200 protein-coding genes and 2 tRNA genes (2 of these 202 running past the window's edge) are annotated in these 230,686 nt (G+C 32.1%); 134 read left to right on the forward strand and 68 right to left on the reverse strand.

Translation table 11 applies throughout. The features are described from left to right. Together IM744_RS02035 and mutY are read right to left on the reverse strand one after the other, a co-directional pair. Positions 1-143, reverse strand: the start of a protein-coding gene (locus tag IM744_RS02035) for a single-stranded DNA-binding protein (protein WP_194506414.1). It extends 310 nt beyond the left edge of the window; the window shows 143 of its 453 coding nt (coding positions 1-143); it begins with the start codon at positions 141-143; its stop codon lies off the left edge, out of view. A 77-nt stretch (positions 144-220) separates the two neighbouring features. Continuing rightward, a complete protein-coding gene (gene mutY, locus IM744_RS02040) occupies positions 221-1,267 on the reverse strand; it encodes an A/G-specific adenine glycosylase (RefSeq protein WP_194506415.1) in 1,047 nt (348 codons plus the stop codon). Between the two features lie 133 nt (positions 1,268-1,400). Here mutY and IM744_RS02045 point away from each other — a divergent pair, with 133 nt between their 5' ends. Next, positions 1,401-1,691 (forward strand): HU family DNA-binding protein, encoded by a 291-nt coding sequence (locus tag IM744_RS02045; RefSeq protein WP_028870804.1) that lies wholly within the window; start codon positions 1,401-1,403, stop codon positions 1,689-1,691. A gap of 332 nt (positions 1,692-2,023) precedes the next feature. Continuing rightward, on the forward strand, positions 2,024-3,568 hold the full coding sequence (locus tag IM744_RS02050) for an Rne/Rng family ribonuclease (protein ID WP_194506416.1): 1,545 nt from the start codon (positions 2,024-2,026) through the stop codon (positions 3,566-3,568). A gap of 107 nt (positions 3,569-3,675) precedes the next feature. Here IM744_RS02050 and IM744_RS02055 read toward each other — a convergent pair whose 3' ends face one another. The 3 genes from IM744_RS02055 to IM744_RS02065 form a co-directional block, all read right to left on the reverse strand. Beyond that, complete coding sequence (locus IM744_RS02055; protein WP_194506417.1) at positions 3,676-4,713, reverse strand: aldo/keto reductase; 1,038 nt, start codon at positions 4,711-4,713, stop codon at positions 3,676-3,678. 164 nt (positions 4,714-4,877) lie between these two features. Then, a complete protein-coding gene (locus IM744_RS02060; protein ID WP_194506418.1) occupies positions 4,878-5,837 on the reverse strand; it encodes an OmpA family protein in 960 nt (319 codons plus the stop codon). Between the two features lie 28 nt (positions 5,838-5,865). Beyond that, complete coding sequence (locus tag IM744_RS02065) at positions 5,866-6,627, reverse strand: exodeoxyribonuclease III (RefSeq protein ID WP_194506419.1); 762 nt, start codon at positions 6,625-6,627, stop codon at positions 5,866-5,868. A gap of 110 nt (positions 6,628-6,737) precedes the next feature. Here IM744_RS02065 and IM744_RS02070 point away from each other — a divergent pair, with 110 nt between their 5' ends. The 5 genes from IM744_RS02070 (at position 6,738) to IM744_RS02090 (ending at position 16,780) form a co-directional block, all read left to right on the forward strand. Further along, complete coding sequence (locus IM744_RS02070) at positions 6,738-10,148, forward strand: hypothetical protein (RefSeq protein ID WP_194506420.1); 3,411 nt, start codon at positions 6,738-6,740, stop codon at positions 10,146-10,148. A gap of 52 nt (positions 10,149-10,200) precedes the next feature. Further along, a complete protein-coding gene (locus tag IM744_RS02075; RefSeq protein WP_194506421.1) occupies positions 10,201-10,590 on the forward strand; it encodes a hypothetical protein in 390 nt (129 codons plus the stop codon). 68 nt (positions 10,591-10,658) lie between these two features. After that, complete coding sequence (locus IM744_RS02080; RefSeq protein ID WP_194506422.1) at positions 10,659-14,972, forward strand: CusA/CzcA family heavy metal efflux RND transporter; 4,314 nt, start codon at positions 10,659-10,661, stop codon at positions 14,970-14,972. 2 nt (positions 14,973-14,974) lie between these two features. Next, positions 14,975-16,120: an efflux RND transporter periplasmic adaptor subunit gene (locus IM744_RS02085; protein WP_194506423.1), complete on the forward strand. Its 1,146-nt coding sequence runs from the start codon at positions 14,975-14,977 to the stop codon at positions 16,118-16,120. Positions 16,121-16,216: 96 nt separating this feature from the next. Beyond that, positions 16,217-16,780, forward strand: a complete 564-nt coding sequence (locus IM744_RS02090; protein WP_194506424.1) for a DUF3575 domain-containing protein — start codon at positions 16,217-16,219, stop codon at positions 16,778-16,780. Between the two features lie 77 nt (positions 16,781-16,857). Here IM744_RS02090 and IM744_RS02095 read toward each other — a convergent pair whose 3' ends face one another. Together IM744_RS02095 and IM744_RS02100 are read right to left on the reverse strand one after the other, a co-directional pair. Next, positions 16,858-18,399 (reverse strand): glycine--tRNA ligase, encoded by a 1,542-nt coding sequence (locus IM744_RS02095; protein WP_194506425.1) that lies wholly within the window; start codon positions 18,397-18,399, stop codon positions 16,858-16,860. Positions 18,400-18,476: 77 nt separating this feature from the next. Continuing rightward, the gene (locus IM744_RS02100) at positions 18,477-19,361 is read right to left on the reverse strand and encodes a hypothetical protein (protein WP_194506426.1); all 885 of its coding nucleotides are present in this window, start codon (positions 19,359-19,361) and stop codon (positions 18,477-18,479) included. A gap of 156 nt (positions 19,362-19,517) precedes the next feature. Here IM744_RS02100 and IM744_RS02105 point away from each other — a divergent pair, with 156 nt between their 5' ends. Continuing rightward, positions 19,518-20,111 carry a ComF family protein gene (locus IM744_RS02105; protein WP_317175378.1) on the forward strand — a complete coding sequence of 198 codons (594 nt, stop codon included), beginning with the start codon at positions 19,518-19,520 and terminating at the stop codon, positions 20,109-20,111. A 203-nt stretch (positions 20,112-20,314) separates the two neighbouring features. Then, entirely contained in the window at positions 20,315-21,922 is a 1,608-nt protein-coding gene (locus IM744_RS02110) for an Ig-like domain-containing protein (RefSeq protein ID WP_194506428.1), read from the forward strand. Here the strand turns inward: IM744_RS02110 and IM744_RS02115 are convergent. The 3 genes from IM744_RS02115 to IM744_RS02125 all read right to left on the reverse strand — a co-directional run bounded on the left by IM744_RS02115 (position 21,906) and on the right by IM744_RS02125 (position 24,634). Next, a complete protein-coding gene (locus IM744_RS02115) occupies positions 21,906-22,688 on the reverse strand; it encodes an amidohydrolase (protein ID WP_194506429.1) in 783 nt (260 codons plus the stop codon). The two genes, IM744_RS02110 and IM744_RS02115, sit on opposite strands and share 17 nt — an antisense overlap. Before the next feature lie 104 nt (positions 22,689-22,792). After that, positions 22,793-23,335 (reverse strand): hypothetical protein, encoded by a 543-nt coding sequence (locus tag IM744_RS02120; protein ID WP_194506430.1) that lies wholly within the window; start codon positions 23,333-23,335, stop codon positions 22,793-22,795. A gap of 156 nt (positions 23,336-23,491) precedes the next feature. After that, entirely contained in the window at positions 23,492-24,634 is a 1,143-nt protein-coding gene (locus IM744_RS02125) for a methionine aminotransferase (protein ID WP_194506431.1), read from the reverse strand. A 314-nt stretch (positions 24,635-24,948) separates the two neighbouring features. Here IM744_RS02125 and IM744_RS02130 point away from each other — a divergent pair, with 314 nt between their 5' ends. Continuing rightward, positions 24,949-25,731, forward strand: a complete 783-nt coding sequence (locus IM744_RS02130) for a hypothetical protein (RefSeq protein WP_194506432.1) — start codon at positions 24,949-24,951, stop codon at positions 25,729-25,731. 50 nt (positions 25,732-25,781) lie between these two features. Further along, entirely contained in the window at positions 25,782-27,869 is a 2,088-nt protein-coding gene (locus IM744_RS02135) for a S46 family peptidase (RefSeq protein WP_194506433.1), read from the forward strand. Between the two features lie 61 nt (positions 27,870-27,930). Here IM744_RS02135 and IM744_RS02140 read toward each other — a convergent pair whose 3' ends face one another. The 3 genes from IM744_RS02140 to ahcY form a co-directional block, all read right to left on the reverse strand. Further along, entirely contained in the window at positions 27,931-28,395 is a 465-nt protein-coding gene (locus IM744_RS02140) for a DUF1569 domain-containing protein (protein ID WP_194506434.1), read from the reverse strand. Between the two features lie 254 nt (positions 28,396-28,649). After that, positions 28,650-30,008 carry a hypothetical protein gene (locus IM744_RS02145; protein ID WP_194506435.1) on the reverse strand — a complete coding sequence of 453 codons (1,359 nt, stop codon included), beginning with the start codon at positions 30,006-30,008 and terminating at the stop codon, positions 28,650-28,652. A gap of 154 nt (positions 30,009-30,162) precedes the next feature. Next, positions 30,163-31,476, reverse strand: coding sequence for an adenosylhomocysteinase (gene ahcY, locus IM744_RS02150; protein ID WP_194506436.1), 1,314 nt, complete (start codon positions 31,474-31,476; stop codon positions 30,163-30,165). 137 nt (positions 31,477-31,613) lie between these two features. Here ahcY and IM744_RS02155 point away from each other — a divergent pair, with 137 nt between their 5' ends. The 8 genes from IM744_RS02155 (at position 31,614) to IM744_RS02190 (ending at position 38,909) form a co-directional block, all read left to right on the forward strand. Next, positions 31,614-32,240 (forward strand): 4'-phosphopantetheinyl transferase family protein, encoded by a 627-nt coding sequence (locus IM744_RS02155; RefSeq protein ID WP_194506437.1) that lies wholly within the window; start codon positions 31,614-31,616, stop codon positions 32,238-32,240. After that, complete coding sequence (locus tag IM744_RS02160) at positions 32,241-32,966, forward strand: geranylgeranylglyceryl/heptaprenylglyceryl phosphate synthase (RefSeq protein ID WP_194506438.1); 726 nt, start codon at positions 32,241-32,243, stop codon at positions 32,964-32,966. Between the two features lie 102 nt (positions 32,967-33,068). Further along, positions 33,069-33,329, forward strand: a complete 261-nt coding sequence (locus IM744_RS02165; protein WP_194506439.1) for a thiamine-binding protein — start codon at positions 33,069-33,071, stop codon at positions 33,327-33,329. Beyond that, entirely contained in the window at positions 33,313-33,954 is a 642-nt protein-coding gene (gene pnuC, locus IM744_RS02170) for a nicotinamide riboside transporter PnuC (RefSeq protein WP_194506440.1), read from the forward strand. Before IM744_RS02165 ends, pnuC begins: the two co-directional genes overlap by 17 nt. Beyond that, on the forward strand, positions 33,906-34,472 hold the full coding sequence (locus IM744_RS02175; RefSeq protein ID WP_194506441.1) for an AAA family ATPase: 567 nt from the start codon (positions 33,906-33,908) through the stop codon (positions 34,470-34,472). The genes pnuC and IM744_RS02175 overlap by 49 nt, the downstream gene beginning before the upstream one ends. A gap of 5 nt (positions 34,473-34,477) precedes the next feature. Then, entirely contained in the window at positions 34,478-36,034 is a 1,557-nt protein-coding gene (locus IM744_RS02180; RefSeq protein WP_194506442.1) for a DUF4301 family protein, read from the forward strand. A 1-nt stretch (position 36,035) separates the two neighbouring features. After that, complete coding sequence (arfB, locus tag IM744_RS02185; RefSeq protein ID WP_194506443.1) at positions 36,036-36,443, forward strand: alternative ribosome rescue aminoacyl-tRNA hydrolase ArfB; 408 nt, start codon at positions 36,036-36,038, stop codon at positions 36,441-36,443. 276 nt (positions 36,444-36,719) lie between these two features. Continuing rightward, entirely contained in the window at positions 36,720-38,909 is a 2,190-nt protein-coding gene (locus IM744_RS02190; RefSeq protein WP_194506444.1) for a TonB-dependent receptor, read from the forward strand. Between the two features lie 151 nt (positions 38,910-39,060). Here IM744_RS02190 and IM744_RS02195 read toward each other — a convergent pair whose 3' ends face one another. Continuing rightward, entirely contained in the window at positions 39,061-39,489 is a 429-nt protein-coding gene (locus IM744_RS02195; protein ID WP_194506445.1) for a Rieske (2Fe-2S) protein, read from the reverse strand. Between the two features lie 196 nt (positions 39,490-39,685). Between IM744_RS02195 and greA the strand changes: the two genes are divergently transcribed. After that, positions 39,686-40,159, forward strand: coding sequence for a transcription elongation factor GreA (gene greA, locus IM744_RS02200; RefSeq protein WP_194506446.1), 474 nt, complete (start codon positions 39,686-39,688; stop codon positions 40,157-40,159). Between the two features lie 86 nt (positions 40,160-40,245). After that, a complete protein-coding gene (locus tag IM744_RS02205; RefSeq protein WP_194506447.1) occupies positions 40,246-40,635 on the forward strand; it encodes an HIT family protein in 390 nt (129 codons plus the stop codon). 13 nt (positions 40,636-40,648) lie between these two features. On the opposite strand, the gene IM744_RS02210 is transcribed toward IM744_RS02205, so the two are convergent. Genes IM744_RS02210 through IM744_RS02220 form a run of 3 tightly spaced genes read right to left on the reverse strand, consistent with a single transcriptional unit; the run spans position 40,649 to position 42,763 of the window. Continuing rightward, entirely contained in the window at positions 40,649-41,005 is a 357-nt protein-coding gene (locus IM744_RS02210) for a hypothetical protein (protein ID WP_194506448.1), read from the reverse strand. Positions 41,006-41,042: 37 nt separating this feature from the next. Then, entirely contained in the window at positions 41,043-41,552 is a 510-nt protein-coding gene (locus tag IM744_RS02215) for a hypothetical protein (protein WP_194506449.1), read from the reverse strand. 5 nt (positions 41,553-41,557) lie between these two features. Beyond that, positions 41,558-42,763 (reverse strand): sensor histidine kinase, encoded by a 1,206-nt coding sequence (locus IM744_RS02220; protein ID WP_194506450.1) that lies wholly within the window; start codon positions 42,761-42,763, stop codon positions 41,558-41,560. Positions 42,764-42,912: 149 nt separating this feature from the next. Here IM744_RS02220 and IM744_RS02225 point away from each other — a divergent pair, with 149 nt between their 5' ends. The 3 genes from IM744_RS02225 to aat all read left to right on the forward strand — a co-directional run bounded on the left by IM744_RS02225 (position 42,913) and on the right by aat (position 44,966). Continuing rightward, positions 42,913-43,782, forward strand: coding sequence for a flavin reductase family protein (locus tag IM744_RS02225; protein WP_194506451.1), 870 nt, complete (start codon positions 42,913-42,915; stop codon positions 43,780-43,782). 39 nt (positions 43,783-43,821) lie between these two features. Further along, the gene (locus tag IM744_RS02230; RefSeq protein WP_194506452.1) at positions 43,822-44,193 is read left to right on the forward strand and encodes a DUF3127 domain-containing protein; all 372 of its coding nucleotides are present in this window, start codon (positions 43,822-43,824) and stop codon (positions 44,191-44,193) included. Positions 44,194-44,336: 143 nt separating this feature from the next. Further along, the gene (gene aat / locus IM744_RS02235; RefSeq protein ID WP_194506453.1) at positions 44,337-44,966 is read left to right on the forward strand and encodes a leucyl/phenylalanyl-tRNA--protein transferase; all 630 of its coding nucleotides are present in this window, start codon (positions 44,337-44,339) and stop codon (positions 44,964-44,966) included. 19 nt (positions 44,967-44,985) lie between these two features. Here the strand turns inward: aat and IM744_RS02240 are convergent, their stop codons facing one another. Beyond that, on the reverse strand, positions 44,986-45,549 hold the full coding sequence (locus IM744_RS02240; protein WP_194506454.1) for a DNA-3-methyladenine glycosylase I: 564 nt from the start codon (positions 45,547-45,549) through the stop codon (positions 44,986-44,988). A gap of 153 nt (positions 45,550-45,702) precedes the next feature. Between IM744_RS02240 and IM744_RS02245 the strand changes: the two genes are divergently transcribed. Continuing rightward, positions 45,703-46,323 (forward strand): thioredoxin family protein, encoded by a 621-nt coding sequence (locus tag IM744_RS02245; RefSeq protein WP_194506455.1) that lies wholly within the window; start codon positions 45,703-45,705, stop codon positions 46,321-46,323. 26 nt (positions 46,324-46,349) lie between these two features. Here IM744_RS02245 and IM744_RS02250 read toward each other — a convergent pair whose 3' ends face one another. The 5 genes from IM744_RS02250 to IM744_RS02270 form a co-directional block, all read right to left on the reverse strand. Then, a complete protein-coding gene (locus IM744_RS02250) occupies positions 46,350-47,099 on the reverse strand; it encodes a hypothetical protein (RefSeq protein ID WP_194506456.1) in 750 nt (249 codons plus the stop codon). Positions 47,100-47,202: 103 nt separating this feature from the next. Continuing rightward, a complete protein-coding gene (locus tag IM744_RS02255) occupies positions 47,203-47,742 on the reverse strand; it encodes a hypothetical protein (RefSeq protein WP_194506457.1) in 540 nt (179 codons plus the stop codon). A 37-nt stretch (positions 47,743-47,779) separates the two neighbouring features. Then, positions 47,780-48,472 (reverse strand): tRNA pseudouridine(55) synthase TruB, encoded by a 693-nt coding sequence (truB, locus tag IM744_RS02260; protein ID WP_194506458.1) that lies wholly within the window; start codon positions 48,470-48,472, stop codon positions 47,780-47,782. 3 nt (positions 48,473-48,475) lie between these two features. Beyond that, positions 48,476-49,324, reverse strand: a complete 849-nt coding sequence (locus tag IM744_RS02265; protein WP_194506459.1) for an undecaprenyl-diphosphate phosphatase — start codon at positions 49,322-49,324, stop codon at positions 48,476-48,478. 52 nt (positions 49,325-49,376) lie between these two features. Further along, positions 49,377-50,399: a LacI family DNA-binding transcriptional regulator gene (locus IM744_RS02270; protein ID WP_194506460.1), complete on the reverse strand. Its 1,023-nt coding sequence runs from the start codon at positions 50,397-50,399 to the stop codon at positions 49,377-49,379. A gap of 120 nt (positions 50,400-50,519) precedes the next feature. On the opposite strand from IM744_RS02270, the gene IM744_RS02275 reads away from it, so the two are divergent. The 4 genes from IM744_RS02275 (at position 50,520) to IM744_RS02290 (ending at position 57,516) form a co-directional block, all read left to right on the forward strand. After that, entirely contained in the window at positions 50,520-53,114 is a 2,595-nt protein-coding gene (locus tag IM744_RS02275; protein WP_194506461.1) for a TonB-dependent receptor, read from the forward strand. 80 nt (positions 53,115-53,194) lie between these two features. Next, positions 53,195-54,508, forward strand: a complete 1,314-nt coding sequence (locus tag IM744_RS02280) for an MGH1-like glycoside hydrolase domain-containing protein (RefSeq protein ID WP_194506462.1) — start codon at positions 53,195-53,197, stop codon at positions 54,506-54,508. Positions 54,509-54,742: 234 nt separating this feature from the next. Further along, the gene (locus IM744_RS02285) at positions 54,743-56,389 is read left to right on the forward strand and encodes a sodium:solute symporter family transporter (RefSeq protein WP_194506463.1); all 1,647 of its coding nucleotides are present in this window, start codon (positions 54,743-54,745) and stop codon (positions 56,387-56,389) included. A gap of 5 nt (positions 56,390-56,394) precedes the next feature. Beyond that, positions 56,395-57,516 (forward strand): glycerate kinase, encoded by a 1,122-nt coding sequence (locus IM744_RS02290; protein ID WP_194506464.1) that lies wholly within the window; start codon positions 56,395-56,397, stop codon positions 57,514-57,516. Between the two features lie 7 nt (positions 57,517-57,523). On the opposite strand, the gene IM744_RS02295 is transcribed toward IM744_RS02290, so the two are convergent. Together IM744_RS02295 and IM744_RS02300 are read right to left on the reverse strand one after the other, a co-directional pair. Continuing rightward, positions 57,524-57,778 carry a DUF3098 domain-containing protein gene (locus tag IM744_RS02295; protein ID WP_194506465.1) on the reverse strand — a complete coding sequence of 85 codons (255 nt, stop codon included), beginning with the start codon at positions 57,776-57,778 and terminating at the stop codon, positions 57,524-57,526. A 240-nt stretch (positions 57,779-58,018) separates the two neighbouring features. Beyond that, positions 58,019-58,897, reverse strand: a complete 879-nt coding sequence (locus IM744_RS02300; protein WP_194506466.1) for a cell division protein FtsX — start codon at positions 58,895-58,897, stop codon at positions 58,019-58,021. Positions 58,898-59,132: 235 nt separating this feature from the next. Here IM744_RS02300 and IM744_RS02305 point away from each other — a divergent pair, with 235 nt between their 5' ends. From IM744_RS02305 to IM744_RS02330, 6 genes are all read left to right on the forward strand, one after another. Then, positions 59,133-62,294, forward strand: coding sequence for a leucine--tRNA ligase (locus tag IM744_RS02305; RefSeq protein ID WP_194506467.1), 3,162 nt, complete (start codon positions 59,133-59,135; stop codon positions 62,292-62,294). A gap of 6 nt (positions 62,295-62,300) precedes the next feature. Further along, positions 62,301-62,600, forward strand: coding sequence for a DUF6370 family protein (locus IM744_RS02310; protein WP_194506468.1), 300 nt, complete (start codon positions 62,301-62,303; stop codon positions 62,598-62,600). After that, the gene (locus IM744_RS02315; protein ID WP_194506469.1) at positions 62,600-62,959 is read left to right on the forward strand and encodes a hypothetical protein; all 360 of its coding nucleotides are present in this window, start codon (positions 62,600-62,602) and stop codon (positions 62,957-62,959) included. Before IM744_RS02310 ends, IM744_RS02315 begins: the two co-directional genes overlap by 1 nt. A gap of 218 nt (positions 62,960-63,177) precedes the next feature. After that, positions 63,178-64,263, forward strand: a complete 1,086-nt coding sequence (ald, locus tag IM744_RS02320; protein WP_194506470.1) for an alanine dehydrogenase — start codon at positions 63,178-63,180, stop codon at positions 64,261-64,263. 98 nt (positions 64,264-64,361) lie between these two features. Beyond that, positions 64,362-65,057 (forward strand): zinc metallopeptidase, encoded by a 696-nt coding sequence (locus tag IM744_RS02325; protein WP_194506727.1) that lies wholly within the window; start codon positions 64,362-64,364, stop codon positions 65,055-65,057. Between the two features lie 98 nt (positions 65,058-65,155). Then, complete coding sequence (locus IM744_RS02330; RefSeq protein WP_194506471.1) at positions 65,156-65,881, forward strand: Bax inhibitor-1/YccA family protein; 726 nt, start codon at positions 65,156-65,158, stop codon at positions 65,879-65,881. Between the two features lie 72 nt (positions 65,882-65,953). On the opposite strand, the gene IM744_RS02335 is transcribed toward IM744_RS02330, so the two are convergent. From IM744_RS02335 to IM744_RS02345, 3 genes are all read right to left on the reverse strand, one after another. Beyond that, complete coding sequence (locus tag IM744_RS02335; protein ID WP_194506472.1) at positions 65,954-66,631, reverse strand: response regulator transcription factor; 678 nt, start codon at positions 66,629-66,631, stop codon at positions 65,954-65,956. After that, positions 66,621-67,427, reverse strand: coding sequence for a sensor histidine kinase (locus IM744_RS02340; RefSeq protein ID WP_194506473.1), 807 nt, complete (start codon positions 67,425-67,427; stop codon positions 66,621-66,623). Before IM744_RS02340 ends, IM744_RS02335 begins: the two co-directional genes overlap by 11 nt. A gap of 628 nt (positions 67,428-68,055) precedes the next feature. Then, positions 68,056-68,523 carry a hypothetical protein gene (locus IM744_RS02345; RefSeq protein ID WP_194506474.1) on the reverse strand — a complete coding sequence of 156 codons (468 nt, stop codon included), beginning with the start codon at positions 68,521-68,523 and terminating at the stop codon, positions 68,056-68,058. A 179-nt stretch (positions 68,524-68,702) separates the two neighbouring features. On the opposite strand from IM744_RS02345, the gene IM744_RS02350 reads away from it, so the two are divergent. Next, on the forward strand, positions 68,703-69,230 hold the full coding sequence (locus tag IM744_RS02350; protein ID WP_194506475.1) for a phage tail protein: 528 nt from the start codon (positions 68,703-68,705) through the stop codon (positions 69,228-69,230). 174 nt (positions 69,231-69,404) lie between these two features. Then, entirely contained in the window at positions 69,405-72,485 is a 3,081-nt protein-coding gene (locus tag IM744_RS02355) for a T9SS type A sorting domain-containing protein (protein ID WP_194506476.1), read from the forward strand. 73 nt (positions 72,486-72,558) lie between these two features. On the opposite strand, the gene IM744_RS02360 is transcribed toward IM744_RS02355, so the two are convergent. Beyond that, the gene (locus tag IM744_RS02360) at positions 72,559-73,029 is read right to left on the reverse strand and encodes an Lrp/AsnC ligand binding domain-containing protein (RefSeq protein ID WP_194506477.1); all 471 of its coding nucleotides are present in this window, start codon (positions 73,027-73,029) and stop codon (positions 72,559-72,561) included. 43 nt (positions 73,030-73,072) lie between these two features. Next, the gene (locus IM744_RS02365; RefSeq protein ID WP_194506478.1) at positions 73,073-74,437 is read right to left on the reverse strand and encodes a saccharopine dehydrogenase family protein; all 1,365 of its coding nucleotides are present in this window, start codon (positions 74,435-74,437) and stop codon (positions 73,073-73,075) included. 154 nt (positions 74,438-74,591) lie between these two features. Between IM744_RS02365 and IM744_RS02370 the strand changes: the two genes are divergently transcribed. Further along, the gene (locus tag IM744_RS02370) at positions 74,592-74,987 is read left to right on the forward strand and encodes a DUF423 domain-containing protein (RefSeq protein WP_194506479.1); all 396 of its coding nucleotides are present in this window, start codon (positions 74,592-74,594) and stop codon (positions 74,985-74,987) included. Positions 74,988-75,047: 60 nt separating this feature from the next. After that, on the forward strand, positions 75,048-76,664 hold the full coding sequence (gene pckA, locus IM744_RS02375) for a phosphoenolpyruvate carboxykinase (ATP) (RefSeq protein ID WP_194506480.1): 1,617 nt from the start codon (positions 75,048-75,050) through the stop codon (positions 76,662-76,664). 73 nt (positions 76,665-76,737) lie between these two features. Here pckA and IM744_RS02380 read toward each other — a convergent pair whose 3' ends face one another. Both IM744_RS02380 and IM744_RS02385 read right to left on the reverse strand, forming a co-directional pair. Next, on the reverse strand, positions 76,738-77,490 hold the full coding sequence (locus tag IM744_RS02380; protein ID WP_194506481.1) for a uroporphyrinogen-III synthase: 753 nt from the start codon (positions 77,488-77,490) through the stop codon (positions 76,738-76,740). A 15-nt stretch (positions 77,491-77,505) separates the two neighbouring features. Continuing rightward, positions 77,506-78,159 carry a DUF4271 domain-containing protein gene (locus IM744_RS02385; protein WP_194506482.1) on the reverse strand — a complete coding sequence of 218 codons (654 nt, stop codon included), beginning with the start codon at positions 78,157-78,159 and terminating at the stop codon, positions 77,506-77,508. 164 nt (positions 78,160-78,323) lie between these two features. Between IM744_RS02385 and IM744_RS02390 the strand changes: the two genes are divergently transcribed. From IM744_RS02390 to IM744_RS02400, 3 genes are all read left to right on the forward strand, one after another. Continuing rightward, positions 78,324-79,049 carry a polyprenol monophosphomannose synthase gene (locus IM744_RS02390; protein WP_194506483.1) on the forward strand — a complete coding sequence of 242 codons (726 nt, stop codon included), beginning with the start codon at positions 78,324-78,326 and terminating at the stop codon, positions 79,047-79,049. A gap of 1 nt (position 79,050) precedes the next feature. Then, complete coding sequence (locus IM744_RS02395) at positions 79,051-80,397, forward strand: dihydroorotase (protein WP_194506484.1); 1,347 nt, start codon at positions 79,051-79,053, stop codon at positions 80,395-80,397. 86 nt (positions 80,398-80,483) lie between these two features. Then, the gene (locus IM744_RS02400; RefSeq protein ID WP_194506485.1) at positions 80,484-80,957 is read left to right on the forward strand and encodes a DUF4296 domain-containing protein; all 474 of its coding nucleotides are present in this window, start codon (positions 80,484-80,486) and stop codon (positions 80,955-80,957) included. Here the strand turns inward: IM744_RS02400 and IM744_RS02405 are convergent. Further along, entirely contained in the window at positions 80,936-81,952 is a 1,017-nt protein-coding gene (locus IM744_RS02405; RefSeq protein ID WP_194506486.1) for an NAD-dependent epimerase/dehydratase family protein, read from the reverse strand. The two genes, IM744_RS02400 and IM744_RS02405, sit on opposite strands and share 22 nt — an antisense overlap. 87 nt (positions 81,953-82,039) lie before the next feature. Between IM744_RS02405 and tyrS the strand changes: the two genes are divergently transcribed. Then, positions 82,040-83,344 carry a tyrosine--tRNA ligase gene (tyrS, locus tag IM744_RS02410; RefSeq protein ID WP_194506487.1) on the forward strand — a complete coding sequence of 435 codons (1,305 nt, stop codon included), beginning with the start codon at positions 82,040-82,042 and terminating at the stop codon, positions 83,342-83,344. 295 nt (positions 83,345-83,639) lie between these two features. Here tyrS and IM744_RS02415 read toward each other — a convergent pair whose 3' ends face one another. From IM744_RS02415 to IM744_RS02425, 3 genes are all read right to left on the reverse strand, one after another. Continuing rightward, the gene (locus IM744_RS02415) at positions 83,640-84,089 is read right to left on the reverse strand and encodes a YHS domain-containing (seleno)protein (protein ID WP_194506488.1); all 450 of its coding nucleotides are present in this window, start codon (positions 84,087-84,089) and stop codon (positions 83,640-83,642) included. A gap of 30 nt (positions 84,090-84,119) precedes the next feature. Next, entirely contained in the window at positions 84,120-85,100 is a 981-nt protein-coding gene (locus IM744_RS02420; protein ID WP_194506489.1) for a LuxE/PaaK family acyltransferase, read from the reverse strand. 227 nt (positions 85,101-85,327) lie between these two features. Next, positions 85,328-87,079: a T9SS type A sorting domain-containing protein gene (locus tag IM744_RS02425; protein ID WP_194506490.1), complete on the reverse strand. Its 1,752-nt coding sequence runs from the start codon at positions 87,077-87,079 to the stop codon at positions 85,328-85,330. A gap of 332 nt (positions 87,080-87,411) precedes the next feature. Between IM744_RS02425 and IM744_RS02430 the strand changes: the two genes are divergently transcribed. Together IM744_RS02430 and IM744_RS02435 are read left to right on the forward strand one after the other, a co-directional pair. Further along, a complete protein-coding gene (locus IM744_RS02430) occupies positions 87,412-88,095 on the forward strand; it encodes a response regulator transcription factor (RefSeq protein WP_194506491.1) in 684 nt (227 codons plus the stop codon). After that, complete coding sequence (locus IM744_RS02435) at positions 88,095-89,138, forward strand: sensor histidine kinase (protein WP_194506492.1); 1,044 nt, start codon at positions 88,095-88,097, stop codon at positions 89,136-89,138. The genes IM744_RS02430 and IM744_RS02435 overlap by 1 nt, the downstream gene beginning before the upstream one ends. On the opposite strand, the gene IM744_RS02440 is transcribed toward IM744_RS02435, so the two are convergent. Continuing rightward, entirely contained in the window at positions 89,112-90,167 is a 1,056-nt protein-coding gene (locus tag IM744_RS02440) for a glycosyltransferase (protein WP_194506493.1), read from the reverse strand. The two genes, IM744_RS02435 and IM744_RS02440, sit on opposite strands and share 27 nt — an antisense overlap. Before the next feature lie 97 nt (positions 90,168-90,264). Between IM744_RS02440 and trmB the strand changes: the two genes are divergently transcribed. The 7 genes from trmB to IM744_RS02475 all read left to right on the forward strand — a co-directional run bounded on the left by trmB (position 90,265) and on the right by IM744_RS02475 (position 95,127). Continuing rightward, on the forward strand, positions 90,265-90,939 hold the full coding sequence (trmB, locus tag IM744_RS02445; protein ID WP_194506494.1) for a tRNA (guanosine(46)-N7)-methyltransferase TrmB: 675 nt from the start codon (positions 90,265-90,267) through the stop codon (positions 90,937-90,939). Position 90,940: 1 nt separating this feature from the next. After that, positions 90,941-91,576 carry a LysE family translocator gene (locus IM744_RS02450; RefSeq protein WP_194506495.1) on the forward strand — a complete coding sequence of 212 codons (636 nt, stop codon included), beginning with the start codon at positions 90,941-90,943 and terminating at the stop codon, positions 91,574-91,576. Further along, the gene (locus IM744_RS02455; RefSeq protein WP_194506496.1) at positions 91,573-91,902 is read left to right on the forward strand and encodes an MGMT family protein; all 330 of its coding nucleotides are present in this window, start codon (positions 91,573-91,575) and stop codon (positions 91,900-91,902) included. Before IM744_RS02450 ends, IM744_RS02455 begins: the two co-directional genes overlap by 4 nt. Before the next feature lie 213 nt (positions 91,903-92,115). Continuing rightward, entirely contained in the window at positions 92,116-93,252 is a 1,137-nt protein-coding gene (locus IM744_RS02460; RefSeq protein ID WP_194506497.1) for an Mrp/NBP35 family ATP-binding protein, read from the forward strand. 3 nt (positions 93,253-93,255) lie between these two features. Next, positions 93,256-93,498, forward strand: a complete 243-nt coding sequence (locus IM744_RS02465) for a NifU family protein (protein ID WP_194506498.1) — start codon at positions 93,256-93,258, stop codon at positions 93,496-93,498. A gap of 192 nt (positions 93,499-93,690) precedes the next feature. Then, entirely contained in the window at positions 93,691-94,752 is a 1,062-nt protein-coding gene (locus tag IM744_RS02470) for an NAD(P)/FAD-dependent oxidoreductase (RefSeq protein WP_194506499.1), read from the forward strand. A gap of 42 nt (positions 94,753-94,794) precedes the next feature. Then, the gene (locus tag IM744_RS02475) at positions 94,795-95,127 is read left to right on the forward strand and encodes a 2Fe-2S iron-sulfur cluster-binding protein (protein WP_194506500.1); all 333 of its coding nucleotides are present in this window, start codon (positions 94,795-94,797) and stop codon (positions 95,125-95,127) included. Positions 95,128-95,391: 264 nt separating this feature from the next. On the opposite strand, the gene IM744_RS02480 is transcribed toward IM744_RS02475, so the two are convergent. The 5 genes from IM744_RS02480 to IM744_RS02500 form a co-directional block, all read right to left on the reverse strand. Beyond that, positions 95,392-96,288, reverse strand: coding sequence for a metallophosphoesterase family protein (locus IM744_RS02480; RefSeq protein WP_194506501.1), 897 nt, complete (start codon positions 96,286-96,288; stop codon positions 95,392-95,394). A gap of 198 nt (positions 96,289-96,486) precedes the next feature. Continuing rightward, positions 96,487-97,665, reverse strand: coding sequence for an acyl-CoA dehydrogenase family protein (locus tag IM744_RS02485; protein ID WP_194506502.1), 1,179 nt, complete (start codon positions 97,663-97,665; stop codon positions 96,487-96,489). A 109-nt stretch (positions 97,666-97,774) separates the two neighbouring features. After that, on the reverse strand, positions 97,775-98,488 hold the full coding sequence (locus tag IM744_RS02490) for a tRNA1(Val) (adenine(37)-N6)-methyltransferase (protein ID WP_194506503.1): 714 nt from the start codon (positions 98,486-98,488) through the stop codon (positions 97,775-97,777). Positions 98,489-98,595: 107 nt separating this feature from the next. Continuing rightward, a complete protein-coding gene (rimM, locus tag IM744_RS02495) occupies positions 98,596-99,126 on the reverse strand; it encodes a ribosome maturation factor RimM (protein ID WP_194506504.1) in 531 nt (176 codons plus the stop codon). A 136-nt stretch (positions 99,127-99,262) separates the two neighbouring features. Continuing rightward, positions 99,263-99,778, reverse strand: a complete 516-nt coding sequence (locus tag IM744_RS02500; RefSeq protein ID WP_194506505.1) for a 30S ribosomal protein S16 — start codon at positions 99,776-99,778, stop codon at positions 99,263-99,265. A 176-nt stretch (positions 99,779-99,954) separates the two neighbouring features. On the opposite strand from IM744_RS02500, the gene IM744_RS02505 reads away from it, so the two are divergent. The 7 genes from IM744_RS02505 to IM744_RS02535 all read left to right on the forward strand — a co-directional run bounded on the left by IM744_RS02505 (position 99,955) and on the right by IM744_RS02535 (position 108,215). After that, positions 99,955-100,644 carry a DUF6252 family protein gene (locus IM744_RS02505; protein ID WP_194506506.1) on the forward strand — a complete coding sequence of 230 codons (690 nt, stop codon included), beginning with the start codon at positions 99,955-99,957 and terminating at the stop codon, positions 100,642-100,644. A gap of 190 nt (positions 100,645-100,834) precedes the next feature. After that, the gene (locus IM744_RS02510; protein ID WP_194506728.1) at positions 100,835-101,284 is read left to right on the forward strand and encodes a ferritin-like domain-containing protein; all 450 of its coding nucleotides are present in this window, start codon (positions 100,835-100,837) and stop codon (positions 101,282-101,284) included. 248 nt (positions 101,285-101,532) lie between these two features. After that, positions 101,533-105,921, forward strand: a complete 4,389-nt coding sequence (dnaE, locus tag IM744_RS02515) for a DNA polymerase III subunit alpha (RefSeq protein ID WP_194506507.1) — start codon at positions 101,533-101,535, stop codon at positions 105,919-105,921. Between the two features lie 227 nt (positions 105,922-106,148). Then, positions 106,149-106,472, forward strand: coding sequence for a thioredoxin (gene trxA / locus IM744_RS02520; RefSeq protein ID WP_317175381.1), 324 nt, complete (start codon positions 106,149-106,151; stop codon positions 106,470-106,472). A 90-nt stretch (positions 106,473-106,562) separates the two neighbouring features. Continuing rightward, positions 106,563-107,105 carry a ClpP family protease gene (locus IM744_RS02525; RefSeq protein WP_194506509.1) on the forward strand — a complete coding sequence of 181 codons (543 nt, stop codon included), beginning with the start codon at positions 106,563-106,565 and terminating at the stop codon, positions 107,103-107,105. A 31-nt stretch (positions 107,106-107,136) separates the two neighbouring features. Then, entirely contained in the window at positions 107,137-108,066 is a 930-nt protein-coding gene (locus IM744_RS02530) for a DUF58 domain-containing protein (RefSeq protein ID WP_194506510.1), read from the forward strand. Positions 108,067-108,141: 75 nt separating this feature from the next. After that, positions 108,142-108,215: transfer RNA gene (locus IM744_RS02535), tRNA-Asp, on the forward strand. A gap of 186 nt (positions 108,216-108,401) precedes the next feature. Here the strand turns inward: IM744_RS02535 and IM744_RS02540 are convergent. Beyond that, on the reverse strand, positions 108,402-110,174 hold the full coding sequence (locus IM744_RS02540; protein ID WP_194506511.1) for an ATP-binding response regulator: 1,773 nt from the start codon (positions 110,172-110,174) through the stop codon (positions 108,402-108,404). Next, positions 110,174-111,925, reverse strand: a complete 1,752-nt coding sequence (locus IM744_RS02545; protein ID WP_194506512.1) for a hybrid sensor histidine kinase/response regulator — start codon at positions 111,923-111,925, stop codon at positions 110,174-110,176. Before IM744_RS02545 ends, IM744_RS02540 begins: the two co-directional genes overlap by 1 nt. A 516-nt stretch (positions 111,926-112,441) precedes the next feature. Between IM744_RS02545 and IM744_RS02550 the strand changes: the two genes are divergently transcribed. The 4 genes from IM744_RS02550 to IM744_RS02565 all read left to right on the forward strand — a co-directional run bounded on the left by IM744_RS02550 (position 112,442) and on the right by IM744_RS02565 (position 116,052). Further along, positions 112,442-112,657, forward strand: a complete 216-nt coding sequence (locus IM744_RS02550; protein ID WP_194506513.1) for a hypothetical protein — start codon at positions 112,442-112,444, stop codon at positions 112,655-112,657. 389 nt (positions 112,658-113,046) lie between these two features. Next, positions 113,047-113,217, forward strand: a complete 171-nt coding sequence (locus IM744_RS02555) for a hypothetical protein (RefSeq protein ID WP_194506514.1) — start codon at positions 113,047-113,049, stop codon at positions 113,215-113,217. A gap of 232 nt (positions 113,218-113,449) precedes the next feature. Then, a complete protein-coding gene (locus IM744_RS02560; RefSeq protein ID WP_194506515.1) occupies positions 113,450-115,378 on the forward strand; it encodes an ATP-binding protein in 1,929 nt (642 codons plus the stop codon). Positions 115,379-115,383: 5 nt separating this feature from the next. Beyond that, entirely contained in the window at positions 115,384-116,052 is a 669-nt protein-coding gene (locus IM744_RS02565; RefSeq protein ID WP_194506516.1) for a response regulator, read from the forward strand. 270 nt (positions 116,053-116,322) lie between these two features. Here the strand turns inward: IM744_RS02565 and IM744_RS02570 are convergent, their stop codons facing one another. After that, the gene (locus IM744_RS02570) at positions 116,323-116,820 is read right to left on the reverse strand and encodes a DUF456 domain-containing protein (RefSeq protein ID WP_194506517.1); all 498 of its coding nucleotides are present in this window, start codon (positions 116,818-116,820) and stop codon (positions 116,323-116,325) included. A gap of 184 nt (positions 116,821-117,004) precedes the next feature. Here IM744_RS02570 and IM744_RS02575 point away from each other — a divergent pair, with 184 nt between their 5' ends. The 5 genes from IM744_RS02575 to IM744_RS02595 all read left to right on the forward strand — a co-directional run bounded on the left by IM744_RS02575 (position 117,005) and on the right by IM744_RS02595 (position 122,264). Continuing rightward, complete coding sequence (locus IM744_RS02575; protein ID WP_194506518.1) at positions 117,005-117,859, forward strand: DUF4350 domain-containing protein; 855 nt, start codon at positions 117,005-117,007, stop codon at positions 117,857-117,859. A 31-nt stretch (positions 117,860-117,890) separates the two neighbouring features. Continuing rightward, complete coding sequence (locus IM744_RS02580; protein ID WP_194506519.1) at positions 117,891-118,253, forward strand: BlaI/MecI/CopY family transcriptional regulator; 363 nt, start codon at positions 117,891-117,893, stop codon at positions 118,251-118,253. 1 nt (position 118,254) lies between these two features. Next, on the forward strand, positions 118,255-120,564 hold the full coding sequence (locus IM744_RS02585; RefSeq protein WP_194506520.1) for a M56 family metallopeptidase: 2,310 nt from the start codon (positions 118,255-118,257) through the stop codon (positions 120,562-120,564). Beyond that, positions 120,564-121,703 (forward strand): tetratricopeptide repeat protein, encoded by a 1,140-nt coding sequence (locus IM744_RS02590; RefSeq protein WP_194506521.1) that lies wholly within the window; start codon positions 120,564-120,566, stop codon positions 121,701-121,703. The genes IM744_RS02585 and IM744_RS02590 overlap by 1 nt, the downstream gene beginning before the upstream one ends. An 84-nt stretch (positions 121,704-121,787) precedes the next feature. Next, complete coding sequence (locus IM744_RS02595; RefSeq protein WP_194506522.1) at positions 121,788-122,264, forward strand: hypothetical protein; 477 nt, start codon at positions 121,788-121,790, stop codon at positions 122,262-122,264. Between the two features lie 105 nt (positions 122,265-122,369). Here IM744_RS02595 and IM744_RS02600 read toward each other — a convergent pair whose 3' ends face one another. The 4 genes from IM744_RS02600 to IM744_RS02615 form a co-directional block, all read right to left on the reverse strand. Further along, positions 122,370-123,107, reverse strand: coding sequence for a Bax inhibitor-1/YccA family protein (locus tag IM744_RS02600; RefSeq protein WP_194506523.1), 738 nt, complete (start codon positions 123,105-123,107; stop codon positions 122,370-122,372). A gap of 162 nt (positions 123,108-123,269) precedes the next feature. After that, positions 123,270-124,142: an outer membrane beta-barrel protein gene (locus IM744_RS02605; protein ID WP_194506524.1), complete on the reverse strand. Its 873-nt coding sequence runs from the start codon at positions 124,140-124,142 to the stop codon at positions 123,270-123,272. A gap of 59 nt (positions 124,143-124,201) precedes the next feature. Further along, positions 124,202-125,323: a glycosyltransferase family 2 protein gene (locus IM744_RS02610; protein WP_194506525.1), complete on the reverse strand. Its 1,122-nt coding sequence runs from the start codon at positions 125,321-125,323 to the stop codon at positions 124,202-124,204. Beyond that, a complete protein-coding gene (locus IM744_RS02615) occupies positions 125,320-126,297 on the reverse strand; it encodes a lysylphosphatidylglycerol synthase domain-containing protein (RefSeq protein WP_194506526.1) in 978 nt (325 codons plus the stop codon). Before IM744_RS02615 ends, IM744_RS02610 begins: the two co-directional genes overlap by 4 nt. A 105-nt stretch (positions 126,298-126,402) precedes the next feature. Here IM744_RS02615 and IM744_RS02620 point away from each other — a divergent pair, with 105 nt between their 5' ends. From IM744_RS02620 to IM744_RS02655, 8 genes are all read left to right on the forward strand, one after another. Further along, positions 126,403-127,035: an outer membrane beta-barrel protein gene (locus IM744_RS02620; RefSeq protein ID WP_194506527.1), complete on the forward strand. Its 633-nt coding sequence runs from the start codon at positions 126,403-126,405 to the stop codon at positions 127,033-127,035. A 3-nt stretch (positions 127,036-127,038) separates the two neighbouring features. After that, on the forward strand, positions 127,039-127,593 hold the full coding sequence (gene ruvC, locus IM744_RS02625) for a crossover junction endodeoxyribonuclease RuvC (RefSeq protein ID WP_194506528.1): 555 nt from the start codon (positions 127,039-127,041) through the stop codon (positions 127,591-127,593). A 3-nt stretch (positions 127,594-127,596) separates the two neighbouring features. Then, positions 127,597-128,742: a leucine-rich repeat domain-containing protein gene (locus IM744_RS02630; RefSeq protein WP_194506529.1), complete on the forward strand. Its 1,146-nt coding sequence runs from the start codon at positions 127,597-127,599 to the stop codon at positions 128,740-128,742. Then, positions 128,742-129,905 (forward strand): radical SAM family heme chaperone HemW, encoded by a 1,164-nt coding sequence (hemW, locus tag IM744_RS02635; RefSeq protein ID WP_194506530.1) that lies wholly within the window; start codon positions 128,742-128,744, stop codon positions 129,903-129,905. The genes IM744_RS02630 and hemW overlap by 1 nt, the downstream gene beginning before the upstream one ends. Before the next feature lie 77 nt (positions 129,906-129,982). Further along, entirely contained in the window at positions 129,983-130,732 is a 750-nt protein-coding gene (locus IM744_RS02640; protein WP_194506531.1) for a cyclase family protein, read from the forward strand. Between the two features lie 102 nt (positions 130,733-130,834). Continuing rightward, positions 130,835-131,446 (forward strand): DUF4230 domain-containing protein, encoded by a 612-nt coding sequence (locus IM744_RS02645; RefSeq protein WP_194506532.1) that lies wholly within the window; start codon positions 130,835-130,837, stop codon positions 131,444-131,446. After that, positions 131,443-131,844: a GNAT family N-acetyltransferase gene (locus tag IM744_RS02650; protein WP_194506533.1), complete on the forward strand. Its 402-nt coding sequence runs from the start codon at positions 131,443-131,445 to the stop codon at positions 131,842-131,844. Before IM744_RS02645 ends, IM744_RS02650 begins: the two co-directional genes overlap by 4 nt. A 70-nt stretch (positions 131,845-131,914) precedes the next feature. After that, positions 131,915-134,974 (forward strand): CHAT domain-containing protein, encoded by a 3,060-nt coding sequence (locus IM744_RS02655; protein ID WP_194506534.1) that lies wholly within the window; start codon positions 131,915-131,917, stop codon positions 134,972-134,974. Here the strand turns inward: IM744_RS02655 and IM744_RS02660 are convergent. Both IM744_RS02660 and IM744_RS02665 read right to left on the reverse strand, forming a co-directional pair. Next, positions 134,951-135,679 (reverse strand): tetratricopeptide repeat protein, encoded by a 729-nt coding sequence (locus IM744_RS02660; protein ID WP_194506535.1) that lies wholly within the window; start codon positions 135,677-135,679, stop codon positions 134,951-134,953. The genes IM744_RS02655 and IM744_RS02660 overlap by 24 nt on opposite strands. Beyond that, positions 135,676-136,230 (reverse strand): RNA polymerase sigma factor, encoded by a 555-nt coding sequence (locus IM744_RS02665; protein WP_194506536.1) that lies wholly within the window; start codon positions 136,228-136,230, stop codon positions 135,676-135,678. The genes IM744_RS02660 and IM744_RS02665 overlap by 4 nt, the downstream gene beginning before the upstream one ends. 84 nt (positions 136,231-136,314) lie before the next feature. Here IM744_RS02665 and IM744_RS02670 point away from each other — a divergent pair, with 84 nt between their 5' ends. From IM744_RS02670 to IM744_RS02795, 26 genes are all read left to right on the forward strand, one after another. Then, the gene (locus tag IM744_RS02670; RefSeq protein ID WP_194506537.1) at positions 136,315-137,127 is read left to right on the forward strand and encodes a DUF4412 domain-containing protein; all 813 of its coding nucleotides are present in this window, start codon (positions 136,315-136,317) and stop codon (positions 137,125-137,127) included. A 52-nt stretch (positions 137,128-137,179) separates the two neighbouring features. Further along, positions 137,180-137,530, forward strand: a complete 351-nt coding sequence (locus tag IM744_RS02675) for a hypothetical protein (protein WP_194506538.1) — start codon at positions 137,180-137,182, stop codon at positions 137,528-137,530. Positions 137,531-137,624: 94 nt separating this feature from the next. Continuing rightward, positions 137,625-140,471: a beta strand repeat-containing protein gene (locus tag IM744_RS02680; protein ID WP_194506539.1), complete on the forward strand. Its 2,847-nt coding sequence runs from the start codon at positions 137,625-137,627 to the stop codon at positions 140,469-140,471. Positions 140,472-140,481: 10 nt separating this feature from the next. Beyond that, a complete protein-coding gene (locus IM744_RS02685) occupies positions 140,482-141,057 on the forward strand; it encodes a hypothetical protein (RefSeq protein ID WP_194506540.1) in 576 nt (191 codons plus the stop codon). An 11-nt stretch (positions 141,058-141,068) separates the two neighbouring features. Beyond that, positions 141,069-141,413: a DUF4870 domain-containing protein gene (locus IM744_RS02690; protein WP_194506541.1), complete on the forward strand. Its 345-nt coding sequence runs from the start codon at positions 141,069-141,071 to the stop codon at positions 141,411-141,413. Between the two features lie 26 nt (positions 141,414-141,439). Further along, positions 141,440-142,006: a hypothetical protein gene (locus tag IM744_RS02695; protein ID WP_194506542.1), complete on the forward strand. Its 567-nt coding sequence runs from the start codon at positions 141,440-141,442 to the stop codon at positions 142,004-142,006. Between the two features lie 158 nt (positions 142,007-142,164). Further along, positions 142,165-142,794: a hypothetical protein gene (locus IM744_RS02700; protein ID WP_194506543.1), complete on the forward strand. Its 630-nt coding sequence runs from the start codon at positions 142,165-142,167 to the stop codon at positions 142,792-142,794. Between the two features lie 18 nt (positions 142,795-142,812). Next, on the forward strand, positions 142,813-143,397 hold the full coding sequence (locus IM744_RS02705) for a hypothetical protein (protein WP_194506544.1): 585 nt from the start codon (positions 142,813-142,815) through the stop codon (positions 143,395-143,397). A gap of 174 nt (positions 143,398-143,571) precedes the next feature. Next, positions 143,572-145,218 carry an ELWxxDGT repeat protein gene (locus IM744_RS02710; RefSeq protein WP_194506545.1) on the forward strand — a complete coding sequence of 549 codons (1,647 nt, stop codon included), beginning with the start codon at positions 143,572-143,574 and terminating at the stop codon, positions 145,216-145,218. A 4-nt stretch (positions 145,219-145,222) separates the two neighbouring features. Beyond that, entirely contained in the window at positions 145,223-146,107 is an 885-nt protein-coding gene (locus IM744_RS02715) for a hypothetical protein (RefSeq protein WP_194506546.1), read from the forward strand. 61 nt (positions 146,108-146,168) lie between these two features. Further along, positions 146,169-146,534: an MmcQ/YjbR family DNA-binding protein gene (locus tag IM744_RS02720; RefSeq protein ID WP_194506547.1), complete on the forward strand. Its 366-nt coding sequence runs from the start codon at positions 146,169-146,171 to the stop codon at positions 146,532-146,534. A gap of 119 nt (positions 146,535-146,653) precedes the next feature. Then, entirely contained in the window at positions 146,654-146,947 is a 294-nt protein-coding gene (locus IM744_RS02725; RefSeq protein ID WP_194506548.1) for a hypothetical protein, read from the forward strand. Between the two features lie 127 nt (positions 146,948-147,074). Next, positions 147,075-147,488: a response regulator gene (locus tag IM744_RS02730; RefSeq protein WP_194506549.1), complete on the forward strand. Its 414-nt coding sequence runs from the start codon at positions 147,075-147,077 to the stop codon at positions 147,486-147,488. After that, a complete protein-coding gene (locus tag IM744_RS02735) occupies positions 147,488-148,027 on the forward strand; it encodes a heme NO-binding domain-containing protein (RefSeq protein WP_194506550.1) in 540 nt (179 codons plus the stop codon). The genes IM744_RS02730 and IM744_RS02735 overlap by 1 nt, the downstream gene beginning before the upstream one ends. After that, positions 148,027-149,985 (forward strand): PAS domain S-box protein, encoded by a 1,959-nt coding sequence (locus IM744_RS02740; RefSeq protein ID WP_194506551.1) that lies wholly within the window; start codon positions 148,027-148,029, stop codon positions 149,983-149,985. The genes IM744_RS02735 and IM744_RS02740 overlap by 1 nt, the downstream gene beginning before the upstream one ends. A gap of 2 nt (positions 149,986-149,987) precedes the next feature. Then, positions 149,988-151,121, forward strand: coding sequence for an FIST signal transduction protein (locus tag IM744_RS02745; RefSeq protein WP_194506552.1), 1,134 nt, complete (start codon positions 149,988-149,990; stop codon positions 151,119-151,121). Further along, complete coding sequence (locus IM744_RS02750; RefSeq protein ID WP_194506553.1) at positions 151,121-152,185, forward strand: sensor histidine kinase; 1,065 nt, start codon at positions 151,121-151,123, stop codon at positions 152,183-152,185. The genes IM744_RS02745 and IM744_RS02750 overlap by 1 nt, the downstream gene beginning before the upstream one ends. Next, positions 152,172-152,489, forward strand: a complete 318-nt coding sequence (locus tag IM744_RS02755) for an Hpt domain-containing protein (protein WP_194506554.1) — start codon at positions 152,172-152,174, stop codon at positions 152,487-152,489. Before IM744_RS02750 ends, IM744_RS02755 begins: the two co-directional genes overlap by 14 nt. Before the next feature lie 14 nt (positions 152,490-152,503). Further along, positions 152,504-153,214: a LytR/AlgR family response regulator transcription factor gene (locus IM744_RS02760; protein ID WP_194506555.1), complete on the forward strand. Its 711-nt coding sequence runs from the start codon at positions 152,504-152,506 to the stop codon at positions 153,212-153,214. Positions 153,215-153,328: 114 nt separating this feature from the next. Next, positions 153,329-155,926 carry a DUF6923 family protein gene (locus IM744_RS02765; protein ID WP_194506556.1) on the forward strand — a complete coding sequence of 866 codons (2,598 nt, stop codon included), beginning with the start codon at positions 153,329-153,331 and terminating at the stop codon, positions 155,924-155,926. A gap of 169 nt (positions 155,927-156,095) precedes the next feature. Further along, the gene (locus tag IM744_RS02770; RefSeq protein WP_194506557.1) at positions 156,096-157,223 is read left to right on the forward strand and encodes an MBL fold metallo-hydrolase; all 1,128 of its coding nucleotides are present in this window, start codon (positions 156,096-156,098) and stop codon (positions 157,221-157,223) included. Between the two features lie 332 nt (positions 157,224-157,555). After that, the gene (locus IM744_RS02775; RefSeq protein WP_194506558.1) at positions 157,556-157,993 is read left to right on the forward strand and encodes a GNAT family N-acetyltransferase; all 438 of its coding nucleotides are present in this window, start codon (positions 157,556-157,558) and stop codon (positions 157,991-157,993) included. A gap of 104 nt (positions 157,994-158,097) precedes the next feature. Continuing rightward, positions 158,098-158,712 (forward strand): hypothetical protein, encoded by a 615-nt coding sequence (locus tag IM744_RS02780; protein ID WP_194506559.1) that lies wholly within the window; start codon positions 158,098-158,100, stop codon positions 158,710-158,712. A 171-nt stretch (positions 158,713-158,883) separates the two neighbouring features. Beyond that, positions 158,884-159,486, forward strand: coding sequence for a TetR/AcrR family transcriptional regulator (locus tag IM744_RS02785; protein ID WP_194506560.1), 603 nt, complete (start codon positions 158,884-158,886; stop codon positions 159,484-159,486). A gap of 53 nt (positions 159,487-159,539) precedes the next feature. Continuing rightward, the gene (locus IM744_RS02790; protein ID WP_194506561.1) at positions 159,540-160,337 is read left to right on the forward strand and encodes a haloacid dehalogenase type II; all 798 of its coding nucleotides are present in this window, start codon (positions 159,540-159,542) and stop codon (positions 160,335-160,337) included. A 187-nt stretch (positions 160,338-160,524) separates the two neighbouring features. Next, the gene (locus tag IM744_RS02795; protein ID WP_194506562.1) at positions 160,525-161,262 is read left to right on the forward strand and encodes an SDR family oxidoreductase; all 738 of its coding nucleotides are present in this window, start codon (positions 160,525-160,527) and stop codon (positions 161,260-161,262) included. Between the two features lie 30 nt (positions 161,263-161,292). Here IM744_RS02795 and IM744_RS02800 read toward each other — a convergent pair whose 3' ends face one another. Continuing rightward, entirely contained in the window at positions 161,293-163,356 is a 2,064-nt protein-coding gene (locus IM744_RS02800) for a tetratricopeptide repeat protein (RefSeq protein WP_194506563.1), read from the reverse strand. Between the two features lie 153 nt (positions 163,357-163,509). Between IM744_RS02800 and IM744_RS02805 the strand changes: the two genes are divergently transcribed. From IM744_RS02805 to IM744_RS02815, 3 genes are all read left to right on the forward strand, one after another. Further along, entirely contained in the window at positions 163,510-163,788 is a 279-nt protein-coding gene (locus IM744_RS02805) for an STAS domain-containing protein (protein ID WP_194506564.1), read from the forward strand. A gap of 25 nt (positions 163,789-163,813) precedes the next feature. Continuing rightward, positions 163,814-165,067, forward strand: a complete 1,254-nt coding sequence (locus tag IM744_RS02810) for an oligosaccharide flippase family protein (protein ID WP_194506565.1) — start codon at positions 163,814-163,816, stop codon at positions 165,065-165,067. A 122-nt stretch (positions 165,068-165,189) separates the two neighbouring features. Beyond that, entirely contained in the window at positions 165,190-166,422 is a 1,233-nt protein-coding gene (locus tag IM744_RS02815; RefSeq protein ID WP_194506566.1) for a glycosyltransferase, read from the forward strand. Here the strand turns inward: IM744_RS02815 and IM744_RS02820 are convergent. Genes IM744_RS02820 through IM744_RS02830 form a run of 3 tightly spaced genes read right to left on the reverse strand, consistent with a single transcriptional unit; the run spans position 166,403 to position 172,217 of the window. Then, complete coding sequence (locus tag IM744_RS02820; protein WP_194506567.1) at positions 166,403-167,917, reverse strand: cellulase family glycosylhydrolase; 1,515 nt, start codon at positions 167,915-167,917, stop codon at positions 166,403-166,405. The two genes, IM744_RS02815 and IM744_RS02820, sit on opposite strands and share 20 nt — an antisense overlap. After that, positions 167,911-169,128 (reverse strand): hypothetical protein, encoded by a 1,218-nt coding sequence (locus IM744_RS02825; RefSeq protein WP_194506568.1) that lies wholly within the window; start codon positions 169,126-169,128, stop codon positions 167,911-167,913. Before IM744_RS02825 ends, IM744_RS02820 begins: the two co-directional genes overlap by 7 nt. Continuing rightward, positions 169,128-172,217 (reverse strand): hypothetical protein, encoded by a 3,090-nt coding sequence (locus IM744_RS02830; protein WP_194506569.1) that lies wholly within the window; start codon positions 172,215-172,217, stop codon positions 169,128-169,130. The genes IM744_RS02825 and IM744_RS02830 overlap by 1 nt, the downstream gene beginning before the upstream one ends. Positions 172,218-172,396: 179 nt before the next feature. On the opposite strand from IM744_RS02830, the gene IM744_RS02835 reads away from it, so the two are divergent. The 5 genes from IM744_RS02835 (at position 172,397) to IM744_RS02855 (ending at position 176,012) form a co-directional block, all read left to right on the forward strand. Beyond that, positions 172,397-173,578 carry a response regulator gene (locus tag IM744_RS02835; RefSeq protein WP_194506570.1) on the forward strand — a complete coding sequence of 394 codons (1,182 nt, stop codon included), beginning with the start codon at positions 172,397-172,399 and terminating at the stop codon, positions 173,576-173,578. A 14-nt stretch (positions 173,579-173,592) separates the two neighbouring features. Further along, positions 173,593-174,087, forward strand: a complete 495-nt coding sequence (locus IM744_RS02840; protein ID WP_194506571.1) for a glycosyltransferase family protein — start codon at positions 173,593-173,595, stop codon at positions 174,085-174,087. Between the two features lie 12 nt (positions 174,088-174,099). Then, positions 174,100-175,101, forward strand: a complete 1,002-nt coding sequence (locus IM744_RS02845) for a type I phosphomannose isomerase catalytic subunit (RefSeq protein WP_194506572.1) — start codon at positions 174,100-174,102, stop codon at positions 175,099-175,101. A 63-nt stretch (positions 175,102-175,164) separates the two neighbouring features. Next, positions 175,165-175,743 (forward strand): PhnA domain-containing protein, encoded by a 579-nt coding sequence (locus IM744_RS02850; RefSeq protein WP_194506573.1) that lies wholly within the window; start codon positions 175,165-175,167, stop codon positions 175,741-175,743. A 5-nt stretch (positions 175,744-175,748) separates the two neighbouring features. Beyond that, entirely contained in the window at positions 175,749-176,012 is a 264-nt protein-coding gene (locus IM744_RS02855) for a DUF1272 domain-containing protein (RefSeq protein WP_194506574.1), read from the forward strand. Between the two features lie 15 nt (positions 176,013-176,027). On the opposite strand, the gene IM744_RS02860 is transcribed toward IM744_RS02855, so the two are convergent. Next, on the reverse strand, positions 176,028-177,347 hold the full coding sequence (locus IM744_RS02860) for a S28 family serine protease (protein WP_194506575.1): 1,320 nt from the start codon (positions 177,345-177,347) through the stop codon (positions 176,028-176,030). Between the two features lie 326 nt (positions 177,348-177,673). Here IM744_RS02860 and IM744_RS02865 point away from each other — a divergent pair, with 326 nt between their 5' ends. Continuing rightward, positions 177,674-177,952, forward strand: a complete 279-nt coding sequence (locus IM744_RS02865) for an STAS domain-containing protein (RefSeq protein WP_194506576.1) — start codon at positions 177,674-177,676, stop codon at positions 177,950-177,952. On the opposite strand, the gene IM744_RS02870 is transcribed toward IM744_RS02865, so the two are convergent. From IM744_RS02870 to IM744_RS02885, 4 genes are all read right to left on the reverse strand, one after another. Next, positions 177,953-178,435, reverse strand: coding sequence for a YybH family protein (locus IM744_RS02870; protein ID WP_194506577.1), 483 nt, complete (start codon positions 178,433-178,435; stop codon positions 177,953-177,955). 127 nt (positions 178,436-178,562) lie between these two features. Then, entirely contained in the window at positions 178,563-179,663 is a 1,101-nt protein-coding gene (locus IM744_RS02875) for a DUF4407 domain-containing protein (RefSeq protein WP_194506578.1), read from the reverse strand. 129 nt (positions 179,664-179,792) lie between these two features. After that, positions 179,793-182,822, reverse strand: a complete 3,030-nt coding sequence (locus IM744_RS02880) for a M56 family metallopeptidase (protein ID WP_194506579.1) — start codon at positions 182,820-182,822, stop codon at positions 179,793-179,795. Between the two features lie 82 nt (positions 182,823-182,904). Continuing rightward, positions 182,905-183,276 (reverse strand): BlaI/MecI/CopY family transcriptional regulator, encoded by a 372-nt coding sequence (locus IM744_RS02885; RefSeq protein ID WP_194506580.1) that lies wholly within the window; start codon positions 183,274-183,276, stop codon positions 182,905-182,907. Between the two features lie 125 nt (positions 183,277-183,401). Between IM744_RS02885 and IM744_RS02890 the strand changes: the two genes are divergently transcribed. Further along, positions 183,402-184,787, forward strand: a complete 1,386-nt coding sequence (locus IM744_RS02890; protein ID WP_194506581.1) for a M28 family peptidase — start codon at positions 183,402-183,404, stop codon at positions 184,785-184,787. A gap of 85 nt (positions 184,788-184,872) precedes the next feature. On the opposite strand, the gene IM744_RS02895 is transcribed toward IM744_RS02890, so the two are convergent. Continuing rightward, the gene (locus IM744_RS02895; RefSeq protein ID WP_194506582.1) at positions 184,873-186,261 is read right to left on the reverse strand and encodes a dipeptidase; all 1,389 of its coding nucleotides are present in this window, start codon (positions 186,259-186,261) and stop codon (positions 184,873-184,875) included. 118 nt (positions 186,262-186,379) lie between these two features. Between IM744_RS02895 and IM744_RS02900 the strand changes: the two genes are divergently transcribed. Next, a tRNA-Leu gene (locus IM744_RS02900) sits at positions 186,380-186,461 on the forward strand. Between the two features lie 330 nt (positions 186,462-186,791). Continuing rightward, positions 186,792-187,298, forward strand: coding sequence for a peptide-methionine (S)-S-oxide reductase MsrA (gene msrA / locus IM744_RS02905; protein WP_194506583.1), 507 nt, complete (start codon positions 186,792-186,794; stop codon positions 187,296-187,298). Positions 187,299-187,452: 154 nt separating this feature from the next. On the opposite strand, the gene IM744_RS02910 is transcribed toward msrA, so the two are convergent. The 5 genes from IM744_RS02910 to IM744_RS02930 all read right to left on the reverse strand — a co-directional run bounded on the left by IM744_RS02910 (position 187,453) and on the right by IM744_RS02930 (position 197,872). Then, positions 187,453-190,320, reverse strand: coding sequence for an alpha-amylase family glycosyl hydrolase (locus tag IM744_RS02910; RefSeq protein ID WP_194506584.1), 2,868 nt, complete (start codon positions 190,318-190,320; stop codon positions 187,453-187,455). Between the two features lie 64 nt (positions 190,321-190,384). Beyond that, positions 190,385-192,211: a SusE domain-containing protein gene (locus tag IM744_RS02915; RefSeq protein ID WP_194506585.1), complete on the reverse strand. Its 1,827-nt coding sequence runs from the start codon at positions 192,209-192,211 to the stop codon at positions 190,385-190,387. 12 nt (positions 192,212-192,223) lie between these two features. Then, on the reverse strand, positions 192,224-193,357 hold the full coding sequence (locus tag IM744_RS02920; RefSeq protein WP_194506586.1) for a SusE domain-containing protein: 1,134 nt from the start codon (positions 193,355-193,357) through the stop codon (positions 192,224-192,226). A gap of 12 nt (positions 193,358-193,369) precedes the next feature. Further along, positions 193,370-194,968 (reverse strand): RagB/SusD family nutrient uptake outer membrane protein, encoded by a 1,599-nt coding sequence (locus tag IM744_RS02925; protein WP_194506587.1) that lies wholly within the window; start codon positions 194,966-194,968, stop codon positions 193,370-193,372. Between the two features lie 6 nt (positions 194,969-194,974). Next, on the reverse strand, positions 194,975-197,872 hold the full coding sequence (locus IM744_RS02930) for a SusC/RagA family TonB-linked outer membrane protein (protein ID WP_194506588.1): 2,898 nt from the start codon (positions 197,870-197,872) through the stop codon (positions 194,975-194,977). A 313-nt stretch (positions 197,873-198,185) separates the two neighbouring features. Between IM744_RS02930 and IM744_RS02935 the strand changes: the two genes are divergently transcribed. The 11 genes from IM744_RS02935 (at position 198,186) to IM744_RS02985 (ending at position 217,044) form a co-directional block, all read left to right on the forward strand. Next, entirely contained in the window at positions 198,186-199,244 is a 1,059-nt protein-coding gene (locus IM744_RS02935; protein WP_194506589.1) for a LacI family DNA-binding transcriptional regulator, read from the forward strand. A gap of 129 nt (positions 199,245-199,373) precedes the next feature. Next, positions 199,374-200,906, forward strand: coding sequence for an MFS transporter (locus tag IM744_RS02940; RefSeq protein ID WP_194506590.1), 1,533 nt, complete (start codon positions 199,374-199,376; stop codon positions 200,904-200,906). Then, on the forward strand, positions 200,899-201,597 hold the full coding sequence (pgmB, locus tag IM744_RS02945) for a beta-phosphoglucomutase (RefSeq protein WP_194506591.1): 699 nt from the start codon (positions 200,899-200,901) through the stop codon (positions 201,595-201,597). Before IM744_RS02940 ends, pgmB begins: the two co-directional genes overlap by 8 nt. 11 nt (positions 201,598-201,608) lie before the next feature. Next, positions 201,609-203,915 carry a glycoside hydrolase family 65 protein gene (locus IM744_RS02950; RefSeq protein ID WP_194506592.1) on the forward strand — a complete coding sequence of 769 codons (2,307 nt, stop codon included), beginning with the start codon at positions 201,609-201,611 and terminating at the stop codon, positions 203,913-203,915. A 107-nt stretch (positions 203,916-204,022) separates the two neighbouring features. After that, positions 204,023-205,993, forward strand: a complete 1,971-nt coding sequence (locus IM744_RS02955) for a glycoside hydrolase family 13 protein (RefSeq protein ID WP_194506593.1) — start codon at positions 204,023-204,025, stop codon at positions 205,991-205,993. 49 nt (positions 205,994-206,042) lie between these two features. Further along, the gene (locus IM744_RS02960) at positions 206,043-208,430 is read left to right on the forward strand and encodes a glycoside hydrolase family 31 protein (RefSeq protein WP_194506594.1); all 2,388 of its coding nucleotides are present in this window, start codon (positions 206,043-206,045) and stop codon (positions 208,428-208,430) included. Positions 208,431-208,436: 6 nt separating this feature from the next. After that, on the forward strand, positions 208,437-210,320 hold the full coding sequence (locus IM744_RS02965; protein ID WP_194506595.1) for an alpha-amylase family glycosyl hydrolase: 1,884 nt from the start codon (positions 208,437-208,439) through the stop codon (positions 210,318-210,320). Between the two features lies 1 nt (position 210,321). Further along, on the forward strand, positions 210,322-211,980 hold the full coding sequence (locus IM744_RS02970) for an alpha-amylase family glycosyl hydrolase (protein ID WP_194506596.1): 1,659 nt from the start codon (positions 210,322-210,324) through the stop codon (positions 211,978-211,980). A 2-nt stretch (positions 211,981-211,982) separates the two neighbouring features. Beyond that, on the forward strand, positions 211,983-214,100 hold the full coding sequence (locus tag IM744_RS02975) for a glycoside hydrolase family 97 protein (RefSeq protein ID WP_194506597.1): 2,118 nt from the start codon (positions 211,983-211,985) through the stop codon (positions 214,098-214,100). A 4-nt stretch (positions 214,101-214,104) separates the two neighbouring features. Further along, positions 214,105-214,575 (forward strand): hypothetical protein, encoded by a 471-nt coding sequence (locus IM744_RS02980; RefSeq protein ID WP_194506598.1) that lies wholly within the window; start codon positions 214,105-214,107, stop codon positions 214,573-214,575. A gap of 93 nt (positions 214,576-214,668) precedes the next feature. Beyond that, a complete protein-coding gene (locus tag IM744_RS02985; RefSeq protein WP_194506599.1) occupies positions 214,669-217,044 on the forward strand; it encodes a GAF domain-containing protein in 2,376 nt (791 codons plus the stop codon). On the opposite strand, the gene IM744_RS02990 is transcribed toward IM744_RS02985, so the two are convergent. Next, positions 217,041-218,318, reverse strand: coding sequence for a Pycsar system effector family protein (locus IM744_RS02990; protein ID WP_194506600.1), 1,278 nt, complete (start codon positions 218,316-218,318; stop codon positions 217,041-217,043). The two genes, IM744_RS02985 and IM744_RS02990, sit on opposite strands and share 4 nt — an antisense overlap. Positions 218,319-218,461: 143 nt before the next feature. On the opposite strand from IM744_RS02990, the gene IM744_RS02995 reads away from it, so the two are divergent. The 9 genes from IM744_RS02995 (at position 218,462) to IM744_RS03035 (ending at position 229,994) form a co-directional block, all read left to right on the forward strand. Then, complete coding sequence (locus IM744_RS02995) at positions 218,462-220,024, forward strand: protein adenylyltransferase SelO (protein ID WP_194506601.1); 1,563 nt, start codon at positions 218,462-218,464, stop codon at positions 220,022-220,024. A gap of 116 nt (positions 220,025-220,140) precedes the next feature. Continuing rightward, on the forward strand, positions 220,141-220,422 hold the full coding sequence (locus IM744_RS03000) for a DUF427 domain-containing protein (protein WP_194506602.1): 282 nt from the start codon (positions 220,141-220,143) through the stop codon (positions 220,420-220,422). Next, positions 220,422-220,952 carry a peptide-methionine (S)-S-oxide reductase gene (locus IM744_RS03005; protein WP_194506603.1) on the forward strand — a complete coding sequence of 177 codons (531 nt, stop codon included), beginning with the start codon at positions 220,422-220,424 and terminating at the stop codon, positions 220,950-220,952. The genes IM744_RS03000 and IM744_RS03005 overlap by 1 nt, the downstream gene beginning before the upstream one ends. A 6-nt stretch (positions 220,953-220,958) precedes the next feature. Continuing rightward, positions 220,959-222,176, forward strand: coding sequence for a bifunctional alpha/beta hydrolase/OsmC family protein (locus tag IM744_RS03010; protein WP_194506604.1), 1,218 nt, complete (start codon positions 220,959-220,961; stop codon positions 222,174-222,176). Between the two features lie 18 nt (positions 222,177-222,194). Continuing rightward, positions 222,195-223,340 (forward strand): ergothioneine biosynthesis protein EgtB, encoded by a 1,146-nt coding sequence (egtB, locus tag IM744_RS03015; RefSeq protein ID WP_194506605.1) that lies wholly within the window; start codon positions 222,195-222,197, stop codon positions 223,338-223,340. A 2-nt stretch (positions 223,341-223,342) separates the two neighbouring features. After that, positions 223,343-224,287, forward strand: coding sequence for an L-histidine N(alpha)-methyltransferase (locus tag IM744_RS03020; protein ID WP_194506606.1), 945 nt, complete (start codon positions 223,343-223,345; stop codon positions 224,285-224,287). Positions 224,288-224,361: 74 nt separating this feature from the next. Further along, on the forward strand, positions 224,362-228,066 hold the full coding sequence (locus tag IM744_RS03025) for a metallophosphoesterase (protein ID WP_194506607.1): 3,705 nt from the start codon (positions 224,362-224,364) through the stop codon (positions 228,064-228,066). 6 nt (positions 228,067-228,072) lie between these two features. Further along, positions 228,073-229,356, forward strand: coding sequence for a DUF2254 domain-containing protein (locus tag IM744_RS03030; RefSeq protein WP_194506608.1), 1,284 nt, complete (start codon positions 228,073-228,075; stop codon positions 229,354-229,356). Positions 229,357-229,394: 38 nt separating this feature from the next. Further along, positions 229,395-229,994 carry a DUF2652 domain-containing protein gene (locus tag IM744_RS03035; RefSeq protein WP_194506609.1) on the forward strand — a complete coding sequence of 200 codons (600 nt, stop codon included), beginning with the start codon at positions 229,395-229,397 and terminating at the stop codon, positions 229,992-229,994. Positions 229,995-230,009: 15 nt separating this feature from the next. On the opposite strand, the gene IM744_RS03040 is transcribed toward IM744_RS03035, so the two are convergent. Beyond that, positions 230,010-230,686, reverse strand: partial view of a hypothetical protein gene (locus IM744_RS03040; protein ID WP_194506610.1) — the 3' portion only. The gene runs 130 nt beyond the window's last position; 677 of the gene's 807 nt are visible here — the last part of the coding sequence; the start codon falls outside the window, past its right edge; its stop codon occupies positions 230,010-230,012.

The raw sequence follows: 230,686 nt of genomic DNA on the forward strand, positions 1-230,686 counted from the left end.
CGCTCGTTGGTTTGTTTGTTTGTATAGGTTTCATTAGTTGCTAGCGGGAAACGACCTATGCAGTTGCCTCCATCAAAATAATGCATCTTCACTTCATCTCCTAAATGCCCAATAAGCATCACTTTATTTAATGTTCCTGACATAATATATTTTATTTAAGTATACAAAATTAAGCATTTTGTAATCACTGTATTAAAAGTAAGAAAAATTTATGGTTTTTCTAAAAAGAGAAATCAAACGTATCTATAAAATTACTAATTAATGTAGGTGTTGGATAGGTTTTTACTTCGGAAATTGGAATACCTTCATTCTCGAGTGTTTTAACCTCAATAATCCAAAACTTAGTATGTAAATGTTGATGTGATAGTTTATGAATAATAGGTTCTGGATTAAAAACACTAAACGAGAAATCAATAGTTTTAAAATAGTCATTAACTAAAGGATGGCTTTTAAATACTTCAGAATTAATTTCTTTATCACTTTCAATTAAAGGAAACTGATACAAGTTTTGCCAAATACCCTTTGTGGTACGTTGCTCAAATACTGTTTTTTTATCTTCGGAAATGAGCACCAAAAAATTAAAATGCTTTTTAGTGACTTTCGTCTTTTTAAGTTTTACAGGTAAATCACTAACAGTTCCTTGTTGTAAAGCAACACAACTATTCTCTAAAGGACAAACAATACAATATGGATTTTTAGGTTTGCATTGTGTTGCACCAAACTCCATTACCGCTTGATTATAATCACCAGGATTTTTATTGTTTAGCAGTTTAGTGGCTAACAATTTAAACTCCTTTATACCTTGAGTACTATTAATAGGAGTAGAAATTCCAAAAAATCTTGAGAGCACACGATATACATTTCCATCAACTACAGCATGAAGTTCATCAAAACAAATTGAAGAAATAGCACTAGCAGTGTAATCACCAACACCTTTTAGTTTTAATAGTTCTAGATATGTTGTCGGGAATACACCATCAAGTTCACTACAAATATATTTAGCAGAAGCATGTAAATTCCTAGCTCTAGAATAATAGCCTAAACCTTGCCAAAGCTTTAAAACATCTTGTTCATTCGCGTTTGCTAAGTCAAAAACTGTAGGGAAATTGGTAACAAATGCTTCATAATAAGGTAACCCTTGCTTAATCTGGGTTTGCTGCATAATTATTTCAGACAACCAAATATGATAAGGATTTTTAGTCTGTCTCCAAGGTAAGTCTCGTTTATTAACTGAGTACCAGTGTGTTAAAATTTTCGTAAAATTCATTTAAATTTCAAAATATTGGCAAAAGTAAATCTTTAGAAGGTTAAATTTTAATTAATTACGCTTGAAATATTGAAATTAAATTACCTATATTTGCATCCCTTATAATTAATAGATAACCCTAAAATTAATAACAATGACAAAAGCTGATATAGTAGCTAAGATTTCTGATAAATTAGGAATTGAAAAAGGAGATGTTCAAGCAACAGTTGAAACTTTCATGGAAGAAGTGAAGTCTTCTTTAGAAGGTGGTGATAATGTATACTTGAGAGGTTTTGGAAGTTTTATTGTAAAGACTAGAGCTGAAAAAACTGGACGTAACATTTCAAAGAATACAACGATTAAAATACCTGCACACAATATTCCTGCATTTAAACCTGCAAAAGTATTTGTAGAAGGTGTTAAGACTAACGTTGAAGTAAACTAAAACACACTTACCGAAAAGGTTTCGGTATTAAAACAAATATTAATTTAAAAAATACTTATTTATGCCAAGTGGTAAAAAAAGGAAAAGACATAAGGTGGCTACGCATAAGCGTAAAAAACGTAGACGCGCTAATCGTCACAAGAAAAAATAAAATGAAAAAGTAGTTGCAAAACTACTTTTTCACTTTTTTAACAACAACGTTCTTTGATATAAAATTCATGAATCTATTACGTTTACCTTCGTAATACATGAATTTACTGGATTAAATATCCTGTGTCAAAATAAATATCCATCTGTTTTGAAATGAATCAAAATAGATTAAAATTAACAAAATGGAAAAAGAATTGATTATTAGATCGAGTTCTGATATTGTTGATTTTGCCTTATTAAAAGATGGAAAACTTATCGAGTTACACAAAGATGAAGATGATAACAACTTTGCTGTTGGTGATATATTTATTGCCAAAATACGCAAAGCTGTTCCTGGTCTAAATGCTGCATTTGTAAATGTAGGTTATGAGAAAGATGCTTTTTTGCATTATCATGATTTAGGACCAAAATTACCTTCACTTTTAAAATTCGTTAAACGTGTAAGCGCAGGTAGACATACCGATTTTTTACTGAAAAATTTTCAGTTTGAGAAAGATATAGACAAAAATGGTAGCGTAGCTAATGTTTTAAAGTCTAATCAATCTCTATTAGTACAAATTGTAAAAGAACCAATTTCAACCAAAGGACCTCGTATTAGTAGCGAGTTGTCAATTGCAGGTCGTTATATTGTTCTTGTACCATTTTCTGATCGTATTTCAATCTCTCAAAAGATTGATTCTAAAGAAGAAAAAGAACGTTTAAAACGTTTGGTCAAGAGTATTACACCTAAAGGTTTTGGTGTTATAATTCGTACTGTCGCAGAAGGCAAAAAAGTTGCCGAGCTCGACAAAGATTTACAGAATTTGCTGAATAGATGGACAGCAATGTGTAAAAAATTAAATAAAGCCCATCATCCAAGTAAAGTATTGAGTGAAATGAACAAAGCCTCTTCAATTTTAAGAGATATCTTTGATGATTCATTCTCAGGTATTACTGTAGATGACGAGGTGCTTTATGGACAAATTAAAGATTATGTGCAAGAAATTGCACCTTCTAAAGAATCAATTGTGAAGATGTATAAAAATGGCGTACCACTTTATGAAAAGTTTGGAATAGAGCGTCAAATAAAAACATCTTTTGGTCGCACAGTATCTATGGCACGAGGCGCTTATTTGGTAATAGAACATACCGAAGCGATGCATGTTATTGATGTAAATAGTGGTAACAGATCTAACAAAGAAAATAATCAAGAGGATACTGCCTTGGAAGTCAATATGATTTCTGCTTCAGAAATTGCTCGTCAATTGCGTTTACGTGATATGGGAGGAATTATCGTAGTAGATTTTATTGATATGAATAAAGCAGAGAATCGAAAAAAATTGTACAATCATCTTCGTGACGAAATGAATGATGATAAGGCAAAGCATAAAATTTTGCCTCCTAGTAAGTTTGGTTTAATACAAATTACCAGACAACGTGTTCGCCCAGAACGCAACATTAAAACAAAAGAAGACAATCCAAATGGTATTGCAGGAGAAGAAATTGAAGCACCAATTAAAGTGATTCAACGCATTACTCAAGACCTAGAGAGACTCATCAAAAAAGACTATAAAAAGATAACGCTTAATGCACATCCATTTATAGCAGCCTTTATAACCAAAGGGTTTCCATCAGTACGTTCTAAGTGGTTTATGGAACATAAAAAATGGGTAAAAGTTTTACCTAGAGATGCTTACACATATCTTGAATACCATTTTATTGATAAAGATGGTAAGGAAATCAAATAATATCTAAAACCCCTTTTCACTTATGTGTAAAGGGGTTTTTCTTTTTTAAAAGGTTTTAATTTTTCTTCGGAAATGTGCCAGCTATAGAAAATTTCCGAAGAAAAAAATCAAGGTGCAGGATTTGGAATCTCAGCATGCACTTCATTAATCGCCTTTAAAACATCATCACTTAAAGTAATATTTACACTATCAATGTTCTCTTCTAATTGCTCTAAAGAGGTCGCTCCAATAATATTACTGGTTATAAAAGGTCTATCGGTTACAAAGGCTAAAGACATTTGAGCTAAGGTCATATTATGATCTTCTGCAATTTTTAGATAACGTTTTGTAGCTTCTGTAGCTTTGTCTCCACTGTATCTAGCAAATCTCGGAAACAGTTTTAAACGTGTATTGTCTCCTGCAGTACCTTTTACATATTTGCCAGATAAAACACCAAATGCCATTGGAGAATAAGCTAATAAACCAATCTCTTCTCGAATAGCAATCTCTGCCATATCACCTTCAAAAACACGATTCAATAATGAATAGGCGTTTTGTATAGTGATCATTCTTGGTAGATTATTTGTTTTTGATTCTTCTAAATAGCGCATGGTTCCCCAAGCTTTTTCATTAGAAATACCAACTTGACGTATTTTACCAGATTTTATGATATCATCTAAGCTATTAAGAACCTCGTTAAAGTTCTCTTTCCATTTATCTTCAGATTTATGGTTGTAATCTCGTACTCCAAACGTGTTAGTTTCGCGCTCTGGCCAATGCAATTGGTATAAATCTATATAATCTGTTTTAAGACGCTTTAAACTGTTGTTAACAGCATCGTTGAGCGCTTCTTTACTAAATCCGTTGGTTCTAATATGAGCAGTATAATCTCCTGTTCCTGCAATTTTACTTCCTAAAACAACTTTATCTCTGTTTCCTGTTTTCTCAAACCAGTTACCTATAATGCGTTCGGTTTCTGCGTATGTTTTTTGTTCAGCAGGAACTGGATACAATTCCGCAGTATCAAAAAAATTAACACCTTTATCAAGTGCTAAATCCATTTGTACAAAACCTTCGTTTTGGGTATTTTGATTTCCCCAAGTCATCGTGCCTAAGCATATTTTACTAACTTTTATATCTGTTTTTGGTAGTGTTGTGTATTTCATCTTCAGTTGCTGTAAAAACAGGAATCTTATTTTAATTAAACTTAAATATATGTTATGTAAATATAAAAAGACCTTTCAGGATTTTATAATCTGAAAGGTCTAAATGTATGTTAAGGTTTATTACTCATATGAGATTCTGAATCAAGTTCAGAATGGCGCTAGGCCTATATCTCATTCAACAACTTAGAAATCTCATCTAGTTTTGGTGTTAAAATCACTTCAATACGTCTGTTTTGAGCTTTGCCTACCGCAGAATCATTACTTGCTACAGGAGCAAATTCACCACGTCCTGCAGCAGTTAAATTTTCAGGTTGTATAGATGGGTTCTCTCTTAAGATATTGACAATCGCAGTAGCACGTTTAGCAGATAAATCCCAATTTCCGCTTAGTTGATCGTTTCCTTTGTAAGGAACATCATCTGTATGACCTTCAATTAAAATAGCAATCTCTGGATTTTCGGCTAATACTGCTCCCAATTGCTTCACTGCTTGTTTACCTTGTGATCCCACTGCCCAACTTCCAGATTGAAAAAGGAGTTTGTTTTCCATAGAAACATAAACTTTTCCATTGCGTTGTTCTACCGTTAGTCCTTTGCCTTCAAAATTGGTTAAAGCTTTAGAAATAGCATCTTTTAATTTGGACATTGCAGCATCTTTACTCGCAATCACATTTTCTAATTCTGCAACACGTTGAGACCTAGATTCTAATTCTTTTTTTAATTTTTCTAATCGAGCGTTTTCAGCAGCTAAGGCTTGTTCTTTAGCTTCTAATTGTGCTAAAAGTTCTCTATTCTTTTTAGAGTTTTCTGCAATTGATGCACTACTGTTTTTTTCTAAAGCATCGTAAGACGCTTTTAAATTGTCAAGATTTGAATTTGTAGCATCATAATCACTTTGCAATTTGTTGCGCTGCGCCAATGTGTTATCATAATCTTTCTTAAGCTTAGCTAAATCATTTTTAGCTTCATTTAAAGTTGTTTCTAAATCTTGATTAGTATCTGCTAATTTTCTATTTTCTTTTTTAAGATTAGCATACTTGTCTTCTAAATCTGTGTAGATTTTTTTAGAGACACATGAGGTTGTTAAGACTAATGTTAGTGCTATTAATGACAATTTTTTAAGCATGTTATTTAAGGTTAAGTTATTTAAATTATTAATTTTCAATTTCTACTAAAATAGGACAATGGTCACTATGAACCGCTTCTGTGAGTATAACGCTTCGTTTGATGTTATCTTGTATAGGCTCGCTCACCATTGCATAATCCAATCGCCAACCTTTATTATTAGCACGAGAATTTGCTCTGTAACTCCACCAAGAAAATTCCTGTTTTTCTGGATGTAAATGTCTAAATGAGTCTATAAATCCACTATCTATAAATTCTCCAAGCCATTCACGTTCTTCTGGCAAAAACCCAGAAACACCTTTCATTTTTGGATTATGAATATCTATTTCTTCGTGACAAATATTATAATCGCCAAGTACAATAAGATTAGGATGCTCACTACGTAATTCATTTAAATATTGATGAATCATATTCATGTATTCAAATTTATGAGCCAATCTCGCGTCATTAGTTCCAGATGGTAAATACATACTCATCACTGAAACACCATCAAAATCTGCTCTAATATTACGACCTTCAAAATCCATGGATTCGATTCCTGTTCCATATTCTACGTGTTTAGGTTCTATTTTACTTAAAATAGCGACACCACTGTAACCTTTTTTTTCTGCGCTAAACCAATAGTTATATTTATAACCAGCGTTTTCTATAGCTTCAATATCAACTTGCTCTTTCATAGCTTTGATTTCTTGAAGACAAATCACATCTGGATTTGCGCTAATAAGCCAATCAACAAAGCCTTTTTTCATTGCTGCTCGAATACCGTTGACGTTGTAAGAGATGATTTTCATTGTAAGGTTTTAAGATTTTAGCTAAAATAAATAATACTGTACTTTTACACCACTATTTAAGGGCATTTTAACCATAAAATAATTTCTGTCTTTAGCAGTTAATATAGAGAATGAAATTTACAATCACTTTTATTTGTTTTATGCTGTCCTTTTGTGCTTTTGCGCAAGAGACAACTTCTAACTATAGAACGAAAAAAGTAGCAGTAAGAGATTCTATTAAAATAGATACTGTAAGCATTAATTCTAGTTGGTTTTTTCTTCGGAAAACAAATCAAACACTCATTGATACCTCATTCTATAAAATTGATTTTGCAAAAGCAATTTTATCGTTTAAAAAACCTGTTGAAGTAGATTCTGTAGAGATTTCCTATTTACGATATCCAGATTTTATAACACGAAAATACGCCCAACTTGACGAAAAAATCATAGTAGAAAACACAGATAACCTGCAACGACTTTATAAACTCAATCAATCTAATCTTCAGCGAAACTATACACCATTTGGTGGATTAAGCACATCAGGAAGTATTTCAAGAGGAGTAACGCTAGGAAACAATCAAAATTCGGTATTAAATAGCGAATTAGATTTACAGATTTCCGGAAAATTAAGTGATAGGGTGTCGCTTAGAGCATCCATTCAAGATGCAAATATCCCACTGCAAGAAAGTGGTTATTCACAGCGACTAGATGAGTTTGATCAGGTATTCATAGAACTATTTAGCGAGGATTGGAATATAAGAGCAGGTGACATAGATTTGACTAATACTAACAGTTATTTTGCCAATTTCACTAAGCGTGTGCAAGGACTTCAGGTGAGTGCTAATTTTGGAGATGAAGACTCAAAAACCAATCTTTTTGCGTCTGGAGCGTTAGTGCGAGGTCAGTTTACCACAAGCCAGTTTACTGCTCAAGAAGGAAATCAAGGTCCATATAAACTCACAGGACCCAATAATGAACTGTTTGTTTTAATAGTGTCTGGTAGTGAGACTGTTTACGTTAATGGTCTGCCAATAGAACGTGGCGAAAACAAAGATTATATCATAGATTACAATGCTGGAGAAATCATATTCAACTCTACTTTTCCAATTACTTCGGAAATGAGAATCACAGTAGATTATCAGTTTAGTGAACGTAATTTCTCTCGATTTATCATTTTTGGAGGAGGTGCTTATGAATCTGAAAAATTAAAATTAGGCGTTTCGGTCTATTCTGAAGCAGATGCAAAAAACCAACCACTGCAGCAAAATCTTTCTGCAGAACAAGTCGAAATTTTATCTAATGCTGGTGATGATGAATCGCAAATGATTGCACCTTCAGATGTTTCCGAAGCATATGATGAAAATCGTATATTATATAGAAAAGATATTATTGGTGGTATTGAACGCTTTGTGTTTTCAAATAATGAAGATGACGATTTGTTTAGCGTGCGTTTTACGTTGGTTGGTGCTAATCTTGGTAATTACGTGTTGATAAATAGTAATGCGATTGAAAATATTTTTGAATATGTTGATCCTATAAGTGGCGTTCCTCAAGGGAATTATGAACCGATAGTACGTTTAATTGCTCCAGAAAAATTACAGGTTGCTGTGGTTAATGGAACTTATAAACCAACCGAAAAAACCGATGTGTTTTTTGAATTAACTGGCAGTAAAAACGATGTGAATTTATTTTCTAATATAGATGATGGCAATAATGATGGTTTTGCAGCAAAGTTGCGTGTCAACCAAAATCTTATTAAAACAGATAGCCTTTGGAATCTTAATGCCAATATTGATGCAGATATAATTAATAAGAATTTTAAAACCATTCAACGTTTATATAGAGCAGAATTTAATCGCGATTGGAATTTAGAAAACCCATTAGGAAATCAATCCTTATTATCTTCTGGTTTAGAACTCGTTCACCCTAAAAAAGGATTGGCATCATACCAATTTGAGCATCTTAATTATTCAGAGAATTTTAATGGAAATAGACATAATGTGTTTGCTAATCTTCAACTTAATCAATTTAATATATTTTCTAACTCTAGTTTTTTAAATAATAAAAGTAGTCTCTCGACGTCAACTTTTGTACGTACTTTTAATAGAGTGACTTATAATTTTGCAACCCAATGGGTTGGGATAAGAATCTCTTTAGAAGATAATGAGCAACGCGATAGGGAAACTGATTTATTAACAAGTTTGAGTCAGCGTTTCAATTCTTACGAAGTATTTACAGGAATTGGAGATAGTACAGGTGTCTTTGTTGAGATTGGTTACAAACATCGTGTTAATGATAGTTTACGAGGTAATGAAATAAAACGAGTAAACACGTCTAACACGTATTATGTGAAGTCTAAGATTATTCAGAATAAAAATACCAATTTGGCTATTTATGCCAATTTTAGAAAACTAAAAAGCGAAGACGATACCATTGAAGATGAAAATTCTTTGAATTCTAGATTGAATTTTAATCAGAAATTATGGAATAATCTCGTGCTTTTAAACACCGTTTTTGAAACCAATTCAGGAACCTTACCACAACAAGATTTTACTTATGTCGCAGTTGAGCCAGGTCAAGGAGCCTACACTTGGATTGATTATAACGACAACGGAATTCAGGAACTCAACGAGTTTGAAATTGCTCAATTTGCAGATCAAGGCGAATACATTAGAGTGTTATTGCCTAATCAGGTATTTGTGAAAACACATCAAAATAGATTTAGTCAAACGCTAACTATTAATCCACAACAATGGACAGTTTCCGAAGAAAAAGGAAAGAAATTCTGGTCTCATTTTTATAATCAGACGTCGTATTTAGTTGATAGAAAAAACAAAAGAGAAGGAGAGGAGTTTGATTTAAATCCGTTCTCTACAGATGAGGAGAATCAACTCGCATTAAACAAAAGTATTCGTAATGTGCTCTTTTATAATAGAGGTAAACAAAACTACACCACATCATATACTTATTTAGCGAATACCAATAGAGCAACTTTGTCTATAGGGTTTCAAGAAAATAAAATTGAAAGCCATCAATTGCAGTTCAATCATAAATTTTGGACTAATTGGCTCGTTAATTTACAATCTAGTTTTGAAACGAATGAAAGTTTAAGTGAGAATTTTACATCTCGTAATTATGAATTAGACGAAGTAAGATTTCAACATAAATTGTCTTATATTTTTAATGAGAATGCGCGTTTTGATGTCTTTTATCAGTACACATCAAAAGACAATACTATTGGAAGCATGGAGCAATTGTTGCAAAATAACTACGGAATGTCGTTTACTTATAATAACGCAAATAAGATTGCCTTGACAGGAGAAGTCAATTTCTTTAAAAATGAATTTACTGGCAATGCTAATTCACCTGTAGCTTATCAAATATTAGAAGGATTGCAACCAGGAAATAACTTTACATGGAGTTTGCTAGCTCAAAAGAAACTGACTAAATTCTTAGATTTGAATTTTAATTACTTCGGAAGAAAAACAGAAACTAGTAAAACAATCCATACAGGAACGGTCCAGTTAAAGGCTTATTTTTAAGCTTTGTAACATTCATTACATATAGACAGTATTTTTTTTATAACTTTGATACATGCAAAAATTATTTGCCATATCATTTTCTTTTTTGGTGCTTTTTCAAAGTCTTAATATAGGAGTTGAAGATATTTCTAAGATTAGCGTTTTGCTGGATCATGCAGAATATCATCAAGAAAATTATGGCGATTCATTTGTTCAATTCTTAGCAGAACATTATGGAGATCTAAAAGATAGTCATGATAATGATCATGAAGAGCATGAAGATTTACCTTTCAAGCATCATCATCAAACTTGTGTACATACAAGCGTTGCATTTACGTTTGATATTATAGAATTCGATCTTACTTACGATCCATTTATAGAGATTCCTTTTAATTTTTTCTACACGGAATCGGTTTCTTTATTTGAAAAATCAAGCGTTTTTCAACCACCAAAGTTGGCATAATTTATTAGTGATTAAAGTCATTTTTTAATAAGCTGTTTTTTAATAGCTTAACACTTTATATATAAATTATGTTAGAATCAATTATTAAATTTAGTTTAAAAAACAAGCTGATTGTTTTCCTTTTTACAGCTTTTATTGTTGGCTTCGGAATTTTCTCATTAACCCAAATTCCTATTGGTGCTGTTCCAGATATTACCAACAATCAAGTACAAGTTATTACCACATCCCGAAATTTATCAACCCAGGATGTTGAGCAATTTATTACCTATCCAGTTGAATTAGAAATGGCTAATTTACCAGGTGTTGAAGAGATTCGTTCGGTTTCAAAATTCGGGTTATCTGTCGTTACGATTGTTTTTGACGACAATATGGGCACCTATTTACCAAGACAGCTTATTGCTGAAAAAATAAAATCGGCATCAGAGCAAATTCCCGAAGGGTTTGGGGCTCCAGAAATGGGCCCAATTACTACTGGTCTAGGTGAAATCTACCAATATATCTTGGACGTAAAACCTGGTTATGAAGATCAATATACGACTACAGATTTACGTACCATCCAAGATTGGATTGTTAAGCGACAATTGTCAGGAATTCCAGGAGTCGTAGAAGTCAATACTTGGGGAGGATTTTTAAAACAATATGAAGTTGCTATTAATCCTGGCAAATTAGCTTCTATGAACATTTCAATATCAAAAATCTACGAGGCACTTGAAAAAAACAATAGCGTTGCAGGTGGTGGATATATCGAAAAAAATGGCAAAGCTTTTTTTATTCGTGGTGAAGGTTTAGTGAGTTCATTAGAAGATATTGAAAACATTGTGGTAAAAAATGATGGGACACCAATTTTTATTAAAGACGTCGCAAATGTTGGGTTTGGTAGTGCAACTCGTTTTGGAGCTATCACAGGAAATGGTGAAGGCGAAAAAGTCTTAGGCCAAATTATGATGCTTAAAGATGGCAACTCTAAAGAAGTTATTGATACGGTTAAAGAACGTGTTGCCTCGATACAAAGTACACTGCCAGAAGGTGTTTACATTAATGGCTTTTTAGAACGTAGCGAACTCATTGGTAAAACAACATTTACAGTTGCCGAAAATTTAATTTTAGGATCACTCATTGTCATTTTTGTGGTTGTGCTTTTACTTGGGAATTGGCGTTCTGGATTAATCGTTGCTTCGGTTATTCCTTTAAGTTTATTGTTTGCCATTATTCTCATGAATCTTTTTGGAGTAGATGCTAATTTGATGAGTTTGGGAGCTATTGACTTCGGAATTATAATCGATGGAGCTGTCATCATTGTGGAGTTTATAGCATTTCAGATTATGTCTAAATCTTCTCAAATTTCAAAAACTGATAAACTTGAAAAACAAGCAGAAATCGACCATATTACCCTAAAAAGTGCTTCAAAAATGATGAATTCTGCCATTTTTGGTCAATTAATCATTTTAATTGTATTTATACCAATTCTCTCTTTGAGTGGTATCGAAGGTAAAATGTTTAAGCCTATGGCGATGACATTTAGTTTTGCACTCATTGGTGCTATGTTATTATGTTTGACTTACGTTCCTGTTGTGTCGTCGTTATTTTTGAGAGCAAGTAAGGAGTCAACTAAAAACGTCTCTTCAAGATTGATGAACTTTTTAAATAAGCTTTATCGACCAACTATTCATTGGGCACTAGGCCATAAAAAAATAGTGGTTCTGTTTTCCGCAGTATTATTAGCGATGAGTGTATGGATTTTTACAAGAATGGGTGGCGAATTTGTGCCTACTTTAGATGAAGGCGATTTCGTTATCCAACCCATTTTGAAAACAGGTACATCATTAGAAAGAACTGTTGATATCACAACTCACATAGAGCAAATTTTATTAGATGGTTTCCCAGAGGTTGATCAGGTAGTATCCAGAATTGGAGCAGCAGAAGTACCAACAGACCCTATGTCTATGGAAGAAAGCGATGTTATTATAAAGCTGAAACCTAAAAAAGAATGGACATCTGCAAATAGTAAAGATGAGCTAGCAGATAAATTTAAAGAAGCTTTAGCTGTAATTCCAGGTATGGAAGTAGAATTTACACAACCTATAGAAATGCGTTTTAATGAATTGGTTACAGGTGTTAGAGCAGATGTAGCGATTAAGATTTTTGGTGAAAATTTAACCATTTTAGCAAATAAGGCTGATGAGATTAGAGGCTTAATTCAGAATGTAGAAGGTGCAGCAGATATTTCCGTAGAAAAAGTAGAAGGTTTACCTCAAATGAGTGTCACATATAATCGTAGTAAAATCGCACGTTATGGGATGAATATTTCTGATTTAAACCGAATCATTTCTATGGGTTTTGCGGGAGAATCTGTTGGTAGTGTTTTTGAAGGTGAAAAACGTTTTGATTTGGTAATTCGTTTACAAGAAAATAATCGAAAAAATCTTGAAAGCCTGAAAAATTTGTACGTAGATACGCCTCAAGGAAACAAAATTCCTTTAAGCGAACTGGCAACAATTGAATATACTACAGGTCCTGCTCAAATTTCTAGAGATGATACGAAGCGACGCATTGTTGTTGGGATTAATGTTAGAAATAGAGATTTACAATCTGTAGTCAATGATGTGCAACAAATTATTGATGCTCAACTAAAACTACCTGTTGGGTATTCTATTACTTATGGTGGTCAATTTGAGAATTTACAAAGTGCAAAAGATCGATTGCTTGTAGCGGTTCCGGTTGCTTTGGTGCTCATATTTATATTATTGTATTTCGCATTTGGCTCAGTAAAAGAAGCTTTGATAGTCTATTCTGCTATTCCGTTTGCTGCTGTTGGAGGTGTTTTATTATTGTGGGCTAGGGATTTGCCTTTCAGTATTTCTGCAGGTGTTGGTTTTATTGCACTCTTCGGAATTGCAGTTTTAAACGGAATCGTCCTCATAGAACATTTTAAGGAACTCAAAGCCGAAGGTTTTTCTAATATTGAAGAACGCATCAAAAAAGGAACCAGTGAGCGTTTAAGACCTGTGTTGTTAACAGCAGCAGCTGCTGCTTTAGGGTTTTTGCCAATGGCGATTTCAACAAACGCAGGTGCTGAGGTACAACGACCATTAGCAACTGTAGTTATTGGAGGTTTGATCACTGCAACACTATTAACTTTAATTGTCTTACCTGTTTTGTATGCGTGGTTTGAAAAGAAAAGCACTGTAAAAATGAACAATACAGCCTTAATGACAATTGTTCTTTTAGGTTTGACTTTTGGTGCAAATGCTCAAAATAAAGCATTAACGGTTGAAGAAACTTTAGAGTTAGCGATTGAAAATAATGGTAATCTAAAAGCTGAATTACTAAAAATTGATGAATCAAATGCATTGATTGGTAGTGCATTTAGTTTTGATAAAACAAGTATCTATTATCAATATGATGAAAATAATTTGGCAATAAATAATGAACCATTGAAGGTTTTTGGTGTGTCACAGGATTTTAAATTTCCGACGGTTTATTTTGCTGAAAAGAAACGTAATAAGTCAAATGTCAACTTGCAAGAAGCTAAGTATAGTTTACAATTACTAAAGGTTAAAAGAGATGTTTATAGTAACTATTATGAGTTGAGTTATAACAAAAACAAAGCTTTGACTTATAAATATTTGGATAGTTTATATAAGGATTTTGCTAAAAAAGCAGAGAGACGTTTTGAGTTAGGTGAAACCAATTATCTAGAAATGATTACTGCCCGTTCTAAACAGAAACAACTAGAAACCTTATATAAACAGTCTTTACAAGGCGTCAATCAATCTAAATCACAACTTGAAAAAGTGGTTCAGGTGGATTCTATAGTAATTGAAGATATTGAACTTGAGAAATTAGAACTTCAAAATTTATCATTAGAAGCGCATGAAGGTTTATCCTTTTATGATGCGTCTATAAATTACCAGCAAGCGCAAACCATATTAGAGAAACAGAATTTGTTGCCAGATTTAAGTGCAGAGTATTTTCAAGGCACAAACAGCAACCTAAATCAATCAATTAATGGTTATCAGTTTGGGTTAAAAATTCCTTTTTTGTTTGGTGGTCAACGTTCTAAAATTAAAGCTTCAAAAATTTCAGAAGATATTGTTGTAGAACAAAAGATAGATTATGAGAATAGGTTAAAAGCAGAATATCAATCGCTCTTGGCGAAACTGCAGCAACATCAGGAAAGCATTAGCTATTACGAAACACAAGGTAAAACGCTTTCCGAAGAAATTATTAAAACAGCAAATCGCACTTTTAAAGAAGGTGAAATTGACTTTTTTCAATACATCCAAAGTTTAGAGACAGCTAAAGAAATACAGTTGAGTTATCTAGAACAACTCAATCTATACAATCAAACAGTAATTACAATCAACTATTTAATTTTATAACAATGAAACATATATATATCTTATTATTTGCAATGGTTTTAATGGCCTGCGGAAATTCAGAAAAACAAGAAGAAGTAATTTTAGAAAGTGAAGAGCATCATGATGAAATCACTATTACCAAAGCTCAGTTTGAAGGTGAGAAAATGGCTTTTGGAGGTTTAGAAGAAGTTGATTTTTATGATACTGTAAAAGTTAACGGAATGATTGATGTACCACCACATAACAAATCTAGTGTAACAACATTTGTTGGTGGTTATATAACAAAAACCCCTTTGTTAATTGGTGATAAAGTGAAGAAAGGACAACTTTTAGTAACACTTGAGAATACTGAGTTTGTAGAATTGCAACAGCAGTATTTGGAGGTTTCAGAGCAGATTAATTATTTGAAGTCTGAGTTTAATAGACAAAAAACATTGTTCGATGAGCAAATTACTTCAGAAAAAAACTATCTAAAAGCCGAAAGTAATTACAAAAGTAACCTTGCACATTATAACGGATTACGAAAAAAGTTGCAAATGATTAATATCAATCCAGCAAGTGTAGAGCAAGGTCGTATTTCATCAACCATTAATGTTTACGCTTCAATTGATGGTTATGTTGCTAAGGTGAATGTAAGTAATGGTACGTATGTGTCGCCTAGTGATGTGATTTTAGAAATTGTGGATACAGATCATATCCATTTAGAATTGTCGGTTTTTGAAAAAGACATTATGAAAATTAAGAAAGACCAGAAAATCTTGTTTAAAATCCCAGAAGCTTCCGAAGAAACATACGAAGCCGAAGTGCATTTAGTAGGTACCACAATTGATGAGCAAACAAGACGAGTAAAAGTACATGGACATATGAATAACGATGAAGAAAATTTTATAGTTGGTATGTTTGTAGAAGCAGATGTTGTTATTGCAGCGACAAAAGGCATGGGTTTACCAACAGAAGCGGTTATTGAGGTTGGTGATGATGCTTATGTTTTAGTATTAGAGGAAAAAAATGGTGATGAATTTCATTTAGAAAAAATAAAATTAGATCTTGGTAAGCGAACAGAAACCAATATTGAAATTTTAAATTCTGAAATTTTAAAAGACAAGCAAATCATAATTAAAGGAACAAGTATGTTGCTTAATGAAAGTGAGGGTGGACATAGTCATTAAATTTTATATTGTGACGCAACCTTTTTACTATTATTACATCTATCAATTGGAACAATTATTGATGTAGTTGCGCTGTTAACTTTTAACTAAATTTTTATGAAAAACTCACTCCTATGTATCGCTTGTATGTTCTTTTTTATTTCTGGAGCATTTGCTCAAAATGATTCTATCCAAGATCCTTATAAAAAGGATAATGAAATTAAAATAAATGCAGTATTCCTATTAGTAGGGGCTTTTGAGGCTAGTTATGAACGTAATTTATCTGAAACTTCATCGGTTGGGATTTCTATGCTCATTCCTTTTGATGAAGAAAATTTTGATACAGATCTTAATTATTATGTCTCACCCTACTATCGCATTTTCTTCGGAAAAAAATATGCTTCAGGATTCTTTCTTGAAGGTTTTGGGATGGTGTCTTCTTATGATGACAGAAACTCTTTTTTTACAGGAAATGAGTTTGATCCAACATTAGTAACAACAGAAGAGACTTTTACAAATGTTGCTTTAGGTTTTGGATTAGGAGGTAAATGGGTGATTAAAAATGGTTTTGTTTTTGAATTAACCAGTGGTATTGGTAGAAATATAATCAATAACTCTAGAGATAACCAAGACTTCCAGTTTGTTGGTAAATTTGGTTTTAATTTGGGTTATCGATTTTAAGTAAATTAAATATTATATAAATAAAAACTCCCAAGCAATTGCTTGGGAGTTTTTATATTTCCGAAGAAAAAATAAATCTATTTCATTTTTTGAAGCCAATGTTTTACATCAACTTCTTTTTTGATAATATCTTTTAGATCTTCAATTTTAACACGTTGTTGTTCCATCGTATCGCGATGACGAATGGTTACCATATTATCTTCTAAAGTATCGTGATCTACTGTGATACAAAATGGAGTACCTGCAGCATCTTGTCTTCTATATCGTTTTCCTACGGTATCTTTTTCTTCATAAATAACGTTGAAATCCCATCTTAAATCTTCAACAATTTGTTTAGCAACTTCTGGTAAACCATCTTTTGCTAGTAAAGGAAAAACTGCTGCTTTTGTTGGCGCCAAAACTGCTGGTAATTTTAAAACAGTACGTGTTTTACCATCTTCAAGTTCTTCTTCCATTAAAGCATTTGAAAATACAGCTAAAAACATACGATCTAAACCAATAGACGTTTCTAAAACATAAGGAGTATAACTTTCTTTATCTTCTTGGTCAAAATACTGTAATTTCTTGCCAGAGAACTCCTCGTGTTGTTTTAAATCAAAATCTGTACGAGAGTGAATCCCTTCTAATTCTTTAAACCCAAATGGGAATCTAAATTCTATATCTGTTGCAGCATCTGCATAATGTGCTAATTTTTCATGGTCATGAAAACGGTAATTTTCTTCTCCCATTCCGAGAGATAAATGCCATTTCATTCGGGTTTCTTTCCAGTATTCAAACCATTCTTTTTGAGTTCCTGGTTTGATAAAAAATTGCATTTCCATTTGTTCAAATTCACGCATTCTAAAGATAAATTGTCTTGCAACAATTTCATTTCTAAAAGCTTTTCCTGTTTGAGCAATCCCAAAAGGAATTTTCATACGTCCAGTTTTTTGAACGTTTAAAAAGTTAACAAAAATACCTTGAGCTGTTTCTGGACGTAAATATAAATCCATTGCGCTTTCTGCACTAGCACCTAATTTGGTTCCAAACATTAAATTGAATTGCTTGACATCTGTCCAGTTTTTAGAACCAGTCAAAGGGTCTGCAATTTCTAGCTCTTCTATTAATGCTTTCACATCTGCTAAGTCTTCTTTTTCTAAAGATTGACCTAAGCGCTTCAAAATTGAATCAATTTTTTCCTGGTACCCAACAACTCTTCCGTTGGTGCTTACAAATTCTTCTTTATTAAAAGCGTCTCCAAAGCGTTTTTCAGCTTTTTTAACTTCCTTTTCAATTTTGTTTTCAATTTTAAGACAGTAATCTTCAACTAAAACATCTGCACGGTAGCGTTTTTTAGAATCCTTATTATCAATCAAAGGATCGTTAAAAGCATCTACGTGACCAGAAGCTTTCCAGGTTGTTGGGTGCATTAAAATTGCAGCATCAATACCTACAATGTTTTCATTCATTTGTACCATGGCTCTCCACCAGTAATCACGAATGTTTTTCTTGAGTTCTGCTCCATTTTGAGCATAATCATATACTGCGCTTAATCCATCGTAGATTTCACTACTTTGAAATACGTAACCATACTCCTTTGCGTGAGAGATTACTTTTTTAAATTGATCTTCGTTTGCCATAGTGCAAAAATAAAAAACCGCTACAATAAATTGTGCGGTTTTTAATAAATTATATAAGGTTGATTATAAATTAATTATTAATTCAAATTTACTTGAGCGCTTCCTAGTTTTCTGTCTTTATGAAAAACAGATATGTAGTAACTACCTTTTTCTAAAGGTTGTTCATTGATATCTGCATCTACATCAATACTAACTTCAACAACATTATTGTTATAATTGACAATTTGTTTTTCACTGTAAATTAAAGTAGAACTCCCAAAATCAACAGAGCCTTTATCTGCAACTACATTATTTCGTGGATTTACAATTTGAATATATATTTCTTTCTCACCAGCTTCTGTTAAAGAATTTTCAGCAAGAATGAAAGACACCTCTATACTATGAACACGTTTGGCTTTGTTGCTTGGTGTTTTAATTCCAAATAATTTCTCAAAACCTTTGGCTTTAAATGAGTTAGCTGTTAGTAGGGCTCCTTTTTCTAAACTCTCGTTTAAGTTTTTGTTTTTTTGAACTAAGGTAGAATTCTCGCGTTGTTGTTTTCTTAACTCATTGTAAGCGAGTAGTTTTTCTTTTTCTAAACCTTTATTTACTTGGTCTAAAGAGTCTGCAGTCTTAAATAAAACCTTATTTTTAAGTTTTATGTTAAAGAGTTGTTGTTTGAATTTTGTAAGTATTGAGAGATCACTACGTACCATTCTAAGAGAGTCCAAAGTTAATATGGTTGCTCGTTTAGCGTCTTCCAGTTTGGAAGATATCAGATCATTGGAAATTGAAACATCATCATAGCGCGTGATCATTTGGGAGAGCTCGCTTTCAACTAGCTTCTTTTCTTGTTCTAAAAATTGCTGATGCGTTTCAATGGATTTGTAACTTGTAAAACTGTAAACAGTTAGAACTGCGACTGCAATAATTAAAGAACCAATAATTAATCTGTAGTTAAATAATTGAGGGTTAACTATCATTATTAATTTTGTTATTTAATCCCGCTAAACTAAAGAATATGTTATCAATAATTAATTTTAATCGTTGAAATGATAAAAAACTTGTTAAACTTGTTTTTTCCTGAAGTTTGTAGAGCTTGTAGTAATCATTTGTCTGATAATGAACTACAAATTTGTATGAATTGCAGACATGATTTACCACTCACAAATTTTCATGAAGATAATGACAACGCTGTTCATAAAATACTCTACGGAAGAGTGAAGCTAGAACAAGCAACTGCCTTATTTCATTTTTCTAAAAAAGGCATTGTACAACAACTCATGCACAATCTAAAATATCGCGGACATGAAGAAATTGGACAACTTTTAGGCGAGTGGCTAGGAAATGAATTAAAGGTTCTTGACGCGTATTCTAACATTGATGTTGTTATTCCTGTGCCTTTACATAAAAAGAAACTTAAGTCTAGAGGTTTTAATCAAGTTGATGAATTTGGTATTGCAATAGCTGAAGCTTTAAATGCAGAATTTAATACATCTGTATTAATAAAAACAACGAATACTAAAACACAAGTATTTAAAGATAGACTGAGACGAAATTCTAATGATCACACCAATTTTAAAATTGTAAATGGAGACTATTTAGAAAATAAACACATCCTTATTGTAGATGATATCATTACCACAGGAGCAACTATAGAAGATTGTGCCAATACATTATTAGAAATAAAAGGTGTTAGATTAAGTCTAGCCACCATGTCAATCACAGATTAAAATGTTTGGACTAATAAAGTAAATTACTTTTTGTTCAGATGAAAAATAAAATATAAGCATAGTAGTGGTTATAGTTCTATTTTATACTGAAATATGAATGAAAAAGAAACGTGGTTACATACAATGTTTTAAGGTTAAATTGGTATTAAATAGTTTTGAAGATACATAGGTTTATTGTTAATTTGTTAAAATTTGAATCTCGCATGCGTAAAAACGTATTACAAAGTTTAATCATACTTATAATCATTTCAATGATGGTGAGTTGTGCTAATAGAGGAACACCTTCTGGAGGCCCAAAAGATGAAGAGGCTCCATTAATTATCAAATCTTCACCAGCAAATTTGACGACTAACTTTAAGGGTAAAGAGATTAAAATTTACTTTAACGAATATGTTAAAACTAAAAACCTTCAAAAACAACTCATTATTTCTCCACCAATGGATCCTGAACCAACGGTAACACCATTAGGAACTGCGAGTAAATACATTACCATTATAATAAATGACACTTTAGACGACAATACAACTTACGCTTTTAATTTTGGTCAAAGTATCGTTGATAATAATGAAGAGAACCCTTATGATTACTACAGATATGTGTTTTCTACTGGAGATTATATCGATTCTTTATCTGTAAAAGGACAAATTTTAGATGCTGAAAAAAGAAGCCCAGAGGAATTTGTTTCTGTCATGTTGTACGAGAGAGATTCTACCTATACAGATTCTATAGTTTATAAAAATAAACCTAAATATATCACCAATACCTTAGATAGCCTCACAACCTTCAGTATCGATAATATCAAACCTGGAACCTATAAATTGGTGGCTTTAAAAGACGAAAATGGAAACTTCACATTTCAGCAAGACAATGATAAAATAGGATTTTATGAAGGTTTTATTACTGCACCTACCGATGAGAATTATACCATAAAATTATTCAAAGAAGAAATTAATTTTGATGCTAAAAAACCGCGTCAAGTCGCAGGTCAAAAAATAGCATTTGGTTATGAAGGCGATTACAAAACAATGGAAATTGAGTTGCTGGACAATAAACCAGAAGGATTTACTACCAGAGTTACAAAAGATCCCAATGCAGATACGTTATACTATTGGTATAAGCCCAAGCTAGAATTAGATTCTACCCAATTTATAGTAAGAAATAAGACCTTTATAGATACATTAAAACACAGATTTAGAACTATTGATAAAGACTCATTAACCATAAAAATGTTGTCTTCAGGGACATTAGGTTTTAGTGAGGATGTACAAATAACAGGATCTATTCCGTTTGTGAAATTTGATGAAAAACAGATTAAAATTTTAGATAAAGATTCTTTAGATGTGCCTTTTAAAACGACTTTTAACTCATTAGATAATGTGTATAGTTTACAGTTTGAAAAGCAAGAGAAGCAACAATATAAAATGACACTATTGCCAGGAACTTTTGAAGATTTCTTCGGAAATGTGAATGACACACTCAATTATTCTGCTAAAACAAAATTATATTCAGACTATTCAAATATTAGAGTCACATTAAGAAACATGACTTATCCAGCAATTGTTCAACTCACAAATGATAAAGGTGATGTTAAATATGAACAGTTTGCTACAGAAGAGCGTTTATTCGATTTTAGAAATCTCACACCAGGAGATTACTACTTAAAAGTCATATTTGATACAAACGGAAACCAAAAATGGGATTCGGGTAATTACCTCAAGCAATTACAAGCTGAGCGTATCAGTTATAAAACAGAAATCATCGAGGCAAGAGCAAATTGGGATCCAGTTGAAGAGTTTACCCTTTTAGACTAAATACGTCTCTATCTTTTAAGAAGCCTAGCTTTTCTCTGTATTTAGAAATGTGCTCTTTTTTTAGAGTCACAATTTCTGTAGCTTCTTTATCTGTAGGAATTGTGTCCATGCGTTTGCCAAGGGCATCATAAGCTCCAGAATTTCCAGAATACTCATAATTATTTGCATCAAGCCCAACACGATTAACACCAATACAATACGTCATGTTTTCTATTGCACGAGCTTTTAGTAAAGCATCCCAAGCAGCAACTCTAACTTTAGGCCAATTTGCAACATAAAGTAATATATCATAATCAGTTGTGTTTCTAGCCCAAACAGGAAAACGTAAATCATAACAAACTAAGGGGCAAATTTTCCAACCTAAGTAATTAATGATTAATTGATGTGATCCAGCTTTGTACACTTTATGTTCACCAGCTAAAGTAAAGGTGTGTTTTTTATCGTAATGCTCAATCTTACCATCGGGAAATACGAATAGAAGTCGGTTGTAATAGTTATCATTTTCTTTAATAACAACACTACCGGTAATTGCAGTTTTTTTTATGGTTGCCAATTTTTGCATCCATGATACGGTATCTCCAGTCATAGTTTCTGCAACTAGATTTGGATGCATTGTAAACCCAGATGTAAACATTTCTGGAAGTATGATAAGGTCTACAAGCTCTAGAATAGCACTAATTTTATTAGTGAAATTTATTCTATTTTGCTCAGGATTTTCCCAAACAAGATTTGATTGTATAAGCGCGACTTTTAATTCCTTTTGCATGTTTTAAAATTACAAATTTTTTATATGAGTTCAATAAAAAAAATCCATTCTAGTAGTTATTAACCTACTAAAATGGATTCTATTATTTAAAAGAAAATTAAATGTTATAATTTACTCTTAGCTTTTTCTATATCTTCTTTTAAATCTTTAAGTTTCTCAAGCCACTTTAGGTCATCGCTAGGTGATAACTTACCTTTTCTTTTTAGTTTTTTGTATTTTTTTTGAGCATCTTCAAGTTTTTTAGAAGCTTTTTTAAATTTATCTTGAGCTTTTTGTTGCTTTTTTAATGCCTTCTCTGCGCGTTTTTGAGCTTTTTCAGCTTTTTTCTTGTCTTTTACGAGTTTCTTAGCTTCTTTCTCAACTTTATCTGCTTCTTTTTGTTTCGTCTTTTCCGCATTAGCAATCTCTTTTTGTTTTGCTTTTTTAAGTTTTTCAGCAGCTTCTTTTAATACAACCTTCTCATTAATTAAACGAGCAGACTCTAAAATAGAAGCTGTTTCTTCAATGCTTAATGTTTCAGTAACATCTTTTCCAGCAAGGAAAATTTTGTCTTCTTTTACTTCGTAAGTTTTTCCGTCTTTTTGAACTTCTTGAGCATTCATTGTTGCACTAAAAGTTAACATTAAAAGGATAATAATATATTTCATGTGTTTATGTTTATTGTTTTTTAGTTGTCACATGCTGTTCGCAATTAATCATTACTTTTGGTGATAAAGTTTTGAACATGCTCGTTTCATGTGTTTATGTTTTAATTGTTCTATTTATAAGACACAAATGTAGATGAGAAGTCACATAAAATAGTGTTAAATTTTGTTCAAAATATCTGCTGCAGCTCTTAGGGTTTTATCCGTTTTAGCAAAACAAAAACGCAGTACTTTATCATCTTTACCTTTTTGGCTTAAAACAGATAGCGGAATTGAAGCAATACCGTAAGTTTTGATTAAACGTTTGGCAAAATCTACATCATTTTCATCTGTAATGTCAGAATAATCTAATACTTGAAAATAGGCGCCTTTTGATGGTTTAAATTTAAATCTAGATTCTGAAATTAGATCCAAAAATAAATCACGTTTTTGCTGGAAAAATGAATTTAATCCTAAATAAGTTTCGGGATCTTGCATATAATCTGCAATCCCTTTTTGTGAGGGATGATGAACTGAAAACACATTAAATTGATGCACTTTTCTAAATTCGTCCATTAAATAGTCTGGCGCACAACAATAGCCGATTTTCCAACCTGTGTTATGAAATGTTTTTCCAAAAGAAGCAGTAATAAAACTTCGTTCTTTTAAATCTGTAAATAGACAAGCGCTTTGGTGTTGCTCACCATCAAATAAGATATGTTCATAAACTTCATCACTCAATACAATAATATTCGTGCCTTTGGTTATTTTTTGAAGTTCTAACATATCTTCCTTATGCCAGATTGTTCCGCTAGGATTATGAGGTGAATTAATCAAAATCATCTTGGTTTTAGGAGATATTTTTGAAGCTACTTCTTTCCAATTGACTTTATAATCTGGTGCCGATAATTGAATAGGAATTGTTTTACCTCCATTCACTTTAACCGCTGGTTCGTAACAATCATAAGCAGGCATGAAAATTATGACTTCATCATTTGATCTTATAAAAGTTGAAATAATTGTGTAAATAGCCTGTGTAGCACCAGCAGTAACCGTAATTTCTTTTTCAGGATCATAAGTCTTATTGTAGAGTAGCTTGTATTTATTTGCAATGGCAAGTCGTAAATCTAAATTTCCAGCCATAGGTGCATATTGGTTGTAACCATTGTTCATGGCGTGATTGACTAAATCATTTAATTTTTGAGAACTTGGATAATTTGGGAATCCTTGTGATAGATTTATAGCTTTATTTTTATTTGCCAAAGCACTCATTTCTGTAAAGATATTTGTGCCAATAATTGGCAATTTTGATAGGTGTTCCATAGTTTATATAATACTGAATTTATAAAATTTCCGTTTAGGTAATATAAAAAAAACGATACTTCTGTTTTGGTTTATTTTTATTCGGTTTTCGAATAAATGGAGAAAAGCACAAACGATCTATTTGTAGACTTGTGCTGTGATATAAATTAAATTATTGTTTGAGTTCAGAACTGAACTAAGTGAATTTTTAAGTTACAAAGAATAATTTGTAATAAGGCATGTTAGGGAGGATATTATAATGTCTATGTTTGGTCATTTAGATTGGTGTTCCATATTTAGAGATACTAAATCCATCGATACACCGTTAAACTTGTATGTCAAAAATTACTCTTCTTTTATTCTGTATTTTAGTTTTTGGGTGTAACTCTAAGCAAGAAAAAAAAGTGGTCATAACTACAATTAAAAATAGTGAAACTGTTATTAAAGAAATACCTGAAGAATTATTGATAGATTCTATAAAACTCAATCTCAACTTCAAACCCAAAGGCAATTATATATCTATTTTAAATAAGATAGAAACAGATAAAACTTACTTTAAAACGCTACATCAAACCAATCCAACAAAAGCGATTGATAGCGCATCTCAATATTTATATTCAAAATTGCTGAATGATATCGTTCCTCATTGGTACGGAACAGAATGGGATTTTAACGGTCACACCAATTCTCCAAATGACGGTGAAATTGCTTGCGGGTATTTTGTGTCAACGACTTTAAAACATTTCGGATTTAATCTCAATCGTTATAAAATGGCGCAACAAGCTGGATTAATTGAAGCCATAATGTTACAACCTAAATCGCAACTTAAAATTTATAGAAACGAGTCTTTTGAGTCTTTAAAACAAAAAGTAAATTCGGTTTATAACGATGGGGTTTACTTTGTAGGCTTAGATAACCATGTTGGTTACGTTTTAGTAAAAGACAAAGAACTTTACTTTTTACATTCTAGTTATTGTGATGATAAAGTGGTTATTGAATTAGCAGAAAAGGCTGCATGTTTCTCTTCTAATATTTATGTGTTTGCTGAAATATCAACTAATAAAAATTTAGTTAAAAATTGGATCTTCAATACACGTTTGAGTGTGCCTGCCAATTAGAGATATATGTGAGTATTTTTTTATCTTTACGTGCATAAAAAATACGCACTATGAGATTTTTAAAAATTATATTCTTTTTCATTGCTTTTCAACTATCTGCTCAGCAGGGTGGTATGTGGATTCCTTCACTTTTAGAAGGAATGAACGAAACCGAAATGCAAAGTCTTGGCAGTAAATTAACCGCTAAAGATATTTATGATGTCAATAATTCTAGTTTAAAAGATGCCATCGGACATTTTAATGGTGGTTGCACAACCGAAGTGATTTCTCCAAAAGGATTAATTCTTACCAATCATCATTGTGGTTTTGGTCAAATTCAATCGCACTCTTCTTTAGAAAATGATTATTTAAAAGATGGGTTTTGGGCAATGTCTTTAGACGAAGAATTGCCAAACGAAGGATTGTATGTCGAGTTTATAGTCAGTATTCATGATGTGACTAGTCAAGTTTTAGAAGGCTTAGATGATACAATGACCGAAACAGATAAACAATCTCAAATCTCCAAAAATGGAAACGGAGTTTTAAAAGATTGGTCAAAAGAAACGTGGCAAGATGTTAAGCTTAAATCTTTTTTTAAAGGCAATCAATATTTTCTTTTTGTGACTGAGCGTTTTGAAGATATTCGTTTAGTTGGTGCACCTCCAACAAGTATTGGGAAATTTGGTAGTGATACAGATAACTGGGTATTTCCAAGACATACAGGTGATTTTTCTTTATTCCGAATTTATGCAGATGCTAACAATCGTCCAGCAACTTATAGTAAAAATAACAAGCCATATAAGCCAAAACACTTTTTGCCAGTATCTTTAGATGGTATTGAAGAAGGTGATTTTACAATGGTTTTTGGATTTCCAGGTACTACAGATGAGTATTTGCCAGCAGTTGCTATTGAGCATATTACTCAAGAATATAATCCAACCAATATTGCAATTCGTGAAGCTGCTTTAAAAGTGATAGATGCAAAAATGAAAACTAGTGATGATGTACGTATTAAATACGCATCAAAGCAAGCAAGAATTGCTAATGCATGGAAAAAATGGATTGGTGAAAACTTAGGAATCAAGAAAAGTAACGCAGTAGCAAAACGTCGTGAATTTGAAGCTACGTTTACCAAAGCGCTTAAAGAAAAAGGTATGGAAGATACCTACGGAAATATTCTACCAGAATTTGATCGCTTATATAAAGACTTTTCGGCTATAAACATCAAACGTAGAAACTTTATCGAAGTCTTTTTTGTGACTAATGAGCTTATGAATATGACATTGAGAGCATATCAAATGGAACTAGCAATCTCTAAAAATCCTGATGATTTTAAGAAAGCAAAAGAGGTTTTAGAAAACAGATTAAAAGGCACTCATAAAAATTATGATGTAGAAGTAGACAAAGGTGTTTTTGAAGCTGTAATGCCATTCTATAATAAAAATGTTGATGCTAGTATTTATAACAAGTCTGCATTTACAAATTTAGATAGTGCATTAAAATTACTTGAAGGAAAACCGAATGAAGTTATTAAAAAACTGAATAAAGATGCTGCATATAAGTATGCAAAACCTATGATTGAAGAGTTTTACAACGAGATTAACTCAGAGTACCAGCAAAAAAACGAACCAATCACATCGTTACAAACCACATACATGACAGCTTTAATGAAGGTATTGCCAGAAGAGCGTTATTTCCCAGATGCTAACAGTACGCTTCGTGTGACTTATGGTCAAGTTCGTGGTTATTCCCCTAGAGATGCTGTGTATTATAATCCAGTGAGTTATTTAGATGGTGTGATTGAGAAATATGTGCCTGGAGATTATGAATTTGATGTGCCTCAAAAACTTATAGATTTATATGATGCTAAAGATTATGGGCAATATGCTGATACCAACGGAAAAGTGCCAGTTTGCTTTTTAGGAACAAACCACACGACTGGAGGAAACTCAGGAAGTCCAGCTATAGATGCTGAAGGTAATTTAACGGGTTTAAATTTTGATCGCGTTTGGGAAGGAACCATGAGCGACATGAATTACGATCCAGAAATTTGCCGAAACATTATGGTTGACATTCGTTATGTGCTTTTTATTATAGATAAATATGCAGGCGCAAAACATTTGATTGATGAAATGAAGTTGGTGCATCCTAAGAAATAAGAGATTATACATCTTATAAAAAAACCTCTCTAGATTTAGAGAGGTTTTTTTATAAGCTATTTTACTTTCCAACAATATCACCAATAATCTTCAAATGGTGATTCGTATGAATTTCTAAAAATCTATAAATTCTTGATGTATTCACATTTCCGAATAAAGGATGTTTGAAATATGCATTCTTGTCTAAACTCGCTATACTGTTAACATTAGTCTTTGCCAACTCAATTTGAGATATGAGGTCTTCTTTTGAAACGGTTTCTGGTGGTATCACATATTTTGGAGCTTTAGCTTTTCCTCTGGGAAAAAAACCAAGCGTGAAGAATACTTTTCCTAAAAAGCTAAAGTTGTTTTTATAAGTTTCAGGATCTGATGACTGGAGTGTTTCGCATACTCTATTAATCACTTTAAGACTATGATCTGTATGCCAAGCAACATCACTTTTAGATATTTTAGGATTAAAAATACTATGATTTTCTATATGAGTTTCTAAGTTATTAAGGAGACTGTTTATTTTTTTTGAACTCATGGGTTTTATTTTGAAGATTGTGAAGTTAACAAATAAAACGAGATAATAGTGAGTAATGGGCTCCTTCCTTTAGCTAAAGGAATGTGGGTTTTTATAAAATAAAAACTCGGATGTTTTGTCGAAAAATAAGCATAGCGCATTTTTATTGTACTAAGGCTATAAAAAGAGTTTAAGTTACAAAATAGCGCCTCGCAATGAAATAAATAGAAAACCCCAAACAATTATGTTTGGGGTTTTAATCTTAAATATATAGTTTAAAAATAAATAACGTTGGTTGAAGGTTGTAGACCATCAACAGATATGGATAAAAAATCTTTGATACCACCATCTGCACCTGGTACAGAGAGACTAATGGTAGAGTTTCCTTGTGGTAATGAAACAGTAATACTATCTGTGTACCCATCTGTTCCAACCACAATAATTGTAGCGTTTGAAACAGCTTCTATACAATTTATTACAGCATTTACAATATAATCTTGACCTGGACTTGGATCGCTAGGATTCGTGTAAAAATCGTTAATCTTCGTTACAGAAGGCAATGTAATATTAATATCGTTAAATGGTCCTGATGTTGGAAAATCGCCAGTTTCTTGTCCAATAATATAATTATCACCATCGATATAAATGGCTGGCTTGAACGTGAATGTTGATGGAATGTTCTCTTCTAATGCTTCAGATTCGCAGATAGCACCCAATACAGATAAACCACCATCTCCAGATGCACCTAATGTTCCACAATAAAGATTAAGAGCATTTATCAATGACTCACATCCTACAAAAACTGGTAAACTTACTGCAGTGAATACAGATGAAATAGTTGCACAAAGTGTTACTTGTGAGCCAGGAATGGTATTAAAAAAATCTAATCCAGTACAAATCGGACTCAAAGCACTTTCAACACTAGAACAAATTTCACTGAGTTGTATGGCAGATGGTTGAGGTTGGTCTACAATTAAACAATAGTTACCATTTCCATCAGAAGTTGCTATATATTGTGCTTGATAATTAGGTGCATCTACACCTTTTGCTAATAGCATGATTGTTGCATTATTGAATGGGTCTCCACACTTTTCAAGTGATATTTTAAGATTGGAAATATCGCAATTTGCTGTAGTACGACGCTCTATTTCTTTAGTATTCAAAAGTTTAATTTTTTTATTTACTCTCGTGTTTCCTTGCTGAATAGAACTTTTAGTATCTTCTTGAAAACTGTTAAGAGGAAAACTTAACCGGTTCTCACCAAGTGATGTTGTGACAGAGATTCTAGGATCATTTATATCTTCGTAGTTAAACTTAATTGATGAGCCATCTGAAGCAAACACTTTAGCAGGTCTTCCAGAATCATCAATTTGCGTATAGACTGGTGTTTCAGAATCTGGAGTTTGAACACCAATGAGGTTACAATTTAGAGCTCTTCCTAATTCATCTTTTTCACCATAATATGAAATAGTGATATTGTCTGATCGCTCTAACTTCAATAATAATGGATTTGCTGGGTTTAAAGAAACATACTTTTTTATTTCTAGTTCATTTTTATTTATACCATCTTCTTTACTACAGCTTATTACCAATAAGGCAAATACAAAGAAAGATAAAGTTTTGAATGTTTTCATAATATAAGTTTTAGAATTCAATGTAAACTTAATATCTAACTTGTTACAAAAACATACCTAATACAAGGTATTTAAATAAAAAAACTCTTACGTTTCTGTAAGAGTTTTATAACTATTTATAGTTGAGATTCTTCGCTTACGCTGTGAACAACAATTAGTATCTGTAATGCTCAGGCTTATATGGTCCTTCAACTTTCACACCAATATAATCTGCTTGGTATTCTGCTAATTCAGTAAGCTCAACACCAATTTTTTCTAAGTGTAATTTTGCTACTTTTTCATCTAAATACTTTGGTAACATGTATACATCATTTTTGTATGCTGCACTGTTTTTCCAAAGTTCGATTTGTGCTAACGTTTGGTTCGTAAATGAATTACTCATTACAAAACTAGGGTGTCCTGTTGCACAACCTAAGTTTACTAAACGTCCTTCAGCTAAAAGGATAATATCTTTTCCGTCAATGTTGTATTTGTCAACTTGAGGCTTGATCGTATCTTTAGTATGACCATGCTTTTCATTTAACCAACCAACTTGAATTTCATTATCAAAGTGACCAATGTTTGCAACAATTACTTTGTCTTTCATTGCTTCAAAATGCTCAGCACGAACAATATCTTTATTTCCTGTAGTAGTAATAATGATATCACTATTTCCAACAACTGTTTCTAATTTTTTAACCTCAAAACCGTCCATTGCAGCTTGTAAAGCACAAATTGGATCAATCTCAGTAACTGTAACTATACTTCCTGCTCCTTTAAATGATGCAGCAGTACCTTTACCAACATCACCATAACCACAAACAGTAACACGTTTTCCTGCTAACATAATATCTGTTGCACGACGAATTGCATCTACTGCAGACTCTTTACAACCGTATTTATTATCGAATTTCGATTTAGTAACAGAATCGTTTACGTTGATTGCAGGCATTGTTAATGTACCATTTTTTACACGCTCGTATAATCTATGAACACCTGTAGTTGTTTCTTCAGATAATCCTTTAATTCCTGCAGATAATTCTGGGTATTTATCTAAAACCATGTTAGTTAAATCACCACCATCATCTAATATCATATTTAATGGCTTACGGTCTTCTCCAAAGAAAAGTGTTTGTTCTATACACCAATCAAATTCTTCTTCAGTCATATCTTTCCAAGCATACACAGCAGTTCCAGCATCTGCAATTGCAGCAGCAGCTTGATCTTGTGTAGAGAAAATGTTACAAGAACTCCAAGTAACTTCTGCTCCTAAAGCTTGTAATGTTTCAATTAAAACAGCAGTTTGGATAGTCATGTGTAAACATCCAGCAATACGTGCTCCTTTTAAAGGCTGCTCGTTTTTATACTCTTCACGTAAACTCATTAAACCTGGCATCTCTGCTTCGGCTAAATTAATTTCTTTTCTTCCCCAAGCAGCAAGAGACATATCTTTTACTTTATTAGGTACGTAAGTCGTTGTTTTATTCATTTGTCTATTTTTATTTCTTAATTTTTAATAAGGTTTACCTTTGGCATTAGAGTTTAAAATTGGTTAAATTCGCTTGTCTAAAAAATACAATCCGCCTTAGGCGCTGCAAAGATAACCATTAAGTTTCAGATAATTAAATGCCACTTTATAAAACTATCCAACCAAATTCACAAACTACTGTTAAAATCTGGAAGATTACAGAGTCTTACGATGAATTGATAAAACCACTAGATCTTAAACCAAACAGTTTAGAGCGTGTCTTAGGAATGAAAAGTGAGCTTCATCAACGTGGTTTTTTAAGCGTTCGTCATCTGCTAAGAGAATTTGGTTACACAGATCAAGATTTGTACTACGATGAGAATGGAAAACCACATTTAAAAGATGATAAATATATTTCTATTACACATTCGTTCACGTTTTCTGGAGTTATAATTTCTTCTTCGGAAATTGGCATAGACATAGAAAAACAGCGAGATAAAATTGCAATCATCGCCAAGAAATTTGTGGATTATGAGTTTAAATATCTCTCTAAAACAGATGAAGATTACATTAAAAAACTCACTGTTATTTGGGGAATTAAAGAATCCCTCTATAAATTGTTTGCCACTCCTGGGATGTTATTTAGGGAACATTTTTTAGTCATTCCATTTATGCTGGAAGATGGAGAAACGATTGCCTGGATAGATTATAAAGGCAAAAAATATAGATATAATACGCATTTCTTAGAATTTGAAGGGTTCTCTTGTGCTTTTGTAACGACTTAAATGAAAGCAATTTACGATAACATATTACGTTCCATTTCCGAAGAAAAAAAATTGTTAGCAGTTTTAATAGATCCAGATAAAATGAAGCCTGAAGGCTTATCTGGCTTTATGCAAAAACTGAATCAATCTGTAGCAACACATATTTTTGTTGGCGGAAGTACAGTTGATGACTATGCTACAGAAATTTTGGTTGCTGAAATAAAAAAACAAACCAAGTTGCCTATCGTTTTATTTCCAGGGGATGTTACTCAAATTACAAATCGTGCAGATGCGTTATTGTTTTTATCATTAATTTCTGGTGATAATCCTGAGTATCTTATTGGGAAGCATATCAAATCTATTTCAAAATTAAGAGATTCTAATTTAGAGGTGATTCCAACTGGATATCTATTGATTGAAAATGGTAAGCAGACTTCCGTAGAAAAAGTGACGCAAACCAAACCTTTGTCAATAACCAACGTTCAAAACATAGTTGATACAGCCAAAGCTGGAGAGTTATTAGGTATGAAACTCATATATCTCGAAGCTGGAAGTGGTGCATTAAAAGCTGTGCCATTAGAAATCATTAGTTTTGTAAAGCAAGAGTTGAGTGTCCCTTTGATTGTAGGTGGCGGAATTAGAACAAAAAAACAACTAGAAGATGCATACAATTCTGGTGCTGATCTCGTTGTCATAGGAACAGCTTTTGAAGATGATGAAAGCTTTTTTAATGAATTACTTAAGTAGTTCGTTACGCTGAACTTGGTTTGGCATCTCATTATTTGATAGTTAGAATATAAATAAAGTTTAACCCATTACAGTTTTCTCCTTAGGAGAGATTAAAATATTATGAACATATCAGTAGAACTTACGCTAACACCATTACATGACGATTACGAGCCTGCAATTATTCAGTTCATAAAGAAATTACGAGCGTCTAATTTAAAAGTACTCGAAAACCCTTTAAGTACTCAGGTTTATGGAGATTACGATGAGGTTATGAAAACTTTGACTACAGAGATAAAAGAAGCTTTTGAGTTAATAGAAAGAGGTTTGTTGCATATGAAAATAGTAAAATCTGATCGTTACGACTATGAACCACATTTTTGAGTTCTTTTTTGGTCAATATGATGGCTATGCTGCTACAGATATTGTGCTAGAAATTATAGCAGTAATTTTTGGTTTCCTTTCAGTTTGGTTTTCTAAACAAAACAAGATTTGGGTGTTTCCAACAGGTATGATTAGTACTGCAATATTTGTTTATTTACTTGTAAAATGGGAATTGCTCGGTGATATGATGATCAATGCTTACTATTTTATAATGAGCGTTTATGGTTGGTATATTTGGACTAGAAAAGTGGATGATTCTCATTTGACTCCAATTTCTAGAATGACCTTAAAAGAAAAAAAGATTAGCTTGTTTATTTTTATTGCAACCTTGTTTTTTGTTTACCTAGTGTATCAAACGTTTGATAAATGGACAGGTTGGGTTGCATATATTGATACGATTACAACAGCGATATTTTTTGTTGGTATGTGGTTAATGGCGAGGAAAAAATTAGAAAATTGGATTTTTTGGATTATTGGTGATGTTATTTCTGTTCCTTTATACTTCTATAAAGGGTTTACATTCACTAGCTTTCAATATTTAGGATTTACATTTATTGCCATTTTTGGCTACTTAGCATGGAAGAAAAACTTAAACAAAGCACAGACACTAACCCAAACTGTATAAAAGTTGTTTTATTTGGTCCAGAATCTACAGGTAAGTCTACGCTTGCCAAAGAATTGGCAGATTGGTACGATACGGTTTATGTAGAAGAATATTCTCGTTTTTATGCGGAAGCTAAAGCACAAGACAATCTTCAGTTAACAAAAGAGGATGTACTGCCAATAGCCATCGGACAAATAACTACAGAAAACAAGCAACTAAAAAAAGCGAACAAACTACTAATTTGTGATACAGATTTACTAGAAACTAAAGTATATTCTCAGCATTACTATGATGGCTTTTGTCCAGAATTAGTAAAAAAATATGCACATAAAAACACTTACGATTTATATTTTTTGACTTATATTGACACGGTTTGGAAAGCAGACGGTATTCGTAATCAACCTAATAACAGACAGCAACTATTTAATCGCTTTGAGAAAGCGCTAATAGATTTAAATAAACCTTATGTTTTAGTAGAGGGTGATTTTGAAGAACGATTAAAGATTTGCAAAACCCAAATTGATAACCTATTAAAATAATTACATTGAATTTTACAGAAAAAGATATACAGCAAATAAAAAATAAAGGATTAACCCAAAAAAAAGTTAAACAACAAATCACGCTTTTTGAAAACGGTTTACCCTTTGCTAACCTAGTATCTGAAGCCACAATAGATAATGGATTATTAAGATTGTCAGACGAAGAAATTGAAAACTATATTTCAACATTTGATGACAAAAAAAATGAAATTTCTATTTTGAAATTTGTTCCAGCATCTGGTGCTGCAACACGAATGTTTAAATTTTTATTTGCGTTTTTAGATGAATATAATATAGAAAAAGGGAGTATTAACTCTTATATAAACAAGACAAAAAATAAAGATTTGTCTATGTTTTTTATTGGTCTTGAGAAATTTCCTTTTTACCATATAGTTATGGATAGGCTTGAAAAAAATCATTCAAATTTTGATGCCATGAGTATCAATGAGCAAAGACTCAAGTTTGTGCAAATGATGCTTGATACAGATAAGTTAGACTATGGGAATTCTCCAAAGGGATTATTACCTTTTCATCAGTACAAAAATCAAATGCTTTCTACTGCTTTTGAAGAACATTTGTATGAATCTGCCTTATATGCTTCAGGTAAAGAATCTGCTAAATTGCATTTTACAATTTCAGAAAAACACAATCATAAATTTGATGAAGAGTTTGCTAGAATTGAAAAAAATGTAGAAGAAAAGTCTGGTTCTAAATTTGATATTTCATTCTCTTATCAAAAAGAATCTACAGATACCATTGCGGTAACCACAAAAAATACACCATTTAGAGAAGATGACGATTCACTACATTTTAGGCCATCTGGTCATGGTGCATTGATAGAGAATTTAAATGATTTAGAGGCAGATATTGTGTTTGTCAAAAACATAGATAATGTAGTGACTTACAAATACAAAAATGAAGTTGCTAAATATAAAAAAGTGTTAGCAGGAATTTTATTAGAAGTTCAGGAGCAGGCATTTCAATATCTTCATTTGCTTAAAACTAGTAAGCCTTCCGAAGAAAAACTAATCGAGATTGGTGAGTTTTTAGTCAATAAAATGAATGTGAAAATAAGTACTGAGTTTGAAAAATATTCGCGTAAATATCAAATTGAGTATTTAGCTGAAAAGTTAAACCGTCCTATTCGTGTCTGCGGAATGGTAAAAAACGAAGGAGAACCTGGAGGTGGTCCATTTTGGATTAAGGATGAAAGCGGAAACATCTCGCTACAAATTGTCGAGTCTGCTCAAATCAATAAAAAGAGTAAAATTCAAAAGGAGATTCTCAAAGGCGCTACGCATTTTAACCCTGTAGATTTAGTCTGCGGAATCAAAAATCACAAAGGTGAAAAGTATAACCTTAAAAAGTTTGTAGATCACAAAGCAGCTTTTATTACTATGAAAACAAAAACCGGAAAAGATCTAAAAGCATTAGAGCTTCCTGGATTATGGAATGGTAGTATGGCATATTGGAACACAATTTTTGTTGAGGTGCCTTTAATTACTTTTAACCCAGTAAAAACGGTTAACGATTTATTGAAAGCACCACATCAAATTAAATAAAATGTTTGATGAAAATGCCATATTAAATGAGTTGAGTTTTAAATTCATTAGGAGTTCTGGAGCTGGTGGACAACACGTTAATAAAACGTCCTCAAAAGTAGAACTCACTTTTGATTTAGAGAACTCACAATTTTTAAACGACGATCAAAAAGAACTTCTTAAAACAAATCTCAAAACGAGGCTTACAAAAGAAAATGTACTCATTTTACAATGTGGAGAGAGTAGGAGTCAGCATAAAAATAAGTCTATAATTATGCAACGTTTTTTAGATTTAATTGCAGCCAATTTAATCGAAGAGAAAGACCGTATTCCTACAAAAATTCCTAGAGCAGTCGTTAGAAAACGATTAACGAACAAGCGTAAAACATCAGAAAAGAAAGCAAAACGTAAACCACCAGAAATAGATTAATTAAAAAAATATAGTGATTCTTTATGTACAAACGATAAATCTATTTTATCTTTGCAGCGTTCTCAAAAAAGGGGTGCCTATTATCGGCTGAGATCATACCCATTGAACCTAGAACAGGTAATGCTGTTTAGGAATTTAGAATTATAAAGTTTTATTCATGTCATTAAGCAAATTGTTTAATTGATATGTGTGAATCTCAATGTAATTCACATTTTATTAATTATTAACCATAAAGAATAATGACCTCTTTTTATTCGATTATAACATATAATCGTAATGAAAAACAATTTTCTTTTTTTAGCACTTTTAGTGCTATCGTCAAGTGCTTTTGCACAAGACAATCAAAAACAACAAGATTCTACTAAAACAGAAAAACTGGACGAAGTCCTAGTTAAGGCAGTTAGAGTAGAAGCCACATCGCCAATCACACACTCAAACGTGACCAAAAAGCAATTGGCAAAACGTAATTTAGGACAAGATATTCCAGTCTTGTTAAACTTTTTACCATCTGTTGTAACAACTACAGATGCTGGAGCAGGAGTAGGTTACACAGGTATTCGTATTCGTGGTATTAATGCACAATCTACGAATGTGACCATTAATGGGATTCCTTATAATGACGCAGAATCTTTAGGAACTTTTTGGGTCAATTTGGGTGATTTTGCATCATCTGTAGAAAGTCTACAATTACAACGAGGTGTTGGAACTTCAACCAATGGTTCTGGCGCTTTTGGAGCAAGTATTAATGTGTTAACAGATGCGGTTTCTAAAGCATCTAATGGAGAAATTTCTAATTCCTTCGGAAGTTTTAATACTAGAAAACATACCGTGAAATTTAGTACAGGATTGCTAAATGAACACATTGAAATAGCTGGTCGTTTATCAAACATATCTTCAGATGGATATATTGATAGAGCAGAAACCGATTTAAAATCCTATTTTCTACAAGGTTCTTACATTGATGATAACACATTAATTAAAGCGATAGCTTTTGGAGGAAAAGAAGTTACATATCAAGCTTGGAATGGTATTGATGCTCAAACTTTAATAGATGATCGCACATTTAATTCATCTGGTATGTATACAGATGCTAATGGTGATGATCAATTTTATGACAATGAGGTAGATAACTATAATCAAGACCATTATCAACTACACTGGAATCAACGTTACAACAATAGATGGTCAACAAATATTGGTTTAAATTATACCTACGGAAGAGGTTACTTTGAGCAATACAAAGAAGATGAAGATTTTGAAGATTATGATTTAACACCTATCACGATTGGAGGAGAAACGATTGAAACGACAGATTTAATTAGACGTCGTTGGTTAGATAGTGATTTTTATGTCTTTAATGCTAGCGCAAATTATAAAAACAATGAAGTTGATTTGCTCTTCGGAAGTTCTTACAGCCTTCACGATGGAGACCACTTTGGAGAAATCATATGGTCTGAGTTTGCTAGTGATAGCGAAATAAGAGATCGTTATTATGAAGGAAACGGTAAGAAAACAGATTTAAGTTTCTTTACCAAAGCAACCTACAGATTAAATGATAAAGTGAGCTTATATGGAGATTTGCAATTGCGTTTAGTTGGTTATGAGACTTCTGGATTAACATCAGACAGAGTTCCTTTTAATGTAGATGAAACCTATAGTTTCTTTAATCCTAAAGCAGGAATCACATATAAATTAAATACAACTAACAGTTTATACTTCTCTTACGCTAGAGCAAATAGGGAACCAAACAGAAGTGATTTTGAGAATAACGCAACCGTAAAACCAGAGCAACTTAATGACTTTGAATTAGGCTGGAGACACAACACTCAAAAATTTAGATTGAATGTTAATGGATACTATATGTTATACAATGAACAGTTAGTGTTAACTGGTCAAATAGATACCACTGGAGATCCAATTAGAGCAAATAATGGTGACAGTTACCGTTTAGGTTTAGAAGTTGAAGCAGCAATAGCACTTACTAATAAATTTTCACTACAACCAAACTTTACCCTTAGTTCAAATAAAAACAAAGAAACTTTTAATTCTGTGAATGGAGAACTTTTAGATTTGGGTAAAACAGATATTTCATTTTCTCCAGAAGTTGTTGCAGCCAACGCTTTTGTGTTTCAGCCAAAAGAAGGATTCCAAATATCATTATTGAGTAAATTTGTTGGAGAACAGTTTATGGGAAATACCGAAAATGAAGATTCTAAATTAGATAGCTATTTCGTTAATGACTTTAGTGTTACTTATGAATGGAAACCTAAATCAGTATTTAAATCTATTGTGTTTTCTGGATTAGTGAATAATATATTTAATGAAAAATATGTGTCTAACGGTTATTTTGGGTCCTATGATTTTTCTGATGATACAAGTCCAACAGGAACAACAACAGGATACTTTTCTGGATATTATCCGCAAGCAACGACTAACTTTTTGGTTGGTGTGACTTTGAAGTTTTAGTATTTCTGCGATGACAGGAATCTCATAGAGATAATCGCTATCAAAAGATTTATAGTGAATTTTTAAAATTTCCGAAGAAAAATAGAATAAAACAAAACTCCCAAATCAATAGACTTGGGAGTTTTTTATAAGTTGCATTTCCGTAGAAAATCTAATTACTAATTACAAAGGAGTTAGAACCCGAAGGAGTAACACGATATTCTTTAAGTCCGCATGGTAATTGTCCATCATAAGACTGTCCAGTGAACAAATTGTATTTATTTTCATCTTCACAGCCACAAGTTACGTCAACACCATCAAGTTGTAAAAATGAGCAACTTTGTTGCGCGTGATTAGGATCTGCAGCATCCCAAGCTCTGTAAGTATCATTCCCAACATTTATGACATAAATACCAGCAAGACCTTGATTTTGTATCAAAACAACACCAGTTATAGTGCCTAGAGGGAAATTTGATGAAAGGTTGAGATTTACAGTATGATTTACACCAACATCAATTAAAAAATTGCAATTATTTATTCTGTCATTACCACTACAATTACTTAAAAATAAAAGTGGTAAAATGAGAAGGAGTTTTTTCATAGGAGCGATATTTTTTGGGCAATTTACGATATTTTAGACTCAATTTATATATTGAAACTTCATAACGATATTTAAGTATTTAAATTGGGTTAAACTTGAATTAAATATTTTGTATCTTTGTATTGAATCTCGTGACAGCGAGATTTTTTTATGTTGAATAGGTTCAGTATATTTATTATAAGTAAACGAAGAGATTATGAGTAAAGCATCTTATTATACTCCAGAAGGGTTAAAAAAGTTAAGAGACGAACTAAAAAGATTAAAAGATATAGAGCGTCCAAAAGCCTCTCAAGCTATTGCTGAGGCTAGAGATAAAGGTGATTTGAGTGAAAATGCTGAGTATGACGCAGCTAAGGAAGCTCAAGGCATGTTAGAAATGAAAATTGCTAAGTTAGAAGATACATTGGCTGGTGCACGTGTGATAGATGAGTCTCAAATGGATACATCTAAAGCGCTTGTATTATCTACAGTAAAAATAAAAAATCAAAATAATGGTATGGAAATGACATATACTTTGGTTGCAGATGGTGAAGCAGATTTAGCGTCTAACAAATTATCTGTTAATTCTCCTATTGGTAAAGGGCTTTTAGGAAAGTCTGTTGGTGAAGTTGCCGAAGTTCAAGTACCAAATGGTATTATTAAATTTGATGTTTTAGAGATTTCTAGATAACAAATAGACCTAATTATTATATAAAAAAAGATTCCTTCAAAAGAGGAATCTTTTTATATTTACATAGACTCTAAAAAAAATAAGCGATGGCATCTATTTTTACAAAAATCATTTCAGGAGAAATTCCATGTTACAAAGTAGCAGAAACCGAAGATTATTTAGCCTTTTTGGACATCAATCCTAATGCTAAAGGTCATACGCTTTGTATTCCTAAAAAAGAAGTCGATAAAATTTTTGATTTAGATGAGACGACTTTTCATGGCTTAATGGAATTCTCACGACAAGTCGCTATTGCTATAGAAAAAGCAGTGCCTTGTAATCGAGTAGGAATGACCGTTATTGGTTTAGAAGTGCCACATGCTCATGTACATTTGATCCCTTTAAATTCTATGGACGATGCTCGTTTTATGAATAAAACAAAATTAGAGAAAGAAGAGTTTGAAAAGATTGCTGCTGCAATTACTTCGTTTTTGTAGGTTTAATTTGATGTTAGAACTTCAATACACCAAAAACAAATAATAAGATTACAACGAACAGAACAGCATCAAAAACAATTAAAATCCAAGCCAGTTTTTTTAATTTTAAAGATTTAGGTTTTGGTTTTACTGCTCGTTTTTGATACGCAACCACTTGCTCTATCTCATTAGTCCATCGTACAGGAAAAATATCTGTATTGCAGGTTTTACAGCGCATTTCATTTATCGTGTCTTCTGTTATGGCTTTATAAAAAGCATTTTCTACTAGTCTTTGTTTAAAAGTAAGTTCTAAACCGTTGTTAGAATAGCATTCAGGACAATTATTATTTAGCTTTACTTCCTTTAAAGTGAAAAATTGTTGCGTTTTCATATCCTGTTTTTGTATGATGTGTTGAAGCTAGTTTTTATTAAGGAAAGTAAAGTAAACTTACAAAAAAGAACACTATTACAAAAAGTATAAACCCAATACTAAGTAAAACATTTTTTCTTTTATCAAGTATCGTCCATTTTTCAAACTCCTCGAAGTAAATAAGGTATTTGTCATTTTTAAACACATGAAAATAACATATTGCCCAAGAAATTCCTAATAAAGGAATACAAATCCAGGTGTAATTATTAAAAATAATTTTTAGATAAAATAATTTTCCTAAGAATATTGTCGAACTTATTAATAATAGAAAAATTATTCCTGTTAACCATCCTACTATATTTAATAAAGAGTATCCATCCTTTTTATCAAGCCAAAAGTTATCCAACCATTCTTTTGTGTTTTCAATTCCATTTTTATCTTTCATCCATTTTTTAACACGTGGAATTTTATATATCAACAAACCAGGATTGATTTTATTAAAAAGATGATGGAGTTTAATTTCAATTAAATACAAGCTATAATGCAGTATGTTAAGAGTTCTTTTCATTAAAATTAAGCTATTAATTTCAATGAGATTTGCATGGTTGTTCCTTTTCCAATTTCCGAAGAAAGTACTTTTATTTTTCCGTTATGATAATCTTCAATGATACGTTTTGCAAGAGATAATCCTAATCCCCAACCTCTTTTCTTTGTAGTGTATCCTGGTTGAAATACTGAGTTATAACTTTGTTTAGGAATTCCTTTTCCAGTATCTTCTACTGTAATCTTTACATATTTGTCGTCATTGGTGATTACTAATTTTAAAGACCCTCTACCTTTCATGGCATCAATGGCATTTTTTACTAAATTTTCAATCGTCCAACTAAATAATTGATTATTGAGATTTACATATAATTTCTCTTGTGGTGCAATGATTTCAAATTCAATTAATTTTGATGAACGCGATTTTAGATACTCGTAAGATTCAACAGTTTCTTTTACAATATCGCAACGTTTTAATGTTGGCAAAGAGCCAATTTTACTAAAACGATCTGTTATAGTTTGTAGTCTAGTGATGTCTTTTTGAATTTCAATCAAATATTCTGGATTGACGTTTTCACCTCTTAATATTTCTGTCCAGCCCACTAATGAAGATAAAGGTGTGCCAATTTGATGAGCAGTTTCTTTTGCCATACCTGTCCAGAGTTTATTTTGATCTGCGGTTTTAGTACTCTTATAAAAGAAATAGACGACAGCTGCAAATAAGAATATAATAAGTAATAAGGCTAAAGGGTAGTATTTTAGATTGTTGAGTAACGATGAATTTCCGTAGTAAAGTGTTTGACCTAAATTTTTAAGAACGACGGGTTCATTTTCTACACTAAATTTATCTACTAAATCTTTATAATTATCATAGACATAGGTTGAATCTTTTTTTAGTTCTTTTGGATCAGTACTATTGCCATATGGTGTGATATTTCTATGACTTACGATTTTATTATTAGCATCTAACAGTAATAGAGGTGTTGTCAATGTTGAATCTGTTACAATGTCTTCAGCTACTCGATTAATTTCTATATCATCAGAGCCAGCTATGATTTGGTTTACGTCATCTGAGAATTCTACATACGCATTTGTCCAAATTTTCATTTTGGCTCTTTCTTCAGATTTGAAATATTGAAAAAACACATAGGTATTCCAAAGAATGAGTGAAATAATAATAAAAGATGCCACGATAATAATCCATCGTGTCATATTGCGGTTTATGGTTAATGCCATTAATTGATAATTTGATTTTTAAATATAAACGATTTATGTTAATAATATTGTCTTCATAGAGAGTGAATTCATTTTTATAGCGTTTACAATATAGTTACCTTTGCATTTCAATATCTTGAAACGGTTGTATTTAACCAAAAATCAAACAAATGGCATCATTTAATCCAAAAGACATTTCTACAGGCAGATTGCATGGATACTTATTAAGTGCTGTGGCTCCTAGACCTATAGCTTTTGCGAGTACGATGGATGCTGAAGGAAATCCTAATTTGTCACCTTTTAGTTTCTTTAATGTGTTTAGTGCTAATCCGCCAATATTGATATTTTCACCAGCACGTCGTGTTAGAGATAATACAGTAAAACATACTTTAGAAAATGTTGAAGCTACAAAAGAGGTAGTGATAAATGTTGTTAATTATGATATTGTACAACAAATGTCATTGAGCAGCACAGAGTACGATAAAGGTGTGAATGAATTTGACAAAGCTGGATTAACGATGTTATCTTCGGAAATTGTAAAACCCTTTAGAGTAGCAGAATCTCCAGTGCAGTTTGAATGTAAAGTTAATGATATTATACATTTAGGAACCGAAGGTGGTGCAGGAAATTTAGTCATTTGTGAAGTCGTTAAGCTTCATATTGCCGATGAGGTTCTTGATGAGAATGAGCTTATCGTTCAAGAAAAATTAGATTTGGTTGCTAGAGCAGGTGGTAGTTATTACAGTAGAGCTAAAAATAGCTTTTTTGAAATCCCAAAGCCAATTTCTACGTTAGGTATTGGTGTAGATAATATGCCTACGGAAGTTAAAAACAGTATGATTTTAACAGGAAATGATTTAGGAATGTTAGGAAACGTTGAAGCATTGCCTAGCAAATCAGATATTGAAAAATTTGTAAGCGAAATGATTGAGAATCATCCAAATATTAATGGAATGTCTCATCGCGAAAAACATAAGATTGCCAGAAACTATTTGAGTTATGGCGATGTAGATAGTGCATGGAAATTGCTACTATCTTAAATTTGAAACAATCTATAATTAAATATAAGTAATACAAAAATGGAAGTACAAGGAAAAATCAAGATGATTGGAGAAACTCAAACGTTTGGAAGCAATGGGTTTAGAAAGAGAGAATTAGTAGTCACTACAGAAGAGCAATATCCTCAACATATTATGGTTGAATTTGTTCAAGATAAAACAGATTTATTAAATAGCTACAAAGTTGGTCAACCTGTAAAAGTAAATATCAATTTAAGAGGTAGAGAATGGGTTAATCCACAAGGAGAGACTAAATATTTTAACTCTATTCAAGGATGGAGAATCGAAGCTGCACAAGCAGAAGGTAATAGTGCACCTCCTGTTGCACCAACTGAAGCTTTTGAACCAGCAACAAACTTAAACGAAGAAGATCACGACGATTTACCGTTTTAAGTTGAATAATCTTTTACACTGAGTTTAGCTTTATAAAATAAGGTAAAAGTGTAATGGTATACATAAATAAAAGCCTCGATTTTTAATTGAGGCTTTTGTATTTTACGTCATTACGTGACTATCTTAGATAACTTTTATTAACCATGCAATTACTTAATAGCGACATAGTATTTCCAGATGTAAACCTAGCTTCTAAAGAAGGTATATTGGCAATTGGTGGAGATTTGTCTCCCGAGCGTTTGTTGTTGGCTTACAAAAGCGGAATCTTCCCATGGTTTGATGATGAAGAGCCTTTGATTTGGTGGTCGCCAGATCCTCGGTTTGTTCTATTGCCTGAGCAATTAAAAGTTTCTAAAAGCATGAAGCAAGTGCTTAGAAATAGTGACTTCGAAATTACAGTAAATAAAGATTTTGAATCAGTAATTAGTCACTGTTCAAACATCAAAAGAGATGGTCAAAAAGGTACTTGGATTACCGAAAACATGAAATCAGCCTACATAAAATTGCACGAGTTAGGTTACGCGAAATCTGTTGAGGTTTGGCTGGATGACAAACTTGTTGGCGGATTGTATGGCATCGATGTTAATAATGGTGTGTTTTGTGGAGAAAGTATGTTCAGTTTGGTGAGTAATGCCAGTAAAGTAGGTTTTATTACGTTTATCCAGAATTCAAATTACAAGCTTATCGACTGTCAAGTGTACACAAATCATCTAGAAAGTTTAGGTGCGCAAGATATTTCCAGAGATGAATTTTTAAAGTATTTAGACGATTAACTAATCAATAGTTAAGAAATTAAACCTCATGATATCTAAAACAATTAACTTCATGATCGTTGACCATTCCAGTGGCTTGCATTTGTGCATAAATAACGGTTGCGCCTACAAATTTGAATCCGCGTTTTTTTAAATCTTTACTTATAACTTCACTCAAAGGTGTGTTTCCAGGAGCGTCTTTATAATTTTTAACCTTGTTTTTTATGGGTTTACCATTTACAAAATCCCAAATATATTTTGAGAACGAACCAAACTCTTTTTGAATGTTCATAAACGCTTGAGCATTCGTAATGGTTGCTTTTACTTTTAGTTTGTTTCTAATAATCCCTTCGTTTTTTAAAAGCTCATCAATCTTATCTTGTTTGTAATTTGCTATTTTTTTATAATCGAAATTATCAAATGCTTTTCTGAAATTTTCACGTTTTTTCAGAATTGTTATCCAACTCAAACCAGCTTGAAAGGTCTCTAAAATAAGAAATTCAAACAACGTATCATCATCACGAACAGGAACTCCCCATTCTTCATCATGATACGCTTCATAAAGTTCATCTCCTTTACACCAACCACATTTATGCTTTTCCATAATAATTCTAATTTTAGCTTCCTGAATTTAAAAATAGTAAGTTTTAAGTTAATACTTCGTCTTAGTGAATAACATATTAATTTAAGAAATCATTCTATGACTAAAGTCATTTTTCACAAAAATGAATTCGCTTAAATTACAACCCTAAATACTATGAATACATTGGAACAAATATCAGTCAAAGACATCATCAAAGAGAGTTTAAATAAAGCAATTTCATACCAAGATTATCGTGATTTGGTAAAACATTTAGTAGCAGAAGAGTCTACTACCGGAAATGAAAAAACCGAAGCTTTAGCAAATTATACAATGCTTAACGATAGGCGAATGAAACGATGGGATAAGACACTTAAAATTTCCGAAGAGATAAAAGAAAAAGTGTCAAATTTCAAAGGAAACGTAACTTGGTTAATCATTACAGAAAGTTGGTGTGGAGATGCTGCTCATGTAGTTCCTGCACTTGATAAAATTGCAGAGCTTTCTCCTAATATTGATTTAAAATTAGTGCTCAGAGACGAGAACGAAGCTTTAATGGATCAATTTCTAACTAATGGCGGACGAGCAATAGCTAAGTTGATTATGATTGATAATGTTACTGATGAGGTCATAAATACATATGGTCCAAGACCAACTGAGGCTACAAAATTGGTTAACGATTATAAAGCAGCACATGGTGGTTTAACACCAGAATTTAAAGAAGATTTACAAAGTTGGTATAATAAGGATAAAGGTCAAAATATATTTAATGATATGTTGACTTTGTTAGATGTTTAGATTCCTGACTTTAAAAAAATGGTAGATTATTTCGCCTTAAAATAATAAGTAATTGAACCTATTTGACTTTTTCGTTCAGCATCATTAAAAATAGCATTTTTGGCATATTCTAAGGCTGTGTCAATCAAACATTGATTATTGCTAGATGAAGATGAATTAATATAAGTATCTGTAACATGACCTTGTGAATTCACCGTGATGTTTACTACGATTTTTCCGGCAGTTTCACATAGATATACAGGAGGAGGTAATTTTACTTTTTTTCTATTTTTTAATGAAAATGAGACACTACTATTAGAGTTTTTATCAACATTCGTGTCCATTTTTTTTGGTGTATGCATCGCGAGAACATCATTTGCTTTGTTAAACCGCTGACGTTCTTTTTCATTAAGAGCATATTGTTTTGAAGTCTGTGAAGATGAGTTTGAGGTCAATACATCTTCAGGGTTTTGACTATTGTCTTCTAATGAATTATCGTCTTGTTTTTGTTCTTCATGAGTTGGCGCATTACTCATTGATTTGAAATTACGCATCATCTCTTTAAATTCTTCATCCTCGTTAGAGGCTTCATTAGTCGTAGCTTGTTTACTAGCTTCAAGTGCTTTGAGTTCTTCTAATTCTTTTAGCTCTTCTTCGGTATGAGGTTCTATTTCGTAGAAGCTTTCAGTAATTAATTCTGTTTTTTGTGATATGCTGAAATTGAACATACCAAGAACTATCGTTCCTGCAATTAAGGACGTGAAAAGAAGTGCTTTATGTTTTTCAACAAAGTTCAAGTAGGCGAATTTTAATTATAATTACTGTTAGTGGTTTTTATATCAAATAAATCATTTTAAAACACATTTGATATTATATATACGGTTAAAGTAAGAAAAAAGATTAAAAAAGCATGAACTCTAAGAAAATAGCAAAGCTAGATAGTTTTTCTTCTTGTCTAAAACCAAAGCGTTTTCTACTAAAATCAAAACCTATAAGCCACGAATTTTTTAAATTGTCATCGTAAGCGCGATATCCAATACCAGCTTTATACATGTTACCATTTTCAAATGCCTTTCCTAAATCAACAAGTTTTCCATAACCACCTCTTACAAAAACTTGATCGTCAAAATCTAAGATATTGTAGTTGAAACCTAGATAAACAGGAAAGAAATTTAAATTTTGGTCGACATAATGATCGTATTCAATATTAAGATCAATGCTTGATCTTGTATCAAATTGATAGCCTAATGTGTTATTTAAGAAAACTCCGTTAAGATTAATAAATGATTGGTCATTATCTTGTCCAAGAGTATAATCTTCATTGGTTGTTAATGTAGCAGATACTGATGCTTTATAGAAAATACCACTTGTTTTTTGATCATCTTGTGCGTGTATTATTGAGAAAAATAATAATAAAAATAATGTAGAGATTTGCTTCATGATAGTTTTAGTTTAGAGGCAAAACAGGTATCAATAATTATTCCGAAGAAAGAGAACTAATAAAATCTTCTGGAGAAACCGCATTTTTAACATCATAATCTCCAATTTTTGTACGACGAAGAACTGAAAGATGCGCGCCAGAGTTTAAGGCTTTTCCAAAATCGTGAGCCAAAGAACGTATGTAAGTCCCTTTACTGCAAATGACTCTAAATTCTACGTTATTACCATCAATTTTGTTGATTTCAAATGTTGAAATACTAACTTTTCTAGATTGAATTTCAACAGCTTCACCTGCACGAGCGTATTCATACAATCGTTTTCCGTCTTTTTTTAATGCTGAAAATACTGGAGGAAATTGATCAATCTCTCCAATAAATTGTTTTGTTGCATTATGAATGTTTTCTTCGGAAATGTGCTCGGTTGGAAACGTTTGGTCTATTTCAGATTCTAAATCGTAAGAAGGTGTTGTACTACCTAAAACAAAAGTACCTGTGTATTCTTTATCCTGACCTTGAAACGTATTGATTTGTTTGGTCATTTTCCCTGTGCAGATAATCAATAAACCCGTTGCTAAAGGATCAAGCGTTCCTGCATGACCTACTTTTATTTTTTTGATGTTATAGGCTTGTCTAATTTCCCAACGTAGTTTATTAACCGCTTGAAAAGAAGTCCACGTTAATGGTTTGTCAATGAGTAAAACTTGACCAGCTTGAAAGTCTTCTGTAGTCATCTATTATTTGTTTAGTAGAGCAAATATAATAGCGATAATCCCAACAACTACGCAGTAAATTGCAAAGTATGAAAGTTTGCTTTTTTTAACGAGAGCAATCATCCATGTACAAGCAAATAATCCTGCAATAAATGCAGCGATAAAACCAGCACCTAAATTGATTAAATTAACGCTTTCATTCGCAATACTGCCACTTACTTCATGAGCAACATCACCATTTGAAACATTGTTCAGAATATCACCACTTAATATATCTTTGGCGATCTTTCCGAAGATAAGAGGTACAACCATTAAAAATGAAAAGCGAGCAGCTTTAGTTTTATCGTTTCCTAATAAAACAGATGTAGAAATCGTTGCTCCAGAGCGTGAAATACCAGGAAGCATTGCTATAGCTTGAGAGATTCCAATTATAAAAGCATTTGAGAATGTTACTTTTTTATTAGTGTCTTTTGCTCTATCTGCTAAAAATAATAAGGCAGCTGTAACCAAAAGCATACAGCCAACAAGTAGAATGTTACCTCCAAATAATTGCTCCAATTGCTCTTCAAAAAAGAGACCGACAATAACAGCAGGAATCATAGATAATGCAATTTTAGAAACAAATTGTAAATCTTCGTTCCACTCAAATTTTAGAACACCTTTTAAAAGACTAAGGATGTCTTTTCTAAAAACAACTATCGTACTTAAAGCAGTTGCAAAATGTAAAACAACAGTAAATAATAGGCTTTCTTTAGGTAGAGATTCATCTCCTAAAATAGCTTTTCCTAATTCTAAGTGACCACTTGATGATACAGGTAAAAACTCAGTAAGACCTTGTATAATTCCTAATATAATTGAATCGATGATATCCATGAGGCAAAAATATTAAAATTACAGATATAAAGTCTATTATATATGGACGGATTTAACTTGAAAAAGTAGAATCTCTAATAATTAGGTTGCTTTTAATCTCTACGGTTTTGATGCCAGTAAATTCATTAGGATTATCAATTTCTTCTATGAGATATTTTATGGCTGTAGATCCAATGCGTTCACCTGGTTGATCTATAGTTGTAAGCATTGGTTCTATGATTGTTGAATGAATAGAATTGCTAAATCCTACAACTGCGATATCTTCTGGGATTTTAATTTTGAATTTTTTTAATGCTTGTACAACTCCAATTGCAGCACTATCGGTAATTGCAAATACAGCATCAGGTCTGTTTTTTAAGCTTAGTAATATATTTGTCATACGCCTACCTTGTTTGAGAGTAATATCTTCAACACTCAAAATTATTTTTTCATCAATAGCAATGTTGTGCTCATTGAGTGCCCTTAAGTAACCAGTATATCTTTTTTCAGAATTATAAGAATACTCACTTTCTTTAATGATGGCTATTCTTTTTTTTCCAATATTTATGAGATGTTCGACAGCGTCAAAAGCAGCCTCTTCTTCATTAATGACAATTTGTGTACAGGGGATTTTATTAGATACTTTATCAAATAAAATTAAAGGCACAGTATCCATGGTTTTAATAATGTTCTCAATGTTTCTTGTTCTTTTTGTTAGTGACATTAAAATACCATCTACTCCAAACTGCATCATAGTTTTAAGCATTTCTGTTTGTTTAGAAATGTCATTATCTGATTCTGAAATAATAACTCGATACCCTTTTATAGCTGCTTCATCTAATATACCTTTAAGGATTGTAGCTGTAAAATAATGAGTAATGCTAGGTACGATTACACCTATAATATTGGATTTGTGAGACCTAAAACCTTTAGCGAAGATATTTGGTACATAACTGAGATCGTTGGCCAACCTTTTTACTTTCTCTTTAGTTGATTCACTAATATCTGGATGATCATTTAATGCTCTCGATACTGTTGAAATTGATAAATTAAGCTGTTTAGCAATCTCTTTTAGAGTGGTTATTTTCTTTTTCAATGTGTTTATTTAAATGCAAACGTTACCGCAAACGTTTGCGTAGTTATTTGTTAATATTTTGAGGTTAAAATTAACAAAATGACAATAAATTTATACAAATATTAACTAATTAATAATCCAATGAAGAAAATTTTACTATTGTTTGTGCTCTTAATAAGTACAATTACTGTTTTTTCGCAAACAGAAATTAACGGAAAAGTAACTGATGATTCTGGAGTTCCTATTATAGGAGCTAACATTATTATCAAAGAAAGCACATCTGGAACAAACTCAGATTTTGATGGAAACTATAATTTTTCTACAAGTCTAACAGGAAGTCAAGTAATTCAAGTTTCTTATTTAGGTTACTTGACCTATGAAAAACAAATTAGTTTAGATGGAACAACATTAACAATTAATATCATCTTAGAAGAGGGAGGAAGTGCCTTAGATGCTGTTGTATTAACTGCAACATCAACAAAAAGGTCTCAAAAGGAAACACCTATGTCAATTACTTCTATTGGTGCCAAAAAATTAGCAACAGTCAATACAAGTAGTCAGGCAGATGTTCTTAGAAGTATTCCTGGAATTACTGCTGAAGGTGGTGGAGGTGAAGTAGCTTCAAATATATTTGTAAGAGGTTTACCCTCGGGTGGACAATACCAATTCAATCCTCTACAAATTGATGGGATGCCAGTTCTTAGTACGTTTGGACTAAATTCTTCAGCTCATGATGTTTATTTTAGGAATGATATTGGTATGAAAAGTTTAGAATTTGTAAGAGGTGGTTCTTCTATTCTTTATGGAGTAGGTTCAGTGGCTGGGATAATAAACTATACTAGTGTGACTGGTTCATCACAATCTAAAACAACATTAAAGACAGAAGTTGCGTCTAATTCAAGATACAAAGCAGATTTTGTTACTAGTGGTCCATTAGGAGGAGAGAATTCAAATACCTTTTATGCGATCTCTGGATTTTATAGATATGATGAAGGACCATTAAAAACAGGTTTGCCAACCGAAGGTTTCCAATTAAGAGGTAATATCAAACATGTTACAGATAAAGGGTCAATTACCTTTTCAGGACAATGGATTGATGATGCAGTTCAGTTCTTTTTGCCATACCCTTTAGAAGGAGGTTCAAGAAAACGTCCTACTGGAAATGATGGTCAAGAAATATTTACTTTACAAACAGCTGCTGCTTCTGATATTTCTTATGCAACACCAGATGGTATCTATAATTCGCCAATTGAAGATGGTGTTTCCACTTTAGGTGGGTATTTTTTGACAAACTTTAAGCATCGTTTTTCAGATGATTTAAAGTTAGACGCAAAACTTAGATATTCTAAATATAAGCATCAATTTAATCTTTTTCTTGATGGTAGTGGTGTAAGTGGAGCTAAAGCAGTAGAAACACAACAAGAATATTTAGATGCAAGAGGTTTGACTTCTGGTGATTTTACATACCTAAATGGACAGCCTTTAGCTTCAAATGCCTTATTATTTGAAAATAGAATATTAGATCGCAGTAGACCGTTGCAAGAGTTAATGGCAGATATTAAGTTTACTAAAACTGCAGGAAATCATAATATTACTTTTGGAACTTTTATGTCTAGATCTGAAGGTGGTGATTTTAATGTTATAACTAATTATCTGGGAGAATATAATGACAGACCAGAGTTGATAAATGTATCTGGCTATTCTGTAAATGGTGTAACCAATAGAGGAACAGCTTACACAAATAGAAATATTTCTAGTAATAAAATAGCTGTTTTTGTAGCAGATGAATTAAAACTTGATCGCTGGAATCTAGATTTTGGTGTAAGATATGAAAGAGCTTCAGGAGATATTGAAGTAGAAGGAACTCAATCTTATGTAGTAGATAATACAGGTATTGCAAATTTAGACAATGTAACTTGGGGTAATGGAAGTTTTACAAGAGGTCACGTTTCTGCAGATGATTTTGCAGTTGTTGTTGCTGGTTTATACAAAATTAATGATGACTTAAGTGCTTATGGAAACTTCTCAAGAGGATACTTCTTTCCAGAACTTAGAGGAACACAGTTTGATGATTTAGGTAACCCTTCTTCATATGATACTGAAAAAATCATACAGGGAGAATTAGGTGTAAAGTACTCTAAGAATTCCTTCTCAGGAACCGCTGCTTTATATTCCGTAAGTCTTAAAGATAGACGATCAATTAGTTTTGTTAATGCTCCAGGAGGAGGATTTATTGAAGAAGTAGATACACAAGACACAAGTACTTTTGGATTTGAAGGGACTTGGAATTGGAAATTTGCCGACAATTTTAATTTTGGTGGCTCATTAACATACCAGGATCATGAAATCACAAAATCTGAAGCAGATTCTGAATTAGAAGGTAATGAGTTAAGAAGACAACCAAATCTATTGACTACATTTTCCTTAGACTATGTGACATCTAAATTTGATGCAGGTGTAGTCTATAATTATACAGGTAAGAAATTCTCAAATGACTCTAATACTATTGAACTTGATGCTATTGGTTTAGCAAGTTTAAATTTAGGATACACATTTGAACTCAGTGATGATAATGAAACGCTTCGTTTAGGAGCACAAGTATTTAATCTTTTTAATTCTGACGGGATTACAGAAGGATCACCAAGATTAGGAAATAACCAAACCGAAGAAGAGTTTTTCGTTGGAAGACCAGTGCTACCAACAAGAGTTTTCTTTAATGCAACTTTTAATTTTTAAGTTTGAATTTGATTTAGTTTCACTAGAATGCATTGATGTTATTCATAGGCATCAATGTATTTCTTATTTATTTTTCCTCAATGAAAAAAACATTACAACAAAAAGCAGAACATATTTTAGACTCAAACTTCAAAACCGAAGGTGAGTTTACCATTCCTTGTGAAAACTTATATCCATTCCAATGGTTTTGGGATTCAGGTCTAATTGCAATTGGCTTTGCACATTATGATATGCAAAAGGCAGAAAAAGAAATAAAAACCTTACTTAAAGCGCAATGGAGTAATGGATTTATTCCTCATATTATTTTTCATACTGAAACAGATAGTTATTTTCCTGGAGCAAACTTTCATCGCTCAGATTTACATCCAGAGTCTAATCCTAAGTATAAATCAACAGGAATGACTCAGCCTCCAGTAACTGGTTTTGTGCTAAAAGAAATTTATAGAATAAGTGAAGATAAAGGGGCAACGCTAAAGTTTATTGAATCACAAATTGATAAAGTATATGATAATCATAGGTATTTTTACGAAAATAGAGATCCTCAAAATGAAGGTTTAGTTTACATATATCATAATTGGGAATCAGGAACAGATAATTCACCTATTTGGGATGATATTTGGAAAACTATGAATCCTCCAGAGTATGATTTCGAAAGACGTGACACAACACATGTAGATCCTGAAGAACGACCAAGTAAAAGAGAATATGATCACTACTTACACATTATTGAGATTGCTAAAGCAAATAATTATAATGATGAGAAAATAGCAGAATTATCTCCTTTCTTAGTTCAAGATCCTCTTTTTAATGCAATGTTGATTAAATCTAATGAGTCATTGATTGAGTTGTATAAACTGATTGGAGGTCATGAAAATAAAATTAAACAATTAAAAAAATGGCAACAAAAAAGTATAACCTCATTTAATGATAAATTATTTGATGAGGAGTTAGGTGCTTATGTTCATTATGATTTAAGAAATGAAAGAGCTTTAAAACATTTGTCATCATCATCATTTGCTCCATTATTTGCAAATATTCCTGATACAGAAAAAGCAGAAACAATGGTTAAGGTTATGATGGAAAAATTCGGAAACGAAAATCAATACCTATGTGCATCATTTGACCCAACAAGTGAACGCTTTAATCCAAAAAAATATTGGAGAGGTCCAGTTTGGGTAAACCTCAATTGGATGCTGTATAATGGATTGAAGCAATATGGTTTTAATGATATAGCCGAACGTGTTAAAACAGACACAATCACGATAATAGAAAATAATGGGTTCTACGAATATTTCGATTCAAGAAAAGAGATGCATAAGGATAATAAAGCAGGTTATGGTGGGAATAATTTTTCTTGGACAGCAGCTTTGTTAATAGATTTATTAAATGAATAATTTTTTAAACATTAGATATTGTGATTATTCTTTAAGTTCTTTTGTTGATAACGCGTTTAATGTAGAAATAATGAACCGTGTAGGTTGTATAATATAAGAAACAGTTTTCCAGCAATAATAGGTAACAGGATAACTGATGTTCTATTAATTACTATATTAAAAAAGTAAATGGAAAGATACCGTTAATTCAGAATTAAAACTTTAACTAACTAATAAAGATTAAACTCATAAATTATGAATTGGCTAGACTATAGTATTATTATATTTTACATAATTTTCTTTTTAGGAATGGGTTTTTTCTTTAAGGATAATAAAGACTCAAAAGATTATTTTTTGGGTGGAAAAAGTATGAGTTGGTTTCCATTAAGTCTATCTACAATGGCAACACAGTTATCAGCCATAAGTTTTATATCTGCTCCAGCTTTTGTAGGTTTAAAATTAAATGGAGGTATGAAATGGTTAACTTTTGAGTTTGCTGTTCCGTTGGCGATGATCTTTATTATGATTGTTATTATTCCGCCTTTATTTAAATCAGGTGTAGTAAGTATTTATGAATTTGTAGAAAAACGATTTAGTACATCAACAAGGTTGATTTTAAGTGTTGTTTTTCAAATTAGTAGGGCTTTAGGAACTGGTGTTATGGTCTACACTATAGCGATTATTCTTCAAGCTGTTTTAGATATAGATTTTGTATACACCATTTTAATTATTAGTGTAATAACTATAATTTATTCATGGCAAGGTGGTATGAAAGCTGTTGTTTGGGGTGATGCTATACAGATGATCATATTATTCGCAGGATTAATTATTTGCTTGTATTTTGGATGGAGTCTTCTGCAAGACCATGGTGGTTTAGAAGCTGGTTTTGATCCAGAACGTTTAAAAGTAATAGACTATAATTTAGGAATTGGAGAAGGAAACGAATATGGCTTACTACCAATGATTGTTGGTGGATTTTTTCTTTATGCTTCGTATTATGGTTGCGATCAAACACAAGCACAAAGGATGTTGTCTGCTAAGGATGAAAAAACGATTAGAACTCTTTTACTAGCTAATGGTCTTTTAAGATTTCCAGTGGTTTTAATTTATTGCATTATGGGACTTGTTATTGGTGGATTAATAACAGTAGCACCAGATTTCCTTGAAGAAATAGCTACGACTACTCAAAAATATTTTCCAGAGGAATATGCAACTCATGGAGTTAAAGCAGATTTGATGGTACCTGTTTTCATCATGAAATATTTACCTCATGGTCTAATAGGTGTATTAATGGTTGGTATTTTATCAGCAGCCATGTCCTCTTTAAGTTCTACAGTGAATTCATTATCTGCAGTAACTGTTGAAGACTTTTTTAATCGTGGTAAAGTAAAATTGAGTAACAAGAAGTACATGCTTATTTCTAAAGGTTCCGTTGTGTTTTGGGGACTTGTTTGTATTGGAGCTGCCTTTCTTTTTGGAGGTAGTAAAAGTGCTGTGATAGAAATTATTAATGCTATTGGTTCGGTATTTTATGGACCAGTTTTAGTGACTTTCTTTTTAGCATTCTTTTCAAAAAAAGTAAATCATATTGGAATGAATGCTGGTATTATTTCAGCAGTATTAATTAATCTCATATTTTCAAAAACGATTCAAGAGTTATTTCATATCGATTTAGGGTTTAATATTTTCTGGATTTGGCTTAATTTCACAGGTGTCATAATAGCTTTAGTAGTTGCATATACTGTGAGTGCATTGACAAGTAAAACAAAAATAAAAAGTATTTCTAATTTTAATGTAACGATTAAGAAAGAGGACTTCATGATAAAAGAAGTTTACATTCTTGTAGCATTTTTTATCTTTATTTTAATATTTAGTTATTTCCTTCCATCCATTTTAAGTTAAACTAAATGAAAATAGTATTAGCACCCGACAAATTTAAAAATTCCCTAACCGGAATAGAGTTTTGTGATGTTGTTGAAGCAGGTATAAAAACCATACGGACTGATGTTGAAATTGTGAAGTTGCCTCTAGCTGATGGAGGAGATGGTACTATTGATGTGGTCAATTATTATCTAAAAGGAAAGGTAATTAGTGTTGAGGTAAATAATCCTTTTTTTAAACCAGTCCTTGCGTCTTACTTATATTCTGAAACTTCCAAAACTGCATTCATTGAGATGGCTGAAGCTTCTGGCGTTAAACTTCTAAAAAAAGAAGAATTTGATTGTATTAATGCTACAACTTATGGTACTGGCGAAATGATTGCAGATGCCATTATAAAAGGAGCAAAAACAATTATTTTAGGTATTGGAGGTAGCGCAACTAATGACTGCGGAATTGGTATGGCTAATGCTTTAGGTTACAGATTTTTAGATTCATATGGTAAAGATGTTAAACCAATAGGAAAAAATTTATCCAAAATAGTCACTGTTGATGATAGTAAAGTAAACCCTGAACTTAAAAATATTAATTTTAATATCGCATGTGATGTTTCTAATCCTTTGTATGGAAAAGTAGGTGCTGCTTATATCTATGCTCGACAAAAAGGAGCGACAGATGAGGATGTTAAACACTTAGATAAAGGTTTAGAGGATTTCTCTAAAGTACTTTATAAAACGTTTCAAGTTAATCCGCAATCTATTAATGGAGCAGGTGCAGCAGGAGGAATGGGAATTGCTTCAAAACTATTTTTAAATGGTCTGCTACAACCAGGGATTGAACTTATAAAAAAACTCGCAAATTTTGATTCTAAAATTGAAAATTCAGATTGGGTTATAACTGGTGAAGGTAGTCTTGACCAACAAACTTTTTCTGGTAAAACCATAAAAGGTGTTGTGGCTTCAGCTAAAGAAAAACAAATTAAAGTAGCTGCCCTTTGTGGTAAATCTGATTTAAGTGAAACTGCTACTAAAAATTTTGGAATTGATTATGTTGATACTGTAATGAATTATTCAAAGAGCATGGAGGATGCAATGCAGAACAGTATTCATTATGTAAAAGAGATGGCAAAAAAGTTTGCTAATGAGCTCTAAATAGAGTTTACTTTTTATTAGGATTTAATAAGATCGCATACACTTGGATTCCGAAACCTAATAATACAAGAGTTGGAGCTAATCTAATACGTGTCCAACTAAAGATTGATGGGTCAAAAACATTAGGGTCATCACTTCCGCCACCAGACATTATAATAAAACCTATCACAATAGATGCTAAACCAATGAGCATGAATTTGTAGTTCTTTTTTCCGAAGATAAATTCGCCTTTAGATATGTCGTTACGTTTCTGTTCTCCCATGATATCATATTAATCCTCTCTTATACTTTGTACTACCTAGTTTTAGCTTTGTTGCATACCTTTAGAGAAGAATTCTGTAAAATAATCTCGCCTCTAATTGCTAGTTGTACAAAATGTTATGAGGTACCGTAAAATAATTTTGGTATGTGCAAAGTAACAGTTTTATTTAAAACTTTTGCGTTAAGAGAATCTAAATTTTTATGGATGCCTTTTTCTTGGGTTTTCCGTTATAAAAAGGAATTAATAATACAGTTGATCTGTCTTTAAATTTAAGAAACGCTGTGTCGCAATAAAAGTACTTATCCAAGTGATAAGAATTCCAAGTAGAAAAACACCAGCAAATAAAGCGCCAATTAAGATAGGTTGCTGTATCAATTCTAGTTGTGGGAATGTTTTGTTCAAATAATATAAAACAACACTCATTCCTAGTAATGCTACGATGGCTCCAATAATTCCTAATTGAATACTTTTAGATACAAATGGCTTTCTAATAAAACGTTTGGTAGCTCCAACCATTTGCATCGTTTTAATGATAAAACGTTTAGAATAAACAGCTAATCGTATTGAGCTATTAATTAATAATACAGCAATTAAGGTAAATACAGCACTTAGTATCAAAACCCAAAAAGTGATTTTTTTAACGTTATTATTCATGATTTCAACCAAATCATTATCGTATTTGATATCTTCAATAAAAGCTTTGTTAGATAACTCGGCAGTGATGCCATCTAAAGTTTCGTTGGTAACATAATCTGCTTTGAGATAAATATCAATAGAATTTTGCAGTGGGTTAGTACCTAGAAACTCCATAAAATCTTCACCAATATCAGACTTTACAATTTGAGCAGCCTCTTCTTTAGATACATATTTAGCCTCTTTAGTGTAATCTGCCATGGCTAAACTTTTTTGAAGCTGGTTCACTTCAACCTCTTTAGCAGAATCATTCAAGTATATAGTAACAACAACTTGTTCTCTAAAATGGTCGGCTAATTTTTTGGCATTAAGCACTAACAATCCCAAACATCCCAATAAAAACAAGACCAATGCAATACTTATCACTACAGAGAAGTATGAAGAAATTAATTTGCGTTTTTGATATTGATCAAAAGATGATGCCATAAAAGATAGAGATTAATGCTGTAAAAATATAAAAGAATATGAACAAATACTTCAAAAGATTTAAGTCTTTTAATTTCATGATAATTGTCTTTCTCATGTTAACGAGAATCTCTTTAAAAATAGTGTAAATTTTAACAACCTCAACGAGTGAAATTTAAATATACAATTACAACGTTTAAACTTTCAATTGTGTTGTAATACCTTTAAATTTGCGGTCTAAATTTGCAATCATACCATGAGTTATCATTTTAACGAGATAGAAGCCAAGTGGCAAAAATATTGGGCAGACAACAAAACATTTAAAGCTTCAAATACAAGCGATAAACCCAAATATTATGTATTAGACATGTTCCCTTATCCAAGTGGTGCAGGCTTACACGTTGGTCATCCGTTAGGTTATATTGCAAGTGATATTTATGCACGCTACAAACGTCATAAAGGTTTTAATGTTTTACATCCTCAAGGCTATGATAGTTTTGGTTTGCCTGCAGAGCAATATGCCATTCAAACAGGTCAACATCCAGCAGTCACTACAGAGACTAATATAAAAACCTACCGTCGTCAATTAGACCAAATCGGTTTTTCATTTGATTGGAGTAGAGAAGTGCGTACTTCAAATCCAGAATATTACAAATGGACGCAATGGATTTTTATTCAGCTTTTTGAATCTTGGTACAACAACGATACCAACCAAGCAGAATCTATTGATACGTTAATTTCAAAGTTTTCTTCGGAAGGTAATGCAAACATAAACGCAGATTGTGACGATGATATCACCATTTTTTCTTCGGAAGAATGGAATAATTTCGCTTCTGAAGCACATCAAAACATCTTATTAAAATACAGATTAACCTATTTAGCAGAAACGGAAGTCAATTGGTGCCCAGCATTAGGAACCGTTTTAGCAAACGATGAAATTGTCAATGGCGTTTCAGAACGTGGAGGTCATCCTGTGATGCGTAAGAAAATGACGCAATGGAGTATGAGAATTTCTGCTTATGCAGAACGTTTGCTTCAAGGATTAGATACTATAGATTGGACAGATTCATTAAAAGAAAGTCAACGTAACTGGATTGGAAAATCGGTTGGAGCAAGTGTGACTTTTAATGTAAAAATGACAAGTGAGATGCTGAAACAAGTTCAGCATGACGAAACGCAACGTCATTCCGAACTTGTTTCGGAATCCCATCCTCATAAGATTGAAGTATTTACTACGCGTCCTGACACCATTTTTGGTGTGAGTTTTATGACACTAGCTCCAGAACACGAACTCGTTTCTAAAATAACAACCGCAGATCAAAAAGCAGAAGTTGAAGCCTACATAACAGCTACAGCTAAACGTAGTGAGCGTGATCGTATGGCAGATGTCAAAACCATTTCGGGAGCATTCACAGGCGCTTATGCAGAGCATCCATTTACAAAAGAACCACTTCCAATCTGGATTGGTGATTATGTGTTGGCTGGATACGGAACAGGAGCAGTAATGAGTGTGCCATGTGGTGATCAACGAGATTATGATTTTGCAACCCATTTCAATATTTCTATTCCTAATATATTTGAAGGTGTAGATATTTCCGAAGAAGCATATGGAGCAAAAGACAACGTAAAAATTGCAAATAGTGATTTCCTTAATGGGATGAATTATAAAAAAGCAACTAAGCGTGCCATCTATGAATTGGAGCAAATAGGTCAAGGCGAAGGTAAAACCAACTATAGATTGCGTGATGCAGTATTTTCTAGACAACGATATTGGGGAGAACCATTTCCTGTGTATTATGTCAATGGGATGCCACAAATGATTGACAAAGAGCATTTGCCAATTCGTTTGCCAGAGGTTGAAAAATATCTCCCAACCGAAGAAGGTGAGCCACCTTTAGGTCGTGCAACTCATTGGTCTTGGGACACAAACATTAACTCTGTTGTAAGTAATGAGCTTTGTCATTCCGCACTTGATGCGGAATCCACTAATGATAACGGAATCTACCCTCTAGAACTCAACACCATGCCAGGTTGGGCAGGAAGCTCATGGTATTTCTTTAGATACATGGAAGATGCTGCCAATAGAGGTGAGGCTTTCGCAAGTGAAGACGCTCTCAACTATTGGGAAAACGTCGATTTATATATTGGAGGTAGCGAGCATGCCACAGGACATTTACTCTACTCACGTTTTTGGGTAAAGTTTATGAAAGATCGCGGTTTTGTTAATGTTGACGAGCCTTTTAAGAAATTGATTAACCAAGGGATGATACTTGGGACTAGTGCTTTTGTATATAGAGTGAAATTAAGTGTGAGTTCTTTGGGTTCGTATCAACCAGGAGATAACGAAAAACAAGAAAAATATATTGAAGAGATTAGTAGTATTTTACCATCAATATATGTGTCCGAAAATATATCTAAAGGAAAATCTCTAATTGAGTTTGATGAGTTTTTCAAAGAAAAATATATAAATGAATATAAAACTAAAGAAGTTTTAGAGAAAATTGAATTACTAAAGAAAAATGATAGCTCACTTTTAGGTATTAATATTCATGCTTCAAACATAAATAAATTACACGTAAAAGTTCAATATGTTAATGCATCAGATGAATTAGATCTTGAAGGACTAAAAAATGATGGAGAGTTTGGAGAAGATTTCAAAGATGCAATTTTCATTGGGGAAAATGGAGAAATAATTGAAAGCGATAACGATGTGTATAAAGTAGGTCGAGAAGTCGAAAAAATGTCCAAGTCCAAATACAACGTCGTAAATCCAGATGCGATTTGCGAACAATATGGAGCAGACAGCCTTCGTCTTTACGAAATGTTTTTAGGACCTTTAGAGCAAGCAAAACCTTGGAATACTGCAGGAATCACAGGTGTTCACGGTTTTCTTAAAAAACTATGGAAACTCTATGTTGATGACAATGGTTTAAAAGTTAATGATGCAGAGCCAACAGCAGACAATTTAAAGACCTTACATAAAACCATCAAAAAAGTAGAAGAAGATATCGAGAACTTCTCGTTCAATACATCGGTTTCTACATTTATGATTGCATCCAATGAGTTCACTGCTCAAAAATGTACAAGTAAAGCCATTCTAGAACCATTCTTGGTATTATTATCGCCTTACGCTCCGCATATTGCTGAAGAATTATGGAATAGACTTGGTCATGACGAATCTATCTCAACTGCAACATTTCCGAAGTTTGAAGAAAAATATTTGGTTGAGAGTAGTAAAAATTATCCAATCTCATTTAATGGTAAAATGCGTTTTACGTTAGAGTTACCAATGGACATGAGTAAAGAGGATATTGAAAAAACAGTCATGGCTCATGAAAAAACAATCGCTCAATTAGATGGTCGTACACCTAAAAAAGTGATTATTGTTCCTGGTAAGATTGTGAATATTGTAGGATAATTAATTATGAAGAAAGTTGTATTTATTTTAAGTCTCGTTTTAAGCATTGCTTGCGCAAATACCGAAACAGAAACGGTTGAACTATCCTGCGGTCAATGTCAATTTGGTTTAACAACACAAGACGGTTGCGATTTAGCAGTACGAATTGACGACAAAGCTTATTTTGTAGATGGCGCAGATATAGATGATTTTGGTGACGCTCATGATAAAGACTCTGGGTTTTGCGAAGTGATTAGAACTGCTGAGGTTTCTGGAGAAATTATTGATGACCGTTTTAAAGTAAACACCATAACACTTAAAGATTAATGCGATTTGCACCAAAGAAATACGATAAGGTTGTTTTATTTTTCTTTGCTGCATTTATAGCTGGTGCTTTTTTTACTTGGATTTTTGAAGAGCGTTTTAACGAGAAAGGTTGGTGGTCTAACCGGTCAATGCGTTATAAAATGGCAGATGATATTATTGATAGTGATTTGCTCATTGGTAAATCTAAAGAAGACATTATAGACTTGTTAGGAGTACCTTATGATACCAATCTCTTCGGAAAAGATAATATCGCATATAGGTTAGGAAGACCACCAAGTTTCTCACAAACCAAACATGCTATTTTAATTATTGATTTTAAATTAGGTCATGCTGTTCAAGTCATTGAATCTTCCGAATAATCTTTACCTTTACTTTTAAGACTAAGAGAATTAAAAAAAGAAACAATCTTCGTAGTTTCTAATTTCAGAATCATCAAAAAAATGAATTTGAAATAACGTTTTCGTAAAATACATAAAGTGAAAACAATATATTCTCAAAAATAGATTTTGAAACTGATTTGACTAGTAAGAACTCAAGTTTTCAAAGTAATTTTAAGCTATAATTAATATGATATATTATGGTTATTGGGATTCCAAAGGAAATTAAAAATAATGAAAGCAGAGTAGGTATGACGCCTTCTGGTGTATATGAACTCACTAAAAATAAACATACCGTTTTTGTACAATCTACTGCAGGTTTTGGTAGTGGTTTTTCAGACCAAGATTATAAGGACGTCAGCGCCATAATTGTAGATACCATAGAGGAGGTTTACGCTAAAAGCGATATGATTGTTAAAGTTAAAGAGCCTATTGCTTATGAGTATCCACTTATAAAGCCTAATCAAATCGTATTTACTTATTTTCATTTTGCATCTTCGGAAGATTTAACACTTGCAATGATGAAAAGCAATGCTATTTGTATAGCTTATGAAACTGTTGAAGATGATGATGGTAGTTTGCCTCTTTTAACACCAATGTCTGAAGTTGCAGGAAGAATGGCAATTCAACAAGGCGCAAAATATCTAGAAAAACCAATTAAAGGTCGAGGTGTTTTGTTAGGAGGTGTTCCAGGTGTGCCTCCAGGAAAAGTTTTAATTTTAGGAGCAGGAGTTGTTGGTGTTCAAGCTGCTAAAATGGCTGCTGGATTAGGTGCTCATGTGACTATTATGGATATTAACATGAAACGTCTCAGGTATGTTAACGACGTCATGCCTAACCATGTCACAACAGAATTCTCAAGTGAATATAATATTAGAAAAAATATTAAGACTCATGATTTAGTGATAGGAGGTGTGCTTTTAAAAGGTGCTAAAGCTCCTAAATTGATCACAAAAGATATGTTGAAGCTTATGCGTCCAGGAACTGTAATTGTTGATGTTGCAGTAGATCAAGGTGGCTGTTTTGAAACTACTAAACCTACAACACACGAAGATCCTACCTATATTATTGATGATATTGTTCATTATTGTGTTGCAAATATGCCAGGTGCTGTGCCTTATACGTCTACAATGGCATTGACCAATGTAACGTTACCATATGTATTAAAATTAGCAAATAAAGGCTGGAAAAAAGCGTGTGAAGAGGATATTATTTTGGCTAAAGGAATTAATATTTTAAATGGAGAAATTGTTTGTGAAGGCATCGCCGAAGCTTTTAATTGGTAATAAGAGTTTCAATAGAACTGACAAATTTTCCTTTGTAAAAATTGGCTTACTTTTTGCTATCTTAGTAGTAATAATAAATTTTAAAAATTATGAACGGAATGATGGGATACTATATTCTAATTGGAGCCATTGGTTTGGTAAGCTGGTTAGTAAGTAATCAATTAAAACAAAAATTTGCTAAGTACTCTAAAATACAACTGCGAAATGGCATGAGCGGACAAGAAATCGCTGAGAAAATGCTCGCAGATAATGGGATTACAGATGTTGAGGTGATTTCGGTTGCTGGACAGTTAACAGATCATTACAACCCTAAAAATAAAACAGTTAATTTAAGTGAACCTGTTTATAATCAACGTAATGCAGCTGCAGCAGCTGTTGCAGCGCATGAGTGCGGTCACGCAGTACAGCATGCGCAAGCTTATAGTGCTTTAGGCATGAGATCTGCTTTAGTACCAATTGTAAGTATCACTTCTGGGATGTCCCAATGGTTAGTTTTTGGAGGTTTAATTCTTGGAGCTGCTGCAGGTATTGGTTTAGGGTATTGGATTTCTGTCGTTGGATTGGTATTTATGGGATTTGCTACTTTGTTTAGTTTTATCACATTGCCAGTTGAGTATGATGCGAGTAACAGAGCATTGGCTTGGTTGAAAAATAAAAACATGTTAACTCCAGAAGAATATGCAGGTTCTGAAGATGCACTCAAATGGGCTGCCAGAACTTATCTTGTTGCTGCAATAGGTGCATTAGCGTCACTTTTATATTGGGCAATGCAAGTATTTGGAGGACGCGATTAATATTTCCGAAGAAAAACACTAGAAACCAAAGTTCGTTTTTTATAAGCGTACTTTGGTTTTGTTTTATTACTTTGTATCACCTAAATTATTTTAAACTTATGGAAAATTCAAATTATAATCAGTTAGAGAATGTGAATAACAAAATGCTAATTGGTAGATTAGACGTCGCAGATCGTACTGCTTTTTATAAAAAAACCTATGCACACGTTGCAGGAGGTGTACTTGTATTTATTTTATTTGAATGGTTGCTATTGCAAAGCGAAATGATTGTTAATTTTGCAATGACAATGACACAAGGTTGGCGTTGGCTTATTATGCTTGGAGGATTTATGTTTGCTACCAATTATGCTGAAAAGATGGCCCTAAAATCACCAAATAAAAACACACAATACTTGGCTTATGGATTGTACATCTTGGCTGAAGCCTTCATTTTTGTTCCGCTAATTTATATTGCTGCCTTTTATATGGATTCTGGACCAGAAATGCTAAATCAAGCTGCTATTGTAACTTTATCTTTATTTACAGGATTGACTGCTGTTGTGTTTGTCACTAAAAAAGATTTTTCTTTTCTAAAAACAGGACTTACCATTGGTTTTTTTGTTGCAATTGGTTTAATCGTTGCAGGTTCATTATTTGGTTTTAACTTAGGATTATGGTTCTCTGTAGCAATGTGTTTACTAGCAGGAGGTTCAATTTTATACCAAACGTCTAACTTGGTAAATAAATATACTACTGAAGATTATATCCCAGCAGCCTTAGGTTTGTTTGCATCGTTGATGTTACTGTTTTGGTACATCTTATCGATTTTTATGTCAAGAGATTAATTTTTTCCGAAGAAAATAACAAAGAAAAAATAACATACAAAAGCATCCTTTTTTAGGGTGCTTTTTTTATGACTATAACTCCTCTTCGAGATTGACTAGTTTATTCTGAATTGCATAAACCACTAAACCAGCAAGGTTTTTAGATTCGGTTTTTAAAAGCAAATTATTACGATGACCATCAACGGTTCTTGGGCTGATGAATAGTTTTTCTCCAATTTCATTAGTGGTAAATTGTTTACAAATAAGCTCTAATACTTCCTTTTCACGTTTAGTGAAATAGGTCATGTCAAAGTTTGATTTTTTAGCTTGATCGCTATTGTTTAATAAACCTTCGTGAATAAATTTCATCACTTGTGCATCATAATAGAAACCTTTATCTGCAACTTCATTAATTGTAGTTAACATGAGTGTAGGTGTGCTGTTTTTTGCTAGATACGCTACAGCTCCAATAGAAATCATATTGATAATAAATGGTTTACTAAAGTAACTGGTTAGTGCAATAATCTTAATATCTGGAAACTCCTTACGAATCAATTTGGTAGTTTCTACACCATTAAGTCCTGGCATTTTTAAGTCTGTGATGACAATTTCTGGTAATTGTTTTGCAGCTCGTAATTGTTGCATGAGGTCATTGCCATCTTCAGCATCAAATAGTATGTCTAGATTTTTTTCTTTACTTAAAATAGACATGAGACCTTGTCTAAATAGTAATTCATCATCTGCAATTGCGAGTGTAATTTTAGTATCCATAAGAGTGACAGTTAATTGTGAATATGCTTCCTTTATTTTTAGAGCTCTCAACAAAAAGTTGTCCATTTAAAATAGCAACTCTACTCTTAATATTTTGTAATCCTATTCCAGATTTTTTTTTGTATTCGTTAATATCAAACCCTACGCCATTATCTTTAAAAACGAGCTCAAATCCTTCTTGGGTTTTTTTTAATTCCATTTGTAGTAAATTAGCTTTGCCATGTCTTAATGCATTATTTATAAGCTCTTGAGCTATTCTAAACACATGAAGTTCATTGTTTTTGTCAAGATGCTCTAGCGATTCAATATGATGATTTATTTTAATAGAAGTATTAGATGTAAACTCATCAAACAATTCTTCTAAGGCTACTTTTAATCCAAATTTATCTAGAATTGGAGGCATTAACTCATGTGCTATTTTACGAGCACTTTCTAAAGTACGTGTTGTGATATCTAAAATATGATTGAGTGCCTCTTTTTGTTCTTTATTAATAGATTCATCACCTAATAATACGTTAGTTGTTAAACTCACAACATTCAATTTAGAGCTAATAGCATCATGTAAATCTTGAGCAATACGGTTGCGTTCTTTCTCTTGAACTTTAATAGTGGTTTGTAAAATCTTTTTTTGATGGTCTAGTTTGATGTTAACCTTTTCAACTTCTTTTTCGATTATTTTTTTTCTTGAATAATAGAAAAAGAGAATAAGTCCAAGTGTAACAAGGACAACAAAAATAATTCCATAGACAAGCGCACCTATGATTTGCTCTTGAGTGGTCGAAAACTGGTTCTCCATTGTACTAGAATTAAAGATAAATAAACAGAATATAGGATTTTATTTATCAAATAGATATTTCTACTGACCTGGATGTTTCCCTCAATAGATGATAAATAATTTCCCAAAATAAATATAAGCGTACTGGAAGTAATATATACTAGAATACCAGCATTAATTATTAAATAGTTATTAGTTCCATTTAAAGAATTATAAAGGTGAATCATGGCGTAAATAACTATAGGTAAAGAGGTAATGAATATCTCAAATATATTAAACGTATAGAATAAACTTGGCCTAAGCATATATTGAAAAGCCAATATTGAGCAAACTAACACTATTGTAATCATGACATATTTTTTCTGAGCTGATTTGAATAATGATCTGTAAAATAGAGATAAGAGTATAAACTGACTTATAAAATAAGCATGTGACAGATGTAAGTTTGGAATATATTTTTTAGCAAGAATTAAAGCCGATAATGATATAATAAATGAAGTGATTAAATACAAAGTAAATAACTTATAAGCTATAGATTTTTTATTTTGTCTATAGCTCATAAGAAATAGTACTGTATTTGTTATAATCAATATTAATCCTGAATAAGTAAATAGGGAACTTATTAATTTCATTCAAATAGTAAAAATAATTATGGTTTGTGAAATAATGGACTACCTGGATCGCAATCATTAGGACATGGCGTTGTGAAATCGTACACACCACTTCCTATTAAAGTGCCACCTAGTAAGTTTGTTGGAGCTACTTTACTATATTCTTCATTTGATTTTATGCGTCGATCTTCAACAATATCTTCATTAATATTGCCAACTTTTTTTGTTCCTACTATTAAAAGTTTCTCACCATAGCCATTAGTTTCAGAAGTGTCTTTGGGATCAATAGCAATATAAGCTCTCACTTTAGAACCAAAAGGAGTAGCGCTAATAACGCCTGTTGTAGCATCTGTAGAAATAGTTAATCCCATTTCTTCAAAGCATATTAAAAGGTCATCTACAGGAATTAAAAAGGCTTTGCAATGCTTTGAGTTTTGTTTTTGCCATAGATCTGTCCATGTTTTTGCATTTTTAATTAGTACAGGTAAAGGTCTTGGATTTGACATGTCATAAAGTTTAATTGGTTAATAATCATTAAAGCTACTCAATTAGATTCAAAAAGAAGTTATCGTTTTAAAAAACGGGTATTTCTACGTGTTTTTAAGTTGAAGTGATTTTGCGGTTAAATTTTGACAACATTTATTTGATATTTGGAGCCTATTAATCAATTTAAAATTAGACTATTATGGAAATGTACATCGGACAAATTATCATGTTTGGAGGGAATTTTGCACCAAGAAGTTGGGCGTTATGTAACGGACAATTATTGCCAATCTCTAGTTATCAAGCACTATTTTCAATTTTGGGAACAACCTATGGAGGAGATGGTAGAACAACTTTTGGATTACCAGATTTACAAGGTAGAGTACCAGTACATGCTGGTGCTGGACCTGGATTGCCACCAGTAAGATTAGGGGCAAAAGGAGGGTCAGCTACGAATATATTAGTTGAAGGGCAACTACCAGCACACAAGCACGCTGCAGTTTTACAAGCAGTAAGTCCTATACCACGTGGAGTTACGCCTGGAACTAATCCAGCAGGTACTTATAATGCAGAGGGAGGAATATATGCAACAGGTGCAAATGCTCAAATGGCCCCAGATGCTATTTTAATGGGAGATACAGGAGGCAATCAGCCTATTAATAATATGCAGCCTTACACAGCTGTAAATTACATTATTGCTTTAGAAGGATTATTTCCGCCAAGAAGTTAATATAACATAATAAAGTAGAGCGTACTTTAAGCTGTATGCTCTACTAATATTAAGACATAACATTTTATTTTTTCTTCAGAAATCTAAAAACTCATATTGATGTTCTATTTGTTGAATATCAATATTTTACAATATTGTCTTACAGCTTATGCTATTAATTAAACAATGAATATTATGAAAAAAATTTACATTTTACTTTTATTAATCTCCTCATTTTGCTCTGCGCAAAACATCAATTTTACAATTGATGATGCTGTGGATAATAACGTAACCATTACTGAAACTATAGTAAACGGTGGAGATATCTATGTATTAACAGTAGATCATCCTGGTAGTGAAACACTAGATGATTTGGGAGGAGGAGATTTGGTTTTTTATCTTGGTTCTGGTGGTTCAAATGTTACAGAACCCTATGTTTTAAGTATAACCAGAAATGGATTTCCAGCTAATTTTAGTTTAAACGGATTAGATTATGACACACTTGGAGCTGGTAGTATTTCAGTTGTTAATCAAGATGATCAAGTGATTTCTGCTAATACTGCGTATGCATTAGGAGCTGGAGCTATTACTATTACAAATGCAGTAAATGCTGTAGATATTTCTGCTTTTAAAATTTTACCTGGAGGTACTACTGAATTTAATAATTTCGGATTTCACAACATTAATGTTGATATGATACAAGCTTGTGTGCCACCAGCGGGAACAGCAGTTTTTGCAAGTCAAGATTGTGGTTCAGGAGATTTTTTCGTTAATGTTAATGTAACCGATTTAGGTGGAGGAAGTCCAGCAATTTTTGATGGTACAACAACAACACCTGTTGTTTCAACAGGAGTTGTCAACTTAGGTCCTTATCCAATAGGAACTCCCGTAAGTTTTACATTACAACATGGTAATGATATTTCTTGTGATGTAGTTTTAGGAACTGTTTCAGACACATGTCCACCACCTTGCATTTCACCAGCAGGTACAGCAACTTTAACCTCACAGGATTGTACTGCAGAAACTTTTCAAATCGATGTCAACGTAACAAGTTTAGGAAGTGGAAGTCCAGTGATTTTTGATGGTACAACATCTACTCCTGTAACCGCAACAGGTGTTACAACTGTAGGTCCTTATCCAATAGGAACACCAATAGCAATCACATTACAACACGGTAATGATAACACATGTGATGTTGATTTGGGTATTGTAGGAGATACCTGTTCAGAACTAATTTTCACCATTGATACAGCAGTAGATAATGTTACTAATATTACAGAAACTCTTATAAAAGATGGAGATACCTATGTATTAACAGTAGATCATTCAGGAAGTGAGACGTTAGATGATTTGGGAGGAGGAGATTTAGTTTTTTATCTTGGTTCTGGTGGTGCAAATACAACTGAGCCTTTTGTTCTAACTATAACAAGAAATGGAAACCCAACTAATTTCACATTGAAAGGAATAGATTATGACACTTTTGAAGCAGGAAGTATTTCTATCTTAAATCAAGATGACAATGAAATTTCTCCTAATACTTTATACCCATTAGGTTCAGGAGCAATTGCAATTACCAATGCATCAAATGCAGCAGATATTAGCGCTTTTAAAATAGTGCCAACTGATTCAGATGATTTAAATGATTTTGGGTTTCATAATATTAAAGTTGATGTTCCTCAACCTTGTGTAGCACCAGCTGCAACAGTGGTTATTTCTAGTCAAGACTGTACTCAAGGAGAGTTCTTTGTAGAATTAGATGTTACAGATTTAGGAAGTGGTGGCAACCCAGTGCTTTTTGATGGAACAACATCATACTCAATTACAGCTACAGGTCAAACAGATATAGGTCCATACCCAACAGGAACACCAGTTAACTTTACTTTACAGCATGGAGAAGATGTTGCGTGTGATGTTGATTTAGGTACTATAACAGATACGTGTCCTCCACCTTGTGAGTCTCCAGCAGGAACAGCTAATTTGGATACACCATTTCAAGATTGTGATACAGGAACTTTTTATGTTGCTATTAATATAACAGATTTAGGTAATGGTAGTCCAGTTCTTTTTGATGGATCAAACTCAATTCCTATTACAAGTGTAACTCAATTTGGAATTGGACCATACCCAATAGGTACACCAGTGACATTTACATTACAACATGGTGGAGATCCTACATGTGATGTTGATTTAGGAACTATATACAACTTAGCTTGTAATGATGAATGCGCAGACGCTATTGCAATAAATTGCGGAGATACTGTAACAGGTTCAACTGTGAATGCTACAGATAGTGGGAACAATGCTTCTAATGACGTGTTTTACTCATTTACAGATACGGTTTTACAAGATGTTACTTTATCTTTATGTAATTCAAATTTTGATACATTTATTAGAGTATATGATGATTGTCCGCAAACAAACCAAATTGCAGGAAACGACGATTCTGCAAATTGTCCAGGAAATCAATCTGAGGTGACATTTACAGCTCAACCTAATGTTACATATTACATTATGATTGAAGGTAATACTTCAAATAATGGAGCCTATGAAATGAGTGTTGCTTGTATTCCAAATGTAGTAGCACCAGATAATGATTTATGTTTAAATGCAACACCTCTTCCTTTAGGTGTTACTTTAACAGGAGAGACGACTGCAGGAGCAACTGATGATTCTACAGGTAATGTAGATGATACTACTTGTGAGTCATTTAACTTTAAATCTGATGTTTGGTACACTTTCCAAGCACCAGTATCTGGACAAGCAACGGTTACAACTGTTATCACTGGAAATTCAGATCAGGCAAATGTTGCTGTGTATTCATCTACAGATTGCACGCAATTAGATGTAGATAGTATTGGTTGTTCTAGTGGTAATGGAGGAGAAGTTCTAACAATAACAGGCTTAACACCAAATGCAATTTATAGCGTTAGAGTATGGAGTGATGGTGTTGTATTTATACCCATTCAACCAGTAGATAGAAGAATTGAAGGTACATTTAATATCACAGTTACAGATGCTACATTATCGACTTCGGAAATTGATAATTTCCAAGCTTTTAACTACTATCCAAACCCAGTTAAAAACGAGTTGACATTAGAAGCTCAACATACAATTGAAAATGTGCGTGTATTTAATTTACTAGGACAATTAGTAATTACAGAAACACCAAACGCTACAACAAAAAGTATAAATATGACACAGTTACAAGCTGGTGCTTATTTTGTTGAAGTAACAATTGGAAACTCTACTAAAACGATTAGAATAATTAGAGAATAAAACATAATTTAGTTCTTAATAGAAAAGGCAACCTTTAATAAGGTTGCCTTTTTATTTTAAATTTTGATTTGAATTAAATCTTAATTTGCCTATCAATTTGTTGATTCAATGAGATAAAAGTTTCTGTTCTCGATACACCAGTTATAGATTGAATATCTCTATTTAAAACATGCATTAAATGCTCATTGTCTTTACATAATATTTTACAAAAAATACTCCAGTTACCTGTGGTATAATGACATTCTAAAACTTCAGGTATTTTTTGTAATTGCTTTACAGCTTCAGGATTACTAATGGCTTTATCCAAATAAATTCCAATAAAAGCCATCGTTGTATAGCCTAAAACTTTTGGGTTGATGACAAATTTAGAACCTGAGATTAATCCAGATTTTTCTAATTTACGAAGTCGTTGATGAATAGCTGCTCCAGAAATCCCTACACCTCTAGCAATTTCTAAAATAGGTGTTCTTGCATCTTCCATTAAAGCTCTAAGAATCTTTTTATCAATTCCGTCTATTTGTATGTTTTGATTAACTATTTTCATTTGAATAGATGAGTTTTGAACTTAGCATATTTCCGAAGAAAAACTATATGTTTAAAGGATTATAACCTAAATAGGGTACTTCTTTTTCTGTAAACTGAATCCCAAAGTCTTCAAGCTCTTTTAAAATAGGTTCGTAAACTTCTTTTTTAATAGGGATTTGAACACCAGGCGTTGTGATTTTTTCATTTAAAATAGCCATCGTTGCAATAGCGACAGGTAATCCAACGGTTTTAGCCATTGCTGTATAAGTTTGATCTTCGCCAATAGTCACCATCGTAGAATCTATTTGGTGCATCTTACCATTGAGTTCATAGCCAAATTTATGATACATAACTATCATATCTTTATCGTGTTCTTCTAGTGTCCAACTGTCCATTAATATCTTCTGAAGAATTTGAGCTGGTGTAGCATTTTTAAGCTCGACCATTTTAGTTTTATTAAAGATATCTACCTCTTCTAATTTGTCCCAAACAATATCATCTTGGTCTATTTTTAAAGCGTGTCTAAATTTTAATTCTACTGAGTCTGTAGGACTATAAGGGAGAAACGAATTTACAAAATCGCGATAGCTCATGTTTTCGCTATCATCTATTGTATAGCTATCATCTGTCATACCTAATTGTACAAACATGTTCCAAGCGCGACTAAAGCCAACACGACGAATGGTACCTCGATATAACGTTTTAATTGAGTCTAAACCATACACAGATTGGTATTTTAGTGAATCTCTATTGGCATAGGCTTCAAAACGACCATAACCATCAATTTCTAAAAATTCTGTTCGTCTAAATAATCTATTATAAGGAATGTATTTATATGCGTTTTCTTGAAGAAATTTTGCAGCACTTCCTTGACCAGCAACAACAACATTTCTTGGATTCCATGTGAATTTGTAATTCCATAGGTTGTTATCACTTTCTGGAGCTACAAGTCCACCAGTAAATGATTCAAATAGCACTATTTTCCCGCCTTTTTCACGAATGTGATCAATAACTTTCATGGCACTCATATGATCAATACCTGGATCTACACCAATCTCGTTCATAAATACTAGGCCTTTGTCTGTCACTATCTTATTGAGTTTTTGCATCTCTTCACTTATGTATGATGCTGTGACCATGTTTTTACCAAGCGCAACACAATCTTTTGCAACTTCAAGATGAAATCTCGCAGGAAGCATTGAAACCACAATATCTGCATTTTCAATGGCTGCTTTTCTAGATGATTTATCAAATACGTCTAAAGTGATGGCATTTGCATTTTCGTGATCTCCAATGAGCTTTCTAGCATTTCCAATATTAATGTCTCCAACAATGATATGGAGTTCTTCTTCTTTAGATTTTTCTAATAAATATTTTATGAGGTAAGAGGTTGATTTTCCTGAACCAATGACTAAAATCTTTCGCATAATGGGAATAGTTGAGTAATTTTGTTGTTTAAAATTCTTTGAAGTTTAAGAGAAAGTTTTAGTATTAAATTTAATATTTCAAAAAATTTCAAAGAAATATGAGTACGAATTTACTAAATACAATGGGTTATAAAAACCTAAATCTAATTTATATATGAACAAAAAAATTCTTGTTTTAGGAGGTCTTTTAGGTTTAATTGCTATTATACTTGGGGCTTTTGGTGCACATGGATTAAAATCTTTAATAACTTTAGAAGCTATTCAAACTTTTGAAACAGGAGTGCGCTATCAAATGTATCATGCGCTGTTTTTATTGTTTATTGGAAGTTTTTTGTCAATTTCGGAGAAAACTAAACGAGCAATTTTCTATTTAGTTTTGATTGGTGTGTTGTGCTTTTCTGGTTCTATATATGGATTAGCAACAAATGATCTTACTAGTTTTGATTTTAAAGTCATTGGCTTTTTAACACCTATTGGAGGATTATTATTAATTATTGCTTGGCTAATAATGTTGATAAACTTTTTAAAAATAGATAGTGATAAATCCTGAAATTAGCAGACTACTTTAAAATATTGTTTAGTTTTGCAGTCTAAACAACTTAAATAAATTATGGTAAACCATACAAAAATTACGAAAACGATTGCGTTAGAAACTTACGGTATTAAAAATGCTAAGGTTAATTATCAATTATCTCCAAGTGAACTCCATGAATTGACCATTGAAAAAGGGCAAGGAGTTGAGTCATCATCAGGTGCTTTGGCAGTTAATACAGGTGAATTCACAGGTCGTTCTCCACAAGATAGATTTATTGTTAAAGATGACATAACAAAAGATCGCGTTTGGTGGGGAAATATCAATATTCCTTTTGATGCTGATAAATTTCAAAAACTTTATGACAAGGTTACAGATTATCTTTCTAATAAAGAGGTGTTTGTAAGAGATAGCTATGCTTGTGCAGATGATAATTACAGATTGAATATTCGTGTTATAAACGAGTATCCTTGGAGTAATATGTTTGCATATAATATGTTTTTACGTCCTACGGAAGAAGAATTAAAAGATTTTAATCCAGAGTGGACCATCGTCAATGCTCCAGGATTTATGGCAGATCCCGAAGTTGATGGCACACGACAACATAATTTTGCGATTTTAGACTTTACTCGTAAAATTGCTTTAATTGGAGGAACAGGTTATACAGGAGAAATCAAAAAAGGTATTTTTTCTGCACTTAACTTTATTCTACCAGTATTTAAGAATACATTACCAATGCATTGTAGTGCAAATGTTGGAGAAGATGGAGATACTGCCATCTTTTTTGGTTTATCTGGTACAGGTAAAACAACACTATCTACAGATCCAAATCGTAGTTTGATTGGTGACGATGAGCATGGTTGGACAAAAGAAAATACAGTGTTTAATTTTGAAGGTGGTTGTTATGCAAAAGTGATAAATTTATCACAAGAACAAGAGCCAGAGATTTTTGCTGCTATTAAAAAAGGAGCTATTCTTGAAAATGTTATTTTGGATGATAATGGAGATGTACAATTTGATGATACATCTATCACACAAAACACAAGGGTAAGTTATCCTATCTATCATATAGAAAATATTAGAAAACCATCTATTGGTGAAAACCCTAAAAATATTTTCTTTTTAACAGCAGATGCTTTTGGTGTATTACCTCCAATTTCAAAATTAACACCAAATCAGGCTGCATATCATTTTATTTCTGGATATACTGCTAAGGTAGCAGGAACAGAAGCAGGTGTTGTAGAACCGGTTCCAAGTTTTTCTGCTTGTTTTGGAGCGCCATTTATGCCATTACATCCAGCAAAGTATGCAGAGATGTTAAGTAAAAAGATGAAAGAATCTGGAGTTAACGTTTGGTTAGTTAATACTGGTTGGACAGGAGGTCCTTATGGTGTAGGTACACGTATGAAACTTAAATATACAAGAGCAATGATTAATGCAGTGCTTAATGGAGATTTAGGAGCTTATACTTATGAAGATTATCATATCCATTCTGTATTTGGAGTAGCTCAACCAAGATCTTGTCCTGGTGTACCAAAAGAAGTATTAAGTCCAAGAACAACTTGGAATGATGATGCAGCTTACTATAAAACAGCGTTTAAATTATCAAATGCGTTTAGAGAGAATTTCAAGAAATTTCAACATGATACTAATGAAGATATACGTCGAGGAGGTCCTCAGCGTTATGCTCATTAAAGAGTCAATTTAATAGAATGAAAAAAGCGATTTCAAATTTGAAATCGCTTTTTTTATTTATGATTAGTTTGTTTTATTTACCTTTATTGACAAGATCAATATATTTTTTCAATGCCATTGTCATTGATGGTGTCTCAGGAGTAGGAGCAGATATGTCAACTCTTAAACCATGAGATTCAACAGCTTTTATCGTCGTGTTTCCAAAAACAGCTATTTTAGTGTCGTTTTGTTTAAACTCTGGGAAGTTATGAAATAGAGATTCAATTCCAGACGGACTAAAGAATACTAAGATATCATAATACACATTAGCAAGATCTGATAAATCACTAATTACAGTTTTGTAAAATACAGACTGTTTCCATTTAACTCCTAATTCATTTAAGATTTCAGGAACCTCAGGTTTTAGTTTATCTGTAGTTGGTAATAAAAAAGATTCATCCTTGTATTTTTTAATTAAAGGAGATAAGTCTGAAAATGTACGTTTACCAACATAAATTTTACGCTTTCTGTAAACTACATATTTTTGAAGATAATAAGCTACAGCTTCAGACTGACAAAAATATTTCATTGAGTCTGGCACCTTAAAACGCATTTCATCTGCAACTCTAAAGAAGTGGTCAACAGAATTTCTACTCGTAAGAATGATTGCTGTATAGTTTGCTAAATCAACTTTTTGTTGTCTTATGTCTTTAGCTTCCACACCTTCAACGTGAATAAATGGTCTGAAATCAATTTTGACCTTTTGTCTTTCTTGAAGATCAAAGTAAGGCGAATTTTCTATCTTAGGCTCTGGTTGAGATACTAAAATTGTTTTCACTTTCGTCATATTCATTAAAGTGTTTTAAGCGTTAAAATCTTTAATTAACTTATATAAAATCAGATAGGGTCCGATTTCAAGTGCGCAAAGATACAAAATAAAATAGAATATGTTATTTAATAGTAATTTTTGATGATTCTTAAATGAAGAGATAAAACCAATTAGATTAATTAAAATTATTAGCCCAATAATTACATAAACTATTGTTTTTGTAGGTTCTAGAGTATAAATTAAAATACAATTAATAGGAAATAATACGAATCCTGAATAGTTTTTAAAGGTTGTTTTTTGAAATAGATAAGAATCAATAAGCTCGTCAACATCAAAAAGACTCGCAATTAAACGCTCAAGAAGTACTTTTATTAAGAATAAAACACCAATTCCAAAAAGCAATTTAAAAAACTGATTAATATTAAATTCTGAAGGATGAACTAATGTGGTATAACTAATAAATGAAAAAATAGATATAGATAAAATGCCATTGAAAAAGAGCAAAGCGTCAAACCCATCAATGAATTTTTGTTCCCTTGCATAGATTTTTAAATATTTTGAATTACCAATTACCGCCAAAAAGTCTTTAAACCTATGTGCAAATAAAAATTTAGATATAGTAATGCACCCTAAGCCTAACACTAGAAAAATAGTAAACCAATCATTAGAAATTACGTCTCTAAGCATGTTACAAAATTATGAAGAATATTTGATGATTTTATACGTTATTGCATGCAACTAAAAATCATTAGCCTAAGATTAACATTGTTTATGATTTTAACAGTTAATTTTAATTGATAAATCCCTTATTTTTGTGGGCAACTAACAATAATAAGCTTTAATATCATTTTATGAGAGATGCTGTTGTCATCATACCAACTTACAATGAAATAGAAAACATTGAAGCTATTATAAGAGCGGTCTTTTCTCAAAAGAAAGCATTTGATATTTTAGTGGTGGATGATAATTCTCCAGATGGCACTTCAGAAAAAGTAAAATCGTTACAAAAGGAGTTTGATAATCAACTACACATATTGAATAGGCCAAAGAAAACAGGATTAGGTACTGCTTATATAGAAGGTTTTAGATGGTGTCTGAGTAAATCTTATGACTATATTTTTGAAATGGATGCAGATTTTTCTCATAACCCTAACGATTTGATTTACCTTTACAATGCCTGTTCCAAAGAAGGAGCAGATATGTCTATAGGTTCTCGATATATCAACAACAGAGTGAATGTGGTTAACTGGGATATGAAGCGATTACTGATGTCTTATTTTGCTTCAAAATATGTAAAGTTGATTACTAGAATGAAAATTGATGATACCACAGCAGGATTTGTGTGTTATCATAGGAGAGTTTTAGAAACTATAAATCTTGAAAAAATAAAATTTGTTGGATATGCTTTTCAAATTGAAATGAAATTTAATGCACATCTCAAGAAATTTAAGATAATTGAAGTTCCTATCATTTTTACCGATAGAAAAAAAGGAAAATCTAAAATGAGTGGAGGTATTATTTCAGAAGCTATTTTTGGTGTTATTAATATGAAATTAAAAAGTTTATTTAGAAGTTAAGATGCAAAACAAAACCATACTTATTAAAAACGCTAAAATCGTAAACGAGGGATCGGTTACAGAAGGTGATATTTTAATAGAAGGAGATTATATCAAAGAAGTATCAGATTCTATTAGTGCAAAATCTTCAGACGTCTTAGTAATTGATGTTGAAGGTAATTACGTCTTTCCAGGTGTTATTGATGATCAAGTTCATTTTAGAGAACCAGGATTAACACATAAAGGAGATATTGCTTCAGAGTCTAGAGCTGCAATTGCTGGAGGAATTACGTCTTTTATTGAAATGCCAAACACAAATCCTCAAACAACAACTGTAGAGAAACTAGAAGAGAAATTTGAAATTGCTTCAAAAACATCATATGCGAATTATTCATTTATGTTTGGTGGTACTAATGATAATTTAGATGAAATTTTAAAAGTTGATCCTAAAACAGTCGCTGGTTTAAAACTATTTTTAGGCTCATCTACTGGGAATATGTTGGTTGATGATCCTGAAGTTATAGAAAAAATATTTAGAAGTACAGATATGGTTATTTCGGTTCATTGTGAAGATGAAGCGACCATTAAAAAAAACTTACAAGCACATATTGATGAGTTTGGTGAAGATATCCCAATAAGTAAACATCCAATTATTAGAAGTGAAGAGGCTTGTTATATCTCATCTTCTAAAGCTATTGAACTTGCAAAGAAGACAGGAGCTAGATTACACGTTTTTCATCTATCTACAGGAAAGGAAACAAAGTTGTTTAGTAATAAGATTCCTTTAAAAGATAAAAAAATTACTGCAGAAGTTTGTATTCATCATCTATGGTTTAGCGATGAAGATTATGAGAAAAAAGGAACACACATAAAATGGAATCCTGCTGTAAAAACAGCAAAAGATAGAGATCAACTCTGGAAAGCACTATTAGATGATAGAATAGATGTGATTGCAACAGATCATGCACCTCATACTTTAGAAGAGAAAAATAATATATATACTAAAGCACCTTCTGGTGGTCCACTTGTACAACATGCTTTGGTGGCAATGATTGAAATGTTTCACAAGGATAAAATTTCATTATCAAAGATTGCCCAAAAAATGGCTCATAATCCTGCAATTTTATTTCAGGTTGAGAAACGTGGTTATATTAAGCAAGGGTATTTTGCAGATTTAGTTATTGTAGACATCAACAACCCATGGACAGTAAATAAAGATAACATACTTTATAAATGTGGATGGTCTCCATTTGAAGGTACTACATTTACATCTAGAATAACACACACCTTTTTAAATGGTACTTTAGTTTACAACAACTTCAAGGTTTTAGATGTAAAAGCGGGTAAACGATTGACTTTTAATAGATGAAATGAGCGTGCAAAAAGTATTGTCTTATAAAGTAATTATTAATCGCGAACAGCATGTGTCCTTGAAAAAACAATATATGTAAACTCATGAAACGACTTTCAATCTTATTAATATTAGTATCTATTATTGGTTGCAATTCTATTGATAAACCTAAAAAACCAGAAAACCTTATCTCCCAAGATAAAATGGTAGATGTTCTTTATGATGTTTTTATTCTTACTTCAGCAAAAGGAACAAGTAAAGGTATTTTAGAAGATCACGGAATCTATCCAGAAAATTACGTTTTTGAAAAACATAAAATAGATAGTTTACAATTTGCACTCAGTAATGAGTATTATGGTTTTCATGTGGAAGATTATGAATCTATATTAGCAAGAGTAGAAGATAGATTCAATAAAGATAAAGCAAAATTTGAAGCTGATATTGCTACTGAAGGAAAAGAAAAAAAACGCAAAAAAGATTCTATTAAAAAGCTAAGTGATTCACTAAATCATAAATCTAGATTATTAAAAGAAACTAAAAAGGTAGATTATAAAGATTATCCAAAATCTTCTAAATAATAATTACATACTTTGGTTATGGACTCATCAATAGGTGTGAACTTAAAATCAAGGTCTCTTTTTAATTTAGAATTATCAAAAACTGTTTTACTAGAAATCGATTTCGTCATTTGTTTTGATAATTTCCTGCGTTTGCCAAAAAGTTTATGACTCAACCAATCTAATCGCCAAGCGACAGATAATAAGAACAAAGACACTTCTTTTTTGGCAGGTTTTACGTTTAAAGCTTTCGCAACTTTATCCTGAAATATCTTAAACGGTAAGTTTTCAGCAATTAAAATATAACGTTCATTTTTTAGAGTACTATTCATAAGGGCAATCATGCAATCTACAACATTCCAAACATCAACATAAGCCGAAGTTCCTTTTGGGTAATAGTTTAATCCTTTATGAATCTTTCTAAACAAACTCCCGCTTCCACCACCTTTCCAAAACCCAGGACCCAATATAATTCCTGGATTTACTATAACAGCATCTAAACCTTCTTGAGTACCTCGCCAAACTTCCATTTCTGCTCCATATTTCGTTATAGCATAAACACTATTATCGTCTTCTGGATTCCATTCTGTTTCTTCTGTAATAAGTGTGTCTTCATGTGGTTCATGACCAATTGCTGCAATAGAACTTATATAGCATAGTTTTTTGATGTGATTAGAGATACTTAGATTTACAATATTTGCTGTGCCTTTAATATTGATTTTTCGAAGCTCATGATATTTATTAGGTTCAAAACTTATAAAAGCAGCGCAATGATAAACATGAGTGATGTCTATAAAAGCATCCTCTAATGAAGGTACGTCATTAATGTTAGCTTCAACCCATTCAATTTTATTGAAAAATGTTTCAACATCATCAGTATAGTCACTAAACACTTTTTTTACAGCTTCGAGCTTATGAGCTCTTCTATAAATGGCTCTAACAGAAGCATTATTGCTCATTAATTTGAACAATAAATGAGAACCAACTAAGCCTGTGCCACCTGTGACTAAAATCATAAAACAAAAATAGTCTTTTTTGTTATTCGCTTTTCTGTTTTGTTTGATAAACATATCTTTGTCGTACTTAAGAACAATACTTGAAAAATGAACTATAATTTAGTAGAAGAATTAACGTGGCGAGGAATGGTACATGATATCATGCCAGGTACAGAAGAGCAATTGCAAAAGGAAATGACCACAGCCTATATTGGGTTTGATCCAACCTCAGACTCGTTGCACATAGGTAGTTTAGTTCCTATTATTTTATTAATGCATTTAGAAAAAGCAGGTCATAGACCAATTGCGTTAGTTGGAGGTGCAACAGGTATGATTGGAGATCCTTCAGGAAAAAGTGATGAGCGTAATTTATTAGACGAAGCAGCTTTGAATCATAATGTTGCAGGAATTAAGAAAACACTAGCTCGATTTTTAAATTTTTCTTCGGAAGAAAAGAATGCTCCAGTTTTAGTAAACAACTATGATTGGATGAAAGATTTTTCATTCATAGAATTTGCGCGTGATGTAGGTAAACGAATTACCGTAAACTACATGATGGCTAAAGATTCTGTAAAGAAGCGTTTAAGTGGAGAAGAAGGAAACGTAGGGATGTCTTTTACAGAGTTTACCTACCAACTTATTCAAGGTTATGATTTTCATCATTTATACAAATCTCATAATTGCTTATTGCAAATGGGAGGAAGCGATCAATGGGGAAATATTACAACAGGAACAGAACTTGTAAGACGTATGAATGTTGGTGAAGAAGCCAAAGCATACGCAATGACATGTCCATTAATAACAAAAGCAGATGGTTCTAAGTTTGGTAAAAGTGAAGGCGGTAATGTTTGGTTAGATGCAGAGAAAACATCTGTTTATAAATTTTACCAGTTTTGGTTAAACACGAGTGATGAAGATGCTGAAAAATATATTAAGATCTTTACCTTTTTAGATAAGAATACTATAGACTCTCTAATAGTTGAACACGATGAGAATAGAGGACTAAAAAAATTGCAGAAAAGATTAGCAGAAGAAGTGACTCGCTTAGTTCACTCTGATGAAGAATTTGAAAACGCAGAAAAAGCGTCAAACATTTTATTCAGTAAAACTTTTAAAGCAGATATTAAAACTTTAGATGAAAAGACTTTTTTAGATGTGTTTGAAGGTGTTCCGCAAGCGGAAATATCTAAAGCAGAACTTTCTGAACTTGATATGATAGGAGCTTTAGCTGCAAAAACAAATTTTCTAGCCTCTAATAGCGAAGCACGTCGTGCATTGAAAGAAAACGCAGTGTCTGTTAATAAGGAAAAAGTAAAAGAAGATTATCAGCTGTCTGAAGATGATTTGATTAATGATAAATACATCATTTTAAATAAAGGAAAAAAGAACACTTATATTATTAAGGTGTCTTAAATTCACAAATATCCTGCAAGGTTTCTAAAACCTTGTAGGTATTTTAATAGGATTCACGTTTGTAATAATTATATGTAATTATTAAAGGCAAAGTTGAAGCTAAAGCACTAAAAAGCCTTTCTATTCATGATGCAAACAGCTTAAAAGTTTTTAGAATAAAATATATTCTCATTGATACCTACAAGGTTTTAGAAACCTATTTAAAAAGAAAAACGTCCCGTAATTTACGGGACGTTTAACATTAACCAATCAACTATTATTAGAAGCTAATCTTTCTTTTTCATAGAACTCTAAACTATTCTAGATTCATAGCTTCCCAATTTTTGTCGGCTTTACTTTGTAAACCTTTCACATTATTTTTTTTCCATGTGTTTAAAGTGTTATTTCCCCAAGAATTATAGAATAAATAGAGCTTTCCATCTCTGATTTCGAACGTTTTAGGGTCTATGTCAACTTTTTTAGATTTTTCTGCAATAGCATAAGCACAGTAGCCTCCATATTGCGGAATAAACTTCTCAGGACTAGCGTTGAATGTCTTTAAATTCTTTTCTGAAGAAAATTTGAATTTTATACTATCATAAGTCCCAGTGAATTCTTTTTTACCTTCTATAGCTTGATTATCAAAATAAGCAACAACATCATAACCTTTTGCGATGTAATCTTTTTTTGTATTGTAATCTACAGTTTGTGCGAATGTGGTGAGCATTCCGAAGAAAAAAATCACACCTAATATTTTAGTTTTCATTTATGAATAGTCGAGAGAAAATGAAGATAATTACAAGACCATGAGATTGCAACCTCTAATATCACTAGAGTCAAATCTGCCAATAATTTCAAAAGTAGCATTATCATGGACACGTCCTAAATCTTGTGTAGCAATAAAGGAGCACGAATTGATGTTTGCTAAATCGATGACGTTTATTCCTCCAGTTTTTTTAGTAGTATGAATGGTTAGAGCATCTTCTGGATCACGAGTTAGGATTCGCATCCAATTTGGGTATTTAAAGATTCCATCACCTAGAGAATAGGCTTGACTTAGTAATTCTGTCATACCATATTCACTATGAATTTTAGAGACTCCAAAGCCTGATTTTAAAACAGCGTGTAACTCTTCTCTCACCATTTCTTTTCTGCGACCTTTCATGCCTCCAGTTTCCATGACGATGGTGTTTTTTAAGTTGAATTGATGTAACTCTACCAAATCTAAAAGTGCAAAAGAAACACCTATAAGCATGATCTTTTTTTCTTGTTGATCTAAAGCAATAAGTTTCTCTTTTAACTCAGTAATATTATCTAGATAAAATCCGCTTTCTGGATGTTGTGATTGATTAATCATATCATTAACCATATAGATTAATGAGGAGCCTTTACGTTCTAAATAGTTTGGTAATAAAGCGAGAATAGTGTAATCATTAATATTTCCGTAGAAATTTTGAAACCCGTTTCTAAAACTTTGCTCATAAATACTTAAATCTGTAACGTAATGTTTACTGGTAATAGATCCAGTTGTTCCGCTACTAGAAAATGTGTCTTGGATTGAATCGTTAGTGCTAAGTACTTGGTGGCTTTTAAAAAATTGAATGGGTAAAAATGGTATCTCTTCAATTCGCTTCACATCACTTGGATGTTTATATAATAAATCACAAAACGAGCGATATACAGGATTGTTCTCAAATTGAAATTTGAAGACCTGTAATGCTAATGAGTTAAATTCAGTTTCCGAAGAAATTGAAAAAATAGCGTCTGTGTTTATCATAATACCAAATAAATTTTAAAATGATGGATAATAAATTTGAATTATATGTTCTTTAGATGAGATAGAAAATATAAGCATGGCCAAAGTTACGGTTCTATTTTATATTGAAATATAAAGAAAAGAGAAACTAATTTAATCGATTATTTTGAAGTTTATTTGGTATAACACAAAAATAAAAAAAGCGCTGTCTAAATGACAGCGCTTTTTAATACTTTATTTAAAAAGGATTACTTGATTACTAACTTTTTAGTAACTGAAGCATCGTTTTGAGAAATCTTTACGATATAAACACCAGCATTTAATGCAGATACATTAATACGGTTGTTAGTTAAAGTTTGGTTGATAACTTGTTTTCCTAAGATGTCATAAACTGAAACTGATATAGCGTTGTCATTTGTTCCTACTACATTTACAAATCCTGTAGATGTTGGGTTAGGATACATTGAGAATACATTAGAACCAAACTCATCAACAGATAAGATTTGTACACTAAAATCTGCAGCATCTCTTGCAGTAAGAAAGTATCCATCTGCTCTTTCATTTACAATACCAATAATATCGGTTGCAGTTGTTGGAACATTTGCTCCAATATAATCTGCATCAAAGAATGACGTTCTAAAGTTAAAGTTGTCACCTCCTTGAGTTAAAGCAAATGCTGTACCAGTTACAAAAGTAGTTTCAACACTATTATCCATAGTTACAGTAGTTACTTCTACTAATTCAGACTCAAATTGCTCAGAATTAGCAGTTAACATTGCTAAAGTTACTACTTGTGGTGTTAACGTGTTACCAGTAGATGATGCTGCTCCAGGATCTGCAACAGGTGCAAATTGAATTGTTCCGCTAAATTCTCCTAAAGTTCCAGTGATACTTGTGATACCATCTCCTATAGCATAAGTTGTAGCTATAGTTCCTGAGCTATCGTCAATTAAAACAGCACCTGTTGCATCTTCTATATATTTTTGGTTTCTAAAACTTTGTTGGTATGTTAAAAATGCTTCACCAGTAAGTGTGTAAACTTGACCAATTGTTCCTGCTCTAAGCTCAGCGATATTAGCCACAGTATTTGATGATAATACGCTAAAAGAAACCATATCAGAATCAATTACACCACCATTTACCAATTCTACAGTTACATCATAAGTTTGACCATCTGCAGTTAATATATTAAAAGGACTAGTTACACCATTTGTAGTTGAACCATTAACAGTAATGTTTACAGTTTCACCACCTGCTAAGTTTGCAGTTGAGAATTCAACATCTACAGAAGTAGTTCCTGGTGCTAATTCTGCTCCATTTGAAGGAGAGGTGATTGCAACGCTAGGTGTTGCAACAAAACCATCAACAACTCTAATATTATCAAAGGCGATGTCTTCGTCACCAGAGTTTAAACTCATTTCAATTTTGAAAGTAATATTACTATTCCCTGAAAGGGCAATACTTTCAACGTATTCTGTAAAAGTAGATGTGATTTCTGCTCCATCACCAACACCATCAAAATCTGTATCAATTTTTGGAGTATTGTTTGTGCCTGCAGCTTCACTTCTAATCCATATTAAATTTTGATCTGCACCACCATCTAAAGAGTAAGTGATGTTTACAAAATCTGCATCATCCCAATCTTGGTTAGTTCCATCATCATCTTCAGCAAGTAAAATTGCAAAATCAACACTAGATAATCCAGAAACATCAATAGCAATTGTAGAAAGAGAAACTGGCAATGTAGCTCCTTCTCCATCTATGTCTTGTGCAGCGAAGATAAAAAGGCCATCAACGCCATTAACTTCGTAAAAAGATCCAATATCACTACCATCTGTTCTTAAAAAGAAATCACCAGTACCATCAGAAAATTCAGGAATAGAAGTTGTGTAGTTAGTTCCATTTGTGTCTGTTTCAAAACTTTCTTGGTATAACGTCGTTTGTGCAAACGAAGAAAAACCAATTAAGGCAGTTAAACATAAAAAGTAAAGTTTTTTCATAATTATTTAGTTTTAAATTGTTTAAAAATTAACCACACAAATATAATGAGAATTTAGAGTTTAAACGAATAATTTTTCAGCTATATGGCTATTTAACAATAGCGTAACATTAGTTTAAACACTTCCCGTAATCCAATTTATAGTGAAGAGTGGAGTTAACTTAATGTTATCAATTTAAACGGTTGTATAACATTTTGTTATTAATCTTATCTTTACAACACAAAGGATTGTAATATAAAAAAATGAAACGAGCATGTTCAAAACTTTACCAACCAAGAGAATGATTAATAGCGAACAGCATGTGTCCTTAAAAAAACAATACATATAAACACATGAAAAAGAAGGATATTAAAATTTTATTAGTTGATGATGAACCAGATATTTTAGAAATTGTTGGTTATAATTTGTCTAATGAAGGTTATCAAGTAATAACAGCCGAAAACGGTATTGAAGGCGTTAAAAAAGCCAAGAAAGAAAAGCCTCAACTTATTATTTTAGATGTAATGATGCCAGAAATGGATGGCATTGAAGCTTGCGAACAAATTAGAAAAACACCAGATTTAAGTAATACGATTATTACTTTTCTAACAGCTAGAGGAGAAGATTATTCTCAAATGGCAGGTTTTGATGCTGGCGCAGATGATTATATCACTAAACCAATTAAACCAAAGGTTTTAGTGAGTAAGGTAAAGGCGCTTTTAAGACGATTAAAAGATGATGAAAAGGTTGATGAAATTTTAAAAATTGGAAACTTAACAATCAACAGAGAGGAATATAAAATTATAATTAAGGGTCAAGAACTTGTATTGCCAAGAAAAGAGTTTGAATTACTATCTTTGTTGGCAACCAAACCAAACAAGGTTTTTAAGCGAGAAGAAATACTGGACAAAGTCTGGGGTAATGAAGTTATTGTTGGTGGACGTACCATTGATGTTCACATTAGAAAACTTCGTGAAAAAATTGGAGATGATAAGTTTAAAACAATAAAAGGTGTTGGATATAAGTTTGTTGACTAATGCAAAATAAATTAAAAAAAACGTACAAGTTTGCTTTTAAGACATCATTGTACATTACTATTTTTTTAACGCTCTTATCGAGTGTTTTTTTGTATTTGTTACATTCTATTGATGTTGTGTATCTTCTTTCATTTGCTATTTTTACTTACTTGCTTTCTTTTATAATTATTCAATATAGAGTTGAACGTTTCATCTATAGAAGAGTAAAAAAAATCTATGATGATTTAACACTTTTAGAATCTGCAACACTACGAAAGCAGCCTATCACTACAGATATGGCAACGCTTACTAATGAAATAGAAAAGTACGCAAAAGATAAAAAACTCGAAATAGAAACACTTATCGTAAGAGAAGAATACCGTAAAGAATTTTTAGGAAATGTTTCTCACGAATTAAAAACACCATTATTTACTGTTCAAGGTTATTTAGAAACTTTATTAGATGGAGCTATTCATGACGAAAAAGTAAATGTGAAATATTTAAATAGAGCAAATAAAGGTATAGAGCGTCTTATTTATATCGTCAATGATTTGGATATGATAACCAAATTAGAAGTTGGTGATTTACAACTTAATATAGAAGAGTTTGATATCGTTGAACTCGTAGAAAGTGTCTTTGATTTATTAGAAATGAAAGCTGCGAAGAAAAAAATCTCTTTAATTTTTGATATAGATTATAATGAACCTATAATGGTTTCGGCAGATAAGGAACGCATCCAACAAGTTCTTTCTAACCTCATTGTGAATTCTATTAAATATGGTGAAGACAAGGGAACAACCGAAGTTAGCATAGAAAACCTAATAAAAAACAAAGTCATCGTTAGGGTTACAGACAATGGAGAAGGTATTTCTAAAGCTAATATACCACGTTTATTTGAGCGTTTCTTTCGTGTTGATAAAAGTGGAAATCGCAAAGTTGGAGGTTCTGGTCTTGGTTTGTCTATCGTTAAACATATTATAGAAGCACACGATGAAAAAATATATGTAGAAAGCGAATTGGGAGTTGGGAGTGAGTTTTCATTTACCCTTGAAAAGACCAAATAACTTATTGAAATTCAACTCATAATCCATTGCGTTTAATCCTTCATATTTTGAAATATCATCAAGTTTTTTAATTGTAAAATCTTCTTGTTTACAACTTGCAACAAAACCTAAAGTTGTTAAACGCTCTGCAAGATATTCTTGCTCATATTGACCAGGAGTTGGTACAAAAAAAGCGTTTTTACTAAGCTTAGTTAAATCCATTAGCGTTGTGTAACCAGATCTAGATACTACCAAAGCACTTTCATTAATAGTTTGTTCTAATTGAGAACTTGTCATATAATTATAAATAAACATATTTTTTTCTTCGGAAATGTGCTGTTCATTCTCAATAACGCCTTTTATAAAAATGACTTTGCCTTTATAGTTTTTAAATTCTGCTAACAGCTTATTTTCAAAAAGAGTACGTTGAGGTTCAGGTCCAGAAAGCAATACCATAACATCGTACTTAATGGGAAGGTCTTCTTTACAAAACCTGCTTAAAGGTCCAATATATTTCACCGGAATATCATACATAGGTGTGTGACCTAATTTTCCGCTAAGATTAATATCTCCTAGATTATCTGGTACCCAACATTCTTGAAAACGTTTAATGATTTTTTGATGCAGTTTAGTGCTTAGCCATGTTGTGTTTCCACTTAAAACCTGAAGTTGATGTGTTATAAAAACACAATGTACTTTTTCATTATAAACACCCAAACGGTTGTCAGAAATAATCCCGTCAATTTGATAGGTTTCAATAATTGATGCAACAGCTTTTTTTTCAGCTTTAATCGCTTTAGCCATTTTAGGAGAACTCTGTAACATTTTTAATTTAAAGTGTTTTCCGTTTTTAGGATACATTATGTCATAAGAAGGAAGTTCTAAACACGTAATATCTGGAAATTCTTTTTTAAGTAAAGACAGAGCAATCCCATCACTAGCAATGATAGGCTCAAATTGATGAGCTTTTAAAGCATTAATAATTGGGATGCATCTTGTAGCATGACCTAATCCCCAATTTAGAGGAGCAATAAGTATTCTTTTTTTCAAATTTCTACCATTTTAGCAGAATCAAAGTTAAAGCTTAAAATGTTTCCTTAATTTTACCGCGTCATTAGTAAAAATAACAAATTGTTAAATATAAGTAGTGGGAAGTAAAAATAAACTCAAGAGATTTAGAGAAAATGAAACCTTTGATAATGTGTTTCAGCCAAAAAGAGAAGATTTGGTCGATTCAGAATACGAATTAAAAGGGAATTGGAATGCCAATGTTTTTAAAAACGATAATCCGTTAGTATTAGAGTTAGGTTGTGGTCGTGGTGAGTACTCAGTAGAGTTAGCGCGAAAATTTCCGAAGAAAAACTTTATAGGTATAGATATAAAAGGTGCTCGATTTTGGAGAGGTGCCAAAACAGCAATAGAAGACAATATCCCAAACGTTGCTTTTATTCGTACACAAATTGAACTAGTTGATTTTGTGTTTGCAAAGAATGAAGTGGATGAGATTTGGATTACATTTCCAGATCCTCAAATAAAATATAAGCGTACAAAACATAGAATGACCAATTCAGAGTTTTTAAAACGTTATAAAACCATTTTAAAACCAGATGGTGTTGTAAATTTAAAAACCGATAGTGAGTTTATGCATGGTTACACTTTAGGATTGTTGCATGGCGAAGGTCATGAAGTGCTCTATGCTAACCACAATGTGTATAAACAAGAAGGAAGCCCAGAAGAAGTAACGAGCATTCAAACCTACTATGAATCTCAATATTTAGAGCAAAACAAACCAATTACGTATATTAGGTTCAAAATAAAATAATTTGAGTACTACTGTCATTTTTTTTCTAGGTTTAATTATTGCACTTGTAGGTGTAGTTCCTCCTGGTTTATTGAATATGACAGCTGCAAAAATTAGTTTAAAAGAAGGTCACAATCGAGGATTCATCTTCTCAATAGGTGTTTGTCTAATTGTTTTTTTACAAACATATATTGCAGCCATGTTTGCTCGATATTTAAGTAATCACCCAAGTACAGTAGAGATTTTGAGAGGCCTAGCTTTTGTTATATTTGTATTGCTGGCTATCTATTTTTTATTTATTAGTAAACCTAATCCTAAGCCAAATATTGAGCCTCATGCAAAAAGTAAAAAAAGTCGTTTTTTTCAAGGCATGTTTTTATCGGCAATAAATGTTTTTCCAATTCCGTATCAAGCCTATATGACCATTACAATTGCAGGTTTTGGTTGGTTTGCTTTTGATGCTAAGAGTATTATTACCTATTGTTCTGGAGCAACGACTGGCACGTTTGTAATGCTATATTTTTATATTTTCTTCTTTGATAAAATCAAAAACAAGAAGTTGACCTCACAAAAGAATATGAATTATATTATAGGCGCAATTACTGCTATTGTTGCATTAGTAACCTTAATAAATATTCTAATGGATCAGCTTAAATGAAACCAGAAACTTTAAATTTCTTTGATCGAGTTTATGAGGTTGCTAAGTTAATTCCCTTCGGAAAAGTAACCAGCTACGGGTCAATAGCCAATTATTTAGGAGCTAAACGAAGTGCTAGGATGGTTGGCTATGCAATGAATGGCTCTGTTGGGAAAGATGTTCCTGCACATCGCGTAGTCAACAGAAAAGGACTACTTACAGGGAAGCATCATTTTGATGGTACTAATTTGATGCAACAACTTTTAGAAAGCGAAGGAATTGTCGTTATCGAGAATCAAATCCAAGATTTAGAATCTGTTTTTTGGGATCCAATGAAGGAGTTGTAATACATTTTCCGAAAACTTATGACTTATTGTGTTTTCCTATTATTTCCTAATCATTCAAAAATTAGGAATAATTGTAAATGTAACACTCAATAATCAACACCAATTCAGTCATAATAAATTGCAATCACAACACTTTAAACTTCAACCTTTATTGAGTATCTTTGCGTTTAGAATGATTCTGAATAATTAACATTCTTGAATTTAAAGATTACTATGAAATTAAATAAACAAGACATACTTAAAGCACTTGAAAGCATTTCTGCGCCTGGTGAAGGACAAAACATGGTAGAGAGTGGAGCAGTAACTAACGTTGTGACATTTGCAGATGAGGTTATTGTTGATATAACAATTACAAACCCAAGTTTGCAAGCCAAAAAGAAAACCGAAGTGGAGATCATGCAAACCATCCACAAATTGGTGTACGAAAAAGCTAAAATAAAGGTCAATGTAAAAGTTGATGCACCAACAAAATCTGCACCTAATGTAATCAAGGGAAAAGAAATTCCTGGTATTAAAAATATAATAGCTGTAGCTTCTGGAAAAGGAGGTGTAGGGAAATCTACAGTAACAGCAAACTTGGCTGTCACTTTAGCAAAAATGGGTTTTAAAGTAGGTGTTTTAGATGCAGATATTTATGGTCCATCAATGCCAATCATGTTTGATGTAGAATTAGAAAGACCATTGGCTACAAATGTTGACGGAAAATCAAAAATGCGTCCTGTAGAAAACTACGGAGTTAAAATGTTATCTATTGGCTTTTTTACAAAACCAGATCAAGCAGTCGTTTGGAGAGGACCAATGGCAGCAAAAGCATTAAATCAAATGATTTTTGATGCACATTGGGGAGAATTAGATTTTATGCTTATAGATTTACCTCCAGGAACAGGAGATATTCATTTAAGCATCATGCAATCACTTCCAATTACAGGAGCTGTTATCGTAAGTACACCACAAAATGTTGCGCTTGCAGATGCTAAAAAAGGAGTCGCTATGTTTCAACAAGAAAGTATCAATGTACCAGTTTTAGGTATTATTGAAAATATGGCTTACTTTACACCAGATGAACTTCCTGATAATAAATATTATATCTTCGGAAAAGAAGGCGCAAAAAATCTTGCTGAAGATTTAGGTGTTCGCTTTTTAGGAGAATTACCATTAGTACAAAGCATAAGAGAAGCTGGAGATGTTGGTCGTCCAGCTGCATTACAAACCGCTACAGAATTAGAGAAAGCATTTGAAAAATTAACTCAAAATGTAGTAGAAGAAGTGGTGAAGCGTAACGATAATTTACCTGCAACAGAGGCAATAAAAATAACGACGATGGCTGGATGTTCAGCAGTAAAAAAATAATAGATGGGTACAGAAGAACTTAGAGTAAATGTCGAAAAAGCATTAGATGAAATTCGTCCGTTTTTACAAAGTGATGGAGGCGATATTTCTTTATTGTCTATTGAAGATGGTAAATTAGTAAAAGTGCAATTACAAGGTGCTTGCGTTGGATGTAGTGTGAATCAAATGACACTTAAATCTGGTGTAGAAATGACTATAAAAAAGTATGCACCTCAAATTGAACAAGTTATTAATATTGACGCTTAATTAGGCGTGAATACAATCCCGATAGCTATCGGGAAGGCTTTCACTACTCGCTCTCTGCGAGGAGCTCAAACAGACCGTTCAATCTTTCACGCAAACTGATAAAAGTCATAAAATTTAGAATTAAATTTATAGAACTTTGTCATTATAAACAAAAGTTAAATTAAAGAGATACCCATTGTCATGGGCATTACTATGATTACAACAGATATACTCATTATTGGAGCTGGCCCAACAGGATTATTTACTGTTTTTGAAGCTGGTTTATTAAAATTAAAATGCCATTTAATAGATGCATTACCACAACAAGGCGGACAATGTTCTGAATTATATCCTAAAAAACCCATTTACGATATTCCTGCATATCCAGAAATTTTAGCTGGTGATTTGACCCATAAATTAATGGAACAGTGCAAACAGTTTGAACCAGGATTTACACTTGGTGAGCGTGCAGAAACCATTGAAAAACAAGAAGACGGTTCGTTTATTGTAACGACTAATAAAGGAACAAAACATCAAGCGCCCGTTGTAGCCATTGCTGGTGGATTAGGGAGTTTTGAACCACGTAAACCTTTAATTCAAAACATTGCAGACTTTGAAGATAAAGGTGTAGAGTACATGATTAAAGAGCCAGAGTTGTATCGCGATAAAAAAGTGGTTATTGCAGGTGGAGGAGATTCTGCTTTAGATTGGAGTATCTTTTTAAGTGATATTGCTAGTGAAGTGACTTTAATTCATAGACGTAATGAGTTTCGAGGACATTTAGATTCCGTAGAAAAAGTACAAGAACTTAAAAATGCAGGGAAAATAAATCTAGTGACTCCTGCTGAGGTTATTGGTATTGCTGGAGAAGATAGGGTAGAAGCTGTTGTTGTAAAACAATCTCAGGATGTTGATAAAGAGTTTACTTTAGAATGTGATCATTTCATTCCGCTTTTTGGATTGTCTCCAAAATTAGGGCCAATTGCAAATTGGGGATTAGAAATAGAGAAAAATGCTATTAAAGTAAATAATGCATTAGATTACCAAACCAACATACCAGGTATTTATGCCATTGGTGATGTTAATACGTATCCAGGGAAATTAAAATTAATATTATGTGGTTTCCATGAAGCTACATTAATGTGTCAATCTGCTTATCAAATTATAAACCCAGGAAAACGTTACGTATTAAAATATACAACAGTTGCAGGAGTTGATGGTTTTGATGGTACACGTAAAGAAGCACCTAAAGCAGTTGTGAAAGCCTTTGATTAACTTCTAAGGTTTTAAAACCTAACAGGTTTAAATACTAAAAATTTGGAACAAGACATAAATATAAAAATTACAGATAGAGATGGTGTAACTCACGACGTTTTAGCACCAACAGATATGGCTATGAACTTAATGGAAGTAGTTCGCTCTTATGAACTAGCTCCTGAAGGTACTATAGGTATTTGTGGAGGTATGGCTATGTGCGCCTCTTGCCAATGCTACGTTTTGAGTGAAACAGAATTACCCGAAATGCAAGATGATGAAGAAGCGATGCTAAGCGAAGCTTTTTATGTTAAAGACAATAGTCGTTTAGGTTGCCAAATACAGATGACTCCAGAAATGGAAGGTTTAGAGGTGGAGTTGGCTCCTGAAAGCTAAAATTCCTGCGAAGGCAGGAATCTCTAAATAGACTTGAAATAAACGTTGGTATGAAATACCAATAATGGCAAATATGATTTTAAGATTTAAGTAATAAGACAATAGTTTTTCAGGGAAATAGAAGAAAATTTCAACTATTTAGGAATTAAATTTTCAATAGAATCATATCTTTAGTTTTCTAACTCGGTAATTAATATAGAATCTTTTTTTAGTAGATTCTTCGACTCCGAATATATTCGGAATGCTCAGAATGACATATTTAATTCATTCAGTCTTATAATCCATCAACTTTCTAGGGCCTTCTAATAAAAAACGATCAATTTTTAATGTACCATTCTCTGTAGTTACAATTTGCCATTTTATTAAAGAAATTTCACCATTTTCAACTTCAATACCTGTGATGCTTCTTGGGTGTACACAACTTCCATCATTAAAAAACGCAATATCTCCAGGCTCAGGGAAACGCGGTCTATGTGTATGACCTACAACGGTAATGAGGTTATTGTTTTCTATAATCCATTTTTTTGTTCTGCGTTCTACTTTTATAAGTTCTTTATAGTTTTTAGCAGGACTAGTTGGGTCTGCAATTCCCATAACATTTAATGGTTTCCAAAGTATTCTAACTAGAAATCTACTCCATTTCCAAAAGGTGTAATTCCACCAATCTGCTTGGTGGCCATGTGTTAAAAATAATTCTTGGTTAGTTTCTGCATGTTCTAGAACAATACCTTCATGATATTTAATACCGCAAAATAAATCTTCATTTTCTCCTGTTTTAGGATCAAAAAAAGAAGATAAGTGTTTTTCAACATATTTAGGGTCTCGATATACCATATCATGGTTTCCCCAAATCATATGTAATCGTTCTTCATCATGAAATTGTTTCATCAACATATACACGTTTTTGTGTGCGTAGAAGATGGATTCAAACGATAGATTTTCCCATAGTTCATCACCATCACCAATTTCACAGTATTGAAAACCTTCTGTGTAATAATGTTTTAATGCATGAAAATAAATATTACGATTATTGGCAAAATCATCTGCAAAACTATTGTCTCCTCTATGACAATCACTAAAGAAAATAAATTTAGAAGTATCTGTAAACGCAATACGTTTCGCATTTTTGTAAGCGCGATCTAATCTGGATTTTGAAGACATGAATAAACTTTCAACTAAAATAAGTAGAAATTAACAACTAGTTGTTATCCTTTATTTTTTAATTATTAAAACCTAGGGTTTTCAACGTAGAAAAAGATGTTAAAATTTAAAGGAGTTTATAAGTTTAAAATTTCCGAAGTAAAAAAAATGCCTCTAAATTAATAGAAGCATTTATAATATTTTCTTGTAATTTAAATTTTACTTAAAAGCATTCAAACCAGTAACATCCAATCCTGTAATTAGTAAATGAATATCGTGAGTACCTTCATAAGTTACTACACTTTCTAGATTCATCATGTGTCTCATTATAGAATATTCACCGCTAATTCCCATACCTCCTAACATTTGTCTTGAGTCACGAGCAATTTTTAAAGCCATATCTACATTGTTACGTTTCGCCATAGATATTTGTGCTGAAGTTGCAGTTCCATTTTCACGCATCACACCTAATCGCCAAGCTAATAATTGAGCTTTAGTGATTTCGGTAATCATTTCAGCTAATTTCTTTTGTTGTAATTGAAATTGACCAATAGGTTTTCCAAATTGCATACGCTCTTTGCTATAACGCAAAGCAGTATCATAACAATCCATTGCAGCTCCAATAGCTCCCCAAGCAATACCAAAACGAGCAGAATCTAAACAACCTAATGGTGCTCCTAATCCAGATTTGTTTGGTAATAAATTCTCTTTAGGCACTTTTACATTATCAAAGATAAGCTCACCAGTAGCAGATGCTCTAAGTGACCATTTGTTGTGTGTTTCTGGTGTAGAGAAACCTTCCATACCACGTTCAACAATAAGTCCGTGAATACGACCACTTTCATCTTTTGCCCAAACTACTGCTATTTGACAGAAAGGTGAATTTGAAATCCACATTTTAGCACCATTTAAAAGATAATGGTCACCCATATCTTTAAAGTTGGTAACCATACCTGCTGGATTACTACCATGATCAGGCTCTGTTAATCCAAAAGATCCAATCCACTCACCACTAGCTAATTTTGGCAAATATTTTTGGCGTTGTTCTTCGTTACCATATTTCCAAATAGGATACATGACTAAAGACGATTGTACAGAAGCTGTACTTCTAACTCCAGAGTCACCACGTTCAATTTCTTGCATGATTAAACCATAAGAAATTTGATCCAAACCAGCGCCTCCATATTCTTCCGGAATGTAAGGTCCAAAAGCACCTATTTCAGCTAAACCCTTTACGATTTGTGTAGGGAATTCTGCTTTTTGAGCATACTCTTCAATGATTGGTGAAACATCACGTTTTACCCAGTCTCTGGCTGCATCACGTACTAATTTATGTTCTTCGGTAAGTAATTCATCAAGATTGTAATAATCTGGTGCTTCGAATAAATCTGGCTTCATTTGATAGTTTTTATTATTGTTCAAAAGTCAAATGCTGTCGCTTACGCTCAAGTCATTATGAGTCATATAATATTTGAATAACAAAAATAACGAAAACGTTTTCTTAAAACTACATTTTCAAATAAAAATTGGCTGTCAAATTAATGTAGTCCTCTGTATAATGATGACGCGTAGTTTCAATAATTAATTCTTTAATTTCTAGATTTTTTTTCACGAATGAAAATTCAATGAGACTTCTTTTTATTTCTGCGGAAGGGTTTCCTCTAACATGTAAAATTTGTTTCGGAAAAAGAGAAACTTGACTAGCAAGAGTAATGAATTTTTTTTCTTCGGAAAATGGAATAACAACAGAAAAAATTCCTTCTTCAGAAAGTAGGGTTGCAACACTTTCTAACAAATGCTCAAAAGGCATCGCATCTTGAAATCGTGCTAGATCTCGTTGAGTACTTTCAGTTTTATAATTTTCAGCATAAAATGGCGGATTACAAATAATCAAATCATATTTATCTTCAATTTCTTCAGCAAATTCCTCTAAAGAAGCATGATAACAGAATAAGCGATCATTCCAAGGTGATTGCTCAAAGTTATCTACGCACTGTTCATAAGCTGAATCATCAATTTCTAATGCCTCTATAACTTCAGCATGACTTCGTTGTGCTAACATTAAAGATAAAACACCTGTTCCAGTACCAATATCTAAGATTGAAAATGGGTTGGTTTCAGTTGAAGTCCAAGCACCTAACAAAACAGTATCTGTACCAATTTTCATAGCACATTGATCTTGATTAACTGAGAATTGTTTGAATTGAAAAGGCTTATTCATGTTCTGTCTTTTGCTAAATCGAAACTGTCATTCCTGCGAAAGCAGGAATCTATTTTTTAGTCTTAAGTAGTTCTTGTTAGATTTCTGCTTTTGCAGGTATGGCAAATTTATTCTTCCAAATACAAATCAATCAATCCCTCAGGAGTTTCCACAAAAATGGTGTTGTTCTGTTTATCTACTTTAGAAATAAACTCATCATTCATTGGGATTAAGATTTCTATTCCGTCTCTATCAATTTCAAAAAGCGATTGAGCGGTAGAGTCATTAATAGATTTTATAATACCTACATGACCAAAATTTTTATCTTCAACTTTAAATCCAATAATTTCATGAAAGTAAAATTTATCATCTTCTAATTTTGGTAAAAATTCAAGAGGTAAATACAAACCATTTTTCATAAGTGAATCAGCATCTTCTTCTGTATCGACATCTTCAAATTTGACACGCAATAATTCAGATTTGTGCAGTTGTGAAGATTCAATAAAAAATGGGAGCAGTTTATCTCTAACCTCTATAAAAACAGAATCCATGTTTTCATAAAGCGCAGGCTCGTCAGTATCTAACTTGACTAATAGTTCGCCTTTGAAGCTGTATTTCTTTACAATTTTACCTAGAAAAAAGCAGTCTTTTTTTTCCATAACAGTTTAATTTGTCATTCCCACGAAAGTAGGAATCTCTTTAATGTTATATCTAATTAGTGTTTTAAACTCAATGTTATAAACTAAAAAACTCCGATACATTGTATCGGAGTTTAAAAGTATAAAAAATAATTTTCTATTCTTCTTCGTTTGAAGCTTTAGCTTCTTCAGCAGGAGCATCAGTTGCTTCTACTTCTTCAACTACAGGAGCTGCAGCTGCTATTCTAGCTTCATTAACTGCTTTCTCTGCTGCTAATGCATCTGCTTTCGCTTTTGCTTGAACTTCAGATAAACCTGCTTCTTTTGTTTGTACTTTTCCAGCTTTTTCTTGTAACCAAGCATCAAACTTAGCTTCTGCTTGTTCTTCAGTTAAAGCACCTTTAGCTACACCACCAGCTAAATGATTTTTTAGCATAGCACCTTTATAAGATAAAATTGCTCTAGCTGTATCAGTTGGTTGTGCACCATTCTGTAACCATTGTACTGCTCCATCAACATCTAATTCTACTGTTGCTGGATTAGTGTTTGGATTGTAAGCACCTAATTTCTCTAAGTATTTACCATCTCTTTTTGCTCGTGCATCTGCTGCAACGATCCAGTAATAAGGTTTTCCTTTTTTACCGTGTCTTTGTAATCTAATTTTTACAGGCATATTTTATTATTAATTTGTAAGGTTCGCGACCTCTATTATTAATGAGGCGCAAAGATAATACAATAATTTAATTCTCAACATTTTATTAGTAATTAAGTAATATTGAAAATTTATTATACTTTTGGGAACACTAAAACGTTAGTGTATCTACCTATAATATATTGAAAACTGATAAAATGAAAAAAATAGCCTTATTTCTTATAACCTTGGTAACAGTATTTAGCTGTGGTGAAGAACTAGAATTTAATTCACCTGCAATACAAGGGAATTATAATGGTAATCCATGGAAAGCAGTATCTTATGCTGCTGATATTGATTTTGGGGGATTTTTAATCCAAGGAAGTAATAACATTGAAACCATACAGTTAATCACTCAAAATGATATTGCAGGCACCTATATTTTAGGAGGTGATAATCCAAATGTTGCAATCATTAAAGATGAAAATGGTGTCATTTACTCTACAGCAAATGATCCAGATGAAGATTTTTCATTGTATCCAGCAGAAGGTCAAATCATTGTTGAAAATGTTTATGATACAACTCCTAAGACCATGACAGGGACATTTTGGTTTTACGCTTTTACAGAAGATGGAACGCAAACAGTAAACTTTAATGAAGGAGTATTTTACAAAGTGCCAATAGTAGGTGGTTTAGTGGCATTAGATAATAGTAGCAGTTGTTTACAAGCAACACAGCAAGTAAGCATTACGCAAATAGCATACAATGCAACAGATACAACAATGCCAGATTATACTGAAGCCTGTAATGCATACAAAATAGCTTTAATGGATAAGATAGATATTTGTGATGATCCTGATGGAAGCCTACAAATAATCGTAGACGGTTTAGGAACCTGTATACCATAATATAAATTTGAACAACACATTAAAAAGCAACCTTAGGGTTGCTTTTTTTGTTAATAGAGATGTAAGGTTTTGTTAAAAATGTTAAGTTGTTCGATTTTTCCTACTTTTTATATTATACTATACACAGTTGGATGTGAAACAATACGCATCAAAAAAGAAAGTATTGAAATTTAAAAATGATAAGAGAAATATGAAGTATTCAGAAGAAATTTCAAACAAGTTAAATGAATTATTAGTAAAAAATTATGACGCAGAAAAAGGCTATTTAAATGCTATTGATAATGTGAACAGTGATAAGCTGAAAATGTTCTTTAAAAGAAGAGCGTCAGAGCGTAGCGAATTTGCAAAAGAGCTAAGAACTGAGATTTTACAGTATGGGCAAATTCCAGAAGATTCAGGAAGTTTTAAAGGGACAATGCATCGCAATTGGATGTCTTTAAAATCTACTTTTACTTCAAATAATGAAGAGTCAATTCTTGAAGAAGCAATTCGAGGAGAAGAGGCTAGTCTAGAAGACTATAATGAGCTTATGAAAGAGCGTAATTTACCGCCTACAATAGATGCGTTATTGATTAAACATAAAAATGCAATCCAATCGGCAATTAATACCGAAAAAGTACACGAAGAATTAGTATCATAATCGATACGGTTTCTTGTAAGAAAAATCAGCTTGAAAGAGCTGATTTTTTTTGTTTAAAACTGTTTATAACTTCGCTTTATAAAAAAGGACTTTCTTCGTAATTTTATACGCTAGCTTTTATTGAATTTATTTTATGAAATATCAAATTTTCTATATTAATATTTTCACACAAGAGTAATCAAATAACGCTTTGTACCTCTGCTCCCGAAACCTTTCGGGATTGCGAGAAATAAACAGCCCAAGATAATATGTATTTAATCTTCGATACCGAAACCACAGGATTACCAAAACGATGGGATGCACCAATTACAGATGTTGATAATTGGCCAAGATGTATTCAAATTGCATGGCAACTCCATGATGAGATGGGAAACTGTGTAGAACATCAAGATTATTTGGTGAAACCAGACGGATTTAATATTCCGTATGATGCAGAGAAAATTCATGGTATTTCTACAGAGTTAGCACAAGAACAAGGTGTTTCTCTCCAAGAAGTGTTAGAGAAATTTAATGTTGCATTATCAAAGACCAAATTTGTTGTTGGTCAAAACGTGAAGTTTGATCTCAATATCATGGGAGCAGAGTTTGTGAGAGGAAACCTTGAAAACCAACTCCAGGAATTACCGGTTTTAGATACGTGTACAGAGCATACTGCTTCACTGTGTCAAATTCCTGGTGGTCGCTACGGAAAGTTCAAACTCCCAACCCTTACAGAATTACACCAATTTTTATTTAATAAGCCATTTTCTGAAGCACACAACGCAACTGCAGATGTTGAAGCTACCACACGTTGCTTTTTCGAACTGTTACGTTTAGGAGAATATACAAGGGAGCAATTAGATGTTGAGCCTGATTATTTTCAGAATTTTAACGAGAAGAATCCGCAAACAATTCAACTTATTGGATTAAAGCACATCAACCTCAAAAAGGAAAGTGCTAAAATTAATGAGCGACTCCAAAAGTTACAATCCAAAGATATTTCCGAAGCAGAAATAAAAGAAAATATTTCTGGATTGGCAGATGTTGATTTTGTTCATCTTCATAACCATTCTCAGTTTTCGGTATTACAATCAACGATTAGTATTAAAGATTTAGTGGCTGTTGCTGCTGAGCATAAAATGCCTGCAGTCGCATTAACCGATCATGCCAATATGATGGGTGCTTTTCATTTTGTAAATGCTGTTAATGGTCATAATAAAGGTGTAAAAACAAAAAATGCAGAGGCAGAGGAGAAAGGCGAACTTCCGCAAGGAAAAGAAATAAAACCAATCATAGGTTGTGAGTTTTTTGTTTGTGAAGATCATACCAATAAATCTAGAAAAGACAATGGCTATCAAATTGTATTGATTGCTAAAAATAAAGAAGGGTATCATAATCTTGCAAAGTTATCGTCACATGCTTTTGTTGATGGGTTTTACTACTTGCCAAGAATTGATAAAAAACTGATTCAACAATATAAAGAGAACCTGATTTGTTTAACGGGAAATCTTTATGGAGAAGTACCAAGTAAAGTATTAAATGTTGGAGAGAATCAAGCGGAAGAAGCTTTGATATGGTGGAAACAAGAGTTTGGTGACGATTTGTATATCGAATTAATGCGTCATAATCAAGAAGATGAAAACCGTGTTAATCCTGTGCTTATTGAGTTTTCTAAAAAACATGATGTTAAATTAATAGCTTCTAACAATACCTATTATTGTAAAAAGGAAGATGCTAACGCACATGATATTTTATTGTGTGTAAAAGATGGTGAAAAACAAGCAACTCCAATTGGTCGTGGTCGAGGATATCGCTATGGGATGCCGAATCAGGAGTATTATTTTAAGTCCTCTGATGAGATGAAATCCTTATTTAAGGATGTACCAGAAGCAATTTCAAATATTCAAGAAGTCGTAGATAAGGTCGAAGCGTATCAGCTTGCTCGAGATGTTTTGTTACCCGCTTTTGATATTCCAGAGGAGTTTAAGGATGATGCAGATATAGCAGATAAAGGAAAACGCGGAGAAAATGCTTTTCTAAAACATTTAACTTTTGTAGGTGCAAAAAAGCGATATGGAGAAGATCTAAGTGAAGAAGTTGTTGAACGTCTTGATTTTGAATTGAGCGTTATTGAAAATACAGGTTATCCTGGTTATTTTCTTATTGTAGAAGATTTTATTAGAGAAGCGCGTAAAATGGATGTTTCGGTTGGTCCAGGTCGTGGATCTGCTGCAGGATCTGTAGTTGCTTATTGCCTTTGGATTACAAATATTGATCCGCTTAAGTACGACTTGCTTTTTGAGCGTTTCTTGAATCCAGATCGTGTGAGTATGCCAGATATTGATATCGATTTTGATGATGAAGGTCGAAGTCGCGTCATGGATTATGTGATTGATAAATACGGTTCTAGTCAAGTGGCTCAGATTATTACCTACGGTACGATGGCTGCAAAGTCATCTATTCGTGATACAGCAAGAGTGCTCGATCTGCCATTATTTGAAGCAGATCGTATTGCGAAGCTAATTCCAACCATGTCAAAACTGAATAAGATTTTTGGCCTATCGGAAAAGGAACTAGGAAGTAAATTTAGAGCAGAAGATTTAGAGAAAGTCAATGAACTAATTAATATAGCAGATGGTGATGGTTTAGATGCCGAAACTATAAATCTTGCTAGATCACTTGAGGGTTCAGTAAGAAATACTGGTATTCATGCCTGTGGAGTAATTATTACACCAGATGATATTACCAAATTTGTTCCTGTTGCTTTAGCAAAAGATTCAGATTTGTATGTCACTCAGTTTGATAACTCAGTGGTTGAAGATGCAGGTTTGCTTAAGATGGATTTCTTGGGATTGAAAACCTTGACTTTAATTAAGGATACCGTTAAAATTGTCAAAGCAAAACATGATATATTATTAGATCCAGATACGTTTCCTTTAGATGATGAGAAAACTTATGAGTTGTTCCAAAGAGGAGAAACGGTTGGTGTGTTTCAGTACGAATCACCAGGAATGCAAAAACACCTTAAGGAATTAAAACCTAGTGTTTTTGAAGATTTAATTGCAATGAATGCCTTGTATCGTCCAGGTCCAATGGAGTATATCCCAAGTTTTACAAGACGTAAACATGGTGACGAAGATATTGAGTATGATTTACCAGCAATGGAAGAATATCTCAAAGAAACCTATGGTATTACAGTTTACCAAGAGCAAGTAATGCTACTGTCTCAAAAATTAGCAGATTTCACTAAAGGTGAAGCCGATGTTTTGAGAAAAGCAATGGGTAAAAAACAAATTGCGGTTTTGGATAAAATGAAGCCAAAATTTATTGAACAAGCAAGTGCTAAAGGTCATGATGCTAAAGTTTTAGAGAAAGTTTGGAAAGATTGGGAAGCATTCGCAAGTTATGCCTTTAACAAATCTCACTCTACGTGTTATGCTTGGATAGCCTATCAAACTGCCTATTTAAAAGCACATTATCCTGCAGAATATATGGCAGCTGTACTGTCTAATAATATGAACGATATTAAGCAGGTGACCTTCTTTATGGAAGAATGTAAACGAATGAAACTTCCTGTACTTGGACCAGATGTCAATGAATCTTATTATAAATTCTCTGTAAATAAAGATAATGCTGTTCGCTTCGGAATGGGAGCCATTAAAGGAGTTGGTCATGGAGCAGTAATGACCATTGTTGATAACAGAAAAGAGGGCGGGAATTATAAATCTATTTTTGATATCGCAAAGCGAATTGATTTGCGTGCGGCTAATAAAAAAGCATTTGAAAACCTTGCTTTAGCTGGTGGTTTTGACTGTTTTGAAGATACCCATCGTGCACAATATTTTCAAAAAGAAGGAAGTGATTTAACGTTTTTAGAAAAGGCCATTAAATATGGTGCTAAGCATCAAGAAAATGAAAACTCTGCACAAGTAAGTTTATTTGGAGCTGCGAGTAATGTTGAAATTGCAGAGCCACTAGTTCCGCCATGTGAAACTTGGGGAACTATGGAGAAATTAGCACAAGAACGCGAGGTTGTTGGCGTCTATATTTCAGGTCATCCATTGGACGATTTTAGAACAGAAATGAATAGTTTTTGTACGGGAACGATTGCTGATTTTAGCGATTTAAATGCAAATGTCAATAAAGAAATTACTTTTGGAGGTGTAGTTACTGATGTCATACATCGCACTAGTAAACAAGGTAAAGGTTGGGCGATGTTCACTATTGAGGATTATACAGATACTTTTGAGTTTCGCATTTTTGGTGAGGACTATTTAAAACATCGTATGTTTTTAGTTAAAAACACATTTGTTTATGTTAAGACTTTTGTTCGTGAAGGTTGGGTAAATCGAGAAACTGGTAAAAAGAGTGATCCTAGGTTACAATTTAATAGTTTCCAGTTGTTACATGATGTGATGGAGAAAAGTGTAAGAAAATTATCAATCCAGTTAAATATCAAAGAATTGGAGTCTGATAAAATACACCAGTTGAAAGAGTTGATTTCTATGCATCCAGGTAATCATTTATTGAACTTTGTAGTTTATGATAACAGAGAAAAAATAAAATTAGAAATGCCAAGTAGAGTACAAAAAGTTAAAGTCACCCAGGAGTTGTTAAGTGAGTTGGAAGAGCAACAGGTATATTATAAATTGAATTAATTTAGTTTCGCGTAAAGGATGGAGCGGTATGTTTGAACTCCTTGAAGAGAATGAGTAGAGACAGCCTGACCGTTTGGAGCTTCTGAGGAAAAGGGTTACGCCCAAAAGAGGATCATACAATCAATCAATAACCTCATAATCAAAACAAATACTACCACTGTAAGGTTTAGCAAAATTTTTGACTAATTTTGTGTAATAAATAAACTGAAGTTAAACAATTAGACAATATAATTATGGCATTAGAAATAACAGATGCAAATTTTGAAGAATTAGTATTAAAAAGTGATAAGCCAGTAATGGTAGATTTTTGGGCTGCTTGGTGTGGACCTTGTAGAATGGTTGGACCAATCATTGACGAAATCAGTACAGAGTACGATGGTAAAGCAGTTGTAGGTAAAGTAGATGTTGATGCAAATCAAGAATTCGCTGCTAAATATGGTGTAAGAAACATCCCTACAGTTCTAGTATTCCAAAACGGAGAAGTTGTTGGAAGACAAGTTGGTGTAGCACCTAAAAATGCTTATTCTGAGGCAATCGACGCTTTATTATAAAATATATTCATAAAGAATTGATAAAAGGTTTGCCAGTATGGTGAACCTTTTTTTATTTTTAACTAATATTAAGACATAAGAAAAATACATATGAGTAAGCAAGCAAAAACGCAAGACTTAATTGATAGTAAATTATTAGAAGAACGTAAAGTCTTTCTTTGGGGAATGGTAGATGATAAATCAGCAAAACATGTGATTGATCGTTTATTGTATTTAGACTCTCTAGAGAAGAAAGATATTCATTTATACATAAATAGTCCAGGAGGTTATGTAACATCTGGATTTGCAATGTATGACTGTATTAAATCACTAAATAGTGATGTCTCTACTATTTGTACTGGATTAGCAGCATCAATGGGATCAATATTATTATCTGTTGGTACCAAAGGGAAACGTTTCATTCAACCACACGCTAGAGTGATGATTCACCAACCAAGTGGAGGAGCTCGTGGTCAAGCCAGTGATATTGAAATTACAGCTCAAGAAATTTTAAAAACTAAAGAGTTGAGTGCTAAAATTTTAGCAGATAATTGCGGACAAGATTTCGATAAAGTAATGAAAGATTTTAATCGTGACCATTGGATGGGAGCAGAAGAATCTAAAGCCTACGGAATTGTTGACGGAATAATCTAAAATATTTTTTTCTTCGGAAATTTTATAACTCATGAACCTACAAGCAGAACTCAATAAAGCAGGAGGCTTTAAAAATCTAGAATTACTAGCTAAGCAAGTAGTTGAAGGTTTTGTAGCTGGTATGCATAAGAGTCCGTTTCATGGGTTCTCTGCTGAGTTTGCAGAACATAAAATCTATAACCAAGGAGAAAGCACGCGTCATATTGATTGGAAGCTATATGCTAAAACAGATAAACTTTATACAAAACGGTATGATGACGAAACCAATTTGCGTTGTCACCTTATTGTAGATAATAGCAGTTCAATGCACTATCCTGAACAAAAAGAGTTCAGTATCTTAAATTTGAATAAGATTGGTTTTTCTGCTTTAGCAGCAGCATCAATGATGCACATTTTAAAAAAGCAACGAGATGCAGTTGGTTTAAGTATTTATAGTGATGCTTATGATTATTACGCTCCCGAGAAGGGTAGTGAACGTCATCATCAAATGTTATTGGCAGAATTAAGTAAAATGGTAGTTTCAAAACAGCTAAACAAGCAAACAGAAACTTACACATATTTACATCAAATAGCAGAAAACATTCACAGAAGATCACTTATTTTCTTTTTTACAGATATGTTTCAAACATCAACCGATGAGGTTAAATTGTTTGAAGCTTTGAGACATCTTAAGCATAATAAGCATGAAGTTGTATTATTTCACGTTATTGACAAAGAAAAAGAGTTGAAGTTTAATTTTGATAATACGCCTAAGAGATTCATAGATGTTGAGACTAATGAGTTCATCAATCTTTATCCAGATACAGTAAAAGAGAGTTACGAAAGTGCTGTATCTGATTACTTTAAGGATATCAAATTAAAGTGTGGCCAATATCAAATTAAATATGTAGAAGCCGATATAAATAAACCTTTTGACAAGATTTTGACAACGTATATGGTCGAGCGTCAAAAATTTATTTAATTTTTTTAAAAAATCTTGCAAAAACATTTGTGTTATTAAAAATGGGGTGTATATTTGCCATCGCAATAAAGCAACGGTCTGGTAGTTCAGCTGGTTAGAATGTCGCCCTGTCACGGCGAAGGTCGCGGGTTCGAGTCCCGTCCAGACCGCTAAAATTGCAAAACTAAAGCTTCAAGAAATTGAAGCTTTTTTTTAGCGATTTAAAGAAGTTGTGTTGTTCTCAGAGAAATCTGAGAGTTGTGAGAAACTCAATGTTGTTGGGTTCTTACCAATGAGAAGCTTTCCTTTTTTCTGAATAAGAAAATCGGGATGCTTTTTTGTTTTAAGGCCTTTACTTATGGCTTGTGCACTCCTTTTAGATGAGCTTCTTTGCAGTTTAAGTAAATAGTTTTAATTAATTCTTCCTTTTTAAATGGTTTTATAATAAAGTCATCAAAACCACAACTATAAAGTTTTTTAATTAATTCTTCATTAGGTCTATTAGCTGTAAATGCAATAACAGTTTGCTTAGGATTTAAAGTTTTTATTTGTTTAATGGCTTTTAAGCCATTTAATTTTGGCATTTCTAAATCTAAAAGTACGATGTCTATTTCTTTGTGAGTTTTAGCGATCTCAATAGCTTCAAGGCCATCTTTTGCTAAAAAAGTCTTTGCTTTATGATTTTTTAATAATGTATCAGCATATAACAGAGTAACTTTATTATCATCTGCAATTAAGATGTTTTTACCATTAAGACAGTTTTTATTGTTTATTACAGTTTCAATATTTTGAATTGTACTTTCTTCTTGAGTTATTTTATTAAACTCTATTTTAAATGAGAAGATACTTCCTTTGTTAATGTTGCTTTCAAGGTCTATGGTTGATTCCATTTTTTCTAGTATAGTTTTGGTTAAAGATAAACCCAATCCTGTACCTCCATAAATATCTGAATTTTCACTTTTAATCTGCTGGAAACTTTCAAATATTTTTGAATAATTTTTTTCTAAAATTCCTACTCCAGTATCTTCAACTTTAAATAAAACAGATGCTACTGTAGGTGTTTCTTTTAATAAAAGTGTTTTTAGCGTAACCTCTCCTTCATATGTATATTTTACTGCATTCCTTAATAGGTTTCTTAAAATTTGATTAAGTCTCATTTTATCAAAAACCAAATTAAGCTTTGCGATTTCTGGATCTATTTCTTTCTTAAAGCATAAACTTTTTTTGTCGGCTAGTAAACTAAATTTATTACATATTTCGCTTAAAAGCTTATCTAAATTTTCAGACTTTTCAATGAGTTCAAACTTACTAGATTCAATTTTATGAATATCTAATATGTCATTAACTAAATTAAGCATTTGATCATTGCACTTATCTAATATCGTAGCGTATTGTTTTAGTAACTCTTTATTTGGTTTGAGTTCCTTTTTTTGCTCTATTATAAGTTGAGTAATACCGTTAATGCTATTTATTTGTGTTCTTAATTCGTGGCCTAGACTTGTTAGAGCAACCATGCGGTTATCTTTTTCTTTTACTGCAAACTTTTTATCTTTTAAAAATGAAATGAAAAAATTTCTACTCACATATACTATAATTACAAAAAGCATAATTACAGTCAATAAACTTATTGTAGAATTAAATATCATTTTTGTGTAAATATCTTTAGTGGTTAAAAAAGAATATGTTGGATTTGTTGGAGCTATACATAAGGCAGTAAGAGCAATAGTAGCAACTATTATAAATAAAATGTAATTGTCTCTAACGAAGTTTTTATCTCTTTTTACTAAGAAAGGTATAGATAGTATTATAGCAAAATAATAAAGAAAATTAAAAGACAACCTACCTTCTAGATACAATACCCCTGAAACACCAATAGAAGTTCCTATAACTGAAATATAAGCCCCTAAGAGGTGTCGTTTATATCTAAAATAAACAAACATTGCAATAACTAGAGATACAACTATAAAAACATCAAAATATAAAGATTCTAGAAGGTTTTTTGAGTAGTTAAATAAAATGTTAGCAATACAAATAATTATGGCTAGAACGTGAATTATAAATGTAAATAGATCTACATTCTTTTCTTCTTTTTCATACAAGCTCTCTTTTTTTATGTAAGTTTTTATCATTAATCTAAATACTTATTTAATATTGAAAACATATCTTCATTTCTAAAGGGTTTTGCTAAAAAATCGTCAAAGTTCAATTTATTTAGTTTTTCTAACAAAATATCATCTGGAATATTAGCTGTAAAGGCTATTACTTTAAGTGCTGCATTTGTTTTTTTAATATGTTTTATAGCTGTAAAACCGTTCATTTCAGGCATCTCTAAATCTAATAATACAAGAGATATGTTAGGATGTGTCTCAGCAGCTTGTATCGCTTCTAAGCCATTATAGGCTTTGAGTACTTTAGCGTTATTCTTTTCTAATAATTTACTAGCATAAAGCATACTTATTTTGTTGTCTTCGGCTATGAGTATTTTTTTTCCATCTAATATAGAAGGAAAAAGTTTTGTACCAGTAACTTCAATTTTTTGTTCAGATAAATTAGGAACCTTTGTTAGTTTTAATGTGAAATTAAAATCACTACCAATGTTGAGAGTGCTATTAATATTAATTTGGGAATCCATTTTCTCGACAATTGTTTTTGAAATTGCTAAACCTAAACCAGTTCCTCCAGTATTTGTTGTTTTTTCATCTCTAATTTGCTGAAAACTATCAAACACTTTTAATAAATTATCTTCCGAAATACCTATACCCGAATCTTTAACAGAAAATAAAATTGTTGATTGCTCATGATCTTGATATTCTATTTTGGCAATAAACTTAATGAACCCTTTTTCGGTGTAGTTTATAGCGTTTGAGATTAAGTTCTGTATGACTTGAGTTAGTCTAGAGGCATCTAGATTAACATAATCATTTTTTAAAATGGGATCAATAGAAACATCAAAAACTAAATCTTTTTCATGTGCTTTGTTTTTAAATGGTATGACTGCTTGGTTAAGTAGTTGAAATAAATTTTCGGGTTTAGAATTAAGTTTAAAGTTTCCAGATTCAATTTTGTGAATATCTAAAATATCATTAACTAAAAAAAGCATTTGATTGCTACAAACTTCAAGTGTTTCTGTGTATTGGGAGAATGTATTGTTAGACAATAACTCATTTTTGTTTTGTACTAATATTAACTGTGTTATGCCATGAATACTGCTTAATTGAGTTCTAAGTTCATGTCCTAGATTAGAAAGAATACGTGTCTTAGTGTCTTTTTGTTTTACAGCATTTATTTTAGCTTTAATTAATGCTAGAATAATATTTGAAAATGCAAATATCATAATGAATACAAATACTAGAAACAAAATAAAACTAATTATTGAATTAGTTAATAATTTTTGATTGGCACCATCTATTAATAGGTTATCGAGATTATATTGTGGTGATAGAACAATATTTATAATTGCAAAAAACAAAGTGATAAGTGATAGAATAAGACTGTTTTTAAAATAATTCTTATCTCTTTTGTTTACAAATGGAATAGTACATAAGATCACATAAACATAAGTGAAATAAGATGTTGTTAAACCTAAATTATAGCACAAGTAAAATGAAGAAATGTTAAGAGATGTAATTACAAAAACACTTGAAATGAAAGGCTTCTGTAGATGAAAATATAAATACCATCCAATTAACATGGAAGCAATTATAAATATTGAAACATTTTTTGGGATTTCAAAATTGAGTACCGTATTTATTATAAGAATTAGAGTGTTTGATACTAGCCCAATGCAATATGTAATGTAAGTGAGCTTGTCAGCAGGACTAAGTTGCTTAAAAGTTGATTTAATTAAGAAATTATTTATATTTAATGATTTGGGACTCATCTAAAATATGATAAAAAATGTTGTTTATTAAGTTTGTTTTATACTTAATATTTTTGATTAATTAGAAATACTTCTGCAATGTTATGCTTTTTATCGATAAAAACAAGCGTTTTGACGATGTTTTTAAATTTAATAATCACTTATGATTCTGTTTATACCTTGCGAAATCACTTTTCATTTTATGATTTAATAAGTTTAAGGATTTAAAATTTCAAAAAACATACTTGTTATAGCTTTGAATTTAGTAAAGTCTTCATCAGCATATTAAATTTTGAAACGAACTTATAGGAAGTTATGATAGTGATAATCTTTTCTTTTTTAGATAAGGAAATCAAGATGATTTTTGTTTTGAGACAATTTTGAGTGTTATTCAAATTATCAATTTTCACTCAATAATTCCATTTGTAAATAAATTACTTAAAATAGTATAATAATTTATTTTACTATCACTGTGATTGTTTTTTCTAAAATAGTAATATATTTAAGGTTCATATTAAACATCTAAAATTTATTAGCATGAAGATTTTAAAAATTACTTTACCAGTATTAGCTGTATTATTATTGACAGTACCTGGACAAAATAGCAATGCTGTTGTCGATACTAATAAACCTACTTTTAAACAGCTTGATATACAACTTTTATTAGCTGTAGACAAAAAAAAGAAATTGAAATTGCATACTCATGGTTTAGCCATGGACAAAAAGAAATTGAAGTTAGAAACTCACGGTTAAACTGTTTTTGTGATTTTTAAAAAAGCTCTTGTGAATTCACAAGAGCTTTTTTATTATTTCTAGTCAAAAAACTTATCAACAAGTAGTTAACAATACCGCCTCTAAAAACTGTATTTAATCGATGTAATCATTCGTTTTATCGGATATTTTTTGGTTTTCTCCAAAATAGTAGTATGTTTGCATCTCTTAATAAGCCCCTAAATTCACTTATTAAGAAATCTTTTTTTAATCCATTTTAGGTTTTAAATGTTGTTTTGACATTTAAAATTCCCTCAATTTTTATGGCATTTTTATGCCTTAAAGTTAATGATCCATTCATCCCTTGAACTGGTGTTTTTAATAATTAACATAACTAAAATTGAATAAATAATCCCTAAAATTAAATTAAAATGAAGACCCTTAAAATTACTCTACTACTATTAGCTGTATTATTATTGACAGTATCTGGACAAAGCAGCGATGTTGTTGCAGATTCTAATGAACCAACAGTAAACACTTATAACAAAACAGATTTGTTAGCGCATACTAAAAAAGGAGTGAAATTACCAACTAACGGTTAAAAACTCTTTAGTTTAAAAATAAAGCCCATACTTATATTGTTAAGTATGGGCTTTTTTATTGGAGAGGTATGACTCGTATTAAATCAATAAAAAATTTTAACTTTGAGACTATAATGAAATAATCCTTTTGAAATACATATTGAAATACTTTTTGATTTTATTTTTTGTGTTATTAGTTAATAATGCACATGGACAAAACCCTACTTTGGATAGTATTTTCAATTTAAGAAAAATGTCTAAAGATAAAACTTTACCCATTGATGAGAGGCTTTCTTTTGCCATTGAAGCAAGTAAATTATCTATCAAGACAGATAATGATTCTACCATACTAAATAGTAATCGCAACTTATCTTATTTGTACCTTATTTCTGGAGATTATGAGACTTTTGGTTCAGCAAGTCATGATAACTTAGAATTAGCTTTAAAATTAAATGATTCAAATGCTATAGCAGCATCACAGAGTAATTTAGGTTGGTATTATTATGCTGTTGGAGGTGATAATATTAAGAGCTATGAATATCATTTAAATGCACTTAAATATCATACTGCTTTAGGTAATTTAAAAGAGAAGATAAGTACTCTTACTACTATTGCAACCATCCAAGATGATGAAAAAGATTATTTGGGTAGTGAGCAGAATGCTATTGAAGTTTTAAAATTGATACAGACGATTAATGAGAATCAAGGGATATCTCTCTATGAAGATCAATATATAATTCTAAACCTTTTAGGTATAGTGTCATTGAAACTTGAGAATTATGAAAAGTCTTTAGAATATCACGAGCATGCACTGGCTTTAACAGAAGAATTAAAAAATAGAGATGACTTAAGACTTCAGTCTAATAATAATTTAGCAATTACTTATCGTTCAAAAGGAGATTTAAATAAGACTTTAGAGATTTATGATACGATACTAGAAGAGTCTGAAATCCTTGAAGAGGACCCTTCATTTTATGCTCTCATCATTGTAAATAAGACGTTCACTAAATTCATGACAGGGGATTATGACTATGATGAATTGGAAAGTGAGTTTAAGCGAGCGCTTAAAATTTCTAATAGCTTACAAGATCAATACTCTATTCTTGCTTCATCTATTGATTTAGCAAAATTTTACAAAGCAAATGATCAAATTGAGCTTTCTAGAAAATATGCAGAAGACAGTTATAATATTTCAAAAGAGATTCCAATAAACGATTTGTACTTAGAATCAATGATTATTTTATCTCAACTTACAAAAGGGGAAGAGAGTAGAACTTATTTAGAAAGCCACATAAAATTAAGTGACAGTTTACTTAAAGTGGAGCGCAAGGTTAGAAATAAATTTGCTAGAATAGAATTTGAAACTGATAAAGTAGAAGAAGAAAATGAAAAAATGTCACAGCAGCGTATGTGGTTACTTATCACTTCTGCAGGTTTATTGTTAACGCTTTTTTTACTTTACATCATCATCACGCAACGTGCAAAAAATAAAGAGCTTAAGTTTGAAAAAGACCAGCAAAAAGCAAATGAAGAAATTTACAATCTTATGTTGTCACAACAGGATAAGGTTGATGAGGCTAGAGCTAACGAGAAAATTCGGATTTCAAAAGAGCTTCACGATGGTATTTTAGGACGATTATTTGGGACAAGGCTCAGTTTAGATAGTTTTAATTTTTCCGAAGGAAAAGAAGCCATTAATAAACGAGCTAATTATATAAGTGAACTTAAAATTATAGAGGATGATATTCGTAAAGTTTCTCATGATTTAAATACAGATTTTGTCTCTGGTTCTGGATTTATGGATATTGTGAGTGAGTTGATAGAGAAACAAACTAACGCTTACCAATTAGAATCTACCTTTAATTTTACAGATGATATCAATTGGGAAACATTGCCTAATAAAACTAAAATCAACATCTACAGAATTATACAAGAATCACTTCAAAATATATATAAACATGCCAATGCTAAGGCTGTTAAAATTAGTTTTGAACTAAAAAATAATGTAATTTGCTTATCAATAATTGATGATGGTGATGGTTTTGATATCAATAAAAGTAAAAAGGGAATTGGAATCAAAAATATAAATTCTAGAGTGGAAGAAGTTGAAGGGAAAGTGCAATTTCACTCTATATTAAATAAAGGGACTGAGGTAAATATTACAATACCTTACAAAAATTAGACACAATGCAACAAATTCACATTCTAATGGTTGATGATCATCCAATCATTATTGAAGGGTATCAAAATACATTAATGGCAACCAAAAAAGATGATCAAACGTTGGTCATTGATACTGCTAATACATGCGATGCTGCCAATATACTAATGCAAAAAGCTGCGAATGAGCGTCCTTATGATGTATGCTTTTTCGATATTAGTTTACCACCTTCTGCAGATGGTAAAATCATGTCTGGTGAAGACTTAGCAAAGATCTCACGTGATATAATGCCAAATGCTAAAGTGATTATTTTAACAATGTTTAATGAATCTTATCGCATTCATAATATTGTAAAAGAGATAAATCCAGATGGGTTTTTAATTAAAAGTGATTTAACGTCAAGTGAATTGGCAGAGGCTTTTCATCATATTTTAATAGATCCGCCATATTATAGTAGTACTGTTAGTAATTTTTTAAATAAATCTGTTATTAATGAAATCTATGTAGATGAAATTAATCGCAAGATTCTTCATTTATTATCTCAAGGGATAAAAACAAGAAGCTTAACAGAGTATATTGATTTATCAATGAGTGCGATTGAAAAACGTAAAAAACAACTCAAAAATTTATTCTCAATTAACGACGGAAAAGATGAAACTCTAATTAATGAGGCTAGAAAAAAAGGTTTTCTCTAAGAAAAACTGTTAAAGTTTTCATTTTTACAATTTTATTGTGCTCTTGAAACTACTGTTATTTCTAAAAACTACGGTTTTTCCGCATCAAGTTTACGGTTTTTCCGTAACAAAAAGTTGTTTATATAAGATACCTTTGAGTAAGTCAACAAAGATTATTTTTTAATCCCTCTAAGTAATTTGTTGAATTAATAGCAAAGAAAACTAACCTAACACATCTCAACAAGTGTTAGGTTTTTTTTATAGCATTAATTTCGATTTTATTTAACTTTATTAAAAAAGAACGTTCTTGTAGTCAAAAAACTTCACAATAAAGAAGCCTAAAAAGATTACAGCGACCATGAATTTAATAAAAGTAGAGGCTATAAAACCTAGAAATGATCCAAATGCAGCTTTAAGAGCTTTATTAAATTCTGCTTTATTTAAAAGTTCTCCAATTAATGCTCCAAAGAATGGTCCAATAATAATGCCTCCAGGTATTGGTGCTATCAAACCAACAATTAAGCCAATAGATGTACCAATCATACCAGCTTTTGTTCCTCCAAAACGTTTAGTTCCCATGGCAGGAATGATGTAGTCTAAGATCCAAATACCTAATGCAATAATAAAGGTGATTATTAAAAATGTCCAATTCATTGGTACTACATCTGCTAAATGAAAGATGAGTAAACCAATCCAACTGGTTAAAGGTCCTGGTAAAACAGGGAGAAAGCTACCTATGATTCCTAAAATCATAAAAAAAGTAGCCAAAATGACTAAAAAAATGTCCATTGTAAGTATTTAATATTCTATTAGTAAGACGTCAACATATTAAAATTGTTACATTTTACAACTAAATAATTAGTTTGAACTAATCTTTTAGTTATATTTGAAAATCTAAAAATAAGTTTTAATGGTATTAAATAGGTTTAAACTCATTATATCCAGTTGCATGTTGTGTTGTTCATTCATTGTAATGTCACAGCAAGTAGTAGATACAACATTAGTACCTATAATTGTAGATCCTTATTATAAAATTCAAAAAGGACCAACAATCTATATCGATGAAATTCATAATAATTTTCATACTAAAGAGGGTCGTTTTAAACCTTTTAGCACTCTTTTAGAACGTGATGGATATAAAGTTTATTCGTTAGAAAATTACGATTTACTAAAAACGAAAGATGTATTAGTCATTTCAAATGCTATCCATTCTAATAATATAAGGAATTGGGAACAACCTATTCATGATGCTTTTTCTTCGGAAGATATTCAGATTCTCAAAAAATGGGTAGAAGCAGGAGGTCGTTTGCTAATCATTGCAGACCATATGCCTTTTTCGGGAGCAACGAATACGTTAGCCAATGCTTTCGGATTTGATTTTTGCGATGGGTTTGCTCAATTATCAAAACCTGAAGGCGAATCAGATTTGTTTTCCGAAGAAAATAATAGGTTATTAGTTTCTAAAATAACAGATGGTACTTACGGTAAATCCATAAAAAGTGTGACCACATTTATGGGTTCATCTTTTCAAATTCCTGAGAAAGCTATTGGGATTTTAAAATTTAAAAAAGGTGATGAATGTCTACAACCTGAAATCGCATGGCAATTTGATGAAAACACACCAAGTAAAGATTTAGAAGATAGCTACCAAGGCGCAATCCTGGATTTTGGTAAAGGTAAACTAGCTGTTTTTGGTGAAGCAGCGCAATTTACAGCGCAAACTATAACTAATGAAAATGGAACGTTTCATGTTGGATTTAATTCTGAAACAGCTCCAAATAACGTAGATTTTATTAGAAACTTAATGCGCTGGCTAAGTACTAAATAAACGGAACACAAAACACTGAACACTGATACATATGAAGCAATTAACAAAAGCAGAAGAAGAAATAATGCAAGTCCTTTGGCAGTTAGAAAAAGCCAACGTTAAGGATGTTATCAATCAACTTCCAGAACCAAAACCTGCTTACAATACAGTGTCTACAATTGTTAGAATCCTTGAGAATAAAGGATTTGTGGATTATGAAAAACAAGGAAAGGGACACATCTATTTCCCGTTACTTAAAAAGCAAGACTATAGCAATCAATCCATAAATAATTTGGTTGATAATTATTTTCAAGGCTCTTTTAAAAGTATGGTATCGTTTTTTGTGAAGAAAAATGATGTCGATTTAAAAGATATGGAAGCCATTTTAAAGGATATTAATAAAACAAACCAATAACATGTTACACTATATTTTACAAGTCGGTGCGTTTCAATTACTGTTTTTAATTATCTATGATATTTTTCTTCGAAAGGAAACGTTTTTCAACCTCAATCGTATCTATTTGTTGAGCACATCTGTCTTATCATTAATAATTCCTTTTATTAAAATAGAACGCATAAAAGAAGTTGTTTCTAAAGATTTCGTGATTAGTTTACCTGAAGTTCTTATTGGAGAATCTACGAAAGCAACAAGTACAATAGATCCTATAATTGCAATGGAAGCAGGCATTAATTTAGAGCCAGAACCAGTTTCAATATGGAATATTATACTAATTTCTGGAATGTGTATTGCCACATTAATTTTAGTCTATAAAATCATAAAACTATTCTTGTTAGTGTCTAATAATCCAAAACGTTGGAGTGGTAATGTTTTGATTATCTGTTTACTAAATAGCACAAAAGCCTTTTCGTTTTTTAATTATATTTTCTTGGGTAACAGATTGTCTCCAAAAGAAAGCTCGTCTATTTTAGAGCATGAAATGATACACATCAAACAAAAACACTCTTTAGATTTACTGTTTTTTGAATTGCTACGTATTGTGTTTTGGTTTAACCCATTAGTTTATATCTATCAAAATAGAATCGCAACACTTCATGAATACTTAGCAGATGCTAAGGCTGTAAAAGGTCAAAATAAGGCAGATTACTATGATAATCTACTAACCCAAGTTTTTGATACACAGCAATTCTCATTTGTCAATCCATTTTTTAAACAGTCATTAATCAAAAAACGAATCGTTATGTTAAGTAAATCAAAATCACGTCAAATCAATTTGGTCAAGTATGCATTATTATTACCGTTGGTGTTTACCATGCTTATTTATACATCTTCTTATGCGCAGGAAAAAGTTATTAGTTCTTCTTCGGAAATTGGAAATCTAGACAATCAGGAGTTAACAGATGAGGAGTTGAAGAAACAATTATACAATGAAATAGTAGAAATGGATAAGAATGGAGCAAGCATAGAGGAGATGATGGAACATGTTATGCCAAATAAAGAAAAATATATTCAATCTAAAAGGGATTACTATAAGTTAGGTGAGTTTGTAAATTTCATGACAAATAAATCGATTAAAAGTAAATCTGCAGATGGCACCTTAACTGATGATGATTTAGAAAGAGCCGAAAAAATGTCTAGTAAAAAAAGCAGGAGTTTCGAAGAATATGTCGAATGGAAAAAAACCAGTGAAGCTAAATCCCAATGGGAAAATAAAGGTATTGATGGAGAACTTAGATTATTAGTAGGAGATATCAATAATCTAACTTCCGAAGAAAAGAAAAAGCAAGAGACTCATTTAAAGCAATTAAAAACTGATAAGAATTATTACAAGCTCATAGTTTCGGATTATAACCATTCTAATATATATGACTTCGGAAAAGAGAAAGATACTTTCAAATTCAACACTAAAGATGACATTGAAATCATAGAAATAGAAGAAACCGTAGAAGTCCCATTTTCAATAATCGAAGAAACACCAACATTCACATTTTGCGAAACGTTGGAAACCAACGAAGAACGAAAAGCGTGCATGAGTAATCACATCTCAAAACATGTAAACAGATATTTCAACACCAAACTAGCAGATAGTTTAGGTTTAGTTGGTCGTCAACGCATCAACGTCATTTTTAAAATTGACAAAGAAGGTCATATTGTTGATGTTAAATCTAGAGCGCCACATCCAGCTTTAGAAGAAGAAGCTAAACGCGTTATTAAAACCTTACCTCAATTAATACCAGGAAAACAAAAAGGGGTAGCAGTTACTGTACCTTATAGCTTGCCTATTGTTTTTCAAATTAAAGGGGATTCATTACAGCAAGAAAGTTTAGAAATAAAAGAGGTTGATCACATCAAAGAACTTAAAGAAAAGTTTAAAAATACTGAAGAAGTGCCTTTCTTGGCTTTGGATAAAGCTCCAGTTTCAGAAAATTGTGAGAGCCAAACCACAGAGGAAGAGTCCAAAAAATGTTTTAGTGACTTCGTTTCTAAATATGTAAATAGAAATTTCAATCTAAATTTAGCCTCAAAACTTGGTTTAGAGGGTAAGCAACGTATTAACGTTATTTTTAAAGTTGATAAAGAAGGAAAGGTTATTGAAGTCAAAGCAAGAGCACCACATCCAGATTTAGAAGATGAAGCAAAACGTGTAATTAATAGTTTACCACAATTTACTCCAGGAGAAATGAATGGTCAACCAGTAATCGTTAATTACTCATTGCCTATAATATTTCAAATACATGGAGAGTCTAAAGAAAACAAGAAAAATTAATGCGATCACTTTTTGTACTCCTATGCGTTTTAACGATTTTTAATTCTGAAGCACAGACATCAGTTTTAAATCAAGCAGATAGTTTATACAGTAATGGGAATTATAGTAAAGCGATTGAAGTCTATAAAACACATATCAATCAAGATGAGGTTTATGCTAAAATAGCAAGGTCTTATGTCGCGATTGGTAATTATGACAGTGCTTTAGAGTTTTATAAATTAGCTGCAGAAGCAGATCCCAAAAACGGACTCATATTATACGAATATGCTAGATTGTTGTCAAAAACGAAAAATTTTGAAGCATCAATAGAGGTGTTTAATAAGTTGATGAATATTGATTATCGCAATCCTAATTATCATTACGAAATGGGATTAGCTTTAGAGCGCATGGAAGATGACTCTACAGCATTAAATAGGTTTAGGTCTGCTTATGATTTGGATCAAACCCATCAAAAAGCAATATTCAAAATAGCCAAACATTTTTTAATTAAGCGGAAACATGAAATCTCGCACAGATATATAGATAAAGGATTAGAGAGCTATGAAAACAATATAGAACTCATTAGCCTGAAAGCGCAAAATTATTATTACCAAGACGACTACCACAATGCAAGAGCATGGTTTCAAAAACTAATTGCCATGGGAGAATCCTCTGAGTTTATACATGAGAAATTGAGTACGCTTCATGCAGAGTTTTCAGATTATGAATTGGCTATTGAGCAACGAAAATTGGTATTGAAGTATAATCCGTACAGTTCTGATGCCATGTTGTTAATTGGTAGTTATTACAACCGACTCAAAGATTATAAAAATGCTGAAAAATATATTAGACAGTCATTAGCGCTAAAGGATGTGCCTTTAGATTATGAATATCAATTATTAGGTACTGTCTTAAATAGGCAAGACAAAAACAAAGAAGCCATAGAAGCATTTCAAAAATCCTTAAAAGAAAACCCTGAAAACATAAGCTCAGAGTTTTACATCTTATCTACAAAAGATAAATATTATGCAGATCTTGATACGAAGATCAAGTTGTATGAAGATTTTAGAGATAAATATCCAGATACCTTCTATTCAAAATTTGCTTCAAAACGAATTACAGAACTTAAAGAAGAGAAATTCTTAAAGGCTGAGGACTAATGACTGCACATCCTGCAAGGTTTTAAAACCTTGTAGGTATTTATTACTACAAAAATTGTACTTTTCGGTTTCAGTTTAATTGTTATGAACCGTATCATCGCTTTTTTATTATTAATGACATTTTGCTCTTGCGATTTTATCGAGAAGAAAAAAGTGTATTCTAATGATATTCTAGATGAAGAACTTAAAACATTCAATTGGAATGATGTTGATGAATATCCTACTTTTGAATCTTGCAATTCAAATTTAGATAACGCTAATAAAAAAAAGTGTTTTGAGAATACATTGAGGCAAATTCTTAATGATAAGCTAGCAAAATACGAGATTATCGTTTCCGAAGAAATCAATGATACAGTGCAACTTAAAATCACTATTGATAGTCAAGGTACATTTGTGATTAATAACATTGTTAGCAATGAAGTCACACAAACAGAAATCCCGCAATTAGATAGTTTACTTCGGAAAAGTTTAGACTCACTCCCTAAAATTTACCCAGCAATTAAGAGAAGTCAAGAGGTGAAAACACAATTTGTGTTCCCTGTAATTATAAAGATTGAGTAGAAAATTAAAAGCCAAAGCTAAGCTCCTCACTTCTTTTCGAAGGGATGACAGATTCAGCAAAGCTGAATCAGGAGGGTTTAAGTCCAAGAGTAAGTATTAGAATAATCAAAATTTAATAGCAAATTTCTGCATCAATCGTAAGATTTCAACATACAGCCAAATCAATGTTGCTAAAAGTCCCCAAGTAGCGAGCCACTCTTTCCATTTAGGAGCTCTGTTTTTTTGACGTTCAATATGATCAAAGTCTAGAAGTAAAGAAAAAGAAGCTACAATTGCAGCAATACAATTAAAAACAATGGCGAACCATGACGTTCCCCATATGTAAGTTTCAATTCCGAAGAAACCTAAAATCATAGAGATCAAATACACTACAAAAATACTAACTGCAGCAGTAATAATAACGCTTCGTATTTTTTTGGTGACCACAATAATTCGAGTTTGATAGAGGAGAAGCATCACGAAAAAAGTAATGATGGTAACACCAATAGCTTGATATGGTAACTCTGGGAAATTTTTATGTGCATAAGCCGAAAATCCACCTAAGAAAAACCCTTTTGCAATTGCATACAATGGTACTAAAAATGGAGCCCAATGTTGTCTTACAGAAATCACAACACTAATAATTATAGATGCAAGTATGCCTCCAAGTGTAAACCATTTCATGGATGTTCCAGCTTCGTTAAGTTTCCAGAGGTAAGCAGTAATTGCTACTATTACCAAAATACAGCTTAATGATTTGATAAAAATACCTGTAACCGTCATTTTTTTTGAGGAGGTTTTAGAGCCTTCCCAAAAAAAAACTGAGAATACAGGATTGTTGGTTTTGTAATTTGATAATTTCACTATGAACTCATTTTAAATTTTTGTGTTTGACCGAAAATGTGTTAAAATTTACTAAGATAATGCTATTTTTGAAAGTCATAGCATCGCTATGGCTAATAAAATAAATGAAATATGAGTGAATTTTAATCATTTTTTAGGAAATAGAAAAAGTCAAGATGAGTTCTACAAATTAAACTTATAACCAATAGCAAAATCTTGAGAAAAATTACCTTGATTATCTAATAATAGTGCAAATAGTTCGTTGTAAGCTAAGGTAATATAACTGTTTTCTGTAAGTCTAATATCTGCTCCAATGCCAAAAATAAACGGAACATCAAAAGCTGTTTGGCTAATTTCTTCTGTTGTAATAACATCCTCAACGTTAGTAACTACAGTTGCATTTGAGAAATTTACGGTTGCAAATTTTACATTTCCGTAGAGACTAAAAGACGCTTTATTTATGACTCTAAAACGATATCCTAAAGCTAATTCTGTTGTAGAATATTGCAAATCATCATGTTCAACGACATGTTTTGCTTGTAAAAAAACAGCATGTCTAGAAATTTGGTTGACATCCAAAACTTCTAATTCTCCACCAAACTGAGGTGTTGTAAGATTATCAGGATTGGTGATGAAAGGACTATTTGTGATACCTCCAAAAACACCAATTCTAAATTGTAATTTGTTACGAACTGCAGTTGTTTGGTAATTAGAATCTGAATTACTATTATGAGTGTCAATAAATTCTTTGAGGCTAAAAAGCGTAAGATTTAATCGTTTGGTTGACATGGATTCATTGGTCAACTCGTCTAAAAGGGTTTTGTATTCTTGCTGAAATTTACCGTCTTTTTTGGTGTTTTTTAATTCAATGATGGTCTCGTTTTCAGTTTTTATGAAATAGCGATATTTTCCATCAATGATATTCCAAAGTAGATCGAGCTTACCATTAACTTCGGTTTTCAACTCTAGAGTTTCTCCATCAACAGTATAGGTTTCTTGTGCTTCTGAGAAAGCAAAACTCAATACCAAGCAAAATAAACAAACAATTTTTTTCATTACAATTAAAGATTTGGATTTACGTAAATCTAACAAAAATAATTGATAGTGTACTTGTTCTATTTTTTATAGGTTCTGTCTTTCCATTTATAGCCTGTAAAAACAGATATGAATGCAACATAAATACTAAAAAACGGATACAATAAGCAAGACAAAAAGTAAGATGATAAAAAGTGTCCTTGTTCAAAAAAGCGAGCGGTTTTAAAGATCAATAAAAAGTCAATTAAAAATTTAATTGCATAGGTGTAAACGAGTGTTTTTAGAGATACAATTTGTGCTAAATATAATAGCGGAAGACATACCAAAAGTGCATTCATAAATAAAACTGCTATTGCAGTCAATTTACTAAAAACGTTATTGTAATTTGAAGTTTTTGCAGCCCATCTAACACGTTGTGACTTCAAATTTTTAAAAGTCAACTCTGGTTTAGTAGTGACAACAATAGCTGCGTTTTTGATATAATGAACACTGTTTTTATCAAGTTTAATTACTTTCTCAAGTAGAAAAATATCATCTCCACTCGCCATATGTAAATTGCCTTCAAAACCATTAACCTCATTGAATACATCTTTGTGATAAGCTAAGTTTGCGCCATTGCACAAAAAAGGTTTGTTAATCCCAAAACCACCAATAGTTACACCTTGTAAACTCAAAATATCAAGAAGTTGAAACCGTTTAAAAAAGGAGTCAACAGTTTCTAAAGTCACTGGAGCAATCAACAGTTTAGGATTATGATTTTGGATATAATTATCAAAAGTATCTAGCCAATATTTTGGGAGATTACAGTCTGCATCTGTGGTAACAATCCAATTATATTTAGATTGATTGATAGCTAAAGTAATCGCATCTTTTTTTGGAGAATTAGAAACTCTAATATTTTTTACTACGGAAATATTAAAACCTTTAAGATTGCAATTCTTTATTTTTTCTACGGAATCATCCTCAGATCCATCATCTACAAGAATGATTTCAAACATCGTTTTAGGGTAATTCAATCTGGAAATAGATGCCAATAAAAGAGGAAGATTATCTGCTTCATTTCTAAAAGGAATGATAACCGAAAACTTAGTTTTTGGAGGAATATCTTCTAACTTAAAATCTGGGACTTTATCAAAACCATACACAAAGCTCCCAATTAAAAGCAGATATAAAATAGTGATGATAAAAATGATGGTAATCATAAATTGCTGTCTGTTTTAGGAAGATTAAAATTTAGTACATAATAACTGCCAAAGATACTTGGCAGCACAAAATTAAGCAACCACATAATCATGATGATGCTAAGAATTGTAAACTCATCTACACCAACTATATAAAATAAATAGACTGCGATACTACCTTTTATCACGACATCAAAAATAAAGATTGACGGAATTATGGATGCTAACAAATACATACTAGTAATCACTATCATTGCATTTAAATAAGTCAATTCAACTCCAAAAATATGTAGTAAGAAATAAAATTGAAATGAGAAAATGAAATAGCGCAATGCAGATATTCCAAAAGCAGATAGTTGAATGCCAAATGGTAAATCTTTAAAAAATGACTTTAACTTATCTAAAGAAAATCCTTTTATCTTAAATCTTTTTTGTTGTAAACCAAAGAGCGCAAAACCAATTATGACAACTATTATGAGTAAAAATCTAGAGACTCTAAAATAGTCAACATTTAAATCATACGTTGAGTGCATCAAATATAAACCGATACTTCCCAAAATAACGGTTATAGTCATTTGCATCATATTACTAATGAGATTAAGAAGCATTACTTTTTTACGCATGGTTGACTTAAAGTAGATAGCTTTTGCTCCATATTCTCCAATTCGGTTTGGTGTAAAAAGGGAAGCTGTTAATGCGCCTAAACTTTGTTCTAAAGCATTTTTGAAAGAAATAGTTGTAATATAGCTGACTAATGTTTTCCATTTTAAAATTTCAAAAAACCAATTAAAAATGGTTAAAAGGAGTAAAATACTGATGTTTTTGAGTGAAAAAACGCCATTTTTATTCAAATGTTGAAAAAAATCATGAAAGTCTAAATCTTGATTATTAGCTAATTTATTATAGATAAAATAAAAAGCACCAACAACAATGCTTAATTTAATAAGTACAAAGAAGAATTGTTTAGTTTTGTAAGGAAGACCTCCAAAATTCATAAAAGTAACGATGTGTTAAACCAAATGAATTTTAGAATAAACTTATGATATAGTTTATTTTAATGTCTATTTGGTGTTAAGCACAAATTAAACCATTAAATTGATATGACCTTAAATAATAGACTTCAAAAAACAAGTATTTTAGTACTTGCCCTTATGTGTTTTTCATTTGGCTTTGCTCAAAAAGCTACAAATGAAATCAAAGCGCAAATTGCAATAGGTGTTAATAGTCCGTCGCAATCTGGATTCGTTGACGGATTTCAAGCTAAATCCATCAATTTTCCAACAGTAAATCTAGGTGTTCAATACATGTTTAAACGTCAATTTGGAGCCAAATTAGATTTTGGATTTAATCGTTTTTCAAGTGGTGATAATTCTATTGATTTTAAAACAAACTACACAAGAATCAATGCGCAATTTGTATATGATCCAACAGAATCAATTACATTTTTACCACCAAGACTTGGTTTACTAGGTCATGCTGGACCTGGTTTTTCAATGGTAAAACCTTTAGGTAGTTTTGGAGATAATAAGACCTCATTTTTAAATCTAATGGCTGGATTAGAAATACATTATGCCATGAGTGAATATATGTCTTTATATACAGATGTTTCATATATCGTTGGATTTGGCGGAGATTTTGATCCAATCACAGAAGGCTTTGGGTCTTTTAATGGAAACCTTATGACTATTAGCTTCGGAATTACATTTTCACTCAGCGGTTGCAAATATTGTTAATTAATGAGCAACGAAAAAATCATATTAGGTATTGATCCTGGAACGACTATTATGGGTTTCGGTCTCATAAAAGTCACAGGGAAAAAGATGGAATTTTTACAACTCAATGAGTTGGATTTAAAAAAATACTCTGATCATTATCTTAAGCTAAAACTTATTTTTGAACGTACCATAGAATTAATAGATACGCATCATCCAGATGAAATAGCTATTGAAGCACCTTTTTTTGGGAAAAACGTACAAAGTATGCTCAAATTAGGTCGAGCACAAGGAGTGGCTATGGCTGCAGGATTATCTCGCGAAATTCCAATTACAGAGTATGCACCTAAAAAAATTAAAATGGCAATCACAGGAAATGGTAATGCGAGTAAAGAGCAAGTTGCTAAGATGCTTCAAAGTATGTTAGGACTAAAAACCATACCCAAAAATTTAGATTCTATGGATGGATTAGCTGCTGCAGTATGTCATTTCTATAATCAGGGACGTATTGAGGTTGGTAAAAGTTATTCTGGTTGGGGAGCTTTTGTGAAACAGAATGAGGATCGAGTTAAGAAATAATCAATGAATAAAATACTCTACAGTATTACTTTTTTGTTATTTGTTGGTTGTTTAAGTAATGACAAAACCAATAATGATGATATTTCTCAAGTTGTTGAAAATCAAGAGCCAACTTTAATTGATGAGTGTACAGGAATCGACTTGAGAATTGGAGGTGTTATTAAAAGATCAGAATTATTAGAAGAGTTAGCCAGACAACCTCGAAGTGAAAACTTTAAAGAGATACCTGATAAAGATAAAGTCACGTATCTAGATTTGTCTGCAATGAAATTTACTGAATTACCAAAAGAACTTTTCGAGTTTAAAAATTTGGTTGGATTAGATCTTTCAAGTAATAACTTTACAGATAAAGAAAAACTTATAGAAGACTTGGCTAAATTTCGAAGCCTAAAAGTACTCAAGTTGATTTGGTCCAAAATGACCAAGCTACCAAATAACATAGAGTTATTATCAAATTTAGAAGTACTCAGCTTAGCTAGTAATAAATTGACTTCATTAAATGAAAACATTGGACAATTACAAAGACTGAAAGTTTTAAGTCTCTCAAATAACAAAAACCTTAAAGACTTACCTGTATCTATAAAAAACCTAAAATGTCTACAAATTCTAAATGTTTCAGGAACAGGATTAATACGCTTAAGAGAAGAGGTTTCAGAATGTACTGAATTAGTAATTTTAAAAGCAAACGCTTCAAAGATTGAATCTATTCCAGAGAATATTGGAAATCTAAATAAGTTGGTAGTACTAAATTTGGCTGCAAATAAAATTGTTAATATTCCAGAATCAATAGGAAGTCTTAGTGAATTAGAAAATCTTAGTTTAGGTTCAAATGAGATTTATAAGCTTCCAAAATCACTCTCAAACCTAAAAAAAGTAACGCTAATTACTTTAGATTTCAATAGGTTTAAAGAATTTCCCATAGAAACTTTTGGGTTAGATGGTTGTTATAATCTATCGGTTCATAATAATGCTTTTCCTTCAATTCCTCTTGAAGTAGGTCATATGAAATCACTAACTCATTTATTGATTGATCATGAAATTATCACAGATAAAAATATTGAAGAGATTAAAAGTGTAAATCCAGATTTGCGTGTAATACGTGAAGACTCTCAAAAATATGTGAAGAATGGAATTAAACGCAAAAACTAATGTCAGGAATCTACATACACATCCCATTCTGTAAGCAAGCGTGTCATTACTGTGACTTTCATTTCTCAACATCACTAAAAAAGAGAGATGAACTTGTAATCGCATTAGCTAAAGAATTAGAAATGCGTAAAGGCGAATTCAAAAATATAACTGTAGAAACCATTTATTTTGGCGGAGGGACACCATCACTTTTAACCATCAAAGAACTTGATTTTCTAATCAAGCAAGTGTATGTGAATTATAAGGTTTCCGAAGCTCCAGAAATCACAATAGAAGCCAATCCAGATGATTTAATAAAAGCAGAGCAATCTGTTGAAATAGACTCGGAATCTATTTTTGAAGCATATAAAAACATAGGCATCAACCGACTTTCAATAGGTATTCAATCTTTTTTTGAAGCTGATTTAAAATTGATGAATCGTGCACATAATACTGAAGAAGCAAAATCTTGCTTAGAAGAAGCAACACGCTATTTTGACAATATTTCTATTGATTTAATTTACGGAATTCCTGGTTTAACAAACAAACAGTGGCAACAAAATATTGAGATGGCTTTGAGTTATGGGATTCCGCATATTTCAAGCTACGCGCTTACGGTTGAACCCAAAACAGCTTTAGAAAGTTTTATTAAAAAAGGTGTAATTGCTAATGTAGATGATGATTTGGCACATGAGCAATTTCATATATTGGTAGAGACTTTAGAAGCTCACGATTTTGTGCATTATGAACTCTCTAATTTTGGTAAAAAAGGCTTTTTTAGTAGAAATAATTCGGCATATTGGCAAGGGAAACCGTATATAGGAATAGGGCCTTCTGCGCATTCTTTCTCCGGAAATGAGCGTAGCTGGAACATTCGTAATAATTCAAAATATATAACAGCAATTGAAGCTGGCACATTTCCGAAGGAAACAGAAACATTGAGCACAACCGATAGATATAATGAATATGTCATGACAGGATTGCGAACAGTTTGGGGAGTTTCTCTTGAAAAAGTGGAAACCAATTATGGCTTGCATTACAAAAAATACCTTTTGGAGCAATCACTACCTTTTATAAATCAACAATTATTGTATATTGAAGATGAAAAGCTTTTGGTTACCAAAAAAGGAAAATTTTTGAGTGATGGGATTGCTTCAGATTTATTTATGCTGAATCCTTCTTAGTTCAAATTTTAACAAGAAAACTTATATATAACTTTGTAACTTTTAATATAAAAGATACTGAAATAAATTCAGCATAAATGCTAGCAACAATACAATATAACTCTAGAAAACTACAAATCAATTTATCGCAACCTTTAGATATTTCGATACCTATGCGAGCTTCAAAATCAAATGCAAACGCATGGTATATTGAGGAACCAACGATTGAAGCTGTTAAGTTTGAAGACGATGTGATAAGCGTTGCAGAAGGTGCAGCTGTGAATTTTAATACGATAAATTTTAATCCGCATGCACATGGCACACATACCGAATGCGTTGGTCATATAACCAAAGAAGTACATTCTGTAAATCAAAATTTGAAACAATTTTTCTTTTTAGCAGAGGTCGTAACCGTTGCTCCAGAAGAATTAGATGGAGATACTGTGATTTCTAAAGCACAATTACAATTTGCTCTTGGAAACAAAAAACGAGATGCTATAGTTATTAGAACGATGCCAAATACAACAGATAAATTGTCGAGGCAATACTCAAATACAAATTGGACGTATTTGCAAGAAGATGCAGTTGCTTTTTTAGTAAAAAAAGGTATAAAACATTTGCTTATTGATTTGCCAAGTGTTGATAGAGAAGAGGATGGAGGCGAATTGAAAGCTCATAAAGTGTTTTGGAATTTCAACGGAAAACTGCGTAAAGATGCTACAATAACAGAGTTTATTTATGTGCCTAATAACGTTGATGATGGTGAGTATTTTTTGAATCTTCAAATTGCACCTTTTGAAAATGATGCAACACCTAGCAAGCCTATTTTGTATAAAGTATTAGACTAATTATATGTTGTGGTTTTATTCGGAAATATCTACAATTCAAAGTATGGCTCAAAATTTGAATACAGATAGTAAAACACATTAAATTTTATAGAAAAACTAACTATGGACACATTTTTTGTAATCATATTAAGCATATTAGTCACGCTTGGAATTGTGACAATTGTAAGAAAATTTAGATTAAAAAAGCTAACCCATTCTCAATCGGTAATCTTATTAGAAAAAGTAAAAAGAGTATGTAAATTCATTACTGTAGAAGGGGACTTTGCAGAAATTTACCATTACGAAGACGTGAAAGAGCGGTTTTTAAAGCTTATTTCAAGTAAAAAGAAAGCGTTGGTCGTTATAAATGCTAAAGCACATGTTGGTTTTGATTTGTCTAAAATTCAAATGGATTCTAATGTAAAAACAAAAACGTTAACATTGTTTCATTTTCCGCAACCTGAGGTTTTGAGTATAGAAACAGATTTAAATTACTATGATAAATCTGATGGCATGTTTAACAAGTTTGAAGCGTCAGATTTAACTGAATTACATAATGAAGCCAAACTTCATATTATGAATAAAGTCCCAGAAAGCGGATTGTATGAAATTGCAAAAAAGGAAGCCTTAGATTCGGTTTTACTTATAGAAAGTATAGTAGAAACTATTGGATGGAAGTTAGATTACACAGCATTAAAGATTGAAGATAAAAAACCTCAAAAACTTCAAGAATGATACAAATATCAAAAGATAAATCCCGTTTAGATCTCAATTTGATTCACGAGTTTTTAACAAAAACCTATTGGGCAAAAGGTCGGACAAAAGACGAGGTAGAAACATCGATTGAAAACTGCATGTGTTTTGGAGTTTATATAGACAATAAGCAAATTGGATTTGCACGTATCGTATCAGATTATGTTGTTTTTGCCTATCTAATGGATGTGTTTATTCTTCCCGAGTATAGAGGGAAAGGCTATTCTAAGCAATTAATGAAAATGATAAATGAAGAGCCAGTGCTTAAGCCATGTAAAGTTTGGATGTTAAAAACATCTGATGCTCATGAACTTTATAAGCAATTTGGATATACAGAGTTAAAGCATCCAGAAAAAGTAATGGAGCGTATTTTGAAATAAAGATAATTAACTCAAAGTAAGTCAAATACTACGAAGTAATTGCTTAAATTTATTGCAATTTACTAATCAAATGAAGACTAATTTTCTTTTATATCTATGTGTCTTTATTATTAATTGCGGTTATTCTCAAAACGGTTTTTATAAAGACAGCTTAACAGTTTTAGCAGATTCTTTGCATGTAAAGGGAGAATATGATCGAGCTATTTCCATTAGGCAGCAAGCCATAAATACACAAAAAAAAGCTCCAAAAGATTATCAAGCTTATTTGAAAGCTAAATATTTTCACACCAATTCTTCTAGGTTAGAGTTTAAAAGTTACAACTACCATAATCCAGATAAGTCAATTACCAAAAAAGCACGCGAGCAATATTTGGATAGTGCTTTACAGTCTGTCATTAAAGCAAGAGATTTGTACATCAACGTGGAGCGTCCAGATCGTATATTCCAATATCAACTTCAAAACAGGATTTATCATCAAACTGCCTATTTGGGAAATTGGAAACATGCTTTAGAACAAGCACAATTAGGTTACGAGTTCTTGAAAGATACGCTTACAAGTAATGATAAAAGTTTTGTGGATTTAATTTATGATATTGGATTTATATATGGCAAGTTAGGTGATTACTCTAAAGCAGTAGATAATTACCAAACCTCACTAGATTTATATCAAATAAGTATTGGTGAAAAAAATACAGATGTAGCTCAGGCATACAATAATATCGCTGTTGAGTATAGAAATTTAGGTTTACGTAGAAAAGAATTAGAGTCACTTTTAAAAGCTAAAACAATTTGGGAACAACTTAATGATGAGTTAGACCAACAATTTCTTTACAGATGCTACGGTAATCTATTTTATTGGTATTCATATTATGGTGATTTTGATAAAGCGGAAGAATATATTTTAAAGAAAAACCAATTAAGAACAAGTGCAATAGCAAAAAAAGCAAATGGGTTTTTAAGAAATAAGGAAGAAATTTATGAAGATCAACTATCAGAATGGTATGATTTAATGTTGCATTATTCTAGAAAAAAAGATACAAATAAAACAGCTTTGTATGCTGAAAATATTTTAAAAACTATCGATTCAGATAAAAAAATACTCAACTTTGAAGTAAACATATTAAGTGCTACATTAAAATCTCAGGCTTCTTTAATAGAGAAATCAAATCCTGAAGAAGCCTTGTTAATGTTAGATAAAGCCATTGATATCCAGAAAAGATATCAAGATGTTTTTTATACTAAACCTTTCGCTTTTCAATTATATAAGGTCGAATTATTATTAGAAGCTAAAAAATATCTAGAAGCTTCCTTATTGTTGAAGTATTTAAACGCTTTAAATGACAATGAAGAAGTTTCTAGTAGATTTAAATTAGCCATTCTAAATGCAAAAACTGCTCAATATTTGAATCAAAATGAAAAAACTAGAAACTATTTTGATACTGCTTTTAAGTTATTAAACAATTCTAATCATGATATAGAAAGTATAGCCATTGAAGATTTAACGCCATTAATTTCATTTGAAACGATTGATGGTTTTTTGGCAATGGGAGATTATTATACTCAAGAGTATAAAAAAAACAACTCTGAATTTGATTTTAAAAAAGCGACACATCGTTATTTATTAGCCTCTAAAATTTATAATCAATTGTATTTGGGGCAACGTTATAATGAAAGTTTGTTCACCTCTTATAATGCTATAAATGAGCGTCTATTAACTATTGGATTAGAAAAACCTAATGATGTGATATTGTTGTCTAAAATCTTAAATACCATTGAAAATAATGGCTCCAAATTAATGTGGTCAAAATTTATATTTAATAACCAAAGACAGCAGCTTAATATTCCTGTAATAGTTGCCAACGAGGAGGAAAGTGTCAAAGCTCAGCTTAATTTTTATCAGAATGCATTGATAAATTCAGAAGAAAATTCAGAAGAAAAAATCATACTTTGGAAAAGTAAAATTTATGAATTAAAAAACAGGTTATCCGAAATTCAAGATTCTATAAGGGAACAAAACAAAACACATTATCAATTTAATGTTCAGGATTTTGACATAGCAAATGTGCAAAAGACTTTAAAAGAAGGTGAAGTCATTATCAAGTATATCCTTACCGATAATTATTTATGTTCATTCTTAATATCCAAAAAGCAAATTGAATTATTACCAACAACAAATAAAACACAAGTTTTAAATACTTTAAAGTCGTGTTTAAATGATTTGAAACAGAGAGCTCCAAATTATCAGCCAGCATTTAAAGAAATGAAAGCGGTATTACTTAATCAAATCGATTATCAAGAGTATGAAAAGTTAATAATTATTCCTGATGGTGCTTTGTATTATTTGCCTTTTGAAGCCCTTTTTTTAGAAGAAAAAATACCTTTGATTAGTTACGCTTCCTCGTTGTCTCTCTATCAAGAACAAAAAAAGATAAAATCAACTTTTACAAATCTCAAAGTTGGAGCCTTTTCTGTATCAAACCAAAATTCTAAATTACCAAAAGCTTCAGTTGAAATACATTCAATTCTTAATATTTTTGATGGGAAAGTATTTTTAAATGCTTCAAAAGAAGATTTTTTAAAAAATGCCAATGAATTTAATGTATTGCATTTGGCTATGCATTCTAAGATTGATGAAGTACATCCAGAATTTTCAGCACTAAATTTTTATGGAGAAAATGATAATCAACTATTTATTTCTGAATTATACAATGAAACCTTAAACGCAAATATGGTTGTATTGAGTGCTTGTGATACTGGTACTGGATTTTACGAAAATGGTGAAGGCGTTATTAGTTTGTCAAGAGCGTTTAACTATGCTGGAGTTCCAAGTACAGTCATGAGTTTATGGAAAGTAGATGATGAAGCAACTGCTAAAGTTATGACCTTTTTTTATGAACATTTAAAAAAAGGGGAACCCAAAGATGAGGCGCTCAAAAATGCCAAATTAGACTACTTAAAAAATACTGATGATGACTTGTTAAAGCATCCTTATTATTGGTCTGGTTTTGTGATTACTGGCAATACAGATGCGCTTGTAGAAACTCACAATTATTGGATGTATCTGTTGATATTGCCTTTAATTATTTTTGGTTTATTTATAAAACGATTATTCCAGTTTTTCAAGAAGTGAGCTTGCTTCAGTTTTTTTAAAGGTTTCTTCGGAATTAATTAAGGCTTTAAGTTCTACTTTTGCTTTTTCTAGTTGTTTTGTTTTTACATAAGCTAATGCCAAATACCAATGTGTACGATTGGTCAATGCATCATTATAGGTCAAATGTTCCTTAAATATTTCAATGGCTTCTTCTATTTTACCCAAAACTAAAAGCGAATTTCCTTCGTAGAATAGCAACTCCGAATTTTTCGTATTGTTATAAGCATTATCAAATAAAGGAATTGCTTGTTCGTAATTCATTTCGTTATAAGTTATAAAGGCATTGTTTAATGCGGTTTTATCAGTTTCTGATCGTACAATTGGTGAACTCACGTTTTTTGAAGGCTCAAAATAGGTTGCAAATAATTTATCTTCATTAATAGAAGAATTGATCAAAAAATTAATGCTCAATGCGATGATTAATAGAGCTGCTACTGCGGTTAAGGGTTTCAACCATTTTGAGATTATGCTTTTTTCTTTGTGGGCATATTCAGATTCGTAAGATGTTAATTGCTTTTTAAATTCTACATCGTCTTCTACTTCTGAAACCGATTTTATAGCTTTTAGGAAATCAACTTCTTCTTTAAATTCAGGATTTGTCTTATACAAATGATTGAATTCTAAAAGCTCTTGTTTAGAGATGTTCTTAGAAAAATAATTTTCTATAAGTTCATTACTATTCATATTTGTGGGGATTTTTTAATAAGGTCTTTCAGTGTTTTTAGACAGCGTGATTTTTGACTTCGCACCACAGCTTCACTTTCATAACCTTTCAATGTTGCTATTTCTTCATTAGTTAGTCCTCTATAAAAGCTTAATGTTAACATTTGCTGGCAACTTTTTCCTAATTGCTTAAAATAATGCCGAAGTAATTCTTGCTCTTTGGTTAGATTTCCGGTTGCATCAATAGAAATTTCTTCATAATCAAAGTCTACTTTATGCACTTGTAATTCATAAGATTGGTTCTTAGAATACTCTTTTAGTTTTTTGTAGATAAGGTGTTTGCCAATTCCAAAAAGATAGGTTTTAAAACTACTGTTGACGTCATAAAGTTTTCCGGAAAGAGCATGTTTTCTTATAGCTAAGAAAGATTCTTGATAGATATCTAAACTATCAGCTCCTGCAATATTGTATTTTTTAGAAAAGAATAAAAACTCATTTCTATAATTGCCATAAAGCTCTTTAATGAGCTTTTCGTCACCTTGTTTTAGGGCATCAACATAATGGTGTTCCATAGAAAATTAAAAATATTTTTAAACAGATGTTAACATCTGCGAAAATTCTTTCACTAAAGGTAAAGTATTCTAAATCAATTCAAAATGAAAATCACAAATAGTCACGTACTTATATCTGTTCTTTTTTGCATGTTTCTAATTCCAACATCTCAAGCGCAATTATTTAAAAAACTAAAAAAGAAGGTAGAGCAAAAGGTAGAAAATGTCATTGTTGAAAAAGCATCAAATAAAGCTGCTGAAAAAGTATCAAAATCTATGGATAAGGCTTTTGATGTTAACCCTTTTGGAGGAAGTAAAGAAAAAGCAGATCCTAATTTAGTTGCAGATTCTTATGGGTTTACATGGAAATATTCATTGAAAATGACAACTAAAGAAGGGGAAATGGTATTTGATTATTATTTGAAACCAGGTGCAACCTACTTTGGATTTACTACAGCAGCCATGGAAAGTATATTTACTGTAATGGATAATGGTAATGACATTACAGTAATGTTTATGGAAACCAAAGGTAATAATATGGGTATGGTGACCCAATTAACAGGTGATTTGGACTTAGAAGACACTAAAGACGAATCGGCAAGTTTCAGTTTTGAAACATTACCAGATAAAATCATAAACGGTTACAAATGTAAAGGTGTTAAAGCGACTAATGAGGACTACGAAATGGTAATGTATTTCACCAACGAAACCGAAGTGAGTTTTGACGATATCTACAAAAACAAGACCACTAAAATACCTATTCAGCTTAAAGATTATTTCGATCCTAATGATAAAGTACTTATGATTTATATGGATATGAAAAATTTGAAAAACAAAAAGCAAAGTGCCACAATGGAGTGTATTAGTTTAGAACAAGTAAAAAAATCAATCAATAAGTCAGATTATAAATTTATGTAATCAATGTGATCACTATTAATTATTAAGAACAATAAATCAAACAATAAATCAAATGAAAAAGTTAAGAAACATTACTCGTACAGCCATATTTTTAATGAGTTTGGGCATTCCTCTCATGGGATTAATTGGTTGTAGTAATTCTGATGACTCTAGTGATAATGACCTAGATTGTAACAATTGGACAGAGCAATATTTGACACAAGCAAATGCGTATTCAGATGCAGCTACTTTATATGCCAACGATCCCTCTTTAATTAATTGTCAAAATTACAAAGCTGCTGGATTAGATTATATAGATGCTTTAGAAGGCGTTATAGATTGTGTCCCAACAGCAACTACACAAGAATATATCAATAGTTTAAATGAATATAGAGCAGAGGTTAATGCTATTGAATGTAATTAAAATTTGAGTAGCCAGAATTCTCTCGCGATTTCAAAAGTTAAATTAGAATTATAAAAACTTAACGCTTATTAATTAACCATTCAAAACTTTAATAATGAAAAAAGGACTACTTTTTGTTTTGTTCGTAAATATTACGCTTACTGTGTTTTCACAAGCGACTTATACCGTGAATAGTACAGATGATTTACCAGATGTAAATATTAATGATACTGTTTGTGCAGATATAAATGGTGACTGTACGCTTCGTGCAGCCATTCAAAATTCCAATAAAACTAGTAATAAAGATACTATTGAATTTAATATATCTGGAACAGCGCCATTTACCATTTTACTTGAAGCTAGTGAACTCCCAACTATTGGCTATCCTGTTGTTATAGATGGTCGCACTCAAATGGAATATGCAACTTCAAATACGCCAGTTATTGAAATCGATGGGTCAGGTTTACCAATAAATAATTCTGGTCTTAAAATTTATGGGTTTTCTGATAATTCTGAAATTTACGGTTTATCAATAGGAGGTTTTCAAAGGTTGGATGTGTCGCCATTTACAGGAGGATATGGTATTGATGTCTACTCTCAAAACAATATTATTCAAAGTAATTATATTGGATTGAAACCAGATTGTACCACTTTAAATCCCAATCAATGGGGAGTATATTTTTACAACAGTGGTAATAATACATTTGGAGGTACAGGAGATTATGAAGAAAATGTTGTTTCTGGTAATTATTCTGGAGGCGTAACGTTTGATGGTTTAGAATCTTCTAACAATACAGTTCAAGGAAATTTATTGGGAACAGATGCCACAGGACTTCTACCTAGAGGAAACCGTTTTAATCTTCAATTACTAAATGCGCCTAATAATATTATAGGAGGTAATACACCAGAGGCTCGAAATATTCTTTCAGGTGGTGTGAATAGTCAGTCTGCAGATGTGGATGGGACGGGAATATCCATAACTGGTGTTAATTCAATAAATAACACGATTATAGGTAATTATATAGGTACAGATATTACAGGAACGCAAGCCATGCCTAATGCTAGAGCTGGTATATTATTACTCTTTGGAGCAAGTAATAATAATATTGGAGGCGAAGAAACTGGAGAAGGAAATCTCATATCTGGAAATGGATTTTACGGAATTTATCTTCAAGGTGGTGCAGGAATAAATCCTGTTGCTTCCAATAGTATTAAAGGAAATTATATAGGCGTTGATGCTACGGGAAATTCAGCATTGCCAAATTCAAGAGGTATAATGATGCTTACTGGAGAAATTGATGCTAATATTATTGGAGGAACTACACCTAGTGCCAAAAATGTGATTTCGGGAAATACAAGTGCAGGTGTTGCAATATTTAGTGGAGAGAACAATCAAATACTTGGAAATTATATAGGTACGAATGCTTCAGGAACAACCATACTTGGGAATAATACTGGTATTGATTTAAGAAGTGGTAATAATAGTGTTGGTGGACAAACTGCTGGTTCTAGAAATATTATTTCAGGGAATTATATAGGAATAGAGATTTCAGGAAATACTTCGAGTGGATGTTCAATAAAAGGCAATTATATTGGTTTGAATGCTGCAGGAAATGCAGCGTTGGCTAATACTACAGGGATATCGTTAATATTTTCAGCAAACAATAGTATTATTGGAGGTCCTAATCCTTCAGATAGAAATATAATTTCGGGAAATGCCATTAGAGGACTATCGATAACTGGTACTTCACACACCATTCAAAACAACTATATAGGTCTAAATCCAGCTGGAAATGGAATTATTAAAAATGGAAATGAAGGTATACGATTCAATGGAAACTTATTAGGTACTCAGGTTTCAGAAAATACCATTTCAGGGAATGGAACAGTTTCAACTTCAGCCATAAATGTGAACTTTAATTCTGCAAATAATGTTCATTTTTTTAACAATAAAGTAGGCACTTTACCAGATGGTAATACTGGAGTCACAAATATTGGTGTTGGTTTGGTTTTGAATAATTCTAGCACTAATACCATAGGAGGTGTTTCTGAAATTGATGGTAATATCATAGGGAATCATAATTTAAATGCAGTAACTATGGTTTTTAACTGTAGTAATAACACATTTAGTTACAATAAAATAGGTGTTGGAATAGATGGTGTTTCAGATATTGGAAATGGTTTAATAGGAATTGCTAATTCAGGATCCAATTCAAATAATCTGATTACCAATAATACGATAGCAAACAACCAAAAAGGAATAGAGTTAAATCCTGCGCTAGGGATTCCCATTAATATGGCTATTGTAGAAAACAGTATTTATGATAATTCAGTTATTGGAATTGATTTAATTGGCACAACAGAAAATGATGTGGACGATGCAGATACAGGAGTTAATAATCTTCAAAATACACCAGAAATAAGTGTGGTAAATCGTTTAGCAGGAACTGCCATGGAAATCACGTATTCAGTTCCGAGTTCCATCGCAAATTCTGCCTATCCATTGACCATTGAATTTTTTGGAGCCTCCAGTGGACAAGGGAAAATATTTATAGATTCTGATGTTTATACAGCTGTCGGAACTAAAACCGTGACCATAAATCTTCCAACTGGTTTTGACCCAATCGACTTTGCCAACATCGTAGCAACTGCCACAGATGCAAACGGAAACACGTCGGAATTTGGAATTGGTACAGATGTCACACTGTCTGTATCTCAAAACGAAATTACAGGTTTTAAAGTGTATCCAAATCCAGTTTCCAATCAATTATTTATCAAATCGCCAGCATCAGAAAGCTATTCTTTAAGGGTGATGAATGCTTTGGGACAATTGGTTTTGTCTGAAAAAGGCAATACAACTTCAACGACATTGGATGTTTCAAATCTATCCAAAGGACTTTATTTATTGAATATTGTTTCCGAAGATGGAAATTCCGAAACCATCAAATTCATTAAAAACTAAAAAAGAAACTATGAAAATATATTTAAAAATGCTGATAGTTTTAGTTGTATTGATGTCGTGTCAGGACACAAAAAAGGAGGGTAATGGTTTGATTTCTAAAGTTGAAAAGGAAGAAATATCTCAAAAAAGAAAGATGGATGCTTCTAAAGACAAACAGAATAAACAAATCCTTACGAAAGCGCAGTTTGAAGACTTTTTCCCAAAAGATATTGTCGCCTATAAACTTTTTAATGTTTCTGTACTCATGTCAAGTGCATTCGCCAGTGCAATGTATGTCAAGGGTAACGATTATGACCATACCCTCACTTACAGTCTAGAAGACTGCAACAGAAAAGGGGCTGCAAATGTTAAAAATTTTGAGGCCTCATATAAAATAAAAGGTCAAGGTGCACCAGGTACAGAATATATATACAAAGAACGCGATGGCCACAAAACCATCGCCTTTTTACAGCCCAAAATTAATCGGAATGATCTACGGTTTGTCTACAACAATCGATTCCGAATCGTTATCAAAGGCGCTGAGACTATTGAAACGTTATGGTCTTATATCAAAAAAGAAGATTTACAAAAACTGGATACCTATTAAAACCAAAACTTATGAGCTCAATTGAAAATAACACAGTAACAACAAACGAAGGCAAAAATATAGCCATCATTGCCTACATCACTCTTATTGGATTAATCATCGCCTTTGTGATGAACAATGACAAGAAAAATGAGTTTGCAAAATACCACATCAAGCAATCTCTTGGATTAGCTTTAACCGGGCTGGCATTGGGCATGATTGGAATGATCCCCATATTAGGCTGGATCATAAATATCCTCGGTATTTTTGTCTTGTTGTACATGTGGATTATGGGCTTGATAAATGCCATCAATGGACAGGAAAAACCAGTGCCTATTTTAGGGAATAAATATTTGGAATGGTTTAAAAATTTATAAAAACTATAAAAATACTACCTAAAAAAATGAAAACCACAATAAACAATTTGCTTATCGTTCTATTTTCCACCCTTGTATTTACGTGCACTAACAAAGAAAATAAAACGGATGCCACTCAAAATGAAATAGTCGCTAAAAGTGCTAATCCCAAAAAATCTGCCGATATTGACTCTCCATGCGAGCTTGTTTCGATGGAAGAAGTGAAACGTATATTCGCCATAGAACTTCCTATAGAATTGAAAGATGTCGTTTATACCTATCCTACCTGTATTTATAGATGGAAGGATGGTAAAATTACCACATCGGCAACATTTGGTGGTCAAGAAATTATATCAAAATTACCTAGCGAAGTTTTAATCGTCATGGTAGAAAAAGCCAATGAAGCTATGTTCAAACAATCTACATCAATTTATAAACAACCGCAAAAAGTTTCCAATGTGAGCAGCATGGCCATCTGGGATTCGAGGTTGTCTCAATTAACCTTTCTTTCAAATAGTTATCTGTTTCATGTGCATGTTAAGGTTTCTAAAGATGACCTAGAAAACAAAGAAAAAGCGATTGAGGTTTCCAAACTCATTATTGACAAAATTTAAGAATAACAGTCCTGATAAATTAGATATCTGGTAAAACACAGTAAAAATTTAGACAGATAAAATAAAAGCTCCAAAATGGAGGTAACCAACATCGCCAAGCTCCATACGGATTTGCAATGGTATGCAGTTGACACAAAATAATCTAAACTAAAAACACAATGAAACCACTATCGTATTTCATAATCGTACTGCTCCTAGTCTTCAATTTAAACAGTTGCAACAGCGATACCAAAACAACCACCGAAACCGCAGTAAAAACCACAGCCCCAGAAACACCAAAAAAGAAACGAAACGAGACCACCAGAAAAACAGCGAATGTAAGTATTGAAGCTGTCGTTAATGGAGAAAATTTCAGTTTAAAAACCTATAATCCGGAAAAAAGTACTGATGTAGTTTACCTAAATAATGCAGTCCAATTCAGAATCACCGACTTTGATGGCCAATCTGTGATGGTCAACTTACTATCGCCCGATATGTTCAAGAAAAAGCCTCTAACCATCAGTCAACAAACAGCCGCACTTCCCATAAAAGAGGTCCATGGCACAAAAGAACAAAGCAAACTTTCCTTTGATTTTAAGAGTAATGACCCAGGCACAGCAAAAACGTATGAGATGTATGATGGGGAATTGGTGGTTGAAGAATTCTCCGATACTAAAATTGTGATCACCTTTAATGGCAGAGGCTTCCGATATGGATCTATCAATAAGGAAGCAAATCTATTCCCAATGAAAGGAAAATTGGTCACGGAAAACTTTAGCATCAATGACTTTAGAATGGAAGTAGAATAACCAATCAATTATCAAAAAATGAAAAATGTAATTCAATCAATTCTGTTGCTTCTCTTTTGTGTTTCATGTAACTCGGAAGCCAAAAAAATACTAAACGAATTACCGAACGAAATTGAGAATATTCAAGAAAACAATGAACTTTCTGAAGGTCAAAAAGTAGCAACAAAGCTTTCCGAAACGACCCCATTATCGGAAGACGCATTGCGAAAAGCGTTTCCAAAACAACTGAAAGCGTTGCAGGTCGATGAAAAGATAATGGTTATTGGCCAGCAAATCATGGGAAATTTTGGAGATAAGAAAATTTCACTCTCAATAGTGGATGCAGCAGGAGATAATAACCAATTGGCGCAGCAAATTATCGATAGTTATGCATTTGATAAACTTCAGGAAACTGAAAATTTTAAAGTCATAAAACAGGTGCGAAATGGTATCGAAACGATAACGGATTATTATAAAACTACCGTCAAAAGCGAAATAAGATTTCTTTATAATAATCGCTTCTATGTGACTTTGAGCAATAACGAGAATCGTATTAAGCTAAATCCTGATGAACTCTGGGACGCTTTTGACATAAGGGTTTTAGAACCATTAAAAGAATATTGATAACACACGTCTTATCGATTTTTAATCCTGCAATGACTCTAATAAATCCAACACTTTGAAGGGCGTAATGAATGTCTGTTTTTAGATGTGTTACGAACTTTAACCAAACTTTATGACTGCAAATCAGTATTAATTATGCTCAAATTATTCAATTAACATTTAAAACCTTTAATCATGAAAACACAATTACACATGAAAATTTTAATTTTTACCCTATTTCTCATTGTTCCAACAAGCACATTTTCTCAAGCCTCATTGTTAAAAGATATTTATAATGGTACAGGAAATAGCAATCCTTCTGAAGTTTTAGATATGGGTAGTTATGGCATTTTTAATGCAAATAACAATATTAATGGCACAGAACCTTGGATAACAGATGGAACAACTAATGGCACAATTCTTTTAAAGGATATTAGAATTAGCACGCTCGGTTCTGGCGCTTATTATTTTACAAAAGTAAATGATTTGGCACTTTTTGTGGCATTTACAAATGCAAACGGCAATGAGCTATGGAAAACCGACGGAACACAATCAGGAACTGTTCTTGTTAAAGATATCGTAGTTGGTGAAAATAGTGCTAAACCCAATAATTTAATCAATTTTAATGGAGACTTATTGTTTACTGTAAGATTGGATGGAAATAACCCAGATGTTATTTGGCAGTCTGATGGTACAGAACAAGGAACCACTCAAGTGAAAAATATTAGACCAAATTCATCCCAAGGTGCCCGTGTTTCAAAGTTTGTTACAACTGGCTTTGGCCTTATGTTTTTTACTGCTACGGACGGTGTTCATGGCGAAGAATTGTGGGCTTCTGATGGCACAGAAGCAGGAACTTACATGGTTAAAGATATTAATAATACCATTTATGGTTCTGGTGTCAATCATATTACCGCTCTAGGTGGGAATGTCTATTTTCAAGTTAGAGCAGCGAGTGGAGCCTCTTCTTTATGGAAAAGTGATGGAACTGAAGCAGGAACTTCCGTCGTAGTGGCAAGCTTATATCTAACTGATAATAGCACTTCAATCGTCATATTTAACGGTAAATTATATTTCGCAGGAGGAATTCAAGGAGGCTCAACAGGTACTGAATTGTGGGTTTCTGATGGTACTGCAGTTGGGACATTTTTAGTTAAAGATATTAATCCAGGGACATCTCCGAGCGCACCGATATCTTTCCAAGTAGCAGGAGATAAACTCTTTTTTAAAGCGATTACAAACATTAATGGAGCTGAACTTTGGGTAACAGATGGCACGGAAGCAGGGACTAATCTTGTAAAGGATATCTATCCGGGCAACACTGATTCTTTAACGTTTTCTGATACACAGAATCTTCTTCAGGCAATTGGAAATGATGTTTATTTTTCAGCAAGAGATGGCTCAATTACTGGAGATACGCTTTGGGTTAGTGATGGTACAGAAGCAGGAACTTACAGTATTACAGACACATATCCTAATAGTAATGATAATATCGATGAAATTTTTGCAGTAAACAATATTTTATTATTTACGGCAAATAGTCCAACTTATGGTAATGAATTTTGGCGATTGGATAATACCCTTTCTGCAGATGAATATATTAATTCTTCGAAAATTTCAATTTATCCAAATCCAGTAAAAAATGTTTTGACTATTGAAACTACTTTTACAGGAAATCTACAACTAAATGTAATGAACCAATTAGGGCAGTTGGTTTTAAGACAAAATCAAAGCCTTTCTTCAATTTCATTAGATGTGTCAAATATATCCAAAGGACTTTATTTTTTAAATATTGCTTCTGAAAATGGCAACTCACAAACCATCAAATTCATTAAAAACTAAAATCATGAAATCACTAAAACGATTTCTTCCAATAGTTATATTTTTTATTGGATGTTTAGGCTTTTCACAAACCGCAGAGGAACAAAAAATGATTGAAAAAGGAAAAAAAATGCAGGATAGTATGCTGAAGACGCCAATGTATAAAGAGCTTATGCGCATCAATGACCAAGAAGAAGCTAATAAAAAAGAAAAAAAAGCAAATGAAAAAATAACGGTAAAACCAAAAGTCAGTACGTCATATTCAAACCCAAAATTAGAAAATTACCCTTTTGGAAGTTTAGAAGTAAATCTAATGGTCATCCCTTTCGGAATGGAAAACCCTATTAAAATCGGAACTATGTCTAAATCTGGAGACATTAATTTTGATTTTCCAAAAGAGCATCCCAAACTATCAAAAGATGATAAAGAAAGTGAATCATCTAAATTATGGTACACCATATTTTCGAAATGCAGTAATGGCTCTGAAATGGTTGCCGAAAAAGACAATATTTTTTCGTTTGACACTGGTGGCTTATCACTTTGGACAAGCGACAACCACTATGTCGGCGTAATATTTACGGTTTCCGACGAAAAGCTAATGTCTTGGGTGGAAGACCCAGCCTATATGGAGCCAATTTTGGGTTCTTATTTTGAATTGATTTATGTTGATAAACCCTATCAGTATAAAGGAAATTGTAACACAGCAAGAATGATGGAGGAAGGCGAGGACGATGCAAAAATAGACTATACTTATAATCTAAATTTAAAAGCTGGCTTTAACTTCATCGAATACAAAATTGAGAACATCCACAAAACAGACCCTAATATAATGGCTTCTTTTCCAGATAAAGTTTCGGTAACTTCAGTGGAAGGAATTCCAAATTGCAAATGGATAGGAAAGTACTTTTAAGATAAAATAAAAAGTATTAATTTTAAACACGTTCAGACTCTAGATTTGAACGTGTTTTTTTATGAACATAGAACAACTTAGAGAATACTGTCTAAATAAAAAAGAGGTAACTGAAGATTTTCCGTTTGATCAAGATACCCTTGTCTTTAAAGTATTAGGTAAGATGTTTGCGCTTTTTCCGCTAGAAAAATGGGAAAAAGGAGAAGGTTCAGTCAATTTAAAGTGCGATCCAGAGTATGCTATAGAATTACGTGCTGATTACGAAAATATCACAGCTGGTTGGCATATGAGTAAAAAACATTGGAACACACTCTACATTCATAATGGCGAATTACAGCCCAAGCTAATTTGCGACCTCATTGATCATTCTTATGACATGGTGGTTAAAGGAATGACTAAAAAAATGCGTCAAAAGCTGATATCATAATTTCGCTCATCTATAGGAATCTACCATTCATCTAACGTAATTGTCATGCGATAGAAATCTCTCATTATCATAGATTTATCATTATAAATTTGTCTTCAGATTAATTAAAGATAATATCCATGCTCCCTTATAAAACCAATTTTTTTTTCGAATTGAAGTCATTGTTTTCTCGTAAAGATTTAGTAGAAACAATAAATCAAGATGATTTGAGAAATCAAACAGATGAAACTATGAATATGAATAAACAATTATGTGCCAGTTTAAAACATTTAGAATTTATTAGTTTTTTTGAAACACACATCGATAAGCGTAATGAGGAAAGTTATTCTTTGAGTTTTTTACAAGAATTAAAGCATATAAAATATTCGACACAAATGAATGTGATTGAGTTACTCAATTATAAGAAAAACTAGTAAAACCTATTTCCATTCGTCGACACTTAAGCGTTATTCGTCTACACTTAAATAGGGTTAAGCGAATTAAATAAGTTAAAAGATTGAATTGAGCTATTTTCGATATAATTATAAAAATATCCTCTGCATGAATAACATGTTAAAAGTTCTCTTAATTGAAGACGATGCCATAGAAGTAATGAAATTGAATCGAGTGATTTCTACATTGAAGTTAAATCATAAGATCATTGAAGCTAATAATGGAGAAGACGCTCTTGAGATTTTACAACAAAAAGACTCACTTCCAGATATTATTTTATTAGATTTAAACATGCCTAAAATAAATGGAATTGAGTTTTTAGGAATTTTAAAAAATGACGATAACTTAAAATACATTCCAACAATTATTTTAACTACATCTAATAATCAAAAAGATTTATTAGAATGTTATAAAATTGGTGTTGCAGGTTACGTTTTAAAGCCATTGAAATATGAGGATTATGTATCCAAAATAGAAAGTTTATTGGCTTATTGGAGTATTAACGAACTAATAAAAGGATAATGAAAGGTATAGTTTTCACTGAGTTTTTAGAGCTTGTAGAAGAAAAATTTGGCTTAGAAATGGTTGATAGAATCATTTCAAGCTCTAAGTTAGAGTCAGAGGGTATTTACACTTCTGTTGGTACTTATAGTTTTTCTGAAATGCTACAACTACTTCAACATTTAAGTGAAAACACAGGTGTTTCTATAGATAATTTATTGTTGGTTTATGCCGAACATTTTTTTAGTGTAATTGAGAAAAGTTATCCAGGACTTTTAGCAACCTATAAAGATCCTATTGAAATGATTTCCTCTATAGAAAATCATATTCATGTTGAGGTTCGAAAAATCTATCCAGATGCTGAGTTACCAACATTTGAGGTTATTGAGAAAACAGAAAATTCTCTAATAATGGATTATAAATCCAGTAGAGCTATGCATCATTTTGGACTTGGTTTAATGAATAAAACATTTGAACACTTTAATTCTACAGCAACTATTGAATTAGAAAAAATAAAAGAAGACGGAACGCAAGTGCGATTTATTATTAATAAAAATTAATGAGTCAAGACCAAGTCGACATATTAAAGCGTGCACTCGATAGAGAAAAAAAAGCGAGGAAAGCAGCCGAAAAAATTCTTGAAGAGAAATCAAGAGAACTCTACCTTACATCCCAAAAATTAGAAAACCTCTTAGACGAAAAATCTTCACAATTACAAGGTGTCTTTGAAAATATTGTAGATGCTTACGTTGTTATGAATCTTAATGGACACGTTTTAAAGTTTAATGAAGCAGCTACGCGATTATTTGGTTATGATGTTGATAGAGATGATGTTAATATTGTAAATCTCATTTATAAAGAAGATTACCAATATGCCATAACCTGTTTTATGGATTTACAGGCGAATGGTTTTTTTAAAGATTATGAAACCAGAATTTACACCAAATCTAAGGAGGTAAAATGGGTGCATGTTAATGGTAGTATTGTTTATGATAAGAATAAAAACCCGATTGCAGCCCAAGGAATCGTTCGAGATATTACAGCAGAAAAAGCCTCTGAAGAAAAACTAATTGAGTCAGAAAATAGATTATCTACTTTAATATTAAATTTAGATAGTGGCATTGTTTTAGAAGACGAAAATCGAAATATAGTACTTACTAACAAGAAGTTTTGTGATCTTTTTAATATTGAAGCTCAGCCTAGTGATTTAATAGGTAAAGATTGTGTAACATCATCACAAAAGAATAAAGTTTTATTTAAAGATCCAGCAGCATTCATAAAAAGGATGCAAGCAATTGATAAAGCAAAAAAAATAGTTATTGGTGATGAGTTAGAAATGGTTGATGGTAAAATTTTAGAGCGTAATTATATGCCTATTACCATTGGAGAAAAGTCTAAAGGTTTTCTTTGGACATTTACAGATGTTACTTTAAAAAGAACCTATCGAAAAAGTTTAGAGGTTCAAAAGCAAAAATATTATAATATTATTGCTAATATGAATTTAGGTTTAGTCGAAGTAAATAATAATGATGAAATTTTAATGATAAATCAGAGTTTTACTGAAATGTCTGGTTATAGTGAAGTTGAAGTAAAAGGAAAAAAGGCAGCAGAGATTTTTTCTGCTGAAGGAGGAACTGAAATAATAAAAGAAGAAAATAAAAAACGTCAAAAAGGACAATCAAACTCTTACGAATTTACAGCAATTTGCAAAAAAGGAAAGACGAGACATTGGTTGATAAGTGGAGCTCCAAATTATAATTTAGAAGGTGAGAAAATAGGTTCTATTGGTATTCATCTAGATATAACCGAATTAAAAGAACTTGAGCTTCAGAAAGAAAAATTACTCCTAAAGCTCGAAAGAAGTAACGATGAGTTACAAGAATATGCACATATTGTTTCTCACGATTTAAAATCACCTTTACGAAGTATAGATGCCTTAGTAAATTGGTTAAAAGAAGACAATAAAGGCAAGTTAGATGATATTAGTCTTAAAAATTTCAGTCTTATTGAAGCTACCCTCGAAAAGATGGAGCAACTTATATCAGATGTATTAGACTACTCAAGTATAGGAACTGATACCAATATAAAAGCAGAGGTCAATCTTAATAAATTGCTTACAGATCTAACAACGATTCTATACATTCCAAATCATATTTCAGTAAAAATACTAAATCAATTACCAGTGATTAAAGGAGATGCGACTAAGTTGCAGCAATTGTTTCAGAATTTAATTAGCAATGCGGTTAAATTTATAGATAAAGAAGTAGGTCTTATTATTATCGATTTTGAGGATTTAAAAAGCCATTATAAATTTATAATTAAAGATAATGGGATTGGTATTGATAAACAATTCCATGATAAGATATTTAAAATTTTTCATGCTTTAAATAAGAGCAAAGATTCAACCGGAATAGGGTTATCGATAGTTAAAAAAATTGTGGATTTACATGAAGGTCAAATTTGGTTAGAAAGTGAACCTAAAGTTGGTACCACATTCTATTTTACACTTAAAAAATAATAATGAAAACAGTACAATTAGTAAAACATAATAATCAAGATTGGGCTTACGTTGGTAAGAATCAAAAATTAAACAAACCTTTAGTTTTAGTTTTTGGTAATCGCTATATGCTGGAAGATGCTTCTATTTATGAAGAGATAAAAACATTGTTTCCAGATGGTGATATTGTATTTGGTTCTGCTTGTGCAGAGATTTCTTCGAGTACGGTAAATGAAGATAGCATTACGGTTACTGCTATGGAATTTGAAAAAAGCAAGTTTATTATTAAAACAAGTAATGTTTTAAATACAGATTTAGACAGTTTTAAAACAGGAAATGATCTTATTAAACAATTTCCTTTGGAAGGCTTAAAATACGTATTTGTAGTTTCAGAAGGTAGTTTTATTAATGGTAGCCAGCTCACCAAAGGGATGAGTTCATCTAATAATGGAAATCTTTTAATTACTGGAGGTTTATGTGGTGATGATACACGTTTTGAAAAAACATTAGCGTCGTATAATGAAAATCCGAAAGAAGGCGAAATAGTTGCTGTAGGTTTTTATGGAGAATCCTTAGAAATTACGTTTTCAATTCATGGAGGTTGGACACCTTTTGGGCCAGAGCGTACAGTAACAAAATCAGATGGTAATATACTCTATGAATTAGATGGTAAGCCAGCATTAGATTTATACAAAACCTATTTAGGTGATAAAGCCAAAGATTTACCAGGTGCAGCTTTGTTGTATCCTTTGAATGTGAAATCTGAAGATGAAGAACAGTCTATCGTAAGATCTATTTTAAATATTAACGAAGAAAATAATGCTGTTATTTTAGCTGGAGATATTAAAGAAAACTCTAAAGTACAATTGATGATGACTAATGTTGACAATATTGCAAACGCATCAGAAAGAGCAGCAAAGCAAGCCTTAGAGTTTAGAAAAAACAAACCAGAAATTGCATTATTGGTGAGTTGTATTGGTCGAAAATTAGTATTAGATCAGCGTGTAGAAGAAGAGATTGATGAAGTAATTGAAATTTTAGGAGATGGTACGACGGTTAGTGGTTTTTATTCCTACGGTGAAATAGCGCCTTTTCATGGAGAAATGGCTTGTCAATTGCACAACCAAACCATGACGATAACGTTAATAAGTGAATAATGAATTCATTACTAAAGCGTCAAATACGAAAATATCTAAACGAAGGATTAAAGAGTAATGAAGATTTATCAAAGTTTTTTACTGCTGTTGACAGGTCATACAATAATTTTGACGAGCAATCATCAATGATTCAAAGAGCAATGTCTATTAGTTCAGATGAATTATATGATGCTAACAAGAAATTACAAAAGGAAGCTAAAGAACAAAAAGAATTAATTGATAAGTTAAAAGATGTTATCAATACGCTTAAGTTTTATAATCTTAAAGAAGACGGAAAAGGCAAAGCTGTTGAGTTAACAGGTTCAGATTTGGTAGATTTTATTGATAATCAAACTAAAGAGATTATCGAAATGAATAAGCAAAAAGAATCGCTTTTAAATGAACTAGCATATCAAAATCAAGAGCTTAGTGATTATGCGCATATGGTTTCTCACGATTTAAAATCACCTTTGCGAAGCATTGATACTTTGACAGCTTGGTTAAAAGAAGATTATCAAGGTGCTTTTGATACTAATGGTATAAAAACATTAAGTCTCATTAGAAATAATGTTCAAAAAATGGATACTTTAATCAATGGTATTTTGGAGTATTCAACTATTGGTAAAAATCAAATAGATATTTATGATGTTGATATTAATAAACTCATAGATGATATTTTAAATATTATTCATGTACCTAAACATATAACCATTCAAAAAATGGATTTGCCTGTCGTAAAAGGAGATAAATACCGTTTACAACAGTTGTTTCAAAACCTTATTGGAAATGCAATTGCATATAACGAGAAAGAAAAAGGTCATATTGAAATTGGAGCAGAAGATAAAGGCGAGTTTTGGGAATTTCATATAAAAGATAATGGAAAAGGTATTGAAGAAGTATACTTTGAGAAAATCTTCAAAACTTTTGAAAAGCTTGAAAATAACTTAGAATCTACAGGAATAGGATTATCTATCGTTAAGAAAATTGTCAATTTATATGGTGGAAAGATTTGGCTTACCTCCATAATTAATGAAGGCACAACATTTTATTTTACTCTAAAGAAACAGCCCAATGGAACAGCCTAATTTATCATATATTAACAGCATGTCTGGTGGAGACAAAGCTTTCGAGCAAAAGTTAATTGATATCATTAAAGGCGAATTTCCGGAGGAAAAAAAAGTCTATTTTGATAACATTGCTGCTGAGAATTATAAACTTACAGCAGAGAATGTCCATAAACTTAAACATAAAATTAGTATTTTAGGCCTTGAAAAGAGTTATGAGATTGCAGTAGCATTCGAAAATAATTTACTCGAAGGCGAAACTAATCTTCAAGAGGAATTCGAAGCTATCTTAACAACCATGACTAATTATTTACAACAGTTATAATTAGGTATAGATTTATGAATTGTATTATTATAGATGATGAGGCTACAGCTAGAGCAATTATTGGACAATTATGTTCTAATATAGAAAGCTTAAACGTCTTAGAAGAATTTCCAAATGCAATGCAAGCCATAAAGTATTTAAATCAAAATGAAATAGATTTAATTTTCTTAGATATTCATATGCCAGATTTTACAGGTTTTGATTTTATTGAAACCCTTAAAAATCCACCAAAAATAATATTGACAACATCAGATGCTAATTTTGCAATTCAAGCATTTGAGTATGATTGTATTGTAGATTATCTCGTAAAACCAATTTTGCCAGAGCGTTTTCAAAAAGCGATTCAAAAGGCAGAGGCAACTGCCAGTAAAGCTAAAACATCATCGGTATCTGAAAATGTAGAAACAACGTCTGGTAATGATTTGTATGTGAATATTGATAGACGACTTATCAAAATTGATATTCCTAGTATTTATTTGATAGAAGCAAAAGGGGATTATATCAATGTAAAAACCGAAAACAAAAACTACACAGTTCATTCTACACTTAAGAAAATTGAAGATAAATTACCTAACGATTTGTTTTTAAAAATTCATCGCTCATTTATTATCAACGTTGATAAAATCATTGATATTGAAGATAATAGCGTGCTTATCAAAAAAGACGTTATTCCTGTGAGTCGCTCTAATAGACCAGAATTAATGAAGCGCCTTAACTTACTCTAATTCCATTCGTCTACAGTAAATAGCCACTTATCGATACCATACATTCGTCAATCGAATAATCTAAAAAAGAGCAGTTTATCAAGGTAAATTTGTATCAGAATCTAAAAAAAGATAATGAATACATTTTACACTTTAAAAAATCAATTAATCATATTAGGGGCCATCTTAATGTGCTTTACCTCACAAGCTCAAGATATTCCGTTTAATTGTGATTTTAGTGCTTACTTATTTCAGTATAACGATGTTTATGCAATTGATTTAGCTTCAGGAAACTCATACCAAGTAGCAACAGATGTCACGCCAGGTAATATTAATGCAACAGCATATAATCCTGCTGATGGTTTTATTTGGGGATCATTATCTACTCCAGCAAAAACCATTGTACGTATTGGTAAGAACTTTAATACAACAACATATTATGTAGATGAATTACCAACAAACGGAAGATATGTAGGTGATGTAAGTGCTGATGGGATCTATTACCTTAAAGCAGGAGGTAAAACCTATTATAAAATTGACTTAGATCCAGAATCAGAGAACTATACACAACATCAAGAAACTTCAAATTTATCTCTAAACATCAGTATTCATGATTGGGCTTTTAATGCGGTTGATGGTATGTTGTATGCAGTTGCTAAAACCTCTAATATCTTATATCGTATTGATCCTTTAGACGGAAATGTGCAAGCTTTAGGAGAAGTTCCAATATTATCAGGATTGAGCTATACGTATGGTGCAGTCTACTTTGATTTGTCTGGACGTTTTTATGTGTCTGCAAATGAAACTGGAACAATCTATGTCATTCAAAGTGTACAAGACTTAGTTGAAAACGGAGTAATGGATTCTAACTTATTTGCTTTTGGTCCATCAAGTTCTAGTAATGATGGTGCACGTTGCCCAACTGCCCCAGTATTACAAGAAATTTGTGACAATGGAATTGATGATGATGGCGACGGACTTATAGATTGTGAAGACCCTTCATGTTCTGGTTTTGGTAATTGTGCTTTGCTTGTACCACCAACAACAGGAAGTAATGATGGTGGTTTAGAAAGTAACAACAGATTATCTGAGCAAATCAATACACGTAATTTCAATCGTGCAAAAACGAGCTATTCATTTGATAGAAGTTCTGCAAGACGAATGACTAAAAATGATAGCTACGCACAACGTAATGCGAATTCTGGGTTTACTTTAGAAGATTTTATTCCGTTAGGTATTATAAATGAAGATGAGGTTATTGATGCATCACCTTCAGATTTAGTGAGTATTACTAATGCAACAGAGATTTATGGAGTTGATTATTTAAAAAACAATACACCTATAGCTTCAATCTTAGCGATTAAAACTGAAAATGGTGTATATGAACACACCAAATACATTTGTGATCGTTTGTTAGGCGCAGAATTGATCACAGTGAATACGATTGATATCAACGGACAATCATTCATCAAATCTATTATTAAAAATGCAGATGGCACCTATGAGTTTGTCTTGAGTTTATCTGCCAAAGTAATCAATAACGATGAAAACTTCGCCATAGAGAGTCACTGGAATCTCGATCAATACGAGCAGGATGTTACCTTTTATAATTTCCAAATCTGGTCAAACTCAGTTGATGATTTATTCTCAATTGGTCAAGAGGTTTTAAACTTATTAGAAACACAAAAGTCAATTTCAACATATAACAATTCAATCCCTCCGACGGTTTTTGTTAGAAAAGGAAAATATATTAATGGTTCCCTCGATTTACAGATCATTAATACCAATTCTACAGAGAACGTCACCTTTGACGCTGGTTTTAGAACTACTGAAACAGGCGAATTTGGAGCCCTAAACTCTACCATAGATCTTAATCAAGATTACATCACAAACCTACAATTAGAAACCGGAAATTTATTTGATATCGGGTTTAGAATTGGTGATGGCATCGCAACACCAGACGATTTATTCATGTCTGATGGACCTTGGGGAATTGATGATTCTCAAACAAATACAACAGTAGATACTTACGCAATTCTACCAAACGATTTTACTTTTAACGACAATGATTTTCCAATAGAACGTAATATGGTTTTAAAAGCAACAACAAGTAGTTATGTTGCAGCTTACAGAGCATTGACGCCAAGATTTAAAGCAGTAGACTTAAGTGATTACAATAGCTTAAAATTTAGCGCCAAAGGAACAGGGAACTTAGAAATCACATTTGTAAAAGCAAGTATTTCTAATTGGGAAGATCAATATAAAAGTACGATTACATTGAGTAATACATCACAAAACTTTGTGTTACCAATCTCAAGTTTTCAATCAGGAAACGGAACAGATCTAGAACTAAACGATGTTGTAACCGTTGTATTTACCATGGTAAGTGAAGATGGAACAACAACGACAAAAGAATTGACATTAGAAAATCTACGTTTATCTCAAGACACGTTATCTGTAGATGATTTAACTCAAGACACAACAGCACTTTCTGCAGTACCAAACCCAATGACGTCTGCTACGACGATACAATTTACAGCAAACCAAACAGAAACTATACAATTTGTGGTCTACAATCAATTAGGTAAAGTTGTATATCAAACAACACATAGAGCAACACCTGGAAACAATGAAATTACGCTTAACAGAAACAATATGAGCATAGGAATTTACTTCTGTAAAATCATAAGTCAAACAACACTTTATAATCCCCTTAAATTAATAGCTAGATGATCCCTAATTATCTATTAGCTACTTAAAATGTCTGGCAATAATGAGATTTGCTGCTAAGATGTTTTAGGTTAAAGGCAAAAGCGAAAGCTTTTGCCTTTTTTTGTTTTTAAAAGATTTAGTATTTGGATGTGTTTATTAAACTATTTCTAAAAATAAGAGTCAAATAATAATGAAATATTATTTAAATCTTATTCTAATTTGTGTTTGTGCACAATTATTTTCTCAAGAACAAACCAGTCAATTATCTGCGACTATAATTGGTTCGGGATCTCCAAAATATAATACAGAGCGTTCAGGACCTTCTGTTTTGATTTCTTATCAAGACACGAAGATTTTAGTAGATATGGGAAATGGTACACAAGCCAATCTCGATAAAATTGATGTAAACTTTAAATCGATTGATGGTTTATTATTTACACATCACCATTTAGATCATAATGAAGAGTTTGTGCCAATTTTCATCAAATCTCTTCTTGGTGGTAATACCTTTGTAATAGCAGGACCAGAGCCTACTACTGCATTTGTAGAAAGCACGTTAACTATTTATGAGAAGGATATTAATTACAGATTAGCAAAAAGTAAAAGAACTCTAGATGATGTAAAATCTAAGTTTACAATTAAAGAGTTAAATGGGAGCGAAGCCTTTACTATTGGAGAGATTAAAGTGTCTTCTGTAAATGTGAATCATACTATAGAAACGGTAGCGTACCGATTTGAAGCTGGCGGAAAATCCATCGTAGTTTCTGGAGATTTGACCTATTCTGAAAGTTTACCTGTTTTAGCAAAAAATGTAGATTACTTGATAATAGATTCTGGTGGTGCAGTTGCTATGGGTTCAAAAGTTAGGACGAATAGTACAAGAACAAATGGTAGTAAAAAAGAACGTGCTCATGTTAACTTGAGTGAAAGCTCATTAATGGCAAAAGAAGCGAATGCTAAGCATTTAATTTTGACCCATTTCACAGCAACTACGATTGATGAAGAGGCAACAACTGCTGAGTTGCGTAAAAACTATGCTGGAGATATTAGTTATGCTCATGATTTAATGACGATTCCTTATGATGAAAACATTACGTCAAAACTAGAAGCTACAGTGTCTACTAAAAGTTTAAACATGTCAACTAATAGTTCAAAATCAGCACCTAGTTTTACAAAAATGCTCTCTAGAATGGATGCTAATAATGATGGTAAATTATCAAAAGACGAAGCAAAAGGGAAGTTAAAAACCAATTTTGATAAGCGTGATAAAAACAAAGACGGTTATATCACAACAGATGAGTTTAAAGGCAATCACTAAATAAAATATCAATTACTATAAGTGAATGTGGAGATGTTTATTACTAGTAATTTGATAGGAAGGCAAAAGCGAAAGCTTTTGCTTTTTTTGTTTTTAGGTCTATAATTAGAGTGGTGAAATCTTTAAAATTTGAGTTATCTTATTGATTTTCAGTACAAAATTTTGTATTAGTGTGGGTATAAAGAGTTGGCAGTAATTTGAGAAAAAGTTTATGAAACAATGACAGAAGCGATAAAACCTCATATTCAGAATAATGGTCGAGTAATGTATAATAACAAATGGAGAGTTGTAATTTGTGAAAAATAGTAATAAAAACTACTGTTCTTTTAATTATGATTAGACCATACAAACCAACTGATAAAGAACAATTATTAAAAGTTTTTAATCTTAATGTTCCAAAATTTTTTGACAAAAACGAAACTAATGATTTTCTAGAATACCTAGAACAGAAACCAGAAACCTATTTAACTATTGAAGATAATAACACTATAGTTGTTGGTACTGGATATTATGTGAATGAAAAGGATAAATCTGGACGAATCACTTGGATCTTTTTTGACCCAAATTATTCTGGACAAGGACTTGGAAAACAATCAGTGGATTATTGTTTAAATGCATTGAGTAAAGACAAAAGAGTCGAAAAATTTATAGTAACGACCTCTCAACTCGCATACAAGTTTTTTGAAAAATTTGGTTACACTATTAATCGGATAGAAGAAGATTATTGGGGAGAAGGTCTTGATTTATATGAAATGGAAATGTTTATTTAATATAAGCGTCTTACAACAACCTAGAAAATCAATTACTGGTTCGTATTCTTTTACTAACTTAGTTCTAGACAACGTAACGAATCATACAAGTTGACATTAATTTAATGAAAAAGCAAAATCACTACATTGGAAAAATTGCAATATTTGTAATCATGCTAACTATTTCATTACCTAGTGCTAACGCTTTTTTTGAGCCATTAAAAGATTATATACCTGTAGGTTTTATGATTCTGATTTTCATGGGAATTAATTCTCGATTGAAATACAGAAACGGAAAATTAACTAACCAATTACGAATTCCAACTAACTATGATGACATCAACCGAATTATGCCATTCATTTTCGGTATTGTTTGTACAGTTGGTGGATTTTTTGCATTAAAAGACATCGACTCCAATAAAATATTTTGGAGCTTATTGATTTTTACTGGAATTCTGTCATTAATATTAGGTTTCCTTTTTGTTCCGAGTGGTATAATTGAAATCAATAATAACGAGTTGAGTTTTGTAAATGGGTCAAGAAAAAAAACAATTGAAATTGAGAAAATTGATAGTATTGTTTTCAAATCTAGCGACATTATTATAATCGATAAAAATCAAAAAAAACACGAAGTAGATTATATGAATTTAATCGAATCTGATTATCAAATTATAAAAGATTTTCTACATCGTAAACTGACAAATAAAATTGAAATAACAACCTGTGACAGTAATTTATAGAAATAATTTCTTGATTATTGTTAGTTGTGTGGTTTTTCAGATTTACTCTCTAGCTCGTTTTCGCTTACTAACTTAATTCTTGCTAACCCAATTTTCCGTTCACAAAAAATAAGATCAATAATTAACAAAACATAAACATACTACTTGGTATTTTTTAGTTAGTTTTACATCATGCAACAAGAATTAAAGTCTGAAATGACTAAACAGCTTATCATAAATAAAGCTTTTAATTTATTTTATGAAAATGGTTTCAAAACAACCAGTATAGATAAAATAATGAAGGAAACTACATTAAGTAAAGGGGCTTTTTATCATCATTATAAAAGTAAGAAGGAATTAGGACTAGAAGTGATTAGTCTAAAAGTTCAAAAACGAGTTGTTAATGGAATGATCTTACCGCTAAAGGAATCTGGTAATGCATATCAAATATTAGAGGAGGTCTTTATAAATAGGTTAAAAGAGTTTTCTATTCATGAAAAGGAACAAGGTTGTCCCATGAATAATTTAATTAATGAAATTGGAAACAACGAAGTCGCTTATCAAATAGCTCTTAAAAATATTATTGAATTATGGAAAACTGCCTTGGTAGAACTTATTGAAAGAGGTAAACGCGAAAATTCTCTAAAAAAAGATATTTCAAGTAAAGCAGTTGCAATTTACTTAATAAGTGCTTTTGAAGGTATTAGAGGTATTAGAAAGTTATATGACAACGACTCTGTATTAGAAGAGTTTTTATCAGGTCTTACCTTTTACTTAAAACAAATAAAAGTCTAATTTTTTTTAACTAAAAACATACGTATTAGTATGTTTTATAAATCAATCACAAAATGAAAAACAAAAGAAGAGGTTTTATCAAAAAATCTATGTTATTAGGTTTAGGAATTGCAGCTACTCCTCAATTTGGAATTGCTGCTAACGTTGCAGAAGAAACAAGAGAAAGTATGAGTACTAGACCAAAAGTATTATTTTTTGATGTAAATGAAACATTATTAGACTTAACTGCCATGAAAGAAAGTGTAGGACAAGCTCTAGGAAATAGAAATGATTTATTACCTCTATGGTTTACAACGATGCTACAATATTCATTAGTATCAACAGTTGGAAGGCAATACAATGATTTTGGCATCATTGGTTCGGCTGCGTTACAAATGGTGGCAGCTAACCATAATATTACATTAACAGAAGCTCAAGCAAAAGAGGCTATCCTTACTCCAATACGATCTTTACCAGCTCATCCAGAGGTGAAAGAATCATTGGCAAGATTAAAGAGTGCTGGTTACAAGTTGGTTTCATTTACTAATTCTTCTAATAAAGGTGTTGAAACTCAATTCAAAAACGCAGGATTAACCGATTATTTTGATGATCGATTAAGTATTGAAGACATCGGGAAATTTAAACCAGATACAGATGCTTACGATTGGGCAGCAAGAAAAATGGGTATTGCTCCAAGTGAATGTTTATTAGTCGCTGCACATGGTTGGGATATTGCAGGTGCTATTTGGGCTGGATGGAGAAGTGCATTTATAAGCAGACCAGGTGCTCAATTGTATCCTCTTGCACCAAATCCTGAGATAAATGAAATCAATTTAAAATTAGTTACAGATAAATTAATCACATTAACATAAGACGAAAAAACAAAGCATCAAGGGATTAGTGTAATATTCATATTAGTGCATTTATATTTTTATTAGTAACGATGTTAACAGCCTTATTAATAGCGTTTTTAGTTAGACCACAGCCTGTTGCTTTTGGTTATAGTAGCTATTGTATTAGCTGTGTTTTCAATTTATAAATTAAAATCTATAAAAAGTCATGAATAACTTAAATAATAAAGTAATCTTAGTTACTGGCTCATCTAGAGGGATTGGAAAAGAAATCGCTATTCTATTAGCAAAGAATGGTGCAAAAATTATTGTTAATCATTCTAATAGCCAAAAAGAAGCAGAGGACACAGTTGATGAAATAAAACAAAATGGAGGAGATGCCATAGCAATAAAAGCAGATGTGAGTGATAGAAGTCAAGTCACACAACTATTTAAAAAATCGATTGAAGCTTTTGGGAAAATTGATGTTTTGGTTAACAATGCAGGTGCTATGATTTCTAAAAAATTAAAAGACCATACACAACAAGATTTCACTAAACAATTTGAAGTCAATGTAAGAGGTTTATTTAATACGTTACAAGAAGCAGATAGCAAATTGTCTGATAATGGAAATATTATTAATTTATCATCTAGTACTGCAAAACTAATGCTACCAACTTATGCTGTTTATTCTGCAACAAAAGCAGCAGTAGAACAAATGACAAGAGTATATTCTAAGGAAATAGGGAGAGGAATTTCTGTTAATGCTATTGCACCAGGTGCCACTGAAACTGCTATGTTTTTAAATGGAAAATCTCAAGAACAAATTGATAAATTAAGTGCTATGAATGCTTTTAATCGATTAGCAAAGCCTATCGATATTGCAAGAGTTGTATTGTTCTTAGCAAGTGATGATTCTAAATGGATTTCTGGGCAAGTAATAGGTGCTAACGGAGGATTAGTTTAAGACTTAGAAAACAGAATTTCTATTCGTTTTTTACTTCCTAAACACAGGACCATCAAATAGCCTCCATTTAAATCTCAGGCCAATTTCCGTAAAGGTAAAACCAGAAGCAGTTGCTGAGGCAATATTACTTCGGGTTCCAAATACATTTAACATACTGCGCTCTGAGAATTTATAACCAAATTTCCCTTGAATACGATAGGTACTTTGACTCTCACCATCTTCTATGTATTGTAATCCTGTAGCTGCAGTTAATTCATAAAACCACTCTTTTGGTTTCGTCGTATTTTCATCTTTAATCAAGTTTAAAAAGACTTCTCCTGCTTGAAAAGATTCTGGACTAAAATAAATGGTTGGTACTTGATCTGCAAAAGTGATGTATTGATAATTCAATCCTACTTTTAAAGATGGTTTCGCCAATAGGTTGTAGTATAATGAGGTAAAGAGTAAGTTTCTTTTATTGCTATCATTTTGAGAGGTGTACATGTATTGTGTAAACCAACCTAAGTTGAAATTTGTACTGAGGTTGTAATTTGCGTAATAATTGTTTTGCACAATCTCACGATCTAATAAATCGGCATTAAAACTTTGAATTTCTCTTTTGTAACCTATATCTAAGGTTTGTAGTTTAAACGGTTTGATATTAAAAGAGATATCTGTTAAGAGTTGTGTGTAGTCGCCAGTTTCTGCTTTGGCTGAAGTTAATCCTGTTGTTCCATTAAAAGTAACGTTATTTAATAATTGGTAAGATAACCCTAATGAGATATCGTTAGAATTTGCCTTATTCTTAGTCACTGTGTTATTTGTGTTTCTATAGTTGTAGCTTCCTAAGATTTTGAATTTTGTAGACAATGGAAACGTCACATTGGTATTAAACGAATAGGCTTTGTTATTACCATTATCAAACGTGTATGCTGCTCTAGAATCTAAAGCTGGTGTAAAATTGGTGTTTAAGATATTGATGAAATTTACCGCATCTTTTTGATTGTCATAAAACTTTAAGGTGTTTTCTGCAGAGGTATAGGCATCATCATAATAACCTAATGCTTTTAATACATTTGCTTTTCCTAAGTTACCATCAAACGACGTACTATCATTTACTAAGATTCTATTATAATCGTTTAAACTCTTTTTAAAATTACTTTTATAAACGTTCAAAGTTGCTCGCAATGCTAATACCCAATTTTCGTTAGGTTGCTTTGTTATTAAAGTATCGATAACACGTTCTGCTTGTTTGTATTTTTTATTCCAGATTAAGGCTTGTGTGTAACGCTCTGTTGTTTGTTGTGAGACGATTTCCGAAGTACTTGTAGACATACTCGTATAAGCTTCTGTACTTAATTGTAATGCTTTTTTCTCTTTTCCTTTTAAATGAGAAACTAAAGCCAAACCATTTAAAGCTTCTAATTCATTAGCTGGATTTTTAGCGATTCTGTTATAAATACCATTTGCAAAATCAAGTTCGTTAGTAATCAAATACAGATTAGCAAGATTCATTAAGGTTTCTTTATCCTCACCAAATAACTCTAAGTTTTTAGTAAGTAGCGTTTCTGCTTCACCATAATTTTGCGCTTGTTGGTTTTGATATGCGTATCCTAAATAAATGTATTTTTTAGACACCAATGCATTTGGGTTTCCTGGTGATACTTCTAAAGCTTTATTGACATAGACTAAAGCATTGTCGTATTCCTTTAAGTTAGATAAGGTATTTGCATAACCTAATAATGCAGGAAAACTTTCTGGAGCTTCTGTTACTAAATTATTATAATAGATTTTTGCTTTGGAAAAGTTCTGATTCCATAATAAGGACTCTCCATAATTTAATTTTACTTCAAAATCGGTTGGGTAATCTTCTAACAGATTGGTGAAAATGTTATTTGCTTTTTGAGCATCTCCATTTAATCCCACAGCACGTCCATAACATAAACGAGCAGTTTTATTTTTTGGATATTCCTTTAATATGGTATCAAAGAATGTTTCTGCTTGTGCATACTTTCCAGTTTCTAAATAGGTGAAACCTTCTTGCATGTCTTGCGCATTACTCGTTAAAACAAGTAATAGAAACATAGGGATTATAAGTAATTTTAAAGTCTTCATATCTGTTTGATTTGTATAACTGCAAGTTACGCACCATTAGCGCTTCATTCATCTACACCAATTGACCATCCGTCGAAATATAATGAACATACATAGAAGTTGTTCAGATATTTGCGTCAGATTTAAATAAATAATCGGTTAAAAATAACAATTATGGCACTTAAAATTACACGTAACAAAAAGACATTTACAGTAGATGGGGAAATTAATGCATCTACTGTTAGTAACTTTAAAGTGTATTTTATAATTACACTTAGTTCTTTAAGTGATTTGACTATTGATATAAGTAAAGTCACTGAAATAGATGCTAATGGTATTGAAGCTTTAAAAACACTTTATAATAATGCAATATTATGGAATAAACCATTCTCTATTATTGGTTCAGGGTGTAAAGAGATTTATGAAGAATTAAGATTCAACGCAGTCGCATAATACATCAATTTAAAACATTAGAAAAATGCAAGCAATTACAGCAATTAGATCAAAAAAACTATCTCCAGAACAATTATTCATGCTCAGCGTATTAGCGGTTAATGGAGGAAATTATCTATACAATTTGGTCTTAGGTCGTCTTTTAGGACCTGAGCAATTTGCAGATGCTGCAGTGTTGATTACATTTTTATTGGTTCTGTCTTTTGTAGCTATGACGTTTCAATTGGTCACTGCAAAATTTTCTGTTGTTTTTGAGAACAGCACGTTTAATAACTTCATATCTAGAATTTATAAAAATGCTACGATTGTTGGTGTTATTTTAGGTGCTTTAGTAATTATAGGCTCAAGTCAATTGCAACAATTATTTCACACCTCAACATCTAGTATGTTTGTGATTTTTGGTTTTGGAGTACCTCTATATTTTTTAATGAGTGTAAATCGTGGAGTCTATCAAGGTAAAAAAGCATTCAAATCATTATCTATTACCTATCAAGCTGAAATGTTAAGTCGATTACTAATTACACTCGGGTTGATATTTTTGTTCGAGATCCAATCTTCTGTCGTGATCGCTATAGGGATTTTAATCTCTTTTGGTTTTGGTTTAATTCCGTTTAAATTCAGCACGCTTAAATTGAAAGCAACTCAACGTATTGCAAAAGTAGAGTCAAAGCAAGTGCGAAACTTTTTTGTAATCACCGCATTTTATGAGCTCACACAAATCATCATAAATAACAGTGATATTCTATTAGTAAAGCACTATTTCGAATCTTACGATGCAGGTTTATATGCTTCATTGGCTTTGATTGGTCGTATTGTATATTTCATTGCCTGGATGTTTGTGATGTTATTATTACCAACCGTAGTTCAACTTAAAAAAGAAGGTAAAGCGACTGCGCCAATCTTATTTAAATATGTTGGATATATTGCAGCAATTGCCTCTGTAATTGTTTTCGCTTGTGCCTTGTTTCCAGAAACAGCAATTACAATATTGTTTGGTGATAGTTATTTAGTAATGGCACCTTTACTTTGGAAATATGCCTTAGCAACAGGAGTATTCGCTATTTCAAACATATTTGCCTATTACTACTTGTCTTTGGATCGTTATGTGCCAGTAATTTTTTCTGGACTCTTTGGGATGCTTCAAATGGGATTAGTCATCTTTTTCCATGAAAGCTTAGAGCAAGTGGTTCACATGCAAATCGCAGCGATGTTTTTATTACTCATCTTTCAAGTGTCTTACTTTATATACGACTCAAAATCAAAAGCTGTTAAAAGCTAAATCGAAGGCTTTGTGCCATTCGTCTACAGCAAAAAGTATCCTATCTACAGTCGCCTATTTTACCCGAAATTATAGTGCAAATTTGTAATGTAATTAAGAATAACACATTAAAGTATTATAACATGAAACTAGCAATCGTAACAGCATATCCGCCAAGTAAAGTCACTTTAAACGAGTATGCATATCACTTAGTAAAACACTTCAGACAAAAAGAATCTATTACAGAAATAGTATTACTTACAGATAAAACTGAAGGAGCAAAAGATATCACGTTTACAGAAGATGGTTGTAAAATCACAGTAAAAGAATGTTGGGCATTTAATAGCTATGCAAACATTATAAATGTGACGAGAGCGATTAATAACACACAACCAGATGCAGTCTTATTTAACTTACAGTTCATGAAGTTTGGTGATAAGAAAATTGCTGCAGCTTTAGGATTGATGTTACCATTGGTATGTAAGCTTAAAAAGATTCCTAATATTGTTTTACTTCATAATATCTTAGAGGAAGTAGATTTAGGATCTGCAGGTTTCACATCTAGTAAACTAATGCAAAAGATCTATGGTTTTATAGGAACGAGCTTAACCAAATTAATACTTCAAGCAGATACCGTTGCAGTAACAATGCAAAAATATGTCAACATCTTAGAAGAAAAATATAATGCTACCAATGTAGAATTGATTCCGCATGGAACTTTTGAAATTACAGAAGAGCAGCCAGATTATACGATTCCAGAAGGTCCATTGCAAGTGATGACTTTTGGAAAGTTTGGAACCTACAAAAAAGTAGAGCAGATGATTGAAGCTGTTGAGATGGTTCGAGCTTCTACAGGATTAGATTTAGAAGTTGTCATTGCAGGAACAGATAATCCAAACGTACCTGGTTACTTAGCCAAAGTTCAGGAAGATTACAAGCATGTACCTCAAGTTCGTTTTACAGGTTATGTCGAAGAGTATGAAGTACCTACTTTATTTAAAGAAAGTGCAGTTGTGGTATTTCCATATACATCAACAACAGGAAGCTCGGGTGTTTTACATCAAGCAGGAAGTTATGGTAAAGCAGTTGTAATGCCAGACCTTGGAGATTTAGCCTTATTAGTTAAAGATGAAGGGTATTTAGGTGAATTCTTTGACCCAACTTCAATAGTAAGTTTAGCAACAGCAATTGAAAATATTGTCACTAATGAAGCTTATAGAACAGCTATAGGAAAAACAAATTATCAAGCAGCGACAGCGTATCCTATGTCAAAAATTACAGAAATGTATTTACATACTTTTTCAACTATAATTACTAATAAAATGCCTAAGAGTAAATCGATATTTGGTTTAAATACTACTGAGAAATATATTTAAACGATGCCTTTTTTGCCCCATTTTTATCAATAAAGCCAAATTGCTTTTGAGCATTTTTACGCCAAGGAAGTCTACCTACGACTTCCTTTGGTATTTTTGAAAAGTCATATAAAGTCCAAGACACGTATTGCAAATTGTTAGTTGCAATAATGGCTTGGGCTTTTTTGTGGTAATCGGCTTGATCGTCATCGCTACTACCAAACGGATTCCAAAAACCATCATAAGAGGATTCTCCAAATTCTCCCATGACTAGAGCTTTGTTTGGGATTTCAGTTTGTAGTGTTTTTATTGCAGCATCTAAATCATCTAACTCTTCATAATAGTGAAAGGAGATAAAATCAAGCTTGTCTTTTAATAAAGTAGCACTTTGTGTATTGGACCAACCAATAGTTACAGGATGTTGGTCATCAATAGATTTTACGAGATTTATCATTGTATTCAGCCATGCCATGACTGTTGTTTTTCCGCGAGATTCAAAATCTAGATTAGGCTCATTTTTGATGTCCCAACCCACAAGTGCGTTGTGATTTTTTAAAGAACTCACAATAGTTTCTGCATGACGCATATTTAACGTCCAATCTAATACGTCATAATTTCCGTAGAAATCAAAGAGCGTAACGATGACATCTAGTTGAGCAGTTTCTGCAGCATCTAAAGTTTGTTTTAATTTATCTAGTTTGGTGTTGTTGATGTTAGCTTTTCCGAAGTCTTCATATTGCACAAACACACGTACTGTGTTTAAGCCAGCGTCTTTTATGATTTTGAAATCTTTTGCAATGGTGTCTTTAGAAAATGAATCTCCAAACATATCCCAAGGTGTGGCTTGAGGATAGTAATTAATGCCTTGAATATTTAAGTTAGTCGTTGATATCGTTTTGTGTTCTACGTTATAATCTTCAGTCGCTGTTTTGACTAAATGTCTAATTCTCCAAAAGCCATCCTCAAGAAGCATAACAATCTTGTAAGTGGATATTTCCGTAGTTTCTAAAATCATGTTGACATCTTGAAACACACGTTTATATTCCACCACATCATTGTCTGTGAGGACTGCTAATTGTCCGTCTTCACTAAAAAATTCTAAAGTGGGATGATGCTCAAGTGTTGTAGATTCAATGGTGATATTTTCGTCGGTATTCAACGCAATCATATCATACAAATTTAGTCGCGCACTATCTGTATAATAATCTTTAATACCAGCAGTGGTATTGGTTTTGTAGGCAACATGCTTTACATACCAAGCATCTAAATAATCATGTTCTAGAGCGTTTAGATTGTTTTTATCTATTGGTCGACCTTCATTTGTTAAAGGAGTCCAAACAATTTTAGGAGTGTATTGTTCTGTTTTTTTAATTTCAGTATGAAGCATTGCACTGCGATCTGCTCCAGTATTTAAGTATCCAAATAATGCGCTTATACCAGAAACAATTAAGGCTATAATTACAAGATATGATGCAATTAAAATCGCACGAACGATATTTTTATTACGACTTACCATAGTTGAAGTGCATTAACTGTTTTTTCTAAACCAGCAGTTGTAATAACTATTTTATAAATGTCATTTTTAATACTATTTGGGTTTAAATTAAAATTCACAAACCCATCAATTGACGTTTTATGAAGGGTTTCTAAAAGAACGTCATCTTTGTATACAAGCAATTTAACTAGCAAACCATCAGGAATCATTTGTTTCATGAAACTCTGTAAAGGACCAACAGTAATTACTCTATTGTTTTTTGAGAAACTCATCTCAAAATCTTCAATCACTTTATTGTAATCTAAAGTGATCACATCACTCTCTGCCATACCATCTACATAGGCTTTAATTGACCATTGCGTTTCATAATCTGGATGAATCATCTTGGCAGTTGCCACACCATTGATTGTGGTGCCAGATGTTTTGAGACTGTTACTTTTCTCATTGGTAATGTAAAAAGAAACATAAGTCCCATCACTCACCACATTATTTTGTTTGTCTTTTATGATTGAGGTTTCAAAAGTGGTGACTTGGTTACCGTCTGCATAATTATGAGGTCGCAAAGCGGAAATTTTAAAATTTGTAGGTATCGCTGGAAAAACAGTAATTGTAAACTCTTTGGAGTTAGTGTTTTTACTTTCTGAAGAGATGAGCATGCGTCCACTTTTTTCTTCGGAATAGATATTTTTGTAAGCAATACTGTTTTTAGTTAGAATGGCATCTGACGTTTCATTGAGCAAGAACTGATGCTTTGCATCTACAGTTGTATTGTCTGGTAATGCATTATCTAAAGAGTCTGTTGGGATTACCACTAACATGGTATAATCTGTACCACCAGCTTCTATACTTGGCGGACCAATATAGGTTTCCATAGAAACGACTTCTTGTATTGGCACAATCTTAAATTGTCCAGATAATGATGTGGCATCGTTGAGGAGTTTCCAGTGTACTTGTCCTGTTTTTTTACTAATGTTCTTTGGGATGGAATATGAAAGTGTTGTACCTTCATTTGAAGGTGTCACTACTGTAGATCCATAACTGCTGGAGCAATATAATTTTGGACGTATACCTTCCGAAGTAGAAAATTTTAAAACAATCGTGCTACCAGCTTCGAACTCTGTTTGAGTCGTTAGCAGTTTAATATCCAAAGTTATTTCATTATCCTGTATGGTAGTGTAAGATGATAGAACTATCAAACCTAAAAGTAATATGTAAATATGTTTAAGTCGCATTAATTAGGGTTTCCGATATAAGCGTTCGTTTCAATTTTCATGTAACTAAAATCTGGATGATTGATCTTTTGTAATTCTAAATTGAGATGATTCTCGATTCTGTTTGGTACTATTTTATTTGAAATAGGCTCATTTGGTAGTCCGTTGACGTAGATGTTATTCATACTATCGTTTATGATTTTAACGACACTAGTGGTAATGAGGCTATATTTAAAATCTTGTTTGCGTTGTTGTCTTATCCCTTCTTTGATAAACACATGATCCACCCAAACTAAAGTTTTATTGTGATTATAGTAACTTATTAAAAGTTGAGGAACCGTTATTTCTTGTAAACCACTATTAAATAAACTTCCCTCTATTTTATCTTCATTAATAATAATATCATTTAAGACGATGTTTTTGTAAAGATCAGAGCCAGATACATTTCCTGCAGCTTGTAAATTAAATTTAACAGGTTGTTCTTCAAGTTCTATAGGTGTAAATTCATCTGGATTAAATGTTTTTGGAATAGAATCTTTGGTTTTAGACCAAGCAATACCTTCAAAATTAATTTTAAAAGCTGTTGTCTCTTTAGGCATCAATTTATGTTTGATGTGATATTTAGCATTGTAGGTAGCGAGTTCTTTATTGTCTTCATTATATAAGGTGCCTTTCAGAACAACATCTGCAGGAACATTGTCAATGTTTTGTATCTCACCAATAATAGCATAGTGCGTATCAAATTTCACAAGTTTAGCAGAGAGTACATCTAAAACAGGTTGTTTTAAAATATCTTCATGATGGGTTTGTTCTGTTGTTATTCGTCTACGTCCTTGATTAAAATAACCAGTTGTATTATTAGAGTAAAGTTGATCTGGTGGTAAATCTGAATCAATGTCTTTAGATTTTAAATACCATTTCCCCTTTTGTTTTGATAATGTTTTATAATCAATACGTTCAATTTTCTCAAGAGGTGTAATCCAATACGTTATCACTTTTGCAGTTGCAGAACTATCATTAAGAGTTGTAATGCTGGTCTCAATGGCATCTAATTTTGCATAGCTACTTAAAAGTCCATCCGTAACTGAGACTTCCAACATGTATTGTGCAATAGTTTTATCACTTTCCGGACTAATTAAATTGTAAGCAGTTTCAAATTTTTTGAAGTCTAAAGCGTCATAGTAAGCGATAATTGCATTTTCGGGACTGCGTTGTGAGTCATTTTTTATATAAAATTGATAGAAACCAAAACAAACTATTAAAGCCAATATAATAGACCAAATATGAGTTACTCTAAGTACATTATTTGAGAATTTAGTATACTCTATTTTATATTTTAAAAATACAGGTGCTTCTTTAATTTTTGTTTTTAAAGCATTAACCCAAAGCATTTGAATATTTAAAACAAAGGCTATTAAAACGGTTAACAGTGGTATAATACCCCAAAGTAATTTCTGCCACTTCGAAACATCATCTTTTGGTAAAATAGAAGATACTGGAGGTACGTTTAAACGCTCCCAAACCATGATGCCATTTTCTAACTGTCGCAATCGTTGCCAACCACAGAAATAAAGCATGGGATCATAGAACTTATCATTAGAAAATATATACTTAAGATTATATTTTTCTGGTGTTGTCAAAAATTGTTGTAGTGATCCAATACCTGCAACACCTTTAAATTTTGAATTTTCGAGACGCTCAATTGGTCTTGTTGTTAATTCAGGGAGTCGTCTTGCAGAGTGATAATTACCATCAACAGTTAAGGCATTGGTTTGTGCACTTAACCAAGCCATTTGATCTCCAAAACCTAAGGTTAAAAATCGCCATTTGTCGTGATCATCTTGGTTTAGAAAATTAACGATAGGCAGCATTTTAATTTGCTGAGGTTGCGATGGTCTAAAATATCCAAGGCTCATTGTGAAAATAGTCATGAATATAAATAGTCCAGCAAGGATACCACCAATAATTCTATGGTAAACAGCGCCAAACTTAGATTGAATCAATGTTTTTAAATCGCCTTGAATAAAACGATAAGCAAACTCGCCTAATAAAGGCAATGACATAATTGAAGCCCAAAGTGTAAAACGATCTAAGGTTAAAATATTAAACGCAGTTTCTCCTAAAACCAAAAGAGGAATTGACGTTGTGCCTCCAGTTCCTAAGATGGTTAAAATGGTTATAGATAAGCCAAAAAACAAATAGCGTTTGCTGTAATATCTGTAAAATATATACGGTAATAAGATGAGTAAAATTCCCCAAGGAATTAAAAAGAAAACTAATCCAGAGGATGTAATCTCTAAAAAGTTATCGCGTGATCCATGCGGAATTGGAACTTGAGTTATAGGATTGTTTTTTGAGTTAATCCAATACGGAAGGATACAACCAATAATAATGGTTAGTGATAATAGGCCAAAACTTATAATACGTTTAAAAAGTTTAAAAAAACTATTTAAAAATGCTTTAAAGTTTACTGCTTTTATTGATCCAGATTGCTCAGTAGCAGCATCCATAATAACCATACCTATCAAAGGAAAGATGAAAAAGATCATCCCGAAAATTGGTGTGACATGATGTGATGTTACGGTAACTGCAATGAGTGATAAGGAAGTTGCTAAATACCAGTATTTCCCTGTTTTTAGCCAAAGATATATTTCTGGTAAAGCATGCATTAAAACAGATATACCTATAATACTAGGTAGCTGGCCAAATACATGTAAGGTTTCTACAAAAGAAGACGAGAACACAGCAAGTAAAGCTGCGTAACCTGCTGCAGTTTTATTTCCAGTGATAAGCAGTGAAAACCGATAAACACCGGTTATAAATAAAACAATACTGATTAATGCTACAGAAAACATCCCAAATTTCAAACCTCCAATCATCGAGAATAACGCGATGCTTTGATGGACTAAAGGTGGGTAACTCATAACTGTAAAACCTGTATACCATTCATAATTCCATGGTTCAAACCAACTATGAGCATAATGGTCGGCAAAAAATAAATGTATTAATGCATCATAGGTAGATTCCAATGTGAAAAATATAGAGGTGCCATGAAAAGCTACTCCTAAAAGGAGTGCTGCAATTAAATATTTATTACTGGTTTCTTTCATTTATAGCGACTACAAATTTAATAATGTAAATATAGATAATAAATGTACTGCCTCATTTATCGTTTATCTAAGGCAATCTACCATTCATCTACAGTAAAGGTTGGACGAACTAAATAAAAAAAAATCAGGCGTCAATGAGAGTACTTTTGACCTATAAATAATACATAAAATCACACATTATGAAAGTTTTAGCAATAGATGATCAACAGTTAGTTTTACTTCCTTTACAAAAGAGATTAGTAGAATTAGGATACGAAGTAAAGATTGAAACAAACTCTTCTAAAGGTTTAGATTTATATGATTCTTTTAATCCAGATTTAGTGATTGTGGATATTAATATGCCTGGCATTTCTGGTTTAGATGTTGTTAAATATATTAGAAAAACTAAAAAATCTTTAATACCAATCATGGTATTGTCTGGTAATACTCAAGATGATATTATTACAGAAGGTTTTGATTTAGGGATTAATGATTACATGAAAAAACCATTAAGCTTAAATGAGATTAGCGCACGTGTAAAACGATTAATTGGTGCGCCAGAAGTATTAAATAAAGTTACTAAGAGCAATGTTATAATTCAAGAGCGTTGTGTTGGTGTTGTTATCCCATGTTATAATGAAGAAGAACGTTTGTTAAGTGATGAGTTTATTAACTATATCGATAAAAACTCTGGTTACCATTTATGTTTTGTAAATGATGGGAGTAAGGATAAAACACTAAAAGTTTTAAACGCGCTAAAAAAAGGAAGAGAAGATTTTATAACAGTTTATGATTGTGAGAAAAATGGAGGAAAAGCTGAAGCTGTACGTTTAGGAATGTTACACATGGCTAAAAAAGAAGATTTAGATTATATCGGTTTTTTAGATGCAGATTTATCTACAGATCTAGCAGATTTTGATGATTTAGTTAAGACCATAGAAACTTCAGAATTTAAAATTGTAAGTGGTTCTCGTATCTCAAGAATGGGAGCAAATATTACTAAAGAATCAGCAAGAAAAATAATTAGTCTAACAATCAATTTCATTATTAGAAAGATTTTAAAAATGGATTTTAAAGACACACAGTGTGGTGCTAAAATCTTCCATAAAGATGTAATAGAGATTGCTTTTGGTAAAAAGTTTGTGACACAATGGATTTTTGATGTAGAAATCTTTAAAAGAATGAGTATCCATTTTGGATTAAAAGAAGCTAAAGTAATGCTTTGCGAACAACCGTTAAAAAGATGGATTCATGCAGATGGTTCTAAATTATCAATGAAAGATTCAGTTAAAATTGTTGGACAATTAGGACAAATAGCTTGGGTTTATAGAGGTAAGAATAAAAATGTACCTCCTACTTCAACAGTTCTAAAAGTAGCTTAATAAATAGCAGTCAAATGAAAACAGGAATCATAATCATATTTCATAATTACGAGAAAGAGATCAATATTAATTTTTTTATTAGCTACTGTAAAAAGGTAAGAGACATTGAATTCTGTTTAGTTGATAATGATAGTAAAGATGATACCTATTTACTTTTAGAGGAAGTGAAAGAACAATGTGAAAATGTTTCAATTGTAAATATCAAAAAATTCAAGTCAGATGTTTCCGCAGTAAAATCAGGAGCGCGATATATGTATAATCATTTTAAATTGAATCATTTAGGTTATATACATGCGAATTTATTAAACAAACAATATCAAGGTTTTAATACTATTATTCAAACCATTAGTGTGCATCAAGAGGCAATTATCAAATATGACAAGAAGATTATAAAAAGTCATAGAAAAAGAAAAACCCTATTTCAAAAGTTGTTTTCTGTCGCAGAGTATTTAACAAAACTAGAGTTAGAGAAGCAAGTTGATAATTTCCATTATCAAAGTAAATTTTAAAAACATAAAAAGATGAAAGTATATCCGATAAAATTCAACTCTATATTAAAAGAAAAAATTTGGGGAGGTCATAAACTAGGTTCAGTATTGTCAAAGCAAACAACCAAAGATAATATTGGAGAAAGCTGGGAAATTTCTGATGTTAACGGTAATGTTTCAGAAGTTAGTAATGGTTTGTACAAAGGTTCAAATCTTAAAGATTTGATAATAAATCATGAATCTGAATTCTTAGGTGTTAATAATTTTGAACATTTTGGGTTTAATTTCCCATTACTTATTAAGTTTTTAGATGCTAAAACAGATTTGTCAGTTCAAGTGCATCCAGATAATGATATGGCTAAAGCGCATCATAATTCTTTTGGAAAAACTGAAATGTGGTATATCATGGATAGTGATGAAGATGCTAATATTGTGTTAGGATTAAAAGATGAAAACATTAATCCTGAAATTTTGAATTATATTACTTCAAAGAATGTTGAAACCGTTTTTAATAGAGAGACTGTGAAAAAAGGTGATAGTTTTTTTATTCCTGCAGGTAAAATTCATGCCATTGGTGCAGGAGTTTTAGCTGCCGAAATTCAACAAACTTCAGATATTACTTATCGTGTTTACGATTGGGATCGGACAGATGATCAAGGTCATAGACGAGAATTACACACCCAACTAGCAGAAAAGGCAACAAAACAATTTAATTCTAACGCAAAAGCAGAATATCAACTAGAGGCTAATGAGAGTGCTAATTTGGTTAATTGTGACTACTTCACAACGAACATTATACATGTGAATGACACCTTCGTGAAAAGTTATGAGCACCTAGATTCTTTTATCATTTTCATGTGTGTTGAAGGGACTGCGTCTATAACTTCAGGTGGTAATACAGAAACTTTAAAAATGGGAGAAACTATTTTGCTTCCTGCGGTAACTGAGGAGATAGTTTTTTCTTCAACTAGTGCTAAGCTCTTAGAAGTTTATGTTGTTGGAGATTTAAATAAGACTTTACTTAAAGTCTCATAAGTACTTTTTTACGGTGTTACAAACTCACAATTCATATATTTGCATATTAAAAATTTGAATTTTATGAGTATTGATAGAGAATTAAAGAAAAGAGCAGAAGATAAATGTGAATTGTGTGGTAGTGTTGATCACTTAGAAATCCATACAGTTGCACCTATAAAAGACGAGAGCTTAGATAAATCATTGCTTGCTTGTAAAACTTGTGTTAGTCAAATTGAAGACCCAGAAATTACAGATCCTAACCATTGGAGATGTTTAAATGATAGCATGTGGAGTGAACATCAACCCGTTCAAGTTATTGCTTGGAGAATGTTATCAAGGTTGAGAAAAGAAGGATGGCCTAAAGATTTATTAGACATGATGTACATGGAAGATGAAGTATTAGAGTTCGCTAAATCTACAGGAGAAGGTGAAGCAGATCCAGAAAAATTAATTCATAGAGATGTTAATGGTGTTATTTTGGAACATGGAGATAGTGTGGTTCTAATAAAAGATCTTAAAATAAAAGGATCAAGTCAAGTTGCAAAGCAAGGTACTGCAGTTAGAAATATTCGTTTAGATCACGAAAACGAAACCTATATTGAAGGTAAAGTAGGACCAACATTAACGGTTATTATAACAGAATACGTTAAAAAACTATAAGCATCTTGTTAGAGGTTAGACCTACTTGCGAGAACTGTAATAAATCATTGCCTCACGATTCTAAAGAGGCAATGATTTGTACTTTTGAGTGTACATTCTGTAAAGATTGTGTTACACTATTAAAAGAGGTGTGCCCAAATTGTGGTGGTAATTTTACAGAACGACCAATACGACCAAAACATCTCCTTGAAAAATATCCAGTTTCAAAAACCATTGTTTTTAAGCCTGTAGATCTAGAAAAACACTACAACAAGATCGAAAACAAATAATACAGTTATCTTCAATTAGTTTGCTATCCAGCCATCAATGATATCGTAAATGGACTGTTGCTTGTCTGATGAGAAACTGTTAATTCTAGTTCTGTGATCACCTTTCGGTTTTACGAACTTATACAACTCTCTGTTTTTTGCAGTGTCAGTTAACTCAACAGCAGTAGAGCTCCAAGCATCATATTCGCCATAAATAAACAGTATTTTTTCTGCGGAAATATCTAAATACGACTTAATCCCTTGCATAGCATTTAAGTCATAATCTTTAGTAACACCTTCTGGGAAAGCCCAATCAAATTTATAAATGGCCTCAGTATTTAAATAGTTTTTAAAAGGAGCAGTTTCATAACCATAAATTCCTTGTTGTGTTAATGCAGCCCAAAAATAAGGTTGAAGATCATCAACTGCTTTTTCTTCAAAGAAACCATAGCCAACGACATCAATAAGATGCTTATATATCTTTTCTACGGAAACATCTTGTGAAGGAATATTGCTAATAGGAATTCCCCATTGCCAAAAAGCAAATGAATATTCAAGAATAGTATAGTCTATAGCTTTTTCAACACCAAACTCCCAAGTCATGTTCTGCTTTGTGCCTTCATCTTTCATCATTTGTAATAATGAAGCTCTATTTTCAAAACATAATTTCTGAAACGCTTCAATTTTATCTCTATCTGCTTTTGTAGCCACAGTTTTTAAAAATTGATAAACTCTAGGATCTTCTCGTTGGTAATTTAATGGTCCAACATAGCAAACACTTGCATCTACGTTATTAGGAAAAAACCGACGATGAGCCATTGTTGTTTGGCATCCTTTTGAAATCCCAGTGGTTATAAATTTAGCATCTGGATATATAGCATCTCTAATAGCGTTGATGATAGTAGTTTGATCTTTAGCTGCATTTTCAATGGTTAAGGTATTCCAGTCAATTTGCTTAGGACGAGAATTATTAAAATAACGATGTTCGATACTTAATTGATTGACTTTATAATGCGCTGCTAATTCTCCTGCACGCTCAGATCCAATTCCGTAACCTTTTAATTCTACAATTACAGGTAAGTTTTGATTTTCAAAGCCTAAGAATACACGCTGTCTAAATGTGCCTTTTGAAGCATCTTTATAATCAACAGGTTGCTCAAACCAAATTTCATAATTCTCATCAAAATGACTTGTTGGTTCTGTTTTTTGAATACTAACAACATTTTTTATAGAGGCTAGCTTTTCAAAATTAGAAATTTCTTTTACAACAATTGGAGCTACAACATGTTGTGTGGTTTTACAACTTACAATAGATAAAGCGAAAAGTAAAGCGTAAAAAAGATGAGTTGATTTCATAATGGTTTTCCTTTTTAGGGTAAAAATATATTAAAAGTAAAAATAACTAATGTCAAATGATAATACTGTTATTTATAAGAAAACAGTGTGAATAGATGTGGACAAGCAATGCAAACTGTTATAAACGTGTATTTTATCGGTTAAAAAAGTCTATTGGTAATCTAAAACTAACCTATTATACATTTAATCGAATAAGTAATAGTAACGCTCAAATATTTATGATATTTACAATGTTAGTTATTATAAATAGTTAATAATTGGCACGAATAATGATATTGATTGATAGCAATTAAGAGTTATTCAATTTTAACCTAAATCAAATTATTATGAACCTAGAAATCACATTCGCAAACAACTTTTTTAATGTAAAAGGAAATTTAGATCGCAACAACATTCATGTGTTTAAAAAACATTTTAAAAATGTATTTGATAACACAAACGGAATCACAGTTAGTATAGAGAATCTATCTAGTATTGATCGATATGGTGTTAGTGCCATTGCTCAATTACATAATGAAGCACTAGTTAAAAACAAACGTTTATCTATTATTGGACTTGGTCAAAATAGTTTATACAACCATTTCAAAACTGAAGAAGCAGCTTAGTTAACAGGACATATCTGCAACGATTTTCCATTGTCCATTTATTTTTTTGAAGATAATCATAAACACACCATTGGCATTGCCAACTGGTCGTGTTAAATGATATTCTCCCATAACCCAATAATTATTGTTTTCAATTTTAGAAATATCATTGATTACAAAACGGAGTGTACCACTTTCTGCTTTTGATGGATATCCTTTTTTGTAATTAGCTAACGTGTTATTCCAGCCCTTGGTAAGTCCGTTGCTACCATAAAACTTGAGGTTGTCGTCTTGCCAATAGCCATCCATGAATCCTTCTAGATCGTGATTATTCCATGCTATTTCTTGAGCAGACATAAGCTCTTTAATACCTGTAATATCCTTTTCAAGATTTTTAATGTTTTCTTCGGTCCCGATAGCTATCGGGATTGAAAGTTCAACCTCTTTGATTTCTGTTTGACAAGACAATACTATTGAAATCAAGAAAATAAATGTGTATTTCATAAAAACTGTATTTAAAGATTAAATATAGTTTAAACAAAATTAATACCTACAAGGTTTTAAAACCTTGCAGAAAATAGCAATTAAAAAGTTTTAGGCTATTATTAACTGGTAGCTGAGCTTGTCGAAGCTAGAGTGCATTTTTTTGATGTTTAAAAAAGGCATCTGCTTGTAGTTCCATGAGTTCTCGCGCTTTCTTTCGTTTATAGTTGTAGATTTCATTCTCTTCAGCAATGTCATTGTAAATTTTATTGTTGAGAGCTTGATCTGTTTTTAATAAAACTTCACGCTGACTTACCTTTTGTTCAACCCAAGTTTTTACAGCGGTTTCTGCATCTTCTAGCTTGTAATCGTATTCACCTTTTGGAGACATTAATTTTGCTAAAATAGGAGAGGTCTCAATTGCTAAAAACAACAACAAAATAAATAATGATGGTAAAAAAGGTAATTCGCCCAACGCATTAACGCGAGCCATCAAACCATCAAAACCGTCAATAATAGGTTGCGTCGTTGCTACTTGAGCATCATAATTAGAATTGAGTTGAGTGATTTGATTTTCAGTCGCTGTGATTTTGGCTTTATTATCTGCTTTTAGTTGTTGTAATTCTGCCAAAGCAGCATCATGTTTGTCTCGCTTTTCTTTGTAAACTGGTCCTTTTCCTAGAAGGTTTGTTCCAGCAGTACCTTCAGCTTCCGAAATATACACGTCGTAAAGTGCATTGACTTCTGCCTCTTTTGTGGCTATTTGTGATTGAAGATTTAAAATTTCCGAAGACAATGCATCAACATTTGGTGTAAATTGAGCAGCAATTTGGTCTTGATTAGCGAGCGTTAAATCATTTTTTTGCTCTAAAAGGACTTGATTAATTTCCTTTTCAAATATTTTAAGTTCCAGAGGTTTTGAAATTACAATTGCAATAATAACAGCAAGAATTAATCTTGGTGAGGCTTGGATAATTTCGTCTATAATATTATTTCGTTTTTTAATTGTTGATACTATAAACCGATCTAAATTAAAAATTAATAAACCCCAAACAAAACCAAAGCCTATAGCAGCAAAAGCATTGTCAAAAACAGTATACAATGCATAGCTACAAGCAATAAAAGCCATTAAAGCTGTGAAAAATACAGTAGCTCCAATACCTGCAAATTTGTTTTGTTCGCCTATGGCGCAATTGTCCAGAATATCTGTATCTGCTCCAGAGCAGATGATGAAGAATTTTTTTAACATGATTAGTGTTGATTTTTGATTGATTGTCTATTAGAACGCAAAAGCACCTTGTTTGTTACATTATTTAACAAAAAAACCTCTCAAGAGTTTAAACTTGAGAGGTCTAATTATATAATTATTGTAAAATGGTTAATTTTTTTTGCCCATGACGCCAACAAGTTTATCTGTTATTGTAATAATTACTGGAGGATGCGTATAACCATCATTGTCTTTAATATCATAAAGTTGAACTTGAGTTCCTTCTTTAGCTTTTTTGACTAAGTTTTTTACTGTTTTATTTAGTTCATTTCCTTTTACACTTTGAGTAGGTTTGCCTTGAAATTTAATTTTAAAACTAATCACATGAGCCTCCTTTAACGTTAGTGCTAATTTTTGCATCTTTTTTGAAGACAATATATATTGATTATCTTTTGATGTTTTGCCATTAACTATAACAGGTGTTTTGCTTTTGCCTCTATTTAAATTTATAGGTGCTTTTGAAATAAATACTTGTGGTTGTTTACTATCTGTTTTAGTAGCTTGGAGGTTAAGTTCTTTATTGTTTTTTATAAGTTGGATGGCCTCATCAGAAGTTATTTTTTTATTCTCAAAAAAGAATATGGCGTTCTTTTTAGCCAAATCAATCACAAAATCTAAAGATGATTTTGGAGCAGGAGGAGGTGGGATATCAACAATGTCTTTATGAGTTTTAGGTTTGTTATCGAAAAACTCTGCAACAATTTTTCCGTTACTATATACTTTGGTAATGTATTGTCCAGGAACAATGTTGGAGGCATTAATCTGGTTCTTACTAATTTTTGATCCAGATTTACTGACTTCAAAACCTTGTCTATTATAATATTTTGTATGGTTGTTTATACTTACAAAATAATGTGCTTCATTATTGATTTTTAAGAAACCAGTTTTTACTTCATTACCCTTTTGTTGGCTTGGGTCATACTCTTGATCATCAACAATCACGTTGTAAGTCACACCACTATCAGATTTAATTTGGTGTACTTTTCGTTTATATTTTTCCTCAAACTCATCAATTGTTGCCTGCATTTTTACACGTTGCTCTGGAGTAGCGTTTTGTGGAATTGCTGGAGGAATTGGGTAATAGTCACTACCGTTTGGTCCATTGCCTTTTTTTGTTGGAGCAACAGGAGGTGGTGGAGGTGGAGGAAGCGTATCGTATATGTTTTTTAAATTATATTTCTCAATCAAAAGATGAAGTTCCTTTATAATATCTTCCGGAGCATTTTCATCATACTTAAAAACAATCTCTTTTGATTTGCTTTTATCGTTTGCGATAGCTCTAAAATAGGTTTCAATAGATGACAAAGTACTCAGCTCATCATCAACTAAAAATTGACCTCTATTATTTAGTAAAATCCACATGTGCTGATATTTATGTGTGTGTTTTGAAGAAGGTGGAGCAGGAGGTGGAGGTGGAGGTGGAAAATTAGGAAACGGTTGAGCATTTTCTTTCTGAGAATCACTCATTATACTATAAAGATATTCTAAGCGCTCTAAGTCTTTACGCTTAATAATTTGCTTACCTTTTGGTTGCTCATTGTACTTTTTCGCGAGTTGATTGTATTCTGCCAATTCTTTAGATGTGGCTCTTTCTTGAGTATTACTTTTTTTAATTGTAATAATTGCATTACTACTTAAAGGTTGCACACCATTCTTGTATTTCTCTTCGTAATAATCATTAGAATATAAACTTACTTGGTAATAATGTTTACCATAATTAACAGCGTTTTTTTCTAATTTACTTTCATAAAATAAACTAAAAATCGATGGTGGATATGTGTCTAGCAAACTGTTATTAATGCGTTTTCCATCAAACCAAACTCCATATTGTTTAGAATTTTTCCAACGGTTTAAATCAGATTGTTGAGGAGACCTTTTATTTGGAACGGTTGCCTGTGGCATCAACAATTCTTTTTCTTCGGAAGTTAATTCAGCATAACTTTTTGTAGCATTAAGATTTCCGTTGCTATCAAGGATTCTAAAAGAAGCATTTTTATAATATTCATCTTTTTCTATTTGCTGAGTTTCCTCTACAAAATCTGCAACTTGAGAGGTGCAAATATTTATTTTTTTGATTCCAATAGCTCTCAAATCTTTAAAAATGTTGTCTTTTAACTCTAAAGATGCATCCGGATATATTTTTATAGAAACTTTTAATTTAGAATTCTCTTTAAATAATTCTTCAATTTCACCAAAAGTGATGACTTCGTCTTCAAAAAGGAGTTCTTCATTTTCGTTGAGATATAACTCAATGATATCTGGACTAGTAATTTCTTTTACAACTTGATCTCGTTCTGTAAAACTGTAAAACAAAATTGCAATTAAGGGCAAAAGCAATATGCTTTTAAGCCAAATGGATTTTTTTGATGAGTGTGTTTTCATGACTGTAAATCGTTTTTTGATTGATGAATAATTAATGGCATTTGCCAATTCTTGATGTTCGGCTTTTGATGAGAAAGCCAGTAAAATGGTTTGGTATGTGGATGGTTCAATTCCGTTTTGTAAAACAGCTTGATCTGCTAGGTACTCGTGATTTAGTTTTACATCACGTTTTAGTAGATAAATTAATGGATTAAACCAGAATATAATTTGTAGCAATTCTAAAATAAGTACATCAATACTATGCTTTTGCTTGGCATGAGTTTGTTCATGCAAGAGTACTTCTTTTGGAATTTCACCTAGCTCAAACTTATATTTATTAAAGAAAATGTAATTAAAAAATGTATGTGGAATTTTTAAATTAGTAACTAAGACATTTATAAAACCTTCCGATTTTAATTTTGGATTGCTCTTAATTCTAGAAATAATATTATTCAAGTTGAAGCAAAACTTTAACAGAAAAACGATAACTCCTAACCCGTAAAGCGACCATAAAATGATTGGTGTATAATCTACTTCAATAACTTCAGGAATAGTTTCAGTCATATCAAAATCTGATATCACAAAAGATGAAAATTCTTCAACGATAACAGGTTCTATATATTCAATAATCGTTAATGATGGTATTAATAGAGCCAAAACCAAAGCACCTAATAAGTAAAACCGCTTAAACTTGTGTACACTAGATTTTTCTAATAACAGCTTGTAGAACACCATAAATATAGCAAGACAAGCACTAAATTTTAAAAGGTAGATAATCATAACTATTTAATTCGATGGTTATTATTGTTTTTTATTGTCTCATTGAACCTTGTTGATTCTTACAGTTATTCATAGTAATAATCTACTTCGGTTTGTTTTTAATTTCTTTATCTATTATAGCTTTTAAGTCTTCTAATTCCTCTTTTGTGAGATCTGTTTCTTTCGTAAAAAATGAAGCAAATTGTGAGGCACTATCATTAAAAAATGTTTTAATTAAAGTATTAACGTGTTTAGAGAAATAGTCTTTTTTCTTGACCAAAGGGTAATATTCACGCGATTTTCCGTAGAGCTTATAAGCAACAAAACCTTTATCTATCATACGCTTTAAAAGCGTGGCAACAGTTGTAGTTGCTGGCTTTGGTTCTGGATAGGCTAATAGCAAATCTTTCATAAAAGCTTTTTCTTGCTTCCAGAGATATTGCATGAGTTGTTCTTCGGTTTTAGATAATTGCATTGCTCTACATGTTTAGAATTCACTCTACAAATGTAGAGTAAAAAATCTAATTATCAAAATAGTATTTATATGATATACTTCAAATACACTATATTTGAAGTATTAAAAAAGAAAAATTGCCCACAATGAAAGCGTTACACACTACAATACTGTGCATTCTACTATGTACATTTTCTTCATTTTCTCAGAACATTCAAGACATTATCAATCAAGTTGATATCAATAATTTATCATTGACACTCAACGAGTTTTCAGGAGAACAAACCACTACGGTAGATGGTAATACAGTTACCATTTTAAATCGACAACAAGCCAATAATGAGTTGGCTGGAGATTATCTCGTAGAACGATTAGAAGCACTAGGTAATATAGTTATTACAGAACAACCATTTAACACAAATGGTAGAAACATTATTGCTACACAATTTGGTAAAACAAACCCTAATGATATTTATATTGTATGTGCGCATTATGATACTGTTGCAGATTATTGCGCAGATGATAACGCATCTGGAACTGCTGCAGTTTTAGAAATTGCCAGAATACTTTCAACCCAATGTTTAGATAATACCATTGTATATGCACTTTGGGATGAGGAGGAAATTGGTCTACGTGGATCTCAATTTTATGCAAACCAAGCAGCTAGTAATGGAGATAATATTTTAGGTGTTTTAAATATGGATATGATTGGCTATGATAGCGATGCAGTTGGGCAACCTGGAGATAATGAATTTGATATTGATTATAGAGATATTGCAGGTTCTGCAGCAATGAAAGATGATATTATAGCAGTTTTAAACGCTTATACTTTTGATTTAAGTGTGATTGAGGTTAATCCAGGAACTACTGGTAGTGACCATGCGAGTTTTTGGTTTGCAAATGGAGGAGCAAATCCGTTTCCTGCTGTTTTGGTAGGAGAGTCCTGGGAAACCAATGATGAAACACCATTTTATCATAGTTCTGGAGATCGCGTATCTACTTTAGATATGCAATACCTTAATGAAATGGTTAAATTAGTTACAGGTTATATGGTGACTAAAGGAAGTTTAGTTGCTGTAGATAATACCATAACACAAACGATGACGATGCTAACTTCTAATCAAAATTCTGCTAGTTATCAATGGTTTAATTCTGATTTAGATACTGCTATTTCTGGAGAAACAAATCAGTCGTTTACTCCTACTGCTAATGGTTATTATGAGGTAGAAATAACCTCTGGAACTTGCGTTGAACGCAGTGAATCGATATTGTTTAATACCTTAGGTCTTGATTCTTTTTCTACGGAAGAATTAAAAATTTACCCAATACCAGCTCGAAATTATTTGACTATAGAATTATCTTCGGAAATATCAACTCATTTAAATTTGTTTGATGTTTCAGGAAAATTAGTTCTAGAACAAACAATTACTGAAAGCACAGAATTAGATATAAAAGATTTACCTCAAGGTATTTATTTCTTGAAAGTAAATACAGATGAAAAATCTGGAACTTATAAGATTGTTAAGGAATAAGACAGTTTTTAAGTCATCCAATTTCTGAAGAAAAAATAAAAGCCACCAAATTATATGTTTAATTGGTGGCTTTTTTATGTTGAGATTATTTACTCAACTCTGTAAAATATTTATAAAATAAAGGAATAGTCTCGATGCCTTTAAAGTAATTCCAAACTCCAAAATGTTCGTTGGGAGAGTGTATAGCATCACTATCTAACCCAAATCCCATTAATATCGTTTTACTTTTTAATTCTTGCTCAAAAAGCGATACAATAGGAATACTTCCTCCACTTCGTTGTGGTATTGGATTTTTCCCAAATGTATCGTGATATGCTTTTGAAGCAGCTTTATAACCGATACTGTCAATTGGTGTGACGTAACCTTGCCCGCCATGATGAGGTGTGACTTTAACTTTTACGCCAGCAGGAGCAATGTTTTCAAAATACTTTTTAAACAAGTCAGTAATTTCTTCCCATTCTTGATTTGGTACTAAACGCATAGATATTTTAGCGAATGCCTTACTAGCGATGACTGTTTTTGCACCTTCACCAATGTATCCACCCCAAATTCCGTTGACATCTAAAGTTGGTCTAATGGAATTACGCTCATTAGTGGTATATCCTTTTTCGCCATAAACAGCATCTATTCCTATAGACTTCTTATAATCTTCTAATGAAAATGGTGCTTTAGCCATTTCTGCTCTTTCAGCGTCAGAAAGGTCTTCAACCTTATCATAAAATCCTGGAATTGTGATACGATTGTTCTCGTCATGTAAAGATGCAATCATTTTGGTTAGTATATTTATAGGGTTGGCTACAGCTCCACCATATAAACCAGAATGAAGATCACGATTTGGTCCAGTAACTTCAACTTCTACATAACTCAAACCACGAAGACCTGTTGTAATTGATGGCACATCTTGAGCAATCATTCCAGTATCTGATATTAAAATGACATCATTCTTTAATTTCTCTTGATTAGCTTTTACAAATTTTGAAAGATTAACACTACCAACTTCCTCTTCACCTTCAATCATAAACTTGACATTACAAGGTAATTGATTGGTTTTAGTCATCAACTCCATCGCTTTGACATGCATATACATTTGACCTTTATCGTCACAAGCACCACGAGCAAAAATGGCACCTTCTGGATGAATCTCTGTTTTTTTAATTACAGGTTCATAAGGTGGCGAATCCCATAACTCAACAGGATCTGCAGGTTGTACATCATAATGACCATAAACTAATATGGTAGGTAAGCTTTTATCGAATATTTTTTCGCCATAAACGATAGGGAAACCTTCCGTTTCACAAATCTCAACATGATCACAACCTGCTTTTAAAAGGCTGTCTTTAATAACGTCTGCAGTTTGAAATACATTATCCTTGTATGCAGGATCTGCACTTACAGATGGGATTTTGAGAAGGTCAATTAATTCGGTTAGAAATCGATCTTTATGTTCTTTAATATAGGATTGAATATGTTGCATATTTGAATGTTTTTTTGATTCTTTCAAAAGTACAAAATCAAAGAGTATATTTTTATTAAATAAAGTTAATTGAATATAGAAAGTATTTTTTATATTTGCATCCCGTTTTGGGACTAATGCAGGCGTGGTGGAATTGGTAGACACGCTAGACTTAGGATCTAGTGCCGCAAGGTGTGAGAGTTCGAGTCTCTCCGCCTGTACTTAATTAAAAAGCTGACTATAAATAGTCAGCTTTTTTTATTTTAATATCTCATCTTTATATGATGAATACAGAAATATAATAATGAATAGGGTTGGTCCTAAGTACATTATGTGATTATATGTTTCCGTTATCAATATGAGATATATAAGTAAACTATGAATTGAAGAACAATCATATAAAGAAAATGATTTGGCAGACGTCCTAAATAGTTAAAATATAAAGTGGTCTATTATATTGTAGTCCATTATTTTCTTTAAAAAGATTGTAATTTATCTTAACAATTAAAGACAAACTAAGTATTAAATAAGATCAACTTAAAACATTTATTATGAGCAGTTATAAAAAAGCATACATAGCAGGAGGTTGTTTTTGGGGAATGGAAGATTTATTTAGATCACGTCCAGGAATTAAAGATACGGAAGTAGGGTATCAAGGTGGAGAAAATGATAATCCAACTTACCAAAATCATCCAGGACATGCAGAAGGTATAGAATTAACTTATGATCCTAACGAAACCTCTTTTAAAGAAATCTTAGATTATTTTTTTAGAATGCATAATCCTACAACTGTAGATCAGCAAGGAAATGATAAAGGGTCTAGTTATCGCTCTGCAATATTTTATCAAAATGAAGAAGAAAAAGCTCAAGCTGAAGAAGTCATCGATATTGTAAATAATTCTGGAAAATGGGAAAGTAAAGTTGTTACGACATTAGAACCATTTGCACCATTTTGGCAAGCAGAAGAAAACCATCAAGACTATTTGGTTAAAAACCCGAATGGCTACACTTGTCATTATTTAAGATTTGAAGATAGTTATCTTAAAACAGAGGTTTAATCTATAAAATCAAAAAAGCAATACCATTTTGGCGTTAACGCTAGTATGTTAAACGTAAGCTAACTTTTAAGAGTTAGCTTTTTTTTGTTTTAAAATATAAAACCGCCAAGTGAAAACTTGGCGGTTTAGACTAACTTAAAGATTGTTATACAATTTAAAGTTTTATCAGTTTAGAGGTTGATGTTTGACCATTACTGTTTTCAATTTTAACTAGGTAAATGCTCTGTGTTAAATCTGAAATATCATAGGTGTCGTTTATAGTAAACTCTCCGTTAAATGATTTTATTAACTTTCCTGTAATATCAAATATCTGTAAACTCGAAATAGCTTTATTTGTTTTAAATGATGTGTTTACAGGATTAGGATAGATGCTAAAAGCTTCATTTATATCAAAACTATTTGTACTTAGTGTTGATGGCATATTTCCGAAGATTCTAAACTGTCCAGCAGGTATCGTTACAGTGCCTGCACTATATGTTGTATTTCCTGTCTCATCCATCAAATCAAACCAGTTACCACCAGTAGGAAAATTGGTGTTTACAGTTTGAGAAACCACATCAAAGTTTGCTAAAACAATTACATTTCTTAATTGTGATGAAGGAATAGAGGTATCAAAAATATCAATTCTAGGAGTTAATGAACCTGAAGTCATAGCATAGTCACCCTCAAAAACTGCTTCATTAATTTTCAAATCAATCAATCTAGCCCAATCATTATAAATTTGATTTCTATTAGTATCTCCTAACCAGTTATCTGTCCATTGTGGTTGTGGTTTTGTATCTAATTTACAACCATCATTATTAACACTACCGTCAGGACACGTAAATAATGAGTTGTCCATTCCTAATGCAGCAAAATGCCAAAGCATTTTTGGTCCAGGAACTGTTAAAGTCACTGCTCCAATTGCCGACATTCTAGATAATGCAGTATTTAAATCTCTCACGTTATGTGAGCCTACAGCATTATTTCCAAATTCCACTGCTTTATACATTATACGTTCTTCATCATGACTTTCTGGATAACCCATAACACGAGGACCATTAAATTGAGCACGTGAGTTGTGGCCAATTCCGTCTATATTGTTATTAGAGTTAAAACCCATTAAGAGTTGACTATAAGGGTCTGTCATTTTACCCCAAACCATAACTCCTTTTCCTTCTGAAAGACGATAATTTGCCCATTCCTTTTCTTCATTTTGAGTCCCTAAATGTTCAAAAATAACATAATGGTCAGGATCTAAAGACCATGAATAATCTGCATAATCTTTAAGGATGTCTACACGATCTTGTTGGTAGCTATTTGTACAGTTTTCATTGTTTTCACAATTTTGAGTGAATCCTTTTGTTAAATCCCATCTAAAACCATCTATTTTAAAATCTTCAACCCAATGTTTTACAACACGTCTAGTATACTCTTGAGTTAGAGTGCTTTGGTGATTGAAATCATCTCCTACACTATAACTGTGTTTAGCTACTTCATTAAAATATGGGTTTTCGCTACTTGGTCCACCCCAACCATCATTATCTGGATCATTCATCCACATACGAACCATTGGATTTCTCCCGAAGGCATGATTTAAAGCAACATCGAGAATTACTGCAATATCATTTTGATGACATAAATCAATAAATTCTTTGAATTTGTTTTCTGTTCCGTAGAACTTATCTAAAGCTAAGTGGAATGATGTATTATAACCCCAACTTTCATTGCCTTCAAATTCCATTACTGGCATTAATTGAATAGCATTAACATTTAAGTTTTTGAAATAATCTATTCTATCAATTAAGTTTTGATAATTTCTGTCCGCATCAAAATCTCTTATTAATACTTCATAAACAATTAGATCTTCTTCTTTTGGTGCTGTAAAATTTGGTACTTGCCAATTGTAAGCAGTTTGTCCAGTTTGTAAAACAGTAACTTCACGTTCTTGTCCAGCAGGATAAGCTGGTAAGTTAGGATATGTGTTAGCAGGAATATAAGGATCATCAAAAGGAGATAATACCAATGTTGAAAATGGATCTGCAGTTTTAACTAAAGCAGGTGAGTTAGCAATAGGATTTGTGTCAAACACCCAATATTGGTAAGTCTCTATTTGACCTGGAGTTAAACCAGTGAGTTCTAACCAATATTTCCCTGTTGCTGCATCACGTTTCATAACGTCTGCATTGGTAGGATTATAATTATTAAAACTACCAGCGATTTGAATAAATTCTTTACCAGGAGCAGTTAATACTAATGTCGCTTTTGTAGGATCTGAACCATAGTTGATACCATCTTCTAATCCAGTTGGTAGATTTGCTTCTACAACAGTAGGAACAACCACGACTTCAAAACTAGCTTCTCCAGTTTCAGAAGAACCAGGAGGTGTACCTACAAATTTTAGAGTACCACTTTCTGTAATATTATTTATAGTTGAGTTACATGCTGGAAATCCACAAGATCCAGTTGCAATAGATACGTCATTGTAAAATATTTCAAAGCTACCTTGTACTGTTGCTCCACCTTGAAAGATTATTGTAGCACTAACACTTAAATCATTGCCAGAAGTAATAACAACTAAGTCACTAGTTGGATTAGTGAAATTTATTTGTACACTTCCAATAGGAAATATGAAATCATTACAACCTTCATCTTTTAATTCTTGAGAACCATCTGCATTTCTAAAAACCATTCCTATTTGAGTTGCACTGTCAGCTTGTGTAGAAGTAAGTCCGTAATATGTTTCTGGAGTTATAGTTATACTAAAAGTTCCGTCTCCATTACTTGTCATTTCTCCAATACCATCATCTTCACCCCAATTTCCAACAACATTAAATCCAAAAGGATCAGAATTGTCACCAATTCCAGAGTGCATATATACTTGAGTTGTTCCACTTAAGCCATTACAATTAGAGTCAGAACTGTTTGTGTCAACTGTTATTGTAACTGGTTGGTCTACTTCAATTGCACCAACACTCAAAGTTACTTGAGCAAATGTGTTTAAGGAAATAAGAGTTATTAAAGAGCATAAAATTTTTTTCATAGCGTCAATATTTTTTAAAAAAAAGGCTATGCGTCATACATAGCCTTTTTTAGAATGTTATAATTTACTCTACAGTAATTGTTAAGTTTCCTGTATCAACTGTAATCGTGTATGTTCCAGGAGTGCCATTAAAGAAGAAATTGCTGTCTCCATCCAAGGCATTGATTAAATCTGAATCAATTGTATATCCATCACCTTCATAAGTTGGGTAATTTATTCCACTATCCCAGTCAGTATTTGCTGTAAAGAATCTGAAAGCATCATTGGTTAATGCTACTGGGCCAGAATAAATTCCAGCACCTGTACATGGTAATGCTACAGGATTATCCCAAGACCAACCAGCATCAACAGCACCTGCCCCAACAAGCCATAATTGTTCAAATTCACATTGCAATTCCTCAGGACCTAAAGTGATTGTTTTATTTATATCATCAACAGTTAAGAAATAAGTGCCAGGAGTACCACCAAAAGAAAAGTTACTGTCACCATCCATAGCATTACTAAAATTACTATCAATAGTATATCCATTTCCTTCGTAAGTTGGATAGTTTGAGCCACTATCCCAGTCACTGTTTATATTGAAAAATCTAAAAGAATCATTTGTTAAAGCAACATTACCTGAGTATGTTCCATTTCCTGTACATGGTAAAGCGACAGGAGTATCCCAAGACCAACCAGCATCAACAATTCCTGCACCAACTAACCATAATTGGTCAAAGTTACAGTTTGGTCCAACAACAGGAGGTCCTAATGTTATTGTTTTTGCTTCTGTATCAACTTCAATAAAATATTGTCCAGGAGTACCAACAAATTGGAAATTGTTGTCGCCATCTAAAGCGTTTTCTAAGTTAGAATCAATAGTGTATAGAAGACCTTCATAATAAGGAAAGTTTCTTCCAGAATCCCAATTCGTAGCCTCAGTAAAGAATCTAAAAGCATCATTAATTAAATTAATGTTTCCAGAATATTTAGTGCCTTGTAAAGGTAATTCAACTGGAGTAGTCCAATCCCATCCTGCATCAACTGCACCTGCACCTACAACATAAAGAATTGGAGGAAGCTCTAAACTGTAAGGTGTTACTGCAACAGTAATAGCATCAGAAAAACGTTCCATATTACCTGCATTCATCTCTATAGTTGCTCTAATTCTAATGTCTAAGTTTCCAACTTCTTCTGCAGTAAGACCTGCATCAAGTATAATCTCATTGAATTTTGCGTGAGTGAAAGATTCAGGAGAATCTACTAATATAATATCACCATTTATATCTTGCTCAGATACAGTTATAGGACTTGCAAAGTTAGTGCCAGCTTCAGCAAATTGAATTGCATATAGAACATCTACAGAACTGTTATCTCCAAAATCTGGATCTTCCCATACAATATTAATTGCTTCGGCATCTGGTGTAGTTTCAAGTAAAACTAATTCAAATGTACTATCTGGATTAGTTATTACAGGAGCAGCTTCAGAATAAGATGATACACTAAAGCTCACGATATTTGTTATTGCTGAACCGTTAGTAACTCTCATAAAAACTGTAAATGGTTCAAAAGCATCAGCACCAGCATCTAAAACGATGTTATTGAAATCTGCCACTGTCATTGTAAATCTATCTGTAGTAGATGATCCAATTATTGAAGGGCTTTCAAATAAAGCATCTGGTGATAATTCTACCATATAACTTGCAGAACCTGATGTTAATTGGTCATTCCAAACGATACTAAAAGCTTCGTTATTTGGTAAATTGTAATTTAAGTTTATGTTAGAAATCACAGGCTCCAACAGTGTAAAAGAAGCATCTGGTGATGTGATTTCTAAACTTTCTTCCGTTTCGCACGATACAAATACTAAGAATAAACAGAGTATTAACGCACTAATTTTATTGATTTTCATAGTGTTATTTTTTTATAAGTTTAATGGGATCATTATGTAATCTCCAGTCAAGTCATTAAACCAAACTTCATAATCATCTTGAACTACAACAGGAATATTTGCTCCACCTTCTGTAGCAACACCAGAAAATGATGTTGATCCAGCCCATGAAGAACCTGTGTTAGTTGTGAATTGTAAACCTCCAGGATGAAGGTTTACACTATTAATGTACCATAAATGAGTATCAAAACTAGATTGTGTCATCACTACATCAGTATTTATAGCATCACCTTGTAAAGTCATACTTGAAAAAGTAGTAGAACCAGCATCATCGTAAGAATTCATCGTATAAGTATTTGATGAGAAATTGATTGTGAATGTATAATATCCATCTGCATCTACTCCAAAACGTCCAGGATCACCATCCTGAGTTGTTGGGTTTCCCGCAATTTCTCCAGCTTCAACAATAAAATCACTACCTTCTGGAGTTAAAGTTCCCCATTGTGGTTGCCATTGCCCTCTCATTTCTAAAATTTTGAATCTACCATCATCAAAAGTTCCACCTCCTTTAGTAAAGTAACCAGTATAAGTATATAGATTGTTGTTTTCTGAATCTCTAAATAGAGGAGAATTATTATTGTTATTATTCCAATCTGCAGATGTACCATTTCCTACTAAATAGAAATCTCTAAATACATAGTTAAAGAAAGGTTGAACTTCAAAGCTAATGACGTTTGAAGCAACAGGTAAACCATTTTGAGTTCCAATTGAGCTAATTACTCTAGCATATAATGTACTAAACTCAAATGGAGCTAATCCTGCAGAACCAGATGCTGAATTTAATTCATTCACAGACAATGTTGCTGAGGTTGTACCAACCACTGAAGTTGCAACTACTGGATCTGTGAATTCTGCATCTGATGATACCTCTACAGTATAGTTTTCTGAAGCTTGTTGATTATAATCAGCTTCATTCCAATTGAAAGTTACAGCTGCATTTCCTGGATTAGCAGGATCCAACTCAATAGATGTTATTGGTAACTCTGATAATGTAATTGGATCAGTTTCTGATGCTACAAAGATAGTCTCATCATTTTCGCAAGAAATTGCAAAAAGACTACAAGTTATAACAGCAATTAGAATATGTATTTTTTGTATATTTTTCATTGTTTCTTTTTTTTAGTACCCAGGATTTTGAGTAAGATTTGGATTTGAAGACATACTTGAATTTGGAATTGGATACAAATTAAAATGATTAGGTATTGCGATACCATTACTCCCGTTTCCTTTCCAAGCCCAGTTGTAACTACCTCCAGTAAATAAACCAAATCGTATTAAATCTTGTCTTCTGTGTGCTTCCCAATGTAATTCTCTAGCGCGTTCATCTATTATAAAAGGTAACGTAAGATCAGTACTTGAAATTAAGTTGGGATTATTAGCTCGCGTTCTTAAATCATTGATTAATTGAACAGCAACATCTAAAGAACCTCCACCACCTCTTAAATGAGCTTCAGCATACATTAAATTAACATCTGCTAATCTAAATAAAGGGAAATCTGTATCAACAAAAGTTTGGTCAACACCAGCTTGACCTGTAGACGTTACATTAGAGTATTTTTGTATGATATAGCCAGTATCCCTATCAGCGATATCAGTGATGCCAATTGGTCTATTTGCAGAGATAATAGTATTTCTATCATCATCACCAAAGTTACCTCCTTGCCATAATTCAGCAAATTCTTTTCTCACTCTCAGTGCACCATCCCAGCCATTCTGAACAACTCCAACTTCAACGCCATTGACTTCTAAACTACCAACAGAACCATTAATCATAACTGTTGTTGGTCCATAGTTTTGAGTTGTTGAACCATCTGATACAATAGAAAAGATGATTTCATTTACCGCAGAGTTTGTATTATTATCTGCAATAAAGTTATCCTTGTAGTTTGTAGCTAGTGTGTATCCAGAATTAAGTAATTCTTGGCAATAGTTCATACAATCTGTATATCTATTTTCTCCAATATATACTTCAGCATTGAGATAAATTTTAGCTAATATCATGTAAGCAACGCCCCTATCTGCTCTACCATACTCATTGGCTCCTGCAGGTATAAGATCAGCTTCAATAGCTATTAATTCGCTTTCAATGAAATCAAAAAGTTGAGCTCTATCTGCAACAGGTAAAACTGTATTTACAGCATCGGCCTCTGTACCAAAGTTTGCTTTTCCGAAGAGATCCATCATATAATAATAAGATAAAGCTCTAAGTAATCTCGCTTCTGCACGATAGGCAACGATGTCTTGACGTACAGATTCTGAAGCGCCTCTACTATCTAACTTATCTGCTGTAGTTTCTCTTAAAAAGTTATTAGCAAGAGCGATAGTTAAATGTGCTCTACTATACATTCCTAAAATTAAAGGGTTTTGAGCTGTCCAGATATTACGTTGAATTTCTCGTGTACCAGGATCATTTTCATATGACCAAATCATTTGATCTGCAGAAAGTGTTTGCATATAAAGCAATACACGCCCAAACTGGCTAGTTCCAGCATCAATTCCTTCAATGTTAGAAGATCCAGCTCCATCTGTTCCAGTTAATGCTAAATTTGCATAAACACCTGCGATAACTTGTCTGTAGGCTCCTTCATTTTCAAAAAGGTCTTCGCCTAATAACGTATCATCATCATTTGGTGTGATATTAAGGTCTTCTGTACAAGAGAAGAACGTAAACACAAATAGTAATGATAAGATACTAACGTTTTTAATTGTTTTTTTCATAGTCTTTTAAAATTTAATATTAGCACCTACTAAAATATTTCTTGGTCTTGGGTAGATTGTGTTATCAATACCATTGAATACTTCTGGATCTAAACCACTATATTCTGTTAGTGTAAACACATTTTGTATGCCTCCCCAAACTCTTACAGATTTAATAACGTTAGAGAGTTTTTTAAAGGTGTACCCTAGAGTAATGTTATCCATTTTTAAGAAAGAAGCATTTTCAAGATATATATCTGAATTGATAACATCTGATGTGGTTTGAAAGTTAGTATCTAAAACCGATGTTGGTATATTTCCTAATACTGAATTATCCTGAAGTAAATCATATTGAGCTCTTGCAGAATCAACATTATTATACACGTAATTTCCAATATTTGCTCTCAAATTAAAAGCAAAATCAAAGTTTTTATATTCTAGATTTGTTTGAAAACCTAAAATAATATCTGCATCCGGGTCAGCTCTTAAATAGCGATCTTCTTCATTAATAATATTATCTCCATTTAAATCTACGTAAGCACCTTCAATGGCGTTACCTTGATTATCGTATAATTGTTTGTAAACATAAAATGAATTTGGAGCTTCTCCTTCTCTAAATAATTGAATGAAATTCCCTGTGCCACCTGCAATTCCTCCAGTGGTTACGTCTTGGCCATAAGCTAATTCTGTAATTTCTCTATCTAATATTGTAGCATTAAAGTTGAAGTTTAATGAAAAATCTTCTTTTTGAATCACATCAACATTAGTTGTGAATTCTAAACCTCTAATTCTCAAGTTACCAATATTTTGTATAATCCTATTTGAGAAATTACTTCCATCAGGAACAGGTGCATCAAAAAGTAAATCTTCTGAATCTTTTTGAAATACATTTAAACTACCTGATATTTTATTATCAAATAATCCATAATCAATACCAACTTCTAAAGTTTTAGTTTCTTCCCATTTTAAATCTGGGTTAATCTCTGAAGGTATTAAACTTGTTATAACAGTATTTCCAAATTGATACAGTGAGTTGTTATTTCCTCCTTGATAGCGACTTAGAAAAAGATCTTTTTGTGAAATTTCTTGTTGACCTGTAACACCATATCCTACTCTTAGTTTTAAATCTGAAATAGTTTCAGAATCTTTTAAGAAATCTTCTTCGCTAATTTGCCAAGCTAATGCTCCTGCATAAAAATTACCCCAACGATTGTCTTCGCTAAAACGAGATGTACCATCACGTCTGTAAGTGGCAGTTAAAAGGTATTTTTCTAAGAACTTAAAATTTGCTCTTCCGAAGAAACCAATAAGAACAATATCTGGATCTGCATAAGTATCACCAAAGCTTAGTGGGTCTAATTGATTACCAGAGAAAAAACCATCATTGGTAAAACGCTGATAAGAATAACCAGTAGTTAAATCTGCTTCAATATCTCCAAATGTTTTTTTATAGTTTAAAAACCCATCAAGAGATTGATTTTTTCTATTTTGAAAACCTACAGATTTGTTGGCACTAATATCATCAGTTGTTGCAAAAACAGAGTTGTTATTAGTCCAACCAGAAGTTTCGTCAAATCCTAGATTAAGAACAGCTTTTAATTCTGGTAAAAAATGAAATTTGTAATCAAAATTGATGTTACCGAAAAAACGCTCTGTATCTCCAAGGTTATTTGTTTGTAATAATGAAGCTACAGGGTTTGTTGTTCCACTTAATAATGTTCCCCCATTTGTATGTTGGTAAAAACCATTAAAAGGAGATGTTGGGTCATAAACTGGTTGTGTCGGGTCATAGCGAAGTGCTGCACCAATTAGTCCAGAATCTGCAAATCTATTATCTTCATAAGATAGATTTGCATTAACACTAATTTTTAAATGATCATCAAACATGCTTGGATTTAATGCAACAGATAAGTTACGTCTATCAAATTGTGATGTTAAAAGAGCACCTTCTTGTTTTGTAACTCCAAAAGAAAAACGTGCAGGTAATGCTTTAAATAAAGAACCTCTTACAGTTACATTGTGCATTGCAGAAACAGTTTCTCTAAAAATTTCATCTTGCCAATCGGTATTAGCACTTCCTAGTTGTGATGTAAAACTATCTGGAAGATTTTGTGAGTTAACTATGGTTCTAAATTGATCTCCAGAGAATACATCAATTTGATCTGCTATATCTCCAAAGGTAAATTGAACATCGTAATCTGCGCTAAAGCCAGACTTCCCCTTTTTTGTAACAATGATAATGACACCATTAGATGCCCTAGATCCATAAATAGCAGTTGCCGAAGCATCTTTTAGTACTGTGAAAGATTCTATATCGTTTGGGTTAATGCTAGAAAGTATACCTCTAGAACCACCAATGTTATCGTTAGTGATTGGTAATCCATCAATAACAATTAATGGGTTGTTAGATGCATTAATAGAAGATCCTCCTCTAATTTTTATTTCAGATCCAGATCCTGGAGCTCCACTTGTATTTACTGTTACACCTGCTACACGACCTTGTAAAAGATTTTCTGGTGTTACAATATTACCTTTTGTGAAATCTTTTGCAGTTACAGACTCAACAGATCCTGTTGCGTCTTTTCTAGTTGTTGTACCATAACCAATAATTACAATCTCATCTAATTGACCAGCATCTTCACTTAAAGTGACATTAAATGGAGATAGACCATTGTAGATGATTTCTTTTTTAGAATATCCTAAGTAAGAGAAGACTAAAACGTCTCCTTCGTTGACAGTTATTGAGTATTTACCATCAAAATCTGTTGATGCTCCAGTTGTGGTTCCTTTTACTAGGATGTTTACGCCTGGTAGCGGTAATGCGTTAGCTTCATCTGTAACTGTACCTGTAACCTTGGATTGACCAAAGAATGTCGCAGGTATTAAAAATGTCAGTACTAGTAAGCTATTTAAAAATGTCTTCATAAAAAATTTTTAAAGTTAGTTGCTCTGTTAAATGCTTATATTTTTCACTTCTAGGGTTAAAACTATGTAAATTTTAGGTAAATTTTAACTTACACCAATTAATTAGAGTTGCGAAAACGTTTTCGTGTTAAGAACTTTTTTAATTTTAGTAGAAAACGAATTAATAATGCGCAAAATTATCAGATTTATAATAAAGTGATAACTTTGTTACTAACTTCGGAATTGAATTTAACAAGAATTAATAGAAAAGTCGATTTATTGTTCCATTTAACTTAAAAAGGTTCAAAAATAGATATGCAACTAAACTCTCTAAATGAAACGTAAAATAACCCTTAAACAAATAGCTAAAGAATTAGATGTATCAATTTCTACAGTTTCTAAAGCACTCAGAAATAGTATTGAAATTAGTGAAGATACACGACAAAAAATTCAAGCTTTTGCCAAGCTTTATAACTATAGACCTAATAATATTGCTTTAAGTTTAAAGAACAGGAAAACGAAGACTATAGGGATTATTATTCCAGAAATTGTACATCACTTTTTTTCCAAAGTAATTACAGGTATTGAACTTGTGGCAAATAAAAGAGGCTACAATGTGATTGTTGGATTGTCTAATGAATCTTTTGATAAGGAAGTCATAAACATGCAAATGTTAGCTAATGGTAGTATTGACGGGTTTATCTTGTCAATTGCAAAAGAAACATTACAGCAACAAGATTACCATCATTTTACAGAGACTATTAATCAAGGGATGCCAATCGTTATGTTTGATCGTGTGGTCAATGAAATACCATGTGATAAAGTTATTGTAGATGATGTTAAAGGAGCAAAAGAAGCAGTAGAAAAGTTAATTACCAATGGTTGTAAAAATATAGCGATTATTACAACTAAAGATTATGTTAGCGTCGGAAGATTGCGTACTCAAGGTTATTTGGAAGCTTTGGAAGATCATAAGATAAATGCGAAGTCTTCTTTGATTCTCAAAATTGAAGATAAGCTCATGTCTGATGATCATATCGATAAATTGGAAAATGAAGTCGAACAATTATTTGAGTCAAATAAGGATATTGACGGAGTTTTTGCAGTAAATGAACTCTATGCAGTCACAGCAATTAAAGTGGCTAGAAAATTAGGCTTAAAAATACCTAATGATCTTCAAGTTATAAGTTTTAGTGATGGAGTGTTGTCTAGACATTCTACACCAAGTATCACAACGATAAGTCAACATGGACAAGCAATAGGAGAGAAAGCTGCCAATTTGTTAATTAATAGATTAGAAGCAGAAGAAGTAGATTATGATGATGAAACCGAAGAAGTATACGAAACAGTAGTCATAGAAACTAATCTTACAGAGCGAGAATCTACCAAATAATAGATTTAATATTGAAATTTCAAAATCTTTAGTATATTTGCGTCTTAATCAAAACTTATATTTTTCACTTCTACATTAAGTTTTGATGAGTTTATCGCTTGTCAATAGTATTAATTTAAACATACTTTGATGAAAAAGCGCACACTAGGTTTTTGGGAAATATGGAACATGAGTTTCGGTTTCTTAGGGATCCAAATGGGTTTCGCCCTACAGAATGCAAATGTTAGTCGAATTTTTCAAACACTCGGAGCAGAGGTTGAAGATATTCCTATTTTATGGGTCGCTGCACCTTTAACAGGTTTAATCGTACAGCCAATTGTAGGTTATTTTAGTGATCGTACCTGGCATCCAAAATTAGGACGTCGAAGGCCTTATTTTTTAGTTGGAGCCATTTTAGCGTCATTAGCTTTATTTATAATGCCTAATTCGCCAATGCTTTGGTTTGCAGCAGGAATGTTATGGATAATGGATGCGTCTATAAATGTTTCAATGGAGCCTTTTAGAGCATTTGTTGGTGATAACTTGTCTAAAGAACAAACGACTAAAGGCTTTGCTATGCAAAGTTTCTTTATTGGTATTGGAGCATATGTTGCTTCAAAATTACCATTAATTCTCACTTATTTTGGTGTAGCAAATACTGCAGCTGAAGGTGTAATACCAGATTCAGTTAAATATTCCTTCTACATTGGTGGAGCAGCTTTTTTTATAGCAGTTTTATGGACAGTTCTTCGCTCTAAAGAATATACTCCAGAAGAAATGAAAGCTTTTGAGGAGGCTGAAGAAAATGAATATGTTACTGAAGAAAAGCCAGAATCATGGTTTGTCTCAAATGGGAAATCTCATTTAATGAAAGGAATTATCACCCTAATTATAGGGTTGATTTCTACCTATATTGTGTATTATTTTAATTTAAAGAAAGATTTATTTGTACTTACATTAGGTTTAATATCACTTGGAGGAATTGTATTGATTATTTCTGGATTCATGCAAAAAGGCAAAAATTATAAAAATGGTTTTATAACAATTGTTAATGATTTTCAATTTATGCCTAAAGTAATGAAGCAGCTAGCTTGGGTTCAATTTTTCTCATGGTTTTCATTATTCTCAATGTGGATTTATACTACAAGTGCTGTTACTGAACATATATATAATACTAAAGATACAACTTCATTAGCATATAATACTGGAGCAAATCAAGTTGGAGAGATGTTTGCAAACTATAACATAATCGCAGCTGCTGTAGCATTTTTACTTCCGCTTTTAGCAAAAAAGACTAGTAGAAAATTTACTCACTTTTTAGCCTTAGTTCTTGGAGGTTTAGGACTTATGTCGCTATATTTTATAACTAATCCATCTAGATTTACAATAGAATGGTTGCCAATGATTGGTGTTGGTATTGCTTGGGCTAGTATATTATCTGTTCCATATGCAATGCTTTCTGGTTCATTACCTGCAAGTAAAATGGGTTATTATATGGGAGTATTTAACTTCTTTATTGTAATTCCACAATTGGTCGCAGCATCTATTTTAGGGTTTTTAATATCTACATTTTTTGATAATCAACCAATATATGCACTACTGATAGGAGGTGCTTCGATGATATTAGCAGGACTGATATCTTTAACAATTAATGACAACGTAACAACCAAAATCAATGACTAAAAAAGGATTCATATTCGATTTAGATGGTGTCATCGTCGATACCGCAAAATACCATTTCCTAGCATGGAAAAAATTAGCTAAAAGTGTTGGTGTAGATTTTACTAAAATTCAAAACGAACAACTTAAAGGCGTTAGCAGAAAAAACTCATTAGAGAAAATTCTAGAATGGGGAAATAAAACACTTTCAGAAGAGGAATTCAACAGACTTATGGCCTTGAAAAACGAGGATTATTTAAGTTATGTTGAGAACATGAAAGAAGACGAGATTTTACCAGATGTTCCTAAAGTACTAAACTATTTAATGAGTAAGGAGCAACCATTAGCGTTGGGATCTGCAAGTAAAAACGCACATACTATTTTAGATAAAGTAAATCTGCTTGAAAAGTTTGATGCTATTGTAGATGGAAACGGAGTTAAAAAAGGAAAGCCAGATCCAGAAGTGTTTTTAAACGCTGCTAAATTATTAAAGCTCAATCCTGACGATTGTATTGTTTTTGAAGATGCAAAAGCAGGAGTGGAAGCAGCTAATGCTGCCAATATGATTTCTATTGGTATAGGAGAAAAATCAGTTTTAGATGAAGCAGATTATGTGTTTAAAGATTTTACCGAAATTTCTTTAGAATTCTTAGACGACATCATGTCAAATAAAATAAGCAAACAAACAAATACTAATTTATCAATTGATAAATAATAAATAGATAGATGAATCACATTTATATCAAACCAGATAACTGGTCAATTATAGAAGAAGGTTTTGATGCCGAACGCGTAAAATCTTCAGAAAGCTTAATGAGCATTGGAAATGGAGCCATGGGACAACGTGCTAATTTTGAAGAGCACTACTCTGGTGAAACATTCCAAGGAAGTTATGTTGCTGGTGTTTATTACCCAGATAAAACTAGAGTAGGTTGGTGGAAAAATGGGTATCCAGAATACTTCGCTAAAGTTTTAAATGCTCCAAATTGGATTGGCATTAATGTGACCATTAACGGAGAACAATTAGATTTAGCAAAGTGTACTAAAGTAGAACATTTCCGAAGAGAGCTTAACATGAAAGAAGGTTGGCTGTCTAGAAGTTTCACTGCAACACTTCAAAATTCTATAGAGGTTAAAGTAGATACTAAACGTTTTTTGAGTCTGGAGATTGATGAGGTTGGAGCAATAGAATATAATGTGACACCTTTAAATAGTGATGCTCAAATAGATTTCACACCTTATTTAGATAGTGGTATTACTAATGAAGATACCAATTGGGATGATAAGTTTTGGGATGTATTAAATGTGAATCATGAAGGTGAGCAAGCTTATATTGTATCTCGAACAATGAAAACAGACTTTTATGTATGTACATCTATGCAAACGCAAGTCTCATTAAATGGTGAAGCTTTAAATCAAGAAAAGACAGTTAGCGATACTATTGATAAAGTCAGTTTTACATACAAAAATCAAGTTTCAAAGGGTGGTACCATCACAATGACAAAATTTGGTGGTTATACTGCAGATAGAAATCATGATAAAAATGAATTGATTGCTGTAGCAAAAAAGACCTTGAGTAAAGTTACTGCGATGGGATTTGATACGTTGCTAAAAACTCAAAAAGAAGCTTGGGCAAAAATTTGGGAAATGGCAGACATTTCTATTGAAGGAGATGTTGCAGCTCAACAAGGAATTCGTTTTAATATCTTTCATTTAAATCAGACTTACCTCGGAAAAGATGCTCGCTTAAATATTGGTCCAAAAGGATTCACAGGAGAAAAGTATGGAGGTAGTACTTATTGGGATACAGAAGCATATTGTATTCCATTTTACATGGCTACCAAAGATCAAAATGTAGCAAAAAGTTTATTGGAATATCGTTACAACCATTTAGAGAAAGCTATTGAAAATGCTCAAAAATTAGGATTTTCTAATGGTGCAGCATTGTATCCTATGGTTACTATGAATGGTGAAGAATGTCATAACGAGTGGGAAATTACGTTTGAAGAAATTCATAGAAATGGAGCCATTGCATTTGCCATTTATAACTATTTTAGATTCACTGGAGATTACAGTTATATTCCAGAGAAAGGTCTTGAAGTTTTAATTGGTATTGCTAGATTTTGGCAGCAACGCGCTACGTTTTCTACAGCAAAAAACAAGTATGTTATTTTGGGAGTTACAGGTCCTAATGAATATGAAAATAACGTCAATAACAATTGGTATACTAATTACATTGCGAAATGGTGTATTAATTATGCGTTAGAGAATATCGAAAAAGTCAAAGAAGGATTTCATGACGATTACGAGAGGGTAAAAGGTAAAACGAAAATTACAGACAATGAATTAGATCTCTGGAAAAAGGTTGCAGATGATATGTATTTTCCATTTTCCGAAGAAAAGAATATTTACCTCCAACAAGATGGTTTCTTAGATAAGGAATTGATTACTGTTGCAGATTTGCCACATAGTCAAAGACCAATCAATCAAAAATGGTCTTGGGATAGGATTTTGCGTTCGCCATATATCAAACAAGCAGATACTTTACAAGGGATGTACTTTTTTGAGGATGATTTTTCTACGGAAGAATTAGAACGTCATTTTGATTTTTATGAACCATTTACAGTTCATGAAAGTTCATTGTCTCCTTGCGTACACAGTATTCAAGCTGCAAAATTAGGTCGTGTGGAACAAGCGTATGAGTTTTATTTACGTACGTCTCGTTTAGATTTAGATGATTATAATCATGAAGTAGAAGAAGGATTACATATTACGTCTATGGCAGGAACTTGGATGAGTATTGTTGAAGGGTTTGGTGGTATGCGTATTAAGGATGATATGTTATCTTTTGAACCAAAAATCCCTAATCAATGGGATTCATATTCTTTCAAAATCAATTTTAGAAATCAAATTCTAAAAATAAATATTACTAAAGAAGGAACAAAATTTCAATTAGATGGAAATGATCAAATTGATATTCTTGTAAAAGGTAAGAAAGTGACGATTAGTCCTAATAACATGGTTACCGTTTAATATAAAATTATTCAACCTACAAGGTTTTTAAAACCTTGTAGGTTTTTTAAGAACTTGCATTGGCGAAAGGTTATTCAGGTTTTAATTTTAAAAAAAAAACTATTATAATGAAAAGATTGTATTACATATTTCTGTCATCTATTTTAGTTTTAAGTGTGTCTTGTAAAAATGAAACTTCAAAAGAGATTATTTCAGAAGACACACCAGCAAAATTTATAGATCAAAGCGATATAGAACGCATAGAGCCACCAAATTGGTGGACGGGTTTTAAAAACGAACAACTTCAATTATTGGTGCATCATGATAATATTGGTGATTATAAGCCAACAGTTAATTATAAAGGTGTTAAAATAGATAACGTAAGTAAAGCCGAAAAAAGCAATAATTACTTATTCATTAATCTTATTATTTCTGAAACTGCTCAGGCAGGACAATTCAACATCAAATTTAAAAATAATGAAGGGAACGAGCTTATAGATGTTTACGAACTTAAAAGTCGAGTCAAGCCTGCTGAAGATTTCATAGGTTTCAACAGTAGTGATGCTATTTATTTAATCACACCAGATCGTTTTGCAAATGCAAACACTAATAATGATACACCTTTATCTATGGAAGGACAGTCTGCATTATTAGAAAAAACAATAGATAGAAAAAATAATTACGCTCGTCATGGTGGCGACATTGAAGGCATTTCAAACCACTTAGATTACATTCAAGATATAGGTTTCACAGCCATTTGGCCACAGCCATTATTAACAAATGATATGGAAAAAGGCTCATATCATGGGTATGCAATTACAGATTTATATCAAATCGATCCGCGTTTTGGAACCTTAGAAGACTATCAGGAATTATCCCAAAATGCCAAAGAAAAAGGCATGAAACTCATCATGGATCAGGTAGCTAACCATTGTGGATTAAATCATTGGTGGATGAAAGATTTACCATTTACTGATTGGGTAAACCTTCAAGACAACTACGAGAAAAATATAGAAAACTGGAATAACGATGTGACCATTAACTCTAATCACAGACGAACTTCAAATCAAGATATTTATGCATCACAATTTGATAAAGATGGTCATTCTCAAGGATGGTTTGTAGCATCGATGCCAGATTTGAATCAGCGTAATCCATTCATGGCAAACTATATCATTCAAAATAGTATTTGGTGGATTGAGACTGTACAATTAAATGGGATTCGTCAAGACACCTATCCTTATCCAGATAAAGATTTTATGAGTGATTGGGCTGGAGCGATCATGACCGAGTATCCTAATTTTAATATCGTTGGTGAGGAGTGGAGTTACAACCCTCTATTGATTGGCTATTGGCAAGATGGTGCAAATAATAAAGATGGTTACGACTCTAATTTAAAGTCAACCATGGATTTTGCAATGCAAGCCAACGTTGTCAACGCTCTTAATGAAGAAGAATCATGGGATACAGGTCTCGTGAAAATTTATGAAGGATTGGCTAACGATTTTCATTATGCAAACCCTAAAAGTATCATGGTTTTTGAAGGAAATCATGATATGAGTCGCATTTTCACACAACTCAAAGGTGATGTTGTTAATACTAAAATGGCAGTTGCAACCTATGCGATGATGCCGAGAATTTTACAAATGTATTATGGTACAGAAATTCTAATGAACGACTTTGATAAACCTGGAGATCATGGTTTAATTCGTACAGATTATCCTGGAGGATGGCAAGACGATTCTAAAAATGCTTTTACTGGTAAAGGATTGTCTGCCGAAGAAAAGAACATGCAAACCTTCGTTAGTAAATTATTGAATTATAGAAAAAACAGTAAAGCCATTCATGATGGTAAAACTGTACATTTTGCACCTTTTCAGGGAACTTATTTCTTGTTTAGGCAATTGGGAGATGAAACCGTAGTACTGATTTTAAATAAAAATGATAAACCTATCACTATTGATTTAAAACGTTATACTGAAATTGGCATCGATGGAAAATCGTTAAAAAACATCATAACAGGTGATAGTTTCACATGGCAAGATAATATAGAATTAACAAGAAGAGGATTTTTACTATTAACAACTAAAACGGAATAAAAATAGATCGTCATTCTGAACTTGTTTCAGAATCACACAACTAACTTATATGAAAAACTATTTAGTATACATATCATTACTTATAACAGTTTCACTAACTGCGCAAAACACAAACCGAAAATTTATAAGCGCAAACAAAACTGATAACAGAATAGAAGTTAAAGTCAGTGATGGGACTTATAATATTCTATTTTATACTTCGGAAATCGTCGAAACCACATTTATTCCAACTGGAGAAACTGCTTTAAGTAGCTCACATGCTGTAATTGCTGAGCCATCAATTTCTGAAGTTACTTTTTCAGAAAAGGAAGATGATATTTTGATAGAGACTAAAGGTTTATTAGTCGCTATAAAGAAAAATCCGTTTCAAATATCTTACTCTTATAAAGATAAGCACATCATTTCAGAAAAGGCAGGTTACATCAAAAACGATAGCTTAGAAACCATCCAATTTAATCTCGATAAAGATGAAGTTTTATATGGAGGAGGGGCAAGGGCTTTAGGTATGAATCGTCGAGGTAACCGTTTGCAATTATACAATAGAGCGCATTACGGTTATGAAACGCGAGCAGAATTAATGAACTTCACCTTACCAATTGTGATGTCATCAAATCAATACATGGTTCATTTTGACAATGCTCCAATTGGCTTTTTAGATTTAGATAGTAAAGGTGATAACACGCTTAAATATGAAACGATTTCTGGTCGTAAAACCTACCAGGTTATTGTTGGTGATTCGTGGTATGATATCGTAGATAATTATACAGATTTAACAGGAAAACAACCTATGTTTCCACGTTGGGCTTTGGGTAATTTCTCAAGTAGGTTTGGTTACCATTCTCAAAAGGAAGTGATTGAAACTATAGATAAATTTAGAGAAAAAAAGATTCCTGTAGATGCTATAATTTTGGATTTGTATTGGTTTGGAAAAGACATCAAAGGCACCATGGGAAATCTAGCTTTTGATCGCGATTCGTTCCCAAATCCTGAGAAAATGATTAAGGATTTAAAAGATAGAAATGTAGAAACGATTTTAATCACAGAGCCTTTTATGCTAACAACTTCTTCGCGTTGGGAAGAAGCTGTAAAAGAAGATATATTGGCAAAAGATTCAATTGGAAATCCGTTTAAATATGATTTTTACTTCGGAAATACGGGTTTGATTGACATTTATAGCGAAAAAGGAAATCAATGGTTTAAAAATATTTATAAGGATTTATCAGAAATGGGTGTCCACGGATTTTGGGGAGACCTTGGAGAACCAGAAGTCCATCCTGCTGAATTAATCCACGCAACAGGAACAGCAGATGAAGTCCATAATATTTATGGTCACGATTGGGCAAAATTAGTGTATGAATCTAGTTTAGAAGCTAATCCCGAGAAACGACCTTTCATTCTCATGCGAGCAGGATATTCTGGGTCGCAACGTTATGGTTTAGTGCCTTGGTCTGGAGATGTGAATAGAACTTGGGGAGGATTACAAAGTCAGCCAGAAATTGCACTCCAAATGGGAATGCAAGGTTTAGCGTATATGCATAGCGATTTAGGTGGATTTGCAGGAGATAATCTTGATGACGAATTATATGTGAGATGGTTACAGTATGGTGTTTTTCAACCAATTTATCGTCCACATGCTCAGGAAGGTGTTGCTAGTGAACCAGTGTATAGAAGCGAAAAAGCCAAAGCTTTAGCTAAAGAAGCTATTGAGTTGCGTTATAGACTAACGCCTTATAATTATAACCTCATGTTTGAAAATAATCAAACAGGAGCACCATTAATGCGACCATTATTTTTTGAAGATGAAATAAATACAGAGTTGTTCGATTATTCAGACGCATACCTTTGGGGAAAAGATATTTTGGTAGCACCAATTCTAAAAGCTGGACAAACTACTAAAGAGGTTTATTTTCCGAAGCACTCAAATTGGTTTGATTTTTATTCTACAACAACATATCAAGGCGGTAGTGTAACAGCATATAAACTTGAAGAAAACACAATTCCAACCTTTGTGCGAGGAGGAGCATTTATTCCAATGACTAATACAGTAAACTCTCTAAAATTATATGATAGTAATAATTTGGTTGTTCACTATTATTATGATGATTCTATTTCACAAAGTAAACGTAAAATCTATAACGATGATGGAACAACTGTTAATGCTTTTGAAAAAGAAGCTTATGAGATTTTAGAATTTGAAGCAGAACTAAAAGGAAGACAATTAGAAATAGAAATTGAAGCCGAAATAGGTGAAAATTATAACATCAATAACAAAACCATTCAACTTGTCATTCATAACATGACAAGTAGCCCAAAACGTATTAAAGTTGATGGTAAGAAAATTGAAGGAAACTGGAACAGTAAAAAACAGACTATCACAATTCCTTTGACTTGGAACACTTCCGAAGACAAAGAAATCAAAATCAAACTAAATAAATAATCCAAAATGAACTACATTAAATTTAATATCATCGCTATTGTATTGGTTTGTTTTTTTGGATGTAAAAACGAAGAAAAAAAAGTGCAAGAATCTACAACACCTAAAATAGAATTGAAGAAAAAGGAAGTCGTATATCAAGTTTTTACTAGACTTTTTGGGAACACAAACACCAACAACAAACCATGGGGAACTCTTGAGGAAAATGGTGTTGGAAAATTCAGTGATTTTAATGACAAAGCTTTAAAGAAAATTAAAGATTTAGGTGTGACGCATATTTGGTACACAGGAGTGCCTCATCATGATGTGATTACAGATTACACTAAATATGGAATTTCAAATGATGATCCAGATATCGTAAAAGGTCGTGCAGGTTCACCTTATGCAGTGAAAGATTATTATAATGTAAATCCAGATTTAGCAGATAATGTTGAGAATCGTTTAGCAGAGTTTGAGGCATTAATTGAGCGTTCCCACAAAGCAGGATTAAAAGTGATTATTGACATCGTGCCAAATCACGTCGCTAGAAATTATCAAAGTTTGTCAAATCCTGAGGGTGCTTCAGATTTTGGAGCAGAAGATAATACAACAGTTGTCTACGATGTGAATAACAATTTTTACTACAATCCAGGTGAAGCTTTCAAAGTACCAGAATGGAAACATGGCTATCAACCTTTAGGTGGAGAGAAAAATCCGTTAGCAGATAGTAAGTTTGAAGAAGTACCAGCAAAATGGACAGGAAATGGGTCAAGAGCATCGCAACCAGATGTCAACGATTGGTATGAAACTGTAAAAGTAAATTACGGAGTTTCACCAGAAGGAAGAAAGGATTTTGATGAACTTCCAGATGGTTACGATGAACAACATTATACAAAGCATTTTGATTTCTGGCAAGATAAAAAGATTCCGAGTTCATGGAAAAAATTTAAAGACATCGCATTATATTGGACAGCAAAAGGTGTCGATGGTTTCCGTTACGATATGGCAGAAATGGTACCTGTAGAGTTTTGGAGTTACATGAATTCACATATTAAAATGAAAAATCCAAATGCCTTTTTATTAGCTGAGGTGTATAATCCTAGTTTATATAGAGAATACATCAAAAAAGGAAAAATGGATTATTTGTATGATAAAGTTCAATTGTACGATACGATTAAACATGTGATGCAAGGTCACGGTAAGACAGATAATATTCCTCCAATTCTGGAAGATTTAAGTGATATTGAACATCACATGCTTCACTTCTTAGAAAATCATGATGAGCAAAGAATTGCAAGTCCAGATTTTGCAGGAAGTGCTAAAAAAGGTAAACCAGCAATGGTGGTTTCTACAACAGCAACAACAGCGCCAACAATGGTGTATTTCGGACAAGAATTCGGTGAACCAGGAGCAGAGGATTTAGGTTTTGGAGACCCAACGCGTACTTCTATTTTTGACTACGGAAGTGTGCCATCTATGGTAAGATGGGTCAACGACAAAAAATTTGATGGAGGCCAATCTACTTCCGAAGAAAAAGAACTCAGAGATTTTTACAAACGCCTACTCAACTTTACAATCAATAGTTCGGCTTTAGCTTCAAACTATAAAGATATTCATGCGTATAACCAGCAAAATACAGAATGGTATAACGATAAGGTTTTGTCATTCGTGCGTTGGAGTGATGATGAACAATTAATCATCGTATCTAATTTTAATGCTGAAAACACTTATGGTTTTGAATTACAAATCCCTTCGGAAATTTTAAAAACATGGAACCTTAGTGATGGAGAATACCAATTTGAAGATCAATTATACAATACCTATAATTCAACTTTAAAAGTAAATGGTGAGCAAGGTACTATTAGAATTGATGTAAAACCATTAGAGTCTTTCATTTTAAAACTGAAAAAATAATATGAGAAAATTAACCCTTTTTATATTAACAATTATGACCATCATGAGTTGTAAAACTGAAACAGCAGTAAAAGTCGAAAAGCCAAAAGCACCTTTTGTTTGGGAAGGAGCAAACCTCTATTTTTTGCTAACAGATCGTTTTAATAATGGAGATACAACAAATGATGTCAACTTTGATAGAACTAAAGAAACAGGAAAACTTCGCGGTTTTAAAGGTGGAGATATTAAAGGGATTACTCAAAAAGTAAAAGAAGGCTATTTTACAGATTTGGGTATCAATGCCATTTGGATGACTCCAGTCGTTGAGCAAATTCATGGAGGAACAGATGAAGGTACAGGAGTTACTTATGGTTTTCATGGTTATTGGGCAAAAGATTGGACAAAAATTGATCCTAATTTTGGCACAAAAGAAGATTTGCATGAGTTGGTGAAAGAAGCTCACGCTAGAGGTATTAGAATTGTTTTAGATGCTGTGATTAATCATACAGGTCCTGTGACAGACAAGGATCCGGTTTGGCCTGAGGATTGGGTGAGAACAAATCCTCAATGTACTTATGATAACTATGAAAATACAATAAGTTGCACTTTAGTTGCCAATCTTCCAGATATTAAAACCGAAAGCAATGAAAACGTAGATCTACCACCTCATTTAGTAGAAAAGTGGAAAACAGAAGGTCGATACGAACAAGAAATTAAAGAACTCGATGCCTTTTTTGAACGTACAGGTCACCCAAGAGCACCACGTTTTTATATCATGAAATGGTTAACAGATTATATTACAGAGTTTGGTGTAGATGGCTACAGAGCAGATACCGTAAAACATGTTGAAGAATACGTTTGGGAAGAGTTTAAAGCTGAATGTGATTATGCCTTTTCAGAATATAAAAAGAATAATACAGACAAAGTATTAGATGATAATGATTTCTACATTGTTGGTGAGGTCTATAATTATGGAGTAAGCTCAGGGCAGGAATTCAATTTTGGAGATCGAAAAGTGAATTATTTTAATCCACCAAGCTTTCAAAGTCTCATTAATTTCGAATTTAAATACAACGCCAAAGACAAAGATTACGAGGGTTTGTTTACTCATTATGATAAGATTTTACGTGGTGATTTAAAAGGTTTTGGAACATTAAACTATTTAAGTTCTCACGATGATGGAAGACCATTTGATGCAGTAAGAAAAAAGCCTTTTGAAACAGCTAATAAATTGTTGCTATCACCAGGAACGTCACAAGTTTATTATGGAGATGAATCATCTCGCTCGCTTGTAATTCCAGGTACAGATGGTGATGCGACGTTGCGATCAATGATGAATTGGGATTCTATTGCGAAACAAAAAAGAACAAAAGAAATCTTAACACACTGGCAAAAATTAGGAACGTTTAGAACCAACCATCCTGCGGTTGGTGCAGGAAAGCATCAAATGATTTCTCAAAATCCATATACGTTTTCTAGAAGTTATAACCTCGGAAATTTTAAAGACTTGGTTGTCATTGCTATGGATTTAGAAGCAGGTAAAAAGACCTTAAACGTAAAAGGGGTTTTTGAAGACGGAACATTACTTTTTGATGCATATTCTAATCAAGAAGTAACCGTTAAAAATGGAAAAGTAGAATTAGAATCTGAATTTAATATCATACTCTTAGAAGAGAAATAAGAATGAAAATATATCTATCAATTTTATCAATATTATGTTTGCTGTCTTGCAATTCTTCCGAAGAAAAAAGAGAGTTTAAAGCAGTATCTCCAGACGGAACAATTGAGGTTAGTTTTAATGTTACTCAAGAAGGTAAACCTTATTATCTCGTCATGAATAATAAAAATGTGGTTATTGATACATCATATTTAGGTTTTGAATTTAAAGATGCTCCAAATTTTGAAAAGAATTTCATCATTAAAAAATCACTGACCGAAACTCATAAAGAAACTTGGCAAATGCCTTGGGGAGAACAAGACACTGTTCAAAATAATTATAAAAAATTAAAAGTTTTTCTTCAAGAAAAAGTATCACCAGAGCGTTTCTTAAATATTGTATTTCGAGTGTATGATGATGGTATAGGGTTTAGATATGAATTCCCTAAACAGGCGAGATTAAGTGAAGTTGAAATTCTTGATGAACATACACAATTTAACTTAACTCAAGATTATAAAACGTTTTGGATTCCTGGCGATTGGGATATTTATGAGCATTTATACAGTACAACAAAACTGTCTAAAGTAGATGCTGTAAAATATGCTGAACACGTTAATTTGGCACAAACTTATATTCCGGAAAATGCAGTAAATACACCTGTTACTATGGTTGGTGAAAATGGTATGCATTTAAGTTTTCATGAAGCTGCGCTTTTAGATTATTCTGGAATGACATTAAAAGTGGATACTGAGAATCTTAAGCTAGAAAGTAATCTTGTAGGCTCTAAAAATACAGACTATAAGGTGAAAAGAAGTTTGCCTTTTAATACACCTTGGCGAACAATTCAAATCACAGATAATGCACCAGATTTGATTGAATCTAATTTGATAGTAAACCTAAATGAGCCAAATAAATTAGGAGATGTGTCATGGTTTAAACCCATGAAATATACAGGTGTTTGGTGGGAAATGCATTTAGGGAAATCCTCTTGGGATTACGGTATGGAAATGAAAGATGGTAAATGGACAGATACCGGAAAAGCACATGGAAAGCATGGAGCAACCACAGAGAATGTTAAGAATTTTATAGACTTTTCAGCCAGAAATAATATTGGAGGTGTTTTAGTTGAAGGCTGGAATACGGGTTGGGAACGTTGGATTGGTTTTGAAGATCGTGAAGGTGTTTTCGATTTTGTAACGACATACCCTGATTATGATATTGATGAAGTGGTTCGCTACGGAAAAGAGAAAGGTGTTGATATCATCATGCATCATGAAACATCTGCAGCGACTGAAACTTATGAAAAACAACAGGATACTGCGTACGCTTTAATGCAAAAGTACGGAATGCATGTAGTGAAATCTGGATACGTTGGAAAGATACTGCCAAAAGGAGAATATCATCATGGGCAATATATGGTCAATCAATATAATAATGCAGCCATAAAAGCAGCTAAATATGAAGTTGCTGTGAATGCCCATGAGCCAATAAAAGCAACTGGATTACGTAGAACATATCCAAATATTATTTCTAGAGAAGGTCTCCGTGGTCAGGAATTTAATGCTTGGGCAGAAGATGGTGGAAATCCTCCAGAGCATTTGCCAATTGTTGCATTCACAAGAATGCTTGCAGGACCAATTGATTTTACACCAGGAATTTTTAATATAAAATTTGATGAGTATAAAAAAGATAATCAAGTTAATACAACATTAGCTCAACAGCTAGCTTTGTATGTTGTGATTTATAGCCCAATACAAATGGCTGCAGATTTAGTAGAACATTATGAAGCTAATCCAGAACCTTTACAATTTATAAAAGATGTAGGTGTTGATTGGGAAAAGACTAAAGTATTGAATGGAGAGGTTGGTGAATATGTCACGATTGCTAGAAAAGAACGTGTCACAGGCAATTGGTTCTTAGGGAGTATTACTGATGAAAATCCTCGAGATTTAGAGATTAAATTTGATTTTTTAGACAGTAATCAAGATTATGAAGCGATCATTTATAAAGATGCTAAGAATGCACATTGGAACGATAATCCGTTAGCATTAGATATAGAAAAAATAATAATTAATAAAAGCACGATTTTAACTTTAAACCTTGCAGAAGGAGGAGGATGTGCAATTAGTATAATTAAAAAGTAAAATTATGAAAACCCTCATTTTAATAATGTTGATATTAACATCGACAGTTTCTTTTTCTCAAGTAGGAATCGGGACAACAACACCTCAAAGTACCTTAGATATTAATGGTAATTTATCAGTTAAAGTGGTTAACTTAAATGGAGGAAATTTTGCTAATAAAACGCCTATTGATGATGGTACATATGTTAACCTAAATCCTAATAATGGAGGGGTGAATTCTGGTAATGATTTTATTTTACCAGATGCTAATGCCTTTCCTGGACGTATATATATTCTTAGAAATAGGACAGATTTTGATCCTGCATACATATATACTGCAGGTGGAGATATCTTTACTGGAGATAGTAGGACAGCTATAACTCAGCCTTATCAAATGGAGTCAGATAACGACGCAAACGGTGGATCACCTTCTAAAACAATAATGGTAATAAGTGATGGTGATAACTGGACGTTTGGTTTTTTTAATAGAAATTAGCTGCGATTTTATGTAACTTATGAGTAGTAAGCTAATCTTATTTAAAACGACTAAGCTATTAATTCGTAAATTTGCATGACTGAAATTGTTGCTATGAATGACATAAACGAAAATATTGAATCTCCATTTAAATTAATGGTAAGTTTCGATAAACTTTTGAAATACTATGAGGAATTATCTCAAAGTGAAGATGAGTTTATAGCAGCGAAAGCACGTCGCGTTTTAAAGACTGCAAAAGGATTTCCAGAACTTCGAGAAGGAATTACGAATCCTAGTGATTTAGTTAAAAGAGAGAAAGAAATACGTATTGTCCTACAGGATTCTTTTAGTCCAATTTTGACTAATAATGAAATTAAAACAGCTTCTGTACCATTTCATAATTTGATTTTTAATTCTTCGGAAAGATTTAAATCTATAATCAAAACAGCTGGTGATGACTTTGAGTTAAAAATCAAAAACATGCCAAAAGATGATACATATATCACTGCATGTACTATTATTTTAGCTTTTTGTTATGGACATAATATCAATTTTAAAAGACCATTTTATTACGAAATTCCTGATGCTGATGGCATCATGCAATATTATAAAATCTTGTATAATGCAGATTTTATCGATATCACTCCAAATAAAAACGCTCCAAAAATTACTCAAGAAGATGCAGATGAATTATTAGATAATTTTGAGAACATGGAATTGTGGAAAAAAAAGTTTCCACCAAATAGCTACACATTTAAAGGTTTTGTAATCAGTAATATCTTTAATGTTACAGATGATCAATCGATTTCAAATATCAAATCTAGTTTAATTGGACAAGACAAAAGGAAAGATGATGGTTTTATGAAAGATTTTCATGAGATTTTCCAATCGCTTTTAGGTCTTAAAAATATTAAAGTAGGATTCTCTATTTATAATGAAGAAGAAGATGCTTTTGAGCATGTACATGGTGCTGGTATGAAAAGCTTCTTACTTAATAAGTTAGATTCTAATTCATGTAAAGGCGCTTTATGTGACATCTCGTACAATACATTATTGAAAGAAAAGAAATTCTATGCCATTTCTGATGTAGATAAATATTACAAGCTTTCAAAGGGGAAATCTCCACAATATAAAACACTCAAAGAACAAAATATAAAAAGCGCAATTTTAGCACCAATTGCCAATGAAGATGGTTTAATGGGTATTTTAGAAATTGTTTCTGAAGAACCTAAAGTCTTAAACAGTATCAATGCCAACAAGTTGGTAGATGTGATGCCTTTTATAGTTTCTGCAGTTGAACGTTCTAAAAATGAAGAGCAAAATTTAATTGAAGCTATTATTCAGCAAGAATGCACATCAATTCATCCAAGTGTGAATTGGCGTTTTGTTAAAGAAGCAAGAAACTTTATTAAAGATCAATTTAATGGCACTAAGCCTAATTTCAACAAAATAGCTTTCGAAAACATTTATCCTCTATTTGGTCAAATAGATATAAAGGGTTCTTCAGAAGCTAGAAATTTTGCTACTCAAAAGGATTTAACTATTCAACTAGAATCTATTAAGCTTATAATAGAGAATGCTTTTAAATTAGAAAAATTACCAATTTACGAGCAGTTCTTGTTCCAAATAAATAATTATTTAGAAGACTTAGATGTTCATTTTCAGGTAGATAGTGAGCAGCAAATTTCAGCATTTATAAAACAAGATATTGATCCCTTATTGGAACATTTAAATGCTATTGAATCTTTAAATGAAGAGGTGATTGCTTATTATGAGAGTATAGACGAAAATGTGAATGTTTTATACCACCATCGAAAAGATTATGATGATACTATTTCATTAATTAATAAAGAGATGGCAGCGCTTTTAGATAAAAAACAAGTTGAAGCTCAGGCTATGTATCCTCATTATTTTGAGCGTTTTAAGACCGATGGTGTTGAGCACAATATGTATATAGGAGAGTCTATAACTAAGGAAGATTCTTTTAATCCTATCTATTTATATAATTTAAGATTGTGGCAATTGCAGGTGATGTGTGAGATGGAAAATTCATTCTATTTAATGCAATCAGATTTTCCAATAAAGTTAGATGTAGCATCAATGATACTCGTGTTTAATCAGCCATTATCTATAAGTTTTAGAATGGATGAAAAGCAATTTGATGTGGATGGTACTTATAATGCCAGATATGAAATTGTAAAAAAACGAGTTGATAAAGCGCATATAAAAGGTACTACAGAGCGTTTAACTCAAAAAGGAAAAATTAGTATTGTCTATTCTCAAAAACAAGATGAAATAGAGTATTTGAGATATGTCAAATTCTTGCAATCTAAGAAGTACTTAGATGATGATGTTGAAATTGTAGAGCTTCAAGATTTACAAGCTGTTACAGGTCTAAAAGCTATTAGAGTGAGTGTGTTGTATCATAAAAATCAAGACGATAAATCGTTTTATACTTATGATGATTTAATGAAAGAAATTAACGCTTAAACATAATAACAGATTTTATCATTTTTATTGTCAGGATGTTTAATGATATGTACTTCAGATTCTGGATCTAATACTTCTTGAAGATCTATTCCTGGGTTGTTTTTTACAGCAATACCAAAAGCAATAAGGGATACAATAATACCAATCATAAAGACAGTATATGTAATACGTAGAATTCTATATTTACGTTCTAAAACCTTTCCTAAAAAATATAAATCTTTAGTTAATGCTTTGTAAATATATTCTTTATCATTTACTAATTCTTGGATTGCCCATTCAAACTCCTCTAGTTTCATTTTGTGAAAATTTCCGAAGAAACTCAAATTCACTTTTTGATTTTTTACATCTTCTTTAGTAAATTGTCCACTTGTAACATTTGGTCTAGTTGCTACGATAGACATCACCATTGAGATGACACTAAATAAAGTGAAGATTACTGTTGGCCAAGTTAGGTAAGGATTGGTGTCTAATTTGGAAATTAAATTAGACAAAACTACAGAAATAATAATCGCATTTACAGATAATAAAATATTGGCTTTTGTATCAGCTATATCACTAAGTTTAATATGATTTCTAAGTGCTGTTCTAAAAAATGTTTGCACTCCACGCTCAGGACTTTCATTTTTGTACTGCGCTTTATATTTAGCTTTCATTTCTTCTTTCTTAAGCTTGCTTTTTTGCTTTTTCTTAGCCTTCATAAGATTTGAAAGGTTTTTATCCTTTCTAGATTGCCAGTTTTTTAAAGCGTAATCTGTATAGTATTGGTGTCTCTTAGATAAAACTTTTATGTTTTCATTACGCCACTCTGTAGGAGAATAATTTTTCACACCTCTTAACTCCAACTCTTTTCTTAGAAACTCACTAGCTTCATCAAAATACTTTTTTCCAAAATGAGAAGCATCAGCATCTCTAATTATTTTACCGAGTTTAGTAACAGGAACTTCCTTGAATTTTGTTTCCATGATGCATGTGTTTACAGCATCAATGAGTGTTTTGTCAGCATTTTGTTTCGTTAAGAACTCTGTCGCAATTTCTACACCTTTTTCTTCATGATTTTCTACACCTTTGGTGTAACCAGTATCATGAAGTAACGCTGCTATTTTAAGAATTTGAGCTTCATCTTCTGTTACATCACTATTTTCTATAATTTCACGAGTGCTTTTTAGTACACGCTCTGTGTGTTTAAAATTGTGATATAAAAAAACAGGATCTAAATCTTTTTTGATAAGGTCAAATACAAATTCTTCAGTTTTTTTAACAAGGTCAGTAGTCATAAAAATCAATTATTGATTAAAGTAAAATTACAAAATTAAGAATTAACAAATTCTGTAATTTATCAATTGTATAAACGACAAAATTATTTGTAAATTATGTCTTTATTACTAAAAATAGTATTCATATCAATTAAAAAAGCAACATGCAGCTTAATATTAAAAATACTTTTACCAAAAACTTACCTTCAGATCCAATAATAGGCAATTCTAGGCGACAAGTCAAAGAGGCATGTTTTTCATATGTGTCACCTAAACAGACCAAAAAACCTGAAATATTGCACGTTTCCGAAGAAATGATAAACGCATTAGGCATGTCATCTAAAGATATGCATTCTCAAACGTTTAAAAATGTATTTACAGGAAATGAAGTTTTAGAACACACAACACCTTATGCTATGTGTTATGGCGGACATCAATTTGGCAATTGGGCAGGACAATTAGGAGACGGTAGAGCAATAAATTTATTTGAAGTAGAGCATAATAATAGGCAATGGCAAGTGCAACTCAAAGGTGCTGGAGAAACACCCTATTCTAGAACTGCAGATGGTTTAGCTGTTTTACGTTCTTCAATTAGAGAATACTTATGTAGCGAGGCCATGTTTCATTTAGGTGTGCCTACGACGAGAGCATTATCGTTGGCATTATCTGGAGATGAGGTGATGAGAGATATGTTGTATGACGGTAATCAGGCTTACGAAAAAGGTGCGATTGTATCTCGTGTAGCGCCTTCTTTTTTGCGCTTCGGAAATTTTGAAATTTTCGCAGCTAGGCAAGATCATAAAACCCTTAAAACTTTAGTTGATTATACCATTAAGAACTATTTCCCGAGTTTAGGAGAACCTTCAAAAGAAACTTACATTCAGTTTTTTGCTGAAGTGTCGCAACGCACTCTTGACATGATTCTTCATTGGCAACGTGTCGGTTTTGTTCATGGTGTGATGAATACAGATAATATGTCCATTCTTGGATTAACTATAGATTATGGTCCTTATGGATGGTTAGAAGGATTTGATTTTGGTTGGACGCCAAATACAACAGATAGTCAACATAAACGCTACCGTTATGGAAACCAGCCTAATATTGGACTTTGGAATTTATACCAACTCGCCAATGCGTTATATTCGTTAATTGAAGAGACTGAGCCTTTAGAAACAATTTTAGAGAATTATAAAACCGATTTTGAGAAAAAATCATTACAAATGATGCGTTCTAAATTAGGTTTGGTTAAAAATGACGACAGAGACAATGTGTTAGTTCAAAACTTGGAAGATGCTTTATTGTTAACCGAAACAGATATGACGATCTTCTTCAGAAATTTGAGCAACTTCAAAAAAGGTGATGCTATAAAAGGATTGGAGATTGTAAAGGATGCATTTTATATGCCAAATGAAGTATCTGATGCTGTTTCAAAACAATGGAATGACTGGTTTGAAAGTTATGATGTAAGATTGAAAAAGGAGTCGCTTTTAGATACAGAAAGGAAAACCAAAATGAATGCTGTGAACCCTAAATATGTACTTAGGAACTATATGTCACAATTAGCAATTGACGATGCAAATAAAGGCGATTACAAATTAATTGATGAGTTGTTTCAATTATTTAAGAAACCATATGATGAACAACCTGAAAATGAAAAGTGGTTTACAAAACGACCAGATTGGGCAAGACATAAAGTAGGTTGTTCTATGTTGTCTTGTAGTTCATAATGTGAATATTAGAACGTGTAAATGAACTGTTAGAAGGTTTTGTGTAGTTGCATTTCAGCATAAAAAATAAAGAGATACTAGAGTCAGTTTTTAAATAATTATAAAATAGTAAGCGTATGAAAGCCATTTGGAATAACGAAATCATAGCAGAAAGTGATAACACAATTGTCATAGAAAACAACCATTATTTTCCGCCAGAAAGCATTAATAAAGATTTTTTTAAAGCTAGTGATTTACATAGTACATGCGCATGGAAAGGTGAGGCTTCATACTATACTCTAGACGTTAACGGAAAAGAAAATAGAGATGCTGCATGGTATTATCCAGAAGTGTCTCAATTAGCTAAATCTATAAAAGGTTATATCGCTTTTTGGAGAGGTGTTGAGGTCGTAAAATAATGACAAACTTAGAAAAAATAGGATTTGGAGGTGGTTGCCATTGGTGTACAGAAGCAGTGTTTCAATCTTTGAAAGGAGTAATGTCTGTTGAGCAAGGTTATATCGCATCAATAGATGAGAATTCTAGTTTTTCTGAAGGTGTTTGTGTTAATTATAATCCTATAACAGTTAATGTTCAATTATTAATAGAAGTACATTTATTGACTCATAAAAGTACAGTAAATCATTCTATGCGTGATAAGTATCGGTCTGCTATTTATACGTTTTCAGAAGAACAAAAATTGAATGCTGAGAATATTTTAGAGGTTTTAAATGAGAAATATCAAAACAAATTAGTGACACTTGTTTTAAATTTTGGCGAGTTTAAAGCTTCAAGAGAAGAGATTACAAATTATTACTATAATAATCCTGAAAAACCATTTTGTGAGACTTTTATAAATCCAAAATTGAGATTGCTTTTAGAAAATTATAGTGCTTATATAGATCATGAGAAACTCAATCATTTAAAGGTTGAATCCTTATTACAATAAAAAATTATGAATAGTAAAAAATTAATAATAGAAAATAAAAAAGGAGTTAAGCTTCAAGCGTATTTGGAATTGCCTGCAAATCAAAAACCAAACTACTTTGCGATTTTTGCACATTGTTTTACGTGCAGCAGTTCTTTAGGAGCTGTACGGAACATTAGTAGAGCGCTTACTAATCATGGTTTTGGAGTTGTGCGATTTGATTTCACAGGTTTAGGACGTAGTGAAGGCGAGTTTGCAGATAGTTATTTTTCGGCAAATGTTGATGATCTTATAGCTGTTAATGATTTTCTTAAAGAGAATTACAAAGCGCCATCATTATTAGTTGGTCATTCTCTTGGAGGTGCTGCAGTTTTAGTTGCTGCTTCTAAATTAGAAAATATAAAGGCTGTTGCTACAATTGGAGCTCCTTCAACAGTGAGTCATGTTAAGCATTTGTTCTCTCACGATATTGACGACATAAAAAATAAAGGTCGCGTTGAAGTTAATATTGGAGGAAGACCTTTCAAAATTGATGAGGAGTTTGTGTCTGATTTTGATAAAACTGATTTGCCAGAAGTTGTTAAATCATTAAGAAAGCCATTACTTATTTTACATTCTCCCGTAGATGCTATTGTTGGTATTAAAAATGCAGAACAATTGTATCATAGCGCACATCATCCTAAAAGTTTTGTGAGTTTAGATAATGCAGATCATTTATTAACTAACTCTCAAGACAGTTTGTATGTTGGAGAGATGATTGGTAGTTGGGTAAAACGATATTTTCCGCAGCAAGAAAATACAATGTTAGATATTGCAGGAGAACAATTGGTAGCACACTTAAATTTAAAAGAAGATAATTTTACAACAACGATACAAACCGCAAAGCATAGTTTTATTGCAGATGAACCAGACTCGGTTGGAGGAGATGACTTTGGTCCTTCGCCTTACGATTTCTTGAGTGCAGGATTGGCTGCTTGTACAGTCATGACACTTAAATTATATGCTGAACGGAAAAAATGGGATTTGCAAGAAGTGTACGCTCATATCACGTATTCTAAAAAGCATAGTGATGATTTAATGTTAGACTTAGATAAGCCAACTCGTATTGATCATTTATCAAAAAAGTTAACTTTTATTGGAAACTTAGATGAGTCACAAAGACAGCGATTAAAAGAAATTGCTTCAAAATGTCCAGTCCATAAAACATTACAAAGCGAAGTAATAATTGAAACAGAACTTATTTAAAATATTTATTGCCAATCAATGACTTTAAAAGATTCATATTTAAATACACGACAAAGATTTGTAACCATATGTAAATCTCTCAAAACTGAGGATTACTCTGTGCAACCTAAGATTTTTGTGTCGCCTCCAAAATGGCATTTAGCTCATAGTACATGGTTTTTTGAGCAATTTGTGCTTTCAGAATTTAAAAAAGATTATAAGATTTTTGACGAAGATTTTGCCTATTTATTTAATAGTTATTACAATAATGCAGGCAAACGAGTCTTACGACCAAATAGAGGTTTGATGACGCGCCCAACAGTTGATGAAGTATATCAATATCGAAAATATGTTGACGAGCAAATAGTCGATTTTTTAAATCAAAACCCTTCAGAGAAAGCTAAGGAAATCATAGAGCTTGGGATTCAACATGAGCAACAACATCAAGAATTGTTTTATTATGATATCAAGTATATTTTAGGAAATCAACCTACGTTTCCAACCGTTGAAAATAATATTCATTTAGCTGAAATTGAACAACCTTCAAAATGGTTAAAAGTAAATGAAGGCATTTATGATATTGGACATAAAGAGAATGCATTTTGTTATGACAATGAGTTAGGAAGACACAAGGTTTTTCTGCATGAATTTGAAATATCAGATCAACTTGTTACCAATGAAGATTATATAAAATTCATTGAAGCTGGAGGTTATCAAGATTTTAATTTATGGCATGCCGAAGGTTGGGATTTTATAAAACAAAATGAAATCGAAGCACCAGAATATTGGCATAAAGTTGATGGGAAATGGCATCAATATACATTGCAAGGTTTTCAAGAAGTTAATTTGAAAGAACCAGTGAGTCATTTGAGTTTGTATGAAGCTTATGCTTATGCAGAGTGGAAGCAAATGCGCTTACCAACAGAGTTTGAATGGGAAGTTGCTTCAAAGCAATTTGATTATGGGCAATTATGGGAGTGGACTAATAGTGCTTACTTACCATATCCTAATTTTTCTAAAGCACCAGGAGCTCTAGGAGAATACAATGGTAAATTTATGATTAATCAAATGGTGCTCAGAGGCGCTTCAATAGCCACTGTAGATAATCATAGTAGATTAACATATCGCAATTTTTTTCATCCAGAAATGAGATGGCAATTTTCAGGAATTAGATTAGTAAAATAAGTATGAATAACACATTTGCAAAAGACATTATTAAAGGGTTAACTGCTGAAAATAAGCACCTGTCTTCAAAATATTTTTATGACGATAATGGGAGTCGAATTTTCCAAGAGATTATGCAGATGCCAGAATATTATCTTACAGATTCTGAGTTTGAAATTCTTTCGCTTCAATCACAACAAATCGTTGATGCTCTAGATTTTAATCAACCATTTAATATAATAGAATTGGGTGCTGGTGATGGTTTTAAAACTTTTAAACTGCTTGAGCATCTAGTTAATACTGAAGTAGAGTTTAATTATGTGCCAATTGATATATCTCAAGAAGCAATTACAATACTTACAGAAAAATTAAAGAAACGCTTACCCAAGTTGTCTATTCAGCCTAAAGTAGGTGATTATTTTGAAATTCTTAAAGAAGAATCAGAAAATGAAATTCCAAGTTTACTCTTGTTTTTAGGAAGTAATGTTGGTAATTATTTAGAGGATCAAGCTATCGATTTACTCAAGCTTTTTAATCAAAATATGAATGTGAATGACAAGTTATTAATTGGTATTGATTTAAAGAAAAATCCAATTACAGTTCATAATGCATATTATGATAAATTGGGAGTTACAAAGCGCTTTAATTTGAATTTATTGATCCGTATCAATAGAGAATTTGATGCTAATTTCAAAATCGATGATTTTGATTTTTATTGCCATTACAATCCGTTAAATGGTGAAGTAAAAAGCTACATCGTGAGTTTGAAATCACAAGAAGTTCATATTCAAAAACTAGACACTACAATTGCTTTTGAGCAAAATGAATTAATATGGACAGAGTTGTCAAAGAAGTATGCGCTTAGTGAAATTGAAGTATTGGCTGGTCAGGCGAATTTCAGTATTAAAAATCATTTTTTAGATTGTAAGCATTATTTCACAGATAGCCTCTGGGTCAAATTAGGGTAAGAATCAACATCTTTAGGGATAAAGGCAAATAGAATGAAACCTTTAACCTTATTTTGTAAATTAAATTGAATACAATGATTAACATTAAGAGATCGACCATAATTATTATTTCATGTTTCCTTTTTAATGCATGTGCAACCCATAAGGCACAGTATAAAGACGAATCTTCAAAATTAGCTGAACGCCCAAATAAAGAAATTGAGAAAGTATTTTACTTGATTGGTGATGCTGGTAAATCACCTCAAGGTGGCATGTCTAAAGCGTTAACCGCTTTTAATAATCATATTGCTAACAAAGACACCAAAAACGACTATACTATATTTTTAGGAGATAATATTTATCCAGAAGGCTTGCCTGCTAAAGGGGAAGAGGGTAGAGAGAATGCTGAAAATGCTCTTAATGGTCAAATAAAAGCTGTAGAGAATTTTAAAGGAGAAGTTTTATTTATTCCAGGAAATCATGATTGGTATGCTGGAGGAATTAAAGGCTTAAAACGTCAAGAAAAATACATTGAGGAGGCTCTTGGGAAGAATACATTTCAACCAGAGAATGGTTGTCCATTAGAAAGTATAGATGTAAGTGAAACTATTCAATTAATAGCAATAGACACGCAATGGTATTTAGAAAACTGGAATGAAAATCCAGCTATAAATGATGAGTGTGAGATAAAAACACGTGAACGATTCTTTGAAGAATTAGAAGGTGAAATTAAGAAAGCTCAAAACAAAACTATTGTATTTGCAATGCATCATCCACTATATACAAATGGTGTTCATGGAGGATATTATGCAGCCGATAAACATTTATATCCAACACAAAAAAAGATTCCTGTTCCAATATTTGCGTCTTTAATTTCTCAAATTAGAACGCAAGGAGGTGTTTCTATTCAAGATCGTTTTAATGAACGTTATAATAAGCTTATGAGTCGTATCGAGACTATGGCTTTTGAATCTGAAAATTTAGTTTTTGTTTCTGGACACGAGCATACATTACAGTACATTGAGCAAGACCGTATTAAACAAATTGTGTCTGGTGCTGGCGCAAAAGAATCATCTGCGCAATTAAGTAATAATGGTTTGTTTTCCTACGGAAAGCAAGGTTTTGCTGAGTTAACCATATATAAAGATGGAAGCAGTTGGGTGACGATTTATGGAGAAGAAAATGGAGAGCCAAAACGTCTCTTTGCCAAGCAAGTTTATGAGCCAGCTAAAGATTATGATGTTTCAAAATTACCAGATAGTTTTCCTCAAGAGGTCGAAGCTTCTGTTTATTCTAAAGAAGAAACAGATAAAACAGGTTTTTTTGAGTCTGTTTGGGGAAGTCATTATCGAGATATCTACAGTACTAAAATTACAGCTCAGGTAGCAACATTAGATACACTTTATGGAGGATTAGAAGTTGTAAGAGCTGGAGGAGGTCATCAAACAAGGTCTTTACGTTTAAAAACAAAAGATGGTAGGGAATTAAATATGAGAGCATTAAGAAAAAGTGCTACTCAATATTTACAAGCTGTATTATTTAAGGATACTTATATCCAAGATGAATTTGAAAAAACAGCGGTAGAAGGATTGATTCAAGATTTTTATACAGCTGCTCACCCTTATGCTTTTACTGTGGTACCAGATCTTTCTGATGCTGCGGAAATTTTTCATACCAATCCAAAGATTTATTTCATTCCGAAGCATAAACACTTAGGAAGATATAATAATGATTACGGAGGAGAATTGTATATGATTGAAGAGCGTCCAGAAGATAATTACTCAGGTGAGCGCAACTTTGGTTTTGCAGATGACATAGAAAGTACTCACGATATTATTGCAAAGGTAAGAGAAGATGAAAAATATAAAATTGATGAGAATGCATATGTAAGAGCGCGCTTGTTTGATATGCTTATTGGTGATTGGGATAGACACCAGGATCAATGGCGTTGGGCGCAATTTGACCAAGATAATGGCGATAAATGGTATAGGCCAATTCCAAGAGATAGAGATCAAGTGTTTTCTAATTTTGATGGTGCGTTATTAGATGTTATGAAAATTATTTCTGGCTCTACAAAACAACTGCAGGTGTATGATGAAGACCTAAAAGATATTGAATGGATGAATGCTGCAGGTGTAAAACTAGATCGCGTTATGGTTCAACAATCAACTAAAGAAAAATGGTTAGAACATGCTCAGTTTTTACAAGATAATATAACAGATGAAGTTATAGAAAAAGCATTTTCTAAAGTTCCTAAAGAAGTACAAGATGCTACTTTGGAGGATATTAAGAAAAAACTCAAAGGCAGACGTTCAAACCTTTTAGATATTGCAACTAGATATTATGACTTCCTTAATGAGTTAGTCATATTAACAGGAACAGATAAAGATGATTATATTGAAGTTTCTAGAATTGCAGATAATGAAACACATGTTAAGATCTCAAGAATTAAAGATGGAGAAAAAGGTGAAGTAATAGTTGATAAAACTTTTCATAAAGATGTTACCAAAGAGATTTGGATTTATGGTTTAGATGATAAAGATGTTTTTGAAGTAACTGGTAGAGCTAATAATCTCATTTTCACAAGACTTATTGGAGGGCAGGAAGATGATACTTACATCATTAAATCTGGTCGAAGAGTGAAAGTTTACGATCATGAAAGTAAACCTAATACCATCCAGGAAAACAATGGAGCGAAGATTAGGTTGACAGATATTTATAAACTCAATCTTTTTGATTTTCAAAAACATATAGTAAATACAAGTGTGATTACTCCTGCAGTTGGGTTTAATCCAGATGATGGTGTGTCTTTAGGCTTACAGTTTGTGAAAACTAAAAAAGGTTTCCAAAGAAATCCTTTTTCTCAACAACACCGATTTAAAGGTGGTTATTTCTTTGCAACCAGTGGATTCTCTTTAGTGTATGATGGCGAGTTTGCTAATGTTATGAATGATTGGAATTTACATGTTGGTGGTCAATTCACATCAGAAAACTTTACTAATAACTTTTTTGGCTACGGAAATGAAACCGAAAATTTAGATGACGATCTAGATCTGGATTATAATCGTGTAAAAACGAGTATTTATATGGCGAAAGCTGGAATTCTTAAAAAAGGAGATTTTGGTAGTGATTATGGGTTTAGAGCAATCTTTGAAGCTATAGAGATTGATGATACACCTGATCGATTTATTACAGATTTCGCAGTGCCATATGAAGGATTCTATGAAAGACGCCTTTTTGGAGCATTAGAAGCAGAATACAAATATGCCAGTTTTGATAATAAAATAAATCCTACAAGAGGAATGACATTTTTAATCAATGTTGGTGGAAAAACAGAATTTGAAGATACAAAGAATACTTATGGCTACATTAATTCAGATTTAGGCTTTTATAATTCATTAAGTCGAAATCGAAAATTAGTTTTAAAAACAGATGCAAGATTACAAGTAAGAGTTGGAGATGATTTGGTGTTTTATCAAGCGTCTAATATTGGTGGTCAAAATGGTTTAAGAGGTTATAGAACAGAACGATTTACAGGAAAAAGTGCCTTTGTAGGTAGTACAGATTTAAGATATAGTTTCAATTCATTCAAAACAAAAACATTACCACTTCAAATGGGTGTTTTTGGAGGGTTTGATGTTGGTCGCGTTTGGTTGAAAGGAGATTTTTCAGATAAATGGCATAACGATTATGGAGGTGGATTTTGGATCACTGCAGCAGATAGTTTATCAGGAACTTTCAATCTATTTAATAGTGAAGAAGGTGTACGATTCTCTTTTGGGTTTGGTTTGAATTTTTAAAATTAAATGAAAACATATTTAAGCAATACAATAAAAAACATATTTAAGTTAGAAAGTAAAATTGCTTTCTATCCCTCACTTTTGAGTGTTTTAGGACTTGTATTCGCTTTTACAATGTATTATTTTGAGAGCATAGGGATTTCTAAATATTTGCTTAAAAATGCTCCTGTATTAGTTGTTAACGATACTGAAACAGCTAGGAATTTATTAACCACATTTATTGCAGGTTTGATTTCTATAATGGTGTTTAGCTTTTCTATGGTAATGATACTCCTCAATCAAGCATCAAGTAATTTTTCACCAAGAATATTACCAGGTTTGATTTCTAATAGAAGACATCAAATAATTCTTGGCATATATAACTTTACGCTGCTTTATTGCATTTTCACATTGGTATCTATAGAACCTGATGGGAATAAATATCAACTGCCTGGATTTTCAGTGTTGCTTGCTATTTTTGCTATGACATTCTGTTTAGGAGCATTTATATACTTCATACATTCTATCTCTCAAGAAATCCAAGTCAATAACATTATGGACCGTATTTTTTATACAGCCAAAGCAAGGCTGCAAAAACTTATCGATTCTGAAAAAAATGATAATTTGGATTTTCCAGAGACCTCAAATTGGTCTACAGTGACTTCTAATGTGTCAGGCTATTTTCAGGATTTAAACCTCAATGCTTTAAAGGAGATTACAAACATTAATGATATAAAATTGGAGATTATACCAATTAAAGGAAAGTATTTACTACCAGGACAATCATTATTCAAATCAAATGTTAAGCTAGAAGACAAGGTTATTGATGAGGTATGTGGAACATTTCGCTTTTCTAAAAGTGAGTTAATTGAAGATAATTATTTGCTAGCCTTTAAACAAATTACTGAAATTGCTGTAAAAGCAATGTCGCCAGGAATTAATGATCCTGGAACAGCAATTAATGCCATAGATTATTTAACAGAGTTGTTTTCTCTTAGACTCAAAAAGAAAGAAATTAGTCTCATTTATAACCATCAAGAATTGCCAGTTTTAAAGATAAATACTGTCGATTTTAAAGACTTATTGTTTCAAGTTATGGCAGCTTTAAGAACCTATTGTAGTCATGATATTATCATCGTTCAAAAACTGTTTTTCATGTTGAACTTTCTAAAAGATAGTAGCGATGTGAAATTAGAAATATATAAAGAAACTATAGCTTTAGAGCTTGAGAATCTTTTTGAGGATGCTGCAAATAGCTTGAAAAATAAAGCAGATTTAGCGCTTTTAAAGAAAATGCATTCTAATTTTTAGGATCTAAAAGAATTTAATTTTTATAAAAATATACAAACATGGCATCCTACTCAACATTAATTTGTATTCCAGATATAAGTGGCTTTACTCGTTTTATGAGCGACACCAATATCGAGTTAAGTGCAAAAGTTATTCCTGCACTTTTAAATGAGATTATCTATGCTAATGAAATTGGTTTAAGAGTTTCAGAAATAGAAGGCGATGCTGTTTTGTTTTTCAAAAAAGGAGAACTGCCTCCATTCAAAGAACTAATTAATCAATGCAAATTGTTTTTTACTCAATTCTATAAACAATTAGATGTGTTGTCAAAGAAATATAGTCAAGAAAAGGGGATAGATAATGTGCCTGATTTAGGTTTAAAAATCATCCTTCATTTTGGAGAAAAAGTAGAGTCTGTTCAAATAGGAAATCATATCAAACTTATGGGAGAAGATGTGATTATTGCACATCGCCTTTTAAAAAATGATATAAAAGAAGACGAGTATTTATTAATTTCAGAGCATTTGCTAAATCAATATAAAGACAAAGTTATTGAACGCAATTTTGGTTGGGGAGAACTTCTAAATGAAGAAGAGCAATACAAGCACATAGGTGATATTAATTACAGTTATGTGAAAATGCATAAGCTATTAGAATAATCGGTGTTAAACCAATTAAAAATCAACAGTATAAATTTTTCCACCTTCATGTTTTGTCTTTTCATCTGTGATTAAAACAGAATTAGAATCAATAAAATTGATACCTTCTTTTTGAGAATCGTGATCAAATTCAATAGCTTCAACAGATCCACTAAAGAAATTATCAGATTTGAAACCTGTAAGTTTCCATAGTCTGTCATGGTTTAGCAATGCAACTGTTTTACCATCATCACTCACATCAGCAGATGTTACTTTTGTGTTTTTTCCTTTTAGTTTTACTTCAGAAATAAACTCAGCAACATGATCTCCAACTGTATTTGGTATTTTGAAAAGTTTGACTTCTTTGTTGTCTTTGCTAAAAAGATAAAAGTTATCATTTAACAAGAAAAAGGATTCGAAATCTTCAGATTTTATTCCCTTCGGAAGTTTAAAACTTATAACCTCTGCAGTTGTAACAGCATTAGCGTTTTCAGGATCAGATACTTTATAGATTGCAAAGTTTTTACGCTTTTTGTTGTTATTGCCAAAATCACCAATGTAGATATTTCCGAAGGTATCAGATGTCAAATCTTCCCAGTCAATATTTTGAATATTCTCAATTTCGAGATCTTTACTAATAGTTGCTTTTGTATCTAAACCATAGAGATGATTCTTGTTGCCAGCATCCTCTATAATCCACAACATATTAGAAT

The organism is Psychroserpens luteus, assembly GCF_015319355.1.
Taxonomy (GTDB): domain Bacteria; phylum Bacteroidota; class Bacteroidia; order Flavobacteriales; family Flavobacteriaceae; genus Psychroserpens; species Psychroserpens luteus.

Coding starts and splice junctions, on each gene's coding strand:
- mutY (WP_194506415.1), bottom strand. CDS start 1,267: ATGAATTTTACGAAAATTTTAACACACTGGTACTCAGTTAATAAACGA.
- IM744_RS02045 (WP_028870804.1), top strand. CDS start 1,401: ATGACAAAAGCTGATATAGTAGCTAAGATTTCTGATAAATTAGGAATT.
- IM744_RS02050 (WP_194506416.1), top strand. CDS start 2,024: ATGGAAAAAGAATTGATTATTAGATCGAGTTCTGATATTGTTGATTTT.
- IM744_RS02055 (WP_194506417.1), bottom strand. CDS start 4,713: ATGAAATACACAACACTACCAAAAACAGATATAAAAGTTAGTAAAATA.
- IM744_RS02060 (WP_194506418.1), bottom strand. CDS start 5,837: ATGCTTAAAAAATTGTCATTAATAGCACTAACATTAGTCTTAACAACC.
- IM744_RS02065 (WP_194506419.1), bottom strand. CDS start 6,627: ATGAAAATCATCTCTTACAACGTCAACGGTATTCGAGCAGCAATGAAA.
- IM744_RS02070 (WP_194506420.1), top strand. CDS start 6,738: ATGAAATTTACAATCACTTTTATTTGTTTTATGCTGTCCTTTTGTGCT.
- IM744_RS02075 (WP_194506421.1), top strand. CDS start 10,201: ATGCAAAAATTATTTGCCATATCATTTTCTTTTTTGGTGCTTTTTCAA.
- IM744_RS02080 (WP_194506422.1), top strand. CDS start 10,659: ATGTTAGAATCAATTATTAAATTTAGTTTAAAAAACAAGCTGATTGTT.
- IM744_RS02085 (WP_194506423.1), top strand. CDS start 14,975: ATGAAACATATATATATCTTATTATTTGCAATGGTTTTAATGGCCTGC.
- IM744_RS02090 (WP_194506424.1), top strand. CDS start 16,217: ATGAAAAACTCACTCCTATGTATCGCTTGTATGTTCTTTTTTATTTCT.
- IM744_RS02095 (WP_194506425.1), bottom strand. CDS start 18,399: ATGGCAAACGAAGATCAATTTAAAAAAGTAATCTCTCACGCAAAGGAG.
- IM744_RS02100 (WP_194506426.1), bottom strand. CDS start 19,361: ATGATAGTTAACCCTCAATTATTTAACTACAGATTAATTATTGGTTCT.
- IM744_RS02105 (WP_317175378.1), top strand. CDS start 19,518: ATGAATTGCAGACATGATTTACCACTCACAAATTTTCATGAAGATAAT.
- IM744_RS02110 (WP_194506428.1), top strand. CDS start 20,315: ATGCGTAAAAACGTATTACAAAGTTTAATCATACTTATAATCATTTCA.
- IM744_RS02115 (WP_194506429.1), bottom strand. CDS start 22,688: ATGCAAAAGGAATTAAAAGTCGCGCTTATACAATCAAATCTTGTTTGG.
- IM744_RS02120 (WP_194506430.1), bottom strand. CDS start 23,335: ATGAAATATATTATTATCCTTTTAATGTTAACTTTTAGTGCAACAATG.
- IM744_RS02125 (WP_194506431.1), bottom strand. CDS start 24,634: ATGGAACACCTATCAAAATTGCCAATTATTGGCACAAATATCTTTACA.
- IM744_RS02130 (WP_194506432.1), top strand. CDS start 24,949: ATGTCAAAAATTACTCTTCTTTTATTCTGTATTTTAGTTTTTGGGTGT.
- IM744_RS02135 (WP_194506433.1), top strand. CDS start 25,782: ATGAGATTTTTAAAAATTATATTCTTTTTCATTGCTTTTCAACTATCT.
- IM744_RS02140 (WP_194506434.1), bottom strand. CDS start 28,395: ATGAGTTCAAAAAAAATAAACAGTCTCCTTAATAACTTAGAAACTCAT.
- IM744_RS02145 (WP_194506435.1), bottom strand. CDS start 30,008: ATGAAAACATTCAAAACTTTATCTTTCTTTGTATTTGCCTTATTGGTA.
- ahcY (WP_194506436.1), bottom strand. CDS start 31,476: ATGAATAAAACAACGACTTACGTACCTAATAAAGTAAAAGATATGTCT.
- IM744_RS02155 (WP_194506437.1), top strand. CDS start 31,614: ATGCCACTTTATAAAACTATCCAACCAAATTCACAAACTACTGTTAAA.
- IM744_RS02160 (WP_194506438.1), top strand. CDS start 32,241: ATGAAAGCAATTTACGATAACATATTACGTTCCATTTCCGAAGAAAAA.
- IM744_RS02165 (WP_194506439.1), top strand. CDS start 33,069: ATGAACATATCAGTAGAACTTACGCTAACACCATTACATGACGATTAC.
- pnuC (WP_194506440.1), top strand. CDS start 33,313: ATGAACCACATTTTTGAGTTCTTTTTTGGTCAATATGATGGCTATGCT.
- IM744_RS02175 (WP_194506441.1), top strand. CDS start 33,906: ATGGAAGAAAAACTTAAACAAAGCACAGACACTAACCCAAACTGTATA.
- arfB (WP_194506443.1), top strand. CDS start 36,036: ATGTTTGATGAAAATGCCATATTAAATGAGTTGAGTTTTAAATTCATT.
- IM744_RS02190 (WP_194506444.1), top strand. CDS start 36,720: ATGAAAAACAATTTTCTTTTTTTAGCACTTTTAGTGCTATCGTCAAGT.
- IM744_RS02195 (WP_194506445.1), bottom strand. CDS start 39,489: ATGAAAAAACTCCTTCTCATTTTACCACTTTTATTTTTAAGTAATTGT.
- greA (WP_194506446.1), top strand. CDS start 39,686: ATGAGTAAAGCATCTTATTATACTCCAGAAGGGTTAAAAAAGTTAAGA.
- IM744_RS02205 (WP_194506447.1), top strand. CDS start 40,246: ATGGCATCTATTTTTACAAAAATCATTTCAGGAGAAATTCCATGTTAC.
- IM744_RS02210 (WP_194506448.1), bottom strand. CDS start 41,005: ATGAAAACGCAACAATTTTTCACTTTAAAGGAAGTAAAGCTAAATAAT.
- IM744_RS02215 (WP_194506449.1), bottom strand. CDS start 41,552: ATGAAAAGAACTCTTAACATACTGCATTATAGCTTGTATTTAATTGAA.
- IM744_RS02220 (WP_194506450.1), bottom strand. CDS start 42,763: ATGGCATTAACCATAAACCGCAATATGACACGATGGATTATTATCGTG.
- IM744_RS02225 (WP_194506451.1), top strand. CDS start 42,913: ATGGCATCATTTAATCCAAAAGACATTTCTACAGGCAGATTGCATGGA.
- IM744_RS02230 (WP_194506452.1), top strand. CDS start 43,822: ATGGAAGTACAAGGAAAAATCAAGATGATTGGAGAAACTCAAACGTTT.
- aat (WP_194506453.1), top strand. CDS start 44,337: ATGCAATTACTTAATAGCGACATAGTATTTCCAGATGTAAACCTAGCT.
- IM744_RS02240 (WP_194506454.1), bottom strand. CDS start 45,549: ATGGAAAAGCATAAATGTGGTTGGTGTAAAGGAGATGAACTTTATGAA.
- IM744_RS02245 (WP_194506455.1), top strand. CDS start 45,703: ATGAATACATTGGAACAAATATCAGTCAAAGACATCATCAAAGAGAGT.
- IM744_RS02255 (WP_194506457.1), bottom strand. CDS start 47,742: ATGAAGCAAATCTCTACATTATTTTTATTATTATTTTTCTCAATAATA.
- truB (WP_194506458.1), bottom strand. CDS start 48,472: ATGACTACAGAAGACTTTCAAGCTGGTCAAGTTTTACTCATTGACAAA.
- IM744_RS02265 (WP_194506459.1), bottom strand. CDS start 49,324: ATGGATATCATCGATTCAATTATATTAGGAATTATACAAGGTCTTACT.
- IM744_RS02275 (WP_194506461.1), top strand. CDS start 50,520: ATGAAGAAAATTTTACTATTGTTTGTGCTCTTAATAAGTACAATTACT.
- IM744_RS02280 (WP_194506462.1), top strand. CDS start 53,195: ATGAAAAAAACATTACAACAAAAAGCAGAACATATTTTAGACTCAAAC.
- IM744_RS02285 (WP_194506463.1), top strand. CDS start 54,743: ATGAATTGGCTAGACTATAGTATTATTATATTTTACATAATTTTCTTT.
- IM744_RS02290 (WP_194506464.1), top strand. CDS start 56,395: ATGAAAATAGTATTAGCACCCGACAAATTTAAAAATTCCCTAACCGGA.
- IM744_RS02295 (WP_194506465.1), bottom strand. CDS start 57,778: ATGGGAGAACAGAAACGTAACGACATATCTAAAGGCGAATTTATCTTC.
- IM744_RS02300 (WP_194506466.1), bottom strand. CDS start 58,897: ATGGCATCATCTTTTGATCAATATCAAAAACGCAAATTAATTTCTTCA.
- IM744_RS02305 (WP_194506467.1), top strand. CDS start 59,133: ATGAGTTATCATTTTAACGAGATAGAAGCCAAGTGGCAAAAATATTGG.
- IM744_RS02310 (WP_194506468.1), top strand. CDS start 62,301: ATGAAGAAAGTTGTATTTATTTTAAGTCTCGTTTTAAGCATTGCTTGC.
- IM744_RS02315 (WP_194506469.1), top strand. CDS start 62,600: ATGCGATTTGCACCAAAGAAATACGATAAGGTTGTTTTATTTTTCTTT.
- ald (WP_194506470.1), top strand. CDS start 63,178: ATGGTTATTGGGATTCCAAAGGAAATTAAAAATAATGAAAGCAGAGTA.
- IM744_RS02325 (WP_194506727.1), top strand. CDS start 64,362: ATGATGGGATACTATATTCTAATTGGAGCCATTGGTTTGGTAAGCTGG.
- IM744_RS02330 (WP_194506471.1), top strand. CDS start 65,156: ATGGAAAATTCAAATTATAATCAGTTAGAGAATGTGAATAACAAAATG.
- IM744_RS02335 (WP_194506472.1), bottom strand. CDS start 66,631: ATGGATACTAAAATTACACTCGCAATTGCAGATGATGAATTACTATTT.
- IM744_RS02340 (WP_194506473.1), bottom strand. CDS start 67,427: ATGGAGAACCAGTTTTCGACCACTCAAGAGCAAATCATAGGTGCGCTT.
- IM744_RS02345 (WP_194506474.1), bottom strand. CDS start 68,523: ATGTCAAATCCAAGACCTTTACCTGTACTAATTAAAAATGCAAAAACA.
- IM744_RS02350 (WP_194506475.1), top strand. CDS start 68,703: ATGGAAATGTACATCGGACAAATTATCATGTTTGGAGGGAATTTTGCA.
- IM744_RS02355 (WP_194506476.1), top strand. CDS start 69,405: ATGAAAAAAATTTACATTTTACTTTTATTAATCTCCTCATTTTGCTCT.
- IM744_RS02360 (WP_194506477.1), bottom strand. CDS start 73,029: ATGAAAATAGTTAATCAAAACATACAAATAGACGGAATTGATAAAAAG.
- IM744_RS02365 (WP_194506478.1), bottom strand. CDS start 74,437: ATGCGAAAGATTTTAGTCATTGGTTCAGGAAAATCAACCTCTTACCTC.
- IM744_RS02370 (WP_194506479.1), top strand. CDS start 74,592: ATGAACAAAAAAATTCTTGTTTTAGGAGGTCTTTTAGGTTTAATTGCT.
- pckA (WP_194506480.1), top strand. CDS start 75,048: ATGGTAAACCATACAAAAATTACGAAAACGATTGCGTTAGAAACTTAC.
- IM744_RS02380 (WP_194506481.1), bottom strand. CDS start 77,490: ATGACGAAAGTGAAAACAATTTTAGTATCTCAACCAGAGCCTAAGATA.
- IM744_RS02385 (WP_194506482.1), bottom strand. CDS start 78,159: ATGCTTAGAGACGTAATTTCTAATGATTGGTTTACTATTTTTCTAGTG.
- IM744_RS02390 (WP_194506483.1), top strand. CDS start 78,324: ATGAGAGATGCTGTTGTCATCATACCAACTTACAATGAAATAGAAAAC.
- IM744_RS02395 (WP_194506484.1), top strand. CDS start 79,051: ATGCAAAACAAAACCATACTTATTAAAAACGCTAAAATCGTAAACGAG.
- IM744_RS02400 (WP_194506485.1), top strand. CDS start 80,484: ATGAAACGACTTTCAATCTTATTAATATTAGTATCTATTATTGGTTGC.
- IM744_RS02405 (WP_194506486.1), bottom strand. CDS start 81,952: ATGATTTTAGTCACAGGTGGCACAGGCTTAGTTGGTTCTCATTTATTG.
- tyrS (WP_194506487.1), top strand. CDS start 82,040: ATGAACTATAATTTAGTAGAAGAATTAACGTGGCGAGGAATGGTACAT.
- IM744_RS02415 (WP_194506488.1), bottom strand. CDS start 84,089: ATGAAAACTAAAATATTAGGTGTGATTTTTTTCTTCGGAATGCTCACC.
- IM744_RS02420 (WP_194506489.1), bottom strand. CDS start 85,100: ATGATAAACACAGACGCTATTTTTTCAATTTCTTCGGAAACTGAATTT.
- IM744_RS02425 (WP_194506490.1), bottom strand. CDS start 87,079: ATGAAAAAACTTTACTTTTTATGTTTAACTGCCTTAATTGGTTTTTCT.
- IM744_RS02430 (WP_194506491.1), top strand. CDS start 87,412: ATGAAAAAGAAGGATATTAAAATTTTATTAGTTGATGATGAACCAGAT.
- IM744_RS02435 (WP_194506492.1), top strand. CDS start 88,095: ATGCAAAATAAATTAAAAAAAACGTACAAGTTTGCTTTTAAGACATCA.
- IM744_RS02455 (WP_194506496.1), top strand. CDS start 91,573: ATGAAACCAGAAACTTTAAATTTCTTTGATCGAGTTTATGAGGTTGCT.
- IM744_RS02460 (WP_194506497.1), top strand. CDS start 92,116: ATGAAATTAAATAAACAAGACATACTTAAAGCACTTGAAAGCATTTCT.
- IM744_RS02465 (WP_194506498.1), top strand. CDS start 93,256: ATGGGTACAGAAGAACTTAGAGTAAATGTCGAAAAAGCATTAGATGAA.
- IM744_RS02470 (WP_194506499.1), top strand. CDS start 93,691: ATGATTACAACAGATATACTCATTATTGGAGCTGGCCCAACAGGATTA.
- IM744_RS02480 (WP_194506501.1), bottom strand. CDS start 96,288: ATGTCTTCAAAATCCAGATTAGATCGCGCTTACAAAAATGCGAAACGT.
- IM744_RS02485 (WP_194506502.1), bottom strand. CDS start 97,665: ATGAAGCCAGATTTATTCGAAGCACCAGATTATTACAATCTTGATGAA.
- IM744_RS02490 (WP_194506503.1), bottom strand. CDS start 98,488: ATGAATAAGCCTTTTCAATTCAAACAATTCTCAGTTAATCAAGATCAA.
- rimM (WP_194506504.1), bottom strand. CDS start 99,126: ATGGAAAAAAAAGACTGCTTTTTTCTAGGTAAAATTGTAAAGAAATAC.
- IM744_RS02500 (WP_194506505.1), bottom strand. CDS start 99,778: ATGCCTGTAAAAATTAGATTACAAAGACACGGTAAAAAAGGAAAACCT.
- IM744_RS02505 (WP_194506506.1), top strand. CDS start 99,955: ATGAAAAAAATAGCCTTATTTCTTATAACCTTGGTAACAGTATTTAGC.
- IM744_RS02510 (WP_194506728.1), top strand. CDS start 100,835: ATGAAGTATTCAGAAGAAATTTCAAACAAGTTAAATGAATTATTAGTA.
- dnaE (WP_194506507.1), top strand. CDS start 101,533: ATGTATTTAATCTTCGATACCGAAACCACAGGATTACCAAAACGATGG.
- IM744_RS02525 (WP_194506509.1), top strand. CDS start 106,563: ATGAGTAAGCAAGCAAAAACGCAAGACTTAATTGATAGTAAATTATTA.
- IM744_RS02530 (WP_194506510.1), top strand. CDS start 107,137: ATGAACCTACAAGCAGAACTCAATAAAGCAGGAGGCTTTAAAAATCTA.
- IM744_RS02540 (WP_194506511.1), bottom strand. CDS start 110,174: ATGATAAAAACTTACATAAAAAAAGAGAGCTTGTATGAAAAAGAAGAA.
- IM744_RS02545 (WP_194506512.1), bottom strand. CDS start 111,925: ATGAGTCCCAAATCATTAAATATAAATAATTTCTTAATTAAATCAACT.
- IM744_RS02550 (WP_194506513.1), top strand. CDS start 112,442: ATGAAGATTTTAAAAATTACTTTACCAGTATTAGCTGTATTATTATTG.
- IM744_RS02555 (WP_194506514.1), top strand. CDS start 113,047: ATGAAGACCCTTAAAATTACTCTACTACTATTAGCTGTATTATTATTG.
- IM744_RS02560 (WP_194506515.1), top strand. CDS start 113,450: ATGTCTAAAGATAAAACTTTACCCATTGATGAGAGGCTTTCTTTTGCC.
- IM744_RS02565 (WP_194506516.1), top strand. CDS start 115,384: ATGCAACAAATTCACATTCTAATGGTTGATGATCATCCAATCATTATT.
- IM744_RS02570 (WP_194506517.1), bottom strand. CDS start 116,820: ATGGACATTTTTTTAGTCATTTTGGCTACTTTTTTTATGATTTTAGGA.
- IM744_RS02575 (WP_194506518.1), top strand. CDS start 117,005: ATGTCACAGCAAGTAGTAGATACAACATTAGTACCTATAATTGTAGAT.
- IM744_RS02580 (WP_194506519.1), top strand. CDS start 117,891: ATGAAGCAATTAACAAAAGCAGAAGAAGAAATAATGCAAGTCCTTTGG.
- IM744_RS02585 (WP_194506520.1), top strand. CDS start 118,255: ATGTTACACTATATTTTACAAGTCGGTGCGTTTCAATTACTGTTTTTA.
- IM744_RS02590 (WP_194506521.1), top strand. CDS start 120,564: ATGCGATCACTTTTTGTACTCCTATGCGTTTTAACGATTTTTAATTCT.
- IM744_RS02595 (WP_194506522.1), top strand. CDS start 121,788: ATGAACCGTATCATCGCTTTTTTATTATTAATGACATTTTGCTCTTGC.
- IM744_RS02605 (WP_194506524.1), bottom strand. CDS start 124,142: ATGAAAAAAATTGTTTGTTTATTTTGCTTGGTATTGAGTTTTGCTTTC.
- IM744_RS02610 (WP_194506525.1), bottom strand. CDS start 125,323: ATGATTACCATCATTTTTATCATCACTATTTTATATCTGCTTTTAATT.
- IM744_RS02615 (WP_194506526.1), bottom strand. CDS start 126,297: ATGAATTTTGGAGGTCTTCCTTACAAAACTAAACAATTCTTCTTTGTA.
- IM744_RS02620 (WP_194506527.1), top strand. CDS start 126,403: ATGACCTTAAATAATAGACTTCAAAAAACAAGTATTTTAGTACTTGCC.
- ruvC (WP_194506528.1), top strand. CDS start 127,039: ATGAGCAACGAAAAAATCATATTAGGTATTGATCCTGGAACGACTATT.
- IM744_RS02630 (WP_194506529.1), top strand. CDS start 127,597: ATGAATAAAATACTCTACAGTATTACTTTTTTGTTATTTGTTGGTTGT.
- hemW (WP_194506530.1), top strand. CDS start 128,742: ATGTCAGGAATCTACATACACATCCCATTCTGTAAGCAAGCGTGTCAT.
- IM744_RS02640 (WP_194506531.1), top strand. CDS start 129,983: ATGCTAGCAACAATACAATATAACTCTAGAAAACTACAAATCAATTTA.
- IM744_RS02645 (WP_194506532.1), top strand. CDS start 130,835: ATGGACACATTTTTTGTAATCATATTAAGCATATTAGTCACGCTTGGA.
- IM744_RS02650 (WP_194506533.1), top strand. CDS start 131,443: ATGATACAAATATCAAAAGATAAATCCCGTTTAGATCTCAATTTGATT.
- IM744_RS02655 (WP_194506534.1), top strand. CDS start 131,915: ATGAAGACTAATTTTCTTTTATATCTATGTGTCTTTATTATTAATTGC.
- IM744_RS02660 (WP_194506535.1), bottom strand. CDS start 135,679: ATGAATAGTAATGAACTTATAGAAAATTATTTTTCTAAGAACATCTCT.
- IM744_RS02665 (WP_194506536.1), bottom strand. CDS start 136,230: ATGGAACACCATTATGTTGATGCCCTAAAACAAGGTGACGAAAAGCTC.
- IM744_RS02670 (WP_194506537.1), top strand. CDS start 136,315: ATGAAAATCACAAATAGTCACGTACTTATATCTGTTCTTTTTTGCATG.
- IM744_RS02675 (WP_194506538.1), top strand. CDS start 137,180: ATGAAAAAGTTAAGAAACATTACTCGTACAGCCATATTTTTAATGAGT.
- IM744_RS02680 (WP_194506539.1), top strand. CDS start 137,625: ATGAAAAAAGGACTACTTTTTGTTTTGTTCGTAAATATTACGCTTACT.
- IM744_RS02685 (WP_194506540.1), top strand. CDS start 140,482: ATGAAAATATATTTAAAAATGCTGATAGTTTTAGTTGTATTGATGTCG.
- IM744_RS02690 (WP_194506541.1), top strand. CDS start 141,069: ATGAGCTCAATTGAAAATAACACAGTAACAACAAACGAAGGCAAAAAT.
- IM744_RS02695 (WP_194506542.1), top strand. CDS start 141,440: ATGAAAACCACAATAAACAATTTGCTTATCGTTCTATTTTCCACCCTT.
- IM744_RS02700 (WP_194506543.1), top strand. CDS start 142,165: ATGAAACCACTATCGTATTTCATAATCGTACTGCTCCTAGTCTTCAAT.
- IM744_RS02705 (WP_194506544.1), top strand. CDS start 142,813: ATGAAAAATGTAATTCAATCAATTCTGTTGCTTCTCTTTTGTGTTTCA.
- IM744_RS02710 (WP_194506545.1), top strand. CDS start 143,572: ATGAAAACACAATTACACATGAAAATTTTAATTTTTACCCTATTTCTC.
- IM744_RS02715 (WP_194506546.1), top strand. CDS start 145,223: ATGAAATCACTAAAACGATTTCTTCCAATAGTTATATTTTTTATTGGA.
- IM744_RS02720 (WP_194506547.1), top strand. CDS start 146,169: ATGAACATAGAACAACTTAGAGAATACTGTCTAAATAAAAAAGAGGTA.
- IM744_RS02725 (WP_194506548.1), top strand. CDS start 146,654: ATGCTCCCTTATAAAACCAATTTTTTTTTCGAATTGAAGTCATTGTTT.
- IM744_RS02730 (WP_194506549.1), top strand. CDS start 147,075: ATGAATAACATGTTAAAAGTTCTCTTAATTGAAGACGATGCCATAGAA.
- IM744_RS02735 (WP_194506550.1), top strand. CDS start 147,488: ATGAAAGGTATAGTTTTCACTGAGTTTTTAGAGCTTGTAGAAGAAAAA.
- IM744_RS02740 (WP_194506551.1), top strand. CDS start 148,027: ATGAGTCAAGACCAAGTCGACATATTAAAGCGTGCACTCGATAGAGAA.
- IM744_RS02745 (WP_194506552.1), top strand. CDS start 149,988: ATGAAAACAGTACAATTAGTAAAACATAATAATCAAGATTGGGCTTAC.
- IM744_RS02750 (WP_194506553.1), top strand. CDS start 151,121: ATGAATTCATTACTAAAGCGTCAAATACGAAAATATCTAAACGAAGGA.
- IM744_RS02755 (WP_194506554.1), top strand. CDS start 152,172: ATGGAACAGCCTAATTTATCATATATTAACAGCATGTCTGGTGGAGAC.
- IM744_RS02760 (WP_194506555.1), top strand. CDS start 152,504: ATGAATTGTATTATTATAGATGATGAGGCTACAGCTAGAGCAATTATT.
- IM744_RS02765 (WP_194506556.1), top strand. CDS start 153,329: ATGAATACATTTTACACTTTAAAAAATCAATTAATCATATTAGGGGCC.
- IM744_RS02770 (WP_194506557.1), top strand. CDS start 156,096: ATGAAATATTATTTAAATCTTATTCTAATTTGTGTTTGTGCACAATTA.
- IM744_RS02775 (WP_194506558.1), top strand. CDS start 157,556: ATGATTAGACCATACAAACCAACTGATAAAGAACAATTATTAAAAGTT.
- IM744_RS02780 (WP_194506559.1), top strand. CDS start 158,098: ATGAAAAAGCAAAATCACTACATTGGAAAAATTGCAATATTTGTAATC.
- IM744_RS02785 (WP_194506560.1), top strand. CDS start 158,884: ATGCAACAAGAATTAAAGTCTGAAATGACTAAACAGCTTATCATAAAT.
- IM744_RS02790 (WP_194506561.1), top strand. CDS start 159,540: ATGAAAAACAAAAGAAGAGGTTTTATCAAAAAATCTATGTTATTAGGT.
- IM744_RS02795 (WP_194506562.1), top strand. CDS start 160,525: ATGAATAACTTAAATAATAAAGTAATCTTAGTTACTGGCTCATCTAGA.
- IM744_RS02800 (WP_194506563.1), bottom strand. CDS start 163,356: ATGAAGACTTTAAAATTACTTATAATCCCTATGTTTCTATTACTTGTT.
- IM744_RS02805 (WP_194506564.1), top strand. CDS start 163,510: ATGGCACTTAAAATTACACGTAACAAAAAGACATTTACAGTAGATGGG.
- IM744_RS02810 (WP_194506565.1), top strand. CDS start 163,814: ATGCAAGCAATTACAGCAATTAGATCAAAAAAACTATCTCCAGAACAA.
- IM744_RS02815 (WP_194506566.1), top strand. CDS start 165,190: ATGAAACTAGCAATCGTAACAGCATATCCGCCAAGTAAAGTCACTTTA.
- IM744_RS02820 (WP_194506567.1), bottom strand. CDS start 167,917: ATGGTAAGTCGTAATAAAAATATCGTTCGTGCGATTTTAATTGCATCA.
- IM744_RS02825 (WP_194506568.1), bottom strand. CDS start 169,128: ATGCGACTTAAACATATTTACATATTACTTTTAGGTTTGATAGTTCTA.
- IM744_RS02830 (WP_194506569.1), bottom strand. CDS start 172,217: ATGAAAGAAACCAGTAATAAATATTTAATTGCAGCACTCCTTTTAGGA.
- IM744_RS02835 (WP_194506570.1), top strand. CDS start 172,397: ATGAAAGTTTTAGCAATAGATGATCAACAGTTAGTTTTACTTCCTTTA.
- IM744_RS02840 (WP_194506571.1), top strand. CDS start 173,593: ATGAAAACAGGAATCATAATCATATTTCATAATTACGAGAAAGAGATC.
- IM744_RS02845 (WP_194506572.1), top strand. CDS start 174,100: ATGAAAGTATATCCGATAAAATTCAACTCTATATTAAAAGAAAAAATT.
- IM744_RS02850 (WP_194506573.1), top strand. CDS start 175,165: ATGAGTATTGATAGAGAATTAAAGAAAAGAGCAGAAGATAAATGTGAA.
- IM744_RS02860 (WP_194506575.1), bottom strand. CDS start 177,347: ATGAAATCAACTCATCTTTTTTACGCTTTACTTTTCGCTTTATCTATT.
- IM744_RS02865 (WP_194506576.1), top strand. CDS start 177,674: ATGAACCTAGAAATCACATTCGCAAACAACTTTTTTAATGTAAAAGGA.
- IM744_RS02870 (WP_194506577.1), bottom strand. CDS start 178,435: ATGAAATACACATTTATTTTCTTGATTTCAATAGTATTGTCTTGTCAA.
- IM744_RS02875 (WP_194506578.1), bottom strand. CDS start 179,663: ATGTTAAAAAAATTCTTCATCATCTGCTCTGGAGCAGATACAGATATT.
- IM744_RS02880 (WP_194506579.1), bottom strand. CDS start 182,822: ATGATTATCTACCTTTTAAAATTTAGTGCTTGTCTTGCTATATTTATG.
- IM744_RS02885 (WP_194506580.1), bottom strand. CDS start 183,276: ATGCAATTATCTAAAACCGAAGAACAACTCATGCAATATCTCTGGAAG.
- IM744_RS02890 (WP_194506581.1), top strand. CDS start 183,402: ATGAAAGCGTTACACACTACAATACTGTGCATTCTACTATGTACATTT.
- IM744_RS02895 (WP_194506582.1), bottom strand. CDS start 186,261: ATGCAACATATTCAATCCTATATTAAAGAACATAAAGATCGATTTCTA.
- msrA (WP_194506583.1), top strand. CDS start 186,792: ATGAGCAGTTATAAAAAAGCATACATAGCAGGAGGTTGTTTTTGGGGA.
- IM744_RS02910 (WP_194506584.1), bottom strand. CDS start 190,320: ATGAAAAAAATTTTATGCTCTTTAATAACTCTTATTTCCTTAAACACA.
- IM744_RS02915 (WP_194506585.1), bottom strand. CDS start 192,211: ATGAAAATCAATAAAATTAGTGCGTTAATACTCTGTTTATTCTTAGTA.
- IM744_RS02920 (WP_194506586.1), bottom strand. CDS start 193,357: ATGAAAAATATACAAAAAATACATATTCTAATTGCTGTTATAACTTGT.
- IM744_RS02925 (WP_194506587.1), bottom strand. CDS start 194,968: ATGAAAAAAACAATTAAAAACGTTAGTATCTTATCATTACTATTTGTG.
- IM744_RS02930 (WP_194506588.1), bottom strand. CDS start 197,872: ATGAAGACATTTTTAAATAGCTTACTAGTACTGACATTTTTAATACCT.
- IM744_RS02935 (WP_194506589.1), top strand. CDS start 198,186: ATGAAACGTAAAATAACCCTTAAACAAATAGCTAAAGAATTAGATGTA.
- IM744_RS02940 (WP_194506590.1), top strand. CDS start 199,374: ATGAAAAAGCGCACACTAGGTTTTTGGGAAATATGGAACATGAGTTTC.
- pgmB (WP_194506591.1), top strand. CDS start 200,899: ATGACTAAAAAAGGATTCATATTCGATTTAGATGGTGTCATCGTCGAT.
- IM744_RS02950 (WP_194506592.1), top strand. CDS start 201,609: ATGAATCACATTTATATCAAACCAGATAACTGGTCAATTATAGAAGAA.
- IM744_RS02955 (WP_194506593.1), top strand. CDS start 204,023: ATGAAAAGATTGTATTACATATTTCTGTCATCTATTTTAGTTTTAAGT.
- IM744_RS02960 (WP_194506594.1), top strand. CDS start 206,043: ATGAAAAACTATTTAGTATACATATCATTACTTATAACAGTTTCACTA.
- IM744_RS02965 (WP_194506595.1), top strand. CDS start 208,437: ATGAACTACATTAAATTTAATATCATCGCTATTGTATTGGTTTGTTTT.
- IM744_RS02970 (WP_194506596.1), top strand. CDS start 210,322: ATGAGAAAATTAACCCTTTTTATATTAACAATTATGACCATCATGAGT.
- IM744_RS02975 (WP_194506597.1), top strand. CDS start 211,983: ATGAAAATATATCTATCAATTTTATCAATATTATGTTTGCTGTCTTGC.
- IM744_RS02980 (WP_194506598.1), top strand. CDS start 214,105: ATGAAAACCCTCATTTTAATAATGTTGATATTAACATCGACAGTTTCT.
- IM744_RS02985 (WP_194506599.1), top strand. CDS start 214,669: ATGAATGACATAAACGAAAATATTGAATCTCCATTTAAATTAATGGTA.
- IM744_RS02990 (WP_194506600.1), bottom strand. CDS start 218,318: ATGACTACTGACCTTGTTAAAAAAACTGAAGAATTTGTATTTGACCTT.
- IM744_RS02995 (WP_194506601.1), top strand. CDS start 218,462: ATGCAGCTTAATATTAAAAATACTTTTACCAAAAACTTACCTTCAGAT.
- IM744_RS03000 (WP_194506602.1), top strand. CDS start 220,141: ATGAAAGCCATTTGGAATAACGAAATCATAGCAGAAAGTGATAACACA.
- IM744_RS03005 (WP_194506603.1), top strand. CDS start 220,422: ATGACAAACTTAGAAAAAATAGGATTTGGAGGTGGTTGCCATTGGTGT.
- IM744_RS03010 (WP_194506604.1), top strand. CDS start 220,959: ATGAATAGTAAAAAATTAATAATAGAAAATAAAAAAGGAGTTAAGCTT.
- egtB (WP_194506605.1), top strand. CDS start 222,195: ATGACTTTAAAAGATTCATATTTAAATACACGACAAAGATTTGTAACC.
- IM744_RS03020 (WP_194506606.1), top strand. CDS start 223,343: ATGAATAACACATTTGCAAAAGACATTATTAAAGGGTTAACTGCTGAA.
- IM744_RS03025 (WP_194506607.1), top strand. CDS start 224,362: ATGATTAACATTAAGAGATCGACCATAATTATTATTTCATGTTTCCTT.
- IM744_RS03030 (WP_194506608.1), top strand. CDS start 228,073: ATGAAAACATATTTAAGCAATACAATAAAAAACATATTTAAGTTAGAA.
- IM744_RS03035 (WP_194506609.1), top strand. CDS start 229,395: ATGGCATCCTACTCAACATTAATTTGTATTCCAGATATAAGTGGCTTT.